207 protein-coding genes, 2 pseudogenes, 3 riboswitches and 1 other annotated feature (2 of these 213 only partly in view) are annotated in these 230686 nt (G+C 46.0%); of the genes and pseudogenes, 167 read left to right on the top strand and 42 right to left on the bottom strand.

What is annotated here, in order from left to right; all coding sequences use genetic code 11:
* From ACH97_RS21155 to ACH97_RS21115, 9 genes are all read left to right on the top strand, one after another.
* Positions 1-710, top strand: partial view of an STAS domain-containing protein gene (locus tag ACH97_RS21155; protein WP_035338373.1) — the 3' portion only. 130 nt of this gene lie to the left of the window's left edge; the window shows 710 of its 840 coding nt (coding positions 131-840); its start codon lies beyond the left edge, outside the window; it ends in the stop codon at positions 708-710.
* 157 nt (positions 711-867) lie between these two features.
* The gene (gene comGA / locus ACH97_RS21150) at positions 868-1932 is read left to right on the top strand and encodes a competence type IV pilus ATPase ComGA (protein ID WP_039072848.1); all 1065 of its coding nucleotides are present in this window, start codon (positions 868-870) and stop codon (positions 1930-1932) included.
* On the top strand, positions 1922-2956 hold the full coding sequence (gene comGB / locus ACH97_RS21145; protein ID WP_048349965.1) for a competence type IV pilus assembly protein ComGB: 1035 nt from the start codon (positions 1922-1924) through the stop codon (positions 2954-2956). Before comGA ends, comGB begins: the two co-directional genes overlap by 11 nt.
* Positions 2957-2969: 13 nt before the next feature.
* Positions 2970-3263 (top strand): competence type IV pilus major pilin ComGC, encoded by a 294-nt coding sequence (comGC, locus tag ACH97_RS21140; protein ID WP_020452176.1) that lies wholly within the window; start codon positions 2970-2972, stop codon positions 3261-3263.
* Between the two features lie 5 nt (positions 3264-3268).
* Positions 3269-3706, top strand: a complete 438-nt coding sequence (gene comGD, locus ACH97_RS21135; RefSeq protein WP_048349966.1) for a competence type IV pilus minor pilin ComGD — start codon at positions 3269-3271, stop codon at positions 3704-3706.
* Complete coding sequence (gene comGE, locus ACH97_RS21130) at positions 3690-4037, top strand: competence type IV pilus minor pilin ComGE (protein WP_025811161.1); 348 nt, start codon at positions 3690-3692, stop codon at positions 4035-4037. Before comGD ends, comGE begins: the two co-directional genes overlap by 17 nt.
* Entirely contained in the window at positions 3952-4434 is a 483-nt protein-coding gene (gene comGF, locus ACH97_RS21125; RefSeq protein WP_241494269.1) for a competence type IV pilus minor pilin ComGF, read from the top strand. The genes comGE and comGF overlap by 86 nt, the downstream gene beginning before the upstream one ends.
* An 11-nt stretch (positions 4435-4445) precedes the next feature.
* The gene (comGG, locus tag ACH97_RS21120; protein ID WP_048349968.1) at positions 4446-4811 is read left to right on the top strand and encodes a competence type IV pilus minor pilin ComGG; all 366 of its coding nucleotides are present in this window, start codon (positions 4446-4448) and stop codon (positions 4809-4811) included.
* Positions 4812-4899: 88 nt separating this feature from the next.
* A complete protein-coding gene (locus ACH97_RS21115; RefSeq protein WP_020452171.1) occupies positions 4900-5082 on the top strand; it encodes a YqzE family protein in 183 nt (60 codons plus the stop codon).
* 29 nt (positions 5083-5111) lie between these two features.
* Here the strand turns inward: ACH97_RS21115 and ACH97_RS21110 are convergent, their stop codons facing one another.
* Positions 5112-5432 carry a YqzG/YhdC family protein gene (locus ACH97_RS21110; RefSeq protein ID WP_023855188.1) on the bottom strand — a complete coding sequence of 107 codons (321 nt, stop codon included), beginning with the start codon at positions 5430-5432 and terminating at the stop codon, positions 5112-5114.
* Between the two features lie 277 nt (positions 5433-5709).
* On the opposite strand from ACH97_RS21110, the gene tapA reads away from it, so the two are divergent.
* From tapA to tasA, 3 genes are all read left to right on the top strand, one after another.
* The gene (gene tapA / locus ACH97_RS21105; RefSeq protein WP_048349969.1) at positions 5710-6438 is read left to right on the top strand and encodes an amyloid fiber anchoring/assembly protein TapA; all 729 of its coding nucleotides are present in this window, start codon (positions 5710-5712) and stop codon (positions 6436-6438) included.
* Entirely contained in the window at positions 6435-7019 is a 585-nt protein-coding gene (gene sipW / locus ACH97_RS21100) for a signal peptidase I SipW (RefSeq protein ID WP_023855186.1), read from the top strand. The genes tapA and sipW overlap by 4 nt, the downstream gene beginning before the upstream one ends.
* A 72-nt stretch (positions 7020-7091) precedes the next feature.
* Positions 7092-7886: a biofilm matrix protein TasA gene (gene tasA, locus ACH97_RS21095; RefSeq protein ID WP_048349970.1), complete on the top strand. Its 795-nt coding sequence runs from the start codon at positions 7092-7094 to the stop codon at positions 7884-7886.
* Positions 7887-7990: 104 nt separating this feature from the next.
* Here the strand turns inward: tasA and sinR are convergent, their stop codons facing one another.
* The 4 genes from sinR to ACH97_RS21075 form a co-directional block, all read right to left on the bottom strand.
* A complete protein-coding gene (gene sinR, locus ACH97_RS21090; protein WP_023855185.1) occupies positions 7991-8326 on the bottom strand; it encodes a transcriptional regulator SinR in 336 nt (111 codons plus the stop codon).
* Between the two features lie 33 nt (positions 8327-8359).
* Positions 8360-8536, bottom strand: a complete 177-nt coding sequence (gene sinI, locus ACH97_RS21085; RefSeq protein ID WP_023855184.1) for an anti-repressor SinI — start codon at positions 8534-8536, stop codon at positions 8360-8362.
* Between the two features lie 190 nt (positions 8537-8726).
* Positions 8727-9521 carry a YqhG family protein gene (locus ACH97_RS21080; RefSeq protein WP_020452164.1) on the bottom strand — a complete coding sequence of 265 codons (795 nt, stop codon included), beginning with the start codon at positions 9519-9521 and terminating at the stop codon, positions 8727-8729.
* A 6-nt stretch (positions 9522-9527) separates the two neighbouring features.
* Positions 9528-11207, bottom strand: a complete 1680-nt coding sequence (locus ACH97_RS21075) for a DEAD/DEAH box helicase (protein ID WP_020452163.1) — start codon at positions 11205-11207, stop codon at positions 9528-9530.
* Positions 11208-11451: 244 nt separating this feature from the next.
* Positions 11452-11555, top strand: a riboswitch (glycine riboswitch).
* Between the two features lie 245 nt (positions 11556-11800).
* On the opposite strand from ACH97_RS21075, the gene gcvT reads away from it, so the two are divergent.
* The 6 genes from gcvT (at position 11801) to ACH97_RS21040 (ending at position 19080) form a co-directional block, all read left to right on the top strand.
* Entirely contained in the window at positions 11801-12895 is a 1095-nt protein-coding gene (gene gcvT / locus ACH97_RS21065) for a glycine cleavage system aminomethyltransferase GcvT (protein WP_020452162.1), read from the top strand.
* Between the two features lie 30 nt (positions 12896-12925).
* Positions 12926-14272, top strand: a complete 1347-nt coding sequence (gene gcvPA, locus ACH97_RS21060) for an aminomethyl-transferring glycine dehydrogenase subunit GcvPA (protein ID WP_025811166.1) — start codon at positions 12926-12928, stop codon at positions 14270-14272.
* Positions 14265-15722 carry an aminomethyl-transferring glycine dehydrogenase subunit GcvPB gene (gene gcvPB / locus ACH97_RS21055; RefSeq protein ID WP_020452160.1) on the top strand — a complete coding sequence of 486 codons (1458 nt, stop codon included), beginning with the start codon at positions 14265-14267 and terminating at the stop codon, positions 15720-15722. The genes gcvPA and gcvPB overlap by 8 nt, the downstream gene beginning before the upstream one ends.
* A 363-nt stretch (positions 15723-16085) precedes the next feature.
* Positions 16086-17342 (top strand): glycine/proline betaine ABC transporter ATP-binding protein OpuAA, encoded by a 1257-nt coding sequence (opuAA, locus tag ACH97_RS21050; protein ID WP_020452159.1) that lies wholly within the window; start codon positions 16086-16088, stop codon positions 17340-17342.
* Positions 17342-18196: an ABC transporter permease gene (locus ACH97_RS21045; RefSeq protein WP_020452158.1), complete on the top strand. Its 855-nt coding sequence runs from the start codon at positions 17342-17344 to the stop codon at positions 18194-18196. Before opuAA ends, ACH97_RS21045 begins: the two co-directional genes overlap by 1 nt.
* Entirely contained in the window at positions 18196-19080 is an 885-nt protein-coding gene (locus ACH97_RS21040; RefSeq protein WP_020452157.1) for a glycine betaine ABC transporter substrate-binding protein, read from the top strand. Before ACH97_RS21045 ends, ACH97_RS21040 begins: the two co-directional genes overlap by 1 nt.
* Before the next feature lie 154 nt (positions 19081-19234).
* Here ACH97_RS21040 and ACH97_RS21035 read toward each other — a convergent pair whose 3' ends face one another.
* Positions 19235-19648: a rhodanese-like domain-containing protein gene (locus tag ACH97_RS21035; RefSeq protein WP_043054396.1), complete on the bottom strand. Its 414-nt coding sequence runs from the start codon at positions 19646-19648 to the stop codon at positions 19235-19237.
* A gap of 154 nt (positions 19649-19802) precedes the next feature.
* Here ACH97_RS21035 and ACH97_RS21030 point away from each other — a divergent pair, with 154 nt between their 5' ends.
* From ACH97_RS21030 to ACH97_RS21020, 3 genes are all read left to right on the top strand, one after another.
* The gene (locus tag ACH97_RS21030) at positions 19803-20639 is read left to right on the top strand and encodes a lipoate--protein ligase family protein (RefSeq protein WP_020452155.1); all 837 of its coding nucleotides are present in this window, start codon (positions 19803-19805) and stop codon (positions 20637-20639) included.
* A gap of 91 nt (positions 20640-20730) precedes the next feature.
* Positions 20731-21159: a transcriptional regulator MntR gene (gene mntR / locus ACH97_RS21025; protein WP_020452154.1), complete on the top strand. Its 429-nt coding sequence runs from the start codon at positions 20731-20733 to the stop codon at positions 21157-21159.
* A gap of 131 nt (positions 21160-21290) precedes the next feature.
* Positions 21291-22166 (top strand): patatin-like phospholipase family protein, encoded by an 876-nt coding sequence (locus ACH97_RS21020; protein ID WP_020452153.1) that lies wholly within the window; start codon positions 21291-21293, stop codon positions 22164-22166.
* Here the strand turns inward: ACH97_RS21020 and ACH97_RS21015 are convergent.
* On the bottom strand, positions 22163-22549 hold the full coding sequence (locus tag ACH97_RS21015) for an SA1362 family protein (RefSeq protein ID WP_048349973.1): 387 nt from the start codon (positions 22547-22549) through the stop codon (positions 22163-22165). The genes ACH97_RS21020 and ACH97_RS21015 overlap by 4 nt on opposite strands.
* Positions 22550-22587: 38 nt before the next feature.
* The gene (locus ACH97_RS21010) at positions 22588-23541 is read right to left on the bottom strand and encodes a DUF1385 domain-containing protein (protein ID WP_048349974.1); all 954 of its coding nucleotides are present in this window, start codon (positions 23539-23541) and stop codon (positions 22588-22590) included.
* A 251-nt stretch (positions 23542-23792) separates the two neighbouring features.
* Here ACH97_RS21010 and ACH97_RS21005 point away from each other — a divergent pair, with 251 nt between their 5' ends.
* The 30 genes from ACH97_RS21005 to ACH97_RS20855 all read left to right on the top strand — a co-directional run bounded on the left by ACH97_RS21005 (position 23793) and on the right by ACH97_RS20855 (position 49458).
* Complete coding sequence (locus tag ACH97_RS21005) at positions 23793-24329, top strand: YqhR family membrane protein (RefSeq protein ID WP_048349975.1); 537 nt, start codon at positions 23793-23795, stop codon at positions 24327-24329.
* Positions 24330-24408: 79 nt separating this feature from the next.
* On the top strand, positions 24409-24846 hold the full coding sequence (gene aroQ / locus ACH97_RS21000; RefSeq protein ID WP_048349976.1) for a type II 3-dehydroquinate dehydratase: 438 nt from the start codon (positions 24409-24411) through the stop codon (positions 24844-24846).
* A gap of 15 nt (positions 24847-24861) precedes the next feature.
* Positions 24862-25923, top strand: a complete 1062-nt coding sequence (locus ACH97_RS20995; RefSeq protein ID WP_048349977.1) for a M24 family metallopeptidase — start codon at positions 24862-24864, stop codon at positions 25921-25923.
* A gap of 31 nt (positions 25924-25954) precedes the next feature.
* Positions 25955-26512 carry an elongation factor P gene (gene efp, locus ACH97_RS20990; protein ID WP_020452147.1) on the top strand — a complete coding sequence of 186 codons (558 nt, stop codon included), beginning with the start codon at positions 25955-25957 and terminating at the stop codon, positions 26510-26512.
* A 162-nt stretch (positions 26513-26674) separates the two neighbouring features.
* The gene (locus ACH97_RS20985; protein WP_048349978.1) at positions 26675-26956 is read left to right on the top strand and encodes a YqhV family protein; all 282 of its coding nucleotides are present in this window, start codon (positions 26675-26677) and stop codon (positions 26954-26956) included.
* A gap of 91 nt (positions 26957-27047) precedes the next feature.
* Positions 27048-27971: a stage III sporulation protein AA gene (gene spoIIIAA, locus ACH97_RS20980; protein ID WP_048349979.1), complete on the top strand. Its 924-nt coding sequence runs from the start codon at positions 27048-27050 to the stop codon at positions 27969-27971.
* Positions 27965-28480 (top strand): stage III sporulation protein SpoIIIAB, encoded by a 516-nt coding sequence (gene spoIIIAB, locus ACH97_RS20975; RefSeq protein ID WP_020452145.1) that lies wholly within the window; start codon positions 27965-27967, stop codon positions 28478-28480. Before spoIIIAA ends, spoIIIAB begins: the two co-directional genes overlap by 7 nt.
* A 22-nt stretch (positions 28481-28502) precedes the next feature.
* Positions 28503-28709, top strand: coding sequence for a stage III sporulation protein AC (gene spoIIIAC / locus ACH97_RS20970; protein WP_003183409.1), 207 nt, complete (start codon positions 28503-28505; stop codon positions 28707-28709).
* Positions 28710-28721: 12 nt separating this feature from the next.
* Positions 28722-29117, top strand: a complete 396-nt coding sequence (spoIIIAD, locus tag ACH97_RS20965; protein ID WP_256164082.1) for a stage III sporulation protein AD — start codon at positions 28722-28724, stop codon at positions 29115-29117.
* Positions 29118-29138: 21 nt separating this feature from the next.
* Complete coding sequence (spoIIIAE, locus tag ACH97_RS20960) at positions 29139-30344, top strand: stage III sporulation protein AE (RefSeq protein ID WP_023855173.1); 1206 nt, start codon at positions 29139-29141, stop codon at positions 30342-30344.
* Positions 30345-30355: 11 nt separating this feature from the next.
* Complete coding sequence (gene spoIIIAF / locus ACH97_RS20955; RefSeq protein WP_048349980.1) at positions 30356-30985, top strand: stage III sporulation protein AF; 630 nt, start codon at positions 30356-30358, stop codon at positions 30983-30985.
* Positions 30978-31673: a stage III sporulation protein AG gene (spoIIIAG, locus tag ACH97_RS20950; protein WP_048349981.1), complete on the top strand. Its 696-nt coding sequence runs from the start codon at positions 30978-30980 to the stop codon at positions 31671-31673. The genes spoIIIAF and spoIIIAG overlap by 8 nt, the downstream gene beginning before the upstream one ends.
* Positions 31674-32312, top strand: coding sequence for a SpoIIIAH-like family protein (locus ACH97_RS20945; protein WP_035338363.1), 639 nt, complete (start codon positions 31674-31676; stop codon positions 32310-32312).
* A gap of 173 nt (positions 32313-32485) precedes the next feature.
* Positions 32486-32965 carry an acetyl-CoA carboxylase biotin carboxyl carrier protein gene (gene accB, locus ACH97_RS20940; RefSeq protein ID WP_048349982.1) on the top strand — a complete coding sequence of 160 codons (480 nt, stop codon included), beginning with the start codon at positions 32486-32488 and terminating at the stop codon, positions 32963-32965.
* Positions 32966-32976: 11 nt separating this feature from the next.
* Entirely contained in the window at positions 32977-34329 is a 1353-nt protein-coding gene (accC, locus tag ACH97_RS20935; RefSeq protein ID WP_020452138.1) for an acetyl-CoA carboxylase biotin carboxylase subunit, read from the top strand.
* Between the two features lie 47 nt (positions 34330-34376).
* Positions 34377-34760 (top strand): Asp23/Gls24 family envelope stress response protein, encoded by a 384-nt coding sequence (locus ACH97_RS20930; protein WP_031304734.1) that lies wholly within the window; start codon positions 34377-34379, stop codon positions 34758-34760.
* A gap of 292 nt (positions 34761-35052) precedes the next feature.
* A complete protein-coding gene (gene nusB, locus ACH97_RS20925) occupies positions 35053-35442 on the top strand; it encodes a transcription antitermination factor NusB (protein WP_020452136.1) in 390 nt (129 codons plus the stop codon).
* A 16-nt stretch (positions 35443-35458) separates the two neighbouring features.
* The gene (gene folD / locus ACH97_RS20920) at positions 35459-36307 is read left to right on the top strand and encodes a bifunctional methylenetetrahydrofolate dehydrogenase/methenyltetrahydrofolate cyclohydrolase FolD (RefSeq protein WP_020452135.1); all 849 of its coding nucleotides are present in this window, start codon (positions 35459-35461) and stop codon (positions 36305-36307) included.
* An 82-nt stretch (positions 36308-36389) separates the two neighbouring features.
* A complete protein-coding gene (xseA, locus tag ACH97_RS20915) occupies positions 36390-37739 on the top strand; it encodes an exodeoxyribonuclease VII large subunit (protein WP_048349983.1) in 1350 nt (449 codons plus the stop codon).
* Positions 37732-37992 carry an exodeoxyribonuclease VII small subunit gene (locus ACH97_RS20910; protein WP_048349984.1) on the top strand — a complete coding sequence of 87 codons (261 nt, stop codon included), beginning with the start codon at positions 37732-37734 and terminating at the stop codon, positions 37990-37992. The genes xseA and ACH97_RS20910 overlap by 8 nt, the downstream gene beginning before the upstream one ends.
* A complete protein-coding gene (locus ACH97_RS20905) occupies positions 37982-38872 on the top strand; it encodes a polyprenyl synthetase family protein (RefSeq protein ID WP_048349985.1) in 891 nt (296 codons plus the stop codon). Before ACH97_RS20910 ends, ACH97_RS20905 begins: the two co-directional genes overlap by 11 nt.
* Positions 38873-39104: 232 nt before the next feature.
* Positions 39105-41006 (top strand): 1-deoxy-D-xylulose-5-phosphate synthase, encoded by a 1902-nt coding sequence (gene dxs / locus ACH97_RS20900; protein ID WP_023855166.1) that lies wholly within the window; start codon positions 39105-39107, stop codon positions 41004-41006.
* Positions 41003-41848, top strand: a complete 846-nt coding sequence (locus ACH97_RS20895; protein ID WP_048349986.1) for a TlyA family RNA methyltransferase — start codon at positions 41003-41005, stop codon at positions 41846-41848. Before dxs ends, ACH97_RS20895 begins: the two co-directional genes overlap by 4 nt.
* Positions 41849-42011: 163 nt before the next feature.
* Positions 42012-42461, top strand: a complete 450-nt coding sequence (gene ahrC, locus ACH97_RS20890) for a transcriptional regulator AhrC/ArgR (RefSeq protein ID WP_020452129.1) — start codon at positions 42012-42014, stop codon at positions 42459-42461.
* A gap of 31 nt (positions 42462-42492) precedes the next feature.
* Positions 42493-44223, top strand: coding sequence for a DNA repair protein RecN (gene recN / locus ACH97_RS20885; protein WP_048349987.1), 1731 nt, complete (start codon positions 42493-42495; stop codon positions 44221-44223).
* A 214-nt stretch (positions 44224-44437) separates the two neighbouring features.
* Positions 44438-45688: a SpoIVB peptidase gene (gene spoIVB, locus ACH97_RS20880; protein WP_230459179.1), complete on the top strand. Its 1251-nt coding sequence runs from the start codon at positions 44438-44440 to the stop codon at positions 45686-45688.
* A 289-nt stretch (positions 45689-45977) separates the two neighbouring features.
* Positions 45978-46778 (top strand): sporulation transcription factor Spo0A, encoded by an 801-nt coding sequence (gene spo0A, locus ACH97_RS20875; RefSeq protein WP_003183361.1) that lies wholly within the window; start codon positions 45978-45980, stop codon positions 46776-46778.
* Between the two features lie 845 nt (positions 46779-47623).
* Positions 47624-47944 carry a membrane lipoprotein lipid attachment site-containing protein gene (locus ACH97_RS20865; RefSeq protein ID WP_048349989.1) on the top strand — a complete coding sequence of 107 codons (321 nt, stop codon included), beginning with the start codon at positions 47624-47626 and terminating at the stop codon, positions 47942-47944.
* A gap of 33 nt (positions 47945-47977) precedes the next feature.
* Positions 47978-48598, top strand: a complete 621-nt coding sequence (locus ACH97_RS20860) for an N-acetylmuramoyl-L-alanine amidase family protein (protein WP_048349990.1) — start codon at positions 47978-47980, stop codon at positions 48596-48598.
* A gap of 134 nt (positions 48599-48732) precedes the next feature.
* Positions 48733-49458, top strand: coding sequence for a glycerophosphodiester phosphodiesterase (locus ACH97_RS20855; RefSeq protein ID WP_048349991.1), 726 nt, complete (start codon positions 48733-48735; stop codon positions 49456-49458).
* A gap of 110 nt (positions 49459-49568) precedes the next feature.
* On the opposite strand, the gene ACH97_RS20850 is transcribed toward ACH97_RS20855, so the two are convergent.
* Positions 49569-49823, bottom strand: coding sequence for a DUF2627 domain-containing protein (locus ACH97_RS20850; protein WP_048350556.1), 255 nt, complete (start codon positions 49821-49823; stop codon positions 49569-49571).
* A gap of 153 nt (positions 49824-49976) precedes the next feature.
* Between ACH97_RS20850 and ACH97_RS20845 the strand changes: the two genes are divergently transcribed.
* From ACH97_RS20845 to ACH97_RS20810, 8 genes are all read left to right on the top strand, one after another.
* On the top strand, positions 49977-52043 hold the full coding sequence (locus tag ACH97_RS20845) for a sigma-54 interaction domain-containing protein (protein ID WP_050821077.1): 2067 nt from the start codon (positions 49977-49979) through the stop codon (positions 52041-52043).
* Between the two features lie 125 nt (positions 52044-52168).
* Positions 52169-53080 carry a phosphate butyryltransferase gene (yqiS, locus tag ACH97_RS20840; protein ID WP_023855157.1) on the top strand — a complete coding sequence of 304 codons (912 nt, stop codon included), beginning with the start codon at positions 52169-52171 and terminating at the stop codon, positions 53078-53080.
* A gap of 3 nt (positions 53081-53083) precedes the next feature.
* Positions 53084-54178 (top strand): branched-chain amino acid dehydrogenase, encoded by a 1095-nt coding sequence (gene bcd / locus ACH97_RS20835; RefSeq protein WP_048350555.1) that lies wholly within the window; start codon positions 53084-53086, stop codon positions 54176-54178.
* Between the two features lie 38 nt (positions 54179-54216).
* Positions 54217-55323: a butyrate kinase gene (buk, locus tag ACH97_RS20830; protein WP_048350554.1), complete on the top strand. Its 1107-nt coding sequence runs from the start codon at positions 54217-54219 to the stop codon at positions 55321-55323.
* On the top strand, positions 55313-56734 hold the full coding sequence (gene lpdA, locus ACH97_RS20825) for a dihydrolipoyl dehydrogenase (RefSeq protein ID WP_048350553.1): 1422 nt from the start codon (positions 55313-55315) through the stop codon (positions 56732-56734). The genes buk and lpdA overlap by 11 nt, the downstream gene beginning before the upstream one ends.
* 22 nt (positions 56735-56756) lie before the next feature.
* Entirely contained in the window at positions 56757-57749 is a 993-nt protein-coding gene (locus ACH97_RS20820; protein ID WP_095323519.1) for a thiamine pyrophosphate-dependent dehydrogenase E1 component subunit alpha, read from the top strand.
* Between the two features lie 12 nt (positions 57750-57761).
* Positions 57762-58745, top strand: coding sequence for an alpha-ketoacid dehydrogenase subunit beta (locus tag ACH97_RS20815; RefSeq protein ID WP_048350552.1), 984 nt, complete (start codon positions 57762-57764; stop codon positions 58743-58745).
* A 23-nt stretch (positions 58746-58768) separates the two neighbouring features.
* Positions 58769-60049 (top strand): dihydrolipoamide acetyltransferase family protein, encoded by a 1281-nt coding sequence (locus ACH97_RS20810; protein ID WP_048350551.1) that lies wholly within the window; start codon positions 58769-58771, stop codon positions 60047-60049.
* 25 nt (positions 60050-60074) lie between these two features.
* Here ACH97_RS20810 and ACH97_RS20805 read toward each other — a convergent pair whose 3' ends face one another.
* Positions 60075-60977, bottom strand: a complete 903-nt coding sequence (locus ACH97_RS20805) for a YegS/Rv2252/BmrU family lipid kinase (protein WP_048350550.1) — start codon at positions 60975-60977, stop codon at positions 60075-60077.
* 184 nt (positions 60978-61161) lie between these two features.
* Here ACH97_RS20805 and ACH97_RS20800 point away from each other — a divergent pair, with 184 nt between their 5' ends.
* The 5 genes from ACH97_RS20800 to ACH97_RS20780 all read left to right on the top strand — a co-directional run bounded on the left by ACH97_RS20800 (position 61162) and on the right by ACH97_RS20780 (position 65091).
* Positions 61162-61599, top strand: a complete 438-nt coding sequence (locus ACH97_RS20800) for a BrxA/BrxB family bacilliredoxin (RefSeq protein WP_003183325.1) — start codon at positions 61162-61164, stop codon at positions 61597-61599.
* Between the two features lie 228 nt (positions 61600-61827).
* On the top strand, positions 61828-62595 hold the full coding sequence (gene artP, locus ACH97_RS20795) for an arginine ABC transporter substrate-binding protein ArtP (RefSeq protein ID WP_023855152.1): 768 nt from the start codon (positions 61828-61830) through the stop codon (positions 62593-62595).
* A gap of 86 nt (positions 62596-62681) precedes the next feature.
* Positions 62682-63344, top strand: coding sequence for an arginine ABC transporter permease ArtQ (gene artQ, locus ACH97_RS20790; RefSeq protein WP_020452110.1), 663 nt, complete (start codon positions 62682-62684; stop codon positions 63342-63344).
* Positions 63337-64059 carry an arginine ABC transporter ATP-binding protein ArtM gene (artM, locus tag ACH97_RS20785; RefSeq protein ID WP_023855151.1) on the top strand — a complete coding sequence of 241 codons (723 nt, stop codon included), beginning with the start codon at positions 63337-63339 and terminating at the stop codon, positions 64057-64059. The genes artQ and artM overlap by 8 nt, the downstream gene beginning before the upstream one ends.
* Before the next feature lie 72 nt (positions 64060-64131).
* Entirely contained in the window at positions 64132-65091 is a 960-nt protein-coding gene (locus ACH97_RS20780) for an aromatic acid exporter family protein (RefSeq protein ID WP_020452108.1), read from the top strand.
* Positions 65092-65232: 141 nt separating this feature from the next.
* Here ACH97_RS20780 and prli42 read toward each other — a convergent pair whose 3' ends face one another.
* Entirely contained in the window at positions 65233-65334 is a 102-nt protein-coding gene (gene prli42, locus ACH97_RS23555; RefSeq protein ID WP_230368212.1) for a stressosome-associated protein Prli42, read from the bottom strand.
* Positions 65335-65424: 90 nt separating this feature from the next.
* On the opposite strand from prli42, the gene ACH97_RS20775 reads away from it, so the two are divergent.
* The gene (locus ACH97_RS20775) at positions 65425-66954 is read left to right on the top strand and encodes an acyl-CoA carboxylase subunit beta (RefSeq protein ID WP_020452107.1); all 1530 of its coding nucleotides are present in this window, start codon (positions 65425-65427) and stop codon (positions 66952-66954) included.
* Between the two features lie 19 nt (positions 66955-66973).
* Positions 66974-68092, top strand: coding sequence for a tripeptidase T (locus tag ACH97_RS20770; protein WP_023855148.1), 1119 nt, complete (start codon positions 66974-66976; stop codon positions 68090-68092).
* A gap of 134 nt (positions 68093-68226) precedes the next feature.
* Here ACH97_RS20770 and ACH97_RS20765 read toward each other — a convergent pair whose 3' ends face one another.
* Together ACH97_RS20765 and ACH97_RS20760 are read right to left on the bottom strand one after the other, a co-directional pair.
* The gene (locus tag ACH97_RS20765; protein ID WP_229029995.1) at positions 68227-69012 is read right to left on the bottom strand and encodes a membrane protein insertase YidC; all 786 of its coding nucleotides are present in this window, start codon (positions 69010-69012) and stop codon (positions 68227-68229) included.
* Between the two features lie 90 nt (positions 69013-69102).
* Positions 69103-69390 carry a hypothetical protein gene (locus tag ACH97_RS20760; RefSeq protein WP_020452104.1) on the bottom strand — a complete coding sequence of 96 codons (288 nt, stop codon included), beginning with the start codon at positions 69388-69390 and terminating at the stop codon, positions 69103-69105.
* Between the two features lie 80 nt (positions 69391-69470).
* Between ACH97_RS20760 and ACH97_RS20755 the strand changes: the two genes are divergently transcribed.
* The 12 genes from ACH97_RS20755 (at position 69471) to ACH97_RS20700 (ending at position 83151) form a co-directional block, all read left to right on the top strand.
* Complete coding sequence (locus ACH97_RS20755; protein ID WP_020452103.1) at positions 69471-70727, top strand: DNA polymerase IV; 1257 nt, start codon at positions 69471-69473, stop codon at positions 70725-70727.
* An 86-nt stretch (positions 70728-70813) separates the two neighbouring features.
* A complete protein-coding gene (gndA, locus tag ACH97_RS20750; RefSeq protein ID WP_020452102.1) occupies positions 70814-72223 on the top strand; it encodes an NADP-dependent phosphogluconate dehydrogenase in 1410 nt (469 codons plus the stop codon).
* Between the two features lie 115 nt (positions 72224-72338).
* Complete coding sequence (locus ACH97_RS20745; protein WP_020452101.1) at positions 72339-73124, top strand: glucose 1-dehydrogenase; 786 nt, start codon at positions 72339-72341, stop codon at positions 73122-73124.
* 139 nt (positions 73125-73263) lie between these two features.
* A complete protein-coding gene (locus tag ACH97_RS20740; protein WP_020452100.1) occupies positions 73264-74925 on the top strand; it encodes an alkaline phosphatase in 1662 nt (553 codons plus the stop codon).
* Between the two features lie 147 nt (positions 74926-75072).
* On the top strand, positions 75073-75381 hold the full coding sequence (locus tag ACH97_RS20735; RefSeq protein ID WP_020452099.1) for a PTS sugar transporter subunit IIB: 309 nt from the start codon (positions 75073-75075) through the stop codon (positions 75379-75381).
* Positions 75382-75386: 5 nt separating this feature from the next.
* On the top strand, positions 75387-75719 hold the full coding sequence (locus tag ACH97_RS20730) for a PTS sugar transporter subunit IIA (RefSeq protein WP_023855146.1): 333 nt from the start codon (positions 75387-75389) through the stop codon (positions 75717-75719).
* Between the two features lie 39 nt (positions 75720-75758).
* The gene (gene celB, locus ACH97_RS20725; protein WP_025811184.1) at positions 75759-77075 is read left to right on the top strand and encodes a PTS cellobiose transporter subunit IIC; all 1317 of its coding nucleotides are present in this window, start codon (positions 75759-75761) and stop codon (positions 77073-77075) included.
* Between the two features lie 15 nt (positions 77076-77090).
* Positions 77091-78506 carry a glycoside hydrolase family 1 protein gene (locus tag ACH97_RS20720; protein WP_043054389.1) on the top strand — a complete coding sequence of 472 codons (1416 nt, stop codon included), beginning with the start codon at positions 77091-77093 and terminating at the stop codon, positions 78504-78506.
* 119 nt (positions 78507-78625) lie between these two features.
* A complete protein-coding gene (locus tag ACH97_RS20715) occupies positions 78626-79339 on the top strand; it encodes a GntR family transcriptional regulator (RefSeq protein ID WP_020452095.1) in 714 nt (237 codons plus the stop codon).
* A 245-nt stretch (positions 79340-79584) separates the two neighbouring features.
* A complete protein-coding gene (locus tag ACH97_RS20710) occupies positions 79585-80574 on the top strand; it encodes a TAXI family TRAP transporter solute-binding subunit (RefSeq protein ID WP_043054388.1) in 990 nt (329 codons plus the stop codon).
* A 101-nt stretch (positions 80575-80675) separates the two neighbouring features.
* Complete coding sequence (locus ACH97_RS20705) at positions 80676-81194, top strand: DUF1850 domain-containing protein (RefSeq protein WP_043054387.1); 519 nt, start codon at positions 80676-80678, stop codon at positions 81192-81194.
* On the top strand, positions 81187-83151 hold the full coding sequence (locus ACH97_RS20700; RefSeq protein WP_025811188.1) for a TRAP transporter permease: 1965 nt from the start codon (positions 81187-81189) through the stop codon (positions 83149-83151). The genes ACH97_RS20705 and ACH97_RS20700 overlap by 8 nt, the downstream gene beginning before the upstream one ends.
* A 37-nt stretch (positions 83152-83188) precedes the next feature.
* Here ACH97_RS20700 and zwf read toward each other — a convergent pair whose 3' ends face one another.
* On the bottom strand, positions 83189-84652 hold the full coding sequence (gene zwf / locus ACH97_RS20695) for a glucose-6-phosphate dehydrogenase (protein WP_031304722.1): 1464 nt from the start codon (positions 84650-84652) through the stop codon (positions 83189-83191).
* Between the two features lie 232 nt (positions 84653-84884).
* On the opposite strand from zwf, the gene rnz reads away from it, so the two are divergent.
* Both rnz and rpmG read left to right on the top strand, forming a co-directional pair.
* On the top strand, positions 84885-85808 hold the full coding sequence (rnz, locus tag ACH97_RS20690; protein ID WP_023855140.1) for a ribonuclease Z: 924 nt from the start codon (positions 84885-84887) through the stop codon (positions 85806-85808).
* A 117-nt stretch (positions 85809-85925) separates the two neighbouring features.
* Positions 85926-86075, top strand: a complete 150-nt coding sequence (rpmG, locus tag ACH97_RS20685; RefSeq protein ID WP_003183271.1) for a 50S ribosomal protein L33 — start codon at positions 85926-85928, stop codon at positions 86073-86075.
* 35 nt (positions 86076-86110) lie between these two features.
* On the opposite strand, the gene ACH97_RS20680 is transcribed toward rpmG, so the two are convergent.
* Entirely contained in the window at positions 86111-86872 is a 762-nt protein-coding gene (locus ACH97_RS20680) for an alpha/beta fold hydrolase (protein ID WP_003183269.1), read from the bottom strand.
* Between the two features lie 119 nt (positions 86873-86991).
* Entirely contained in the window at positions 86992-88062 is a 1071-nt protein-coding gene (gene namA / locus ACH97_RS20675) for an NADPH dehydrogenase NamA (RefSeq protein WP_095323518.1), read from the bottom strand.
* 137 nt (positions 88063-88199) lie between these two features.
* On the opposite strand from namA, the gene ACH97_RS20670 reads away from it, so the two are divergent.
* Complete coding sequence (locus ACH97_RS20670; RefSeq protein ID WP_048350167.1) at positions 88200-89804, top strand: M20/M25/M40 family metallo-hydrolase; 1605 nt, start codon at positions 88200-88202, stop codon at positions 89802-89804.
* 63 nt (positions 89805-89867) lie between these two features.
* Here ACH97_RS20670 and proC read toward each other — a convergent pair whose 3' ends face one another.
* Positions 89868-90689 carry a pyrroline-5-carboxylate reductase gene (proC, locus tag ACH97_RS20665; RefSeq protein WP_048350168.1) on the bottom strand — a complete coding sequence of 274 codons (822 nt, stop codon included), beginning with the start codon at positions 90687-90689 and terminating at the stop codon, positions 89868-89870.
* Between the two features lie 44 nt (positions 90690-90733).
* Positions 90734-90935, bottom strand: a binding site (T-box leader).
* Positions 90936-91080: 145 nt separating this feature from the next.
* On the opposite strand from proC, the gene ACH97_RS20660 reads away from it, so the two are divergent.
* The 3 genes from ACH97_RS20660 (at position 91081) to ACH97_RS24550 (ending at position 93238) form a co-directional block, all read left to right on the top strand.
* Entirely contained in the window at positions 91081-92034 is a 954-nt protein-coding gene (locus ACH97_RS20660) for an MBL fold metallo-hydrolase (RefSeq protein ID WP_041817457.1), read from the top strand.
* A gap of 9 nt (positions 92035-92043) precedes the next feature.
* The gene (locus ACH97_RS20655) at positions 92044-92826 is read left to right on the top strand and encodes an SDR family NAD(P)-dependent oxidoreductase (RefSeq protein WP_020452084.1); all 783 of its coding nucleotides are present in this window, start codon (positions 92044-92046) and stop codon (positions 92824-92826) included.
* Positions 92827-93121: 295 nt separating this feature from the next.
* Complete coding sequence (locus tag ACH97_RS24550) at positions 93122-93238, top strand: Rok-like winged helix domain-containing protein (protein WP_419762504.1); 117 nt, start codon at positions 93122-93124, stop codon at positions 93236-93238.
* 621 nt (positions 93239-93859) lie between these two features.
* On the opposite strand, the gene ACH97_RS20640 is transcribed toward ACH97_RS24550, so the two are convergent.
* The gene (locus ACH97_RS20640; protein ID WP_048350170.1) at positions 93860-94558 is read right to left on the bottom strand and encodes a hypothetical protein; all 699 of its coding nucleotides are present in this window, start codon (positions 94556-94558) and stop codon (positions 93860-93862) included.
* Between the two features lie 349 nt (positions 94559-94907).
* Here ACH97_RS20640 and ACH97_RS20635 point away from each other — a divergent pair.
* From ACH97_RS20635 to ACH97_RS23550, 3 genes and pseudogenes are all read left to right on the top strand, one after another.
* A pseudogene (locus tag ACH97_RS20635) lies at positions 94908-96165 on the top strand (MFS transporter).
* 114 nt (positions 96166-96279) lie between these two features.
* Positions 96280-97386, top strand: a complete 1107-nt coding sequence (locus ACH97_RS20630) for a response regulator aspartate phosphatase (RefSeq protein WP_048350171.1) — start codon at positions 96280-96282, stop codon at positions 97384-97386.
* A complete protein-coding gene (locus ACH97_RS23550) occupies positions 97383-97523 on the top strand; it encodes a hypothetical protein (protein ID WP_154495338.1) in 141 nt (46 codons plus the stop codon). Before ACH97_RS20630 ends, ACH97_RS23550 begins: the two co-directional genes overlap by 4 nt.
* 1014 nt (positions 97524-98537) lie before the next feature.
* Here ACH97_RS23550 and ACH97_RS20625 read toward each other — a convergent pair.
* A complete protein-coding gene (locus ACH97_RS20625; RefSeq protein WP_050821076.1) occupies positions 98538-99155 on the bottom strand; it encodes a hypothetical protein in 618 nt (205 codons plus the stop codon).
* Between the two features lie 948 nt (positions 99156-100103).
* Here ACH97_RS20625 and ACH97_RS20620 point away from each other — a divergent pair.
* The 17 genes from ACH97_RS20620 to ACH97_RS20540 all read left to right on the top strand — a co-directional run bounded on the left by ACH97_RS20620 (position 100104) and on the right by ACH97_RS20540 (position 155733).
* Entirely contained in the window at positions 100104-100826 is a 723-nt protein-coding gene (locus ACH97_RS20620; RefSeq protein WP_080131438.1) for a poly-gamma-glutamate hydrolase family protein, read from the top strand.
* Positions 100827-100879: 53 nt separating this feature from the next.
* Positions 100880-101389: a DUF3189 family protein gene (locus ACH97_RS20615; protein ID WP_041817455.1), complete on the top strand. Its 510-nt coding sequence runs from the start codon at positions 100880-100882 to the stop codon at positions 101387-101389.
* 454 nt (positions 101390-101843) lie between these two features.
* Entirely contained in the window at positions 101844-103109 is a 1266-nt protein-coding gene (locus ACH97_RS20610) for an MFS transporter (RefSeq protein WP_020452081.1), read from the top strand.
* Between the two features lie 46 nt (positions 103110-103155).
* Entirely contained in the window at positions 103156-103860 is a 705-nt protein-coding gene (locus ACH97_RS20605; RefSeq protein ID WP_048350172.1) for a thioesterase II family protein, read from the top strand.
* 335 nt (positions 103861-104195) lie between these two features.
* Entirely contained in the window at positions 104196-119960 is a 15765-nt protein-coding gene (gene bacA, locus ACH97_RS20600; RefSeq protein ID WP_057957862.1) for a bacitracin non-ribosomal peptide synthetase BacA, read from the top strand.
* A 116-nt stretch (positions 119961-120076) separates the two neighbouring features.
* On the top strand, positions 120077-127894 hold the full coding sequence (gene bacB, locus ACH97_RS20595) for a bacitracin non-ribosomal peptide synthetase BacB (RefSeq protein ID WP_050821200.1): 7818 nt from the start codon (positions 120077-120079) through the stop codon (positions 127892-127894).
* A 113-nt stretch (positions 127895-128007) separates the two neighbouring features.
* Complete coding sequence (bacC, locus tag ACH97_RS20590) at positions 128008-147087, top strand: bacitracin non-ribosomal peptide synthetase BacC (RefSeq protein WP_057957861.1); 19080 nt, start codon at positions 128008-128010, stop codon at positions 147085-147087.
* 158 nt (positions 147088-147245) lie between these two features.
* Positions 147246-147962: a response regulator transcription factor gene (locus ACH97_RS20585; protein ID WP_025811198.1), complete on the top strand. Its 717-nt coding sequence runs from the start codon at positions 147246-147248 to the stop codon at positions 147960-147962.
* Entirely contained in the window at positions 147949-148983 is a 1035-nt protein-coding gene (locus ACH97_RS20580; RefSeq protein WP_023855963.1) for a sensor histidine kinase, read from the top strand. The genes ACH97_RS20585 and ACH97_RS20580 overlap by 14 nt, the downstream gene beginning before the upstream one ends.
* Positions 148984-149062: 79 nt before the next feature.
* Positions 149063-149983, top strand: a complete 921-nt coding sequence (gene bcrA, locus ACH97_RS20575; protein WP_023855962.1) for a bacitracin resistance ABC transporter ATP-binding subunit BcrA — start codon at positions 149063-149065, stop codon at positions 149981-149983.
* Positions 149976-150710: an ABC transporter permease gene (locus ACH97_RS20570; RefSeq protein ID WP_023855961.1), complete on the top strand. Its 735-nt coding sequence runs from the start codon at positions 149976-149978 to the stop codon at positions 150708-150710. Before bcrA ends, ACH97_RS20570 begins: the two co-directional genes overlap by 8 nt.
* Before the next feature lie 121 nt (positions 150711-150831).
* The gene (gene bcrC, locus ACH97_RS20565) at positions 150832-151443 is read left to right on the top strand and encodes a bacitracin resistance undecaprenyl-diphosphatase BcrC (protein WP_023855960.1); all 612 of its coding nucleotides are present in this window, start codon (positions 150832-150834) and stop codon (positions 151441-151443) included.
* Positions 151444-151922: 479 nt separating this feature from the next.
* Positions 151923-152411, top strand: coding sequence for a hypothetical protein (locus ACH97_RS20560; RefSeq protein ID WP_023855959.1), 489 nt, complete (start codon positions 151923-151925; stop codon positions 152409-152411).
* Positions 152412-152526: 115 nt separating this feature from the next.
* A complete protein-coding gene (locus tag ACH97_RS20555) occupies positions 152527-153189 on the top strand; it encodes an ATP-binding cassette domain-containing protein (RefSeq protein ID WP_023855958.1) in 663 nt (220 codons plus the stop codon).
* The gene (locus ACH97_RS20550; RefSeq protein ID WP_023855957.1) at positions 153167-154132 is read left to right on the top strand and encodes an ABC transporter permease; all 966 of its coding nucleotides are present in this window, start codon (positions 153167-153169) and stop codon (positions 154130-154132) included. The genes ACH97_RS20555 and ACH97_RS20550 overlap by 23 nt, the downstream gene beginning before the upstream one ends.
* Before the next feature lie 243 nt (positions 154133-154375).
* On the top strand, positions 154376-155335 hold the full coding sequence (gene coaA / locus ACH97_RS20545; protein WP_020452068.1) for a type I pantothenate kinase: 960 nt from the start codon (positions 154376-154378) through the stop codon (positions 155333-155335).
* Between the two features lie 14 nt (positions 155336-155349).
* Positions 155350-155733, top strand: a complete 384-nt coding sequence (locus tag ACH97_RS20540; protein ID WP_023855956.1) for a VOC family protein — start codon at positions 155350-155352, stop codon at positions 155731-155733.
* Positions 155734-155784: 51 nt separating this feature from the next.
* Here ACH97_RS20540 and ACH97_RS20535 read toward each other — a convergent pair whose 3' ends face one another.
* On the bottom strand, positions 155785-157023 hold the full coding sequence (locus ACH97_RS20535) for an MDR family MFS transporter (RefSeq protein WP_023855955.1): 1239 nt from the start codon (positions 157021-157023) through the stop codon (positions 155785-155787).
* A gap of 84 nt (positions 157024-157107) precedes the next feature.
* Positions 157108-157320 (bottom strand): YqzH family protein, encoded by a 213-nt coding sequence (locus ACH97_RS20530; protein WP_023855954.1) that lies wholly within the window; start codon positions 157318-157320, stop codon positions 157108-157110.
* Positions 157321-157595: 275 nt separating this feature from the next.
* Here ACH97_RS20530 and ACH97_RS20525 point away from each other — a divergent pair, with 275 nt between their 5' ends.
* From ACH97_RS20525 to ACH97_RS20515, 3 genes are all read left to right on the top strand, one after another.
* Positions 157596-158858, top strand: coding sequence for a Y-family DNA polymerase (locus ACH97_RS20525; protein WP_023855953.1), 1263 nt, complete (start codon positions 157596-157598; stop codon positions 158856-158858).
* Positions 158859-158873: 15 nt separating this feature from the next.
* Entirely contained in the window at positions 158874-159212 is a 339-nt protein-coding gene (locus tag ACH97_RS20520) for a YolD-like family protein (protein ID WP_020452064.1), read from the top strand.
* Positions 159213-159423: 211 nt separating this feature from the next.
* On the top strand, positions 159424-160065 hold the full coding sequence (locus tag ACH97_RS20515) for a FusB/FusC family EF-G-binding protein (protein ID WP_020452063.1): 642 nt from the start codon (positions 159424-159426) through the stop codon (positions 160063-160065).
* Between the two features lie 50 nt (positions 160066-160115).
* Here the strand turns inward: ACH97_RS20515 and ACH97_RS20510 are convergent, their stop codons facing one another.
* The 6 genes from ACH97_RS20510 to nikA are packed head-to-tail and all read right to left on the bottom strand — an operon-like array spanning position 160116 to position 166380.
* A complete protein-coding gene (locus ACH97_RS20510; RefSeq protein ID WP_023855952.1) occupies positions 160116-161444 on the bottom strand; it encodes an MATE family efflux transporter in 1329 nt (442 codons plus the stop codon).
* Positions 161445-161459: 15 nt separating this feature from the next.
* On the bottom strand, positions 161460-162245 hold the full coding sequence (locus tag ACH97_RS20505) for an ABC transporter ATP-binding protein (RefSeq protein WP_020452061.1): 786 nt from the start codon (positions 162243-162245) through the stop codon (positions 161460-161462).
* Positions 162245-163084, bottom strand: a complete 840-nt coding sequence (locus tag ACH97_RS20500) for an ATP-binding cassette domain-containing protein (RefSeq protein ID WP_023855951.1) — start codon at positions 163082-163084, stop codon at positions 162245-162247. The genes ACH97_RS20505 and ACH97_RS20500 overlap by 1 nt, the downstream gene beginning before the upstream one ends.
* A gap of 1 nt (position 163085) precedes the next feature.
* Positions 163086-163916, bottom strand: a complete 831-nt coding sequence (nikC, locus tag ACH97_RS20495; RefSeq protein WP_020452059.1) for a nickel transporter permease — start codon at positions 163914-163916, stop codon at positions 163086-163088.
* Entirely contained in the window at positions 163913-164854 is a 942-nt protein-coding gene (gene nikB, locus ACH97_RS20490) for a nickel ABC transporter permease (RefSeq protein WP_020452058.1), read from the bottom strand. The genes nikC and nikB overlap by 4 nt, the downstream gene beginning before the upstream one ends.
* Positions 164851-166380: a nickel ABC transporter substrate-binding protein gene (gene nikA / locus ACH97_RS20485; protein WP_023855950.1), complete on the bottom strand. Its 1530-nt coding sequence runs from the start codon at positions 166378-166380 to the stop codon at positions 164851-164853. Before nikA ends, nikB begins: the two co-directional genes overlap by 4 nt.
* Positions 166381-166649: 269 nt before the next feature.
* Between nikA and ACH97_RS20480 the strand changes: the two genes are divergently transcribed.
* Complete coding sequence (locus ACH97_RS20480; RefSeq protein WP_023855949.1) at positions 166650-166862, top strand: hypothetical protein; 213 nt, start codon at positions 166650-166652, stop codon at positions 166860-166862.
* A 149-nt stretch (positions 166863-167011) separates the two neighbouring features.
* Here ACH97_RS20480 and ACH97_RS20475 read toward each other — a convergent pair whose 3' ends face one another.
* Positions 167012-167638 carry an esterase/lipase family protein gene (locus ACH97_RS20475; RefSeq protein ID WP_023855948.1) on the bottom strand — a complete coding sequence of 209 codons (627 nt, stop codon included), beginning with the start codon at positions 167636-167638 and terminating at the stop codon, positions 167012-167014.
* 556 nt (positions 167639-168194) lie between these two features.
* Here ACH97_RS20475 and ACH97_RS20470 point away from each other — a divergent pair.
* A complete protein-coding gene (locus ACH97_RS20470) occupies positions 168195-168569 on the top strand; it encodes an antibiotic biosynthesis monooxygenase family protein (protein WP_031304988.1) in 375 nt (124 codons plus the stop codon).
* A complete protein-coding gene (locus ACH97_RS20465; RefSeq protein WP_023855945.1) occupies positions 168566-169537 on the top strand; it encodes a bifunctional GNAT family N-acetyltransferase/GrpB family protein in 972 nt (323 codons plus the stop codon). The genes ACH97_RS20470 and ACH97_RS20465 overlap by 4 nt, the downstream gene beginning before the upstream one ends.
* A 14-nt stretch (positions 169538-169551) precedes the next feature.
* Here the strand turns inward: ACH97_RS20465 and ACH97_RS20460 are convergent, their stop codons facing one another.
* Positions 169552-169749 carry a CDGSH iron-sulfur domain-containing protein gene (locus tag ACH97_RS20460; RefSeq protein ID WP_023855944.1) on the bottom strand — a complete coding sequence of 66 codons (198 nt, stop codon included), beginning with the start codon at positions 169747-169749 and terminating at the stop codon, positions 169552-169554.
* A 109-nt stretch (positions 169750-169858) separates the two neighbouring features.
* On the opposite strand from ACH97_RS20460, the gene ACH97_RS20455 reads away from it, so the two are divergent.
* Both ACH97_RS20455 and ACH97_RS20450 read left to right on the top strand, forming a co-directional pair.
* Positions 169859-170182, top strand: coding sequence for an iron-sulfur cluster biosynthesis family protein (locus ACH97_RS20455; protein WP_020452052.1), 324 nt, complete (start codon positions 169859-169861; stop codon positions 170180-170182).
* A gap of 13 nt (positions 170183-170195) precedes the next feature.
* Positions 170196-170435, top strand: coding sequence for a YqkC family protein (locus tag ACH97_RS20450; protein WP_003183211.1), 240 nt, complete (start codon positions 170196-170198; stop codon positions 170433-170435).
* A 22-nt stretch (positions 170436-170457) separates the two neighbouring features.
* On the opposite strand, the gene ACH97_RS20445 is transcribed toward ACH97_RS20450, so the two are convergent.
* A complete protein-coding gene (locus ACH97_RS20445) occupies positions 170458-171387 on the bottom strand; it encodes an alpha/beta hydrolase (protein ID WP_023855943.1) in 930 nt (309 codons plus the stop codon).
* A 156-nt stretch (positions 171388-171543) separates the two neighbouring features.
* Between ACH97_RS20445 and ACH97_RS20440 the strand changes: the two genes are divergently transcribed.
* Positions 171544-171777, top strand: coding sequence for a YqkE family protein (locus ACH97_RS20440; RefSeq protein ID WP_023855942.1), 234 nt, complete (start codon positions 171544-171546; stop codon positions 171775-171777).
* Between the two features lie 41 nt (positions 171778-171818).
* On the opposite strand, the gene ACH97_RS20435 is transcribed toward ACH97_RS20440, so the two are convergent.
* The 4 genes and pseudogenes from ACH97_RS20435 to mciZ form a co-directional block, all read right to left on the bottom strand.
* On the bottom strand, positions 171819-172739 hold the full coding sequence (locus tag ACH97_RS20435; protein WP_048350202.1) for an aldo/keto reductase: 921 nt from the start codon (positions 172737-172739) through the stop codon (positions 171819-171821).
* Positions 172740-172812: 73 nt separating this feature from the next.
* Positions 172813-173160 (bottom strand): DoxX family protein, encoded by a 348-nt coding sequence (locus ACH97_RS20430; protein ID WP_043054593.1) that lies wholly within the window; start codon positions 173158-173160, stop codon positions 172813-172815.
* 5 nt (positions 173161-173165) lie between these two features.
* On the bottom strand, positions 173166-173771 hold the full coding sequence (locus ACH97_RS20425; protein ID WP_043054376.1) for a TetR/AcrR family transcriptional regulator: 606 nt from the start codon (positions 173769-173771) through the stop codon (positions 173166-173168).
* Between the two features lie 100 nt (positions 173772-173871).
* Positions 173872-173988, bottom strand: a pseudogene (mciZ, locus tag ACH97_RS23235) (Z-ring formation inhibitor MciZ); the annotation flags it as partial.
* Positions 173989-174064: 76 nt separating this feature from the next.
* On the opposite strand from mciZ, the gene ACH97_RS20420 reads away from it, so the two are divergent.
* From ACH97_RS20420 to ACH97_RS20410, 3 genes are read left to right on the top strand one after another with little or no spacing between them, the layout of a single operon-like run.
* Positions 174065-174622 (top strand): NUDIX hydrolase, encoded by a 558-nt coding sequence (locus ACH97_RS20420; protein WP_026579348.1) that lies wholly within the window; start codon positions 174065-174067, stop codon positions 174620-174622.
* Positions 174619-175782, top strand: coding sequence for a TIGR00375 family protein (locus ACH97_RS20415; protein WP_043054375.1), 1164 nt, complete (start codon positions 174619-174621; stop codon positions 175780-175782). Before ACH97_RS20420 ends, ACH97_RS20415 begins: the two co-directional genes overlap by 4 nt.
* A gap of 20 nt (positions 175783-175802) precedes the next feature.
* A complete protein-coding gene (locus ACH97_RS20410; protein WP_023855935.1) occupies positions 175803-176255 on the top strand; it encodes a GNAT family N-acetyltransferase in 453 nt (150 codons plus the stop codon).
* 272 nt (positions 176256-176527) lie between these two features.
* On the opposite strand, the gene ACH97_RS20405 is transcribed toward ACH97_RS20410, so the two are convergent.
* From ACH97_RS20405 to ACH97_RS20395, 3 genes are all read right to left on the bottom strand, one after another.
* Complete coding sequence (locus ACH97_RS20405) at positions 176528-177088, bottom strand: GNAT family N-acetyltransferase (RefSeq protein WP_039072810.1); 561 nt, start codon at positions 177086-177088, stop codon at positions 176528-176530.
* Positions 177089-177112: 24 nt separating this feature from the next.
* On the bottom strand, positions 177113-177655 hold the full coding sequence (locus tag ACH97_RS20400; RefSeq protein WP_043054374.1) for a GNAT family N-acetyltransferase: 543 nt from the start codon (positions 177653-177655) through the stop codon (positions 177113-177115).
* A gap of 147 nt (positions 177656-177802) precedes the next feature.
* On the bottom strand, positions 177803-179278 hold the full coding sequence (locus ACH97_RS20395; RefSeq protein ID WP_025811208.1) for an NCS1 family nucleobase:cation symporter-1: 1476 nt from the start codon (positions 179276-179278) through the stop codon (positions 177803-177805).
* Between the two features lie 265 nt (positions 179279-179543).
* Here ACH97_RS20395 and ACH97_RS20390 point away from each other — a divergent pair, with 265 nt between their 5' ends.
* The 19 genes from ACH97_RS20390 to ACH97_RS20300 all read left to right on the top strand — a co-directional run bounded on the left by ACH97_RS20390 (position 179544) and on the right by ACH97_RS20300 (position 194063).
* Positions 179544-179843: a PTS sugar transporter subunit IIB gene (locus ACH97_RS20390; RefSeq protein WP_048350200.1), complete on the top strand. Its 300-nt coding sequence runs from the start codon at positions 179544-179546 to the stop codon at positions 179841-179843.
* Positions 179844-179861: 18 nt separating this feature from the next.
* Positions 179862-181208 (top strand): PTS sugar transporter subunit IIC, encoded by a 1347-nt coding sequence (locus tag ACH97_RS20385; RefSeq protein WP_043054373.1) that lies wholly within the window; start codon positions 179862-179864, stop codon positions 181206-181208.
* Positions 181209-181320: 112 nt separating this feature from the next.
* Positions 181321-181977: a stage II sporulation protein M gene (gene spoIIM, locus ACH97_RS20380; protein ID WP_026579353.1), complete on the top strand. Its 657-nt coding sequence runs from the start codon at positions 181321-181323 to the stop codon at positions 181975-181977.
* A 118-nt stretch (positions 181978-182095) separates the two neighbouring features.
* On the top strand, positions 182096-182545 hold the full coding sequence (fur, locus tag ACH97_RS20375) for a ferric iron uptake transcriptional regulator (protein WP_003183178.1): 450 nt from the start codon (positions 182096-182098) through the stop codon (positions 182543-182545).
* 120 nt (positions 182546-182665) lie between these two features.
* Complete coding sequence (locus ACH97_RS20370; protein WP_023855929.1) at positions 182666-182890, top strand: YqzK family protein; 225 nt, start codon at positions 182666-182668, stop codon at positions 182888-182890.
* A 6-nt stretch (positions 182891-182896) separates the two neighbouring features.
* Positions 182897-183787 (top strand): site-specific tyrosine recombinase XerD, encoded by an 891-nt coding sequence (gene xerD, locus ACH97_RS20365; RefSeq protein WP_023855928.1) that lies wholly within the window; start codon positions 182897-182899, stop codon positions 183785-183787.
* Between the two features lie 193 nt (positions 183788-183980).
* Positions 183981-185165: a phosphopentomutase gene (deoB, locus tag ACH97_RS20360; protein ID WP_043054372.1), complete on the top strand. Its 1185-nt coding sequence runs from the start codon at positions 183981-183983 to the stop codon at positions 185163-185165.
* A 20-nt stretch (positions 185166-185185) separates the two neighbouring features.
* Positions 185186-185992, top strand: coding sequence for a purine-nucleoside phosphorylase (locus ACH97_RS20355; protein WP_031304985.1), 807 nt, complete (start codon positions 185186-185188; stop codon positions 185990-185992).
* Between the two features lie 157 nt (positions 185993-186149).
* Positions 186150-187322, top strand: coding sequence for a D-alanyl-D-alanine carboxypeptidase family protein (locus ACH97_RS20350; RefSeq protein WP_020452034.1), 1173 nt, complete (start codon positions 186150-186152; stop codon positions 187320-187322).
* A gap of 93 nt (positions 187323-187415) precedes the next feature.
* Positions 187416-187769 (top strand): anti-sigma F factor antagonist, encoded by a 354-nt coding sequence (gene spoIIAA, locus ACH97_RS20345; RefSeq protein ID WP_020452033.1) that lies wholly within the window; start codon positions 187416-187418, stop codon positions 187767-187769.
* A complete protein-coding gene (gene spoIIAB, locus ACH97_RS20340) occupies positions 187766-188206 on the top strand; it encodes an anti-sigma F factor (RefSeq protein ID WP_048350199.1) in 441 nt (146 codons plus the stop codon). The genes spoIIAA and spoIIAB overlap by 4 nt, the downstream gene beginning before the upstream one ends.
* Before the next feature lie 12 nt (positions 188207-188218).
* Positions 188219-188986 carry an RNA polymerase sporulation sigma factor SigF gene (sigF, locus tag ACH97_RS20335; RefSeq protein WP_020452031.1) on the top strand — a complete coding sequence of 256 codons (768 nt, stop codon included), beginning with the start codon at positions 188219-188221 and terminating at the stop codon, positions 188984-188986.
* 153 nt (positions 188987-189139) lie between these two features.
* Positions 189140-189760, top strand: coding sequence for a stage V sporulation protein AA (locus tag ACH97_RS20330; RefSeq protein ID WP_020452030.1), 621 nt, complete (start codon positions 189140-189142; stop codon positions 189758-189760).
* The gene (locus tag ACH97_RS20325) at positions 189750-190175 is read left to right on the top strand and encodes a stage V sporulation protein AB (protein ID WP_025811211.1); all 426 of its coding nucleotides are present in this window, start codon (positions 189750-189752) and stop codon (positions 190173-190175) included. The genes ACH97_RS20330 and ACH97_RS20325 overlap by 11 nt, the downstream gene beginning before the upstream one ends.
* Positions 190176-190188: 13 nt before the next feature.
* Positions 190189-190638 (top strand): stage V sporulation protein AC, encoded by a 450-nt coding sequence (gene spoVAC, locus ACH97_RS20320; RefSeq protein ID WP_023857501.1) that lies wholly within the window; start codon positions 190189-190191, stop codon positions 190636-190638.
* Between the two features lie 12 nt (positions 190639-190650).
* Positions 190651-191670: a stage V sporulation protein AD gene (gene spoVAD / locus ACH97_RS20315; protein WP_043054371.1), complete on the top strand. Its 1020-nt coding sequence runs from the start codon at positions 190651-190653 to the stop codon at positions 191668-191670.
* Position 191671: 1 nt separating this feature from the next.
* On the top strand, positions 191672-192022 hold the full coding sequence (gene spoVAE, locus ACH97_RS20310) for a stage V sporulation protein AE (RefSeq protein ID WP_020452026.1): 351 nt from the start codon (positions 191672-191674) through the stop codon (positions 192020-192022).
* 6 nt (positions 192023-192028) lie between these two features.
* Positions 192029-192631, top strand: a complete 603-nt coding sequence (gene spoVAEA / locus ACH97_RS20305) for a stage V sporulation protein SpoVABEA (protein WP_043054370.1) — start codon at positions 192029-192031, stop codon at positions 192629-192631.
* Positions 192591-194063 carry a spore germination protein gene (locus tag ACH97_RS20300; protein ID WP_020452024.1) on the top strand — a complete coding sequence of 491 codons (1473 nt, stop codon included), beginning with the start codon at positions 192591-192593 and terminating at the stop codon, positions 194061-194063. Before spoVAEA ends, ACH97_RS20300 begins: the two co-directional genes overlap by 41 nt.
* Before the next feature lie 44 nt (positions 194064-194107).
* Here the strand turns inward: ACH97_RS20300 and ACH97_RS20295 are convergent, their stop codons facing one another.
* A complete protein-coding gene (locus tag ACH97_RS20295) occupies positions 194108-194437 on the bottom strand; it encodes a hypothetical protein (RefSeq protein WP_023857499.1) in 330 nt (109 codons plus the stop codon).
* Between the two features lie 365 nt (positions 194438-194802).
* Here ACH97_RS20295 and lysA point away from each other — a divergent pair, with 365 nt between their 5' ends.
* Both lysA and ACH97_RS20280 read left to right on the top strand, forming a co-directional pair.
* Positions 194803-196122, top strand: coding sequence for a diaminopimelate decarboxylase (lysA, locus tag ACH97_RS20290; RefSeq protein ID WP_020452022.1), 1320 nt, complete (start codon positions 194803-194805; stop codon positions 196120-196122).
* Positions 196123-196381: 259 nt separating this feature from the next.
* A complete protein-coding gene (locus tag ACH97_RS20280) occupies positions 196382-197242 on the top strand; it encodes a poly-gamma-glutamate hydrolase family protein (protein WP_023857497.1) in 861 nt (286 codons plus the stop codon).
* On the opposite strand, the gene ACH97_RS20275 is transcribed toward ACH97_RS20280, so the two are convergent.
* A complete protein-coding gene (locus tag ACH97_RS20275; protein WP_020452020.1) occupies positions 197239-198135 on the bottom strand; it encodes a DUF1002 domain-containing protein in 897 nt (298 codons plus the stop codon). The genes ACH97_RS20280 and ACH97_RS20275 overlap by 4 nt on opposite strands.
* 337 nt (positions 198136-198472) lie before the next feature.
* Here ACH97_RS20275 and ACH97_RS20270 point away from each other — a divergent pair, with 337 nt between their 5' ends.
* From ACH97_RS20270 to ACH97_RS20225, 10 genes are all read left to right on the top strand, one after another.
* Entirely contained in the window at positions 198473-198910 is a 438-nt protein-coding gene (locus tag ACH97_RS20270; protein ID WP_020452019.1) for a peptidylprolyl isomerase, read from the top strand.
* Positions 198911-199138: 228 nt separating this feature from the next.
* On the top strand, positions 199139-200269 hold the full coding sequence (locus tag ACH97_RS20265; RefSeq protein WP_043054368.1) for a Rap family tetratricopeptide repeat protein: 1131 nt from the start codon (positions 199139-199141) through the stop codon (positions 200267-200269).
* Entirely contained in the window at positions 200259-200528 is a 270-nt protein-coding gene (locus tag ACH97_RS20260; RefSeq protein WP_023857494.1) for a hypothetical protein, read from the top strand. The genes ACH97_RS20265 and ACH97_RS20260 overlap by 11 nt, the downstream gene beginning before the upstream one ends.
* 216 nt (positions 200529-200744) lie before the next feature.
* Complete coding sequence (locus tag ACH97_RS20255; RefSeq protein WP_048350679.1) at positions 200745-202934, top strand: RNA ligase; 2190 nt, start codon at positions 200745-200747, stop codon at positions 202932-202934.
* A 262-nt stretch (positions 202935-203196) separates the two neighbouring features.
* Entirely contained in the window at positions 203197-203541 is a 345-nt protein-coding gene (locus ACH97_RS20250; RefSeq protein WP_020452015.1) for a hypothetical protein, read from the top strand.
* A gap of 102 nt (positions 203542-203643) precedes the next feature.
* A riboswitch (FMN riboswitch) is annotated at positions 203644-203794 on the top strand.
* 109 nt (positions 203795-203903) lie between these two features.
* A complete protein-coding gene (gene ribD / locus ACH97_RS20245; RefSeq protein WP_048350678.1) occupies positions 203904-204992 on the top strand; it encodes a bifunctional diaminohydroxyphosphoribosylaminopyrimidine deaminase/5-amino-6-(5-phosphoribosylamino)uracil reductase RibD in 1089 nt (362 codons plus the stop codon).
* 11 nt (positions 204993-205003) lie between these two features.
* On the top strand, positions 205004-205651 hold the full coding sequence (gene ribE / locus ACH97_RS20240; protein WP_048350677.1) for a riboflavin synthase: 648 nt from the start codon (positions 205004-205006) through the stop codon (positions 205649-205651).
* Between the two features lie 21 nt (positions 205652-205672).
* Positions 205673-206869, top strand: a complete 1197-nt coding sequence (locus ACH97_RS20235; RefSeq protein ID WP_048350676.1) for a bifunctional 3,4-dihydroxy-2-butanone-4-phosphate synthase/GTP cyclohydrolase II — start codon at positions 205673-205675, stop codon at positions 206867-206869.
* 34 nt (positions 206870-206903) lie between these two features.
* The gene (ribH, locus tag ACH97_RS20230; RefSeq protein WP_003183115.1) at positions 206904-207368 is read left to right on the top strand and encodes a 6,7-dimethyl-8-ribityllumazine synthase; all 465 of its coding nucleotides are present in this window, start codon (positions 206904-206906) and stop codon (positions 207366-207368) included.
* 101 nt (positions 207369-207469) lie between these two features.
* Positions 207470-207844, top strand: a complete 375-nt coding sequence (locus tag ACH97_RS20225) for a GNAT family N-acetyltransferase (RefSeq protein WP_020452011.1) — start codon at positions 207470-207472, stop codon at positions 207842-207844.
* Between the two features lie 10 nt (positions 207845-207854).
* Here ACH97_RS20225 and ACH97_RS20220 read toward each other — a convergent pair whose 3' ends face one another.
* Together ACH97_RS20220 and ACH97_RS23225 are read right to left on the bottom strand one after the other, a co-directional pair.
* A complete protein-coding gene (locus ACH97_RS20220; RefSeq protein WP_048350675.1) occupies positions 207855-208376 on the bottom strand; it encodes a DUF309 domain-containing protein in 522 nt (173 codons plus the stop codon).
* 119 nt (positions 208377-208495) lie between these two features.
* On the bottom strand, positions 208496-208591 hold the full coding sequence (locus ACH97_RS23225; RefSeq protein WP_003183108.1) for a YjcZ family sporulation protein: 96 nt from the start codon (positions 208589-208591) through the stop codon (positions 208496-208498).
* Positions 208592-208773: 182 nt separating this feature from the next.
* Between ACH97_RS23225 and ACH97_RS20215 the strand changes: the two genes are divergently transcribed.
* The 20 genes from ACH97_RS20215 to ACH97_RS20120 all read left to right on the top strand — a co-directional run bounded on the left by ACH97_RS20215 (position 208774) and on the right by ACH97_RS20120 (position 228778).
* On the top strand, positions 208774-209529 hold the full coding sequence (locus tag ACH97_RS20215; RefSeq protein ID WP_035338491.1) for a segregation/condensation protein A: 756 nt from the start codon (positions 208774-208776) through the stop codon (positions 209527-209529).
* Complete coding sequence (gene scpB, locus ACH97_RS20210) at positions 209519-210112, top strand: SMC-Scp complex subunit ScpB (RefSeq protein ID WP_023857488.1); 594 nt, start codon at positions 209519-209521, stop codon at positions 210110-210112. The genes ACH97_RS20215 and scpB overlap by 11 nt, the downstream gene beginning before the upstream one ends.
* A 114-nt stretch (positions 210113-210226) precedes the next feature.
* The gene (locus ACH97_RS20205; protein ID WP_048350674.1) at positions 210227-210718 is read left to right on the top strand and encodes a YpuI family protein; all 492 of its coding nucleotides are present in this window, start codon (positions 210227-210229) and stop codon (positions 210716-210718) included.
* Between the two features lie 153 nt (positions 210719-210871).
* Entirely contained in the window at positions 210872-212026 is a 1155-nt protein-coding gene (locus ACH97_RS20200) for a D-alanyl-D-alanine carboxypeptidase family protein (RefSeq protein ID WP_043054364.1), read from the top strand.
* Positions 212014-212601, top strand: a complete 588-nt coding sequence (locus ACH97_RS20195; RefSeq protein ID WP_020452005.1) for a nucleoside recognition domain-containing protein — start codon at positions 212014-212016, stop codon at positions 212599-212601. Before ACH97_RS20200 ends, ACH97_RS20195 begins: the two co-directional genes overlap by 13 nt.
* 4 nt (positions 212602-212605) lie before the next feature.
* Positions 212606-213142 (top strand): spore maturation protein, encoded by a 537-nt coding sequence (locus tag ACH97_RS20190; protein WP_023857485.1) that lies wholly within the window; start codon positions 212606-212608, stop codon positions 213140-213142.
* 159 nt (positions 213143-213301) lie between these two features.
* Positions 213302-214036 carry a 23S rRNA pseudouridine(2605) synthase RluB gene (rluB, locus tag ACH97_RS20185; protein ID WP_043054363.1) on the top strand — a complete coding sequence of 245 codons (735 nt, stop codon included), beginning with the start codon at positions 213302-213304 and terminating at the stop codon, positions 214034-214036.
* Between the two features lie 84 nt (positions 214037-214120).
* On the top strand, positions 214121-214657 hold the full coding sequence (gene resA, locus ACH97_RS20180; protein WP_095323640.1) for a thiol-disulfide oxidoreductase ResA: 537 nt from the start codon (positions 214121-214123) through the stop codon (positions 214655-214657).
* Positions 214657-216297 (top strand): cytochrome c biogenesis protein ResB, encoded by a 1641-nt coding sequence (gene resB / locus ACH97_RS20175; protein ID WP_043054592.1) that lies wholly within the window; start codon positions 214657-214659, stop codon positions 216295-216297. The genes resA and resB overlap by 1 nt, the downstream gene beginning before the upstream one ends.
* 12 nt (positions 216298-216309) lie before the next feature.
* The gene (gene ccsB, locus ACH97_RS20170; RefSeq protein WP_020452000.1) at positions 216310-217485 is read left to right on the top strand and encodes a c-type cytochrome biogenesis protein CcsB; all 1176 of its coding nucleotides are present in this window, start codon (positions 216310-216312) and stop codon (positions 217483-217485) included.
* A gap of 144 nt (positions 217486-217629) precedes the next feature.
* Positions 217630-218352 (top strand): response regulator transcription factor, encoded by a 723-nt coding sequence (locus ACH97_RS20165; protein ID WP_020451999.1) that lies wholly within the window; start codon positions 217630-217632, stop codon positions 218350-218352.
* Entirely contained in the window at positions 218349-220130 is a 1782-nt protein-coding gene (locus ACH97_RS20160) for an ATP-binding protein (protein WP_023857482.1), read from the top strand. Before ACH97_RS20165 ends, ACH97_RS20160 begins: the two co-directional genes overlap by 4 nt.
* A 420-nt stretch (positions 220131-220550) precedes the next feature.
* Positions 220551-221252, top strand: coding sequence for a response regulator transcription factor (locus ACH97_RS20155; RefSeq protein WP_023857481.1), 702 nt, complete (start codon positions 220551-220553; stop codon positions 221250-221252).
* Between the two features lie 3 nt (positions 221253-221255).
* Positions 221256-222707 carry a HAMP domain-containing sensor histidine kinase gene (locus tag ACH97_RS20150; protein ID WP_050820862.1) on the top strand — a complete coding sequence of 484 codons (1452 nt, stop codon included), beginning with the start codon at positions 221256-221258 and terminating at the stop codon, positions 222705-222707.
* The gene (locus ACH97_RS20145) at positions 222704-223837 is read left to right on the top strand and encodes a WD40 repeat domain-containing protein (protein ID WP_031305183.1); all 1134 of its coding nucleotides are present in this window, start codon (positions 222704-222706) and stop codon (positions 223835-223837) included. The genes ACH97_RS20150 and ACH97_RS20145 overlap by 4 nt, the downstream gene beginning before the upstream one ends.
* A gap of 314 nt (positions 223838-224151) precedes the next feature.
* On the top strand, positions 224152-224982 hold the full coding sequence (locus tag ACH97_RS20140) for a polysaccharide deacetylase family protein (protein WP_035338499.1): 831 nt from the start codon (positions 224152-224154) through the stop codon (positions 224980-224982).
* Positions 224983-225016: 34 nt separating this feature from the next.
* Complete coding sequence (locus ACH97_RS20135; protein ID WP_043054360.1) at positions 225017-225931, top strand: LCP family glycopolymer transferase; 915 nt, start codon at positions 225017-225019, stop codon at positions 225929-225931.
* Between the two features lie 272 nt (positions 225932-226203).
* Positions 226204-226788 (top strand): RNA polymerase sigma factor SigX, encoded by a 585-nt coding sequence (sigX, locus tag ACH97_RS20130; protein ID WP_023857476.1) that lies wholly within the window; start codon positions 226204-226206, stop codon positions 226786-226788.
* Positions 226724-227830, top strand: a complete 1107-nt coding sequence (locus ACH97_RS20125) for a GerMN domain-containing protein (protein WP_057957860.1) — start codon at positions 226724-226726, stop codon at positions 227828-227830. Before sigX ends, ACH97_RS20125 begins: the two co-directional genes overlap by 65 nt.
* A gap of 123 nt (positions 227831-227953) precedes the next feature.
* A complete protein-coding gene (locus tag ACH97_RS20120) occupies positions 227954-228778 on the top strand; it encodes a M23 family metallopeptidase (protein ID WP_035338504.1) in 825 nt (274 codons plus the stop codon).
* A 48-nt stretch (positions 228779-228826) separates the two neighbouring features.
* Here the strand turns inward: ACH97_RS20120 and serA are convergent, their stop codons facing one another.
* Positions 228827-230404 (bottom strand): phosphoglycerate dehydrogenase, encoded by a 1578-nt coding sequence (gene serA / locus ACH97_RS20115; protein WP_048350044.1) that lies wholly within the window; start codon positions 230402-230404, stop codon positions 228827-228829.
* Between the two features lie 253 nt (positions 230405-230657).
* Positions 230658-230686, top strand: a riboswitch (FMN riboswitch) (it continues 105 nt past the right edge of the window).

The raw sequence follows: 230686 nt of genomic DNA, 5'->3' as shown, positions 1-230686 counted from the left end.
CTGTTTCAAGGGTATTTGCCAAGGATGAACAGGCGCTATGCTGGGATAAAGCTTCCGGATGCGCCAAGGAAATTGCCTACGACAGGGCTGTTAGCCAAATTCCGGTGACTGAAAGCATAAAGGGGTTTAAAGTGTGCCGTGAACTTTTAATAGATGAAATCGAGCATTTTTCGGATAAACATGCACCGGACTGTTCGAAAAAAGACTTTTTTATCTGGAATAAACAGCTTCACTCAATGATGGATGAGGTTATTGAACAGTTTATTCTTGAATATGAGCATACGACAAAGAGGCAATTGAAGGCGCAGACCGAGATGATACGCGAACTGAGCGCACCTGTTATACCGGTATCAGAACACATCGGTGTGCTGCCGCTCATTGGTGAAATTGATACTCACAGGGCAACGGTGATCATTGAATCTGCGCTTAAGCAGTGTGCTGAGCTTCATCTCTCGCATCTGTTTATTGATATTTCCGGTGTTCCTGTCGTCGATACGATGGTTGCCTACCAGTTGTTCAAAGTCGTAGACAGCACAAAACTACTTGGCGTTGAGACGGTTCTTTCGGGCTTGAGACCGGAGATTGCCCAAACAGTTGTGAAGCTTGGGATGGATTTTTCGCATATTAACACAGAACAGAGCCTTGCTAAGGCGCTTTGCAATAAAGGCTTTTGCATCCGTGAAAACGGCAAGGCTGAAGAGAAGGTTTAAATTTCTCATTTCAGCAGTTGGAAGCTGAATAAAATAGTCAAATCGGTATTCGGAAATTCCGTTTTTGCTTCGTATTCAGCTTGATTTGCGATTTTTAAGGATTTGATGCTTCCGATGTTTTTCGTATAAACTGCGCTTAGAAAGGAGGCGCAATGGTTTGTACACGATTGAATCATTAAGCGGAAGATTAATTGACGAGGCATATAGAATGAAGGCGTCAGACATTCATATTGTTCCCGGTGAAAAAGAGGCGGTGGTTCGCTTCAGGATTGATGATGAACTTTTTCAAAAAGAAAGATTAACGAGAAATGAGTGCTCAAGGCTCATTTCTCACTTTAAATTCCTTTCTTCGATGGATATTGGGGAAAGACGGCTGCCGCAAAGCGGAGCTTTGACTCTTTATATCAACCGTCAGCCCGTTCATTTAAGAATGTCCACTCTGCCCACCATCCATGATGAAAGCTTGGTCATCAGGCTTCTTCCCAAGATGAGCAGCAAGCCGCTCACAAAGCTCTCATTGTTTCCGAGTGCAACATTCAAGCTGCTGTCTTTTCTGAAGCATTCCCACGGATTAATTCTGTTCACCGGTCCGACAGGCTCGGGGAAAACGACAACACTCTATTCTTTAATCGAATACGCTAAGCGGCATTTTAAGCGAAATATCATTACCTTGGAAGACCCTGTTGAATCAAGAAGCGAAAACATTTTGCAAGTGCAAGTAAACGAAAAAGCTGGCATGACTTATTCTGCGGGGTTGAAGGCGGTGCTTCGCCACGATCCGGACATGATCATCCTCGGGGAAATTCGCGATGCCGAAACAGCCCAAATCGCAGTCAGGGCAGCTTTGACAGGACACCTTGTTTTATCGAGCATGCATGCGAAAAATGCCAAAGGCGCAATATACAGGCTGCTCGAGTTCGGCGTTGATATGACAGAAATTGAACAAACACTGGTCGCAATCAGCGCCCAGCGCCTCGTCGGTCTCGTCTGCCCGTTTTGCGGCGACAACTGCTCTTTATATTGCAGATTGTCGAGGCCTGTGAGAAGAGCAAGCGTCTTCGAGCTTTTGTACGGAAAAAGCCTCAATCTCTGCATCGAAGAAGCAAAAGGCAGGTGCGGTGACATAAAAACAGAAACATTGAAAACGCTGATCCAGAAGGGAATAGCACTCGGATATCTGCCGTCGAATACTTATGAACGCTGGATAGGCCATGAAGATTAAAATGAAGTGGCCCGTCCGGGAACAGGCGGACATTCTGAAAAAACTCGGAGACATGATGAAGAGCGGATATACGATTTTGGATGCTTTAAGTATGCTGAAACTGCAATTGAATGAAAGGCGAAGAGCAGATCTGACATTTGCGATGGAGAAGCTGACAGAAGGGCGACCTGTGTTTCAAGTGCTTGAAATGATTTCATTTCATAAGGATGCTGTTACCATTGTTTACTTTGCCGAACAGCACGGGAATTTGCCATATGCCTTTCGGCAGAGCGGAGAGCTGCTTCACCGCAAGATCGCTCAAACCGAAAAACTAAAGAAAGCCGCCAGATATCCCTTGTTTTTAGTTTTAACGGTCTGCGTCATTATCTCTATTATGAAATCGGCAATCATCCCGCAATTTTCCGCGATCTATGAATCAATGAACGTTGAAACGTCTTTTGCAACGACCCTCATCTTTTCGGTTTTTGATCATTTTTATCTTTTTATCGCAGGAATGATGTTGATTGCCGCCGCTTTATCCCTCTATTATCTGTGTTCATTTCGCCATAAACCTCCAGAAGACAAAATGACCTTTCTCATTAGAATTCCCTTGCTGGGCCAAACCTTCAAACTATTCAACAGTTATTTTTTATCGCTCCAATTGAGCAATCTTTTGCAAGCTGGTCTGTCTGTATATGACAGTTTAAAAGCATTTGAAAGCCAGCCGTTTTTATCATTTCATAAAAATGAAGCGAAGCGTCTGATCGAGCGGCTGAAACAAGGGGAGAGTCTGGAGCAGATGCTGGCCGGGCATCCGTTTTATGAAAATGATCTGGCGAAGGCTGTTGCTCACGGCCAATTAAACGGACTCTTATACAGAGAGCTGTATTCATACAGTCAATTTTTGATTGAACGGCTTGAACGGAAAGCAGAAAAATGGACAGGTTTGATCCAGCCATTGATTTACGGGCTAACAGCGGCGATGATATTAATTCTTTATTTGTCTATGCTTTTGCCAATGTATCAAATGATGAACCAGTTATAAGGAGGACGGAACTGTGAATGAAAAGGGATTTACACTGATAGAAATGTTAGTCGTCATGCTCGTCATCTCCATCCTGCTGTTGATCACCATACCGAATGTGACCAAGCATAATCAAAGTATTCAAAAGAAAGGATGCGAAGGGTTAATTAATATGGTTCAAGCGCAAATCACGGCTTATCAAATGGATCATGACGGGAAAACGCCGAGTAGGGCGGACCTTGAATCTGAAGGTTACGTGAAGAAGAACTTAAAGTGCCCGAATGGGAAAGCAATTAAAATTTCAAACGGCAAAGCACAGGCTGATTGACGGTTATGAATCAAAAAGGATTTACGCTTTTGGAAAGCCTAACTGTATTGATGATCGGTTCCATTATGCTCTCTCTTCTCTTTGCCGCACTGCCTCCCGTTTATGAAAAAAGAGTTGTTCAGCACTTTGTCTCACAGCTTGAAGAGGATCTGCTTTACGCACAGCAGACAGCTCTCGTCCGCCATACGACGGTTAAGGTGCAGTTTGACTTTGCCGGCTGCCGCTATATTATTAAGCACGCGGACGAAGGCTCATCGCCTAAGCTGGTCAGGACATACAGTTGCCATATTGCGTTCAAAAAAGCGACGCTCAAACGAACTCTTACTTTTAACCCAAGCGGAGTTCCGAATCAAGGGGGAAAAATCGTGATCGATACACAGCACGCCTCTTTTGCACTGACGATCTATTTAGGAAGCGGAAAGATTAATGTGCAAAAAAAATAGAGGCTTTACAACAGTTGAAGCTGTTTCCGCATTCGGCATTTGGGTCATGATCACCATGTTATTGATTCCTATGGTTCATCAGCTGTCTTTGCAGCGCGGGGCATCTGAAAAAGAAGAAGAGGCATATCGCATATTGGATGAAAAGATCAGCCGATACACACTGACCGGACGGTTTCAGCCTAAAGAAACTGTGCTTTACCGAAACACATCTTACTTTATTGAATGGAAGGAGCAGGGAGATGATTATGAAGTATGCATCTCCATTAAAAAAAGAGACAGTCAAAGGCGTTGCTTCACCATTTTGCGGTCAAAAGGGATTTACCCTTCTTAATGTACTGGTTTCCTTAATGGTGTATATGTTCATTGCAGGAACGATGGCCTCGATATTTCATCTGTTTTTATCCCCGGAAAGAAACGGTGCGGATATTCACCCGCGCGAATGGACGATTACTGCCGAGCAAATATTGAAGGAGTGCAGGAACTCGGTTGATATAAGAGCGGGCGACGATCATCAGTCATTGGAAATGACAAATCGCCAAGGTGCCGCCGTTCGCTATGAGAAATATCAGACAGTTATTCGAAAAAGAGTCACTGGAAAAGGTCATGTGCCGCTTTTGCAACATGTCAAACACATGAGGTTTGTGATTGAAGATCATCTGCTGATCCTTGAAGCGACAAGTTTAAGCGGCAAGTCATACCGTACGTCCATTCCGCTCTATCATATGTAAAAGGTGATCACGTGAAAAATTCAAAAGGATTCATTTATCCGGCTGCTGTTTTCACAGCTGTGATTTACATGCTCTGCGCGGGTCATTCAGCCGTTTTATTATCGAATCAACGAATGTTTGCACAGCAAACAAAAGAATTTCATATTCAGCAAAACCTTCTCCAAAATGGAATGCTCCATGCCCTGTCTCATATTCACGAAGAGACAAAAGAGAAAATTCAAAAACAGCATGGCTTGATATCGTATACTGTCAATCCGGCTCATCAGCGGCTCAAGCGAGTGAAGATAGAGGTAACGACAGCTTCCGGCACAGAAACGAGCGCTGAATTTCAATATGATTTGAGCACTAAGAAAATCACACAGTGGAAAGAATATTAAAAATTGTGTGTCGGAATCATGAAGAATGTATAAAAAAAGATTCGTATGACAACACTTCAACTGACAGAACTCCCCAAGAGGTGATGTGATGAAAACGAACGATTATGTTAAATATATGACGGAACAGCTCGTAAAATATATGGACACGCCTAAGCAGGAAAGAAAAGAAATGAAAGAAAAACGTAAAGAATCAAAGCCGCCGTCCAGGATATATCAATGGTTCGGCATTCTTCCTCTTGGGTGTATCATGTTTTTTAAAAGGCATAAATAAAGACAAGCCGCTTTCTACTGCAAAGCGGCTTATTTATATTCTTCCACAACGACGACTTTGTTGATTTTGTGTGTCGCAGGTTCAAATGAAATTGTAACAAATACTCCGAAATTTTTATTTCCTTCACTCAATGTGACATGGTATTGTTTGACCGCTTCATCCGCCCGCTTTCGATCCCATACTTTTTTCGTGAGACGCACTTCTGCTTCCGGATACCTCTTTTTTGCTTCCTCAACCGCTTTTTCTTCCCACTTAGACATGCGGGCTGTTTCGTAAGCTGCCGCATGGGCATTGAGCGGCCCGATGCTTGCAAGCAGTAAAAAAGAGCATAACATAGCATTTTTCAGCACGGGGCATCATCCTTTCTATCCTATTTTTTCCTTGTCAACAGTGTTTATACAAAAATGAAGAAGAAATTATGTACTTTATAAAGAACTTCAATCTTTTCAAAAAGATGAGAATTTGAGAGATTTTTTGAGGAATTAAACGAAAACGTTCTGTAAAACGAACTTAATCGACTATTTTGATAGTTTTCAAATGGCACATTTGTTCTTTATACTCTAACTATCAAGTTCTTTAAAACGAACGAGCGAAAAAAGCCATTACATACTCGCTAGGAGGGTAGTCATGATCCGATTATCTCGAACTAGGAGATCCCGAAAAAGAGCCGGAAAAAACATCATCGTTTTTCAAATGCTGCTGATCATTTATCTTTTAATTGGATTGGGGAGTCAGCTGTCACAGCATACAAACGCATCATTTCACGATGTGGAAACATACAGCATGACAATGAAAGCGGCCTCTTCATTTCCTCAAGATGGGAAACAGTGGGACGGGAGCAATTTGAAGCTTCAAAAACAGACAAAGACGAAAGGAACGGTCTGTGCACCGCTGACATTGTTTGCAGAATATAAAAACCGCGGCAGCCAAATCGCCGACTCTGAATGGAAGTGGGAGCTGCATAAACTCGGTAATGCCAAAAAACCGTTAGAGGACGGGACTGTGATCGATAAAGGCGCGTTCAAAAAAGAAGCCGAAAAGAACATCTACCGGATAGAGTCAAAGCGGGCGGCAAAAGGAGGGCTCTACGCATTTAAATTGATTAAGCCTGAAGGCCATCCCGATGTGAAAAAGGGCAAACCTTTTATTTGGTCAAATGTGATGAAGCTTCAAGACTGTAAAGAAGAAACACCGAAGCCGCCTAAAAAAGCATCAAAAAAGCCGAAGCAAACAGAACAGACAGAAACACGGGAAAAGTCTGAACAGGACATAGAGAAAACACCAAAGAGCAGTGAATCAGTAGATAAAGAAAATAGAAAAGAAGAAAATTCATTAGAAAGCGGGGAAGCGTCATGAAACATGTGATCAAATGGGTCAGCAATATCTTATATGTGATTATTTTCACACTCATCATCGCCGCGGTCATCGTCGTGATTTCGACAAAGTCGTCCGGCGGAGAGCCGCAGCTCTTCGGCTATCAATTGAAAACGGTTTTATCCGGTTCGATGGAGCCGGAGTTTAAAACAGGTTCTGTGATAGCCGTTCAAAAGATTGAAAATCCCGGGTCTTTGAAAAAGGGAGATGTCATTACATTCATGCAAGACGAAAACACCATGGTTACCCACCGAATTATCGGTATAACAAAAAATAAATCAAACCTCATGTTTAAAACAAAGGGTGACAATAACCAAAACCCTGATTCCGATCCGGTGCTGGCGGAAAATGTTGTCGCTAAGTATTCGGGCATTACGGTTCCGTATGCCGGGTATTTTCTGGATTTTGCAAGTAAACCGATCGGCACAGCCATATTGCTGATCGTGCCGGGACTCTTGTTGATTCTTTATGCAGTGATTACTGTATCCGCGGCTTTAAGAGAGATTGACCAAAAAACTAAGGCAATTGAAGCCGCCGGGAAAGATCAATCAGTTTCCATGTAATCTTCGTTGGTCACCTGAACATTCAGGTCTCCATATATACAGATTTTCTTATTATAAAAGGAGGAGTTATCAATGGGTACAAAGAAAAAACTCGGATTAGGCGTTGCGTCTGCTGCGCTTGGACTGGCATTAGTAGGAGGAGGAACTTGGGCTGCGTTTAACGACATCGAAACAACTCAAGCAACTTATGCAGCAGGTACGCTTGACCTGAATGCGAAAGATACATCTGCAAGAGTTAACTTGTCCAACTTAAAACCTGGCGACAAATTCACTAAAGATTTCGAATTCAAAAATGACGGATCACTTGCGATTAAAGAAGTGCTGATGCAGGTTGGCTACAGCAATTTCCTTGACGGAAACGCGAAAAACGGCGGAAAAAGCACAGCGGAAGACTTCCTGAAACAATTTAAAGTCAGCGTTCTGACTGTCGGAGTTGAAGGCGGAAACGGCTATCCTAAAAACATCATTTTAGATGAAGCCAACCTTTATGATCTGTACAATATGTCCGCGAAAAAAGATAAGGCCGCGTACGAAAAAGTGAAGAAAGCAATCGAGCCAGAGTTCCTGCATGACAATGGCAAAATCAATGTAGCGACAATCAACGGAAAAACGGCGCCTGAATACGACGGCATTCCGAAAGATCCATATGACTTTGACAAAGTTCAATTGGTGATTGAGTTCGTCAATGACAAAACAACAGACGCCAGCGGCAGAATGGTACAGAACAAATATCAAGGAGATTCTGTGCAGCTTGACTTCTCATTCGAAGGTACTCAATGGAACGGCTTGACAATCGACGGCAAAAAACATGCCGATGAAAAAGGTTATGTAAAAGAGAACGAAAGAGCACACAGTGAAGATAAATAATGGTGCAATTTAAAAAACGGATCTGTATGATCCGTTTTTTTATGTTCATGAGGAATCGGCTTATTCAGCGTAAAAAATGCCAAAGGGAGTAAGATATGTTTCCCTTACTCCTTTTCCTGTCTTTTCTTCCACTTTTGATAATCTAAAAATTCTCGAAATTGTTTTTTAGAAACCCCTGATGCCATAGCGTCACGAACTAGATTTTCCCATTCACTATCTAATTGACCATCGTATTCGGTTTCATCTTTCTCATTGAGCAGGGTATGAACCGAGACGTCCAGAACAGCGGAGACTTTTTCTAGAAATTGAATGGAGGGGTTTGTTTGCAAGTTTCTTTCTATTGAACTTAAATAAGACTTCGCTACCCCAGCCTTTTCAGCTAGTTCAGATAGTGAGTAGCCTTTTTCTTTTCGATATTGTTTAATACGCTGGCCAATCAATGTCATCACCTTCCTTTCGATATTATAGCACATTCAGAAAGGATTTATTGAATGACTTCTTTCAATTGATGCGGAAGGTTTTGAAGACTTCTCACCCAAATTGAGAAAAATACGTATATCCTCTGGACTAATGCCTTGTTCAAGAGCGTGTTTAATCAGTTCTGTCCACTCCTCATCCAATTCTTCTTTCTCATTTTTATCTTTATTCATACATTTCCCCCCCAAAATACTTCATTATGTATTTCAGACAACCGTGTTGTGATAAACAAAGATAAACCCCGAGACTCAACACTTTACCAAGCTTGTCCAAATGGTGTTACGAAAGTTCCTCCTATCTCTTTAGTTCTATTATAAGTCCAGCTCACTGAATAAAAACAAGAATGTTGTCGAATCGGAAAAATTATCCTGAATTTTTTTTGTGCAAATAAAATAATCCCCCGTTTTGAACTTTAATATCGATTTTAGGCTCGTAAAGCGTTTGGAGAGCCTTTTTCTCAATTTCGTATTCCTCCGGTTTTTCTTCAGTATCCTCGTAAAATTGGTTTAAAAGTGACAGGTCGTTATTCCAGCGTTTCAGGGAAGCTTCAGCCCAATCAAGCGGCTCGCTTCTGGCCGCCTGTTCGATATAGCGCTCAAGCCGTTTAATGCCGCTTTCCGGCTTAATCAACGGCGACATCGTGTAGCAGTAGTCAGAGATCTGTGAAGAGAGATCTCGGGCCTCCATTTGTTCTTGAAACGATTCGACCAGCTGACCGCTGATTAAATGAAGGCCGAGAGACAGAAGCTTATCTTTTTTCATGTCGGATTGGTACGAGATCGTCACATTCATGCCGAGCCACGGTTCCAGGGAAATATGGGCTCCATCGGAACGGATTTTCTCATAAAGGCGAATAAATTTGCCGTTTTTTTGCACGGCCTGGAAAATTTGAAAAAGTCTTGGTGATCCAAAATGAATAAACTCACCTTCGATATCGGAAGGGGCCTCGTCTTCATTCGTGATCAGCGTGATTTTCATCGGATTAGGTTCTCCGCCCGTCTTTTCGAGCCAGTGCCAGTAAAACGGCCTGTTCATAATCTGTTTATCGACTTCAACCGTCAGCTGCACAGTCATGTGGCCTGAACTTTTGTCGGTGATCGTGCAGCCGTTTGCGATGAAAAAGCGTTCTAAAAACAGGTATATTTCTTCCTGACGCATTTGATTTTAGCCTCCGATCTGTTCTTGGTTTGAAACGGCTTCATTTCCGTATGAAATGAAAGAGGTTAAGTTTTCCATTTTAATCTTCATTTCCTCGTCTGTTGCGGAGTAAAAGAGAATGTCATGAAGGTGGTCTTCAAAATTGCCGACCTCGATTTTTGTTAAAATATCATCCAAGTCTCCGACGACTTTTTCGAACAAATGGATCTTTTCATAGAGAAGTTTTAAAATATGCTCTTCTACGGTATGCTTTGTTGCCATGTTGTAAATGTAAACATCGCGTTCCTGGCCGAGCCGGTGAATCCGGCCGATCCTTTGTTCGAGACGCATCGGGTTCCACGGAAGGTCATAGTTGATGATTTTATTGCAAAATTGAAGGTTTATCCCTTCGCCGCCTGCTTCAGTCGCGATCAGAACTTGAACTTTGCCCCTGAACAAATCTTTCATCCAGTCTTTCTTTCCTCTTTTAAATCCGCCTCTGAACGGTACAGAACTGATGCCGTTCTGCTGGAGGAACCATTGCAGATAAATCTGCGTCGCCCTGTATTCAGTAAAGATGATGACTTTGTCATCGAGTTCTTGAATGAGCTCAACAACTTTCAGCGCTTTTGAATTTTGCGCGACCTCGTTGACCTTTTCGATCAAATGGTGGATGACAGGTTCGGAGATCACCGGCGCTTCGCGATCCTTTCGGTCAAGCATGTTTTTCAGCGTCATATAGACAGCTTCTCTGCTTGAACAGCATTCGCGCTCCAATGTCATGATTGAGAACATGCTTGATGAATGCTGATGACTTGTCTTCAGCTTTTTAATCTCGTCATACAAAGCCTGTTCTGTAGGAGAAAAGGAAATGGGCACGGTTTCGACATGGCGCTTCGTCCAGGTGATGCCGGTATCATGCCGTCTGTTTCTGATCATGACTTTATTGATAAGGGACTTTAAGCGTTCATGCGCTTCAGCTGAATTGATCTGTTTTGTATAATCTTTGTTGAAGTTGCTTTCATTTCCCAAGTGTCCGGGTTTTAGCAGGGAAACGAGATTAAATATTTCGTCGATCTTGTTTTGGATGGGCGTCGCCGTCAGCATCAGGCAATATTTTTTCTTTAAGCTGCGGACAAACTCGTAATTTTTTGTTTTATTGTTTTTCAGTTTGTGAGCTTCATCAATAATCACCACATCATACTGGATCGACAAAACCGTCTCCCTGTGCGGCGACCGCTTTGCCGTGTCAAGGGAGGAGACGACAACATCGCACTGCTCCCAGACATAGCTTTTTTTCTGTTCCACGGCCGGAATTAAAAACTTTTCCCGCAGTTCCTTCACCCATTGCGAGACGAGCGAGGCGGGGACGAGGATTAAGATTTTCTTGGCCAGCCCGCGAATCATGTATTCTTTTAATATCAGCCCAGCCTCGACCGTTTTGCCGAGGCCCACTTCATCCGCCAAGATGGCTTTTCCGTTCATCTGCTCGACTACCTTCCGGGCGACTTCGAGCTGATGGGGAAGCGGGGTGAATCCTGGGAGGTGATAAGGGGCCTGCAAGCCTTCAAACGTCGGAATCGCAAGCCTTTTCTGCACTTCACAGGAAAGCTTGTAAAGCTCCCAATTCGCCCATGGTCCGTCTTCATCAAGGTGCTTTTTGAATTGTTCCGGCCACTCGTTGTCGAAATGAATGTCTGGTCTCATCACTAATGCCGCCTTTCTCTTCTGAGATTCAAATGTTCTTTTTTAAAAGAAAATATTGCGTGAAAAAAACGGATTTTACTAACAAATAAACAAAACACGAACATTCTTATTTTAAAATAATAAATTGTTAATGATTTTTCCTGTTGCCCAATTGTTGTGATGATGGTAGGATATTTGTAGATCATCAGTAAAAAAATCATAAGCTTTATATAGTATGTCCATGAAAAGAAATGAATATGAGCGAATGACAGCAAGGGGAGAGACCGATAGCGGGAAACCTAAAAGCGGCGCCGAAGGAGCAAGCTGGGGAACAGTGAATCTCTCAGGCAAAAGAACTCTTGCTTGACGCAACTCTGGAGAGAGTTTGTATCATATGATGTTTTAACAAACCACCAAAGGGGACATCTTTGCTTTTGATGCAAAGTAAACTTTCAGGTGCCAGGACAGAGAGCCTCAGAACTGACAAAGGGGCTTCTCTGTCCTTTTTTGTGCCGTCCAAAGCGGCGGAACCATCCAGGTGATGTTGGAATCTTTCTTGTTTTCTGATGATTGGCAAACTTGTTTTTAGTTTGAAAAGCGAAGGGGGAAGCAGAATGCTTAAACGAACGCCTTTATTTGACCTTTATAAGGAATATGGCGGAAAAACGATTGATTTTGGCGGCTGGGAACTGCCTGTTCAATTTTCTTCAATTAAAGAGGAGCATGAAGCCGTCAGGACGAAAGCGGGGCTTTTTGACGTCTCACACATGGGGGAGGTCGAAATCACAGGAACAGACAGCCTTCCGTTTTTGCAAAAACTGTTGACAAACGATGTTTCGACACTGAAAGAAGGCGGTGCCCAGTATACGGCCATGTGCTATGAAGACGGCGGAACGATCGACGATCTCCTCGTCTATAAAAAAGCGGCCAATGTCTACATGCTCGTCATTAACGCAGCCAATATCGACAAAGACGTCGATTGGATGAACAAGCACCAAGAAGGAGACGTTTCGGTTCGAAACGTGTCTGGCGAGGTTGCGCTGCTTGCCCTTCAAGGACCGAAGGCCGAATCGATTTTAAAACAGGTCGCAGATAGCGATCTTGCCGGGTTAAAGCCATTTACGTTCAGGGATGATGCGGCGATTGGCAGCGTGCAGGCGCTTGTGTCCAGAACGGGATACACGGGAGAGGACGGCTTTGAGATTTACTGCCGGAGTGAAGATGCAGCCTACATTTGGAAGCTGCTTCTTGAAACGGGCAAGGATTCGGGATTAGTGCCGTGCGGCCTCGGGGCCAGAGATACGCTGAGGTTTGAAGCGAAGCTGCCGCTGTACGGACAAGAGCTCTCAAAAGATATTACACCGATCGAAGCCGGCATCGGATTCGCCGTCAAAACAAACAAAGCCTCGGACTTCTTCGGAAAAGCCGTCCTGGCAAGCCAAAAGGAACATGGAGCGGACAGAAAGCTCGTCGGCCTTGAAATGATCGATAAAGGCATTCCAAGGCACGGCTACGCCGTCTATTATCAAGGCGAACAAGCAGGCGAGGTGACAACCGGCACACAGTCGCCGACCTTAAAGAAAAACGTCGGCCTCGCATTGCTGAAAAAAGAAGCCTGTGCCCTCGACACCGTCGTTGAAGTGGAAATCAGAAATAAGCGCTTGAAAGCCAAAATCGTGAAAACCCCATTTTACAAACGGCAGCCGTAAGTTTGCCAAGGCCGTGAAAGGAGACTGAAGATGAAGCACCGTTACCTGCCAGCTACAGATCAGGATAAAAAAGAAATGCTTGAGGCAATTGGAGTCGAGAAGATCGACGAGCTATTCTCCGATATACCCGAAAGCGTTAAATTTAAAGGGGAATACCAAATTAAAAAGGCAAAGTCCGAGACTGAGCTCACAAAAGAGCTGACGAAACTCGCGGCTAAAAATAAAGATACAGTGATGCACGCCTCTTTTTTGGGAGCGGGCGTATACGATCATTACCAGCCCGTCATCGTGGACCACGTGATTTCGCGGTCGGAATTTTACACGGCCTATACACCGTATCAGCCTGAAATTTCTCAAGGGGAGCTCCAGGCGATCTTTGAATTTCAAACGATGATTTGCGAGCTGACGGGCATGGATATCAGCAACTCGTCGATGTATGACGGGGGAACGGCATTAGCCGAAGCGGCAATGCTTGCTTCAGGACATACAAAAAAGAAAAAAATCGTCGTTTCGGAAACCGTCCATCCCGAATCGCGCGAGGTTTTAGTAACGTATGCGAAAGGACAGTACATCGACGTGGTAGAAGTCCCTGCCAAAAACGGAACAACAGATCTTGCGGCTCTTGATGAAGCCGTCTGCGAAGATACAGCAGCAGTGATCGTCCAATACCCTAACTTTTTCGGGCGAATTGAGCCGCTGAAAGACATTGAACCGATCGCCCATAAAGGGAAAAGCATGTTCATCGTGTCCGCCAATCCGCTGGCTCTCGGGCTTTTAACACCGCCCGGGGCACTGGGAGCTGACATCGTTGTCGGGGATGCCCAGCCGTTCGGAATACCGGCCGCTTTCGGCGGGCCGCACTGTGGATTCTTTGCCGTCACGAAAAAATTGATGAGAAAAGTGCCTGGCCGTCTCGTCGGTCAGACGGAAGATGAAAACGGGAAAAGGGGATTCGTTCTCACCTTGCAGGCGCGCGAGCAGCATATCAGACGGGATAAAGCAACATCAAATATATGCTCCAACCAGGCGCTCAATGCGCTTGCCGCATCAGTCGCCATGACGGCGCTCGGCAAAAAAGGCGTCAAGGAAATCGCGTGGCAGAACCTGCAAAAAGCGGCTTACGCAAAAGAAGCAGCTAAACGGGCCGGTCTTGAAGTCGTGTTTGACGGGCCGATGTTCAATGAGTTTGTCGTCAGGCTCAATGAACCTGTCGAAAAAGCGAATGAACGCCTGCTTGAGAAAAATATTATCGGAGGCTACGATCTCGGCGCTTCATATCGGGATTTAAAACAGCACATGCTGATCGCCGTGACAGAGCTCAGAACAAGAGAGGAAATCGATACACTCATGAATGAATTGGGGGATCGCCATGAATAATCAGGATCAATCGCTTATTTTTGAAGTATCAAAAGAAGGGCGGGTCGGCTACAGCCTTCCTGAGCTTGACGTCCCTGAAACAGATGTGACAGACGTCCTTGACGAAGCGTATCTCAGAGATGAACCGGCAGATCTCCCCGAAGTGTCTGAGCTTGATATTATGCGCCATTATACGGCTTTATCGAGGCGCAACCACGGAGTGGATTCGGGCTTTTATCCGCTCGGTTCATGCACGATGAAGTACAACCCGAAGATTAACGAAAAAATCGCGAGAATCCCAGGACTTTCTGCGATCCATCCGCTCCAGGATGAACGGACCGTGCAGGGTGCGCTGGAGCTCTTGTACGACTTGAGCGAGCATTTGGAAGAGATCACGGGGATGGATGAGGTCACCCTTCAGCCGGCTGCGGGTGCGCACGGCGAGTGGACCGGGCTGATGATGATCCGCGCGTTCCATGAGGCAAACGGCGATCATAAAAGGACGAAGGTCATTGTACCTGATTCGGCCCACGGTACAAACCCGGCGTCTGCGACTGTTGCCGGATTTGAAACGGTCACCGTCAAATCGAATGACGACGGTCTTGTTGATCTCGAAGATTTAAAGCGTGTCGTAGATGAAGAAACAGCCGCGTTAATGCTGACTAATCCAAATACGCTCGGCCTTTTTGAAGAAAATATTTTAGAAATGGCTGAAATCGTCCATAAAGCCGGAGGAAAGCTGTACTATGACGGAGCGAACCTAAACGCCGTTCTCAGCAAAGCAAGGCCGGGTGACATGGGATTTGACGTCGTCCATTTGAACCTTCACAAAACCTTTACAGGACCGCATGGAGGCGGAGGACCTGGATCAGGCCCTGTCGGCGTCAAGAAGGAATTGATTCCGTATTTGCCGAAGCCGGTGCTGGTGAAAAAAGATGGCCGTTATACCTTTGACCATGACCGTCCGCATTCGATCGGCAGGGTGAAACCTTACTACGGAAACTTCGGCATCAATGTGAGAGCTTATACGTACATTCGTTCAATGGGGCCGGACGGGCTCAAAGAAGTAACGGAAAACGCCGTTTTAAATGCGAATTATATGATGAGAAAGCTTGCTCCATACTACGATCTGCCGTTTGACCGGCACTGTAAGCACGAATTTGTGCTGTCGGGAAGGCGCCAGAAAAAGCTGGGAGTCAGGACGCTTGACATCGCAAAGCGGCTTTTGGACTTTGGCTTCCATCCGCCGACTATCTATTTCCCGCTCAATGTCGAGGAATGCATCATGATTGAACCGACAGAAACAGAGTCTAAAGAAACGCTCGATGCGTTTATCGATACGATGATCCAGATTGCAAAAGAAGCGGAGGAAACGCCTGAAGTCGTTCAAGAAGCACCGCATTCAACCGTTGTGAAACGCATGGATGAAACAAAAGCTGCGCGGAAGCCCGTGCTGCGTTATGAAAAATGATAAGAAGCCGGCGGATCGATTTCGCCGGTTTTTTTGTAAAAAAAACAAAACATCTTTATGTAAACGGTTTATGTACTGAATGATAAGGATTTCTCTCGTATTAAATAGTAAATTCATCAAATTTAAAATTAAAAATAAAAATTACATTGTAAAACGTGATAGTTTCAATGTTTATATGAAATATAATGGTTTAATTTACCTTGAAAGAAGAGGATTATGGAGCATTTAAAAGGATTCACAAGGATAGAGAGTGATAACGATGAATATGAAGGTTTGATACAAAATGACAGTGAATATGCCGTTTGTCTCATATGTTACATAAATGTTACGGTATATTAGATTGCTTCATACGGGAGGAGAAATATGAATTCAGACGAAAAGCCAATCAAGATAAAAGTAGAAAAAGTGTCTAAAGTTTTTGGGAAAAATACAAAGAAAGCAACGCAGCTGCTTGCCGATGGCAAAACCAAAAAAGAAATTCTGAAAGAAACCGGGGCGACCGTCGGGGTGAACCAAGCGGATTTTAGCGTGTATGAAGGTGAGATATTTGTCATCATGGGTCTATCAGGGAGCGGTAAATCAACCTTGGTGCGGCTTTTAAACCGGCTGATTGAACCGACTGCAGGACATGTGTACATAGATGGTGACATGATAACAAATATGTCCAAAGACCAGCTTCGGGAAATCCGCCGGAAAAAAATCAGCATGGTCTTTCAAAAGTTCGCTCTGTTTCCGCACAAAACGATTCTTGAAAACACAGAGTACGGATTGGAACTGCAAAAAGTCGATAAAAGTAAACGCCGGATAAGAGCTATGGAATCATTAAAGCTTGTCGGTCTTGAAGGATATGAACAGCAATATCCGGATCAGCTGAGCGGCGGGATGCAGCAGCGCGTCGGGCTTGCCCGCGCATTGACGAATGATCCGGACATTCTGCTGATGGACGAAGCGTTCAGCGCGCTTGACCCGCTGATTCGCAAAGATATGCAGGATGAACTCCTCGATTTGCATGAATCAGTAGGCAAAACGATTATTTTCATTACCCATGATCTTGATGAAGCGCTGAGAATCGGCGATCGAATCGCATTGATGAAAGACGGAAACATCGTTCAAATCGGTACGCCGGAAGAGATCTTAATGAACCCGTCAAATGAATATGTTGAAAAATTCGTTGAAGATGTCGACTTGTCTAAAGTGCTGACAGCCGGTCATATTATGAAACGCGCTGAAACCGTACGCGCAGACAAAGGGCCGCGCGTCGCTCTGACGCTGATGAAAAACCTCGGGATTTCCTCAATTTATGCCGTTGACAAACACAATAGGCTTCTTGGTTCTGTTGATGCTGAAACAGCTAAAAAAGCAGCCGAAAAAAGCCAGACGCTGGAGAGCGTCATCTCGAGAGACATTACAACCGTGGAAGAGAATGCGATCCTGACGGATATTTTTGAATTGGTCTCTGATGCCAGCATCCCGATTGCTGTCGTCGATGAAAAACAGCGGATGAAAGGGATCATCGTCAAAGGCGCGTTAATCGGAGCGCTTGCCGGAAATGACCGGTATATTAATGCACATTCAGATCATGAACCAGCTCATGAAACTGTTGTTCAGGAGGTGAGATAATGTTTACTTTATCATCGCTTCCCCGCATTCCTTTAGCCGATTGGATCGATCAGTTTGTTGACTGGCTGACGGTGTCGTTCGGCGGGGTATTTAACGGAATTGCCAGCGGAGTGGAATCGTTTGTTGATGCGATTGTCCAAGGCCTGGGTTTTGTTCCGCCGGTTATTTTGACCGTTATCTTTGCCGCGCTCGTCTGGCTGATCAGCAAAAGAGGCATTGCGCTGTTTACTTTAATCGGATTTTTTATCATTGATTATTTAGGATATTGGGACGCCATGCTCCAGACATTGGCGCTTGTCGTCACATCCGTTCTGATTTCTGTCATTATCGGCATTCCGGTCGGAATCTGGGGCTCCCAAAAGAAAACGGTTCGGAGAATCGTTACGCCCATTCTTGACTTAATGCAGACGATGCCGGCATTCGTTTATTTGCTTCCGGCCATCTTCTTTTTCAATATCGGGGTTGTGCCGGGTGTTGTCGCTTCCGTTATCTTTGCGATGCCTCCGACAATCCGGATGACAATCTTAGGAATTCAGCAGGTGCCGGAAGATCTGATTGAAGCTACAGAAGCATTTGGTTCAACGACAAGCCAGCGGCTCTTTAAAGTGCAGCTGCCGCTTGCGACGAGAACCATTCTGGCCGGTATCAATCAAAGCATCATGCTTGCGTTGTCAATGGTCGTTATTGCATCCATGGTAGGTGCGCCTGGACTTGGAGAAGAAGTTTACCGGGCTGTTACCCAGCTGCAAACGGGTACCGGTGTAGAAACCGGGCTTGCGATTGTTATTATTGCGATCGTACTTGACCGGGTTACACAAAATATAAAATTGAAAAAAAGCAGGGGGAATGCATAATGTGGAAAAAGATAGCGGGAATCGGCACTGCAGCAGTACTGACATTGGGTCTGGCTGCCTGCGGAAGCAGCAATAATAATGAAAACGCGTCTGTAGGCGATCAAGTCAGTTATAAAATTACCGGCATTGATCCTGGAGCGGGCATTATGAATGCAACGGACAAGGCGCTCAAGGATTACAATCTCAGCAAGTGGGCTGTAACATCAGGCTCAAGCTCAGCGATGACAGCTGCATTGAAAAAAGCTTACGATAAAAAAGATCCGATCATCATTACGGGTTGGACACCGCATTGGATGTTTGCAAAATACGATCTCAAATATTTGAAAGATCCAAAAGGTTCTTACGGCGATGCCGAAGAAATCCATACTGTTACGCGCAAAGGATTCAAGGACGATCATCCGGGCGCACACAAGCTGCTCAGCCAATTCAGCTGGACAGAGGATGATATGGGAGAAGTCATGCTTGCCGTTCAGGAAGGCAAAAAAGCGGAAGAAGCTGCAGCAGATTTCGTAAAAAAACATCAAGACCTTGTTAAGAAATGGACAAAAGGCGTCGATAAAGCGGACGGCGAAAAAATTAAGCTCGGCTATGTGGCATGGGACAGTGAAATTGCGAGCACAAATGTCATCGCAAAAGTTCTTGAAGACTTAGGCTACAACGTGACGCTCAGCCAAGTAGAAGCAGGCCCGATGTGGACTGGAATTGCAAATGGAAGCGTCGATGCTTCACTTGCTGCATGGCTGCCGCAAACGCATAAAACATATGCTGAAAAATACAAAGGCAAATACGAAGATATCGGTACAAGCATGACAGGCGTAAAAATTGGCCTTGTCGTTCCGACATACATGAAAGATGTCAATTCAATCGAAGACTTGAAAAAATAACGAACAAAGCCGGCGAACCCATTTCGTCGGCTTATTTTTATTTGAAGGATCATCTGCTCCGCCTGTTTTGATTGTCTGCAGGATATGCTAAAAAAAATCCTAAAACGCAAAGACGCTTTAGGATGTTGGCCGCAACTGGAGACAGCTGCGGTTATTAATTTTTCGTTTTAATTTTTCCGCCCCATTTTTTGAACCCGCCTTTCAGGTTGTAAATCTCCTTACAGCCGTGTTTGCGGAGCGTTTGGGCGGCTCTTCCGCTTCTGACGTTGTTTTGGCAGTACAGGTAAACCGGTTTGTCAGGACGGATTTCGCTTTTTCTTTGCTTAAGCTGTGAAAGCGGAATGTTTCTCGCACCCAAAATGTGGCCGCCTTCATACTCGTTCGGCTCGCGCACATCGATGAGCTGTGCTTTGCGATAGCCGGCCCGGAATTCTTCTTCTGTCAAGGTTTTCATAATGCGCTGCTGATAGATGTATGAAACGACCGCGTAGATGATGAGCGCGGCGCAAATCAAGAGAATGATAATGCTGCTGGTAGACAATCTGATCCGACTCCTTTTTGAATTCATCCCGTCTGATAATCGGGAGATTTTTAACGATATGTTAAGACAAATACTATTATAGTAAAGCCTCAGAAATCTGTCATCTGATTCGCTGAATTTATTTTCAATTTTAAGAGGGAATGGTAGACTTATTTTATACCAAAGAAAAAGAGGGTAGGTTATGGAAAAAGAAATATGGCGTTTTATCGATTCGGGACGACAGGATCCCGCTTTTAATATGGCGCTCGACGAGGCGCTCCTTTATTGGCACAGCGAAAATAAGATTCCGCCGACCATCCGCTTTTACGGCTGGAATCCGCCAACGCTTTCAGTCGGCTATTTCCAAAATATCGAAAAGGAAATCAATCTGGATGCCGTCAAAAAACACGGTTTAGGCTTTGTGAGAAGGCCGACCGGCGGAAGAGGCGTGCTCCATGATCAAGAGCTGACCTACAGTGTTATTGTGTCTGAAGAACACCCGGAAATGCCCAAGACGGTGACGGAAGCGTACCGCGTCATCTCAGAAGGTATTCTTGAAGGCTTCAGAGAGCTGGGACTTGATGCGTATTTCGCCATACCAAGAACGGAAAAAGAGAAACAGAGCCTGAAAAACCCGAGATCTTCCGTCTGTTTTGACGCGCCGTCGTGGTATGAGCTCGTTGTCGAAGGCAGAAAGGTCGCAGGAAGCGCCCAGACGAGGCAGAAAGGAGTCATTCTCCAGCACGGTTCGATCCTTCTTGATCTGGATGAGGACAAGCTCTTTGATTTGTTTATTTACAAAAATGATCGCCTCAGAGAGCGCATGCAGAGAAACTTCAAACAAAAAGCGGTCGCCATCAATGAGCTCGCAAAAGAAAAAATCACGATTGAAGAAGCGAGCAATGCTTTTAAAAAAGGGTTCGAAAAGGGGCTTAACATTCATTTGGAGCCTTATGAACTGACAGAAGAGGAAACGGAATTTGTCGCCGATCTCGCCAGAACGAAGTATGCGGCAGATGAATGGAATTATAGAAGGTAATCGGGTGAAAACGTTATCCCGTTGCTTGTTTTTTACATGCACATAGTGTAAACTTGTTATGATTTGAATAGGTGTGATTTGGAGGGATTTGATGACAACACCGAGTATGGAAGATTACATAGAACAAATTTATATGCTGATTGAAGAAAAAGGATATGCAAGGGTCTCAGATATAGCCGAAGCTCTGGCCGTCCATCCCTCCTCGGTTACAAAAATGGTTCAAAAACTCGATAAAGACGAATATTTGATTTATGAAAAGTATCGCGGCCTCGTGCTGACGCCTAAAGGGAAGAAAATAGGCAAACGTTTAGTATACAGACATGAATTATTGGAGCAGTTTTTACGAATCATTGGTGTTGACGAAGAGAAAATTTATGATGATGTCGAAGGAATCGAGCATCATTTAAGCTGGAACAGCATTGACCGTGTCGGAGATCTTGTGCAGTATTTTGAAGACGACAGCAAAAGAATCGACGATTTGAGAAGCGTCCAAAAAAGAAACGAACAGGAAAATCAATAAAAGCCGCCGGGTATCGGCGGCTTTTCTCTTTCTGTATCAGTTTTTCCGGCTGCCGCTTTGTCTCATGGTCTTTTTTTTCGGTCCGTTTCTTAAAATGGTGTAAAGCCATCTTTTAAGGGAGGGAGATCGCGATGTACATCGACGGGGTTTTTTCTGGCGGCGGTATGAAAGGGATTGCACTTGTGGGAGCATACGAGGCGCTTGAGAAACGGGGCTTCCGATTTAAAAGGCTGGCCGGAACGAGCGCCGGTTCGATTATTGCCTCGTTTATCGCGGCAGGTTATACAAGCGCGGAAATCCGTCAAATGATGGAAGAATTAAATGAAAGCGAGCTCCTTGACCCGAGATTTTCACTCTTGCCTTTGAAAATGCTGCAATGGGCATCGATTTATTGGCGGCTCGGTTTATATAAAGGAGATAAGCTGGAAAACTGGATTTCCGAAAAGCTGAAAGCGAAAGGTATTTCAGTTTTCGGGGATCTTGAACAGGGAAAACTGAAGTTGATCGCCTCCGACTTATCGAATGGCAAGATGCTTGTGCTGCCTGACGATTTAAACAGATACGGCTTAAATCCAAGGCGTTTTTCCGTTGCCAGGGCTGTCCGAATGAGCTGCAGCATTCCTTATTTTTTTGAGCCGGTGAAGCTCAAGTCCTCCAGCGGCATCAGCGTTGTCGTAGACGGCGGAGTTCTGAGCAATTTTCCGATGTGGCTGTTTACAACAGAAAAAAAACGGCCGGTATTGGGCATCACGCTGATGCCCAATGAAAAAGAGAGGCCGAAGAAAACGATTAAAAATGCGTTCGAGCTGTTCGGGGCGCTGTTTGAGACGATGAAAGAGGCGCATGACGCCAGGCACATTGCCACAAAACATGAGCGGAACATCATTTTTTTACCTGTGGAGGAAGTCTTGTCGACTGAATTCGCGATGTCGGCAGAAAAAAAACTAGCTCTAATCGAGCTAGGAAAAAAACGAACAGAATTATTTTTGAAACAGTGGACGTTTTAAAAGAAAGCCCTGTTTTTCTTTTTGCTTTTTTTGCCTTCAATCACTGTCAGCTGAGTCTGGCTTTTTTTCTTCACCAATACCGGCTTCGATTTATTGATAGACGGTACGCTTCTCAGATGATTAACCTTGCCTTTTATAGAGCGTTTTTTGTGATCCTGAAAACGCTTGTTGGATTGCTTGGCTGCTTTCTTAAAAGCGGCTCCTTCACTGCCCATATCGCGATTGGAAATGCGCCTGATCACGAAATAAATGATGGCGCCGACCGCTGCAAAAACAAACAAGTATTGGAGCAGGCGGCCCGGACTTGTGACGGCGAAATAGACAAACCCAAAAATTCCAAACGCAATAATTAAAGCTGAGACAGGATGTACGCGTTGCTTCATAACTGTCCACCTCCCAAAAAATTAACCAATTCGTTGCATTACATTACGATATTAGAAGGTTCCTTCTGTTCGTCCTCTGCTTTGGTCTCCATATGAAGAAGCTCATTGAAGCTTGCGATGGCTACTTCCACCTGGTCGTCAGACGGCTCTTTCGTTGTTAAAAGCTGCAGCCACAAACCCGGATAGCCGAGCACCTTCAATACGGGGATGTCTCTCAGTTTGTTTGTCAGCTGCAGGACTTCAAATGAAATGCCGAGAACGACGGGTATCAGTGCGAGTCTATTCAAAATACGGACCCAGAGAGGGTCAGTAGGAACAAGCAAGTAAACAAACATGCCCACGATGACGGTGAATAGAATAAAGCTGCTTCCGCATCGGTAGTGCAGTCTTGACTGCCGCTGAACGTTTTCAACCGTGACCGGCAGATTTTGCTCGTAACAGTTTATGACCTTGTGTTCTGCTCCGTGATATTGAAAAACTCTTTTAATAAAAGGAGTGCATGATATGGCGTAAATATAGCTTAAGAGAAGGAGCAGCTTAAAAAAGCTTTCGATCATAATCTGCGCGACGTCCGACTGAAAGACCGGACGGGTGAGCTCCGCTAAAAAAACGGGCACGAGCGTAAAAATAAACTTGCTGAACAAAAAAGACAGGACGCCGACTGCAGCGAGGCCAAAAATCATCGTCAGCTTGGACGGCTTCTCTTCTTTCAATTGATCGTCTAAAGAAGGATCGAGGTCATAGCGTTCGCTCGAAAAATTCAAGTGCTTGGTGCCGTTCGCGCTCGCTTCTATAATCGCGATAATCCCTCTGAGAAAAGGAATTTTCTTTAATTTTTCAAGCGCCGGATTAGTTTTCCGAGGCAGCTTGAAAAATTCAATGCTTCCGTCTTTTCTGCGGATCGCGGTTACATAATGGCGCCTGCCGCCGAACATAACGCCTTCGACGACAGCCTGCCCTCCGTATGCGGGCTGTTTTGTTTGATTTGACATTTGCATCAACCTATCTGTATCAATCTATGAGTACATTAACCATTTCCTTACACCTATTGTACAGGAAAAACGCTGAAACCTCTAGATTGACGGGCTCAAAAATTTAAGAAATTCGAACCTCTTACAATGCCAAATCTAATTAAAGTATACCCTTTTTCATGCTTTTTACACTCGGATCTTAAAAATCCGGGAAAGCTGATGTTGGCGAGGCTGTTTTTGGACATACTGGAAATGGAGGTGATCTGGACTGTATGGGTAATGAAGACAATCAAAAACAGCCGGAAGAGCTTGAGCAAAATAAGCGTGAAACTCCGATGACTTTCATCGGAAGGGTGATCACGACTGGCTTTGTCGGCGGAGTGCTTTGGAGTGCAATCGGTGAACTGGCGTTCCTTTTTAAGTTCTCCGAAGTCAATGCAAACATGATTCTCCAGCCTTTTGTCATCGGCGATTGGAAAAACGGATTTCTCGGGACGTTTATCAGCGTCCTGCTGATCGGAGTTATTTCCATCGGGGCTGCCCTGCTTTACTACGGCACTTTGAAGCAGGTCAAAGGCATGTGGGCAGGCATTGTATATGGAGCCGTTTTGTGGGCTGTCGTGTTTTACCTGTTCAATCCGATGTTCCCAGATGTTCAGACTGTGGCTGAATTAAAGAGGGAAACGGTTGTGACGACGCTTTGCATTTACCTGCTTTACGGTTTATTCGTCGGCTATTCCATTTCGTTTGAATACAATGAGCTCAATTCTGAAAAGCTGACGCGGGCCCTTGGAGAAACAAGAGAATAGTGCCTGATCAGGAAGCAATATGATAAAATGTTCACTGTAAGTGGACATTTTTTTGCGTGATGAGAAGGGGGAAGCAGAGTTGCCGCATATTTTAATATTGAACGGACCGAATTTAAACCGGCTTGGAAAACGCGAACCCGATGTATACGGTACAGACACATTAACTGATTTGGAGCAAAAACTTTTTCAATTTGCCGAAGGCATTCAGATTGAATTGACTTTTTTTCAATCAAACCACGAAGGGGACCTGATTGATGCTCTTCATGAGGCAGAGGAACAATACGATGGAATCGTCTTGAATCCGGGGGCTTTCTCCCATTACAGCTATGCCATCCGCGATGCGGTGGCTGCAATCAGCATACCGGTGATTGAGGTTCATCTTTCAAACCCTCATGCAAGGGAAGAGTTCCGGCACCGCTCGGTCATCGCTCCGGTTGCAAGAGGCCAGATCACGGGACTCGGCTTTGAAGGTTATAAGCTGGCCATCTGTTATTTTATGAACACAAATAACAAATAGGGGGACTAGTGGACAATGAAACTAAACAAATTGAGAGAGCTTTTCGGCGGTTTGGGCATTGACGGGATTTTGGTGACGAGCAGCGTTAATTTGCGGTACATCACCGGATTTACGGGATCTTCAGGACTGGCGGTCATCTCCGGCGACCAAGCAGTCTTTATTACAGATTTCCGCTATACAGAACAGGCGAAAGATCAAATCAAAGGCTTTGACATTGTTCAGCATGCCGGCGGAATCGTTCAAAAGGCCGCCGAAGTGATCAAAGAGATGGGGATAAACAAAATCGGTTTTGAACAGGATAAAATGACATACGGAACGTATGCCGCCTACAAAGAGCAGCTTGGCGCAGCTGAACTCGTTCCTGTTTCTCAATCTGTGGAAAAGTTGCGCTTGATTAAGTCTAGTGAAGAGATTAAGATATTAAAGGAAGCTGCAAAGATTGCAGATGATGCATTCAGCCATATTCTGACGGTCATAAAGCCCGGCATCACCGAAATTGAAGTCGCCAATGAGCTCGAGTTTTACATGCGGAGCCAGGGAGCGGATCATTCGTCCTTCGATATGATCGTGGCATCAGGCGTACGCTCAAGTCTGCCGCACGGAGTGGCAAGCGGCAAAGCGATTGAGAAAGGCGACCTTGTGACATTGGACTTCGGGGCTTACTATAAAGGTTACTGCTCGGACATAACGCGTACGGTCGCTGTAGGAGAGCCGGATGATGAGCTGAAACGCATTTATCAAACCGTGTTTGAGGCGCAGGCTATCGGCATGCGCAGCATCAAGCCGGGAATCACCGGGAAACAGGCTGACGCTTATACAAGGGACTACATATCTTCACAAGGCTACGGCGAGTATTTCGGCCATTCAACAGGCCACGGCCTCGGCATGGAAGTTCATGAAAGTCCGGCGCTTTCAGCACGTTCGGACCAGATGCTTGAAAAAGGCATGGTTGTAACGGTTGAACCGGGAATTTACATACCGGGCAAAGGCGGGGTCAGGATAGAAGATGATATTGTCCTGACAGAGGAAGGAAACGAATCCCTTACCCATTCCGCGAAAGAATTAATTATTTTATAATCCGTTTGATTGGAGCAATAGGAGGATAATCATGATTTCAGTAAACGATTTTCGTACAGGATTAACGATTGAAGTAGACGGAGGCATCTGGCGCGTTGTTGACTTCCAGCACGTTAAGCCGGGAAAAGGTGCGGCATTTGTCCGCTCCAAACTGAGAAATCTTCGCACAGGCGCGATTCAGGAAAAAACATTCCGCGCAGGTGAAAAAGTGGCGCGCGCCCAAATTGAAACAAAAACGATGCAGTACTTGTATGCCAACGGCGACCAGCACGTGTTTATGGATACGACATCTTACGAGCAGCTTGAGCTGAACGAGAAGCAAATCGAACATGAGCTCAAATTTCTGCTTGAAAATATGTCTGTCCACATCATGATGTATCAGACAGAGACGATCGGAATCGAACTTCCGAATACGGTCGAACTGAAAGTTGTTGAAACAGAACCGGGCATCAAAGGCGACACAGCCTCAGGCGGAACAAAACCGGCAAAAACAGAAACAGGCCTTGTTGTCAACGTGCCGTTCTTCGTAAACGAAGGAGATACGCTTGTTGTCAATACTTCTGACGGATCTTACGTATCAAGAGCATAAGAGTAACAGCGGGAAAGAGCCGGCTTCATTGAAGCCGGCTCTTTTTTTGCTGTCTGAAATCTTTTACCTCTCACAGGCCAAATAGAAAAATCGGAAGACTACTTTTTCAATGAAGAGCATAGATTGTAAAAAAAGAGGATGTGTTACTGGAGGTTTAAGATCATGAAGCTTTTCTTTGGACAAGTCAATCCGACGGTTTTGACAATGGTTGCGTTAAGGGTGGTATCATCTTTGATCGAACTGACGGCGGCTGTCGTGATGCTTTTGACAAACGACGTCAGAAAAGCCGTGGCGGTCAACAGTGTGCTTGCGATGGTCGGGCCGCTCATCTTTATTATTACAATGACAATCGGCATCTATCAGATTGCAGGGCAGCTTTCTTACGCAAAGCTGATTTTGATCTTTATGGGAGTGGTGTTGATCATTGCGGGGATCTATAAATAGTGACACATGATAAGAGAGACCGACTTGTCATAATGTCTTCCTTTGATCATACATTTTTATAGAAGACAAGCAAAAAGAGGAGGGAGTGTTTTTGCATCACATCACAGAGATTCTCCCCGATACGATCAAACGCGCGCTCAGCGGTCTTGGCGACCATGAAATCAATCAGATAGAAGAAATTCGGATTCGGACAAGTCGTCCGCTCGAACTGGTGAACAAAGGAAAGCCGCGCTTTCTCCCTTATGCGGCGACGCCTGAAGACTCGGCGCTTCTTTTAAACAGGCTGGGAAATTACAGCATGTATACACTGGAAGAGGAATTGAAAAAAGGATATGTCACGATCAGAGGCGGACACCGCGTGGGGCTTGCCGGCCGGGTTGTCGTCGAAAACGGAGCAGTCAAAGGAATCAGAGAAATATCATCATTTAATATCCGCATTGCCAAAGAAAAAATCGGCATTTCCGAACCGTATATCCCTCATTTATTTCAAAACTCGTGGCTGAACACGCTGATCATCGGTCCGCCGCAAACCGGAAAAACAACACTGCTCAGAGATCTCGCCAGGCTGATCAGCACAGGAAGCGGCTGCGTGTCTGCCAAAAAAGTGGGAATTGTCGACGAAAGGTCTGAAATCGCAGGTTGTGTAAACGGCATCCCGCAATATCGGCTCGGCGACCGGGCAGACATCCTTGACGCCTGTCCAAAAGCGGAAGGCCTGATGATGATGATCAGATCGATGAGTCCCGAGGTGATGATTGCCGATGAGATCGGGAGAATGGAAGACGCAGAAGCGCTCTTGGAAGCGGTCCATGCGGGGGTGTCTGTCATCGTTTCGGCTCACGGCTGCACATATGCCGATATCACCAGGCGTCCATCATTGAAAATGCTTCAGGAGCACCGGGTTTTTGAGAGAATCGTGGAACTATCCAGAAAGAACGGTCCCGGCAGCCTGAGCCGCATCTTGAACGGGAATGGAGAGCCGCTCGGTGCGGCGAAGAGGATGTTATCATGCTGAAGCTTTTAGGTGCCGTGCTTATTTTGGCAGCAGCCACATGGACAGGATTTGAAATGGCGAAGCCTTTCAGGGATAGACCGAAGCAAATCCGCCAGCTGTTGGCCGCTTTGCAGTCTTTAGAGGCTGAAATCATGTACGGGCACACACCGCTCCTTCAGGCGTCAAAGCAGATCGCACACCAGCTTTCCGGGCCGATAGCTTCTTTGTTTCAGACATTTGCAGAACAGCTGGAAAAAGGCAGCGCTTCAGCGGGGACGGCATGGGAAGACAGCTTGGAGAAAGTATGGCCCGAAACGGCTCTCAAAAAGAAAGAATACGAGATTTTACGGCAATTCGGCGAAACGCTTGGCCGTCATGATCTGATTTCTCAGCAAAAACATATCAAACTGGCGTTAACCCATTTAGAGACAGAGGAAGCTGAAGCAAATCTCGCCCAGGCGAAAAATGAAAAAATGGTGAAGAGCCTTGGGTTCTTGTCGGGACTGCTGCTGATTCTTCTATTGATGTAATGAAGAGGGGAGCATACACGAAATGGGAGTAGACGTAAATATTATTTTTCAAATTGCCGGCGTCGGGATCGTCGTCGCTTTTCTTCACACCATACTGGATCAAATGGGGAAGAAGGAATATGCCCAATGGGTCACGCTTTTAGGATTCATTTATATATTGTTCATGGTGGCTACTGTTGTCGATGATCTATTCCAAAAGATAAAAGCTGTCTTTCTATTTCAAGGATAGGGGGGCTCACTCATTGAAATCGTACAAATCGTAGGATTGGGAATGATCGCCACCTTCCTCAGCTTGATTGTGAAAGAGCAAAAACCGACGTTTGCTTTTATGATTGTCGTTTTTGCCGGATGCACGATTTTTTTATTCTTAGTCGATCAAGTCTACGAAATCATTCGGATGATTGAAAAAATAGCTGCCAATGCCAACATCAACATGATGTATGTCGAAACGATTTTGAAAATTATCGGGATTGCTTATATAGCGGAGTTTGGCGCCCAGCTGACGAAAGATGCCGGACAGGGTGCGATTGCTTCAAAAATCGAATTGGCAGGCAAGATCCTCATCTTAGTCATGGCCGTGCCTATTTTAACCGTCATTATCGAAACGATCATCGGACTCATCCCTTCCATGTCTTAGTCAGAAAGGAGGATTTCCTGAGTGAAGCGTTTTCTGTTCTGGCTCTTGGTCATAGGAATCGTATGCTTTGGAGCGCATGATGTACAAGCTTCGCCACAAGAAGCGGAGCCGGCTGGGGAACCCGCCGCGGAAGAATCGGCTGAAGCGATGGCCAGAGAGCAGGCTGAAGGTTTGGAGCTTGACCGGGTCGGGGAGTTCTGGAACAACATTTTGACTGAGTATGGAGGACACCTTCCCGAAAGTCAAAAAGGAAGCCTGCTTGAATTTGTCAAAGGTGAAAAGCACTTTTCGCCTGAGGAATGGAGCAAAGCGCTGTTTTCTTACTTGTTTCATGAAGTGCTGGCTAACGGGAAACTGCTCGGGACGCTGATCCTGTTGACCATCTTCTGCGTGCTGCTTCAGCTTTTGCAAAACGCGTTTCAGCAAAGCACCGTCAGCAAAGTGGCGTATGCAATTGTCTACATGGTGCTGATCATTCTTGCGCTCAACAGCTTTCGGGTTGCCGTCACATATGCGAATGAAGCGATCCAGACGATGACAAGCTTTATTCTGTCGCTCGTACCTTTGCTTCTAGCGCTGATGGCGACTTCGGGAGGAGCCGCCTCAGCCGCATTTTTTCATCCGGTCATTCTCTTTCTCATGAACACGAGCGGCTTGTTTATCCAATATATCGTGCTGCCGCTTTTGTTTTTATCAGCGATTTTAAGCATTGTCAGCACGATGACGGACCAGTATAAAGTCACACAGCTGGCTCAGCTCCTCAGAAACGCGGCGATCGGCACGCTGGCTGCATTTTTAACCGTGTTCCTCGGTGTCATCTCGGTTCAGGGCGCCTCAGCCGCAGTGACGGACGGCATTACTTTGCGGACGGCCAAATTCATCACCGGAAACTTCATCCCCGTATTGGGCCGCATGTTTACCGAAGCGACGGACACGGTGATCAGCGCGTCTCTCCTGCTGAAAAACACCGTCGGGATACTCGGGGTGGCGATCTTGATTTGCATCGCAGCCTTTCCCGCAATCAAAATCCTCTCCCTCGCGCTCATATACAAAATTGCCGCAGCCGTTCTCCAGCCTCTCGGAGGCGGTCCGGTGATCAGCTGCCTGGATGTTATCAGCAAAAGCGTCATCTACATTTTCGCGGCCATGGCCATCGTTTCGCTGATGTTTTTTTTAAGCTTAACCGTGATCATTACAGCGGGGAATTTGACGATGATGATGAAGTAGGGAGGGATGAGATGGAATTTCTGACAGAGTGGCTCACGAACATTATTCTATTTATTCTGATGGCGATCGTCATCGATATGCTTCTGCCGAATTCGAGCATGCAAAAATACGCGAAAATGGTGATCAGCCTGCTCTTGATCGTTGTGATACTGAATCCGATCTTCTCTTTATTCAGGACCGATCCGGATGTAATCTTTGAGAGGCTTACAAAAAACGGACAAGTTCAGTCAAACGAAATAAAAAATCAATTGAATTCAGAAAAAAAAGAAATACAAGCCTCACAACAAGCATATATCTTAGAACAGATGGCTGTTCAATTGAAAAAGAGCGCAGAGGGAAGGTTTATCAGCGACAAATACAAGATTGACCGAGTCGCGGTCTCTTCTGACAGCCAGCTGAAAACAGAGAAAGATCTCAGTAAGCATGCGGAAGTCTCGGTATTCATGGAACCGGCATCCGAAAAAACGGTCCAAGCCGTCGCTCCTGTCGAAATCAATACGGATCGAGGCTACCAGCCAATGCGAGAAAGAGAAAAGAAAGAGACGGGGGAAGTCAGAGAACAGCTTGCAGGCATATGGGAAATAAGCCCCGACAAGATTACAGTTCATATTGAAGGGGGAGAACGAAGCGGCAATGAATAAAAGAACCTGGATCGAAAAGCTGATCGGCCACCTGCTACCCAAAGACGAGAAAAACGGAAAAAAGCTGACGAAATATCACTATTTTCTGCTGCTTTTTGTTCTCGGCGTTTCCTTCATGCTCGTCAGTCAAATCTTCTCTTCCGAACCTTCTCAAGATCGAGCGGCAGATCAGCCGTCGGCTTCACAAAAAGCTTCGTCTGAAAGCGCCGGACAGAGCGGTGAAGGTGAAAAAGAAGTGTTCAAACCCGCCTCAGATGACAAAACGAAGGACTCGATCCAAGATTACGAACAGGAATATGAGAATCAGCTCAAAGACATATTGGAAACGATTATCGGCGTGGAAGACGTATCAATCGTCGTCAATGTTGATGCAACCTCATTGAAAATATTCGAGAAAAATAGAAAAACCCAGGAGACTTCAACGAATGAGACAGATAAACAGGGAGGCAAGCGAACGGTGTCTGAAATGTCTTCTGACGAAGAAATTGTCATCATCAAAAACGGAGATAAAGAGACGCCTGTCGTCGTTCAGACGAAAAAGCCCGATATCAGGGGTGTTCTCGTTGTCGCTCAAGGAGTCGACAACGTTCAAATAAAAAAGACCATCATTGAAGCAGTGACAAGGGTTCTTGATGTTCCGAGCCACCGCGTCGCTGTTGCCCCTAAAAAAATGAAGGAGGATTCATAAATGATGCTGAAAAAACAAACGGTTTGGCTTTTAACCATGTTAAGTCTCGTCGTTGTGCTGAGTGTCTACTACATTATGTCGCCTGAAGGAGAAAATGTCGTCACGGTGGATGACAAAGAACAAGTCGCTGCTGAAAAAGAAAAACCGATGAAAGAAGAGCCTGCCAAAGATGGCAAAGAAGACACCGCGCCTGCTAAAGACAAAACTGAAGGGAAAGACACAAAAGATAAAGAAACGTCTGCGAGTGAGCAGAACGGAGAAGTTGTAACAAAAGAATCATCCGGTGATGAAGATTTATTCACAACATACCGCATGGAAATGGACGATCAGCGCAGCAGGGAGAGGGAGGAATTAACTGAAATCGTCAGAAGTGATAAAGCGACGGCAAAGGAAAAAAGCGAAGCTTACGACAAGATGACAGAGCTCAGCGAAGCTGAAGGAACGGAAAAGACGCTTGAAACGCTGATCAAAACAAAAGGCTATAAAGACGCCTTGGTCAATGCCGACGGCGATAAAGTCAATATTACGGTGAAGGCGAAGGAGCACTCGAAGGCCGCTGCCACCGATATCATCGACATCGTCGCAAAAGAAGTGAAAAACTTAAACGATGTGGCTGTGACGTTCGAGCCAGCAGAGTAAACATGTCCCGCTTGCAAAAAGCGGGATTTTTTTATGCTTGAGGCTCCTGTTGATGCAGGGCGCTCATGATTGTAGTTGAATTCGGCATTCCTCTCCTGTAAGATGAATATAGTATGTACTTTTAGTACTAACTGATAAATGCGTAAAATCTTTTTCATTAGGAGTGCGATAGCATGTTAAACATTGATGAAATCAGACAGTTGATAAAATTAATTGATGAATCTTCGATAAATGAATTTACATACGAAAACGAAGGATCGAAGGTTGAACTGAAAAAACAAAGCGGAACCGTGCAAACCATCCAGCAAGTGGCTGCTGCGCCTGTTCAAACACCGGCTCCGGAAGCTCCCGCGATGCAAGCGCAAGTTCAGGATGCGCCTGCAGCAGAAGAAGCCGCAAAAGACGGCGGAAACCTCCACAAAATCACCTCTCCGATGGTCGGAACGTTTTATGCGTCTTCTTCGCCTGAAGCCGACCCTTACGTAACAGTCGGTTCGAAGGTAACAGAAACCTCTGTCGTCTGCATTGTGGAAGCAATGAAGCTCTTTAATGAGATCGAAGCCGAAGTGAAAGGCGAGATCGTTGAAGTATTGGTTGAAAACGGCCAGCTGGTTGAATACGGACAACCTTTATTTTTAGTAAAAGCAGAGTAAGGAGCAATAAGATGATCAAAAAGCTATTAATTGCGAACAGGGGAGAAATTGCTGTCAGAATTATCAGAGCTTGTAAAGAACTGGGGATCGATACAGTAGCCGTCTTTTCCGAGGCCGACAGAGAGGCGCTCCATGTTCAGATGGCTGATGAAGCATTTTGCATCGGACCTAAGCTATCAAAAGACAGCTACTTGAATATAACGAACATCGTCAGCGTCGCCAAAATGACCGGCGCTGATGCGATTCACCCGGGCTACGGTTTCCTGGCGGAAAACGCCGATTTTGCCGAGCTTTGCGAAGAGGTAAACGTAACCTTCGTCGGTCCGACAGCAGACGCGATCTCTAAGATGGGGACAAAGGATGTTGCCAGGGAAACGATGCAGCAGGCTGGCGTTCCGATCGTACCGGGTTCCAAAGGAATTATTGAAGATATTGAAGATGCGGTTTCATTAGCGCGCGATATAGGGTATCCTGTCATTATAAAGGCAACTGCCGGGGGCGGCGGAAAAGGAATCAGGGTCGCCCGTACGGAAGAAGAACTGATCAACGGCATTAAAATCACTCAGCAGGAAGCGGCCACCGCTTTCGGCAATCCGGGTGTGTACATTGAAAAGTACATTGAAGACTTCAGACACGTCGAGATCCAAGTGCTTGCGGACACACACGGAAATACGATTCACTTGGGTGAACGCGACTGTTCAATCCAAAGAAGGCTCCAAAAGCTGCTTGAAGAAACTCCTTCACCTGCGCTTGATGAAGGAATCAGGGAGCAAATGGGGCAGGCGGCTGTCAAAGCGGCTGAAGCCGTTAAGTACACGGGCGCGGGAACAGTTGAATTTATCTACGATTACCGCGAGCAGAAGTTCTACTTTATGGAAATGAACACGCGCATTCAGGTTGAGCATCCGGTAACAGAGATGGTGACGGGCGTTGATTTGATTAAAGAGCAGATCAGAGTGGCGTCAGGTGAAAAATTAGCCCTCACCCAAGATGAAGTCACTTTTAACGGCTGGGCCATCGAATGCCGGATTAATGCGGAAAACCCTGAGAAAAACTTCATGCCTTCTCCGGGAAAAATCGAGATGTATCTGCCTCCGGGCGGGCTCGGCGTCAGAGTGGATTCTGCGGCTTATCCGGGATACTCGATTCCTCCTTATTACGACAGCATGATTGCAAAAGTCATCACATACGGTAAGACGAGGGAAGAAGCTGTATCAAGAATGAAAAGAGCGTTGAGCGAATTCGTCATCGAAGGCGTTCATACGACGATACCGTTCCATCTGAAACTGCTCGAGCACGAAACATTCGTAAGCGGAGAATTCAATACGAAGTTTTTAGAAATATATGATGTAATGGGGTCGTAATTTTAACGGAGGTGAACATATTGAAAGACGACAACAGCTTATTGGAAATGAGCCATGAAGACAATCATTTAGGAAAAGTGGAAATCGCTCCGGAAGTCATCGAAGTCATTGCCGGAATCGCAGCTTCCGAAGTTGAAGGCGTAGCTGAAATGCGCGGCAATTTTGCGACAGGTGTCGTGGAACGGTTTGGAAAAAAGAATCACGGCAAAGGCGTCAAAGTTGATTTGTCAGATGACGGAATTATCATTGATGTTTATTGCGTGATGATGTTTGGTGTTTCGATTCCTAAAGTTGCAAATGCCGTTCAGGATAATATCCGCCAGACGCTTCTCAATATGACAGCTCTTTCGATTAATGAAATCAATATTCACATCGTTGGCATTCAATTCGATTCAAAAACGCACGAGGTGGAAGTCGATCAAGAGATGTAGTGCGGTGAAGTGGAAGAACCAAGGGGAATGACGGCCCTTTGGTTTTTTCATGTTCCGTTTTAAAAAATGACGTTTAAAAGCATCTTTCCGCTGTTATCGACCAAAAATAAGAGGAACCGGAAAGTTTGCAAAGAAGTTCGAAAAACGAATGATAACAAATGTTTGTTTCTTATTATTCGGTTATTGACGATAAAACCGCGATTTTTGCATGCGGAAAGACTAAAAATATGATATGATCTCTTTGTGGCTTAAACGGCAAGCGGCAAAGAGGGTTAAAGGAGAAAAAGAAAGAATGAAAAGAAGAACAGCAAGAGAAAAGGCTTTGCAGTCACTATTCCAGATTGATGTCAGTGATACAGAACCGAATGAAGCGATGCAGCACGCCTTGGACGGGCAGGAAAGCGACGCTTTTTTCGAGCAGCTTGTTTACGGGGTCTTAGAGAACAAAGAGAAAATCGATGAGATGATCAAACGGCATCTCGTCAATTGGAAGCTTGACAGGCTAGCGAATGTCGACCGCGCGATTTTGCGTTTGTCCGCCTACGAAATGATTTTTTTAGAAGACATACCTGTCAACGTCTCTATGAATGAAGCGATTGAACTGGCCAAGCAATTTGGAGATGACAAGTCGGCGAAGTTTGTAAACGGTGTTCTTTCTAACATTAAATCCGATCTTGAATAATCTAGGAGGAGAGCAAATGACAGCAACCATCATCGACGGGAAAGAAACAGCAAAGGAAAAGCGCGGGCAGCTGGCCAAGGAAGTTGAAGAGCTGAAAAAACAAGGAGTGACCCCGGGACTGGCCGTTATTTTAATTGGTGATGATCCGGCGTCTCTTTCATATGTACGGGGAAAGAAAAAAGCAGCTGAAGCCATGGGGATTCGTTTTCAGCTGGATCATTTCGATGCAAGTTTCTCTGAACAGGAACTTCTTGAAGTAATTGACCAGTACAACCAAAATAACGACTTTCACGGAATTCTTGTCCAGCTGCCTCTTCCGGATCATATTTCCGAACAAGCGGTGATTGAAAGAATATCCCCTGACAAAGATGTTGACGGTTTTCATCCATTAAACGTAGGAAAGATGCTGCTTGGCGAAGATACATTTCTGCCTTGCACGCCTGCGGGCATCGTGGAGCTTTTAAAGAAAACCGAGATTGATCTGTCGGGAAAAGAGGTTGTTGTCGTCGGGCGAAGCAATATCGTCGGAAAGCCGGTAGGGCAGCTGCTCTTGAACGAAAACGCAACCGTTACGTACTGCCATTCAAGAACGGCCGACATTACGGCTCACACAAAAAAAGCCGACATTCTGATTGTCGCTGTCGGAAAGGCGAATTTCATCAAAGCGGATCAAATGAAAGAGGGAGCCGTTGTCATTGATGTCGGCGTTAACCGCCTTGACAACGGAAAGCTCGTCGGTGATGTCGATTTTGAAGAAGCGAAGGAAAAGGCTTCCTATATTACACCCGTACCGGGCGGTGTCGGTCCGATGACGATTACAATGCTGGCCCATAACACGGTTAAATCAGCGAAGCGTACAATTTAACTTTAATGTACAGCCGTTCATCCGCCTGGTCTCGCGCCGGCGGATGAACGTGCTTGTGCCTTCTTAGAAAGGAGACTGTGCCATGAGTGAAATTTCATTTGTCACGGTCACGGCTTTGACAAAATATATTAAGCGCAAATTTGACGTGGACCCCCATCTTGAAGATATTTGGATCAAGGGCGAGCTGTCAAATGTTAAAATACATAGCAGAGGCCATATTTATTTTACACTGAAAGATGATAACGCCCGCATTCAATCCGTCATGTTCGCCAGACAAAACAGAAATCTCGCCTTTACCCCTGAAAACGGGATGAAGGTATTGGTGAGAGGCGGCATTTCGGTATATGAACCGAGCGGCAATTATCAGCTCTATGCGAAAGAAATACAGCCTGACGGCATAGGTGCGCTTCATCTCGCGTATGAAGAACTTAAGAAAAAGCTGTCGCAAGAAGGCTTGTTTGATGAAAAACATAAGAAACCCATCCCCGCGTTCCCATCCGTCGTCGGTGTTGTCACATCTCCAACCGGAGCGGCTGTACGCGATGTGATCACCACCATTAAAAGAAGATACCCCCTTGTAAAAGTGATCGTCTTTCCAACGCTCGTTCAAGGAGTAAACGCGGGCGAGTCCATCGTCAGCAGCATCAAAGAGGCTAACCGCAGAGATTTATGCGATGTATTAATCGTCGGACGCGGAGGGGGATCGATCGAAGAGCTGTGGGCATTTAATGAAGAGGCTGTCGCCAGGGCCATTTTTTCTTCCGACATTCCGATCATTTCCGCCGTCGGGCATGAAACGGATTTTACAATCAGCGATTTTGTTGCGGATTTGCGCGCGGCGACCCCGACGGGAGCGGCCGAACAGGCCGTACCTAATATGCTTGATTTGCTGGAGCGTCTGAAAACGCTCGAAGCGAGAATTGCAAAATCGATGAAGCAGGATTTAAGAAAGCGGCAGGAGCGCGTGAAAACCCTCCAGTCCTCTTATGCCTTCCGCTACCCGAAACGGCTGTATCACCAAAAGGAACAGGAATTCGACCTGATATTCGACCGTTTCCAAAAACAGCTGGCGATGACCGTTGAACGCAAAAAACAAAAACTGAACGAACAGACATACAAGCTGGAGATGCTTCATCCCGAGGAGCAGCTTAAACAAGCGAGAAAGAGGCATGAAGAGCAGACAGTCCGGCTGAAGCGGAATATGGATGTGCAGCTTAAGCAGATTCACTCGCAGTTTCAAACGGTTCTTGGTAAACTGAATGCATTAAGCCCTCTCCAAGTGATGGAAAGAGGGTACAGTTTGACATATAAAGAAAACGAATTGATTAAAAGTATTGAACAGGTTCATGAAAAAGACGAGATCCGCGTCACATTAAACGATGGGACGCTGACCTGTGAGGTACTGCAAAAGAGAGGCGAAACAAATGGCTGAAGAAAACAAAACAAACCGGGAAGACCTGACATTTGAAGAGGCGATGAAAGATCTGGAACAGATCGTATCAAAGCTTGAAGAAGGGGATGTGCCTTTGGAAAAGGCGATCGACTACTTCCAGGAAGGGATGGCTCTTTCGAAAATGTGCCACGAAAAACTGCAAAATGTCGAAAAGCAGATGGACTACATTTTGCGGGAAAATGGGGAATTAGCTCCTTTCAGTGTTCGGGAGGAGGAAAAAGGTGACCGGTAAACTTGACGGATTTTTAAAATCGAGAAAAACAGTAATTGAAGAACGCCTTCCGATGTATATTAAAGACCTACGAGCGCCGTCCATCCTTAAGAAATCCATGCTGTACTCATTGGAAGCCGGAGGGAAACGGCTGAGACCGATTTTGGTACTTGCGCTTCTTCATGCGTACGGAAAAGACGAAGAAGCCGGAATTCCGGTAGGGTGCGCGGTTGAAATGATCCATACGTATTCATTAATCCATGACGATCTCCCTTGTATGGATGACGATGACCTCAGAAGGGGAAAGCCGACAAACCATAAAATATACGGGGAAGCGACGGCCATTCTCGCCGGAGATGCCTTATTAACCGAAAGTTTCAAAATGATCACTTCCAATATGCCTTCTGATGTATCTGCTGAAAAACGCATCAGACTGGTGAATGAGCTGATATCGGCAGCGGGGGCTGAAGGCATGGTCGGCGGTCAAATTTTAGATATGGAAGCGGAATCAAAGTCTGTCTCTCTTGATGAACTGCAGCGGATTCACGAAGGAAAAACGGCTAAACTCCTCAGCTTCAGCGTCATCGCGGGGGCGATTCTAGCAGATGCATCTGAAAAAGAGATCGAAAAGCTCCGCGAATTCAGCCATCATATCGGCATCGGCTTCCAGATCAGAGATGACATTCTCGACCTTGAAGGATCAGAGGATAAAATCGGCAAACGGATCGGATCTGACGAGACAAACGGAAAATCGACCTATCCGTCGCTCCTTTCGCTTGAGGGCGCCAGCCAAAAGCTTGATGAACATATTGAAAAAGCAAAACGGCTGATTTCAGAGCTTCCGCTTGAAAAAGAGCTTATGTACGAGTTTTGCGATATGATTGCCGCAAGGGATCATTGATACAGGGCTTCCATTTGAGCATCAAAGGCTTATTATGCTAAAATATAAAGAGTTGAACTCTAAAACGCCGCGCCGTTATCACGTTGTGTTAGCGGCTGTTTTTTCAAACGAAGCGTCCGCATATGCAAGTTTGCGCATGGGGATGAATTCGTCATATAATAATTCAAGCTGAAACTTAAAATGAAGCAAGGCGCATACTTGCAGAAATCATGCTGAAAGTGAGTTGATCCGATTGGATCTGTTATCGATAAAGGACCCTGCATTTTTGAAGAACCTTTCAAATCAAGAACTGGAAAGCTTGAGCGCTGAAATTCGCCGTTTTTTAATTGAAACGCTTTCTGAATCCGGAGGGCACATTGGTCCGAATCTCGGCGTTGTCGAGCTTACCATTGCATTGCATAAAGAATTTAACAGCCCGAAAGATAAGTTTTTGTGGGATGTGGGGCATCAATCGTATGTCCATAAACTGCTGACCGGCCGCGGAAAGGACTTCGCCACCCTGCGTCAGCATAAAGGACTGTGCGGTTTTCCAAAGCGGAATGAAAGCGAACATGATGTCTGGGAAACGGGCCACAGTTCGACTTCTCTCTCCGGTGCGATGGGGATGGCAGCTGCGAGAGACTTGAAAGGGACAAACGAATATATCATCCCGATCATCGGAGACGGTGCACTGACCGGCGGCATGGCTCTTGAAGCGCTTAACCATATCGGCCATGAGCAAAAAGATATGATTGTCATTTTGAATGACAACGAAATGAGCATCGCTCCAAACGTCGGAGCGATTCATTCCATGCTCGGAAGGCTGCGCACAGCCGGAAAATATCAATGGGTCAAAGATGAGCTTGAGTATTTGTTCAAGCGGATTCCTGCTGTTGGCGGGAAGCTTGCCGCTACAGCCGAGCGGATCAAAGACAGCCTGAAATACCTGCTGGTATCCGGGATGTTCTTTGAAGAGCTCGGATTTACGTATTTAGGGCCTGTAGACGGTCATTCCTATGATGAACTGTTTGAAAACATGCAGTATGCGAAAAAGACGAAAGGCCCGGTACTCCTCCACGTTATTACGAAAAAAGGAAAAGGCTATAAGCCTGCGGAAACCGATAAAACCGGCACATGGCACGGAACCGGCCCATATAAAATCGATACCGGTGATTTTGTTAAGCCGAAAGCCGCTGCGCCATCATGGAGCGCGCTCGTAAGCGAAACGGTCAGGAAGCTTGCCCGCGAGGATGAAAGGATTGTAGCCATTACTCCGGCCATGCCTGTCGGTTCAAAACTTGAAGGGTTTGCGAGCGAGTTTCCGGAGCGCATGTTTGATGTCGGCATTGCGGAACAGCATGCGGCAACGATGGCGGCTGGTCTCGCGACTCAGAATATGAAGCCGTTTCTGGCGATCTATTCGACATTTCTTCAGCGCGCTTATGACCAGGTTGTCCATGATATTTGCCGGCAAAACCTAAATGTATTTATCGGCATTGACAGAGCGGGCCTAGTCGGCGCTGATGGGGAAACACACCAGGGCGTGTTTGACATTGCTTTTTTACGGCATATTCCGAATTTGGTTCTCATGATGCCGAAAGACGAAAACGAAGGCCAGCACATGGTCAACACGGCTGTCAAATACGATGACGGCCCGATTGCCATGCGCTTTCCGCGCGGAAACGGACTCGGCGTCAAAATGGATAAAGAATTGAAAACGATCCCGATCGGAACGTGGGAAGTGCTGAGACCCGGGACAGACGCGGTCATTTTAACATTCGGCACCACCATTCCGATGGCGCTTGCTGCCGCGGAGGAGCTGCAGAAAGAAGGACGTTCGGTCAGAGTGGTTAACGCCCGTTTTATCAAGCCGCTTGACGAAAACATGCTGATGGAAATCCTGAACGAGGGGCTTCCGATTTTAACGATCGAAGAGGCTGTGCTTCAAGGCGGATTCGGCAGCTCGATCCTTGAGTATGCCCATGAACATCAGTCTTACAGCCCGATCATTGACAGGATGGGGATACCTGATCAATTTATTGAACATGGCAGCGTCGCCAAGCTTCTGGAAGAGATCGGAATGACAAAAGAAGACGTCATCAGACGAATAAGACTCTTGACGCCCGTAAAGACTCATAAAGGAATTGGATCATGACAGGAAAAAAAGAACGGCTCGACGTTTTATTAGTAGAAAGAGGGTTAATGGAAACGCGGGAAAAAGCGAAAAGAGCCATCATGGCCGGCATCGTCTATACGAATGAAAACAGACTGGACAAGCCGGGCGAAAAGGTTGACCGCACGATTCCGCTGACCGTTAAAGGAAACCCGTTAAAATACGTCTCAAGAGGCGGATTAAAACTTGAAAAAGCATTAAAAGAGTTTCAGCTTTCCGTTCAAGGCAAGCTGATGATTGACATCGGCTCTTCTACCGGCGGCTTCACAGACTGCGCGCTGCAAAACGGCGCTCTCCGCTCATACGCCGTTGATGTCGGGTATAATCAGCTCGCCTGGAAGCTGAGGCAGGATGAGCGGGTTGTGGTGATGGAACGCACCAATTTCCGGTATTGCACACCTGCCGATTTTACGGAAGGACTGCCGGAGTTCGCGACGATCGATGTCTCTTTTATCTCTCTGAAAATCATCCTGCCTGTGCTTAAGAGCATTTTAGTGCCGGGAAGCGACTGCATCGCTCTCGTCAAACCGCAGTTTGAAGCAGGGCGGGAATCCGTCGGGAAAAAAGGAATCGTCCGCGATCCCCTCGTCCATAAAGCTGTGCTTGATGACATCAGCCGGTTTGCGGCTCTGGAAGGATACGACTGTCGAAACGCCTCGTTTTCGCCGATTACCGGCGGCGACGGCAACATCGAATTCCTTCTCCATTTGCATTGGGACGGAGAAGAGCAACCTGGCACGCCGATAGCAGAAGAAACGATCAATCAAATTGTCGAAGAAGCTCACAAGACATTAAAAGCGAAAAAAACGGATCCGCGTGATTAAAAACCCTTGAGAGCCGTACGGCGAATGCGAGGGTGGCCGGCACGCAAAAAGGAATAATAGTGGGCTATTATTCCTTTTTTACTGCAAACATGTACTTTTCCGACAAAATCATTTAACATAAATGTATAAACATACACAATTTGTGTATAAAACGAGGTGTGAAATGAACAAAGGTCAAAGGCATATTAAAATCAGGGAGATTATCACCGCTAATGAAATTGAAACGCAGGATGAGCTTGTCGATATTTTAAAGAAAGACGGCTATAATGTGACGCAGGCCACCGTCTCGCGGGACATTAAAGAGCTTCATTTGGTCAAGGTGCCGACAAACAACGGTTCCTACAAATACAGCCTGCCTGCTGATCAGCGCTTTAATCCCCTTTCCAAATTAAAAAGATCATTGATGGACGCATTTGTCAAAATCGACTCAGCCAGCCATCTGATCGTTTTAAAAACAATGCCGGGCAACGCGCAGGCGATCGGGGCGCTGATGGACAATTTGGATTGGGAAGAAATCATGGGAACGATCTGCGGAGATGATACCATTTTGATCATCTGCCGGACGCATGATGATACCAAAATCGTACAGAAGAAAATATTGGAGCTTTTATAAACGAAGGCCTGAAAAGAGGTGTCATGAAAGCTTGTTAGCTGAATTATCGATCAAAAACTTTGCCATTATCGAAGAATTAACCGTTTCTTTTGAAAAAGGGCTGACGGTTCTGACCGGTGAAACCGGGGCCGGAAAATCGATCATCATCGACGCCGTCTCTTTGCTTGTCGGAGGCCGCGGCTCGTCCGAATATGTCAGGTATGGCGAAAAAAGAGCCGAATTGGAAGGGCTTTTCCTCCTTGACAGCGGTCATCCGGTTTTTGATTTGTGCACAGAACTGGGGATTGAAGCCTCGGATGACATGATCGTTATGAGGAGAGATATTAACGCAAACGGCAAGAGCATCTGCCGCGTCAATGGAAAACTTGTCACCATTGCCGCTTTGCGGGAAGTCGGCAGACTGCTGCTTGACATACACGGGCAGCACGACAATCAGCTGCTGATGGAGGATGAGCACCATCTTCAGCTTCTGGACAGGTTTGCAGGAGAAGAAATCGAGCATGCTCTAAAAGCGTATCAGGAAGTTTACAGCCGCTACATGGACGTCATGAAAAAGGTGAAAGAGCTTTCTGAAAGCGAGCAGGAAATGGCTCACAGACTCGATTTAATACAGTTCCAGCTTGATGAAATCGAATCTGCAAACCTTGAGCCGAAAGAGGACGAACTTCTTCAGGAAGAGCGCCGTCAAATCGCTAATTTCGAAAAAATATACGAAGCTCTGCAAAATGCCTATAATGCGCTACGCAACGAGCAGGCTGGGCTTGACTGGGTCGGCATGGCTTCAAGCGAGCTTGAAAACGTCTCAGGCATCAATGAAGGGCTCAATAAAGTATCTGAATCCGTAGCCAACGCATACTACATTCTCGAAGATTCAACTTTTCAGATCAGAAATATGCTGGATGAACTCGAATACGACCCCGAGCGCCTCGATTATATCGAATCGCGATTAAACGAAATCAAACAGCTGAAACGCAAATACGGCGCTACTGTCGAAGATATCCAAGCTTATTCGGCTAAGATAGAGGAAGAGATCGACCGGATCGAAAACCGGGACAGCCACTTGCAGGCTTTAAAATCCCGCCTCGAATCAATCGGCAAGGATGTGGCGATTGAAGCCGCCAATGTGTCCGAAATCAGAAAAAAATGGGCGGAAAAACTGGCCAAACAGATTCAGCAGGAACTGAAAGATCTGTATATGGAAAAATCGACATTCGATACGGAATTCCAGGTGAAAAAAGCGGAACGGGATGATGATGCACCCGTCGTCAACGGTATGCCGGTTCAGCTCACAAAGCACGGCATTGATACCGTCCATTTCCTAATCTCAACAAACACGGGAGAACCGCTCAAATCTTTGTCAAAGGTTGCATCTGGAGGAGAGCTGTCAAGAATCATGCTGGCCATGAAAAGCATTTTCTCTGCTCAGCAGGATGTCACATCGATCATTTTCGATGAAGTGGATACGGGTGTAAGCGGCAGAGTCGCACAGGCGATCGCCGAAAAAATACACCGCGTCTCGATCGGTTCTCAAGTTTTATGCATTACCCACTTGCCGCAGGTGGCCGCGATGGCTGACACCCACCTTTTGATCACGAAACAGTCGAAAGACGGGAGAACGACGACAAGCGTCACACCGTTGTCAAAACAGGAAAAAATAGCGGAAATCGGCCGGATGATCGCCGGTGTTGAAGTAACGGATTTGACGAAGCGCCATGCGAAAGAACTTTTGAACCAAGCTAAGCTTGTTAAAACTACCGGATAAGCTGTTCATTCTGAACAGCTTATTTTTTTGTCGGCATTTTCTTATACAAACTCATTCTTATCATTTTATCCAATGATTTTCTTCCGTCCGCAGTTATAAATCGCTGTCCGAAAGGCAAAAGTAATGAATGTAGCGAAAGAAATTTTATATGGTGTGGGTTAGGTGCGAGGAGAGTGAAAAGGTGGATGTTGAAAAAATCAGAAAAGCTGTGGGTATGATTCTCCTTGTTTCTTTAATAAGTGTAGGATTTTACAAACCGGTGAAAGAATACATTGTAATACCAAAAAATTTGAACATTTTTGAGACGGGTACCCGTGCGGTTGAAACGAGCTTATCCGTCAGTACTCCGAAAGATGGATCATCGGAAGCATTCACACTGAAAGAAAATCAAAGCGAAGTAGAAATAAAAGGTGAAAAGAATGGACAGGCAGAACTCGTCTACGATTTTGCCGGATTTCCAGTTAAAAAAACAAAAGTAAATGTCCTGCCTGATTTGAAAGTGGTCCCCGGCGGGCAGTCCATTGGTGTAAAGCTTCACTCTGTTGGCGTATTGGTCGTGGGTTTTCATCAAATCAATACCTCTGAAGGCGAAAAATCGCCCGGTGAAGCAGCCGGAATCGCGGTAGGCGACATTATCACCGAAATCAATGGCACGAAAATCGAAAAAATGAATGACATTACCCCTTTTATTCAAAAGGCCGGGAAAACAGGAGAAACCTTACATCTGTCGATTAAAAGAGATAAACAAGAAATCAAAACGAAGCTCATTCCGAAAAAAGACCAGGCTGAAGATAAATACAGAATCGGCTTATATATCAGGGACTCTGCCGCAGGAATCGGCACAATGACTTTTTTCGAGCCGAAATCGAAAAAATACGGAGCGCTTGGTCACGTCATTTCAGACATGGATACGAAAAAACCGATCGTTGTTGAAAAAGGGCAAATCGTGAAATCGACCGTCACCTCGATTGAAAAAGGAACAGGCGGAAATCCCGGAGAGAAACTGGCCCGTTTCGCATCAGAACGAAAAGTGATCGGTGATATCAACAGAAACAGTCCATTCGGGATCTTCGGGACGCTTCACGAGTCAATCAAAAACCGCATCGCTGACAAAGCCATTCCGATTGCATTTTCAGATGAAGTAAAAGAAGGCCCTGCCCAAATTTTAACGGTTATCGAAAACGACAAAGTCGAGAAATTCGATATTCAGGTCGTCAGTACGACACCTCAGAAGTTTCCGGCCACAAAAGGCATGGTGCTGAAAATCACCGACCCGAGGCTGTTGAGCAAAACAGGAGGCATCGTTCAAGGGATGAGCGGAAGTCCGATCATCCAAAACGGAAAGATCATTGGCGCTGTAACTCACGTTTTCGTCAATGATCCGACGAGCGGATACGGCGTGCATATTGAATGGATGCTGTCTGAAGCGGGAATCGATATTTATAAAAAAGAAAAAGCAAGCTGACTGCCGGATTCCTCCGGCAGTTTTTGATTTCGTCTTTTTTTCTTGCGCATTGTGCGTTAAAATGAAAGAAGAAAAGATTTTTCGACAAATTCACGTTCCCCGGTTTGTCAAGTCGCATTTCGAGTCGAAAAATCGAGAAAATCAGAAAAAAACAGAGAAAAAGCGAGATATACCACTATTATTGGAAAAATCCTTTTTTAAAAAAGGGAATAAAGTGGTGCTGTCGAATTAAACATATTAGAAAAAGAATGATGAAATTTATCAACATACACATTGGGGAGGAAGAAACGTGGAGAAAATTAAAGTATGTGTTGCTGATGATAACAGGGAGCTTGTCGGCCTATTAAGCGAATATATCGAGGGACAAAGCGACATGGAAGTGCTTGGTGTCGCATACAACGGACAGGAATGCCTTTCGTTGTTTAAAGACAAGGAGCCCGATGTGCTTGTGCTGGATATTATTATGCCTCATCTCGACGGATTGGCCGTTCTTGAAAGGCTGAGGGAATCGCAGCTTAAAAAGCAGCCGAATGTCATCATGCTGACGGCGTTCGGTCAGGAAGACGTGACGAAAAAAGCTGTAGATTTGGGCGCGTCGTATTTTATTTTGAAGCCTTTTGACATGGAGAACTTAGTCGGCCATATCCGCCAGGTTAGCGGAAACGGGTCTCAATTGACACACCGTGCCCCGTCCTCTCAAAGCAGTGTGCTTCGGCCGCAGCCGGAATCGCCGAAGAAAAACCTGGATGCCAGCATCACGACCATCATCCACGAGATCGGCGTGCCCGCTCATATAAAAGGCTATTTATACTTAAGGGAAGCCATCTCCATGGTGTATAATGACATCGAACTGCTCGGGAGCATTACAAAAGTGCTTTATCCGGATATCGCCAAAAAATTCAACACAACTGCAAGCCGAGTCGAACGGGCGATTCGCCACGCCATCGAAGTCGCATGGAGCAGAGGCAATATCGACTCGATTTCGTCACTTTTCGGCTACACAGTCAGCATGTCAAAAGCAAAGCCGACGAATTCAGAATTCATCGCGATGGTCGCAGACAAGCTGAGACTGGAGCATAAGGCTTCTTAAACGTTGACATGGCGCAGTTTTGACGAAGATTTAACCGTTGAATTGTCGACCTGTTTCTAACGAATAGTTTATCGTAATACCGATGAATATTTCGCCCTTATTGCGATAAATTTTGCTGCAATCCGAAGGGTTTTAATACAGTAATTAAAGGTCTCGTTTTTATAAACGAGGCCGTTTTTTTGCTCGTAAATGTACTGTTTTGAAGTCATCCCTAACAGCACATCTGAAAATACTAAAAAATGTAATTTGTACACTTTTTGGACATGCTTGCACGCCGTCAACAAGGGTCGGGAAGCAGTATGTGCAGCAGCAAATATAAGCATGAGAACTGCGGAAGGAGCAGCGCTACTCATCATCCGCTATGAAGGATTAAATGCTTGTCATGAAGCAGCCGGGCTTTAAAAAATGTTTAAAATAAAAGAATATTTGTACTTGCATTCCTGCAAGTTCTGACAAAAACTACATAGCACGCAGCCAGCTTTCGGTGTATCCGTCTATTTTTCAAAGTTTGTCTCACGCCCGGTGCATTGGCGTCATAGATTGAATCATATAAAGCGAAAGCCGCATGAAACGTCTTTTTTCTTATGAAAAAAGACGTTTTTTTATACAAAAAAATAAAAATGATGAAATAGATCTGATTTCTTCCAGATGTCAACCATTTTTCGCCTTGGATAGACCGTTTTTCACAGACGTTTTTGAGCGGATGGCTTCTAACAATTCGGAAATCCTTGGGGCATTGGACGGGTAAATCGGGCGAATATCTGCTACAGCGGCCTGCTTTACAGCTGCCGGCTATTAAAGATAAGGTACGGGGTGTGCAAAATTCAGCGGGCGAGGTGGTCGACATGAAAAAAGGAGTCATCCTTGTTTTGTTCGCTATGCTGCTATTGGCAGGCTGCGGGACAACGCAACATAATGGGCAAAGCGGCGATGAGAGCCGAAAAGGAACAGGCGGGGAAACGTTTGTGAAAGAAGGCATCTTTGTCGGTTTGGCGGATCAGCATACCGTCGCCGTCAATATTGACGGCAAAGAAACGACGTTTCAGGTCCCTCCCGAAAAACGGGACAAATATAAAGGGATCAAGGATGATACAAAGGTGGAAGTGGAGTACACGAAAGCAGAGGACGGAACATTACAACTTGAAGATATGAAAGAGAAAGAATGATCGTTTGCAAAAAGGTTGTAGGAGGAACTAATCGTGAAACTGTTAATGAGGAGTTTTGTTTTGCTGCTGTTTTCGTTTATTGCGGTTTTTCCAGCTGCTTTTGCGGCTGAGCCGCTTTCCGGGAAGACGGTATATGTTGACGCAGGTCACGGGGGCGAAGACAGCGGTGCGGTCGGAAACGGGCTGCTTGAGAAAGATGTCAACCTTGAAGTGGCAAAGCTGGTTGATGAAAAGCTGAAGGAAGAAGGAGCCGACACGGTCGCCTCAAGAACGGATGATACGTTTTTGACGCTGGAAGACCGGGTGGCCAAAGCGAGCAAGCACGCTTCAGACTTGCTGATCAGCATTCATGCAAACTCGGCCGTTCCGGAAGCGTCCGGTACAGAAACATACTTCGATTCTGCGTATCAAGCCGCTGACAGCAAACGGCTGGCGTCTAACATTCAAGAACGCCTTCCGGATGCGCTTGGCACTCGGGACAGAGGTGTAAAAGAATCAGGGTTTTATGTCATCAAAAATTCTCAAATGCCGAGTATTTTAGTCGAACTCGGCTTTATCACGAACAAAACTGATGCAGATAAACTCGAAAGTCCGGAATATCAGGAAAAAGCGGCAGACGCGATTGCTGACGCTGTCGCAGCTTATTATGAATAACAGAAGGGACCCCGGTATATGACCGGGGTTCTTGTGTTATGTTTATGTTAAAAAAGGCCTTATGTGTGGAAAGAAAACAGTAAGACCTTCATAATGGGATATAAACTTGCAATTCTTGTAGAGGTGAACCAGAGATGACGAAAATATTTGCACACCGAGGAGCTTCCGGCACTTTTCCCGAAAATACAATGGCGGCGTTTAAGCACGCAGCGGCCATCGGTGCAGACGGCATCGAATTGGATGTACAAATGGCAAAAGACGGACGTCTTGTTGTGATACATGATGAAAAGCTTGACAGGACGACTTCGCTGAAAGGATATGTGAAGGATCTTACATATGAGGAGATCAAGCGCGGAGACGCAAGCCACCGTTTTTCCGAAAAAACCGGCTCTGTCCCGGTGCCGACCCTTGAAGAAGTGTTTGAGTGGGCGGCAGATGCTGAATTTTTTCTCAATGTGGAATTGAAAAACAGCATTATCCGTTATGAAGGAATGGAAGAAAAGGTGATGTCGATGATTGAGGCGTACGGCCTTCAAGACCGGATCATTCTTTCATCATTCAATCATGAAAGCCTTGCGTTATGCAGCAGACTGAATCCAAGTATCGAGTTGGCCGCGCTTTACATGGATGTCATCTACAAGCCGGAGGAGTACATTGAAATGATTCCGGCTTCAGGATTTCATCCGTATCGCCGTTCAATGTCGGCTGACATGATCAAAAACGCCCATTTGAAACAAAAAGCGGTCAGGCCGTTCACCATCAACCGTGAAGAGGAGATGAAAAAACTGATTGCTGAAGGGATTGACGGTTTCTTCACCGATTTTCCCGAAAAAGCGTTAAAAATAAAAGCTGAGATGTGACACGCTGAAAGGATGACAAAATCCCAAAACTAAAAGTCGTTTTGGGATTTTGTCAACAATCTGAAAGCCGCAGACAGTATCTGCGGCTTTTTGCTTTCCGTTCACAGAGATCACACCTCGCGGCCGCTCTGCTTTTTTCTGAAGCGGGGGCTTACTTGATTGCGTTTTCTGTCTCTGTATAGAATAAATCCGCCTAATAAATAAAGGCCGCCTCCGAAGCATATGAACCCCGCCAGCCCCTGAAGCCAAAGGATCTGAAACGGGCTGATCAAAACGCCGAAAACAGTATCGCGCATCAATTTAATTCCGAGAGCAGCCAGGCCTCCCGGTATCAGCAAAACGAACAGTGCGATCATTCTCCCCATACACGAATCCCCTTACCAATGATTTACCTTTATTGTCTATTTGAAAAAAAAGTTTGTCAAGAAAGGAAAACATGATAACATAGATGTTGTGCAAATTGTTGCAAGTGAACGTGAAAGTGTGCAAAATTTTTCATACAAAGGGGTAAAGGGATGATGCAAAAAGTACTGATCGTTGGTGCTGGAAAAGGGGGGACCGCTCTCTTGGATGTGCTGCTGAAAACAAAGACGATGCATATCGAGGCGGTCATCGATAAAAATCCGGAAGCGCCCGGGCTTTTCATCGCGCAAAAAAACGATATCGAAACGGCGCTCGATTGGACGCCATACATCACAGAACAGATCGATATCATCATTGAAACGACCGGAGACGCCGGCGTATTAAAGCAGCTGATGCGAAAAAAGCACGACAGTACGATCGTGGTGCCGGGATCGCTCGCTTATATCATCTCTCAGCTGATGAACGAAAAGCAGCAGCTCATCCAAATGTTAAAAGAGCAGACGTATAAACACGACCGTATTTTCAACTCTATGAATGACGGCATGATTTTTATTGACATTAACGAAGAGATCATTTTGTTTAACAAAATGGCGGAAGTGATGACAGGGACAAAGCGCACTGAAGCGATCGGCCAGCATATTCAAAGCGTGATCCCGACGACGAAGCTGCCGCGCATTCTCAATACGAGAGAGCCTGAGTATCATCAAAAGCAATTTCTCCATCCGAACAGGCAGATCGTCACGACCAGAATTCCGATTATCGATGACGGAGGGACGCTGCTCGGGGCGCTCAGCATATTTAAGGACATTACCGATGCGGTCGAGCTGGCTGAAGAGGTGACCAACCTGAAGGAAGTCAGAACGATGCTTGAAGCGATCATTCAATCTTCGGATGAAGCGATATCGGTCGTTGATGAAAACGGAAACGGGATGATGATCAACAGGGCGTATACAAAGATGACGGGCCTGACAAAAGACCAGGTGATCGGGAAGCCGGCCAATACCGACATATCCGAAGGGGAAAGCATGCATTTGAAAGTGCTTGAAACGAGGCGCCCTGTCAGAGGGGTCAGAATGAAAGTCGGCCCTAATAAAAAAGAAGTGATTGTCAATGTCGCGCCGATTATCGTCGACGGCATTTTAAAAGGGAGCGTCGGCGTCATTCACGATGTATCTGAAATTCAATCGCTCACAAACGAGCTGAACAGAGCGCGCCAGATTATCCGCACACTTGAGGCGAAATATACATTTGCCGACATCATCGGGTCAAGCGAGCAGATGCTCGTCGCGCTGGAACAGGCGAAATTGGGGGCGAAGACGCCTGCGACGATTTTGCTGAGAGGCGAATCAGGAACGGGGAAAGAGCTTTTTGCCCATGCCATACATAACGAAAGTGACCGAAAGTATAATAAGTTTGTCCGCGTCAATTGTGCGGCCATTTCGGAATCACTGCTTGAATCAGAGCTGTTCGGCTATGAAGAAGGCGCTTTTTCAGGTGCGCGCCGCGGCGGGAAAAAAGGTTTTTTTGAAGAGGCGAACAACGGCAGCATTTTCTTGGATGAAATCGGAGAGCTCACGCAAAACACACAAGCGAAGCTCCTCCGCGTTCTTCAGGAAAAAGAAATTGTCAGAGTCGGCGGGACCAAACCGATCCCTGTGAACGTCCGGGTCATCGCAGCGACAAACGTCAATATTGAAAAAGCGCTCGCTGAGGGCAGGTTTCGCGAAGACTTGTACTACCGGATCAATCGCTATCCGATATCGATTCCGCCGCTCAGGCAGCGGAAAGAGGATATCGAAGCCTTGAGCAGGCATTTGATTGGGAAAATCAATCAAGAATACGGACGTAATGTAAAGGGGCTTACGAAAAACGCGCTCAAATCGTTAAAAGCACGGAAGTGGCCGGGGAATGTCAGAGAGCTTGAAAATGTTCTCGAGCGGGCGATGATCTTTTTAAAACCGCAAATGGAATGGATTGATCTCGAACACCTGCCTGAAGCAGACCGTCCGAATAAAAAGGCGGAAGCCGGTGCAGCTTTCCCTGAGGTTGAAGATGAAAAGCTGTCTGATGCGGTTGAACGGTTTGAAGCTCATGTCATTAAAGAAACGCTTGAAAAGCATCAATACAACAGAACGAAAACGGCAAAAGCGCTTGGAATCAGTATCCGCAATCTCTATTACAAAATGGATAAATACAATCTTGCAAAAGATAGCATGCAATAAATTGCAAAACGAGTGCAAAATCATGCAAACTGTAAACAGGATCACAGTACCGAACCGCTTTTTTTATACTGGCACGAAACTTGCATGATATAGTGGGCGGATGTTTGCTAAGAAAGGTGGGTACTATGAAGCTGAAACAATTATTGCAAAAAGCGGCGGAGCTTGACAATAAAACGGTCGCCGTCGCACATGCAGAAGATGACGAAGTGCTGCAAGCGGTCAAACTTGCGGTCGACAAACAATTTGCCCGGTTCTTGCTGATTGGGCACAGAGAAAAGATCAGGCATATGATGACAGAACAGAACATTTCAAAACGGCACGTGGATATCATTCATTCGGAATCGCCGGCGGATTCGGCGAGAATTGCCGTTCAAGCTGTCAAAAGCGGAAATGCTGATGTTCTCATGAAGGGGAATGTCCCGACAGCCGTGCTATTAAAAGCCGTTTTGAATAAGGAGTACGGGCTCCGTTCCTCGCACGTGCTGTCACATGTAGCAGCTTTTGAAGTCAGCGGGTTTGAGAGGCTGATTTATGTAACAGATGCGGCAATGAATATCAGCCCCAAGCTTGACGAGCTGAAACAGATTTTAGAAAACGCAGTCGGCGTGGCGAGAGCGGTCGGCGTGCAAATGCCGAAAGCCGCTTGTCTCGCCGCGGTGGAAACCGTAAATCCCGCAATGGAAGCGACATTGAATGCAGCTGCCTTGACGCAGATGAATCATCGGGGCCAAATCAAAAACTGCATCGTTGACGGGCCTCTCGCGTTGGATAACGCGATCTCACCGCTTGCAGCCCGGCATAAAAACATTTCCGGAATCGTTGCGGGCGAGGCCGACATCCTGCTTGTTCCTTCAATTGAAACAGGCAATGTCCTTTACAAATCATTGATTCATTTTGCGGGTGCGAAAGTGGGAGCCATTTTGGCAGGGGCGAAAGCGCCCATCGCCTTGACGAGCAGGGCCGATTCCGCAGAAAACAAGCTGTATTCGATTGCTTTGGCACTGTGTACGTCTGAAGCACGACAAGAGGAGGAATAAAAAATGGAACTATTTCGATATATGGAACAGTATGACTATGAGCAATTGGTATTTTGCCAAGATAAACAGTCCGGATTAAAAGCGATCATCGCGATTCATGATACAACGCTCGGGCCGGCTCTCGGCGGCACGAGAATGTGGACATACGAAAGTGAAGAAGCCGCAATTGAAGATGCGCTGCGCCTTGCGCGGGGAATGACCTATAAAAACGCGGCGGCCGGACTGAACCTCGGAGGAGGCAAAACCGTTATTATCGGCGATCCGCGCAAAGATAAAAACGAAGAAATGTTCCGCGCTTTCGGCCGTTACATTCAAGGGCTGAACGGCAGATACATCACCGCGGAAGACGTCGGTACAACCGTTGAAGATATGGACATCATTCATGACGAAACTGATTTTGTTACAGGCATTTCGCCTGCTTTCGGTTCATCAGGCAATCCTTCTCCGGTAACGGCTTACGGGGTATATAAAGGGATGAAGGCGGCTGCAAAAGCGGCCTTCGGGACAGATTCGCTTGAAGGCAAAACCGTTGCCGTCCAAGGCGTTGGAAACGTGGCCTACAACCTGTGCCGTCATCTCCACGAAGAAGGCGCAAAACTGATCGTGACTGACATCAATAAAGAAGCGGTCGAACGCGCAGTCGCCGAATTCGGCGCCCGTGCCGTCGATCCGGATGATATTTATTCACAGGAATGCGATATATATGCGCCGTGTGCCCTCGGAGCGACAATCAACGATGATACGATTCCGCAGCTGAAAGCCAAAGTGATTGCCGGGGCAGCCAACAACCAGCTGAAAGAAACCCGCCACGGGGATCAAATTCACGACATGGGTATCGTTTATGCCCCTGACTATGTCATCAATGCCGGCGGTGTCATCAATGTCGCTGACGAGCTTTACGGATATAATTCGGAGCGTGCGCTGAAAAAAGTCGAAGGCATCTACGGAAACATTGAACGCGTCCTTGAAATTTCAAATCGCGACCGCATTCCGACATACTTGGCCGCTGACCGCTTGGCGGAAGAACGTATTGAGCGCATGCGCCAATCGAGAAGTCAATTTTTGCAAAACGGCCATCACATCTTAAGCAGACGTTAAGATCATAACCCCTATTCGCTATTGGAGGTTTTATATCAATGCAGGTACAGGAAAAACGTATTCTCGTCATCAATCCGGGATCAACATCTACAAAGATCGGCGTTTTTCATGATGACCGTTCGATTTTCGAAAAATCAATCCGTCATGACGAGGCTGAGTTACAGCAATACCAAACCATTATTGATCAATATTCGTTCAGAAAACAGGCGATACTCGAAACCCTGCATGAACAGGGAATCAATATTTCTAAATTGGATGCCGTTTGCGCCCGGGGAGGGCTGCTCAGACCGATTGAAGGCGGCACTTACGAAGTCAATGACGCGATGATCGTCGATTTGAAAAACGGCTATGCGGGGCAGCATGCGTCAAACCTCGGGGGCATTATCGCCAGGGAGATTGCCGACGGATTAAATATTCCCGCTTTTATCGTCGACCCCGTTGTTGTGGATGAAATGGCCCCTGTCGCAAAAATTTCCGGCACGCCGGCCATTGAAAGGCGCAGTATTTTTCACGCGCTCAACCAAAAAGCTGTCGCGAGGAAAGCGGCCTGGCAGTTCGGGAAGCGGTATGAAGATATGAAAATGATCATCACCCACATGGGAGGCGGTATTACGATCGGCGTCCATTGCCACGGACGGGTGATCGATGTCAACAACGGCCTTCACGGGGAAGGTCCGCTCAGTCCAGAGCGGGCCGGAACCATTCCTGCGGGCGATCTGATCGATATGTGCTTTTCCGGCGAATATACAAAAGGCGAGCTGATGAAAATGCTTGTCGGCGGCGGAGGGCTTGCCGGCTATCTCGGCACGACAGATGCGGTAAAAGTTGAGAAAATGATCAAGGAAGGCGATCAAAAGGCTGCGCTCATCTATGAAGCGATGGCTTATCAAATCGCCAAAGAAATCGGGGCGGCCAGCGCCGTCTTAAAAGGCGAAGTCGATGTCATTATTTTGACAGGCGGACTGGCGTACGGAAAATCGTTTGTTACCTCGATCAGACAATACATAGACTGGATTTCGGATGTCGTCGTCTTTCCGGGAGAAAATGAGCTTCAAGCATTGGCTGAAGGTGCATTTCGCGTATTGAACGGCGAGGAAGAGGCGAAACAGTATCCGAACCAGAGGAGGGAAAGTCATGGCAACTGAATACGATCTCGTGATTCTTGGAGGGGGCACCGGCGGCTATGTGGCTGCCATCAGAGCTTCGCAGCTGGGACTGAAAACAGCCGTCGTTGAAAAGCGGAAACTCGGCGGCACCTGCCTTCATAAAGGCTGCATCCCGTCGAAAGCGCTCCTTAGAAGCGCGGAAGTTTACAGGACAGCAAAAAAGGCGGACGAATTCGGAGTGGTCATTTCTGAAGTCGGCCTGCGGTTTTCTCAAGTTCAAAGCAGAAAACAAAAAATAATTGACCAGCTGCACAACGGTGTCAAACACTTGATGAAAAAAGGAAAGATCGATGTTTACGAAGGAATCGGACGGATCCTCGGGCCGTCGATTTTTTCCCCGAACCCGGGGACGGTTTCCGTTGAGATGGCGAATGGGGATGAGAATGAGATGCTCATACCGAAAAACGTCATTATCGCCACAGGCTCAAGGCCCAGGTCGCTGCCGGGGCTTGAGCTTGACGGGGAAAACGTACTGTCATCCGACGAAGCGCTTGAACTTGAGCAGCTTCCGGCTTCCATGCTGATTGTCGGAGGAGGTGTCATCGGAATCGAGTGGGCTTCCATGCTGTGCGATTTCGGTGTTGACGTGACCGTCATTGAGTATGCAGACCGGATTTTGCCGACGGAAGATGCCGATATTTCTAAAGAAATGCAGATGCAGCTGGAAAAAAAAGGCATCACGATCATCACGGGAGCGAAAGTGCTGCCCGACACATTGGCGAAAGGCGATACGGTCAGCATTCAAGCTGAAAAAGACGGAGAAAAACAGACCTATTCCGCTGAGAAACTGCTCATATCGGTGGGAAGGCAGGCAAATGTTGAAGGGATCGGTCTGGAAAACACAGATATCCAAGTGGAAAACGGCTTTATCGTGACAAACAGCATGTACCAGACAAAAGAATCCCACATCTATGCGATCGGAGATGTGATCGGCGGCCTTCAGCTTGCACATGCTGCTTCCCACGAAGGGATTACGGCCGTTGAGCATATTGCTGGCGAGAACCCGCACGCCATCGATTATTCGCTTGTCTCAAAATGCATCTATTCAAGTCCTGAAGCCGCATCGGTCGGCTTGACAGAGGATGAGGCGAAGGCGCAGGGCAAGAGCGTCAAAGTAGGCAAATTTCCGTTTCAGGCGATTGGCAAAGCGCTCGTGTACGGTGAGACGGACGGCTTTGTCAAAATCGTCGCCGATCGCGAATCAGATGATATTTTGGGCGTTCACATGATCGGCCCGCATGTGACAGACATGATCTCTGAAGCCGGCCTGGCAAAGGTGCTTGACGCCACCCCGTGGGAAGTCGGACAAACGATCCATCCGCATCCGACGCTGTCGGAGGCGATCGGAGAAGCCGCCCTTGCCGTAGATGGAAAGGCGATTCATTTTTAGAAAGCATGAAGGAGTGAAAAAAATGGGCAATAACCGTCATGAAGCAGTTGGATTAACAGATGAACAAGCAATCGACATGTACAAAACCATGCTTTTAGCCAGAAAACTCGATGAGCGGATGTGGCTCTTAAACCGTTCAGGCAAAATTCCTTTTGTCATCTCTTGTCAAGGACAGGAAGCCGCCCAGGTCGGTGCGGCCTTCGCTTTAGACCGTGAGAACGATTATGTGCTTCCGTATTACAGAGATATGGGCGTTGTGCTTGCTTTTGGAATGACGGCAAAAGATTTAATGCTGTCGGCGTTTGCAAAAGCCGAGGATCCGAATTCGGGAGGAAAGCAGATGCCGAGCCACTTCGGTCAAAAGAAAAACCGGATCGTCACGGGCTCTTCGCCGGTGACAACGCAAGTTCCGCACGCGGTTGGTGTAGCGCTTGCCGGAAGGCTTGACAAGAAAGATATCGCGACTTTTGTGACGTTCGGCGAAGGCTCTTCAAACCAGGGGGACTTCCATGAAGGGGCGAACTTTGCCGCCGTGCATAAGCTTCCCGTCATTTTCATGTGTGAAAACAATAAATACGCCATCTCGGTTCCTTACGAAAAGCAGGTGGCTTGTGAAAACATTTCCGATCGCGCAGTCGGTTACGGCATGCCCGGCGTGACCGTTGACGGAAATGATCCGCTTGAAGTCTACAAAGCGGTTAAAGAAGCAAGGGAACGTGCCGGAAGAGGCGAAGGTCCGACATTAATCGAGACGATATCATACCGGCTGACCCCGCACTCCAGCGATGATGACGATCGAAGCTACAGAGAGCGCGAAGAGGTGGCGGAGGCGAAGAAAAATGATCCGCTTAACAAATTCGCGCATTACTTAAAAGAAACAGGGCTTCTGGACGACCAGTCTGAGAAGCAAATGTCGGATGAGATCACAACCATCGTCAATGAAGCAACAGATTATGCTGAACATGCACCTTATGCAGATCCGGAAGATGCGCTGCGGCATGTTTATGCGGAGTAAGGGGGAAGAACAATGCCAGTTATGTCATATATAGATGCTGTCACTTTGGCTATGAAAGAAGAAATGGAAAAGGATTCCCGCGTCTTTGTTTTAGGGGAGGATGTCGGCAAAAAAGGCGGTGTGTTCAAGGCGACAGCCGGTCTTTACGACCAGTTCGGCGAAGAGCGGGTGATGGACACGCCTTTGGCGGAATCCGCAATTGCCGGCGTCGGAATCGGGGCTGCCATGTACGGGATGAGACCGGTCGCTGAAATGCAGTTTGCAGATTTTATTATGCCGGCTGTCAACCAGATTATTTCGGAAGCGGCAAAAATCCGCTACCGCTCTAACAATGACTGGAATTGTCCGATCGTCATCCGCGCACCTTACGGCGGAGGCGTGCACGGCGCACTGTACCATTCACAGTCGGTTGAAGCCGTGTTTGCCAACCAGCCCGGGCTGAAAATCGTCATGCCTTCGACACCTTATGATGTCAAAGGGCTTTTGAAAGCGGCCATCCGCGATGACGACCCTGTCCTGTTCTTCGAACATAAACGTGCGTACCGGCTGATCAAGGGCGAAGTGCCGAGTGACGACTATGTGCTGCCGATCGGAAAGGCGGATGTGAAGCGGGAAGGCGAAGACATTACCGTCATCACATACGGATTGTGCGTCCATTTTGCCCTTCAGGCTGCCGAGCGGCTTGCTAAAGACGGGATTTCCGCACATATCCTTGATTTAAGAACAGTATATCCGCTTGATCAGGAAGCGATTATTGAAGCGGCTTCCAAAACGGGCAAAGTGCTTCTGATGACCGAAGATACGAAGGAAGGCAGCATTATGAGTGAAGTAGCCGCGATCATTTCAGAGCATTGCCTGTTCGATTTGGATGCGCCGATTAAGCGGTTGGCGGGCCCTGACGTCCCGGCAATGCCGTATGCTCCTACAATGGAAAAATTCTTTATGGTCAATCCGGATAAAGCGGAAGCAGCGATGAGAGAATTGGCTGAGTTTTAATATAGCGAAGGAGGACATATCGTATGGCAGTGGAACAAATGACAATGCCGCAGCTCGGGGAGAGCGTGACGGAGGGAACCATCAGCAAATGGCTCGTCAGCGTCGGAGATCACGTCAACAAATACGATCCGATTGCTGAGGTGATGACGGATAAGGTCAATGCTGAAGTCCCTTCATCGTTCACGGGAACGATTACCGAGCTTGTCGGGAAGGAAGGCGAAACTCTGCAAGTCGGAGACGTCATCTGCAAAGTCGAAACAAACGAAGAAGCGAAACCTGAGGCTGAGGCTGTCTCCAAGCCGGATCAAGCGGAGGCGGAGCCGGCCAAACCGGAGGAGAAAGATACATCTCAGAAAAAACGTTATTCCCCGGCGGTGCTGAGACTTGCCGGAGAGCACAACATCGATTTGGAGCAGGTGGAAGGTACTGGTGCCGGCGGACGGATCACAAGAAAAGACATCCAGCGCATCATTGCTTCCGGAGCTGTTCCTCAAGCTGATGCGGAGCCGGAAAAACAGCCGGATACAGATGCCGCGCGAGCGAGTGAGCCCGCCCAAAAACCGGCGCCAGCGGCCCCTCAACCTGCACCGCTTCAAAGTGCGGCTGGAGACGTCGAGATTCCTGTGACGGGAATCCGTCATGCGATTGCGACCAACTTGGTCAGAAGCAAGCATGAAATCCCTCATGCCTGGACAATGATGGAAGTGGATGTCACAAGTCTTGTGAGCTACCGCAACAAAATAAAGGACGAATTTAAGAAGAAAGAGGGCTTCAGCCTGACCTTTTTCGCGTTCTTTGTCAAAGCGGTCGCACAGGCGCTGAAGGAATTCCCGCAAATGAACAGCATGTGGGCAGGAGATAAAATCATTCAGAAAAAAGACATCAACATCTCAATTGCCGTAGCGACTGACGATGCGTTATACGTTCCTGTCATCAAGCATGCCGATGAAAAAACGATTAAAGGCATCGCGAGAGAAATCTCCGAACTGGCTCATAAGGTCAGAAGCGGCAAGCTGACGAGCGGGGATATGAGCGGAGGTACGTTCACGGTCAACAATACCGGTTCGTTCGGATCGGTTCAGTCAATGGGGATCATCAACCATCCGCAGGCTGCCATCCTGCAGGTTGAATCGATCGTCAAGCGTCCCGTCGTCATGGAGCATGGCATGATCGCGGTCAGAGATATGGTGAACCTGTGCTTATCCCTCGACCACAGAGTGCTTGACGGCCTTGTTTGCGGCAGATTCCTTGCCCGTGTGAAAGAGATTTTGGAACAAATCGATGATCATACTTCCATTTATTAAAAAAGAAGAGCTGGCCCGTTAAGGGTCAGCTTTTTTCTTTTTCTAAGGGGGCGAGCATGCGGAGATGCCCGTTTAGCACCTCGATTGAAGCCGGCGTTTTTGTGCAGATTTCGCCGTCTGTATCGGCTTCCATTGGAAGGGCGGTTTCAACTTGAACGGTTTGCCCCTGATAATAGGAGAGCTCGCCTTCAAAGGAATCCCATTCGGGATCATCCATTGCAAAAAGCTCTTTCAATGCAGCCAGATTCGTATTCCGGCAGACGAGGATGTCCGCTTTTCCGTCGTTAATGCTCAGCTGCGGAAGGGGGATCTTGTTCGTTCCGATAAATGGTCCGTTCAGCACGACCACCATGACCGCTTCGTCAGTAAACTCTTCTCCGTCGATCGACAGGCGGAAAGAGAAAGGCTCAAGATTGGAGATGGTCCGCAGTGCGCTTGTAAAATAACTGATTCTCCCGAGCAGCGCTTTTTCCGTTTGATTGATATGGCTGGAAGCTTCCGTGATCAAACCGATGCCCCAAAAGTTGAGACAATAATGATCATTTGCTTTTAAAACATCGACCGGGACAGGATTTCCATTGACGAGCGCTTCCGCCGCTTTTTCAATGTTCTGGGGAATGCGGAGCGCCCTCGAAAAGTCGTTGCATGTGCCGCCCGGGAGGATGCCGATATCTGGCTTAGTTTGAAGCTGGCTGATGCCGTTAATGCATTCGTGTACCGTTCCGTCACCGCCTAATATAAACAATTGCCCGATATCCTCCCCGATCTCCCGGCAAAATTCGAATGCATCACGTTTTTTTCTCGTCGGTTTCACGATGAGTTCGTCTATAGCCTGTGAAAGAACCGGTACGGCAGCACCGAGTGTTTTTTCAACATTTTTTTGTCCTGCATTTCCGTTGTAAATCAGCATTGCTTTCTTTCGGTTCATAAAGGTGCTCCTTTATTTGATAGAGTCTTTACTTATTTTTCCCCGGGCTGCCCGCGCCATAAACCTGAAGGAACACGAATCGCCTGATTTGCGGTCCGGACGGTTTCAAAGTATCATTAGAACAGATGAGCAAACAGCGCCTTTAGCATCATGCTAAAAGCGGCTAAAAAGGAGAGATCTTAAAGTGAACATGGATTTTAATCTGTTTATGAATGATGTCGTGCGCCAAGCCAGACAGGAAATAACGGCTGCCGGCTACACCGAATTGAAAACGCCTGAAGAGGTCGATGAAGCGCTCACGAAAAAAGGCACTACGCTTGTGATGGTCAACTCAGTCTGCGGCTGTGCAGGGGGAATTGCAAGACCAGCCGCACATCATGCGGTTCATTACGATAAGCGCCCGGATCATCTCGTCACCGTTTTTGCCGGACAAGACAAAGAAGCGACGGCTCGAGCAAGGGAATATTTTGAAGGATATCCGCCTTCTTCTCCGTCATTCGCCCTTTTAAAAGACGGCAAGATTTTAAAAATGGTCGAACGCCATGAAATTGAAGGCTATGAGCCGATGGCTGTCATCACTAAGCTTCAAGGATTGTTTGAAGAATACTGTGAAGAAGTATAAGGTAAAGGAAATACCGCCTGCCAAAACAGTGGCAGGCTTTTTCTATGTATAAAAATTCTTTTTATATGCAATCGGAAAGATAAAAACACAGGCTTTCAATTGGTATTTAAATGCTTGTTTGAAGGTTTTTCAGTTATTTTTCAAAATGGTATTGCATCTGGCCTAGAAAATGTTTAAAATACATATCAACGAATAAATATTCAAAAAAGGTTCAGGGGGATACACAACATGAAAAAATGGATGTTACTGGTAGTTGCAGCATGTGTCACATTTGCATTGACTGCATGCGGGACGAGCAGCAGTTCTGCTGATAAAAAAACATTGGTGATGGGAACTTCAGCCGATTACCCGCCTTTTGAATCGAAAGACGGAGATAAGATTGTCGGTTTTGATGTTGATCTGGCCAATGCACTGGCTAAAAAAACGGGCCATGAAATCGAAGTGAAAGACATGGACTTCAACGGCCTGGTGACCGCTCTTAAAACAAACAAAGTCGACATCGTGCTTTCAGGAATGACGCCGACGCCTAAACGCAAAAAGCAGGTCGATTTTTCAAACGTCTATTATACGGCTCACAACATGATCGTTACAAAAAAATCAAGCGGCATCAAATCGCTTGACGATTTGAAAGGAAAAACGGTCGGCGTGCAGCTTGGCTCCATTCAGGAAGAAAAAGCGAAGGAGCTTACGCCGGATTATAATTTAAAAGTTGAAAACCGCAACCGCATTTCGGATTTAACCGAAGAAATCAAAGCGGGCCGCTTTGACGCAGCAATCATAGAGGATATCGTTGCCGAAAAATATATTAATAAAAATGAAGAACTGGTTGGCTACAATCTGCCGAAAGAACCGGATGAAAAAGCCGGCTCCGCGATCGCCTTCAAAAAGGGAAGCGATTTGACCGAGAAGTTCAACAAAGCGCTTGAAGAAATGGAGAAAAGCGGAGAACTTGAAAAGCTGAAAGAAAAATGGTTCGGCGGAGAAACGAAAAAGTAAGCGTGAAAAGTTCAACTTTTTGTTGAACTTTTTTTTCTAAAGCGATGTGCGCCTCTTTGATGATGAGGCGGGAGAGGGAGAGTCACATGAATTTTCTTGATTTTTCTAGTACAATACCCGAGATGCCTTTCATTTTGGAAGGCTTGGGCGTCACCTTAAAAGTGGTCGCGGCTGCGGCCGTGCTTGGATTTTTGCTGGGGGTTTTGATTACGCTTTTAAAAATCAGTTCGATCAAGCCCCTCGCATGGATTGCCGATTTTTACACTTCCATATTCCGGGGGACACCGCTTGTTCTGCAGCTGATGATCGTCTATTACGGGCTGCCTCAGGTGCTGGGCTTCGATATTGATGCTTACTGGGCGGCCGTCATCGCATTCGGCTTAAATTCCGCCGCTTATGTGTCAGAAATCATCAGAGCCGGAATCAATGCGATCGACAAAGGGCAAAAAGAAGCGGCGATGGCGCTGGGCGTCCCGTATGCAAAGATGATGAAGGATCTCTTGCTGCCGCAGGCCTTTAAAAATATCATGCCAGCGCTGATCAACGAATCGATTACACTGACAAAGGAATCGGCTGTTGTCACCGTCATCGGACTCGGCGATATTATGAGACGAAGCTATCAGGCGGGAGCGGCGATCTACAGCCCGCTTGAGCCGATGCTGTTTGCGGGTCTCATCTACTATGTGCTCGTTTTGATCCTGACGTTTGTCGGCAAAGCGATTGAAAGGAAGCTGAATGTCAATGATTAATGTTCGCAATCTCTCAAAATCTTTCGGAAAGCACGAGGTGCTTAAACATATTTCCGTTTCCTTTGAAAAAGGCGAAGTAGCCGCTGTCATCGGTCCGTCAGGCTCAGGCAAGTCCACGTTTTTGCGTTGCTTAAACATGCTCGAAAAGCCGACGGAGGGCAGCATTTTCATTCAGGATCAAGAGATTACAAGACCGAAAACAAATGTGCTGAAAATCAGAGAGAACATCGGCATGGTCTTTCAGCATTTTCATTTGTTTCCGCATAAAACGGTTCTTGAAAATATTACGTATGCACCTGTCCATGTCAAAAAAGAAAGCAAACAGGCAGCAACGAAAAAAGCGGAAGAACTGCTTGAGAAAGTGGGGCTTATCGATAAAAAAGATGATTATCCGAACCGTTTATCAGGGGGGCAAAAGCAGCGCGTTGCGATTGCGAGGGCGCTGGCGATGAATCCGGACATCATGCTGTTTGACGAGCCGACATCGGCCCTTGATCCTGAGATGGTCAAAGAAGTGCTTCAGGTGATGCAGGATTTGGCGAAAACCGGGATGACGATGGTGATCGTGACGCACGAAATGGGCTTTGCCAAAGAAGTCGCCGACAGGGTGCTTTTCATGGATGAAGGAACCATTGTCGAAGACGATGATCCTAAAGCGTTTTTTTCTTCTCCAAAATCGAAAAGAGCTCAAGACTTTTTAGAGAAAATACTATAAAATAAGCTGAAGAAGATGCTGATCTTCTTCTTTTTTATTCACTAAGACTAGCAGAAAAGATTGGGGTTAACGATGTTTAAAATAGGTTATCGCACATTAAAAACAGCGCTTGGCACAGCATTGGCCATCTATATCGCACAGCTGCTCGGCCTTCATAATTTTGTGTCGACAGGGATCATCACGATCCTCTGTATTCAAGTGACGAAAAAGCGGTCCCTTCAGGCATCATGGGCCCGGTTTGCGGCATGCATTCTTGCGATCGTTTTTTCATACGCGTTTTTTGAACTGATCGGCTATCATCCGGCTGTCATCGGTCTGATGCTGCTGTTCTTTATTCCGACAACCGTTCTTCTGAAAATAAAAGAAGGAATCGTCACAAGTTCGGTCATCATTCTTCATCTTTATATGTCAGAAGGGATCACCCTTTCTCTCATTTGGAATGAATGCCTCATCATCATTACGGGAATCGGCGTTGCCCTGCTGATGAATTTGTACATGCCGAGCCTCGATAAAGAGCTCAAACAGTATCAGCAGAAAATCGAAGATAACTTTGCCAAGATTTTTGAAGAAATCGAACGCTATTTGCTGACCGGGGAACAGGACTGGACGGGAAAAGAGATTCCTGAGACGCACCGTTTGATCAATGAAGCGAAGACCCTGGCATACCGTGATGTGGAAAATCACTTTCTCAGGCACGAAAATCTCTATTATCACTACTTTAAAATGAGAGAAAAGCAGTTTGAAATTATCGAAAGGGTCCTGCCGAAAATCACGTCGATTTCGATGACGGTTGAACAGGGGCATATGATCGCAGCGTTTCTTCATGATTTAAGAGGAGCCATCCATCCCGGCAATACGGCTCATAAGTTTTTGAAGCGGCTCGTGAAAATGAGAGAGGAAATTGATGAGATGGAGCTGCCGACGACACGCGAAGAATTTGAAGCGCGCGCTGCTCTTTTCAATTTTCTCGGCGAAATGGAACAGTATCTTGTGATTAAGAGCTACTTTAAAGGAATTAAATCTCCTGCATAACCGCATGAGTTTCTCCTTCATTGGTCAATCTAATGGAACAGGGGGAAACCCGTGCGGTTTTTTCTATTCCTGCGGAAGTCCGGGCTTGAAAAAAAGCAGGCGTTTCTCCGCAAAAAGAGCCGCCTGCTTTCATGATTTGTATTAAAAAATCATGCTGAGTCCGGTAAGCAGAGTCGTCAGCACCATGACGCCGATCATTAAAATAACCATGAATTTGATGAATTTTCGAGACAAGCTTTTCACCTCTGTTTTTTAATCTCCCATTATTTTATACTGCTTTTTTTCATCGGACAAGTTTCGTGTAAGAATCAAATAGAGAAGGGGCAGAACACGATGAATATGTTTGAAAGAGTCGACGATTTAAACAACAGCCGTCAACAAGCTTTGCTTGGGGGCGGGCAGGAACGGATCGACAGGCAGAAGCAAAAAGGCAAGCTCACCGCCAGAGAGAGAATCGATCTTCTGCTTGATGAGGGAACGTTCACTGAGCTGAATGCTTTTGCCAGAAGCCGGCAGTCCGGCGGCCCGTTAGGCGACGGGGTTGTCACGGGATTCGGAAAAATCGACGGGCGGCCCGTTTATCTGTTTTCCCAGGATTTTACCGTCACCGGCGGAGCGCTCGGAGAAATGCACGCCAAAAAAATAGCGGCCGTCATGGATCTTGCCCTCAAAAATAAGGCCCCTTTCATCGGTCTGAACGACTCAGGTGGTGCGAGAATTCAAGAGGGTGTGCTATCATTAGATGGATACGGTCATATTTTTTACCGAAATGTCCTTTGCTCAGGCATCATTCCGCAAATCTCTGTCATTCTCGGCCCTTGTGCGGGCGGCGCGGTTTATTCTCCAGCTTTGACCGACTTCGTTTTTATGAACGAAAAAACCGGACAGATGTTCATTACCGGTCCGAAAGTCATCAAAACGGCGACAGGCGAAGCTGTCAGCTCCGGAGAATTGGGGGGCGCCTATATACATAATTCAATCAGCGGGAATGCCCATTTTTCCGGGGATTCCGATGAGGCCGTCCTCAGTGAGGTGCGCAAGCTCTTGTCCTACATCCCCCAGAATCACGAAGAAAAGCCCCCGGCTAAGGCGAGAAAGGCGAAAGACGATGAGATAAGGCCTGATTTAATGACGATTCTGCCTGAAGACGGTCAGCGGCCGTATGACATCAAACAGATCATCGCGGAAATCGCAGACAGCGGAACATTTTTTGAAGTGCAGCGCCACTTTGCCAAAAACGCGGTGATCGGTTTTGCAAGGATAGCGGGGGAAACGGCGGCGATCGTGGCCAACCAGCCGAAGTATTTAGCCGGAAGCCTCAGCATGGATGCGGCTGACAAAATCGCCCGGTTTATCCGTTTTTGCGATTCCTTTCAGATCCCGATTTTGACTTTGGTGGATTGCCCCGGCTTTCTTCCGGGAATACGCGAAGAGCACGGCGGGGTGATCAGACACGGCGCTAAAATCCTTTACGCGTATGCGGAAGCCGCCGTCTGCAAGGTGACGGTCATTTTAAGAAAAGCATACGGCGGAGCATATGTCGCTTTAAACAGCAAGGCGCTTGGAGCGGATGCCGTGTTTGCTTGGCCGAATGCAGAAATTGCAGTGATGGGCGCCTCGGAAGCTGCAGATGTGCTGTTCGCGAAGGAAATCGAACGGTCGGAAGACCCGCGGGCCGCCCGCGAGGAAAAAATCCGGAAATGCATGCACGCTTCAAGCCCTTTTGCCGCTGCAAGATACGGCATGGTAGACGATATCATCGATCCGAAAGAGACGCGGAAGAAGCTGATCCAAACGTTTGACATGCTGAAGAGCAAAAGAGAAATCCGGCCGGACAAAAAGCATGGAAATATACCGCTTTAAAAATGGAGGGGAAACTAGCATGAATGAAAAACGCCTGTTAGAAGAGTTTTTAGAACTTGTGCAAATTGATTCCGAGACAAAACACGAAGCTGATATTTGCAAGGTGCTGAAAGAAAAATTTGCTGCTCTTGGAATGGATGTCGTGGAGGATGACACCGCGCCAAAAACGGGGCACGGAGCGGGAAACCTCGTGTGCACGCTTCCTGGAACGAAAGAGGCGGACACGATTTACTTTACATCCCACATGGATACCGTCGTGCCCGGAAAAGGGGTGAAGCCGGTCATTGAAGACGGATATGTCAAAACAGACGGCACAACGATTTTGGGAGCTGACGACAAAACAGGCCTTGCAGCGATGCTCGAAGCCGTAAAAGTGTTGAAAGAAAAAAACATTCCGCACGGAACGATCCAGTTTATCATTACGGTCGGCGAAGAATCGGGGCTTGTCGGAGCGAAAGCTTTAGACCGATCGCTGATCAAAGCCGATTACGGATATGCGCTTGATTCCGACGGGAAGGTCGGCAATATTATCGTAGCAGCGCCGACACAGGCGAAAATTAGAGCAACTGTCTACGGAAAAACGGCTCATGCCGGAGTAGAGCCGGAAAAAGGAGTCTCCGCGATCACGATCGCTTCAAAAGCGATTGCCAAAATGCCGCTTGGCCGCATCGACGAGGAGACGACGGCTAATATCGGCCGCTTTGAGGGCGGAACGCAAACCAATATCGTCTGCGATCAGGTCGACATTCTCGCTGAAGCCCGTTCGCTTGTTCCGGAAAAAATGGAAAAGCAGACCGAAAAAATGAAGCAGGCGTTTGAAGCAGCCGCCGCTGAAATGGGTGGCAGAGCCGAGGTGGAAATCGAAGTCATGTACCCGGGCTTTAAATACAAAGACGGGGATCTCGTCGTTGAAATCGCCAAAAAAGCCGCCGGGAAAATCGGCCGTCCGTACGAGCTATTGACGAGCGGCGGAGGAAGCGATGCGAACGTCATCGCAGGACACGGCATTCCGACTGTAAACCTTGCAGTCGGATATGAACAAATCCATACGAAAAACGAAAAAATGCCGATTGAGGAACTTGTCAAAACTGCAGAAATGGTTGTTGCCATTATTGAGGAAGTAGCAAACCCGTCATAAAGGCGGGTTTTTACAGGGACCGTTTCAGCTCGAGCCGATGGTTTCAGCGGAAACGGTCACACTACCTGAAGTCGCGATCGAGAAGATGGAAGGGAAACGCAAAAAAGCTTGCGCCTTTAAAGGCGCAAGCTTTTTTATTTTGTAGCCGATTCAGCAGGCTGAATGGCTTTTTTGTTTTTTTGGTAAACTTGATGAAGAACGACGGATTGAATCGTCAGAAGCAGTCCGCTTGTCAGCCAGTACAGCGGCAGGGCTGCAGGGACGTTGATCGAAAAGATCGTCATCATCACAGGGAAAAAGAAGCCCATGATTTTGGCGGACTGCTGAGCCGCCGGATTTGTTTGGGCGTTCTGTGCGTTCAGCTTTTGAGACACATAGAACTGGATAAAATACATGAACCCGGCGCATAAAGATACGATAATATCCGAATGCCCGAGGTTAAACCAGAGAAAAGAGTGTGAAGCAATTTCGGGCGTCGAGCGGATCGCATAATAAAAACCGATCAGGATCGGAAACTGAATCAGCATCGGCAGGCAGCCCATCGCCAGCGGATTGATGTTATGCTTTTGGTAAAGCTGCATCATCTCCTGCTGAATTTCCCTCTGCTTCAAAGGATCTTTCGTCTTTTTTAGCTTGCTTTGAATCGCATCCAGCTCAGGTTTGACAAGCGCCATTTTTTCCTGCATGGCCCGCTGTTTTTTATACTGGTTGGCAAACAGCGGAAAGACGAGAACCCGGACGATGATGGTCACAAAAATAATCGACAGTCCGTAGTTTCCGTGGAAAAATCCGGCGATTCCTTTAATCAGCTCTGAAAAAGGCCCCACGACATAGTGTTGGAAGAAGTTGTCGCTTCCTCCGGTACTGCCGGTGGCTGCCGAAGCTTGTTCACCTATAAACATGGTCATGATCAAAAACATTGCAGTCGCAAACAATTGTTTTAATTTCGTGTTCAACACGTTCTCCTCCTTCTGAATAAAAGGGCCCGTCTGCCGGACACCTTTTCCCGTTTAAATTGAAAGAAGAAGGGAACGGTGGTCTTCATCGTCGTTCGATGAAGCTTTCATGCGAATGACTTTACTTATCCATACCGTAATGCGATGATATAGGATGATAAGAAAATCGATTGCAGAAACAAACTGTATTGCATGATATTCTTCAAACCGTTTCGTTTTCCAGCTGTCGCCCGTACTGCAGTCCTTTAGGATGAGGGCGATACCGATCGCCGTCAGTGCGGGAAGGACGATTGTGAAAAACTCAAACAGTAAAAAAGCATCGTTGAAAGATTCAAGAATCATCTATTATCACTTCCGTTTCATTTAACATCTTACTATATGAATGCCGGGATGTCTAATCTGAGTACCAGGAGGGAGCCGTTTTGTCTGCTGATAAACAAAAGGGAAGAGTCATCTTTCATATCGATATGAACAGCTTTTACGCGTCTGTTGAAATGGCGTATGACCCTTCGCTGAAAGGCAGGCCGCTCGCCATCGCGGGAAATGCAAAGGAGCGGAAAGGCATCGTCGTCACGTGCAGCTACGAGGCGAGAGCACGCGGCGTAAAACCGCCTATGCCGCTTTGGGAAGCGAAGCGGCTCTGCCCCGAGCTGATCGTCAAGCCGCCGAATTTCGACCGCTACAGAAGCTCTTCAAGAGAAATGTTTCAAGTGCTCAGGGAGTATACGGACCTTGTCGAGCCTGTTTCCATTGATGAAGGGTACATGGATTTAACGGACACGCCATACAGAAATCGGGCATATGAAACGGCGAAGGAAATTCAAGAGCGCCTTCAAGAAGAACTGCTTCTTCCGTCAAGCATCGGGATCGCTCCGAATAAATTCCTGGCCAAAATGGCTTCGGATATGAAAAAACCGCTCGGCATTACGATATTGAGAAAGCGCGAAGTGCCCCGGATTCTTTGGCCCATGGACATCAGCGAGATGTACGGAGTCGGCCGGAAAACCGCTGAAAAGCTCAAGACGCTTGATATCGGCAAGATCGGCGATTTGGCTGCCGCAGATGAGTATGCTTTAAAGCGCCTCCTAGGTATCAACGGCCCCCGTTTAAAAAGGAGGGCAAACGGCATCGACACCGGAGAGGTGAATCCCGACAGGATATACGAATTCAAAAGCGTCGGCAATTCCTCGACTCTCCCGTATGACAGCACAGATGAGAAGGAATTGTGCGGCCTGATTGACAAGCTTTCCGTCTCAGTAAGCGACAGGCTGAAGCGAAAAGAGGTCATGGCAGCAAAAGTTTTCATCATGATCCGCTTTGCGGATTGGACAAACATAACCAGAAGCAAGACCCTTCTGAATCCGACCGATTCAAGAGAAGATATTGCGAAGGAAGCGAAAGCCCTTTTCAGGCAGCATTGGCACGGAAGTCCTGTCAGACTTTTAGGCGTGACGGGAACAGACCTCGTCAATCGGAAGGAAGCCGTCAAACAGCTTGATTTATTTTCGTTTCATGAGGATGCCAAAGATGAGCCGATCCAAAAAGTGATGGCCGAATTGAATGAAAAATATGGAACAGACCTCATCAAAAAAGGGATCAGGATCGTGAAAAAAGAAAGCAAGACGAGCGGAACAAGCTTTAACAAAGATTTTTTCCAGGACGAGAGACAAGATCAATAGCTTGAAAATGTAGGTCAAAGTGTGGTAATTTCAATTTAAATAAAAATTAAACTAAAATGCTAAACGCTTTAGAAGGGACGTTAGACATGGCAAAACAACAAATAGGTGTAGTTGGTTTAGCAGTAATGGGAAAAAACTTGGCTCTAAACATTGAAAGCCGCGGGTTTACGGTTTCTGTTTACAACAGATCAAGCGAGAAAACGGAAGAGTTTCTGAAAGAAGCCGAAGGCAAAAACGTTGTCGGTACATACAGCATTGAAGAGTTCGTTCAATCTCTTGAAAAACCGCGCAAAATTCTGTTGATGGTCAAAGCTGGAACACCGACAGACGCAACGATTCAATCGCTCCTGCCTCATCTTGAAAAAGGCGACATTTTGATTGACGGCGGAAATACATATTATAAAGATACGCAGAGAAGAAACAGAGAGCTGGCCGAAAGCGGCATTCACTTCATCGGCACCGGTGTTTCCGGCGGTGAGGAAGGCGCTCTGAAAGGTCCTTCTATCATGCCAGGCGGACAAAAAGAAGCCCATGAGCTTGTCAAGCCGATTCTTGAAGCGATTTCTGCAAAAGTAGACGGCGAACCGTGTACGACATACATCGGTCCAGATGGCGCCGGCCATTATGTAAAAATGGTTCATAACGGCATCGAATACGGAGACATGCAGCTGATCTCAGAATCATACTTTATTTTGAAACACATTGTCGGTCTGTCTTCAGATGAGCTTCACGAAGTCTTCTCCGAGTGGAATAAAGGAGAGCTTGACAGCTATCTGATCGAAATCACGGCTGATATTTTCACGAAAAAAGACGAGGAAACTGGCAAGCCGCTCGTTGACGTCATCCTCGATAAAGCAGGTCAAAAAGGCACAGGAAAATGGACGAGCCAAAGCGCTCTTGACCTGGGCGTGCCGCTTCCGATCATTACGGAATCCGTTTTCGCCCGCTTCATTTCTTCCATGAAAGAAGAGCGCGTCAAAGCAAGCAAGCTTCTGACAGGTCCTGAAGCGAAACCGGCCGCCGAGAACAAAGAAGAGCTGATCGAAGCGGTCAGAAAAGCACTCTTCATGAGCAAAATCTGTTCTTACGCACAGGGCTTCGCTCAAATGAAAGCCGCATCAGAAGAATACGGCTGGGATTTGAAATACGGCGATATCGCGATGATCTTTCGCGGAGGATGCATCATCCGCGCGGCGTTCCTGCAAAAAATCAAAGAAGCGTATGACCGCGATCCGGGGCTTGACAACCTGCTTCTTGATCCTTACTTCAAAAATATCGTTGAAGGCTATCAGGGCGCTCTCCGCAAAACGATTTCTCTTGCGGTTGAACAAGGAATTCCTGTACCTTGCTTCTCAAGCGCTCTCGCTTATTTTGACAGCTATCGCACTGCGACATTGCCGGCCAACCTGATTCAGGCGCAGCGCGACTACTTTGGCGCACATACGTATGAGCGTACAGATAAAGAAGGCATTTTCCACACTGAGTGGATGAAATAAGATGTAAAACCGCAAGCTGAAAAGCTTGCGGTTTTTTGATTTCGGAAGGATGCATGTTTAAGCGCTTCTGTGGAAACCTACTCAAAAGAGAGTTTCAATAAGGAGGAATTAACCCATGTATCCTAGTTTAGAGGGAAAAACGGTGGTTATTACAGGGGCGGGTACAGGTCTTGGAAAAGCGATGGCACTTCGCTTCGGTTCTGAAAAAGCCAATGTAGTGATCAATTACTTCAAGGAAGAAGAAAATCCTGAAGAGACGGTGAAGAAAATAGAAAACAGTGGAGCGCGCGCGATTGCCGTTCAAGGAGATGTCTCAAAAGAAGACAATGTAAAAGCGCTGATCAGACAGGCCGTTGATTCATTCGGTTCCGTTGATGTGATGGTGAACAACGCGGGGGTGGAAAATGAAGTACCTTCTGAGGATTTGTCTCTGGAAGACTGGAACCGCGTCATATCAACTAATTTGACAGGGATGTTCTTAGGATGCCGGGAAGCGATCGGCTATATGCTCGATCATAATATTAAAGGCTCGGTCATTAATATGTCGAGCGTCCATCAGCAAATCCCGTGGCCGCATTTTGTCCATTATGCGGCAAGCAAGGGCGGGGCAAAACTGCTGACGGAAACCCTTGCCCTTGAATATGCCCCGAAAGGAATTCGGGTAAATGCGATCGGACCCGGTGCGATCGATACGCCGATTAACGCCGAAAAATTCGCTGATCCCGAATTGAAAAAAGGCGTTGTTGAATTGATTCCGATCGGGTATATCGGAAAGCCGGAGGAAGTCGCGGCTTGCGCGGCCTGGCTCGCATCCGAAGAAGCGAGCTATGTGACGGGCCTGACGCTGTATGTGGACGGCGGAATGACGAAATACCCGGGATTCCAAGCTGGAAAAGGATGAAAAGAAGGCGGGGTGCCTTCTTTTCATCATAAGCCCAAAAAAATTTACATAAGATTAATAGAAAGCAAAAGTGCTGTTTACATAGCAATGATAGTGTAGGTTTGTCAACAAAAAGCGGTTATGGAGGGAGTACATAAGAATGGGTTTCTTACGCAACAGAATCGTCGGCATTACACTGGCAGGCGCAGTCGCTTTAGGATCAGCGGGAACAGGCAGTGCAGCAATGGAAACAGCGAAAAAGAAGGAACAACCAAAGGTCAAAAACGTGATCATGATGGTCATGGATGGAACAAGCTCTTCTGCAACAACATTGGCACGCTGGTATAAAGGCGAACCGCTCGCGATGGACCAGATTGTCAGCGGCGGTGTCCGGACGCATTCGGCAGAATCGGCGATCACTGATTCTGCACCTGCAGCAACTGCGATGGCAACGGGACGAAAATCAAATTCTTCCTATATTGGAGTGCTGCCTTCAAAGGTGAATACACCAGGTGTCGAGAAGGTCGGTAAAAAAGATCAATACCGGCCTGTGGCAAACGTGCTGGAAGGCGCCAAACAGAAGGGAAAAGCAACTGGCATTATTGCAACCTCTGAAATTCAGCATGCGACGCCTGCCGGCTATTCCGGCCATCATAAGGACCGCAATAACTTTGAAGTACTCGGTGAACAGCAGGTTTATCAAAACATGGACGTTGTCCTTGGCGGAGGAAAAGAATCGCTTCAGCCGGGGACAAAGGATAAAAGCCGCAAAGACGGTGAAGACCTTGTCAAAGTGCTCAAAGATAAAAAGTACGATTTTGTTGAAACGAAAGATCAGCTCCTCAAGTCAAAATCGAAAAAAATTTGGGGCGCATTCTCACAGCGCGATCTCGCGTATGACATGGACCGCCGTGCAACGCATCCAGAGCAGCCGACGATTGCGGAGATGACGAAAAAATCGATTCAGACGCTTTCTAAAGACAAGGACGGTTTCTTTTTATTCGTGGAAGGAAGCAAGCCTGACTGGGCAGCGCATCAAAACGATCCGATCGGCATGATCAGCGATGTATTGGCATTTGATAACGCGGTGAAAGAAGCGCTTGAATTCGCTAAAAAAGACAAACATACAATGGTTATTGCCGTCTCAGACCACGGCAACAGCGGCATCTCCATCGGCAACAGCAACACGACGAAAGGCTATGACACAACGCCGGTATCAGCATATATCGATCCGCTGAAAAAGGCTAAAATGACGGTGGAAGGCGCAACCGGCAAATTAAAAGACGATTTATCGAATATCGAAGAAGCGGCAAAGCTTTACGGACTTGATGATTTAACGCCGGCAGAGAAGGAACAGCTGAAAAGCGTGAAAAACAAAAAAGAAGCGGCTTCATTATTCACCAAGCTGCTCAGCAACCGAGCCAACATCGGATTCACAACAGGCGGTCATACAGGTGAAGATGTCTTCCTGTATTCGTACGGTCCCGAAAAGCCGCAGGGGCTCGTCGATAACACCGGCATCGCTAAAACGATGGCAAAAGCAATGGGCTTCAACTTAGACAAATTAACAAACGAATTATTTATCGAAGCAAAACAGGCATTTAAAAAAGCCGGAGCCAGCGTAACGATCGATCAGAAAGATCCGGCTAATCCAGTTCTTGTCGCATCGCGCAAAAAAGGGAAAGCCGAAATGCCGGTGAACAAAAACCTCATCAGAATCAACGGAAAGGAATATGAATTAGACAGCGTGATTGTTGAAAGCAATGGATCCTTCTACGTGCCGAAGGAAGCAGTTCAGCTGTTCAAAAAATACGCCCGATAATTTGTTTGGCCCCCCTCTTGAAAGAAGAGGGGGTTTTTATTATTCAAAATAAATACATACATTTATTTTTAAATGTCTAGACATATAAAAATAAAAAGATATAATAATAGTTGTGTGAAAGCGCTTTTAATAAAGGAGGATATGACGATGAAAAAGATTTTACTTGCATGCAGTTCGGGTATGTCGACAAGTCTCCTTGTCACCAAGATGGAGGAATACGCGCATTCAATCGGTGACGAGGCAAAAATTTGGGCGGTCGGACAGGACCAGGCAAAAAAAGAGATGGCAGAGGCAAACGTCGTTCTCATCGGCCCGCAAATGAGCTTTTTAAAAGGCGAGCTGCAGAAAGAAGCAGAACAGTACGGTACTAAGGTTGATGTGATTGATATGATGGCTTACGGAATGGCAGACGGAAAGAAAGCTTATGAACAGGCGCTCAGCTTGATCGGAGATTGATGATGATGGGAAAATTAAAACTCGATGAATTAACAGGCGAACAAATTTGCTTTCAGCTCATTCTTCATAGCGGAAACGCCCGCAGCAAAGTCATTCAGTCCATCAGGGCATACCGCGCCGGCAGCGTTCAGAAAGCAGATGAGCTGCTGCACCAGGCTGAAGCCGATTTGCAGCAGGCCCATGATATTCACTTTCAAATGATTCAAAAAGAAGCGGGCGGGGAAAAAAGTGAGTTCTCTTTGCTGCTCTTGCACGCGGAGGACCATTTGATGTCGACGCTCACGATGAAGGAACTTGTGTCCGAATTATTGGAATTATTCAAAGAGAAAAATCTATGATTCGCACTGTATGGCAAAATCGAAGGGGGATAAGAGACCATGTTTGAAAAATTGAGCAACCTCTTGGTGCCGATTGCCGGGAAGCTGAATAACAACCGGTATTTAGGCGTGCTGAGGGATGCGTTTATGCTGGCTTTTCCGCTCACCATTTTCGGATCGATCATTGTCGTTTTAACCAATTTGCCGTTTCTCAATAAAATGATGAGCAAATCGGCGCTTGAAACGTTCCAGTCGGCTTTAAGCATAGCGCCGAGCGCAACGATCAGCATTATGTCCGTTTTCGTCGTGTTCGGGATCGGGTATTATTTATCCAAAACTTATGAAGTCGATGCGGTTTTTGGAGGAGTCGTCGCTTTGGCATCGTTCCTTCTGCTGACTCCGTTTGTATTAAACGGCGAAGGAGGGGAAGTGATTCCGAACGTCATCCCGATTGACAGGCTCGGTGCGAAAGGGATGTTCCTCGGAATGATTACCGCCTTTACATCCGCGGAGATTTTCAGATTTTTTGTCCAGAAAAACTATACGATCAAAATGCCCGCCGGCGTTCCACCTGCTGTAGCTAAATCTTTTGCCGCGCTGATTCCGGCGGTGATGACCTTGTCCGTCTACTTGGTCATCAATATCCTTGTGACCCAAGCGTTCAATACGAATATGCACGATTTAATTTACAATCTGGTACAGGCTCCGCTTGTCGGCCTTGGAAGCGGTATCATTCCGACCTTGATTGCTATATTTTTTACTCAGCTTCTCTGGTTCTTCGGACTCCACGGGCAAATTATTATCAACTCTGTTATGGATCCGATCTGGAATACGCTTTCGATCGAAAATTTGAATAGCTATACCGCAACAGGGGAAGTTCCGCATATTATCAATAAGCAGTTTATGGAAGTGTACACCGTCGGAATGGGCGGAACCGGGATGACACTGGCCGTGATTATTGCCATCCTGCTGTTTATGAAGAGCAAGCAAATGAAGCAGGTCGCAAAACTCGGAGCAGCGCCGGGGATTTTCAACGTAAATGAACCGATCATTTTCGGCCTGCCGATCGTCATGAACCCGCTCATTTTTATTCCGTGGGTGATCTCGCCGATGATCGTCACTTTAATTACGTATTTCGCAATGGCGTCCGGGCTTGTGCCGCCGCCGACCGGGGTCACGATTCCTTGGACTGTGCCGATTTTTATCAGCGGAATGATGGCGACCAATTCGCTTGCCGGCGGCATTCTACAGATTGTGAATTTAGCCGTTGTCTTTATGATCTGGTTCCCGTTTTTGAAATTCATCGACCGGATGAATATGAAAAAAGAGCAGGAAATCAATGCAGCGGAACAAGATCAGACAACGCTAGGACTTTAAAAGGAGATTGATGACATGTCAAAAACAGAACTGCAGCTAGAACAAATTCAATACCGTTTTCCAAAAGGCTTCTGGTGGGGGTCTGCGGCATCCGCGACTCAGACTGAAGGAGCGGCGGCTGAAGGAGGCAAAGGAAAGAACATTTGGGATCACTGGTACGAAAAAGAGCCGAACCGATTTTTTGACGGAGTAGGCCCTGAGAAGACTTCGCGTTTTTACGAGACTTACAGAGAAGATATTCAGCTGATGAAGGAGCTCGGCCACAACTCTTTTCGTTTCTCCATTTCGTGGGCCCGTCTGTTTCCTGAAGGAAAAGGGCGGTTGAACGAGGAAGGAGCTGCCTTTTATAACCAAGTCATCGATGAGCTGCTGGCGGCTGGGATCGAGCCTTTTGTCAACCTTTATCATTTTGATATGCCGCTTGCGCTCCAGTATATCGGCGGATGGGAAAACAGGCAAGTCGTCGATCACTTTGTTTCATACGCGGAAACGTGCTTCCGGCTGTACGGGGATCGTGTGAAAAAATGGTTTACCCACAATGAACCGATCGTTCCTGCTGAAGGCGGCTATTTATACGATTTTCATTATCCGAACATCATCGACTTTCAAAAGGCCGTCCAGGTCGCATACCATGAAATTCTTTCAAACGCCAAAGCGGTCGAAGCCTACCGCAGACTCGGAGGCGACGGCAAAATCGGCATCATTTTAAATTTAACGCCATCCTATCCGCGAAGCCAGCACCCGGCAGATGTGAGAGCTTCTGAAATAGCTGACGCTTTCTTTAACCGGTCGTTTCTTGATCCTGCCGTTAAGGGTGAGTTTCCGCAGCTTTTAACAGATATTTTAAAAGAAAAAGGCTATTTGCCTGTCATGGAAGAAGGAGACTTGGAGCTGATCAAAAATCACACTGTCGATCTGCTCGGCATCAATTATTATCAGCCGAGACGGGTGAAAGCGAAGGAGCACATGCCTCATCCGGACGCGCCTTTTATGCCGGAGCGTTTTTTTGACCATTATGAAATGCCCGGACGAAAAATGAACCGCCACCGCGGCTGGGAAATATACGAAAAAGGAATCTATGATATTTTAATGAATGTCAAAGAAAACTATGGAAATTTTGAATGTTTTATTTCTGAGAACGGAATGGGTGTTGAAGGAGAAGAGCGTTTCCGTGGCGAAGACGGCATAATCCGCGATGACTACCGAATTGCGTTTATCGAAGAACACTTAAAATGGGTGCACAGAGCGATTCAGGAAGGAGCGAATGTCAAAGGTTATCACCTTTGGACATTCATGGACAACTGGTCATGGACGAACGCCTATAAAAACCGCTACGGATTTGTATCTGTCAACCTTGACAAAAACGGCGAACGAACGATTAAAAAAAGCGGATACTGGTTTAAGAAACTTGCCGAGAACAACGGTTTTTAAAAAGGACTCGGGCTAAAAGATGGTCTGTTGGGCCATCTTTTTATTTCCGCTTCAAAACCGATATAATGATAAGGAAGGTGTTACAAGCATACAGAATCCTTAGTAATGGTGGTTAAAACATGAGAAAATACGAATATATTTCAAACGAAATGAGGAGGCGGATTCAGGAAGAATACTATCCGATTGATCAGCCCATACCTGATGAGCTTTCTCTCGCCAAAGAATTTTCCTGCAGCAGAATGACGATGAAAAGAGCCCTCGATATTCTCGTGTCAGAAGGCATGCTGTACCGCAAGCGCGGACACGGCACCTTCATAGTAAAATCATCGATTCAGCAGCTTCCCGTCAGTGTGACAGACCGCGAAAACCTCGGGCTGACCAAGCTTCTCGCCAATAAACAAATCGAAAGCCGCATCATTCAATTTGATGTCGAATTCCCTTCAGATGAAGTGGCTAAGCAATTGTCAATCGAAAAGACCGTTCCGGTGTATCATATCATCAGGCTCAGAAAGGTTGAAGGCGAACCGTATGTCATTGAAGAAACGTATATGCCTTCGAATGTCATCTCTGAATTAAATGAAGACGTTCTTCACGGCTCCGTTTACCGGCACATCACCGAGACGCTGAAACTGACAATCGCCGGCTCGCACCGGAAGATCAGGGCGGATAAGTCGAATGCGCTCGACCGAGAGTACTTGGAATGCGCCCCTGACGATCCGGTTCTTGAAGTTGAACAGGTCGCTTTTTTAAATACGGGAGAACCGTTTGAATATTCTTTTGCAAGGCATCGCTACGACAAGTTTGTGTTTTCCAGCGTCCATGTTCGGAAATGAAAAACCTGCATAACCGCGGGTTTTTTGTTTTGTCATGCAATCTTCCAGCACGCTTGTCCTCCGAGGGGATCGTGGGCTACCATCGCTTTAGCGGACGGGAATTTCCGAGGCCGTGCGCATATTCAGAACCAGCTGCTCATAAAATTAACTAAATAATTAGAAATAAAACAATATATTGACAACTAATACATTTTTCGTGGTACGATAGGATTGTTATTTGTCCAACAAGCAAAGGGGGAGAATGAATGAAAAAGTGGAAAAGCTTATCATGGATTGTATTGCTGCTGACGCTTGTCATGGGATTGGCAGCGTGCGGAAGCGGCAATGCATCAGGAAATAAGGACGGCGGATCTGCGTCAAAAGGATCAGAAAGCTACAGTCTGCTGACAGGGGGAACCGGCGGTACATATTATCCGCTCGGCGGTCAATTTGCAAACCTTTGGGAGGATGCAACAGGAGACAAATTTACGACGCAGACTACAGGTGCTTCTGCTGAAAACATGGCAACTCTGCAAAAAGGGGAAGCTGAGGTCGCTTTTTCTCAGACGGACATTGCCACTTATGCCATAGAAGGCAAAGAAATGTTTAAAGAAAAAATTGAAGGAATCAAGGCGATTGCCGCCCTGTATCCTGAAACTGTACAGATTGTAACAACGGAAAAAAGCGGAATCAATTCGATTGAAGATTTAAAAGGCAAAACGGTTTCCGTGGGTGCTGCGGGTGCAGGGGTCAACATTAATGCCAAGCAGATTTTGGAGGTTCACGGGATGTCTTTTGACGACATCAAACCGCAAAACCTGTCTTTTGAAGAGTCGACCGACGGCATTCAGTCAGGCGCGATCGATGCCGCCTTCATCACGGCTGGAACGCCTACCGGGGCTGTCGAAGGGCTTTCTGCGCAAAATAAAATAAAAATTTTAAATATTGAAAAAGATAAGCAGGAAAAGCTGATTGAAAAGTATCCGTTCTATGCTGAGGATACGATCAAAAAAGGCACCTACGGCATCGGGAGCGATGTGAACACGGTCGCTGTCAAAGCGATGCTCGTCGCATCCGACAAGATGGATGAGGACACCGTCTATAAAATGACGAAAGCGCTGTTTGAAGCCGATAAAATCAATCATGCCAAAGGCGAATTTATCAAGCCTGAAACCGCGCTTGAAGGATTGGGCGATATTGAAATTCATCCTGGAGCGGCTAAATATTTCAAAGAAAAAGGGATAGAAAAATCGTAAAGCCGCAGGCAGATAAGCGATGAACAAGCCCGGACAATCGATAGACCGTTGCAATGAAACATCGGTCTATCGTTTTTCTATTCGGCAGGGGATTTGGAAAAATGGGGAAATTTAAAATTGTAAAACGGCTTGTGCCGGCGCTGATCATTGCCGCTTTTGCAGCGGCATGCCTGATTCCTTATCAGACCGCTGTCGTGTTCGAGAAAGAGGACAGCGGCGAGATCATTGCTTTTCTTCCCCTCCAAAAGGAGAAAAGCTTTGATGTGATCTATACGCATTCCATCCATCGGACAGAAGTGATCGAATCGTATGTGTGGGAAAAAAGAATGATTCGGCAGACCGCTCTGACCTATCATGATCCGGCCGTCGGGATGCCGGCAAACGCGGAGCAAGGTGAAAGGCTCGTCATCAATAATGGTGTCTACACCATTTTGGATATGAAGAGGACCTTTCCGTTCATTGATATGCGGATCGGAAGGGTGAGGGCGAATCACAGGATCAAGTATTCAGGCGCTGAACATGAGTTAAAGCGGTACATCCGCCCCGGCACATGGACAAGGATGAGTGTCCGAAAACTAAATGTCTTGCAACAACTGAGGGGAGTGAAGATCAATGACTGAGCAGCTTTCGGAAAAAGATCAGCAGGAACTGCTGGAGAAATACGATCCTGAAGCGGGGACGAGAAAGCTCAAAGGGTTGACGGGGGTCATTGCATTTGTCGGCCTGCTCGCTTTTTCTTTGTTTCAATTATACACAGCCATTTTTGGCGTTTTTCCGGCTCAAATTCAAAGGTCGGTTCATTTAGGATTTGCGCTCGGTCTGATTTTTTTATTGTTTCCGGCGACAAAAGGTTTACGGAAGACCGGCAAATTCAAAGTCGCCTGGTATGACGCAATCTTAGCCGTATTAGGAGCGGGCGTCGGCGCTTATTGGGTCGCCAATTATGAAACGATTGTAGGCGGGATCGGATTGATCACGGAAACGGACTTTTATGTCGGACTGTTGGCCGTCCTGCTCGTATTGGAAGCGACGAGACGTGCTGTCGGGTTGCCGATTACGATCATCGCCGGCCTGTTTCTTTTGTACGGCCTTTACGGCTCGTATCTGCCGGGCTTTTTGTCTCACAACGGCCTGACGCTGGAAAGGCTCGTTCAGACGATGTATTTTACAACGGAAGGAATTTTGGGCACGCCGCTCGCTGTGTCTTCGACATTCATCTTCCTGTTCATCCTGTTCGGTTCATTTCTTGTCAGAACCGGTGTGGGGCAGTATTTTAATGACCTTGCTGTGGCGATCGCCGGACGAAGCACTGGCGGACCGGCAAAAGTCGCGATTTTTTCAAGTGCGCTTCAGGGAACGATCAGCGGAAGCTCTGTCGCCAATGTCGTCACTTCCGGATCGTTTACGATTCCGATGATGAAAAAACTGGGCTATAAAAAAGAATTTGCCGGTGCAGTCGAAGCTTCCGCATCTACAGGCGGGCAGCTGATGCCTCCGATCATGGGAGCCGCCGCCTTTTTAATGGTTGAGTTCATCGGCGGAGGCATTACGTACTGGGATATCGCGAAAGCCGCGATGATCCCGGCTGTTTTGTACTTTACGGGCATCTGGATTATGACCCACTTTGAAGCGAAGCGCCTCGGCCTGCGCGGATTAACGAAAGAAGAAATGCCGAACCGCAAGGAAGTATTCAAAAAGATTTATTTGCTGCTTCCGATCGTTTCGGTCGTCTTTTTGTTAATGTCGGGCATCACGGTCATGCATGCCGCTTTGTATTCGATCGTTCTGGCGATCCTGGTCGGTTTGTTCAACAGGGAAACGCGAATGGGTCTTAAAGGGATTGTGCTGGCTCTCGCGGAAGGAGCGAGAATGGCGCTTTCCGTTGCGGCGGCAACGGCAGCTGCCGGCATCATCGTCGGAGTCGTCACAAAGACGGGTCTCGGCCTCAAACTTGCAAACGGCCTGCTCGATTTGGCAGGAGGCGCATTGCTGCCTTCGCTCTTTTTGACAATGATCGCCGCTCTTGTTCTCGGAATGGGATCGCCGACGACGGCAAACTATGTAATTACGTCAACGATTGCCGCACCAGCCTTGATTTTGCTGAATGTTCCTGATCTGTCGGCCCACTTGTTCGTGTTTTATTTCGGCATCGTAGCTGACATTACACCGCCCGTTGCTTTGGCCGCATTTGCCGCCGCCGGTGTTGCGGGAGGAGAGCCGATCAGAACGGGGATCAATTCAGCAAAGCTTGCGATTGCCGCTTTTATCATCCCGTATGTATTCGTCCTGTCTCCGGAGCTTCTCATGATTGACGCACATTGGTATGAAATTCTCTGGGTGATCTTTACCGCATTGTCCGGAATGATTGCCATCGGTGCGGGCATGATTGGATTCTGGATGAGAAAAGTGTTCTGGTTTGAAAGAATAATGGCGGCTGCCAGCGGTCTTCTGCTGATTTATCCGGAGGGCTATTCCGACATAATCGGTCTCGGCATATTCCTTCTGTTGTTCGTTCTTCAGCTGATGTGGAAGCGGGACAAAAGCCATCCAGAAGAAATGCAGGCCTTAAAAGCATAAATAAAAAAACAGCCTTCAATGTGAAGGCTGTTTTTTATTAAAGCGGCCACCAATGAAAGCCGTCTTTTGCGAGCAGGTCATCAGAAGCTTTCGGTCCCATAGAGCCCGCCTCATAGTTAGGGGAAAGGGTTTTGTTTTCCTCCCAGTTTTGAGAAATCGCATCAACAAAACTCCAGGAAAGCGCAACTTCATCCCAGTGGGCAAAGTTTGTCGCGTCTCCGTGCAAACAGTCCAAAATCAGCTTTTCATAAGCTTCAGGCGTGTTGATGCCGTCCCCGCAGTTATGGCAGTAGTCGAGCTTGATCGGCTGGGCAAAAGTGCCGCCTCCAAGCTTCCTTGCGTTTAAATGAAGGGTGATGCCTTCATCAGGTTGAATATGGATCACCAGCAGGTTAGGATGCATCGTGTTGCCGTTTCCGTAATAAAGATTCATCGGAATGTCTTTAAATTGGACGACAATCTGCGTTGATTTTTTCTGCATCCGTTTCCCTGTCCGGATGTAGAACGGCACACCGGCCCATCTGAAGTTGTCGATCAGCAGTTTGCCGGCAACGAACGTTTCCGTATTCGACTCTTTTGCTACATTTTGCTCATCGCGATAAGCCGGAACCTGTTTTTCGTCAACGACACCCGCGTCATACTGGCCGCGCACAAAAAACTGATCGACTTCGTCTTTTCGAATCGGACGAAGGGCTCTGAGCACCTTCACTTTTTCGCTGCGGATCTCTTCCGTGTTCAGCTTGATCGGCGGTTCCATCGCAAGCAGCGCCACCATTTGAAGAATGTGGTTTTGAACCATGTCTCGAAGCGCACCGGATTTTTCATAATATCTCGCTCTGTCTTCCACACCCAAATCTTCACTTGACGTGATTTGAATATTCGAGATGTATCTGTTTGTCCAAAGCGGCTCAAAAATCGCGTTGGCAAAGCGGATGACTTCGATGTTCTGCACCATTTGCTTTCCTAGATAATGGTCAATCCGATAGATTTGATCTTCTGTAAAGGCTTCACGAATTTCCTGATTCAAGGATTTTGCGCTCGGCAGATCATGTCCGAAAGGCTTCTCGATCACGAGCCTTGACCAGCCTGTTGTTGAAGTGACACCCTCTGATTTTAGGAACTTTGCAATCGTTCCGAAAAATTCAGGAGCCATCGCTAAGTAAAACATCCGGTTATTCGGAATATCATATGTACTTTCCAGCTTCTCTAAAAGTTCGTTCAATTCCCGGTATGAGCCGGAATTTGTAACATCAAAAGGATGATAGTAGAAGTGAGATGTAAACTCGTCTACATCCTTTTCGTTTAACGGAAACTTCGAAACCGATTGCTGTACAGTACTGCGAAAGTCTTCATTTGTCCAAGGGCGTCTGCCGACTCCGACAACCGCGAATTCATTCCCGATTTGTCCGTTTTCGTAGAGCCTGTGGATAGAAGGATATAGTTTTCGTTTTGCCAAATCCCCTGTTGCGCCAAATATTACGATAACTGCTTTTGGTTCCATTTGATCTTTTTTCAATTAAACGTACCTCACTTTATTCGAAGCTAAGTTTATTTTCTTCATTTTAAAGCTAATAATCCCTTAAAGCAAACATTTGAGATCGAATCGTATGAAAAGTTTACTGAAAACGGGCAGGGTATTTAGTTGCATAGCATGGCGTGAAGCCGGCGTTTCTTTTTTCTCAGACTTCCTGTATGCTTGTGATAGATGAAGTTTTTAGCAGGAGGAAAGGATATTGGAGTTATTATTTTTAGGAACGGGAGCAGGCATCCCCGCAAAAACGAGGAATGTCACATCCGTTGCATTGAAGCTTTTAGAAGAAAGGCGGTCTGTTTGGCTGTTTGACTGCGGGGAGGCCACACAGCATCAAATTTTACATACATCGATCAAGCCCAGAAAAATTGAAAAGATTTTTATTACCCATCTTCACGGCGATCATGTATACGGGCTTCCGGGTCTTGTCAGCAGCCGCTCTTTCCAGGGAGGAGAAGGTCCGCTGACCGTGTACGGACCGCAAGGAATCAAAACGTTTCTTGAAACGGCGCTTGACGTATCGGGGACGCATGTCACATATCCGCTTGTGATTAAGGAGATTGAAGAAGGGACAGTCTTTGAAGATGACCAGTTTATCGTGACGGCGAGAAGCGTATCTCACGGCATCCCCGCTTTTGGATACCGCGTGCAGGAAAAAGATGTTCCAGGCGCACTTGACGCCGAAGCGCTGAAACAGACCGGAGTCTCGCCTGGCCCTGTTTATCAAAAGCTGAAAAACGGGGAGACGGTCACATTGGAAGATGGCCGGAAGATTCGCGGTGCAGACTTTATCGGACCGCCGAAAAAAGGGCGGATTGTCGCTTTTTCCGGAGATACGAGGCCATGCGAGAATGTGAAGAAGCTTGCCGAAAAAGCCGATGTCCTCATCCATGAAGCAACATTTGCGAAAGGCGACAGGGAGCTTGCCGGAGACTATTATCACAGCACTTCAGAACAAGCGGCGGAAACAGCGCGGGAGTCCTGCGCAAAAGAACTGATTTTAACCCATATCAGTGCAAGATACCAGGGGGAAAACGTGCTTGAACTGGTCAATGAAGCGAAAGCGATCTTTCCTGATACCGTGGCAGCTTTTGACTTTTATGAGCATGAGATCAAAAGAACTTAATTGGCATTCGAAGCTTCTTTGTTCCGGCAATGCGGGACGGGAAGCTTTTTTTGTTGACACGGTTTTAAAATGGTGTATAATAAAGCGTAATCATTACGTTTTGATAAGGAGGACAACATGAGAGTCAAAATTACATTGGCGTGTACTGAAACAGGGGACCGCAATTATATTACGACAAAAAACAAACGTACAAATCCGGATCGCCTGGAATTGAAAAAATATTCTCCGCGTCTGAAAAGGCACACGATACACCGAGAAACAAAATAACAAAAAACCAGCAGAATGTCTGCTGGTTTTTTTGTTTAATTGGCGGCTTGATAAGCGTATGTTTGCTGCTGTGCGGCATACCACACATCATAGATCGCAAGCTGGACGATGTGGGGCTCATCATGATGGATCAAATGCGAACTGTTTTTCGCTTGAATCCAGCCGCTTTGATGCGAAAGAGACAGCAGTCTGCTGTGAAGCTTCAGCCACTCGTGATGAGCCTGTTTCGCCGCCTCCGTTCTTTTTCCAGCCGAAAGGACGAGCAAAGGAACCGAACCGAGGTGTTTCTTTTCCTGCTTCAGAATGTCCAGGCTTTGTTGAAAGTCCTTATGGGACCCTTCGATCGAAAACTGTTTGCTGTAGTCTTCTTTTAATGTTTCCGGAAGAAGAGGCAGCACTGTTTCCTCCTGATCTTCACAAGCGGGATCAAGCAGCACCATGCCGATGACTTCATCGCTGTACCGGCTTGCAAACAACCTTGCAATGACGGCGCCGAACGAATGGGCAACAAACAGGTATGGCGGTTTGACGCCTGCTGCTGCAAGCAGCGCTTTTAGTTCCTTCACCATCTGATCCGCTGTTCTTTTGCTGCTGCTCGGCCCGCTGTTGCCAAGGCCTGCACGGTCGTATGCAAACAAGCCGAGATCTTCGTCTATATCGGGTAAAATGGGCTGCCAAGTCTTTGAAGAAGAACCGTAGCCCGCTTCAAAAATAATGGTTGCGTTCTTTTTTCCTTTTCTCTGCTTTGTGTAAAACATGCATCCTTCAACTGTATATATTCTTTCCGTTATGGTCATAGAGGTCATCCTCTCTCTGTATATGGTGTTCTATTAGGAAAGACGCACGAACAAGGATGTTCGTTTCTCACGAGTTTGAAAAAAAGAAATATCCCGCCTTGAGGCGGGATATCAGCAACTTACCAGGCTCTGTCGTACTGAACAGGTCCTTCAATTTTTGTGTTCAGCTGTTTGGCAGCGGTTTTCGGCCAGTATGGATCTCTCAGCAGCTCTCGCGCAACGAAAATGAGATCTGCGCGTCCATTTTGGAGGATTTCCTCAGCTTGAAGGCCGCTTGTGATCAACCCGACTGCACCTGTCTGGATTTCGGCTTGGGCGCGAATTGTATCGGCGAAGCCGACTTGATAGCCCGGGAAGACGTTGATGTCGGCAGGCACGACTGCACCGGAGCTGACATCGATCAAATCAACGCCCTGTTCTTTCATCCATTTGGCGAAACCGACATAATCGGCGACATCAAGGCCTTTTGTTTTGTAGTCTGAAGCTGAAACGCGTACGAACAATGGTCCGTCCCAGACTTCTTTTACAGCGTCGATGACTTCGCGAAGCAGCCTGTAGCGGTTTTCCGGTGATCCGCCATATTCATCCTCGCGTTTGTTGGAAAGCGGTGATAAAAATTCGTTGATCAAATATCCGTGGGCCCCATGAATCTCAATGATGTCAAAGCCGGCGGCTTTCGCGCGTTCAGCTCCTTTTTTGAAAGCCTGAACGGTTTCTTTTATGTCTTCTTTTGTCATTTCAACAGGTGTTCGCGAATTTTCGTCGAAAGGAAGAGCTGAAGGCCCGTAGATTGTACCTTCGACCTCGGCTTTTCTTCCGGCGTGTGCCAGCTGAATCGCCGTTTTGCTGCCGTACGGCTTGATTTGTGACGTTAATGCGGCAAGTCCGTCAATATGCGCGTCATCCCATATACCAAGATCCTGATCGGAGATTCTGCCCTCTGGGGTGACGGCGGTAGCTTCTACCATGATCAGTCCGACTTGTCCGACGGCGCGGGAGATGTAGTGGGTCATGTGGAACGGCTGCACTTTTCCATCCTTTTCATGGGAGGAATACATGCACATCGGCGACATGACAATCCGGTTTTTTAGTGTAACTCCTTTTAAACTCCATGGTGTGAACAGTTTTCGATTACTCAAATTTTTTCGCCTCCCGTAAGTTTTCGCCTCGATTATACCAATTCTGCCCATTCACGTCATATAAACTGCTCAAGTCATTTCCATATGTAAGAATGTTCAGTACAATAAAGTTGTTCACATTCTATTTTTTACTAAATACGATATTTGCATACACCTGCGGAAAACAGCGAAAGAGGGGGGTTTGCTTTGTGAAGTGGCAGACAGTGGAAGAACTGAAACAGCTGCTCATTTCTCTAGTTCAATACGAAAGCATCTCAGGCACGGCCGGAGAAGTGGCGCTTGCGAAGTATATGCATGATTTATTAAAAGACCGTTCGTACTTTCAAAAGAATCCTGAATATTTAAAGCTTCACCCGATGGAAGACGGGCGTTATTTTCTAACCGCCCTCGTCAAAAAGGAAGAGAAATCAAATACGGTGCTCCTCTTGAGCCATTTTGACGTGGTCGATACGGCAGACTACGGCGAATTCAAACATATGGCATGCAAAGTCCCAGAACTCATGGATGTATTAAATGATAAAAAAGAACTTTTGCCCAAACGGGTCAGAAGAGACTTGGAAAGCGGCGAGTGGCTGTTTGGAAGGGGAAGCATGGACATGAAAGCGGGTCTTGCTGTTCAATTTTCGATGTTGGAACGGGCGATGAACGGAGAATTTGACGGAAACCTTCTATTAATTACGGTTCCGGACGAAGAAGTCAACTCACAGGGGATGCTTGAAGCCGTACCCGCACTGAAAGCTTTAGAAGAGGAATTTGGCCTTCATTATACATCATGCTTAAATTGTGAGCCGATGTTTGAAAAACATCCGGGAGATCAGAAGCAATACGTCTATTCAGGCAGCATCGGCAAAGCGCTTGCCGGATTTTTCTGCAAAGGGATTGAGACGCATGTCGGCGAGCCGTTTGCAGGGGTGAATGCGAATTTAATGGTGTCCGAAATCAACAGGCTGCTCGAATTAAACGTTGACTATTGCGAAGAAGCGGATGGAGAAGTGACGCCTCCCCCGGCCAATCTGATGCAAAAAGATTTGAAGGAAGCGTACTCGGTTCAGACTCCTCACGCAGCGGTGTCGCTCTTTAATGTGCTGATGATGGAGCGTTCCGCCGCCGAGCTCCATCACATGCTGCTTGACACAGCCAAGGAAGCGGCCGCCAATATTCAAACAAATATTGAGCGTAAAACGGCCGAATATCAGCGATTTGAAGCATTCACGCCAATGAATCCGACCGTTTCCGTGCTGACGTTTGAGGAGCTGTGGAACAAAGCAAAGGAAAAGGCCGGGAAGTCCGAGGCGGAGCGCATACTCAACTTTGCATTTGCCAACAGGGGGAAGCTTGGAGACCGCGATTTTTCAACGAAAATCGTGTCTGAATTGGCTTCGCTCTGCAAAGAAGATGCTCCGATGATCGTTCTGTTTTACAGTCCGCCGTTTTATCCGGCTGTTTCTTCAAAGGACGATCCTTTGATCCGAAAGGTGATGAAAGATGTGAAACAGTATGCGGCCGACAGGTACGGTATTGAATTTACAGAAGTCCAATATTTTCCCGGCCTGTCCGATTTAAGCTACCTTCAGCTGCAAAAGCAGTCTGTCGATGCGTTCACATCCAATATGCCGCTGTTTCAACACGGCTATTCATTGCCTAAAGGACGAGAAAACGCACTGTTTGTGCCGGTCATCAATATCGGGCCGGCCGGCAAAGACCCTCATAAATGGACGGAACGCCTCCATGTGCCGTTTTCATTCGGAAAGCTGCCCGATATCCTTCGGCTGGCGATACACAAGCTTCTCTAAGTATACGGACGGGGCCGCTTGGGGAAAAATCGGGAACAAGCGAAACGCTGTCTCCCGATTTTTTTAAATTTTGGCCGCAAACATATCCCTGATTTCCGCAGAACGATTCGCCGCTTCTTTGACGCAGGATATGACGATCTGTTCGAATTGATGGTCGTCAAGCACCCGAAGGCCCGCTTCCGTTGTCCCTCCGGCGCTTGTAATCTCTTTTCTCATGACAGAAGGGTTCCTGCCGGTTTCAAGCATTTGAGCCGCACCTGACATCATATCGATAATCAGCTGTTTCGCCGTTTCTTCAGGAAGTCCCAATTCCGCAGCTGACGCCTGCAGGGCTTCGACAAATCGATAAACAAAAGCGGGGCCGCTTCCGGCTACTGCTGTCACCGCATCAAGGGCAGATTCCTCAACGATTGCAACGCTTCCGACTGTCGCAAAGAGGTCAGCTGCTTCCCGCATCTGCTCTTTCGTCACGAGCGGGCTTGCCGCAAAGGCTGTGGCTGATTTTTGAATGGCGGCCGATGTATTCGGCATGGCCCTTACAACTGGCAGATCAAGCCCGGCGTAGTGCTGGATCGTGCGAATCGGAATGCCTGCAAGGACTGAAATCAGCAGCTGATCTTTTCGCAAATAGGGGCGGAGTGCGGCTATTCCGTCCGCCGCGTCCTTCGGCTTCACCGCCAAAACGAGTGTATCCGAACGGGCGGCGACTTTTGCTGTATCGGCTTCTCCGAATACCCCGTATGTCTCGCTTAATTCACGAAGCCTGGCCGTATTCGACTGATTCGTGACGAATATTGTTTCCGGCTCCATCGCACCGCTTTTGACAAGCCCCTTAATCATCGCTTCAGCCATCGAACCGGCTCCGATAAATCCCATTCGTTTCATTATGAATTCCTCCTTCTAAAAAACAAAAAAACCTTTCCGTCTTCACAAAGGACGAAAAGGTTTCGCGGTACCACCTTCATTAGCATATACATGCTCAGCTCTTGCCCCGTAACGCGGGATACGTTTAGGTTTGCCTAAGCGCTCAGAGGGCAGGTTCAACAGGCAAGCGGGCTGTGAAATCTTTCAGCCGTGGATTTCACTCTCTTTCGCCATTGCTCGTTTACTATTCCTCTTCATTGCGTCTTCGTTCATTTACCTGCATATATTTGTTGTTCATTATGCTATGAGGAATGATGAAATGTCAACAGGCATTTGAAGCAAAAATGACATGCGCGGGAGAAAAAGGTAAAATATGAACAACATCAATTCGCAGGATGAGGAGAATCAAACGATGAAAGACGCAAGAATCATTCCTATTTCATTGCCGACTCCGTTTGCAGTCGGAGACGTCAACATTTATTTGGTCAGAGGCGAGGCGCTCACTCTGATCGATGCCGGGCCCAATACAAAGGAGGCGGCCGCCGTTTTGAAGAAAGAGCTGGCCGGCCAGGGACTGTCATTAAACGATATCGACCAGGTTGTTCTGACCCATCATCACGCTGATCACGCCGGACTGCTGGACGAATTCCCCGCAGGGGTCAACATCATCGGCCATCCGTTCAATGAACCGTATATCAGCCAAAATCCCGATTTTATTGAAAAACAAAAGGCCTTTTTTACATACCTGTTTCAGCGATTCGGCGTTCCCGGCGATATGAAGCCGCCGGGGCTTACGGTAAAAGCGTCGTACCGGTTTTCCTGTAATCGGACATTGACAGAGACCGTTTCAGAAGGCGCGCAAATTGACGGGCTTGAAGGGTGGAGGGTTCTTGAGACGCCCGGACACGCCGCTTCACATATTGTCCTTTATCATGAGGAGCTTGGAAGCATGCTCGGAGGAGACTTGCTGTTAAAGCCGTCTTCTTCAAATCCGCTTCTGGAAGTGCCGCAAAAAGGAGAAAAGCGCCCGACTCCGCTGCTGGACTATTTGAAATCGCTCGGCAGGCTGCGGGAGCTTCCGCTCAACATTATTTATCCCGGCCACGGGGAGGAAATCACAAAAGTGAATGAGCTTGTCGCCAAAAGGCTGGAAAAGCAGCGAAACAGAGCCGAAGAGGTGTACCGCATCCTTTCTGAAAAACCGCATTCACCTTATCAGATATGTCAAAAACTGTTCCCTGCAGTCTATGAAAAAGAGCTGTTCTTAACGATGTCAGAAACGATTGGGCAGCTTGACGATTTGGAATCCCAAGGGAGGATCGGAGCAGAAACGGCCGATGGAATCGAGTACTATTACGCAAAGTAGGTGACGAACATGCAACAAAAGTTGAAAGAGCAAAACGTGATGATTACAGGGGCTTCAGGAGGACTTGGCGAACGGATCGCATACCATGCCGCCAAGGAAGGAGCCGAGATTATTCTGGCTGCGCGCAGAAGAGACCGCCTCATGGCTTTGAAGCAAAACATCGCCGATGAAACCGGTGCAAAATGCCGCATCATCGCATTGGACGTCAGCCGGACGGATGACATTAAAGCGGCGTTCCAAGAAGCCGGTCCGGTTGATATTCTTGTGAACAACGCGGGATTCGGTATTTTCGAAAGCGCGCTTGACGCTTCCCTTGAAGATATGAAAGCGATGTTTGAGGTCAACGTATTCGGTCTGATCGCCTGCACGAAAATGGCACTTCCGCATATGATCAGGCAAGACAAAGGCCATATTATCAACATCGCCTCACAAGCGGGCAAATTAGCGACGCCCAAGTCAAGCCTTTATGCAGCAACAAAGCATGCTGTGCTCGGATATTCAAACAGCTTGAGAATGGAGCTTGCCGAGACAGGGGTCAACGTGACAACGGTCAATCCTGGACCGATTCAAACCGATTTTTTCAAGACGGCCGATAAAAGAGGGGATTATGTCAAAAACGTCGAGAGATGGATGCTTGATCCCGATCAGGTTGCTAAGAAAGTCGTCTCGGCAATGATGACGAACAAGCGCGAAATTAATCTTCCAGGCTGGATGAACGGAGTCAGCAAACTCTATCAGCTCTTCCCATCCCTGGTTGAACGAGCAGGCCGGAGCGCTTTCTATAAAAAATGATCGTCTCTCGAAGAAAGGAACGGAATCGTCCGTTTCTAGACTAAAAAGAAAGCTAGAAAGTGTCATTGATCCTGATGAATTTGTTGAAATTGCAAAAGAGATTGGAATTGAGAATCTGACAGAACAGCAGCAGAATTATTATTTATACCCTATAAATAGAAAAAAACAAAGTGGAATCATGGGGCGCATCAATAGGGGCATTGAAGAAGGAATAAGCAGCGGATAAAGTTGTCAGAGATTTTAAAGATATTAAAAATCTTCTTGTCCAAATCGCTTCCCATCAACTAGCCTTGTCATTAACAACATGACTACTTTTATTCAGGGATTAATGAAGCATCACCCAGAAGTTAAAAAGCCATATTGTGGTCGATATGTTTTGGAGATTCATAAGGTCGAAGAGAAGTCCTTTTAAAAGGGCTTTTTTTATGTGTAAATTTTTTTGATAACATTTTGGATAGTGTATAACAGAACTTATATTCGGAATGAGGTAAATAATTTGAAGCCTGCAATTTCGAACTTGAAAATGCCTTTCATGAAAAAATTATAATTGATCTCTGTGTCCATGCGATGGAACAAGAATTTATAAAGCTGAAGCAAGTGGCAACAAGAAAATAGAGGAACATTATCAGCTCAAATTAAAAGAACTGTTTTCCTAAAGAAAATAAACGATTATTTGAGAAAAGAAAATGTCAAAATACAAGAGGTTGTTGTATGTGATGGCATGTTTGTAAAATATCCATATTACATTAGGAGCAAGGAAGGGGGCATAAAAGAAGGGGAGGCGATGTATTGGAAAGCTGCCTTAAAATTGCACATGATAAGGAAACTAAATCATCTTTGAGATGAGAGTAACTCATGTTTTAGGTAGCCAAAAAAGCAGAGATGTGGAAACACCTCTGCCATTCATTTTATGCAGCAGCAGTTTGATAATAAGCGATTATCCCTACCGCTAATAATACAATCATTACTGCCAGAATAGACCACAAGATGGTTTTTGCTTTTTTGGACATTGGTTTCACCTCACAGTCGTCGATTAATCAAGCCTGGTTTTTTTGTAAGTCCTCTTTCCATTTTTGTCGCCAACAGCTTTAAGATGCACATTCCCTAATTGCACCGCAAAATCTTTAAGTGGCCCAATCCGATAAAAGAAGCTTCCTGTGACAGCTGCCTTATTGTCACCTGTTACCCAAGCATTTTTGCCACCTGGGTTTAATTCTGTTCTGACGACAGGATTCCAGTTTCGAACTACATAAGCGCTACTAGAGTTAATTTTTTTCACTTTGCCTTTAGTAACACTATAGTTTACTGAGACCCTATATGTAGTTACAGGTGCTCCAAAAAATTTAACTGAATCTGTGTAAGAAACTGCCTTATTTGCTTGAGGCTTCGCAATAATATCCTCTTCTTCATTTACTTCTGTATTTATAGTTAAAGCATTTGTGTCAAACTTGGTAAGATTGTCAACAAACTTCTGTTGATCTTCTTTAGGCATCGCCTTAAATTGGTTTAATACATTTTGTGCATCAAATACTGCGGAAGAAACATATTCTGGTGAAACTCCACCTTTTATGGCATCTTCTTCACTATAGTTGGCCAGGTAATTGATATAGTCCTCTATAGTGTATTTAAACGCTGTATCATTGGCGTGAACCTCTGCGGCCGATATTTGACTTGGCACTGTCAATCCAATTGTAGCAAAAACAGCAACAAAAAACAGAATCAATTTCCTCATTTTTCCTCTCCCTCTCAAGCTTTTTTCCAAGGATTATGACCTACACCGTATCACCTATACTTTTGATTAATTTGCCCCTATACCCACCCCCTTTACCTAAAGGTTAACAAACAATTCTCCAAAAATAAACAGTTTTTGATGAAAATAGGTAATAAAAGCTCAATATTTTGAAAATATGTCAGTATTAAAGTCTTGATCCAATTTCAGTATATGTGGTGAATGTCTAGCAATCTGACATATATGAAATTACTTCAAATCAAAACCATGATTGACTAATGACAAATAAATGGATATTGTATTAAAATGAATAACTGTAAAATTGAGGTATTGATGTAAGGGGGACAAAAATATGCAGAAAAGCAACAGCTTCTGGCAAAAAAACTTCACCTTTTTATTCGGCTCCAAAATGGTGAAGATAACCGCAGACAGTTTTGCATTTAGCACTATTCTGTGGTTTTTGATTTTAGATGGTAAAGGGGCTATTGGTACAGCTTTTTTGATATCTGTTAGCTTTCTTCCTCAAGCGATTTTGGGGCCGATCATTACACCATTGATGAAAACATCTACATTAAAGTTCTGGATGTTCTTCTCAGACTTGACTAGAGCGTCAATAATGCTAATCATCCCAATATGTTATTTTAATGGTTTTTCTCCTTTGTGGTTTATTATATTGCTAATGCTTATACATTCTGCAACTGGAGCTTCATATGATCCAGCTTCTGTTTCCTTAATTCCGAAAATTGTGAAAGAGGATAATATCCAAAAAGCTAACGCAACAATTCAGTCATCTGGTCAAGTTGTTAGATTAGCCGCAGTAACACTTTGTGGTGTTATGATAGCCATGATTGGAGCAGCATACACAATGTTGATTATCCTCCCGCTTTATATTCTTTCAGCCCTGCTAGTTCTTTTTATTAATTACAAAGCTAAAGAAGATGAAGTTAATGGAAAGGAAAACAAACCACGGGGAGGATATTTCAAAAAATTAAAAAGAGGGTTCGCACTTGTACGCAGGCATCATATTCTGTTTCCGTTAGCTCTTTATTGTGTGTTTTCAAATCTTGCATCAGCTCCTTGGGAAGCACTTTCAGAGTATATATCTCTGAGGAACTCAATGGAGGGCCAATCGTTCATTCATTTGTAAGAGTGGCCACAGCTGCCGGTGCATTTTTATTAGGATTTGTATTGGCTAAAGTGAAAATTAATCGGTATGGTCTATTGTTTGTTGTTGCTGGCATGGTAGAAGGAACTGCTTTTTTTGTAACTGGAATGAATTCAATTTTGCCGTTAGTATTCATAGCTGCATTTGCATTAGGGGCTACAATTAGTGCAATTAATGTTCCAGAACACACAATCATTCAAATGTCTGTTGATGATGAAGATCAGCCACAAGTCTATGCGATCATAAATATGATTTCTTATGTCATGATTCCATTAGGAGCTTTAATTGGTGGATATGCTGCAACAGTATGTGGGTCAGGGAAGGTCATAGCAATAGGGGGGGAATCGAAATTATTGCAGGGATCTGCATTCTTGCATTCACTAGGCTTGGTAAAGCACAACGATCCGACTTAATTGCTGAAAAGGATCAAAGTTTAAAGATATGATAATCATACAAAACATTATATAATTATAGATTTTCGATTCTCAATTTTTTGAAAATATGCTACGATGGAAGAAGTTACATATTTCCAAGGTGGTTTAATAGGGGGAGGTTACTATTGATTGGTCAAATTGCTCATCAAGAAATTGCGAATGATTTGAATGAATGGTATAAGTCAATAAAACAGAGAGATAAGAGTAAAGCAACTCAACTACATCAAGAGATTAGTGATAGGTTGCCCAACATGTCAGAAAATCAAACTGTTTTGCTTTATTATAATCTCATTGAATCCAGGTATAAGCTTTTAATGGAAAGGTTCAATGAATCCGGAGAGATTTTAAGCAATATTAAAAAGTTTAAAGACCTTGAAAAAAACACAGATGACATCATTCAGTATTATTTTTATTTCTTTTCCGGAGTATATGAGTTTTATCAAAAGAATTATATAAAAGCAATCAATTATTATAAAAGGGCTGAAATAATGCTACATAAGATACCTGATGAAATGGAAATGGCAGAATTTCATTACCAGGTGGCAGTTGCTTATTATAGAATTGATCAGCATATTTTTTCAATTAATCATGCAGAAAAAGCATTGGAATCATTCAGAGCAAACAGCCTCTATCATGAAAGAGAGATCTATAGCGAAATGGTTCTTGCCGCTAATAAACTCGATATGCTCAACTACGAAGAAGCTGAGGCCAACTATCTAAGCGCAATAAAGAAATCAAAATCAGTAGGCAGTAAGTATTCAGAAAGTTTAGCTTATTTTAATTTGGGATTATGCTACGGGCGTATGGAGTTATATTCAAAAGCAGCTGAGTCTTTCAACAAAGCTTTAGACAACGAAGACCTTAAAAGTGGTGTTGTTGGAATAAAGTCAATGTTTGAATTAACTCATGTTCTATATAAGGACCATAAATCGGACGATGCACAAATTTGGTTCAAAAAGGGATTTTCTAGAGCAAATAAAGAAGGAGAAAAAGAATACGAAGCGAAATTTATATTTATTGATGGTCTCTACAATACAAAAGATACTCTATCTATGGAAAAAGGGTTAGAGTACCTTGAGTCGCAAAACTTATGGACAGATGTTTCTGAACTGTGTCTGGATGCAGCTCATTATTACAAAAACAAAGGCGATACAGCAAAGTCATCCCGCTATTTCGAAAGAGCTCATCACGCAAGAGACCAAATATTAAAGCTATTGGAGGAATTAAAATGAAAAAAGCCATCAGCGTTGTTATTGCATCGACTATCCTTTTAACAGCTGCATTTTTTGTAACAACATCAAGTAATACTCAATTGGGTAAAACCGCTTCAACTAATTTTCAAATAGCAGGTAAAGCTGAATTTGGATGATTTCCCAATTCATTTAACCGGCGACCACCACTACGTGGGAAATGGTCGCCTTTTTCTCTTGAAAAGGTTGTATCAAAGACTAACCATTTGATTATGTTATGGGTGGTCTTTTTTTGTGTTAAATGTTGCTTAAATTATTCCAGAAAGGGGAGGGATCATGTCATCAAAATTAAATTCAACAAAATTTTTATTAGCTCGACAGCTTAGAAACATTATGACCATCGAAGCTATGTTTGTTTTAAGAAAAGAGGCCCAAGTGCTGTTATCGCTTGGATAGCATGCCCAAAATATATTAGCAGCTTTATTAGCGGGAAAGACGAGGCGATGAAAGATGCTGTTAGTCGATATCTCGCTGAGGGAAAAATTTTGGATGAAGCTTATGGTATGCTTGAGGTAATATGTTACAGTAAGAATAGCTCACATAAACGTTTGTATTTGATTCCAAGAACTCAAAGAGGTTTCCTTTTTTAGAAAGGCCTGTACATGAATTTCCCCTTTGGATACATTAATTCCAACTACAGGATTCACTGTTGTTGACCACTCTCTTTTTTGTCTTAACCGGTAACTCCTATCCCATCTCGACCCATATTTTCGCTTGTAATACGAGATTAATGTCTCAACCAGCTTAAACTTGCTTCAACAAGTAGAATGGTGAACAGTTTTTTGGCGGAATCTGTGGTTCTATAGACTTCCTCGCTCTATTCGGCTACCTTTATCTCAGAAAGATCAATTAAGAATACTATATAAGTAAACTTAATTGATCTACTATACGAATAGCCCTTGAGCTTGGAAAACTTAAAACAAAAAAAGATCTAATAACTCGTATTAAGATCTATAAACCAATTCTCTGATCGTACGGTGTACCAGCACCTGTAGTCTTGCTAACTTAAGTTGTAATACCTTTGATAGCCAAAACATAAGTTTTAGACTCAACTGTTGCCCCAGTCGAAATGAAGCTTAATGATCAGCCTTTATTTTAGCTTAACTAAAATCCATTCCAATAGCTTAATTTGCTTATTGCACAACAATAATATCAGGTTCGCCATCTTCTCCAATAAATGCTTCACCTTCATCAACAGATACATAAAAGCTGATGTGATACACGTTTTGAGAATGAGGCGGCAGGGACAACTTCTCTGGTTTGAGATCTGATCCTCCATCATTACTTGGGTATACGTAGACATCTTCTGTATTTTTTCCATAGTTGTTTATCTTTACAGAACAATCAATGTTTAGCTGGTCATCCATTGTTTCATACTCACAGGTGCTTTTGTTTTTTATATACTCAACAGCTTCTAAACCTTTTGCGTTCGCTTTCAAAATAAACATTGATTGCTCGGTGAGCAAAGGGTAAAGAACAGCAATCGCAATTGAACCTAAGACAAGCTTCAATTTGATGCGAGGAACTTCCTTGTAATGGCTAACAGCCAGAATAAACCCCACAACAACTATTATAAGCGCAAGAATAGCACTGTAATGGAGACCTGTTGACTCTGCATTGTTGCTCCAAGCTGGCAATCCTAAGAACCGAAGAATGATATCACCGGCAGCTTGGTATTGGTAGGTGTTGACTCCAAATATTAAACCAAAAATTATTAACCCAACACCAATAAGCCCTTTAAATCTCTTCATATTCTCCCTCCTTTTTTCTTCCTCTGTTTCTGTATTTTTTATTTTACTTCCCGTTCCATTAAAACTCAAGGTGATTTAACATAATTAGGAATTTGAATAAATGTTTGGGAGTAATCCAATGGAAAGAAAAGGGCGGAAGCGCTTTGTAGATAATAAAAAAGGTTCGAGAAGTGCTGGAGAAAACAAATCGTACTAAAGAAGAGATTAAAATTAAATAGTGCTCTAGTTTCGGTGGGCTTACACGTTCAGGATGAATAATGGCCAATTTTTCACGCCAATCGAAGTAGCAGTCTTTACAAGCCTAATGATGGGGATCGAGGGAGGACGAGTTTTTTAGACGTTCTTCCTGACTGCGAAATACATCGAGTAGAGCTAATGGCTGAAGCAGCACGTGTTTCAGAGGTCTGCTATCCTCATGCTTCTATTTATTAAGGGGATACAGTTGAAATGGAATGAGTTGAGTCATTTGATCATGTAATAGTGAATCCACCTTACGGACCAACGATCGACAATTGGGAGTTTGCAATTCCTTCGAAACGGAATCGTCCGTTTCTTTTTTATTTGCATTTTTTTAGATGATCTCCTGTCAGAGAGGCTCAAAATATCATATAAAGACAGGGAGACTTTGTCCCTCTTCAAACCGCTGCACCGAACCTGTGCTTCCTTCTATAGGCTTTGCTTGATCTGAAGGCACCTGTCCCGTCTGAGGCAATCGATATAAAAATACTGTATGCCGAAAGATTCCGTGCTTCCGGGAACACGTGCCGGCCGCTGATGAAAAATAAGGTAAAGGTCGCTTTCGTTATGCAGTTCTTCTTATATAAAATGGCAACTGGGTGACGAAAAGAAGTAATATTTTACCATTTATTGAGATTCTCTCATCCCGGCCGAAACATGATATCACGTGATACTCGCAACAAAATACACGATAAAAGGAGTTTCTTAACGGTGCAGGAAGAATGGAACCCATTGATGAAAAGTCGTTGCATCATCTGGTTAGTCACGGGGATTTACTTAACGGTCATCTTTCAATTTCCGCTGCAAAGCGTCGCTTCATCCGCAGACAAATACACCAATTTTGCCGAGCTTGCCGAACATGAAACAGAAGGAGAAGATTATCAAATCGAATATACAGACATGGGCACCGAACTGTTGATTCTTTCGCCGCACGGCGGAGGAATCGAAGGAGGTGTCAGTGAACTTGTCCGCGCCTTCAGCGCCGATTATTCGACTTACTTATTCGAAGGAATCAAACCCTCGCAAAACTGGGATCTTCACATCACAAGCAACAATTTTGATGAACCGCAGGCCGTCAAAGCGGTCAAAGAGCACAACTATACGCTGGCTTTTCATGGATATCATGACATCGTTGAACATACGCTTGTGGGGGGAACGGATACCGGAGGGGCGAAAGCAATTGTCAGAGCGCTGCAGAACAAAGGTTTTTCAGCGGAGCTGGTCAGCCCAAGCCACCGGCTTGCAGGGGGAAATCCCGAAAATATCAATAATCAATGCAAAACAGGTCAAAGCATTCAATTGGAAATCAGCACGCCTCAACGAGAGGCTTTTTTTTCGGAGTTCGGCCTGTGGACGCGGGCAAGTTCTAAAAATGAGACGTTCCAAGCGTATGTCTCAGCTGTTAAAGAAGTTTTGGAAACACGGTATAAATAAGATTGTATATTTGGGTCACATTAAAACTAAAGACATTTAAGAGGGTGAGCATGTTGATCTATATATACAACTGTTACGGCGGCACTCATTCATCTGCGCTTGCCGCCGCTTATCATCTGAAAAAGCTCCCATTCAGCAGAAAACCGACGAAAAACGAAATTTTAAGCACCGACTGTTTTAATCAATTAAGTCCGAAGGAAATGGGAAAATTAATTTTTCACGGTTTAGATGAAGAAGGCCACCAGGTGTACACGATCGGCCGAGGGTCATCAAAAGCGGTCATTCCAGCCATGCTGGGCGTTTTCGAGCTGTTTGAAAAAAGCGGAAAACTGCAGGAAAAAGTCATTTTTTCAAACACGTCTCCGACTGTGCCCATTGCGATGACATTCGGCGGTTTATTTTCAAGGAGGCTGAAAATCGATCCGATCGGGGTTCCTTTGCTGGTGCTCGGAGCGCAGCAGGCATACCAAGACATCATCAAACTGGTACAGCAAACAAAAGACCGTTCAAAAACGACTTCTTCGGTGATCGAAGTGCTGGATAACAATTTCATAAAAAAATGAACATCTAAACAGCTTCCGGTATGCTGAGTCTTTCGGCTTCCATATCGGAAGCGTTTTTTTGTTTTCTTGATATAGTAATTACTTTTTGGAAAGGACATTTTCTAAAAAATTGAATATAAGATAGAGGATATTGTTGAAATAGGACGAATCTATAACCTTAGAATTACTTTTCATAAATTTACTTCTTTGTAAGAAGGGGAGCGATCGGGGATTTCCCTTCCACTTTGCTAGAGAATACTATCTGAAAGAAGAAACGGGGGGTTAAAAAGACGGCTGCAATCGTTATGAGAAGCAGCGATTTATATTGGGAAATTCAATCTGCGACACTTTAAATGATAGAAGTGTAGTTTTAAAAATGAAAATCAACGTGATAAGAGACGGAAAATTAGAATGATGTTATTTTTCCAGAATAACAAATGGAGCCGTCTGTCTCAATACAAATTAGGAGGCGCCTATGAAAAAAATGTTTTCTATTTTTCAAAATAAAAATTATGCGCTGCTGTTCTTCGCATCCTTTACCTCACAAATGGGAGGGATCATCGGACTCACTGCACTCTTGTTTTACCTTCTAGACCGTTTTTCCAATCAGCCTGCATATGCCACAATGACCGAGCTGATGCTGTCATTGCCTACATTGGCTGTGTTTTTTCTCGTCGGTGTTTTCGCGGATAAGTTTGACCGGCAGAAAATCGCCAAAAACTGCGACTGGATCTGTATGGGACTATCTATTGTATTACTGCTGTCTCTCTATCTTGAATGGATGCCGTTTACATTTGCCGTTCTTTTTTTAAGAAACGCCGTTAAAAGTTTTTTCACTCCTGCCCAAACTTCTCTTATTCAAGGAATATTATCTGAAAACGAATATTCGCTGGCCGTCGGATTGAATCAAATGGTAGCCAGTTTATTTATGCTGTTCGGAAACGGGCTTGGCGTATTTTGTTATTGGACGCTTGGAGTTGAAGGAGCCGTCATGGTTGATGCAGCCAGCTTCGCACTGAGCGGGCTTTTGATTCAAGCCTGCCGGATCTCCGATGCCGTCCGCATGCCAAATGGAAAACATTCCATTAGACAGCTGAATATCGCTGGTATATGGAAAGATTTCACACTTGGTTTTACTTATATTCTCAACCATAAATTGCTGCTTGCCCTCGTGTCCGGATTCGTCCTTTTCGGAGTTGTCAATGGGGGGCTCTCGGTCATGCAGGTGTTTATACTAAAATACAAGCTTGCACCTGGAAACTATGAAGAAATGTCGATTGTACTCGGCATTGTTTTCGGTGCGGGGTTTTTGGCGGGAAGCATCGCCGCATCCTTGCTTTCTCAAAAATTGAAGCTTTATCAACTTTTGATCCTGGCGCTGATTGTTTGCGGTTGTGCCACGATTTCCGGCTCCCTGGTTAAAAGTTTGTGGCTGTATATGGTCTGCTCCTGCTTTATCGCGGTTTCTCTTCCAAGCATCAACGTTGCCATCGGAGGATGGATACCAAGCATCGTCAATCCGAAAATGATGGGAAGGGTACAGGGGTGGATTCATCCGCTTATGATGCTCTCACAGTCGCTGACCCTTCTGTTTATTGCGTGGCTTTACCCGGCATGGATCGCGCTTGAAAGCTTGTATTGGCTAGTCGGGGGAAGCCTGATTGCTGTTGGCGTTTTCTACATGATTATCCTTCCGAAGTTTTTAGCGGTGAACCGGACGGCTGACGTATCTGTCGATTAACGGCTTATTCACCAAAAAATATCTACAACGAAAGGGAATGATAGAAATGAAATTATTTTGCCTGCCTTACGCCGGCGGATCCGAATCCGCATTTTATTCCTGGAAAGGCCATATGCAGCCCGACATTGAGATTTATCCGATTCAGCTGAAGGGAAGGGGCCGGCGTTTCAACGAGCCTTGTTACGAAAGCCTTGAAGAAGCAGTTCAAGACATTTTTGAGCAGGTTCAAGCTGAACGAAAAGGTGACGACTACGCTCTTTTCGGGCACAGCATGGGAAGCCTTTTGGCATATGAACTTTACTATCAAATGAGCGGGGCGGGAGCTGAAAAACCGGTTCACATTTTTTTCTCGGGCTATAAAGCGCCAAACAGGATCAGAAAGACAGAAAAACTGCATACCTTGCCCAATCCTATTTTTAAGAAAAAAATTGTCGAGCTCGGGGGAACGCCTGAGGAGCTCATCAATCATGAAGAGCTATTTGAATTGTTTATCCCCATTCTCAAAAGCGACTTTAAAATGGTAGAAAACTATATCTATCAAGAAAGAAACAGCAAAATAGATTGCGACATTACCGTTCTCAACGGAAAAGAAGACGCCATGAGCAAGGAAGATGTATCCGATTGGAAACATCATACTTCAGGACACTTTACAGCCTATTACTTTGAGGGGAATCATTTCTTTTTGCACCATCACGTTGAAAAGATCACCGAAATCATCAATCATTCACTGACAGCCAGCCGGACGTTTTAACCTGCGATTTCGGCGAGATTCAAGCCCGGGTCTAATCTATTTTTCCTTCTTCGGACGCTTCAAAAATTACTTTTATTATAATCGGAACAGTGTTTTTTAGATCTTTTGATCTATTTGGTGTTTATCTTGTCTCATAAATACATGTTTAAACAATGTAAAATATAAAATATCCAATTCATAAAAAATTAACCATTATTAAACAATATTCCCATGGAAAATAATGATTATTTTTGATAATCTGTTTTCACAAGACGGAGGTTCAATAAAAAATCGGTAAAAGAGCAACTACAGACCAATATTATGGTGAATATTTTATCAAAAAGGAGAATTTTTATATGGTTGCTAAACATTCATTAGAAAATGGGGTATTTCACAAAATGACAGAGAATGAAAAAGAACTGATCCTACATTTTAACAACACAAAAACCGATTATCCAAAAAACAAGACGCTTCATGAGCTTTTTGAAGAACAGGCCATGAAGACGCCTGACCATACGGCTCTTGTGTTCGGTGCTCAGCGCATGACCTACAGAGAGCTGAATGAGAAGGCAAACCAAACCGCGAGACTCCTCAGAGAAAAAGGGATCGGCAGAGGCTCGATTGCCGCGATCATCGCGGACCGCTCCTTTGAAATGATCATCGGCATCATCGGTATTTTAAAAGCGGGAGGTGCGTATCTGCCGATCGACCCTGAAACGCCGAAAGACAGAATTGCCTTCATGCTCAGCGACACGAAAGCCGCGGTGCTGCTTACGCAAGGAAAAGCGGCGGACGGAATCGATTGTGAGGCTGACATCGTTCAGTTGGACAGAGAGGCTTCAGACGGATTCAGTAAAGAACCGCTCAGTTCTGTCAATGATTCCGGCGATACCGCCTATATTATCTACACATCAGGTTCCACGGGAACGCCAAAAGGCGTCATCACCCCGCACTACAGTGTCATAAGGGTCGTTCAAAATACCAATTATATCGATATCACAGAAGACGATGTCATTCTCCAACTGTCCAATTATTCGTTTGACGGATCGGTGTTCGACATCTTCGGCGCTTTATTAAACGGAGCGTCGCTGGTCATGATTGAGAAGGAAGCGCTATTGAACATCAATAGACTTGGAAGCGCTATCAACGAGGAGAAGGTCAGCGTGATGTTCATTACGACGGCACTGTTCAACATGATTGCCGACATTCATGTCGACTGTCTGTCGAATTTACGAAAAATCCTCTTCGGCGGGGAAAGAGCGTCGATACCGCATGTAAGAAAAGTGCTGAATCATGTCGGCCGGGATAAATTGATTCATGTTTACGGCCCGACAGAAAGCACGGTATATGCGACATATTATTTCATCAACGAGATAGACGATGAGGCGGAAACGATTCCGATCGGCAGCCCGCTGGCGAATACGTCGGTCTTGATCATGGATGAAGCCGGCAAGCTCGTGCCGATCGGGGTTCCCGGCGAGCTGTGCATCGCGGGCGACGGTTTAAGCAAAGGATATTTAAACCGCGAGGAACTGACGGCGGAAAAATTCATCCCGCATCCGTTCATTCCGGGAGAAAGGCTGTACAAGACGGGCGATTTAGCGAAATGGCTGCCAGACGGCAACATCGAATTCATCGGCCGAATCGACCACCAGGTGAAAATCCGCGGCTTCAGGATCGAACTTGGCGAAATCGAAAGCCGGCTGGAGATGCATGAAGACATCAATGAGACGATCGTCACCGTCAGGGAAGACGAAGAAAGCCGCCCGTACATTTGCGCCTATATCACGGCGAATCGCGAGATTTCCCTTGATGAGCTGAAAGGATTTTTAGGTGAAAAGCTTCCGGAATACATGATTCCCGCATATTTTGTCAAATTGGACAAGCTGCCGCTCACCAAAAACGGGAAAGTCGACAGAAAAGCTCTGCCTGAGCCGGACAGAACGGCGGGGGCGGAAAACGAATATGAAGCGCCGCGAAATGAAACGGAAGAAAAGCTGGCAGCTGTTTGGCAGGATGTTTTGCACGTTGAAAAAGCGGGCATTCATGATCATTTTGCACAAATGGGCGGACATTCATTGCATGCGATGGAGCTCATCGCCAAAATAAAGGAAAAAATGAATGTTGAAATTCCGCTGCATCAGCTATTTAAGCTTGCGACCATAAAGGAATTGAGCGCTTTTATCGAAGCTAATCACCAAGAAGACAAGGGCGACACTCTCGTGACAAGGGCTGCCGATCCGGAAAATATCCATGAAATATTCCCGCTCACAGGCATTCAGCTGGCTTATTTGGTTGGCAGGGATGAGACGTTCGAAATCGGCGGAGTCGCTACGAATTTAACTGTCGAATTTGAAGCTGATGTCGATTTGAATCGATTTCAGCTGACACTGCAAAAACTGATTGACAGGCATCCGATTCTCCGCACGATCGTATTTGAAAACGGAACGCAAAAAATTCTCGAAGCAACACAACGTTATACGATCGAAACTCAGGATTTAAGAGGTTTCACAGAAGAAGAAATCAACGTCAGAATTTTAGAACAGCGGGAGAAGATGACATCAAAAATCATTGATCCAAGTGTATGGCCTTTGTTTGAACTCAAAACGTTTATGCTGCCTGGAGAGAAAAAATATTTTTTCCTCAATGTGGACCCGCTCATTTGCGATGACAGCAGTATGAAACGATTAATCAGAGAGTTTAAACAACTATATGAAAACCCCGGCCTCCAACTGCCTTCACTAGAATACAGCTTCAGAGATTATGTTTTGGCCTCAATCAATTTTAAGCAAACAAGCAGATATCAAAAAGATCAACAATATTGGCTGGATAAACTGGATCATTTTCCAAGTGCGCCTGAGCTGCCTCTTAAATCTGATCCAGCCCATGTAGCGAAACCTTCGTTCAAGAAGTTTTCAACGTTTTTGGATGGACATACATGGAATGAATTAAAAAAGAAAGCCCGGCATCATCATCTCACGCCGACTTCCGTCCTTTGTGCTGCATATGCCTATATATTAGCTTATTGGAGCCGGCAAAATCATTTTGCTATCAATTTAACCGTATTTAACAGAATCCCGTTTCATCCGGATGTCAAGAACATGATCGGAGATTTTACCTCTTTAATGCTGCTGGACATCCATGCGGAAGAAAACATGAGCTCTTTCTGGAGATTTGCTTTAAATGTACAGGACACGCTTTTGGAAGCACTGGAACACAGACATTATGACGGGGTTGATGTGATCAGAAACATCGCCAAAAAGAATGGCATGAATAAAAAAGCGGTCATGCCGATCGTATTCACAAGCGTGCTGAGTGAAAATCCCGACGACTCATTTGACAGTCTTGTCGATTTTGACAACATTCATTTCTTTAGCACGAGAACGTCGCAAGTATACATTGACAACCAAGTTTATGAAATAAACGGCGGCCTTTATATTACATGGGACTATGTGGAGCAAATTTTTGAACATGAAGTAATTGAATCGATGTTTGACCAGTATATCGCTGTCATCCAGAAAGCCGTATCCGGCGAGGACGTTTCAACCATCCAAATGAATGAAAAAAGCCGCCAAATGATCAGCGCCTATAATGACACAGACCAATCTTTCGATGCCAAGCCCTTGCACGAATTGTTTACCGGCCAGGTTAAACATGGACCTGACAGAATGGCACTCAAGCATCATGATGAGGTGATGACCTATCAGGAGCTTGACGAAAAATCCAACCAGGTCGCAAGATTTCTCATCGGAAAAGGGGTTGAAAAGGGCGACTATATCGGTGTCATCGGCAAAAGAAGCCTGGGGACGATTGTCAATTTATTGGCTGTATTGAAGACTGGAGCGGCTTATATACCTCTCGATCCGGATTATCCGGAAGAAAGAAAGGCGTATATCCAATCAAAAAGCAACTGCAAATTCTTCATCAGCCATGACGTGTATGACAAAGAACATATCGAGCGCTTCTCGAAAGCGCCGGTTGACCGAAAAGTCGATTTGGATGACATGGCATATGTCATCTTTACGTCAGGAAGCACAGGCAAGCCAAAAGGCGTTCAGATTACGCATGGTGCCGCAGCGAATACCATTCTCGATATCAATGAAAAATTCAACGTCACAGAACAAGATAACATAATGGGCATTTCCTCCTTGTGCTTTGATTTATCTGTTTATGACGTGTTTGGCGCTTTAAGCAGCGGGGCCTCACTTGTCATCATTGATGACCAAAGGGATGTATTCAGTCTGAAAGAGACAGCCGAAAAAGAACGGATTACAATTTGGAATTCTGTTCCGGCGATTATGGGAATGACGGCTGATGTATACCCGGACAACGAACTCAATCATCATCTCAGACTCATCCTGCTAAGCGGAGACTGGATACCGCTTCAGTTGCCTGCAACCATAAAGAAGACGTTTAAAAACGCAGAAGTGATTAGTTTGGGAGGCGCAACAGAAGGATCCATCTGGTCGATCTACTATCCGATTCAAAAAGTAGAGGAAGACTGGAAAAGCATTCCTTATGGAAAACCGCTGGCCAATCAAAAAATATACGTATTGAACCAGAATAAACAATTATGTCCCGTCGGTGTCGAAGGAGAGCTGTATATAGGCGGAGCGGGGGTAGCAAGCGGGTATATTCATGATCAAGAAAAAACGGAGCATTCATTTATCCAGCATCAGGAATTAGGTTACATCTATAAAACGGGTGACTACGGCGTCTTGAAAGAGGACGGTTATGTAGAGTTTCTCGGAAGAAAAGACAGCCAGGTGAAGATCAGAGGCTACAGAGTGGAAATGGGGGAAATTGAAAATACTCTCGTAAGCCATCAGGAGATTACGAAGGCATCGGTTATTGATTATACAAGTCCGGACGGAATCAAAAACTTATACGCTTTTGTTGTAGCCGAGAACGCGATCAGCCAATTAGATGTAAAGGAATTTTTGCAAAAAACGCTGCCTGACTATATGATTCCTGCGAAATTCGTGCAAATTGAGGAAATCCCGTTAACTGTAAACGGAAAAGTCGATAAGCGCACGCTCCATGACTTGGCTGAACAACATACCGCAGATGAAGGTCAACGAGGCGGACGGATGCTGCCGGAGAATGAAACACAAGCCATGCTTCTGGAGATTTGGAAAGATATATTTGGCCTGGACAGCATCAATCTCGATGTCAGCTATTATGAAATCGGCGGAGATTCACTCAAAGCGATATCCATCATCACGGAAATCAACAAACGAATGAATGTTGAGATGCCGATCAGCGAAATCTTTAAAAATGATACAATCATCGCTTTGGACCACTATTTGAAAAACAGAGAAGAAAGCGATATGGAACATCCGATTCAAAAGGCTCGCGAAAAAGAGTATTATCCGACATCCCCTGCCCAACAAAGAATGTATATGCTGTCGATGCTGGAAAATGAAAGGGGAGCTTACCATATTCCGATGGCCCTTCTTGTCGAAGGCCGGATAAACGCTATGCAGCTCGAAAACGCATTGAAGACATTTTTGCAAAGACATGAAATATTGCGAACCGGGTTTGAAATCCAAAACAATGAACTCATCCAAAAAATTTATGAGAATGTCGACTTCCGCCTGGAATACGAGTGCTTAGACGCTTCGATTACAGATCAGCATGCTTTAATGGAGATCACAAGCAGGTACTGTAAAGAATCCATTAAGCCTTTTGATTTAAGCCGGCCGCCTCTTATGAGGGCCAAGCTGATCAAAATCGACGATATTAGGCATATACTGGTCATAAATTTCCACCACATCATCAGTGACGGGGTTTCTCAAGGCATCCTGATGAATGAAATATTGGAACTTTACAGCAATGTGCCATTGCCGGAAGTAAATGTGCAATATAAAGATTATGTGGAATGGAATCATACATTTAATCAATCAGCCGCGATGAAAAAGCAGGAAGCCTATTGGCTTGACGTTTATCGCGATATACCGTCAAAGCTGGACTTTCCTTATGACTATAAACGTCATCATATCGACACGTTTGAAGGAAGCAGCGTGTTTTTGGAAATGGAGCGGGAACTGTCAGATCATATAAGGAAGCTGGCGAAACATAATGGAACAACTCTTTATACGGTGATGCTGAGCGCATATTATGTGCTTTTAAATAAATATACAAATCAAACAGATATCGTTGTCGGAACCGCTGCTGCGGGAAGGCTGCATCCTGATCTGCAAGATGTATTCGGCGTTTTTGTTAATACACTTGCTTTGCGGAACGAGGTTGATACTTCCTACAGTTTTAAAGAATTTTTGCAACAGACGAAAGAGCGTACGATTGCGGCCTTTGACAATTCCGAGTATCCGTTTGATGATTTGATCCGCAAACTCAATGGTGTACGGGAGTCTAACCGCAATCCTTTGTTCGACACGATGTTTGTTCTGGAAGATGCCAGGATGTTTACCAAACAGAAAGGCGATGTCAAGCTGAGTCCGATCATCTTTGAACTGGACAATGCAAAATTTGACATGATCTTTAATGTGTTGGATTTTGAACAAAAGATCGTATTGAACATTGAATATTCGACAAGTCTTTTCAAGGACGAGACGATTCAAAAGATAGCGGAAGATTATTTCAGGATTTTAGAGGAAGTTTCAGAAAACCTTGATGTTGCTTTACATCAAATCGACATGATATCCCGTCAAGAAAAACGGACACTTTTAGAGTCCTTTAACCATACAAAGACGGCATATCCAAAAGGAAAAGCAATCCACCAGCTGTTTGAGGAGCAGGCAAAACGAATACCAGATCACACTGCAGTTGTTTTTGAAGATCAAAAACTGACGTACCGACAGTTGAATGAAAAAGCAAATCAAGTGGCAAGGCTTTTGAGAGAAAAAGGTGTCAAGCCGGATACGCTCGTCGGGATCATGATGGAGCGTTCGTCAGATATGATCGCAGCGATTCTCGGTGTGCTGAAAGCAGGCGGCGCCTATTTGCCGATTGATCCTGAGTATCCTCTGGAGCGGATGAGATACATGGCTTTTGACAGTGAAGTCAAAGTCATCATCTCTGACGTTCCGCTTGCCGAGGAGCTTACGGCGGAATCGATCGAGTTGATACATATGGATGATGAGAGGATTGCCGGGCAGGATCGGTCAGACATTGACAATGTCAATCAAAGCGGCGACCTTGCATATGTCATCTATACGTCGGGGTCAACGGGAAAGCCAAAAGGCGTGATGATCGAACATCAATCATTGATCAACTTGTGCAGCTGGCATCAATCCTGTTTTGAAGTCGGACAAAACGACAACAGCTCCATTTATGCGAGCATCAGCTTCGACGCTTTTGTCTGGGAGCTGTTCCCTTATATAACAGCGGGAGCCACCGTTCATGTCCTCAATCAGGAGACAAGGCTGGATGTTGAAAAGCTGAACCGGTATTTTCATGACCATCATATTACGATCAGCTTTTTGCCGACACCAGTCTGCGAACAATTTACAGCGCTTGACAATCATTCGTTAAGAACGCTGTTAACGGGTGGAGATAAATTAAACGTCTTTAAAGAAAAAAGCTATCAAATCGTAAACAATTACGGACCGACGGAGAATACAGTTGTTGCTACAAGTTTTCCAATAGACAAATCGCATCAAAATATTCCAATCGGAAAACCGATCGATAACGTCAAAGTGTATATATTGAACAAAGACCTTCAGCTTTGTCCGCTCGGAGCCAGCGGTGAGCTCTGCATCGCCGGGGAAGGGCTGGCCCGCGGGTATGTAAACAGACCGGAATTGACTCGGGAAAAATTCATCGAAAATCCGTTTGTACCCGGGGAAAGAATGTACCGCACAGGTGATCTTGCCAAAATGCTGCCGGATGGAAACATTCAGTTTTTGGGACGGGTTGACCAGCAGGTTAAGATTCGCGGCTATCGGATCGAACCCGGCGAGATCGAGAACCGGCTGCTTAAATATGAAAAGATTGAAGAAGCGGCGGTCATCGCAAGAGAAGACGGAGATCATGACCCGTATCTTTGCGCATATGTAACGGTTAAAAAGGAAGTCGAACCGGAGAAGATCAGAGCGTTTTTAAAGAAAAGCCTTCCGGATTATATGATTCCTCAGTACTTTGTCCAGCTTGACGGGCTGCCGCTTACCGTGAATGGAAAAGTGGATAAGAAAAGCCTTCCGGTTCCGGAACGGAGCGTCACAATGGATCGCCGCTACGAAGCGCCGCGGGATCAGATGGAAGAAAAACTTGTTTCCATATGGGAAGAGGCTTTAGGAATCAATAAAATCGGGATCAACAGCCATTTCTTTGAAGCCGGCGGGCATTCGCTTAAAGCCGCCGCTTTGGTATCAACCATTCATAAAGAACTGAATGTCAAGCTGCCTTTAAGACAAATATTCGAAACCCCGACGATTAAAGGGCTGAGGGAATATATCGGTGCGGCGAAGGAAAGTGCTTTTACATCGATAGGAAAAACCGAAGAAAAACCATATTACCGATTGTCTTCAGCGCAAAAAAGGCTCTATATCCTTTCTCAAACAGGCAGTCATGTTGCATATAACATGCCTTTTGCCATGACGCTCGAAGGCGATTTTGATATCCGCCGATTTGAGAATACATTAAAAAACATGGTCAAAAGACATGAATCATTTCGAACTTCATTTGTCATGATCGACGGTGAGGTGATGCAGCAGATTGAAAAAGAGATCGATTTTCAAGTCGCATACAGTGACATCGGCAAAGAAAGCGCCGAAGAAAAAATCAAAAGCTTCATCAGGCCGTTTCATTTGGAAAAAGCACCGCTTTTAAGGGCGGAGGTCGTCAAATTGAATGAACGTGAGCACTTGCTGATGTTCGATATGCACCATATCATTTCCGATGGCGTGTCCACCGACATCTTCATTCAAGAGCTGGGAGCGCTTTATGAAGGGAAATCACTGAAGCCGTTCCATATTCAATATAAAGATTACGCAGAATGGGAAAATAGCCATGCCCGCAGCGAGGAGCTGAAAAGACAGGAAGAATACTGGCTGAAGACGTATAAAGGCGATATCCCGGTCCTTGATCTCCCGACAGATCATAAAAGGCCGCTGACGAAAAGCTCTGAAGGTGACACCGTCACTGCAGCAATCGAAAGTGAAACATTCCGCAAGCTTCAGCATATGGCGAAAGAAAACGGCGTTACGATGTACATGCTTCTGTTGGCCGGTTATACAGCACTGCTTTCCAAATATACAGGTCAGGAAGATATCATCGTCGGGACTCCGGCTGCAGGGAGAAATCATGAGGATATTCAACATCTCATCGGCATGTTTGTCAATACCTTGGCGATCAGAAACCATCCGGAAGGGAAAAAGACTTTCAGACATTATTTGCAAGAGGTAAAAGAAAACACGCTTCAGGCTTATGAAAACCAGGATTATCCGTTTGAAGAGCTTGTAGAAAAAGTAAACATCAAACGGGACATGGCCCGAAACCCGCTCTTTGATACGATGCTCGTGTACCATAACACAGACGTAAAGCCGTTTGAAGCAGAGGGGCTGAGAAGCAGGCTGGTGGAGATCAAGCGCGGTATTTCCAAGTTTGACATCACAGTGACTGCGAGTGAAGCGGCAGACGGATTAAGATTGGAAGTTGAGTATTCAACGACGCTATTCAACAAGGAAAGAATGGAAAGACTATCTGAACACCTGATCAGCTTGTTGGAACAAGCGGCGGATCATCCGGACATTGCCATCAATCAGATAGATGTCCTGACAAAGGGTGAAAGACATCGGGTTCTGTATGATTTTAACCGAACAGACGGTGTGTTCTGCAAAGAGATGACGATACCGGAGCTGTTTGAAAAGCAGGCGGAAAAAACGCCTGATCATCCGGCGGTTGCCTTCGGGGATGAAACGATTTCTTACAGGGAGCTGAATGAAAGGGCGAACAGCCTGGCTTTCACCTTGCGTCAAAAAGGAGTAGGCCCTGATGTGATAGCAGGGATTCTCACAGAACGGTCAATCGAAATGATCGTCGGTATTATGGGTATTTTGAAAGCTGGCGGAGCCTATCTGCCAATCGATCCGGCGTATCCGCAGGAAAGAATAAGCTACATGTTAAAAGACAGCGATGTCAGCGTATTATGCGCGGCAGGCGATGTGGATCTGGGTGAAGCTTATGCCGGAGACATCATCCGGATTGATCAAACCGGACAAAATGACCACGTGGAAAACCTTAAGCATGACATCAAGCCGGAGCATTTGGCATATGTCATCTATACATCGGGATCCACTGGACAACCGAAAGGCGTCATGATCGAGCATCATAGTGTGAACAATCTTGTTCATGGATTAAATGAAAGAATTTACCATCATCTCGATGCTCATTTAAATGTAGCACTGGTTGCGCCTTATATATTTGATGCCTCTGTCAAACAAATATTCGCAGCGCTTCTCTTCGGGCATACCCTTTGCATCGTCCCGCGCGAGACAGCTTGGGATGCGATGAGTTTAATTGAGTATTATTCGAAAAACAACATCAATGTATCGGACATGACGCCTGCTCATTTAAACATGCTGGCGTATGTAGACAAAACGGAACTCGAATTCGATCTGAAGGAATTGATTGTCGGCGGAGATGCTTTAACACCTGATGTCATAGGCGGCCTATTTCATAAATTCCCGAATCTGTCATGCAATATCACGAATGTATACGGCCCGACAGAGTGCTGTGTTGATGCTGCTTCACATCAAATCGAATCGGGAAAAGTGCCGCAAACACCGTCCATTCCGATCGGCAGACCGCTTCTCAATACAAGCATCTATATTGTGGACAAAGACCTCCGCCCTCTGCCGGTTGGGATTGCCGGAGAACTATGCATAGCAGGCGAAGGGGTTGCCAGAGGGTATGTAAACAGACCTGAGCTTACGGCGGAAAAGTTTGTCGACCATCCATTTGAGCCGGGCAAAAAAATGTACAAAACCGGAGATTTGGCGATGTGGCTTCCTGATGGACAGATTGAGTTTTTGGGACGCGCCGATCATCAAGTGAAAATCCGCGGCTATCGAATAGAGCTTGGCGAAGTGGAACAGCAGCTCTTGTCACATGAGAAGATTAAAGAAGCGGCGGTGATCTCAGGAAAGGATCAAAACGGCAACAGCTATTTATGCGCCTATTTCGCGTCTGATCAGGAATTGCCTGCAGCTAATGTACGACAATTTCTTGAAAGGGAAATGCCTGATTATATGATTCCGTCCTATTTTGTTAAGCTTGACAGGCTCCCGCGCACCCCAAGCGGTAAAGTGGATAGAAGCGCACTGCCTGAGGCGGACGGAAATTTAATAGAAGGAACTCGGTACGATCCGCCCCGAAATGAAATCGAACGAAAACTCGTGCAAGTCTGGAGAGAGATTCTCGGTGCCGAGGACATCGGGATCAGCCACCATTTCTTTGCGGCAGGGGGAGACTCGATCAAGGCGCTCCAGATCGTTTCCAGGCTGGCAAAGATGAACCTGAAACTTGAGATGAAGGCGCTGTTCGCCAATCCGAAAATAAAGGATCTCAGCCGATTGATCACAGAAGAAACGAGACATCGCAAACATAACAAACCCGTTACAGGTGAGACGGAACTGCTTCCTATCCAAAAGAGATATTTTGCGAACAACAAAGAGGAGCTTGACCACTTCAACCAGTCATTTATGCTCTTTAGAAAAGACGGCTATGACGAAAACATCGTCAGAACAGCCTTCAATAAAATACTGGAGCAGCATGACGCGTTAAGAATGATCTATGAAGAAAAAGACGGAGACATCATTCAATACAACAGAGGCTATCGTGAAAACTTGTTCGACCTGGATGTTTATGATGTAAGAGGCCTTGACAATCAAGCGGAAAAGGTGTTTGAGCTGGCGACAAGCATTCAAAAAAAATCATCGATTAGAAAAGGAAAACTCGTTCATCTTGGCATCTTCCGGGCTGATGAGGGCGATCACCTACTCATTGCGATCCATCATCTTGTCGTTGACGGCGTATCGTGGAGAATTTTGTTCGAGGATTTTGAAACATTGTACCTTCAGGCATTGAAAGGCGAACCTCTCGACATCGGATATAAAACGGATTCATACCAAGAGTTCGTCCGTCAATTGAAGAAGTATGCCCAAAGCCGCAGGCTGTTAAAGGAAAGGGAGTATTGGCAAAAGGCCCTGGAAGCGGATGCTCCATTTATTCCTGCTGAAAAGCTTGAACGAGACACGTTTGAACACAGCGCGACCTTGTGCATCAGAATCAGCCCAGACGTGACAGCAAAACTTTTGCGAAACGCAAACAAAGCCTACAACACGGAAATCAACGATATTTTGCTGACGGCATTAATCGCCGCAGTCAGGGATATCACCGGAGAAAACAAATTGAAGGTCATGATGGAAGGGCACGGCAGGGAGGACATCTTAGACGGTGTTGACATCACGAGAACGATCGGCTGGTTTACGACGGTTTATCCGGTCTTTATCGATTTGGGAGAAGAAAAAGAAATATCGCAAAATATCAAAATGGTCAAAGAAACGTTGAGAAAAATACCGAATAAAGGAATCGGCTACGGCGTTTTAAAATACATGACAGAAGAGCTTCAGAAAATACAAACTCAGGCTCCGCTTTCTTTTAACTATTTTGGAGAAATGAACAATGATATGAATAGAAAAGTATTTTCCCAGTCGCCATTTTCACCGGGCGAAAGCATCGGCGGAAAAATCGCTAGGCACTGCGCCGTCGAAATGAATGCGATCTCTTTAAACGGCGAATTGACAATCTATACGACGTTCAACCAGGACCAATACCAAACAAGCGCAATCGAACAACTCAATCAATCATTCAAAGAAAACCTGGAAAAGATCGTCGATCATTGCGTTGATAAAGAAGGATCGGACATGACGCCTTCCGATTATGGCGATGTCTCACTTGGTCTTGAAGAGCTGGAGCGTATTAAAGATAAGTACAGCGCTTTTCAAATCGAAAAGATCTATCCGCTGGCCAACATGCAAAAAGGAATGCTATTTCATAACGCTATGGATCAGACATCAGGGGCATACCTCCAGCAAATTGTCATCGAATTAAAAGGACGTGTCCATCCGGACATTTTAGAAGAAAGCTTTCACGAGATCGTGAAGAGGCATGAAATCTTAAGGGCGTCTTTTGAATATGAAATCACATCCGAACCGAGACAGATTATAGCTAGAGAACGGAAAACGCCTTTCGCATCAATAGATCTGACAGGCGAAAATCGGACTCGCCAGCATAGGTTCATAGAAACATATTTAAAAGAAGATCAGGAAAAAGGCTTTGATCTGAGCAGTGAAGCCCTCATGAGGGTTTGTTTGATCAGAATGAATGACGAATCGTATCGGCTGATTTGGAGTCATCACCACATCCTCCTGGACGGCTGGTGTCTGGGTATTGTTTTGAGCGAGCTGTTCAGTCTATATGGAAAAATAATGAAAGGTGAATCCCGCCGATTAAAAGAGCCGAAGCCGTATGGAGACTATATCAAATGGCTGGAAGAACAAGATAAAGAAGAAGCGGCGGCATACTGGAAGGATTATCTAAAAGGGTATGAGTCGCGGTCTGAACTTCCGGCGTTCAATCGCGGCGCAACGTCAGAAGAATATGGCGGCAAAGAAAAAGTCATATCGTTTTCAAAAGAACTGACAACGAAAATCACCCGGATCGCCAAGACGCATCATGTCACCATCAATACGGTTCTTCAAGGAATTTGGGGCATGATTCTCGCCAAATACAACAATACCGATGAAGTCGTATTCGGAACCGTCGTCTCGGGACGGGAGGCTCCTGTTGACGGCATCGAAGAGATGGTCGGCTTGTTTATTCATACAATACCGACCCGGATCAGCTTTGAAGGCGCAAGAAGCTTTAAAGAGGTGTTAAAGAAAACACAAGCCGAGTCTATCGAAAGCAATCGATACAGCTATATGAATTTATCGGAAATTCAGGAACTGAGTGAAATGAAAAGAGAGCTGATCACCCATGTCATGGCCTTTCAAAATTATGCGTTTGATGAAGAGCTGTTCAGAAGCCAATCCGGGGAAAGCGGTTTTGAACTGGAAGGTGTTCATGGAAAAGAACGAACCAACTATGATTTTAATCTGACCGGCGTTTTAGAAGATGAGCAGCTGAAGCTCAAATTGACATTTAACGAAAATGTGTATGACAACACCATCATCGAAACACTAGAAAAGCATATCATCACCGTCGCAGAACAAGTGGCGGAAGATGAGACACAAACATTACGAGACATCAACCTTGTGTCAAAAGAAGAAAAACACAGAATTTTACACATATTCAACGACACAAAAACGAATTACCCGAAAGACAAGCCGCTTCATGAGCTTTTTGAGGAACAGGCCATGAAGACGCCTGACCAGACGGCTCTTGTGTTCGGTTCTCAGCGCATGACCTACAGAGAGCTGAATAAGAAAGCAAACCAAACCGCGAGACTCCTCAGGGAAAAAGGGATCGGGAGAGGCTCGATTGCCGCGATCATCGCGGACCGCTCCTTTGAGATGATCATCGGCATCATTGGCATTTTAAAAGCGGGAGGTGCGTATTTGCCGATCGACCCTGAAACGCCTAGAGACAGAATCGATTATATGTTGAAAAATAGCGGTGCGGCATTGTTAGTAACAACAGATTCGCTTCTTCAACCTTTTGATATAAGAACCGTTGATTTGCGTTCGGACGAGTTGCACTTACTAGGCGAAGAGAATCTTCCGCGTGTAAATAGCTCAAGCGATACAGCGTACATCGTCTACACGTCCGGCTCAACCGGAACACCAAAAGGAGTGGTCATCCCGCATTACAGTGCGGCGAGAGTCGTTCAAAATACCAATTATATCGACATCACAGAAGATGACGCCATTCTCCAGCTGTCCAATTATTCGTTTGACGGATCGGTGTTCGACATCTTCGGCGCTCTCTTAAACGGAGCCTCACTCGTCCTGATCGAAAAAGAGACGGTCTTGAATACACATGAGCTGGCCGAAGTGATAAAAAAAGAACAAGTCAGCGTGATGTTCATTACGACAGCGCTGTTCAATACGCTCGCCGACATCAATATCGGCTGCCTTGCCAAGCTGCGGAAAATCCTTTTCGGCGGGGAAAGAGCGTCGATACCGCATGTGAGAAAAGTGCTGGATCATGCCGGCCGGGATAAATTGATTCATGTTTACGGCCCGACGGAAAGCACGGTATATGCGACATATTATTTCATCAATGAAATAGATGAAAAAGCCGATACAATCCCGATCGGCAGCCCGCTGGCGAATACGTCAGTCTTGATCATGGATGAAGCCGGCAAGCTCGTGCCGATCGGGGTTCCCGGAGAGCTGTGCATCGCAGGCGACGGTTTAAGCAAAGGATATTTAAAGCGCGAGGAACTGACGGCGGAAAAATTCATCCCGCATCCGTTTATGCCGGGAGAAAGGCTGTACAAGACGGGCGATTTAGCGAAATGGCTGCCTGATGGCAACATCGAATTCATCGGCCGAATCGACCATCAGGTGAAAATCCGCGGCTTCAGGATCGAACTCGGCGAAATCGAAAGCCGGTTGGAGATGCATGAAGACATCAACGAGACGATCGTTACCGTCAGAGAAGACGGAGAGAACCGCCCGTACATTTGCGCCTATATCACGGCAAAGCGTGAGATTTCCCTTGATGAGCTGAAAGGGTTTTTAGGTGAAAAGCTCCCGGAATACATGATTCCCGCCTATTTCGTGAACATGGACAAGCTGCCGCTCACCAAAAACGGGAAAGTGGACAGAAAAGCCCTGCCTGAGCCGGACAGAAGCGCAGGAACTGAAGCAGAGTACGAAGCGCCAAGAAACTATGTCGAACAGCGCATCATTTCCATCTTGGAGGACGTACTCGGAACAGAGCGGATGGGTATTTCCTGCCATTTCTTCGACAAGGGGGGGAATTCGTTGAAAGCGATGCAAGCTGTTCATTCCATTAACAAAACGTTTGGCATTGATATGAGGATCAGCACGTTCTTTAAACATCCGACTGCAAAATCATTAGCGCGTTTTGTATTAACCGCTGAAGCCGAATCGGCCGTTAGTGAGGAGTACGCGGAAGAGGAAGTGTGATGGAATTGCACTGTACAATCTATCATTTGAAATGATAGATTGTACAGCTGCCCCATTTTCCGCAAAAAAACGATTCTGATATTGGCCGCAAGTCTGACGAATGGAGTGAGATGAGTATGAGCATAATGGACTTCATAAATGATTTGAAAAAGAAAAATATCACCTTATACCATAACAAGGGCAAAATCAAAATCATCGGTCCTCAAGAATTATTGACGGCTGACTTAAAACAGCAAATCAAGCGGTATAAAGAAGACATCATCGCCGCGCTGGAAGCGTGCGAAACGGACATTGAGCGAAGCTTTCCGAAAGCGGCGCCGTCTAAAAGCGGAACCTATCCTTTGTCAAGAGAACAAAAAAGGATGTTCATTTTAAATCAGCTTGATGACAGCAAAACGGCCTATAACATGCCGCTGGCTGTAAAAATAAACGGTGAAGTTCAAATCAGCCGAATTGAACAGGCATGGAAAGCGCTCATCAAAAGGCATGAATCGTTAAGAACTTCTTTTGTCATGCTCGATGGCGAACCGGTGCAGAAAATCGAACAGGATGCCGAGTTCCGACTTGAATACAGCGAGTTGGGGGATCAAAGCATTCAGGAGAAAATCAGCCGTTTCATCAAACCTTTTCAATTAGAAAAAGCCCCGCTTTTAAGAGCGGAACTCGTAAAAGTGGATGAAGCTGAGCATATGATGATCGTTGATATGCATCATATCATTTCAGACGGCATCTCTATCGGAATATTAATGAAGGAATTCGCAGACTGCTGTGAAGGCAAAGAATTACCTCCGGTAATGGTTCAGTATAAAGATTATTCAGAGTGGCAGAGAGACATCGAGCAGCAGAGCCGGTTGAAGAAGCAGGAAGCGTATTGGCTTAACACCTTCCGGGGAGACATTCCGGTATTGAATATGCCGCTTGATTTTCCGAGACCGAAAATCCGAAGCTTTCAAGGGAACAGAACGGTTGTGGAATTGGATCAGGACACCACAAAAAAACTGAAGACGATAGCCGCAAAAAACGGCGTTACGATGTACATGCTTCTTTTGGCAGGCTACACCATTCTGCTGTCAAAATACACCGGACAAGAGGATATCATTGTCGGCTCGCCGATTGCCGGAAGACCGCATGCCGATTTAAACGGGACAATCGGAATGTTTGTCGGCACCCTTGCGCTGAGAAACCGGCCAACGGGGAACATGACATTTAGCGAATATGTCCAAACGGTCAAAAACAATACGCTGAACGCCTATGAAAATCAAGATTATCAATTTGATGCATTGATCGAACATCTGGGCTTGACACAGGACATGAGCAGAAATCCGCTGTTTGATACGATGTTTGATCTGCAGCATGCGGATGATTTCGCATCTGAAGCCGGCGGGGGGCATTTTGACACGTATGATATTCCATTTCATGTCGCGAAATTCGATGTAAGCCTGACGGCATTTTTGCATGGAGACAACCTGAAATTTGATTTTCAATATTGCACGGATCTGTATAAAAAAGAAACGATTGAAAGAATGGCCGGACATTTTTTGAATGTTTTAAAAGACGCTGCTCATCACCCTGAACTGGCGTTAAGCGAGATTAGGATGATGTCGGAAGAGGAGAAAGACATCATCTTACATACATTCAATCATGAGAAGACAGATGGTCCGAAAAACAAGACACTCAGCCGGCTGTTTGAAGAGCGGGCTGAAAAAACACCCGATCACCCCGCTGTTATATTCGAAGATCAGCAATTGACATATAGAGAGCTGAACGAAAAAGCCAACCAATTGGCCTGGCTTTTAAGAGAGAAGGGCGTAAAGCCGGATACAATTGTCGCGATCATGACAGACCGTTCACTCGAGATGATCATCGGGATTATCGGAATTTTAAAAGCCGGCGGAGCCTATCTGCCAATTGATCCGGATTATCCGGAGGACAGAGTCAAATATATGCTGGAAGACAGCGGAGCTGATATGGTCGTTACCCAGGAGCCCTTTAAATCAAAAATAGACGGGCGTCAACTGATAACCGCCGAAGACACCCGATCTTTCAGCAAAGAAAATCTCCCAAATGTCAATAAGGCTTCTGATTTGGCATATGTAATTTATACTTCGGGTTCTTCAGGCAGGCCGAAAGGTGTCATGACGACTCACCGCAATGTCGTTCATTATGTTGATGCTTTTACGAAAAGGATCCCTTTGAGCGAAGATGATACAGTTTTGCAAGTCGTATCCTTTTCATTTGATGCATTTTCTGAAGAAGTCTACCCTATTTTAGCTTGCTCAGGGCGCTTGGTGATCAGCAGAAAAGTAAGCGATCTGAACATTGATGAACTGGTGAAAACGATCGGGAAGCATCGTGTCACACTTGTCAGCTGCTCCCCGCTTCTATTGAATGAAATCGATAAAAATCAGCACTTAACCTTTCATCCGCAGATGAAATTTATCAGTGGAGGCGACGTATTAAAATTTGAGTACGTCGAAAATATCATCAAAGGCGCCGACGTTTACAATTCTTACGGTCCCACGGAAGCGACAGTTTGTGCAACCTATTATCAACTAAGCAGCGCAGACCGCAAAAAAACGAGCATTCCTATCGGCAAGCCTTTAAGCAATTATAAAGTATACATTGCAGATCAATACGGCCGGCCGCAACCGGTTGGAGTACCGGGCGAACTATTGATCGGCGGCGAAGGGGTCGCAAGGGGATACTTGAATCATGAAACATTGACAAAAGCGGCCTTTGTGCTGGACGAATCAGGCGAGAGAGTATATCGTACAGGCGATTTAGCCAGATGGCTGTCTGACGGAAACATCGAGTTTTTAGGCAGAATCGACAGCCAAGTCAAAATCCGCGGCTATCGGATCGAACTGGAAGAAATCGAACACCGGTTGCTGATGAACGACGATATTAATGAAGCCATCGTGGTGGCGAAGGAAGATCAGGAAAACAGCAAATATCTATGCGCCTACATCGCATTCAATAACAAAAACGCAGATATTGAGCAGGTTCAAGAACGTTTGGCGAAGGACCTTCCGGAGTATATGATTCCGTCCTGCTTTATCAAGCTTGATCAAATTCCCCGCACGATCAATGGAAAGGCTGATCTTAAGGCATTGCCGGAGCCGGATCGAGGGGCATTTGCCCAAGCCCGCTACGAAGCCCCGCGCAATCAAACGGAAGCCTTACTTTTATCGATCTGGCAGGATATCTTGCCAGCGGAACAGATCGGGATTAACGACCATTTCTTTGACATCGGCGGACACTCGTTAAAAGCTTTTTCAATGGCCGCGAAAATTCAAGCGGCATTAAAAGTCGAAGTGACGCTAAAGGAAATCTTCAGCCATCCGACGATTAAAGACATCGCAGCTTATATCGTACAAAAACAAAAACAAGTTCAATCCGACATTCTAAAAGCGAAAAAGAAAGAATACTACCCGCTTTCTTCCGCTCAAAAAAGGCTGTACATCCTCAATCAAATCGAAGAAGGCCAAACCGCCTACAATATGCCTTTTGCGATGAAAATAAGAGGTGGGCTCCAAACGAAAAAGGCCGAGAAGGCCTTCAAAACGCTAATCAAAAGACATGAGAGCTTAAGAACATCCTTTGTGACCATCAATGGCGAACCCGTTCAGAATATAAACGAAGAGGTCACATTTGAAATGAAATACCGGGAGCTTGACAATTGCAGCCTTCGGGAACGGATGAATCAATTTATCAGACCGTTTGACCTGGAAAAAGCCCCTCTTCTGAGAGCGGAGCTGGTGAGGGTGAACGCAGCCGAACACATTCTCCTGCTTGATATGCACCATATCATTTCCGATGGCGTATCAATCGGGATCTTGATGAAAGAATGGGCGGCTTTATATGAAGAAAAGGAACTTGCACCGTTAAAGATCCAATATAAAGATTATTCCGAGTGGCAGCGAGAGTCCTGTCAAAAAGACCGGTTGAAAAAACAGGAAGAATACTGGCTATCCGTTTTTCAAGACGCCATCCCTGTTCTGAACATGCCGACAGACTTTCCAAGGCCGCAAATGCAAAGCTATGAAGGAGATCGAATCGCATTTGCAATCGAAAGAGAGCTGACGGATAAGCTGAAAAAAACAGCGAAAGAAAACGGAGTCACGATGTATATGCTGCTGTTGGCCGGGTATACAATACTGCTTTCGAAATACACCGGACAGGAAGATATCATTGTCGGTTCGCCGATTGCGGGGCGAACCCGGGAGGAGTTGGAACAGACGGTCGGGATGTTCGTAGGCACCCTTGCGATGAGAAACCATCCGAAAGGCGGCAGGACATTCATTGAGTATTTGCAAGATGTAAAAGAAAATACGTTTAACGCCTATGAAAATCAAGATTATCCTTTCGATGAACTCGTAGACAAATTAGATTTGGAACGGGACATCAGCAGAAATGCCTTATTTGACACAATGTTTGATATGCAGGCGCTGGATGATGCAGAGCCTGATATAGAGGGATTGCATGTTGAACCCGTTGATTTGGAGTTTCAGATTTCAAAATTCGATTTGTCGCTGGCAGCAGCAGAGTCCGCAGGCGTCATTACGTTTCACCTGGAATTTTGCACAAGGCTGTATAAAAAAGAAACCGCCGAAACGCTGGCGCAGCATTTCGTGAATATCCTAAGAGATATTTCCGATCATCCGCAGAAGCCGTTAAACGAAATCAGCATGCTTTCAGAGGAACAAAGGAACACAGTGCTGTATCAATTTAATGATACGAACGCCGAACACCCGTCGGGAATTTTTTCTGAGCTGTTTGAAGAGCAGGCCGAAAAATCACCGAATCATCCGGCGGCGGTCTTCAAAGATCATATGTTGACATACCGCGAATTAAATGAAAAAGCGAATCAATTGGCCAGAACATTGCGGAAAAAAGGGGTTCAGCGGGAGTCAGTAGTCGGAATCATGGCGGAGCGTTCGTTGGAAATGGTGACAGGCATATTGGCGGTTCTAAAGGCCGGCGGGGCGTACATGCCGATCGATCCGGGGCTTCCGAAAGAGCGCATCCAATATCTTATCACGGATAGCGGAGCTGATCTATTGCTGACCCAGCATCAGCTTATTGGCAGCATCAGCTTTGCCGGAGAAATCATCCAAATCGATCAGGCCGATGCTTACGACACGGATGGAAGCAATTTGGAGCATCTTAATTCCCCCGGTGATTTGGCATACGTCATCTATACCTCGGGTACGACGGGAAACCCGAAAGGCGTGATGGTCGAGCACCGCAATATCATTCATGCCCACTATACTTGGAGAAAGCACTATGAATTGGCATCATTTTCAGTTAACCTGCTCCAGCTTGCCAGCATGTCGTTTGATGTATTCGCAGGAGATTTATGCCGCAGTCTTCTCAACGGCGGAACAATGTATATGGTCCCGGATGATGTCAAACTGGAAATGAATCTGCTGTATGACATGATCAACAAATACGGCATTCATATGTTGGAATCGACGCCAAGCCTGATCATTCCTTTGATGAAATATATCGATCATCACAAGCTTGACCTTTCAAGCATGAAGCTGTTGATCATGGGTTCTGACACTTGCACGATCAAAGATTATAAGTGGCTCGTTGAACGGTTCGGACAAAGGATGAGAATCATCAACAGCTATGGCGTCACAGAAGCTTCTGTCGATTCCGGCTATTATGAAGAAGCTTTGGATCGGATTCCAGAGATTGCGAATACGCCGATAGGAAAGCCGCTGGACAATACAGCATTTTATATATTGGATTCCTCATTAAACCCGCAGCCGGTCGGCGTTTATGGTGAGTTGTACATCGGCGGTGAAGGGGTCGCGAGGGGATACTTAAACAAACCGGAACTCACGAAGGAAAGGTTTGTTCCAAATCGTTTTGCCGCCGGGGGGAAGATGTATAAAACGGGAGACTTGGCAAGGTGGCTGCCTGATGGAAATGTCGAATTCCTCGGGAGAATCGATCACCAAGTCAAGATTCGCGGTTTCAGAATAGAAACAGGCGAAATTGAAACGAAGCTTTTGGAAAATCAAAACATCAGCGAAGCTGTCGTTATAGACCGGGAAGACAAGAAAGGACATAAGTACCTGTGCGCCTATATTGTCGCTCGAGCGAAAACAAACGCAAATGAACTGAGGGAATATTTGTCCGATCATTTACCGGATTATATGCTCCCTTCCTATTTTATTCAAATCAACAAGATGCCCCTCACGCCAAACGGAAAGATCGATCGAAAAGCGCTTCCTGAACCTGCCGGAGACGCCATAGCGGCAAGCGGATATAAAGCGCCGCGCAATGAAACGGAAGAAAAGCTGGCCGCTGTTTGGCAGGAGGTGCTGGACAGGGACAAAATCGGAATCAACGATAATTTTTTTGAAATCGGGGGAGATTCAATTAAGGCTCTGCAAATCGTTTCAAAATTATCAAGAGCCGATCTCAAGCTTCAGGTTAAAGATCTGTTTACCAATCCGTCCATCAGACACCTCAGTAAATATGTCAAAAAAGAAACGAAAGCTCGCACCAGCGAAATCGTGCAAGGGCAAGTGCCGCTGACTCCTGTGCAAAGGTCGTTTTTTGAAGCGAATCAAAGGGAGCAAAACCATTATAATCAAGCGTTTATGCTCTACAGGGAAAACGGGTTTGCTGAAAGGATCGTCGAAAAGGTTATCCGTAAACTCACAGAACACCATGATGCATTACGGATGGTCTATCGGGAGAAGAACGGTGAAATCATTCAGCATAACCGCGGCTTGGAAGACAGCGTCTTCGATCTGAATGTCTATGTTTTGAAAACGGAAAAAAATCTCGAGGAAACTGTTTATCAGATAGCGACGAATATTCAAAAAGACATATCCATCAGCGAGGGCAAAATGATCAAGCTCTGCGTGTTTAAAACAACGGAGGGAGACCATCTGCTGATTGCGATCCATCACCTTTTGGTAGACGGCGTGTCCTGGAGAATATTGTTCGAGGATTTTGAAGCGGCATACGGTCAAGCCCTGCAAGGCAAACCGATAGAGCTCGGTTATAAAACGGATTCGTACAAAACGTTTTCCGAAAAACTGGCTGAGTACGCAAGCAGCAAAAAGCTCCTGAAAGAACAAGAATATTGGCGGGAGATATCCAAAGGAAAGATGGCATTCCTCCCTAAACATCGCCAAGCGGCACATGATAACTATGAAAATAGCAGAACACTCAGAATATCCCTCAGCCAAATGGAGACGGAACAGCTCCTGAAAGATGCGCATAAAGCATACAATACGCAGATTAATGATCTCCTTTTAACGGCTTTGTTGATCGCCTCAAGGCAGCTGACGGGGGAAAACAGGCTGAAAATTCTTATGGAAGGCCATGGAAGAGATGATATTTTGCAAGATGTGGATATTACGAGAACGGTCGGCTGGTTCACCGCAATGTATCCGGTATTCATCGACTTAGAAGATGAAACAGACTTGTCTGTGATGATTAAGATCGTGAAAGAAACTTTGCGGAAAATACCGAATAATGGAATCGGATACGGCATCCTCAAGTATTTGAGAAAAGACGAAGGGCTTATAAAGGATGAAAAGCCTCCGATCTTATTCAATTATCTTGGTGAGCTCGATCATGATCTGACGACTGAACAATTTTCATCGTCAAAGCTTTCAACAGGTCAAAGCATCGGAGAAAAAAGTGCAAGAGATGCTTCTGTTGAAATCGATTCAGTTGTTGTCGGCAGGCAATTGATGATCAGTACGACATTTAACGAATACGAGTATTCTCCAGATACGATCAGCGAATTGAATCAAGCATTCAAAGAAAGTTTGCAAATGGTCATCAGCCATTGTACTGGCAAAAATGAAACCGAAAAAACGTCCTCTGACTACGGTTATGACAAACTCTCGTTGGAAGATCTTGAAGAATTATTAAATGAATATGAATCTATCGACAGCTAGACATCATGAAAAAAGCTAAAGAAACCCCCTTGAAATGGTTAACCTGCTGCTTAAAAATGGGCGGCCCATGTGGATCTGAAAACAAAAGGAATTCTAGGAGATGAGATGACGATATGAAAACAAAAGTTGAGAAAATATATCCGTTATCAAACATGCAAAAAGGAATGCTGTTTCATGCCATGAAAGACGAAGCGTCACACGCATATTTTGAGCAGTTCATCATTGAATTAAAAGGTGATGTGGATGAGCGGATGTTTGAAGAAAGCCTAAATGAAGTCATGAAAAGGCATGAGATCCTAAGAGCATCATTTCATCACAGATTGGATGAGCCGCTGCACGTCATTATCAAAGATCGGCACATGAAGTTTGACTATCTTGATATACGAGGCCGGCATGATCAAGACGGCGTTTTGGAGAGATATTTGGCAGAAGATAGACAAAAGGGTTTTGACTTAGCCAAAGATACGTTGATGAGAGCTTGTCTCATCAGAACGTCTGACGATTCGTATCAATTTGTCTGGACGTATCATCACATTTTGCTTGACGGATGGTGCCTTGGCATCATCCTGGATGAGCTGTTGACGATATATGAAATGAAGCGGAAAGGCCAACATCATCAATTGGAAGACCCGAGGCCGTACAGCGATTATATCAAATGGCTGGAGGATCAGGATAAAGAAGAAGCTCAGAGCTATTGGGAGAGCTATTTGAGCGGCTATGATCAAAAAAATTCGCTTCCAAAGCTTCGCACACCTTCTGAGACGGGTTTTAAAAGAAGAGAGAAAACGATTGAATGTTCCAAAGAATTGACAAATCGCCTCATCAAATTGGCCAACCAGAATCATGTAACGATCAATACCGTGCTGCAAAGCATTTGGGGCGTGATTTTGGCGAAATACAACAACAGCGAGGATGTGGTGTTCGGAACCGTTGTTTCCGGCAGAGATGCCGAAGTGGAAGGTATAGAAACAATGGTCGGCGTCTTCATCAACACCATCCCGACCAGAATCAGGCTGGGCAAAGACAAGCTTTTTAAAGATGTTCTGCGCCAAACCCAAGCCGACGCTTTAGAAAGCAGCCGCTACAATTACATGAATTTAGCGGAGGTTCAAGCGCTAAGCGAGTTGAAAAATGATTTGATCGACCATGTCATGGTCTTTGAAAACTATGCCGTTGACCAAAAAGCGTTTGAAGAAAAAAATGATGTAGGTTTTGAAATGGTGAATGTCAGCGGGGAAGAACAGACCAATTATCATTTCAGCATTTCCGCGGCTCTTGACGATCAATTAAAGCTGCTCTTCATCTATGATGAAAATGTATATGACGACACCATCATCGAAACATTAGAAAAGCATATCATCACCGTCGCAGAACAAGTGGCGGAAGATGAGGCACAAACATTACAAGACATCAACCTTGTGTCAAAAGAAGAACAACAGAGGATTTTACACATATTCAACGATACAAAAACGGATTACCCGAAAGACAAGCCGCTTCATGAGCTCTTTGAGGAACAGGCCATGAAGACGCCTGACCAGACGGCTCTTGTGTTCGGTGCTCAGCGCATGACCTATAGAGAGCTGAATAAGAAAGCAAACCAAACCGCGAGACTCCTCAGGGAAAAGGGTATCGGGAGAGGCTCGATTGCCGCGATCATCGCGGACCGCTCCTTTGAGATGATCATCGGCATCATCGGGATTTTAAAAGCGGGCGGCGCATATCTGCCAATCGACCCTGAAACGCCTAAAGACAGAATGGCCTTCATGCTCGAAGACACAAAAGCCGCGGTACTGCTTACACAAGGAAAAGCGGCAGACGGAATCGATTGTGAGGCTGACATCGTTCATCTGGACAAAGGGGCTTCAGACGGATTCAGTAAAGAACCGCTCAGTTCTGTCAATGATTCCGGCGATACCGCCTATATCATCTACACATCAGGATCTACGGGAATGCCAAAAGGCGTCGTCACCCCGCATTACAGTGCGGCAAGAGTCGTTAAAAACACCAATTATATCGACATCACTGAAGATGACGCCATTCTCCAGCTGTCCAACTATTCGTTTGACGGATCGGTGTTCGACATCTTCGGCGCTCTCTTAAACGGAGCCTCACTCGTCCTGATCGAAAAAGAGACGGTCTTGAATACACATGAGCTGGCCGAAGTGATAAAAAAAGAACAAGTCAGCGTGATGTTCATTACGACAGCGCTGTTCAATACGCTCGCCGACATCAATATCGGCTGCCTTGCCAAGCTGCGGAAAATCCTTTTCGGCGGGGAAAGAGCGTCGATACCGCATGTGAGAAAAGTGTTGGATCATGCCGGCCGGGATAAATTGATTCATGTTTACGGCCCGACGGAAAGCACGGTATATGCGACATATTATTTCATCAATGAAATAGATGAAAAAGCCGATACAATCCCGATCGGCAGCCCGCTGGCGAATACGTCGGTCTTGATCATGGATGAAGCCGGCAAGCTCGTGCCGATCGGGGTTCCCGGAGAGCTGTGCATCGCAGGCGATGGTTTAAGCAAAGGATATTTAAACCGCGAGGAACTGACGGCGGAAAAATTCATCCCGCATCCGTTTATGCCGGGAGAAAGGCTGTACAAGACGGGCGATTTAGCGAAATGGCTGCCTGATGGCAACATCGAATTCATCGGCCGAATCGACCATCAGGTGAAAATCCGCGGCTTCAGGATCGAACTCGGCGAAATCGAAAGCCGGCTGGAGATGCATGAAGACATCAACGAGACGATCGTTACCGTCAGAGAAGACGGAGAGAACCGCCCGTACATTTGCGCCTATATCACGGCAAAGCGTGAGATTTCCCTTGATGAGCTGAAAGGGTTTTTAGGTGAAAAGCTTCCGGATTATATGATTCCCGCCTATTTCGTGAACATGGACAAGCTGCCGCTCACCAAAAACGGGAAAGTGGACAGAAAAGCCCTGCCTGAGCCGGACAGAACGATGGGAGCGGAAAGTGAGTATGAGGCGCCGCGAAATGAAACGGAAGAAAAGCTGGCAGCAATTTGGCGTGATATTTTAAAGGTGGAAAAGGCCGGTATCAACGATCATTTCTTCGAGCTGGGGGGACATTCTCTCAAAGCGGCCGCGATGGCGGCAAGAATCCGAAAGGAGCTCAAAGCGGAAATCCCTCTTGGGCAAATCTTTAAAACACCGACAATCAAAGGATTGGGAGAATATATCAGATCGACAAAAGATAGTGTTGATTCATCTATTAAAAAAGTGGAAGAAAAAGAATACTATCGTCTTTCATCCGCGCAAAAAAGACTGTACATTCTAGGTCAAATCGAAGGGAGCGGATTGTCCTACAACATCCCTTTTACCATGAAAGTCAAGGGTTCCTTCGATATACGCCGGTTTGAGAACGCATTGCAAATTGTCATTCAAAGACATGAAGCGCTTAGAACGTCCTTCTTGATGGCGGATGGAGAGCCAGTTCAAAAGATTGAAAAAGAAGTAGATTTCAGCATCAAATCCAGCGAAATAGAGTCTCTATCCATTCAAGAGATCATCAAACAATTTGTCAGACCGTTTGATTTGAAAAAGGCCCCGCTTTTTAGAACAGAGGTGGTCAAGGTTGACGACGAGGAACATATCATTCTGTTTGATATGCACCATATCATTTCTGACGGCGCATCGATGGGGGTTTTGACAAAAGAAATTTGCGATTTGTACGGCGGAAAAGAACTGGAGCCGCTCAGCCTCCAATATAAAGACTATTCAGAATGGCAAAGGGCTTTTTATCAAAAAGATGAGATGAAAAGGCAAAAAGAGTACTGGCTCAATATTTTCAAAGGCGAGATTCCAGTCCTCAACATGCCGACGGATTACCCGAGGCCGCAAATGCACAGTGTTGAAGGCGATAGAATCGGTTTTGCAATCGACGGCGAATTGACGAAGAAGCTCAAGCGGATCGCCAAAAACAACGGAGCGACCATGTATATGCTTCTTCTGGCGGCGTATACGGTTTTGCTTAGAACATATAGCGGACAGGAAGATTTGATTATCGGAACGCCGATTCAAGGAAGAAAACATCACGAGCTGAAACATGTAATCGGAATGTTTGTCAATACGCTGGCGATGAGAAATCATCCGAAGGGCGACAAGACATTCGCTGAATTTTTGCAAGATGTAAAAGAGACGGCGCTGAAGGCGTATGAAAACCAAGATTATCAATTTGACGATCTTGTCGAACAGCTTGACCTTGAACGCGACATGAGCAGAAATCCGCTGTTTGATACGATGTTTGTCCTGCAAAACTTGGAAAAAGCGGATGCTGAAATAGAAGGGCTCACATTTGAACCGTTTGAAAGCGACATCCATATTTCAAAATTTGACCTCACTTTATCGGCAATCGAAAAAGACTCGAAGATCGAATTTGATTTGGAATACTGTACAAAGCTGTTTAAAAGAGAAACGGTCGAAAGGATGGCGGCGCATTTCGTCCGTGCTTTAGAGGATATTTCCAATCGGCCGGACATGCGGCTTGATCAAATAGAGGCCATGTCAGAAGACGAAAAAAACACATTGTTATATCGGTTTAATGATACGAAAACTGATGCTCCAATAGACAAAACCATTTGCCGGCTGTTTGCGGAGCGGGCGGAGACATCGCCTGACCAAACCGCGGTCGTGTTTGAAGATCAAAAGCTGACATATCGACAATTGCATGAGAGGTCAAATCAGCTGGCCCGGTTTTTAAGAGACAAAGGGGTTAAACCGAACACAGCCGTCGGCATCATGGTGGACCGCTCTCCCGAGATGATCATCGGCCTTCTGGGAATTTTGAAGGCCGGAGGCGCGTACCTGCCGCTTGATCCGGCATATCCTGAAGACAGGATCAAATACATCCTAGGCGACAGCCAAACAAAGTTTCTTCTGTCGGAAGAGGCGCTCATCAAAAAACGGTCCTTTATCAAAGAGGCCGGCATGATCAACATTGATATTCACGACAAACAAATTGCCGCCCTGGATGCGGCTCAATTGGAGACTGTCAGCCATAGTGGGGATTTGGCTTACATCATCTATACTTCAGGGTCCACAGGAAAACCGAAGGGCGTCTTAATCGAACAAAAAGGGCTGAGCAATCTTGTTTCAGCAGTTGTCAAATTGATGCATTTAAACACGGACAGCAGAGTGATTCAATTTGCTTCACTATCATTTGATGCGTCAGTATTTGAAATCTTTCCGGCGCTGGCAGCCGGGGCGGCTTTAGTGTTGGGACGGCAGGAGGAAATGATGCCGGGGCAGCCGTTAACAAGCTTTCTAAGACAGTATGACATCACTCATGCGACTTTGCCGCCGACCGTTCTGAATGTGTTGGATGAATTCAGATTGGAAAACCTCAAAGTGATCGTTTCCGCGGGCTCTGCCTGCACTGAAGAACTCGCAAAAAGGTGGTTCGGAAATCGGCTGTTTATCAATGCCTACGGACCGACGGAAACGACGGTCTGTGCAACGGCGGGGGTTTACGGAGGATCCGGTCGTCCTCATATCGGCAGTCCGATTGACAATACAAACGTATATGTATTGGATCAAAACCAGAAGCCTGTGCCGACAGGCGTTGTTGGAGAGCTTTGCGTCGGCGGAATCAGTCTTGCACGCGGGTATTTAAACCGGCCGGAACTGACAGCCGAAAAGTTTATTTCACATCCGTTTGTATCAGGGGAAAGATTGTACCGGACGGGTGATCTGGCCAGATGGCTGCCCGGTGGACATCTCGAGTTTTTAGGAAGAATAGACCATCAGGTGAAAATACGCGGATACCGGATTGAACTGGGAGAAATCGAGAATCAATTGCTCAAGCTTGACAAAATCGACGAAGCGGCGGTTATAGCCAGGAAGGACGATGACAACAGCGATTATTTGTGCGCTTATATCGTCTCCAAAGAAGACTGGACATCAACCGAGCTCAGTGAATGGCTCGAAAAAGAGCTCCCTCACTATATGATTCCGGCTTATTTTGTCAGACTGGATAAGCTGCCGCTCACCGCAAACGATAAAGTCGATCGAAAAGCCCTCCCTGCACCTGACAGACATGTCGCAACAGGAGCGGAATACGAAGCACCGCGGGATGACACAGAAGCTAAGCTCGTTGACATCTGGAGGGATGTTCTCGGTGCCGGAGACATCGGTATCAGCCATCACTTCTTTGCAGCAGGAGGAGATTCGATCAAGGCGTTGCAAATCGTCTCAAGGCTGTCCAGGCTTGGCCTGAAGCTTGAAATGAAGGATCTGTTCGCCAATCCGAGAATCAAGGATCTTTCCAAGTATGTTAAAAAACAATCACAGAGGCAAAATGCCAATACAATCGTCACGGGACATGCAGAACTCACTCCGATCCAAAAATGGTATTTTACTAATAACAAAGAAGAGCTGGATCACTTTAACCAGTCATTTGTGCTCTTCAGAAAGGGCGGATTTGACGAAAGCTGTGTTAAAAAGACTTTCAATAAAATAATGGAGCAGCACGACGCGTTAAGGATGATCTATGAGGAAAAAGGCGGGGACTTCATTCAGTACAACAGAAGCTTTCAGAAAGACCTGTTCGACCTGGATGTTTATGATGTAAGAGGGCTTGATCGTCAAGCGGAAAAGGTGTATGAGCTGGCGACAAGCATTCAAAAACAAACATCGATCAGAAAAGGAAAACTTGTTCATCTCGGCATCTTCCGGGCTGATGAGGGCGACCACCTGCTCATTGTAATCCATCACCTTGTCGTCGACGGTGTATCGTGGAGAATACTGTTCGAGGACTTCGAAACATTGTACAGTCAGGCATTAAAGGGGCAAACGCTCGAGATCGGCTACAAAACGGATTCCTATCAAGAATTCGCCCGCAGGTTAAAAGCATACGCCCGCAGCCGAACCTTATTGAAGGAAGCCAAATATTGGCGGAACGTTGCCAAGGCACGTGTCCGGTTTATTCCGCCAAAGAACATATTAAAGGAAGATGTATACGAAAACAGCACGACGTTGAGCATCAAGCTCGGCAAAGAGGCAACAGCGGACCTTTTGCGAAACACGAACAGAGCCTACAACACCGAAATCAACGATATTTTGTTAACGGCATTACTAACCGGAGCAAAGGACATCACAGGGGAAAACAAACTGAAGGTCATGATGGAAGGCCACGGCAGGGAAGATATTTTAGAAGGCGTTGACATCACGAGAACAATCGGCTGGTTTACGACGATGTATCCGGTGCTTCTTGATGCAGGAGAAGAAAAAGCCCTCTCCCAACATATCAAAATGGTCAAAGAAACGTTGAGAAAAATACCGAATAAAGGAATCGGCTACGGACTCTTAAAGTATATGGCTGAAGACCCGGATTTTATCAACGAAGAAAAGGCCCGGATTTCATTTAACTATTTAGGCGAGATCGATGCCGACATGAACCGCGGCGAATTTTCCGGCTCAAGCTTCTCCGAAGGGGAAAGCATCGGCGGAAAAATCGCGAGAAGTCATTCTATCGAAATCAACGCCATCGTGATTCATCATGAGCTGGTGATTCATACAACCTTTAATCAAATGGAATACGAAAAAGATACGATCAGCCGGCTGAATCATCAATTAAAAGAACGCCTGGAACAAATCATTAAGCACTGCACGCAACAGACGGAAAGCGAAAGAACGCCGTCCGACTATGGAGATACAAATATCAGTTTAGACGAACTTGAAGAAATCAAAGGAAAATACAGTAGCGTCATTGAAAAAATCTATCCGCTTGCCAACATGCAAAAAGGTATGCTGTTCCATGCCATCGAGGATCATACCTCAGATGCATATTTTCAGCAGACGGTCATGGATATTGAAGGATATGTCGATCCGGCGATTCTTGAGGCAAGCTTTAATGACATCATGAAACGGCATGAAATCTTAAGGGCCTCTTATGAATATGAAATTGTTGAAGAACCGAGGCAGATCATCATCGAAAACCGCAGCATCGATTTCACCTATTTCAATATCGCGAAAAGCTCCGCACAGCAACAGGAAATGTTCATTGAGAGATTGATCAATGAAGATCGAAAAAAAGGCTTTGATTTAAGCAGAGATGTGTTAATGAGGGCTTACTTGCTGAAAACGGCGGAGCGCTCGTACCGGCTTGTCTGGAGCCATCACCATATTTTACTCGATGGCTGGTGCCTTGGCATCATCATGCGTGAGCTGTTTGTCATCTACGAAAACCGGATGAACGGCAAAGCCAGTCCATTAAAGGAGACGAAGCCGTACAGCGATTATATTAAGTGGCTTGAAAGACAGGATCAGGAAGAGGGCCGTCAATATTGGCGCGAATATTTAAAAGGGTATGAGGAACAGGCACAGCTGCCTACATTAACAAAACGCAAAAAAAGCAGCCTGTATGACCGCCGGGAGAAGGTCATCCATTTGTCAAAACAGCTGACAAAACAATTGAAGGCGCTCGCTGCTAAAAACAGCGTTACGCTTCATACGGTGATTCAAACGATTTGGGGCTTGATGCTTACGAAATATAATAAGATCGATGATGTCGTGTTTGGAACGGTCGTATCGGGCAGGGAAGCAAACGTAGACGGAATCGAAGACATGATCGGTCTGTTTATCAACACCATCCCGACAAGAATCAGATTCAATGAGCAGGCGCGTTTTAACGAATGTTTGCAAAAGGTTCAGGAAGATGCGATTCAAAGCAACCGCTACAACTATATGAATCTCGCTGAAGTCCAGGCTTTGAGCAGCTTAAAGAAAGATCTGATCGATCATATTCTCGTATTTGAGAACTATGAAACTGATGAACAGGACTTTGAAGAGAGTCAAATGAAGACAGGCTTTAAGGTGAATGAGATCAGCGCTGCGGAACAAAGCAATTACAGCTTTAGCATGTCGGTGACTCCTGGCGAAGAGCTCACCCTTGTTTTGACATATGACGGCAATGTCTATGACAGGGATATCATCAACAATATCGAAGGTCATATCAAAAGGGTCGCTGAGCAAGTGACGGCAAATGAGAACCGGAAAATCGCAGAGATTGACATGCTGGCGGAGGAAGAAAGAAAGACGCTTCTATATGAGTTCAACCGGACAAACGCAGATTATCCAAGGAATAAAACGATCCATCAATTATTTGAAGAACAGGCGGAACGGACGCCTGGGCATACTGCGGTCGTATTTGAAAAGGAGAAGCTCTCGTACAAAGCACTGAATGAAAGGTCAAATCAGCTGGCGGGACTGTTAAGGGAAAAAGGCGTAAAACCTGACATGATCGTCGGCGTTATGGCGGAGCGTTCTGTGGAGATGATTGTCGGAATGCTGGCGGTGCTGAAGGCCGGAGGCGCATACTTGCCGATCGATCCCGAATATCCGGAAGACCGGATCAGATACATGATCGAAGACAGCGGCATCAGCATCCTGCTGAAAAAGGCGGACAAACAGATTGACGTTGATCTCACCTGTATCGATATGAACGAAAAAGGGCTGACAAAAGACAAAGCCACAGAGAACTTAGAGCACACGAGCGGTTCTTCTGACATGGCTTATGTCATCTATACCTCAGGTTCGACCGGAAAGCCGAAGGGTGTCATGGTCAACCATCAATCAATTGTTAATACGCTTTATTGGAGGAAACAATCGTATGGCTACAGTACAGCCGATGCCACACTTCAAGTGCCGTCCTTTTCATTTGACAGTTCTGTTGAAGATATTTTCACGACGCTTATATCTGGGGCGAAGCTGGTTTTAATTAGAGATTTGCGGATGAATCCGCGTGAGATCATCGGTGTGTTGCGAACGCATAAAGCGACAAACTTGCTGGCCGTTCCGAGCTTTTATCTAAGCCTGCTCGACACGATTGAGCAGCCTTTAGAGGATTTAAGATTTATCACGGTCGCAGGGGAAGGCTTCAATGAAAGTCTGATCCGGCAGCATTTTGAAAAGCTGCCGAACGTCAAATTGTTTAATGAATACGGACCGACGGAAAACAGCGTTTGCTCAACGCGGGGCGAGCTGCAAAAAGATGACGAAAAAGTCGTCATCGGCCGGCCGATCAGCAATCACAAGGCTTATATTTTAAATCACAACCAGCAACTGCTGCCGTTGGGCACACCCGGTGAACTTTGTCTGAGCGGGGAAGGCCTTGCCCGCGGATACTTAAACAGACCTGACCTCACGCTTGGAAAATTTGTTCCAAACCCGTTTGTTCTAGGAGAAAACATGTACAGGACGGGGGATCTCGCAAGATTTTTACCTGATGGCCAAATCGAATATTTAGGAAGAATCGACCACCAAGTCAAAATCCGCGGATTCAGAATCGAACTGAGCGAAATCGAAAACCAATTGCTGAAAATAGAAGGCATTGACGCGGCGGCAGTTATGGCGCGGGAAGATCAAGCCGGCGGAAAATACCTATGCGCATATATCGTCGCGGACAAAACGGCCGGCGTTGCAGACGTCAGAAAATGCTTGTTAAAGGAACTGCCGGATTACATGGTGCCGTCATACTTTGTCAAGCTCGATCAATTGCCGCTTACGGCAAACGGCAAAATCGACAGAAAAGCGCTCCCTGAACCTAGCGGCACAATCAGTGAAGCGACGTACGAAGCACCGAGGAACCGCACAGAGGAAAAGCTTGTCTCAATCTGGGAGGACGTTTTAGGGATCGAAAACATCGGAATCAGCCACAATTTCTTTGAACTTGGCGGCCATTCCTTAAAAGCTGCGGCATTGACTGCAAAATTGCATAAAGAAATGAAGATTGAAGTCCCTTTAAGACAAATATTCGAAACACCAACAATCAAAGACATCGGTGATTTTATCGAATCCATGAAAGAAAGCCCTTATGCGTCCATCACACAAGCGGAAGAGAAAGAGTATTACGCATTGTCATCCGCACAAAGAAGGCTGTATATCCTTAATCAAATCGAACCAGGCGGCCTCTCTTACAACATGCCTTTCGCCATGAAAATTGCAGGAGATTTTGATGTCGACCGGTTCGAGGATGCTTTTCGGCAATTGATAGAAAGACATGAAGCCTTGAGGACGGCCTTTGTGATGGTTGACGGCGAACCTGTACAAAAAATCGAAAAAGAAGTCGATTTTAAAGTGAAGTACGGACGACTCGGGCAGGACCGGCTGGAAGAAAAAATCAAAGCGTTCATCAAGCCGTTTGCTTTGGAAAAAGCGCCGCTTTTAAGAGTGGAAGTATTAAAAGCGAGTGGCGATGAACATGTACTGATGTTCGACATGCACCATATCATTTCAGACGGGGTATCCATGGCCATTTTCACAAGAGAACTGGCCGAGTTGTATGAGGGGAAAACATTGCAGCCGTTAACGATTCAGTACAAAGACTTTTCAGAATGGCAAAAACTTTTTTATCAAAAAGATGAGATTAAACGCCAGGAAGACTACTGGCTCAACGTTTTTCAAGGTGAAGTGCCGGTGCTGAATTTGCCGGCGGATGAAAAACGTCCGCAAAAGCGTTCGATTGAAGGAGATATCGTTCAGTTTGAAATAGACGGCGAAACGTCCGCCATGCTGAACAAACTGGCGAAAGAGAACGGCGCGACGATGTATATGTTGCTTTTGGCGGGATACACAACGCTCTTGGCGAAGTATACAGGCCAGGAGGATATCGTTGTCGGCTCACCGATCGCGGGAAGGCATCACAGCGATTTGAAACATGTCATCGGAGTGTTTATCAACACGCTGGCGATGAGGAACCATCCAATAGGAGACATGCCATTTGCCGATTATTTAAAAGAGGTTAAAGAAACGGCGCTGAAAGCTTATGAAAATCAAGACTATCCATTTGATGAACTGGTTGAAAAACTTGATGTCAAACGGGATATGAGCAGACACCCGCTGTTTGATACCATGCTTGTTCTGCAAAACTTCGACGGCGATGAAGCGGACATCGATGGCTTGATATTCCAGCCACTCCAAACCGAGGTGAACATCTCAAAATTTGATTTGACGCTGACAGCCGCTGAGACAAATGAAGGCATTCAATGTGTTTTCAACTACAGTACAAAATTGTTTAAGCGGTCCACGATTGAAAGAATGGCGGGCCATTTGATCAATATTTTAAAGGAAGCGGCAAACGATCCGCAAATGCCGTTGAGCGACGTGAACATGCTGTCAGATGAAGAAATCAGAGTGCTTCGGGATCAGAATCAAGGACAACGAACAGATTACCCTAAAGATCAAACGGTTCATCAGCTGTTTGAGCATCAGGCTGGCAAAACGCCGGAGCAAACAGCGGTGGTCTTTGCGGATGAAAAGCTGACGTACAGGGAACTGAACGAAAAAGCAAATCAATTGGCAAGGCTTTTGAGAGACAAAGGAGCAAGCGCCGGTGCACCTGTAGCGATCATGATTGAACCATCGCTTGAGATGATCATTTCCATGATGGCGGTACTGAAAGCCGGAGCGGCTTACGTGCCGATCGAGTCGGAGCAATTGGCCAAACGGACGAATGAGATTTTAAGTGACAGCAGAGCTGCAATATTGCTTGTCAAAGGCTCTGTCAAAGAAAACGTCGCGTTCGCTGGAGAAATCGTCAATGTTGCCGACGGTTTGATTGATGCGAAGGCCGCGTCAAACCTGTCTACATCGGGTGCAGCCGATCAGAATGCATATATTATATACACATCAGGCTCCACCGGAAAGCCGAAAGGCGTATTTGTCAGACACGGGAATGTGGTGAATTATACAGCATGGTTTATGAAGGAAGCGAGTCTTACAGAAAACGACAAAGCCATGCTTGTGTCTTCATATGCGTTCGATTTGGGCTATACGAGCATCTTTTCGGCGCTGTTAAGCGGAAGCGAACTGCATATCGCACGAAAAGAATGCTATACAAATGCGCACCGGGCTTTAAAGTATATCAAAGAAAACGGCATCACCTATATCAAACTGACGCCGTCTCTGTTTAACATTTTTGTCAATGATCCGGGCTTTTCCGCCGAAAAACCTTGTGCTACTCTCAGGCTGGTCGTCTTGGGCGGGGAGATGATCAATACAAGGGATGTTGAGACATTTTACAACCAATATCCGGATCATGTGGTCATGAATCATTATGGCCCGACGGAAACGACAATCGGCTCAGTCTTTAAAGTGATCGACCCGGAACACCTCAATTCTTTCAAAGAATATCCGGTTATCGGCACTCCGATCCATAATACGAATGCATATGTGCTTGATGAAAATATGAAACTGCTTCCGGAAGGTGTGTACGGAGAGCTCTGCATCGCAGGCGCCGGAGTGACAGGCGGCTATGTAAACAAACCGGATATCACGAAAGAAAAATTCGTCGAAGATCCGTTTGCACCGCATACAAAAATGTACAGGACCGGGGACCTTGCCAGAAGGCTGAGCGATGGAAATATCGAACTTGCAGGACGGATGGACAGCCAAGTAAAGGTAAGGGGCTACAGAATCGAACCGGAAGAAATCAAAAACAGGCTGTTGGCTCATGATGATATCAAGGAAGCCTTTATTGCTGCAAGGGAAGACCATAAAGGTGCAAAACAGCTGTGCGCCTATTTCACAGCAAACGCCGAATTACCGTTCGAGGACATCAGGACGTATCTGATGCGCGAGCTTCCAGAATATATGATTCCGTCTTCATTTGTCCAAATTGAGAAGATGCCGCTTTCAGCCAACGGAAAGATCGATACAACCGCATTGCCTGAACCGCAGCCGGGAAAAGAGACGGAATACGAACCGCCGCGGAACGAGACGGAAGAAAAGCTTGTTCAAATATGGGAAGATGTGCTTGGCATTGACAAGATCGGGATCACTCATCACTTTTTTGCAGCAGGCGGCGATTCCATCAAAGCGCTGCAAATGATCTCAAGATTATCAAGAGAAGGCCTGTCGCTAGAAATGAAAGATCTGTTTGCAAATCCGCAAATCAAGTCTTTGAGCCGATATGTCAAGGCCGAAACCGACAAATCAGCATCATATGAAACGGTAGAGGGCGAGGTTCTCTTGACTCCGATTCAACAAGAGTATTTCTCGTTGAACAAAACGGACAGGAACCATTACAACCATGCGGTTATACTTTATAGGAAAAACGGATTCGACGAGAGCATCGTCAAACGTGTATTCAGAGAAATCATCCAACATCACGATGCACTCCGGACGGTGTTTAGAGAAGAAGGCGGAAAGATCATTCAGTACAACCGGGGACCGGGCAAAAAGCTGTTTGACCTATTTGTCTATGATGTCTCGAGCGAAAACGACCAGCCACAGAAAGTGTACCAATTGGCAACGGAGCTTCAGCAAAGCATCGATATTAAAACCGGCCCTCTGGTTAAACTGGCGCTCTTCAAAACGAATAATGGGGATCACCTGCTGATCATCATCCATCACCTTGTGGTCGACGGTATCTCCTGGAGAATATTATTTGAAGATTTGGCGCTGGGGTACAGTCAGTTATCAAATGGGGAAAAAGTCGAGTTCTATCCAAAAACAGCTTCCTACCAGGAATATGCACATCACATCAAGGAATATTCAAAAACTGAAAAACTGCTTGGTGAAAAACAGTATTGGCTGAAGGCCGTTTGTGAAGACGTCAAATTCCTGGAAATGAATGAAGATGCAGGTGTCTTCAAAGTTGAGGACAGCAAAACATTCAGCACGGAACTCGAAAAAGAGGAGACAGCGCGGCTTTTAAGAGAAACAAACCAAGCTTACCGTACCGAAATCAACGATCTTCTGATCGCTGCGCTTCTGGTGGCGGCAAGAGATATGACCGGGCAAAATAAATTAAGAATCATGCTGGAGGGGCATGGAAGAGAACAGGTGGCAGATGGCATCGATATCAGCAGAACGGTCGGCTGGTTTACCTCGAAATACCCGGTATTCATCGATTTGGGACAAGAAACAGACATGTCCAGAACGATTAAAATGGTGAAAGAGCACTTGCGAAACGTGCCGAACAAAGGCATCGGCTACGGAATTTTAAAGTATCTCACCCGGGACAGTGAGATCGCAAAAGGCGCAACATCACCAATCTTGTTCAATTACCTGGGACAGCTTGATGAAGACATCAACAGCAGAGAATTTTCTTCATCACACCTGTCGCCGGGAGAAGCAGCCGGAAAGGGCATCACTAGAGAACATCCACTCGAAATCAATGCGGTGGTCTTCAGGGGACAACTGGCCATTCAAACGACCTATAACACAAGAGCATACAGTGAAGACGTCGTCAGAACTTTTGCTCAAAAATATAAAGAAGCCTTGAAAGCGGTCATTCGCCACTGCGCGGAACGAGAAGAGACGGAAAAAACGCCGTCCGATTACGGAGACAAAGGCATCAGCTTAGATCAGCTTGAGGAAATCAAACTGAAATATAAAGGGATGGAAATCGAAAAAATCTATCCGCTTGCCAACATGCAAAGGGGCATGCTGTTCCACGCACTCGAAGACAAGGAATCACAGGCGTACTTTGAACAAATGGCCATCGATATGAAAGGATTGATCGATGAGCGTCTGTTTGCAGAAACGTTCAATGACATCATGGAAAGACACGAGATTCTAAAGGCCTCTATCGAGTATGAAATAACGGATGAACCAAGAAATGTGATCATCAAGGACAGAAAGATCAATCTTGACTATCATGACTTGCGAAAGCAGAGTCCGGCGGAACGGGAGCAAGTGATTCAAACGTATCGCAAAGCAGATCGGGAGAAAGGTTTTCGCTTAAACAGCGAACCATTGATCAGAGCCGCGCTAATGAGAACCGAGGATGACAGTTATACGTTCATATGGACAAACCACCATATTCTGCTTGACGGCTGGTCCCGGGGAATCATTATGGGAGAGCTGTTCCAAATGTATCATATGAAAGAAGGCGGGCAAAAACACCGGCTTGAAGAGGCAAGACCGTACAGCGATTATATCGGGTGGCTAGAGCAACAGGATAAAGAAGCTCCAAAAGCGTACTGGAGAAACTATTTATCAGGCTTTACCGAAAAATCGCCGATTTCGGTTTTGGCGAGTTCTTCCGGACATGCGAAATATAAGAGAAAAGAGGCCGTCATAGAATTCCCGCAACAATTAACCGGCCGGATCACAGAGCTTGCCAGCCGTAACAATGTCACCCTCCATACTGTTTTACAATGCATTTGGGGAATGCTTTTGGCAAGGTACAATCAAACGGATGATGTCGTATTCGGTACAGTCATTTCCGGCAGGGATGCACAAGTAGCCGGAATCGAAAAAATGGTCGGATTATTCATCAACACTGTACCGACGAGAATTAGACTGGAAAAAAGCCAAAGCTTTAAGGAACTCATCAAAAGCGTTCAGGAACAGGCTTTGGAAGGCAGGACATATCATGACATGAATCTGTCGGAAGTACAGTCGCTCAGTGAATTAAAAAGAGAGCTGCTGGATCATATCCTGATTTTCGAAAATTACGCAGTTGATCAGAGTGCATTTGAGACAAGCGGCAAACGCGGTGCTGGTTTTATCTTTGAAGAAATTCACGCCGAAGAACAAACAAATTACGGATTTAATATTGTGGCCGTCCCGGGCGAACGTTTGGTCATCAAATTGACTTATGACGGAAATATCTATCATGACCACATCATCGCCGGTATCAAAGGACACCTTCAACAAGTGATGGAACAGGTCGTCCAAAATGAAGATCAGTCATTAAACGACATCACAGTCCTTTCGGAAGCTGAAAGAAACAGGCTGTTGTACGAATGGAATGACACGAGAGCGGAATATCCGAATCAGACGATTCACCGGCTGTTTGAGGAACAAGCCGAAAAAACCCCTGAGCTTGCTGCGGTTGTCTCAGGAAATGACAAACTGACGTACCGTGAGCTCAATGAAAAATCAAATCAGCTTGCCAGATACCTCAGGGACAAAGGAGTCAAAGAGGATACGATTGTCGCCATCATGGCAGAACGCTCACCGGAAATGATGGTCGGAATCATGGGCATTTTGAAAGCCGGAGGAGCCTATTTGCCGATTGATCCCGATTATCCGGAAGAAAGGATCAAGTATATGCTTGAAGATAGCGGAGCGGCCATCATCCTTGTGGATCACAAGCAGGACTTGGGCACACTTCATCAGGAAGCCGTCGAATTAACTGGAGATTTCAGCAGTTATCCGGCTGACAATCTGGAACCGGCGGGTAACACCGACAGCCTTGCATATATCATCTACACGTCAGGTTCCACAGGAAAACCAAAAGGGGTCATGATCAGGCAAAGAGGGCTGGTCAACTATATTACCTGGGCTGCCCGTGTATATGTCCAAGGCGAACAGCTTGATTTTGCCCTCTACTCATCCATTGCCTTTGATTTAACGGTGACATCGATATTTACGCCATTAATCTCAGGCAACCGGGTGATTGTGTATCAGCATAGCAGGGACGGGGAACCGCTGATTCGAAAAGTGTTCAGAGACCAAAAAGCCGGGATTGTCAAATTAACCCCGTCTCATTTAAGCCTTGTCAAAGATATGGGTGCCAGCGGATCAAGCATCAAACGCCTGATCGTCGGCGGGGAAGATTTAAAAACGGAACTGGCCAAAGAAATCACGGAGAGATTTCATCACAACATTGAAATCTACAATGAATACGGTCCGACCGAAACGGTTGTCGGCTGCATGATCTATCAATATGATGCCGGACGGGACCGGCAAGTTTCTGTCCCGATCGGCAAGCCGGCCTCCAATGTCCAGCTCTATATTCTGGATGAGCGTCAGGAAGTACAGCCGGTCGGAATTGCCGGAGAGCTGTATATCAGCGGAGACGGAGTCGCAAAAGGCTATTTGAACAAACCGGAACTGACGTCTGAAAAATTCCTGCCAAATCCGTTTTTACCGGGTGAAAGAATGTATCGAACAGGAGATCTTGCAAGGATGAGGCCGGATGGACATATTGAGTATCTGGGCCGGATCGATCACCAAGTCAAGATTCGGGGCTATCGCATCGAACTTGGCGAAATCGAGCATCAATTGTTAAGGCACAGCGATATAAAAGAAGCGGCGGTTGCCGCCAAAACAGATCAAAGCAACGATCAAGTTCTTTGCGCATACGTCGTTTCCGAAAGAGACATCACACAGGAAGACATTAAAGCGTTTTTGGTGAAGGAGCTTCCGGAATATATGGTGCCGTCCTATTTGCTGAAGCTTGATGAGCTGCCGCTGACACCAAACGGAAAAGTCGACTTGAAGGCCCTTCCAGAGCCAGATCGAAGCGCGGGCGCTTTACTGGAATATGAGCCTCCAAGACATGAGTTGGAAGAAAAAATGGCCGCCATTTGGGAAGACATCCTGAATATCGAACTGATTGGCATCAACGCCAACATATTCGATATCGGAGCGAATTCTTTAAACATCATGTCATTTGTCTCTAGGCTATATGCAGAGCTTGGCTTCAGAGTTCCGTTTAAGGACATTTTCTCCAAGCCGACCATTAAAGAGCTGTCTGATTTTCTGAAGCATGCACAAGACCTGCTGAAAGACTACACAGATGATTGCATGCAGCTGACCAGGGCGGAAGAAGGCGGCAAAAACCTGTTCTGCTTTCCGCCGGCCGCGTCGATGGGCATTGCCTACATGGGCTTGGCCAAGTATCTAAAGCAGCATTCGGTGTACAGCTTCAACTTCATTCCATCCGCAAACAGGGTTCGAAAATACGCGGATATCATTAAAAACATTCAAGGTGAAGGGCCGTACACATTAATCGGCTATTCATCCGGCGGAATCCTGGCATTTGATGTGGCGAAAGAATTGAACCGGCAAGGATATGAAGTCGAAGATTTGATCATCATCGATTCAAAATATCGGACAAAAGCCGAGAAACATCAGTTCACAGAGGAGGAATACAGAGAAGAGATATCCAAAACATTTGAACTTGAGAAATACCGCGATGCAGAGAAATTATTGAGCGACTATTTAGTGGACTTGGTGATGAAGTCTTATGTATATATACAAAACACAGTCACAACCGGCGCAATTGACGGACATATCAGCTATATCAAGTCAAGCGACAATCAGCGGGATGAAAATATGATGATGTGGGAAAAAGCGGCGTCCAAAACCTTTACAGTCGTTCAAGGAGCCGGAACCCATATGCAAATGATCTCCAAGTCCCATCCCGACATTCTTGAAAGAAATGCAAGATTGATCCATGATATCATCAATAAGACTGTCAAAATATGAACAAAACGGCATCCTTTTCAGGGTGCCTTTTGTTTGCCTCATCAACTCTCTGTTATAATGAAAGGCAAAGAAAAGAGAGGAAATATTTCAAAAAACAAGCAGCAGCTGGTGCTGCGGTGTGAACATCTATCAAGACAAAATAAAAGCGGGTGAACCAAGTGGAAACCATTCGAGTGCTCATAGCGGATGATGAAAAAGAAATCAGAGATTTATTGAAAACCTATTTAAAAAGAGAGTGTTATGAGGTTGACGTGGCAGTTGACGGAGAAGATGCGTTAAGGCTGTTTGAACAAAACCATTACCACCTCGTGATATTGGATGTCATGATGCCGAAAATCGACGGCATCGAGGTCTGCAGAAGGATGAGGAATCATACGAATGTTCCGATCCTGATGCTGACCGCCAAAGACCTTGAAGGCGATAAAATTTTAGGACTGTCCATCGGCGCCGACGATTATATAACAAAGCCCTTCAGCGTAAACGAAGTGCTTGCGCGGATCAAAGCCATGCTGAGGCGCTTTTTGGTCCTCGGAAGCGAAAGCCGCTCCGATGAACAATCGCTGATTCAATTTAAAGGATTGACCATCGATTTGAAAACATATACGGTCACCGCGGGCGGACAGGAGATCTCTCTGACGGCGAAGGAGTTTGAACTGCTGAAGTTTTTCGCCTCAAATCCGGGGCAGGTATTTACGAAAACGCAGCTGTTTCGAAACGCATGGAGCGATCAATACATAGAAGATGACAATACGGTCATGGTGCATATCAGAAGGCTGAGAAAAAAAATAGAGCCGGACCCTTCCGATCCACAATTTATTCAAACTGTTTGGGGAATTGGCTATAAGTTTGTAGGTGAGAAAGATGCTGACCGATAAAAAGCTGCTGCTTCTCATTCTGCAATGTGCGGCGATTGCAGCACTTTTGTTCATCTATATGAAAACGGCTTCCTTTGGGGTTTTCAGCACAATGTTGTTTATTTTTCTGTTTGCCGTTACCGCGCTGCTGTTTACGATGAGGCTTCGCTTCATCGATCGCTTAAAGCTGATCGAAACCGAGCTGAAGCGCGTGGCGGATGGAAATTTAAGAAGAAGATTGCTGGCGAAAGGCGGTCAGCCGTTTAATGAAATCATTTTTTCCATTAACGAATTGATAGAGCAGCTTGAAAAAGTTCAAATCAACGCCGCAAAATCGGAAGCGGCCAGAAAACGGCTGCTGTCTAATATTTCCCACGATATCCGAACGCCGCTCACATCAATTATTGGCTATGTTGATGCATTAAAAGATGGGGTCGCGTCTTCGGAAGAAGAGAAACAGGAATATCTCAATATCCTTTCTAAAAAATCCAACAGCCTCAAGCAATTGATCGATGAAATATTCAACATGGCGAAATTGGACGCGAATGAAGTCCAGTTGAAAACAGAGTTTTTTGACCTGGCCGAAGTCGCTAGGGAAACGCTGATCGACTTTTTGCCGGAACTGAAAAAACATGACATTGATTTGAATGTACAGATCCCGGAAAAGAAATGCTCTGTTATTGCAGATCGGCTCAGCTTGATCCGCGTGATCGAAAACATCGTGAGAAACGGCATTCATTATGGAAAAGAGGGAAAAGTACTTGGAATCGAACTGACGGAATCAGAACATGAATATCAGCTTCTCATCTGGGATCAAGGTCCGGGAATTCCGGAAAACGATATTGAAAACGTGTTTGATAGAATGTACCGCAGAGACCGGTCGAGAAGCCTTGATGACGGGAGCGGCCTGGGGCTTGCCATCGCCAAATCGCTCGTCGAAAAAAACCGCGGACGCATATGGGCACAGAGCGTCCCGTGGGAAAAAACGACGTTTGGTTTTTCGCTGCCTAAACAAAACCATCTCCAATCATTTAAGAATTAATTAAGAATTGGTTAAGAAGAAGTTAAATCCTTCTGTTTATGATGTAGTTATAAGGCGAGTGAAAGAGAGTGGATCAACTTTGAACACAATTATTAAAACGACGGATCTCACGAAAATGTACGGGCCGCAAAAGTCTGTAGACCATCTCAATATCAATGTAAAACAAGGAGATATATACGGATTTTTGGGACGAAACGGCGCCGGCAAAACGACGACGATCAGAATGCTGCTGGGTCTGATCAAACCGACCAGCGGGCAGATAGAAATTTTCGGAGAGAATTTTTTCAAGAATAAAAAAGAAATTTTAAGAAGAATCGGATCTATCGTGGAAGTGCCCGGCTTTTACGCGAACTTGACGGCAAGGGAAAACCTGCTGATCAATGCGAAAATCATAGGTATCCATAAAAAAAATGCGATCGATGAAGTATTGGAGATCGTGGGCCTGCAGCATGAAACGAAAAAGCTCGTCGGCAAGTTTTCCTTGGGCATGAAACAAAGGCTGGGAATTGCAAGAGCCTTGCTTCACTATCCGGAGCTGTTGATACTGGACGAGCCGACAAACGGCTTGGACCCGATCGGGATCAAAGAAATGAGAAGACTCATTCATTCTCTCGCCAAAGAAAGAAACATCACCATCTTTATATCAAGCCACATTTTGTCTGAAATCGAACAGCTCGTCGATCATGTCGGGATCATTCATGAAGGAAAACTGCTTGAAGAAATTCCGTTTGACCATCTCAAAAAAAGAAACCGCAAATATCTGGAATTTCAATTATCCGATCAAAATAAAGCGGTCGTTCTGATGGAACAGCATTTTGATATTCATGACTACGAAGTTCACCAGGACGGGATCATCCGGGTATACTCCCATTTGGGCCAGCAGGGAAAGCTCAATAAATTGTTTGTCGAAAACGGAATAGACGTATTGAAGATTGCGATGAGCGAAGACAGTCTTGAAGACTATTTCGTGAAGTTGATTGGGGGCGGGACGATTGGCTAATTTGCTATATACCGAATTGCTGAAGCTTAAGCGGTCACAGATGTTTCTTGTCAGTATCCTGGGAGCGGCGGCAGCCCCTTTCATCTGTTTTATATCGTCTTTGGCTAAAAAAGCCAAGTACCCTGATGTACCGATTCGCTTCAGTGAGACCTTTTCCGATACCAACCTGTATATTGTGCTTTTGATCGGAGTCCCGTTGTATGGCGTGATTACATCATATTTATTCAATCGGGAATACGCTGAAAGCACGCTAAAGAATCTATTGACGATTCCTGTTTCAAGAATCAGCCTGATTGTCAGCAAATTGGTTCTGCTCCTCATTTGGATCATGATGCTGACGTTGATTGCCTGGGTGCTGACGCTGCTGTTTGGGCTGATCGGCCAGTTTGAAGGGCTCAGTTCGGCGGTTTTAATAGATGGGTTTAAACAATTTATGATAGGCGGGGCACTTCTTTTCTTCCTGGTCAGTCCAATTATATTTGTGACACTGCTGTTTAAAAACTACGTGCCCACCATTATCTTTACAATCATTATATCAATGGTCAGCATTATGGTATACGGCACGGAGTACAGCGCTTTACTCCCCTGGTCGGCGGTATGGGTGATCGCTTCGGGTACGTTCTTTCCGGAATATCCGCCCGAATATTCTTTTATCAGTGTTGCCGCCACAACCGTTCTTGGATTAGCCGCGACAATCGTTTACTTTAAAAAAATCGATATTCATTGATGCAGGAGGAGTCTAAGGGAATGTGCAACACATGTTTGTACATTCCTAATCCCGATAAAGGCTTATTGCACAATTTTGATGGATATATTTAGGATAAAAGTATAAAAAAGGAGAATGGAACATGTCTTTTTCAGAATTAAATATTGATGCTTTTCGTTTCATTAATGATTTGGGAAAAGAGTATTCGATGCTGAATCCGGTCGTTTACTTTCTGGCCGAATATATGATGTACTTCCTCGCGTTGGGTCTTGTCGTTTATTGGCTGACCCGGACGACAAAAAACAGATTGATGGTCATTTATGCAGTCATCGCATTTGTGATTGCCGAAATTCTTGGGAAAATCATGGGCTTTCTGCATTCCAACTATCAACCGTTTGCCACGCTTCCGAATGTCAACAAGCTGATAGAGCATGAAATTGACAATTCGTTTCCGAGCGACCATACGATTTTGTTTTTTTCAATCGGCTTTTTAATCTTCCTGTTTCACAAAAAGACGGGCTGGCTGTGGCTTGTGCTTGCGTTTGCCGTAGGCATTTCCCGCATTTGGTCGGGCGTTCACTATCCGCTCGATGTTGCGGCGGGAGCCCTTCTTGGCGTGTTGTCAGCTCTGTTTGTATTCTGGACAGCACCGAAGCTGTCATTTATTCATCAAATGCTGTCCCTTTATGAAAAGGTGGAACACCGGATTGTTCCTTCCAAAAGCAAATCGAACGATAAATCGAAGAACTTTTAAAGGATGAGGCTGCCTTGGATTTAGGCAGCCTTTGCTATGTGCACTCACAAATAAACGATCGGCTTCTTCATCCTCCAAATCGAAGGCGGTTCCCGACAGACCGTCTCCATGAAGGTAGACGGTCTGTCGGGTGCTTTGTTTTTTTGTACGAATAACAGCTGTAGAATCGCTTTCCAGGTATATAGGTTCCTCTTCTTCCTCCTTTTTTCATCCCCATTATAAAAGATGCGGGCTATTCATGACGAAAATTCCAAATAATAGGAATTTAATATAAGTAAAAATATGGTATAATATCAAATACATAGGAGGTGATAATTTCCAATAGGTAATGATAAAATGGTCCATTCTGCTAGAAATCTATTTTTTCATCCATTAAAATGAGAGAACTCGGACCTTAAATTGTTTTGGATGCGGCAGTAGCTTATGGATGGCAGCTGAAGACGTACATACGAATTATCAAAAATACGGAGGGAAACGAAATGAAAAAAGCGATTTTAGGGTTTTCTTTGTCTGCGGCGCTCCTGGTTCCATCCTCATTCGCTGCGGCTGCTGGGGACGGGCAGCTGACAAGTGAGCAAAAAGAACTGCTTGAAGCCAAGACAGAATACGTGCAGTCACTTCCTGAACAGGCATCTGTCCAAAGCGGTGTGACGGCATATGCAGGAAAAAGGCTTACAATTAAAAGAGGAAGCTTCCTCGCCTGGTCGAAAGATTATATCGACTGGTACTACAACGGCAAAAAAGTATCGAAAAGCAGCGGATCGCAGGATGTCGGCTACGTCTTTCCGAATGTCGTGAGAGCAAAAGGGATTAAAAGGTATTACAAGTCTTCAGGGCTTCACAAATGGAGAGCGAAAAAAACGCTGAGCTTCGGGACCGTTACACCGTGGGGAGATGTTGAATTCGCCAGCTCAACCTTTACAGACAGAAGGTGGGTCAATAAAAAAGGAAAATACGGAAACGATTAATTTGCCGTAAGCCATTTCATACAACGCTGCTAAAAGACTATTTTGAAATTAATGGCAGCGTTGTATAATGGAGAATGTTGCAACACCATCCTGATGCAAGAAAGGATTTTTTAAATTGATCAAAATCGATGACCTGACGAAATCTTATGGAAGCAAAAAGGTATTCAACCGTCTCAACATGAATATCGAAAAAAACAAAGTCACCTTCCTGATGGGGGAAAACGGCGCCGGGAAAACGACGCTCTTGAAATGCCTGCTCAAGCTGGAACATTTCGAAGGCGGCATTCTGTACGACGGAGAGCCGCTTGAAGCCGTCAGGAGCAAAGTGCACGTTATCTATGACGATTCCCCGTTTTACGATCATCTGAGCGGATATCAAAATATTAAACTGTTGATCAATAAACCTGCCGGCAAAGAAGAGCTGGAACAATTATCGCAAAAGTTCCTCGGCCGGGCGCTGCTGAAAAAAAAGGTTAAGACCTATTCATACGGACAAAAGAAAAAGCTGGCCTTAATGATCGCTGCATTAAACAAACCGTCATATTTGTTTTTGGATGAGATATCAAACGGGCTTGACTACCGGTCCATGATGGAGCTTCAGGCGCTGATCAATGACTGGTCGAGCAGGATGACGATTGTTGCCGCCGGCCATCAGTTTGAGTTTTATTCTTCAATCGTCGATCAATTATACGTGTTGAAAGACGGTTCAGCTATCCACATAGACAATTTTAAAACGAATGGAGCAGAATTGGGCGATGTCTATAAAGAATATTTATAATATTTTCAAAAAAGAGCTTGCATTTCAATCATATTCTAAAATGCTCGTCATGTTATTGCTTCCTCTATTATTCATTTCATCCGGATACATATATGTACATTATAAAAATACAATTGACAGCTATCAGCAGTTTAAAAAGACTGAAGACGAATATAAAGAACTCGGTATCGATATTAAGCAGGCGCTGGCGTCGCCCGTCAAGGTGAAGGAAGGGGAGCTGAAAAGCGAGGATGGCGACGGAGAGATCGTCGAAAATATTTTAAGGTTTGACTATGAGAATTTCGTCTTGTCCCTCCATCATCTGGAGCCCAAGCAGTCGGTTATCATGACGCTTGAGCTGATGGGCTTCATCATTTTTCCCTTGGCTTTTACGCTGTATGCCATCTATATCTCCTCTTACGACATCAGGTTCAAGACGGTGAAAGTGAAAGCTGTCAGCCATGATTGGAAATCCGTTCTGCTGGCCAAACAGTGTTCGGTTTACATGGTGATGGCTGCCGCCGTGATCGCCGTTGTATGTACGGCATATGTGTCAAGCTTCGTCTTTTATTCCCTGGCTTCAAGAGCCATACCGGTCGGCGAGTTCACAATACCCGCTGTTTCAAAAAGCAATATCCCGCTTCAGCTCGTTGTCGTTCTGGCGGTCAGCTTCATTTTTTCGACGGTCGGATTTTATTTGGGCGTCCTCTTCAGAAGCTTTATTACGCCTGCTTTGCTGTATATCGTTTACAGCCTGCTTATCCCTGCTTTGGGGAGATTCGATTTGAAAAACCTGCTGTCTAATCTCGGGCATGCGGTTTTCAGTTTCAGCGGCGGCTTTAAACTGTTTACACCGGTGAAGGTGGACATGATTCCGGTCGTCATCATTTTAGCCGCATCTGTCGGCTTGCTGTCTGCGGTTACTTATTATATGGCGCACAGGCAAAGCAAATATGTCGTTTGAAAAAAGAGCGCAAGTGCCTGCGCTCTTTTTTTTGCAAGCGACGGATGCCCGTTGGCTCAGGTTTGGCAGGCGAGTGTCAAATAGTTGGAACAACAGAATCTGCCGTCTCTGGATGAGGCGGTTGTTTTGATTGAAACCTTGTTCCTCGTAAATATTCGAAAAATTCTATATAATAATAAAGCGGTCTCAGGAATTCATGCACTTTTTAGTAAACAGCTTTTGAACAGAGGGCAGGTGAGTATAATGGCGAATCAGGATTTGAATTTGCACACGTTATATACGAGTCATACCCGCGATGCCTGGGCAAATCTCGGCGGGCATATGGCGGTAGAAATGACCGAAGAGGAAGTAAAAAGGCTTGAAGGTTTAAATGACTATCTGTCTTTGGAAGAAGTCGAAACCGTTTATGTTCCGCTGGCGAGGCTGCTTTATTTACACCGGACAACTCAATATGAACGGAACACCCGGGTGAACGGTTTTTTGAACCATCCTCACGCGGCCAAAATTCCGTTCATCATCGGGATTGCCGGAAGCGTCGCGGTTGGAAAAAGCACGACGGCCCGCATCATTCAGACGGTGCTCTCCCGTTTGCAGGAACGGCTGAAAGTCAGTCTGATCACAACCGACGGTTTTCTTTATCCCAATGCGGTGCTGACAGAAAAACAGATGATGTCGCGGAAGGGGTTTCCGGAAAGCTATGATGTCAAAGCATTGCTTGAGTTTTTAAACGATTTAAAATCCGGCAAGGAAATCGTTCGCGCACCCGTTTATTCCCATTTAACGTACGACAGATTGGAAGGGGTTTACGAAACGGTTGAACAAGCGGATATCGTCATCATCGAAGGCGTCAATGTGCTGCAGACACCGACGATCGAAGACGACCGGACAAAACCGCGGGTTTTCGTTTCCGATTTTTTTGACTTCTCAATTTATGTGGATGCCGAAGAAGACCTCATTATCAAATGGTATCTTGAACGCTTTCGCATGCTCAGAGAGACGGCATTTCAAGATCCGAGTTCTTATTTCCATAAATTCAAAGACCTTGCGGACGAAGAAGCGGACCATATGGCAAAGTCAATATGGGAGACCGTCAACCGTCCGAATTTGTATGAGAACATTCTGCCTACAAAATTCCGGTCTGATTTAATCTTGAGAAAAGGCGAAGGCCACAAGGTGGAAGAGATTCTCGTCAGACGGGTGTAGAAGAGGAGGCTTGCATGATCCATCATATTGAACTGTATGTTTCAGATTTGGAAGCGTCGAAGCGCTTTTGGGGCTGGTTTCTCGGAGAGCTCGGCTATGAGGTTTTTCAACAATGGGAAGACGGGATCAGCTGGAAAGCAAACGGCGCCTATCTCGTGCTTGTGCAGGCGAAAGAGCAGTTTGTCAAAGCAGGTTATCACAGGTGCCGCGTCGGTTTAAACCATCTTGCTTTTTACGCGGCATCCAAAGAACAGGTCGACGAAATGACAATGAAACTGAGGGAGCGGGGATGCCGCATTTTATACGAAGACAGACATCCGTTTGCCGGCGGAAGCGGGCATTATGCCTTATATACCGAAGATCCCGACCGCATCAAAGTCGAACTTGCGGCGCCTTGAGGCGGGCGTACGCCGGAAGGCCGGCCTTTGACCGAGCCGGCCTGTTTTCAATTAATGCTGCATCGTTTTTTTCGAACTTAATTTGACTTTTGCTTCATCTATTTTGAGCTTCCGGAAGGCTGCCACCAGGAAAGGAACGCCGCAAATAGTGACAGCAGACAGGATTGCAAAAGTGAAAAACGGCTTTTCCGCTCCAAAGGCGTCCAGCAGCATTCCCCCCGCCCAAGGGCCGATCACGCTTCCCAGCTGGGTGAAGCCTATAGCCCCGAAGTAAGTGCCTTTCAGCTCAGGCCGGGCAATCCGGTCGACCAGTAAATCCATCATCGAAAAGAGAAGCACTTCCCCGATCGTAAACACGATAATGATCAAGACGATGGACCATAGATCGTGGAAAAACGAGAGGCTGAACAGGCTTCCGCTAATCAGCACATTTCCGGCAATCAGCGATAAAATCGGTGAAAACCGTTTGGCGATATGTACGATCGGGTACTGTACGACAAGCACGGCCAAGGCATTCAGCGTCAGCATCATACCGAACACTTTTGTCCCGTCTTCGATGAACGGGCTGGCCGCCATGTATTGTGCGAGCGTGGATGTGAAGTGGGAATACCCGAATAAACAAAGAATCGAACCGATTAGTGTAATCGTAAATACCCGGTCTTTTTTTGTCACCTCCAGCGCGTCCCGCACTTTTATACGCTTATTCCGCTCAGTTGCCGGTACGGTGTGGTGTTTAAACTGAATGACCAGCACCGCCGCATAAATAAAATAAATGAAAGCCGCAATGAAAAACGGCAGCGTCGTTTTCGAAGATCCGAGGTACAGGCCTAAAAGCGGACCAAAGACGACGCCGAGGTTGATCGCGGTATAGCGGAGATTAAAGACGAAAAGGCGCGTTTCGGGTTTGGATACGTCTGAAAGCAGCGCTCTTGAAGTCGGTTCAAACAAAGCGCGGCATAATCCGTTTAAGGCATTCATGACAAAGAATGTCCAGACATGATCGGCGAGCGCGAAACCGGCGAACACGAATGTCCAGCCGAAAATCGAAACGAGCATGATGGTTTTCCGGCCGAACCTGTCTGATAAGTACCCGCCGTAAAAGCTTGCCGCAATTCCAATCAGAGAGCTCGCTGCAATAACGGCGCCGGCAAAGCCGGAAGAGGCGCCTTTCACTTGTGTCAAATAAATTGCTAAAAAAGGGATGCTCATGGCTGTGCCCATACGTCCGAAAATGGTTCCGACAATAATGGTCCAGCTGAGCGGGTGGATGTTCTGCCATTTTTGTTTCATGAGAAACTCTCCGTTACGTTTTTATTTGTTTATCATACATGAAACAAATGGCGGTGAATAGAGGAATTTCTATATGCTGGGTGATCAAAAGGAGAACAAGCCTTGATTTGTGACATAATCATAGATGACATCTTCGATATGGGCATGCAGCCCCTCATTCGGTTCCTCGATCCGCCTTTCCTGCAAAGCCAGCTTCAGGATTTCTTTTTCGCCGGGGCTGAGCGGATCGGTTGCAACATTGCGTCCGTACTGCTTCAGCGCCTGTCCGAGCATTTTTTCAATCAGTTTCTCATCCATTTGTCTTTCTCCTTTAGGAGCGCTTTTTCTTTTATCTTACTAGGAAAAAACGAGGTTCTCAAGGGAGCTTTCAATTTGAGTCATTAAACCGGATGCGGCAGCATTCCGAACTGGAATGATCCGCCATGTCACCTTCTTTCCAAAGAAGGTGTTTTTTGTTGTTTTCAGCCAGGATTTTCTTTGGATAAAATTACGCCTGGAAATCGAACGTATATTCGGAGTATAGTATTCATACACTAATTGTGCGAACATCAGTTCTTTTTGGAGGGAGAGAGATGGATTACGGTCAATATCCGTCGCGTTCGGTTTTGTGCGTTGATATGCGGAGCTTTTATGCAAGCTGTGCCGCAGTCCTGCTCGGACTTGATCCGATGACTTGCCTGCTGGCGGTTGTCGGAAACACGGAGCGGCAGGGGAGCATCGTTCTCGCTGCTTCTCCGGCTCTGAAAAGAGAGTTCGGCGTGCAAACGGGAACAAGGCTTTATCAGCTGCCGGATGATCCGCGCATCAAGCTGGTCAATCCAAAGATGGGGCTGTTTGTCCGTGTTTCTACAGAGCTCACCCGGCTGTTCTGCCGCTATGTGCCGCCTGATGCCATTCATACGTACAGCGTGGATGAAAGCTTTATTCAGGTGGACGGTGTTGAGAGCATGTGGGGAGACGCCCGAACGATTGCGATGAAAATTCAAGATGATATGGAAAGGGAGTTTGGCCTTCCCTGTGCTGTCGGAATCGGACCGAATCTGCTGATGGCAAAGCTGTGCCTTGACCTTGAAGCGAAAAAATCAGCAGACGGAGTGGCCGTTTGGGGCTACGAAGACGTGAAAACGAAGCTGTGGCCGCTGTCTCCGCTGCGCCGCATGTGGGGAATCGGCTCCAGGCTGGAAAAGACGTTAAACCGGATGGGGATTTTTACAGTCGGTCAGCTGGCTCACTATGATCTCAAGCGGCTTGAGAAAACATTCGGGGTGATGGGAAACCAGCTCTATTATCACGCTTGGGGCATCGACCTTTCAGCGATCGGAGCGCCGCTCTTGGAGGGGCAGGTCAGCTATGGAAAAAGCCAGATTTTGCTTCGCGATTATCCGAATCCGGAGGAAGTCAAGCATGTCATTCTTGAAATGTGTGAAGAAGTGGCCAAAAGGGCGCGCGCCCACCGCCAGGCGGGCCGGACCGTCAGTCTTGGCGTCGAATACAGCCGCGATGAGCTTGGCGGCGGGTTTTACCGTTCAAAAACAATGGAAAGCCCTTCAAATGTCACCCTTGATCTCTACCATACATGTCTGGCATTGTTCGAGCGGTTTTATGCCGGCAAAACGGTTCGGAAAATTTCCGTCTCTTTGTCCAATATTCAAGACGACACCAATATGCAGCTTGATCTTTTTCGTCCCGATCAGGAAAAGAAGCGGCAGCTCGGGTACGTGATGGACGGCATCAGAGAACGGCACGGATCAACAGCGCTTTTGCGGGCTGTTTCCTATACAAACGCCGGGACGGCCCGGCTGCGGTCAAAATTGGTCGGAGGCCATCAGGCATAGAAAGGAGAATCATTTATGCTTCGCGACAGAGGCAGTATCAAATGGGTTTCCATGATGCTGCCTGAGCACGTGGAATTGCTCAGGGAATATCATGAAAGCCTTCAAAAACTCAAAAAACCGATCCTGGATGAACAAAAATATGAAGAATTTAATGAAATCATTTGTGAAGCGATGGCAGAAAACAGAATGTTGCAATTTGCCTATTATCGGCAGGGGGAAGTGAAAACGCTGGCCGGCCGGATTCACTATGCCGACGCCCTGAAAAGGGAGCTGCGGATCGTAAGCCGGGCGGATGAAATATGCATTTTAAAGATGGAGGATATCATTGAGATTGAATACGATTGTCGTTTATAATAGAATCAGTATTCGGAGGTGGATAAAATGGTAAATGACATTCATTTGCCGACTGCAGCGTCTCATGCAAAGCCTGTTATCTTGAAAGGCGATACTTTGCATGAGGCGGGGTTATAAACAAATCGCCTAAAAAAAGCAAGGTATCATTTCTGATCATCCGGCTTTGCACCTTATTTTTAAATATAGATCCATAAATAAGGAGCTGGCAGAAATGAAGACACCTTTTATCAGAAATGACCAATATAATTTTATTAAGTTTCAAACGGACAGCCTTGTTCAGGGACATGCGAACATCAATGACGAAAACGTACTTGACGCTTTGAAATGCAATGCGCTCGATCAAGTGTTCAACCTGTTTCCTGATCTCAGCAGCGATCAAAAGTCTTTGCTGCAGAAGATGGCAGAAGTGGAAGACAGCGGTGAAGCGATGCGCTTTTTAGCCGAATTAAAGCCTCATGTCATTCCATTTCAGCGTATAACAGTAAAAACCGCTAAAAAGCTATTTTCTAAAGTGAAGAAGTTAAAGACGCCCGATTTTGAACAGATGGATTTCAGCGGATATTCCTACCTGGGATGGAATGATGCAGGATCAGGCAGAAAGTACATGATTGTGGATGCCGGCGGAAAGCTGACCGGAATACACGGCACCATCAAATCCAGCAATAAAAAAGGAATCTGCGCGATATGCAACAGGACCGAAGAGATCGGACTGTTCATGGCCCGGGTGAAAAGCGGGAAAGAAACCTATACAGACAGAGGCAATTATATTTGCTGTGACAGTGAAACATGCAATCAAAATGTGATGACGCTGGATCATCTGAACCATTTCGTCGCACAATTAACGAAAGAATAAACGAGAACCCCCCGGCTAAGCTTTAGCCGGGGGGTTTTATGATTTGGCTTTTAGCCTGCCTCTTTCGCAGCACTTCGCTCTCCGAAGAGACGGGTGGTCAGCCCGGGAACAGCCATACATAAGAATACGGAACGTCCAAGGCTGAATAAAAGAAAAGCGAGCCACAGCCCATGGTTTCCGAAAGCGGGCACAGCGGTAAAAAAGGCGGCCAGGAAGACGAGAACAGCCAAGAACATTGAATTTCTGACCGGGCCTATTTCAGTCGCTCCTGTAAAAATCCCGTAAAAAACGAGTCCGAAACTTGCGGCCAAAGGAAAGAGAGCGATCCAAATATCGTAGGTTTTCGCTGCTTCCAAAACGCTTTCAAGCGGTGTAAACAAGGGAAGGATTACACCTTTCAAAAGAAAGTAGCCGACTGAAAGCAGCGTGGCCGAGATCAGCGACCACTGGATCGAAAGGGAAAGCGTACGGGAATAAAGTTCCCGATCCATTCTTCCAACGGCTTTCCCGGCAAAAATGCTCGATGCATTGGCAAATCCATCAAACACATAAGCCATCATATAATGAATTTGAATTAAGATCGCATTTGCGGCCAAAACTTCAGCGCCGAAGCCGGCTCCTTTAGCCGTAAACAAATTAAAAACCGTTAAAAGGCACAATGTCCGAATCAATAGATCGCGGTTGACAACCATCATTTTTTTAAACGGTTTCGGGTCGAACAAAACCTTGACGGACGGCAGCTTAAACCGCATGGCGGCATTCGTTTTCACAAGCCAGCAGCCGATCAGGCAGCCCGTCACTTCCGCAATCAAAGTGGCTAGAGCGATGCCGTATACTTCCATGTGAAAGACGTAGACAAAAACGATGTCAAGCACGATATTCAAGACGTTCATCGAAATCTGCAAAAGCAATGTCACTTTGATAAGGGACATTCCCATCAGCCAGCCGAGAATGCAATAGCTGATTAAAGCAAATGGAGCGCCCCAAATCCTCAGCGAAAAATACTGCGAGGCGAATTCAGCGGTATGGCGGTCAGGCTGTATCAGCGTCAGCGCTGCGTATTCAAGCGGTTTTTGCAAGAGAATGAACATCAGTCCGGCAAAAACCGCGATGCAAACAGGCCGGGCAAGAGCCAAAACGCTCTCTGATCTGTTTTGGGAGCCGAGCGACTGAGCAGCGAACCCCGATGTGCTCACCCGCAAAAAGCCGAGGAGCCAATACATCGTATTAAAAATCATCGTTCCGACTGCAACACCGCCGATGTAAGCAGGGGAGGAAAGCTGCCCGGCTACCGCCGTATCGACCGCCCCCAGCAAAGGAGTGGTGATCGTTGAAATGATCAGCGGAACGGCGAGTGCTAGATAATGTCTGTGATTCATCTCTTATGACCCCCCTTAGGATTCAAACACCTGAAGCAGCTTTTTGGCATATGGGTGCCTTTCGGCAGAAAAAAGCTCTTCTTTTTTAAATTGATCGGCAATCTGCCCGTCTTTCATGACCATGATGCGATGGCTCATAAAGTGGACAGCGGCCAGATCATGGGAAATAAACAAATAGGAAAGCCCCATATCATCCTGCAAATCTTTGAGGAGGTCGAGGATCTTCGCCTGACTGGTGACATCCAGGCTTGCCGTAGGCTCATCAAAGATGATTAAAGACGGGTGAGTGCTGATGGCTCTGGCGATTAAGGCCCTTTGGAGCTGCCCGCCGCTTAATTCATGCGGATAGCGGTCAAGGAGGCTCGAGGGAAGGCCGACCATTGAGAACAGACGCTCAGCCGTCAGACGGCGGCTGCCTTGGAAGTCCTTTAAAAATGGCGGTATGTCTTGTTTGGAAACATCAAGCGGCTCCATAACTGAATCGATAATATTGAGCTTTGGATTCAATGATGCGGCCGGATTTTGAAAAACAGCCTGCAGCTTTCGGCGCAGTCTTCGGGTCTCTTTTTTGTTTATGCCGGGAAGCGGATGTTGATGAAGCCGAATCTCTCCGTGATCGATTTTTTCGAGCAGGAGAAGGCAGCGCGCGAGGGTGCTTTTCCCGCTGCCGCTCTCGCCGGCGAGCCCGAGGCATTCGCCTTTTCGAATGGAGAACGATACATTGTCAACCGCTTTGTGGCCGCAAGCGTAATGTTTTGTCAGATTGCTGACAAAAAGAACGGTTTCTGCTGAATGGGTCATCACGCACCTCCTGTTCCCGCCAGCGCCGCTTCCTTTGTTTCAGGCGCGGCTGTCAGCCTCGGCGGAGGATTTTTCAGCGGCGGGACGGCTGCGAATAAACGTCTTGTACATTCATGTGCCGGTTGTCTGATTAAATCAGCGGTTAAGCCGCTTTCGACGATTTCTCCGTTTTGCATGACAGCGGTTTGATCGGCGTACCTTTTGACAAGCCGGAGGTCATGAGTGATAAAAAGGATGGCGCAGTTTGTTTTGGCGCGCATCACGGTGAGCTGTTGCAAGACGTCCGCGGCCGTGATGCTGTCTAAAGCCGTTGTCGGTTCGTCTGCGATGAGAAGCTTCGGGCGGAGCACCATCGCTTGAGCGATCGCGGCCCTTTGGAGCTGCCCGCCGCTCAATTGAAACGGGTAGCTTTCATATACTCTGTTTTCCGGCAGAGAAACCTCCCGAAAAGCGCGGAGAATCGCTTCTCTTCGCTTGTTTTTAGACCAATCGGTATGCGTTTTGACCATTTCGTCAATTTGTTTGCCGATCCGTATAAAAGGGGTGAATGCTCCGTGACAGTCCTGAAAAATACAGGCGATATCCTTTCCGCGCATGCGTCGGAGCGCTTTGCGGCCGGCTTGAAGCATCTGGCGGCCCTCAAATATCACATCTCCGCCGGACACCGTTAGTCCGTCCGGAAGCAGCCCGGCTATGGCCGAAGCGGTCAGGCTTTTTCCGCTGCCGCTTTCCCCGAGCAGCGCGAACCATTCCCCTTCATGGATCGAGAAGGAGGCATTTTTGACAATGGTGTGCTGTCGGGAGCTGATTGATAAGCCCTCAATGGATAACATCGGCATGCTAAGAAACTCCTTTCTTGTGTTTAACGTCAAACCTGTCCCTTAAACGATCACCGTACAGGTTGGACAACAGAACGATGAACATGATCGCAAGACCGGGAATCACCATAAGCTGAGGCGCATGCAAAAAGTAATGTTTTCCGTCATTCAGCATGGCGCCCCATTCCGGGTATGGAGGCTGAGCACCCAGTCCGATATAGGACAGGGCAGCAATCATTAACACCGTTTTTCCGATATCAAGTGTCGCAAGTACGGAAACGTTGCCGAGAACATGGGGCAGCAAGTGCTTTTTTAAAATCGCCCCGGAGCCTAAGCCCGTCAGCTCGGCCAAGGCGATGTAATCTTTTTGTTTTTCCGAAAACACCGTGCTGCGGACCAGCCTTGCATAGCCGACCCATTTGACAGCGACAACGGCTAATATTAAGTTCATCAGACCGGGGCCAAGCAAACCGCTTAAAACAATCGCGACAATATAGTCCGGAAACGCCATGACCGCGTCAACGATTCTCATGATCATCCGATCCAGCCGTCCGCCGAAAAAGCCGGAGACAAGCCCGACGGGAACGCCTATGAAAACGGAGATCAGAATCGCGGCCAAGGCGGTGCCGACCGTCGCTTTCGCACCGGCGATCATTCGGGAAAATATATCTCTGCCCAAATGGTCTGTCCCGAGCCAGTGCTGCAAGCTGATCGGCTGGAGACGGTTGGCCATATCTGTGCGGAGCGGATCGAACGGCAAAAAGAAGGGGACGGTGAACAGCGCCGCGGAAAACAGCAGCACGAACCACAGTCCTGTTTTGGTTCGGAATATAAGTTTGACGTTTTTTCTCATCGGCGTCCAGCCTCCTTTAAGCGAATTTCCGGATTGAGGTACCGATAGGAGAGGTCGACCAAAAGATTGATCAGGACAACCGTGATCCCCATGAAAAGAATGTACCCCTGAATGATCGGATAATCACGCTGAACGATGGCGTCAACGACAAGCTTGCCGACGCCGGGATATGCAAACAGGACTTCAATAATCACCGTGCCGCCGAGCAGGCTGCCGAGGCTGACCCCGAATATCGTGATGACAGGGACAAGACAGTGGCGAAACGCGTGAAAGAAGAAAATTCTCGCCTCGCTGATACCGCGCGCCCTGGCTGATCTGATGAAATCCTGACCAAGGCTTTCGATCAAGCTTGACCGTACAAGGCGGACATAAACGCCCGACATCGCGATCCCGAGCGTGAGAGAGGGGAGAATCAAATGTTTAAACGTTCCGGCTCCCATCGACGGCAGCCAATTCAGCCTGACGGAGAAGAGATCGATCAGTATCAATCCGAGCCAAAAGCTTGGGAGCGCGGCTCCCACTAAAGCGAGCAAGCGGCCGAGATGATCGATCCACCGATCCCGGTATAAAGCGGAAAGCGTTCCGACCGGCACGGCGATCAGCAGCATGACGAGAAGCGATGCGCCGGTCAGAAGCAATGTCGCCGGGAATTTCCGGCTGAGCTCGTCGATGACGGGTTCGTGTGTTGTATAGGATTTTCCTAAATCAAATTGGAAAAAGCGTTTAAACCAGTTCCAATATTGAATATAAACCGGTTTGTCCAAACCGAGCTCCTCTTTGAATGCCTCGATCTGCTCGTCTGTTACCGCTACATCATCTACGCGAAGCATCTGTTTCACCGGATCACCGGGAGCTGCTTTCATAAATACAAAGCTGATAAACGAAAGCAGGAATAAGAATAGAACCAGTTCAAACAGCCGCTTAGCGATCTGCTTCATTTCGTTTTCACATCCAAATCTTTCGTCAGCATATAATACTCACTTTTGCTCGTTTCCCAATTTAATACACCGTCTCGGTATGCCGTGATGTTTTCGGGAGTGACGATAAAAGAGTTCAATGTCTCCTTCTCGATCAATTCAGCTGCTTTTTTAGCAAGGCGGTCTCGCTTCTCTTTGTCGATTGTGCGGTTGAATTCCTCAATCCATTTGATCAAGGTTTGATTTTCGATGCCGCTGTAGTTTAAAGCGCCATTCGGTATATAGGCGGTGTTCAGCAAATAGCCGGCATCGCCTCTGGGCGCGGTCATCGAGCTGTATGTCGCCAAATCCCAATCATCGTTCTTCGCCAAATACTCATCGATATTTTCGACTTGTTGAATCTTAATCGAAATGCCCAGTTCCTTCGCATTTGATTCAAGAATTTGTGCGATTAAAGGCAATTCCGGACGAGACTGATAGGTTAGCAGTGTAAAAGATAAGGCTTGTCCGTCCTTCACGGCTTTGCCGTTTTCAAGCTCGTAGCCGGCTTTTTTCAGCTCAGCTTTTGCCGCTTCCAGTCCGCTCGGCTTTTGAACCGTACCGGCGGAAAACGGGAAATCCGCTAAGAAAGGTCCGTCTGCCGGCTGAGCATGCCCGTTCAAAATGCTTTCAGCGATTTCTTTGCGGTCCAGTAATGCGTCGAAGGCGCGGCGCAGGTGACGGTCAGCGAAATGATCCTTCTTTGTATTGTAGAGAATCTGGTGAACGCGCAAGCTCGGCACCGAATCAACGGTAATCGATGAATCTTTTTGAATTTGGTCAATATCCTCCACGCTCGGTCTGTAAATAATGTCGGCATCTTTTGATTGGAGAGCCATGACGCGGGCGTTTGCGTCTTCATTAAACGAAAATGTGACGTGCTTCAGCTTCGGTTTGCCGTCCCAATAATCGTCATAGCGTTCTAACTCTATTTTATGGCCGGCCTCAAAAGAGGAAACTTGAAAAGGGCCCGTCCCAACGGGCTGTTGAGAAATGTTTGCTGCGCTGACGTCAATGATCGATGTGTTTGGATGAACCAATTCTGAAGGGAATTCGGGAAAAGGCTCCTTTGTTGTAATCGTCAATGTTTGTCCTGCAGCTTTGATTTCTTTAATTTTTAAGGCGTTATTCATCGCTTTGCTCTCGCGTATCGTCCGTTCTAAAGACGCTTTTACCGCTTTGGCATCTGCTTTTTTGCCATTTTGAAACGTCAGATTGTCTTTAAGGGTGAAGACCCATGTTTGTCCGTCTTTACTTTCCCAATCCTTGGCAAGCCAAGGTTCGATGGAAAGGTCAGCGCTGATTTTGACGAGCGTTTCGCTGATGCCGGCGCGGACAGCCGTATAATTGACATCGAGATTCGGGTCAAGGGTTTGACTTGGAATATTGAAAAGAAAGGTGAGTTTCTTCTCATCACCTTTCGCTGAGTCAGCGCCTCCGGCGGAGCAGGAAGCGAGAATGAAGAGAAAAACAATCGGTATGATCATGCGTTTTGCTATGTAAGCCATCGGTTAATACCCCCAAGTAGTAATGATTTCGATTTACCTTCATTATCATAGGGGATATTTCCTTTGTTGTAAAGGAATGTTTGTTCGTGTTTGACGAAAGTGCGGGGACAAATTTTTCGGAGCCCGGCCAGCTTTTCCATATAAAATAGGTCTGCAAAAAAGAAAGCCCGAATAATTTGAAACAAGGGAGTTAATGGAACGATTTACAGGGGAAAAAAATATGCTGTTAATAAGATGTTCAAACAGCAAGTGAAAGGAGCCATAAAGCGATGATGATTACAGTAAAAATACGCCATACCGCTGAAACCGAAGGCACAGACATAGGTGACTTCACTCCTGCTGAACTCGAAAGCATCGTCCAGACGATCAGAAAATACGGAGCTTGGCTTTCACCTGATGCCGACGCAGATGATTATAAATTTACATTCCAAGACGCTAAATACAATCTCGAACAAAGAGTCTTTGAAATCATTGTGGAATAATCATATATCGACGGGGTTGACGGACACTGAATGAACGATCGGAAATGGCGTTTATTTAGAGTCCTTTTTATTTTTGCCGGGTGGGAAGACAGTCCCGATAAATGAGGAGGAGCCTTGAAGAAATTTAGCTCTTCAAGGTTCCTTCACTTTTACTTCCCGTTGACGGTCAGCCCGTCTTTAATCAAGGCATTCACTTTGCTGCTGAACAAAAGGCCGACATGGCTTACGCCTGAGATTTGCACATTGTTTGCACCACCAAGTTTGGAGAGGCTGTTTAAGACGATATAGTCGCTTGTGCTGTAAATCGAAGTGTATGAGATTTTGTCATTCGGAGCGATTCCCTGAGGCGCCGTGTTTGTAACCAGCCGGTTAGCACCCCCAAGGGTAACGACATGTCCGACTTTATCTGCTCCGTCCAGATTTTTAATATAATAGAGCGTATTGGCCCCGCCCATGCTGTGGGCGACAATATCGACTTTTGATGCTCCTGTTTGATTCAGCACATGCTTGATGTATTCGGATAATGTCGGCGCATTAATTTTATTATTTCCTGTTTTATCGATAAAGTTGATGGCGTAAAGCTCACTGCTTGTCCAGCCTTGAGATTGTAAATACGATTTAATGCCGATGAAGTTATAATTGGCTCCGCCGATGCCGTGAACCATGACGACCGGATTGTGGGAAGCGGCGGAAGCTGTTGAAGGCCGGCATGAAAATACGGACACAACAGACAGCATGCAAATCAATAGAATAGATAAAAATGAATGGCGACGCATTGTTTCTCCTCCTAAAAAAGTAATAAGTTCACAACAACGACAATTCTATAAAACGAACATATGAAAACGAAGTGTAAAATTATCTATTTTTTACACTCGGAAAAAGAGCAGTATATGAAACGGTTTTTTGCCGCTGGGCGCGCCGGTATCCTATGGGGCAAGGTGAGTGAAGCTTTTCAGGGAGATGGCAAATCGATTTGTGCTGTTGAATTAGAACTAAGAATTTACTCCCATTCATCTACTGACGTATTAAAATGGTAAATTGGGAGCGGGAAACGGTATAATAAGGAAGCATATCCATTGCTTAGTTGCAGAACATTTGTGCCGATGGTCAGGTATAATGTTGAAAGGAGAGGTTAGATTTTGATGAAAACATGGGCATTGAAAACAATGTGCCTGTGCTCTCATGTGCAGTTTTTTTCCGACTGCAAAGCGGTCCGCTGCATATCAACAAAGTGTTGATTGCTTATCAGCGGAAAACGGGATTTTCGTAAAAAAAAGACGTTTCGAATGATGACAGACCGGATCAGGATCAAGTCCTGTTTACCAAAGGGGGATGAACATGATTTCAAAAACGCCGGAGCCGCCGTATTACGCAGTGATTTTCACATCGGTCAGAACGAACGGGGATCATGGCTACAAAGAGACGGCTGCGAACATGCTAAAGCTTGCCGCAGCACAGCCAGGCTTTTTAGGAGCAGAAAGCGCAAGGGACATGAACGGAAAAGGAATAACGGTTTCCTATTGGGAAAGCCTTGAGGCGATTGAAAAATGGAAGTTTCACAGCGAACACCGGCAGGCGAAGGAAAAAGGCCGAACAAAATGGTATTCTGACTTTGCCGTGCGGGTTGCAAAAGTTGAAGCCGCAAGGATTTCGGAGCGGCCCGGCCGGCCCCCGTCAGATGGCACCGGCGGGGAGAAAATGCAATGATTCAATTGTTAAATCATAAAGACCCGCACACGGCCCGCTGCATTGTAAATGTTCAAAGGCCGGCTTATGAAAAAGAAGCGGAGATTATTCAATTTCAGGGCATTCCGCAGCTGAATGAAACAGCTTTTGATGTGATGGATTCCCGTGAAACTTTCATCGGCTGGTTTGAGGGAGGAGAATTAGCCGGAATCGCTTCCTTTATACATACAGCCGAAAAGCTGACGATCTGCAGGCTGGCCGTTCATCCCGTCCATTTTCGAAAAGGGATTGCGATGGCATTGCTTCGTTATCTGTTGATGGAGAAGGAAGCCGAAGCGTTTGAAGTGACGACGGGAGCGGAGAATGAACCGGCAAAAGCGCTATATCAGAAATTGGGATTTTCCGAGATTGAGCAGTATGAACCTGAAAAAGGAATTGTTCTTTCAAGACTGACGCTGAATGCGCCGAGAAAGGTTAAAGTCGTCTCCTATCAAGAGGAGTGGAAGGGCGAATTTTTCAAAGAAAAAAAGCAGCTTGAAGCGCTTTTCCAGAATGAAGTCTTGCATATTCACCACATTGGAAGCACGTCAATTCCGGGGATGAGCGCCAAGCCTGTCATTGATATCCTGATCGAAGTAAACGATCTCGGCTCCGCAGCCCGCTTCGAAAAGGGGATGAAAATGCTCGGCTATGAATCGAAGGGGGAAAACGGAATTCCGGGGAGAAGGTTCTTTCAAAAAGGAGGACGGAAGCGTACACACCATGTCCATCTGTATGAAAGCGGGCATCCCGATATCAGGCGGCATCTCGCGTTTCGGGATTATTTAATCTCGCATCCGGAGCGGGCCGAAGAATATGCTGCTCTGAAGATGAAGCTGGCGGAGATGTTTCCGCTTGACATGGCAGGCTATGTTGACGGCAAAAACGGCTGGATAAAAGAGACTGAGCACTTGGCTGAACAATGGGAAAAGGGAGGGGAGGACCGGTAAAGCCCCCTCCTGTTTCAGGCTCTGACACAAGATTCAAACGTTCCTTTGTGGCTTCCGTCACAGTAAGGCATTTTCAGCGATTTTCCGCATCTGCAGAGCGAAAAAGCGGGTTTTTCAGGGAACGGGTTTCCTTCCATATCGATCAGTTCGACGTCTCCCGTGACCCGGAAACCGCCGTTGTCCATCACTTTAATCTGCACTTTTTTGGGCATCATTCCACCTCCGAATCCCTTCATATTTATGCCTGACAGTCGGAAACGATGCGCTTTTTCCCGCTCCTGTGGTACAATGTCCGTAAACGAAATAGAGAAGGATGATATCATGCAGCTTGAAATCACTGCACAGGCAAAACAAGCCATTCAACGGGCAACAGAGCCTTATCCTGATAAAAAGATCCAGCTTCGCTATGATTCCGAGGGCTGCGGATGCGCGGTCAGCGGCGTGCCGGTTCTGTGGCTGACGGACGAATTATCGGGAAGTTGCGAGCCCCTTGAGACAAACGGGCTTCCGATTTATATTCAGTCATCGCAAAAAGTCTTTTTTGATGAAGCGATGACCATCGACTATTATGAGAAAGCGGGTGCCTTGATGCTGAAAAGTCCGGCACAGGTGCTTTCTCCCAGAATGAGTATTTTAGTGAAATAGGGTGGCGTTCGATTTGAATCAAAAGGTAAAATCTTTAAAACAAACCGCTCAAAATAAAACATGGGCGTCCTTTTTACATCAAAATCATCCGTATACACTCCTTCATTGGTCAATCGGAGGGACAGAGTCCGTCAAAAAGGATGTCTGGCTTCTTCAGGATGAAATGACTTTTGAAACAAAGGAATTCGATACAATTGAGACGGCCATCTCTTGGATCGGCGATCATATGAGCGACATTACGGATATTTTGTAGCACAAAAGAAGGCGGACGAGACTTATGCTCGTTCGCCTTCTTTACGCCGATTTGTGATCTCTTGAAGAAAGTCCCGCACCGTGTTTTTGTAGCTGGTTCTGTTTTGGGTATAGCTCATCGCGTGCGCACCTTTTTCAGCGATATAAAGCCTTTTCTCCCCCGGCTTCTTCTCGTAAAGCATTTCGCTCGATTCAGGCGGGATATAGTCGTCTTGTTTGCTGTGAATGAACAGCACCGGTTTTTTGATCTTCCCGACGACGGATAAAGGGGAGACATCACCGATGCGGTAGCCGTCCCGCCATCTCAAAAAGAGGCTGGCAAGCGGCAAAATGAAAGCTCCCGGAAGATGAAAATCTTCTTTCAGCCGGTAAACGAGCTGATCCTCAAATGTGGCAAACGGACAGTCGGCCACGTAAAAATCAGCGTCGGCATCGTCCATTCCCGCATAAAGAAGCGTCGTGACAGCGCCCATCGATTCGCCGTGAATGCCGATCAGCGCGTGTTCGCCGTGTTTTTCCCGAAGCCAATGGACAACCGTTTTCAAATCGTTTTTTTCATAATATCCGTAGCTCGTTGTTTTTCCGCCGCTTGTGCCGTGCCTCCGGTGGTCATATATGACGGCGTTCCAGCCGAGATCAAGAAACAGATTCATATATTTGATCGAATTCAACAGATTCATCGTCACCCCGTGGCAGATAATCACGGTGTTTTTCGTTTTGTGCGGATGGACGTAGTATCCTTTAATATTGTAGCCGTAAGAAGAAGGGAGGTTGATTTCTTCTTTCGGGAGAGCGGCAAAAGCTTTTTCGTCATAATGGCCGTCAGCCGTTTCCCGCTCGATAATGTATTCGTCTGTCCGTTTTTTAATGTACATGATTTGATTCGTAAAATAGATTCCGAGCGCGGCAATAAACAGCAAAACCGCCCCGATAGCAGCCAGCCAAATCAACATCTGATGTATTCTTCCTTTCTTAAATGCTTCTCACTTTATCATACCACACAACGATTGGCATTTGCCGAGAGAGACGGCTCTCCGAGTGACGGCTTGCCTGAACTTTTAGATTCCTGATAAACTATCATCACAAACAGGGAGAACGGAGGACAGGATATGGGAAAGAAAAAACAAGACCCAAATGCCCGGCAGCTGCTGAAAGATGCACTCGCCGACGATTTGAAAGATAAACTTCAGCAAATGAAGAGCGAATTGAAAGAGGAGGACGAAAAAAGAAAAGAGCGTGAGAAAGAGCGGCTCATCAAGGAAAGACAAGAAAGGGAAAAAAATAAAAGCTTTGAAGAGCTCCTCAACGAAAGCGGAATTGACGACTGGAAGAAGTATAAGTAAGAAAGCCCCGTCTGATCAAGAGACGGGGCTTTCTTATTGCTTTATTCGCGATGTGCAGTGTACACTCCGCGTTTTGTATAAAAGCGGAGTGCTTTGATTTCCTGTTCTGTCAGACCGCGTCCGCCGACAGATTCAACGTTTTCCTGAAGCTGGGAGATTTTGCTCGCTCCGGGGATGACCGCTCCGACAGCCGGCTGGGCGAGAATATACTTCATCGCGGTTTCGGTCGCGGATAAATCAGGCGCCGTTTTTTCAATGTCCGCTTTTGTTTTAACGAGTTCATCGTAGGAATACGATAAATAGCCGTTTTTCTTGATCGCGGCGTTTGCATCTGACAGAGGTTTTTCTGTCAGAATCCCTTTTGCCAAAGGTCCTCTTGCAATCACGCTGATTCCATGTTCTTCAAGGAGAGAAAGCCATTCCTCAGGCCGTCTGTCCAACAAGCTGTATTGCATCATGACCGTGACGATGTTTGATTTTTTGATGTATTCCTTAATGACGTTCGGCCGAATTGAAGAAATGCCGTAATGGCGGATGACGCCTTCCTGTTTTAATTCTTCAAAAGCTTCGATCGTTTCGTCGATATTGTCTTCAATCGTGCCGCCGTGCAGCTGATAAAGATCGATGTAGTCGGTTTGCAGCCGCTTTAAGCTGTGCTTGACGGCTTCTTTTATGTACGCTTTCCGGGGATCCCAGAACCAGCCCGGTTTTCCTTCCTCCCAGCGGTTTCCTGCTTTTGTCGCAAGGATCACGTCTTGGCGCCTTGATTTGATCGCTTCACCGACAATCTCTTCGTTGCGTCCAAAATCGTACAAGTCGGCAGTATCCAAATAATTGATGCCTAGCGCCAAAGCTTCATCCAAAATTGACACTGCGTGCTTTTTGTCTGTTCCGAGAGACATGCAGCCGAGGCCGACTTCACTCACCTGTAAATCGGAATGTCCGAGCGTCCTTTTTTTCATAAGCTTCACTCCTTTTTTTCTTACTTTGAACGTAATACAAAGGAGCGAAGTTTTCAACCCATCGGCATCGGAATCAGAAGCACAGCTCGAAGATGATCACGCTTAGGGCGCAAATCAAACAAACTGCGGCAGGGATTGCCGTAAAAAAAGGCTGCCGCGCCCGGAATAGGTGGGCATGAATGGCGCCTGTCATAAGCAGGGAGAACAACAGTCCCGAGCCGACAGCCAGATGCACATTCCAAATCCCGGCGATCATGCCGAGCGCTCCGGCGATTTCAAGAAATCCTGTCACTGAAAGAAACCACAGCGGGTATTGATAATGGCGCCAATGTTCCACTTGAAAAGGAACGTGCATCGCCTTGATTACGCCTCCGGTCAGCATAAATGCCGCCAATCCTGCTTTTACGAAAATAAATGCCACCATGTTCACTCCGTTTCTGGATGTTGCGGATTAACGAGCATCCCGTGGATCAAAAGATCCGTGATTTGTTTTGCGAGACTTGAGGGGTCTTTTGATCCGTCAAGCAAATAGATATCGGCAAGGTGCTCAATCATGCCTGTCAGGCATTCGGCAACGGTCTCCATTTCCAGGCCGGACCGGAAGTAGCCAAGCTCCTGCTCTGCTTTCAAGTTTTCTTTCAAGGCCAGTGTTAAATCTTTTTTCATTTCATATGCTTCCGGGCTGAGAAAAAAACCGATGCGGGTCAAATCCGGGTCCTCTGCCAAAAACCGAAATACAGCCTCTACAGCAGCCGTTACCCGTTTTGATACGTGTTTTTTCTCGATTCCTTCTTCTAAACGAAACGATTCGATCAGATTTTTTAAGTTCGCGTGAAAGCCATTGATCAGCTCGTTATAGATGGCGTCTTTGCTTGGAAAGTATAAGTAGAAAGACGGCTGCGTCAGCCCCGCTCTTTTGACAATCGTACTTACTTTCGTCTCATGGAAACCCCGGTTTGCAAATTCGTTTGCAGCAACTGTGAGCAGCCGCTTCCGGCTTTCTTTACCTTTGCGTCCTTTTTCATTTCCCACATCCATCCGCCTCCAAAATAATACTTTCAAGTAATGTTACTAAAAAGTATTATTTCATGCGATCCTTCTTGATGTCAATCAAAATCATTCGATTTTCTTTTTCAGAAAGCCAGTCTTTCACATAGTGATACATTCGTCCGTATTCCTTCAGCTTGGCGCGGATTTCCCATGCTTTCCCCGACATGACGATGCGGTTGTTCAGCCGGTAGACCTTCATGGCGCGTCCCCCTTCCATGGTGTATGATAAAATGTATGGGATCAAAAGCCAGAGCAGAACTTAGGAGATGATCAAACTGAAGCATTTAGAGGAGAAAACCATATCTAAAGAAAAACTTTTTTCGGGCAAGGTGATCGATCTTTATCTTGAAGACGTCGAACTGCCGAATGGTAAAACGGGAAAGCGCGAAATCGTGAAGCATCCGGGCGCTGTTGCGGTGCTTGCTTTGACTGATAAAGGAAACATCATTTTGGTGAAGCAGTACAGAAAAGCGCTTGAACGGACGATCGTTGAAATACCGGCAGGCAAGCTTGAAAAAGGAGAGAAACCTGAATATACCGCGCTGCGGGAGCTTGAGGAAGAGACGGGATACACGGCGGCAAAGCTGGAGAAAATCACCGCTTTTTACACATCGCCGGGCTTTGCGGACGAATTGGTGCACCTGTATCTTGCCGAAGAGCTGACACCGCTTGAAGAAAAGCGCGAACTTGATGAAGACGAATTTGTAGAAGTAATGGAGGTGCCGCTTACAGGTGCGCTGAAATTGATGGAAACTCAGGACATCTATGATGCGAAAACGGCTTATGCCGTGCAGTATCTGGAGCTGAGAAAGGCCCTGCAAGCAAAAAAATGAAAGAAATATTCGCAGACATGCATATCCATATCGGGCGGACGGAATCAGGCCGGCCCGTTAAGATAACGGCTGCCAGAACGCTTACGCTCGACGAAATTTTGATTGAAGCAAGCGAGCATAAAGGAATGGAACTGATCGGCATTATAGATTGTCATTCACCGGAGGTGCTGGCGGAAATTGAAAAAGGGGTGTCTTCAGGCCGTTATACAGAGCTTGCAGACGGCGGAATCAAATATAAAGATACCGTGCTTCTGTGCGGGTCTGAATTGGAAATCAATGATGACAGATGCCGGGGCCCGATTCATGTGCTGGCATTTATGCCGTCGATCTCCGCAATGAAGCAGTTTTCCGCCTGGCTCTCGGAAAGGGTGACGAATATCCATCTGAGCTCCCAGCGTATCTATGAGACAGGCATCGGCCTTCAGTGGAAGGTGAAAGAGCTCGGCGGCTTGTTCATTCCCGCGCACATTTTTACGCCGCATAAGAGCCTGTATGGCAAAGGAGTCAAATTTTCGCTGCAAGAAGTGCTTGACCCGAAGATGATTGATGCGGTTGAACTCGGGCTGAGCAGCGACACCGATATGGCTTCACACGTATCCGAACTGAATCCCTATGCATTTTTGACCAATTCGGACGCCCATTCTCTTGGGAAAATCGGCAGGGAGTATAATAAGCTACACATTAAACATGCCAGCTTTCAAGAGTTTTCACTTGCTTTAAGAGGACAAGAAGGGCGCTGCATTGCCGCCAATTACGGAATGAATCCGCAGTTGGGCAAATATTTTCAAACCGCTTGTGAAACATGCGGCCGTTTGCAGGAGGCAGGTGAAACGGTGTGTAAAGCGTGCGGAAGCCGAAAGTTTACAAAAGGCGTCAGCACACGTCTAATGGAGCTTTACGATCAGGATAAAAGCCCGGTCAAGCGCCCGCCGTACGTTCACCAGGTTCCGCTGCAGCTGATCCCCGGCATCGGTCCGAAAACGATTCAGAAGCTGAAAGATGCTTTCGGCACTGAGATGAATATCCTTCACCGGGTAAAAGAAGGCGAACTAAAAGAAACCATTCGTCCGCAGACGGCTGATCTCGTGATCAAAGCAAGGAACGGGGATTTAGAGCTGAAAGCCGGAGGCGGTGGAACCTATGGAAAAGTGCAGAGCTGAAGGGGGCTTTGGAAAAAGGGATGGAGTGGAAACTAAAATCGTATGAGGAATTGTCGAAGGAAGAGTTGTACCGCATCATCAAGCTTAGAATAGACGTCTTTATCGTTGAACAAAACTGTCCGTATCATGAGCTTGATCACTTAGATGAGCGGGCACACCATTTATTTCTGAGCCAAGAAGGAGAGATCGCTGCGTATTGCAGGCTGTTCCCGAGCGGTACGGCTTACCCGGAGGCATCAATCGGCCGGGTGATCGTCCGTAAAGAGGACAGGGGAAAGGGATATGCGCAGACGCTTCTTGATCAAGCGCTCCGCTTTTTGGAAGACGAGCGGGGGGAGAAAAGGGTCAAGATCAGCGCCCAGAATCATTTGCGTTCCTTTTACGGCTCCTTCGGATTTAAAGCAATATCAGACGTCTATATGGAGGACGGCATTCCGCATGTGGATATGATCAAAACGGCAGAAACCGTATGACTTGCGTTCAGAACCCCGCCTTTCTATAATAATAAGATAAAAATTTGACAGGAGAGTGGGGAACATGGCCAAAAGCAAGGCAAGGAAAAAGCGTGAGCACATGTTGAGAAGCACAGGCAGAGATGCCGCCGCATCAAGAGGCAAGGCGCCTGAATTCAGCACGCACGTCAGAAAAACGAAAAGCAGGCGGGAAGAGCTTGCAAAGCTGCATATGAAACATAAACGAAAGAACCCTTATGATTTGCTTCATGAAGATCATAAGGGTTCTTTTTTTAGAAGATGCGCGAATACATGCATGTGTCCCGATGTTCGCTTAAATCATTCGAAAGGTCATCGCTTTGTAAAACGGCTTCCAGCTGAAAGCCGAGGCGCTCCGCCATTTTTCTGCTTTTCGTGTTCATGCTGTCACAGCATATCTCAAGCCGCTTGGCTTTGATGTGTCCCCTCGCGAAATCAATCAGTCCGTTAAGTGCTTCGGTCATGTACCCCTGTCCGGCAAATTCAGAACTGCGCCAATAGCCGATTTCAAACCGTTTCGCTTGCCAGTTCATACGGTGAAGGCCTGTGCTGCCGACGAATTTCCCCGTTTCTTTATGGAAAATATGCATCCGTAAATCGTTGCGCAAAATAAAATCGGCCTGTGCCTGCCTGACGTTGATTTCTACATGTTCTTCCTCGGGCATTTCCCTTGCAAACGGCATCCACGGCTTGAGCTCAGGCAACGATTTTCGAATGGCGTCATGGACGGCCGCGCCGTCGCCTGCCCTTGGCGCTCTGACAAAAAGGCGCGGGGTTTCAAAACTGTCCGGAAAATCGAGCAGTATCGGATTCATCCAGGTTCCCTCCAGATATTCTTTCTATTTTCGATTGTGCCATCTTCCCATCACAATCGTGTTGTTATATGTTCCGTCAGAAAGCCGCTTGTCTTTTTTTAAAATCCCTTCTATTTTAAAGCCATGCTTTTGATACAGGGCAGAAGCCCTCTCATTTGTTTCCGACACGCGCAGGGTCATTTTTTGAATGCCTGCGGCATCAGCCCAAACAATCGATTCGTTTAAAAGGCGTTTTCCAATGCCGTATCCCCAAAATTCTTTCAATACGCATACGCCAAACTCCACTTGATGAGAGAAGCGTTTTAAATCCTGTCCGGCACATCTTGAAAAGCCGACAATCCTGTTTCGAGCGACCGCCACTAAAAACAAGCATCGGTCATGTTCGCTGTCTCTTTTGATCAGCTCTCTAAAACCCGCTTCATCAATAAAACCTTCACCCTTTTCCCTGTCCAAATATTCGGTTTCTCCATCGATCTGTACCCTTACAGCAGATAATTCCTTTGCATCTTGTTGGACAGCTGGCCTGACGATGTAGCTCAGCCCTTTACCATCAAAGCGTTTGTTCATGAGATACTCCAATCATTTTTTATATCCATTAGTCTATCACATTCCTTAGCTCGAATTTGTTTAAAATGACTGAATATAACAAAAAATGGATCGCAAATGGCGTTTCGCGGTCCTTGAGCCGGTTCGGCCGTTACCTTGAGCCCGTGCTTATACATTGCTTTCGGCAGCATAGTCAGCGGTTTTATCTCTAAGGACGCCGGGTGGATGGATGCGCATCAAAAAGATGTATGCGGCAAATGCGAGCAGCACACCTGAAAACCATGAAATATCATAGAGGGGTTTCAGGGCCGGCAAGTATGTCCCGATCAAAGACATAAACGCTCCGAGTCCAACTGCGGCAAATGCGCGGTAATTGTAGCCTTTATAGTACGTATACCTCCCGGTTAGAGAGTAGAGATCTTCGATGTGAAGCGTGCGCTTCCGGATGATAAAATAATCGGCAAGCATAACGCCTGCGACCGGCCCCAATATTCCGCCGATTGTGCCGAGAAACGAAAACACGCTCGCTTCATTCTCCATCAGCTTCCATGGGAAAGTGAACAGGGCCAAAACAGCTGTCAAATAGCTGCCTCGCTTAAAATCGATATATTTCGGCAAAAAATTGGCCAGGTCATAGGCTGGCGAGACAATATTCGCTGCAACGTTTACCGAAATGGCGGCGATGCAAAGCGTAATGACCGAAAGCGCGATCACATACGGGTTGTCAAAATGGGCGAGAATATCGACAACATCCCAAATCGGCTCCCCGAAGGCAGCCTGTGAGCCGGAGGTGACGGTAATGCTTGCAAATGCAAACAGAACGAATGTGCCCGGCAAACCGTAAAACTGCCCTCTGATTTGTTCTTTTTGAGAGGCTGCAAACCTCGTAAAATCGGGAATGTTCAAAATGAGTGTCGCCCATATGCCGATAATTCCCGTCACACCGGCAAGAAACGGCCAAATCAATTCGCCGAATGACTGAAATTTTCCCGGCTGCGAATAAATCGGACCGAGTCCTCCCGCAATATCGACTGCCCACCACACCATTCCGCCAAAGACGAGATAAACGAGCGGGCCGGCCCAGACTTCAAACTTTCTGATCGACTCCATTCCGTGGTGAAGGACAAGCAGATGAATTCCCCAAAAGAAAGCAAATGACAAAAGCCCTGATAAATGCAATCCAAACAAGTTCCAATCGCCGCCGATGTCTTTCCAGCCGCTCCACACATTTAAGATCAGGATGTTAAGCGCCATGCTTCCCGCAAACGCTTGAATGCCGAACCACATAATCGCCACAAAACCTCTGAGAAGCGCCGGAATATTAGCCCCGTATATCCCGAAAGAAGCCCTGATTAACACGGGAAAAGGCACGCCATATTTTGTGCCGGCATGTCCATTCAATGCGAGGGCTGCATAGAGCACGACCGAAGCGACAGCGATAATCCCAAGCACCTGCCACGGAGAAAGCCCGATCGCTATCAGTCCGCCAACCGTTGCGTAAGTCGGGATGTTATGGATGCAGCCCATCCAGATCGATGCGAAATTGACCGCTTTCCATGTGCGTTCCTCAGGCTTTAGAGGCTGCAGGTCGCTGTTTGAGAGTGTACGGTCTGATTGAACTTTTTCATATTGGACAGATTTCATATAATCCCTCCGCTTATTTTTAAGGAAAAATATAACTTATTATTCTGAAAAATTCATTAGATAAACTAAACAAATGTTTCAAGGCGTTTGTTGAGGTTGACTAAACGAGCCGTTTGAAACCGTTATAAAAATATTGATTTTTATGAAACAGTTGTCTATCTCGGTCATAGGATAAAAGACCAGGTTGAAATATTACTCCGCATTGTAATGAAAGCGTTTTCTGATCGGCGGGGAAAAAGGTGAAACTGAAGGGGGTTAACAAATAATGAAGAAAATTTTATTGGTTTGCGCGGCCGGCATGTCAACGAGCCTGCTTGTCAGCAGAATGAAAAAGCATGCCGAGGCGCTGAACGAAGAGGTCGACATCATCGCACTGCCTGTATCCGAAGCCGGGACTGCCGCGTCAAGCGCGGACGTCGTATTGCTGGGGCCGCAAGTCAGGTACCAAAAGTCACAGGTTGAGGCGAGCACGGGAGACACGCCGGTTCAGGTGATCGACATGCGCGACTACGGCACCATGAACGGCGAAGCTGTGTTGCAAAAAGCGCTGCAGCTGATGAAATAAAAAGGAGGGGAGACAGGGATGAGCGGGTTTATGGAGAAGTTTGAGCGGAACGTGGAACGGTTTTTGGTTCCCGTTGCTGCAAAACTGAACTCACAGCGCCATATATGTGCGATCAGAGATGCTTTTATTCTATCATTTCCGATTATTATGGCAGGGTCGATTATCATTTTATTGAATTTCGCTATTTTATCTCCGGACGGGTTTATCGCCAAAATTTTGTTCCTTGAAAAGATATTTCCGAACTTGGCTGATTATCAGTCGGTCTTTACCCCCGTACTGCGGGGATCGCTCGATATTATGTCCATATTTGTCGTGTTTCTCGTCGCACGCAATTTAGCCATCTCAATGAAAGCGGATGAACTGCTTGCCGGATTAACGGCCGTATCCTGTTATTTTATCATTTATTCACCGTACCGCCTGATCGAAAACGAGAGCTTTTTAACGACGAAGTGGCTCGGTGCGCAAGGGCTGTTCGTTGCCTTAATCATCGGGATCCTCGTCGGTGAAGTGTTCAGCAGGCTTTCAAATGCCAAGCGCCTGCAAATTCATATGCCTCCGCAGGTGCCGCCTGCGGTTGCCCGGACATTTAAAGTGCTGTTTCCGATCATCTTCATTACGATTGGCTTTGCGATGTTAAGCTTTGCGCTATTGTCTCTGTCGAAAAACGGTTTGCATGAATTGGTGTATACCGTGCTGCAGGCGCCGTTGAGAGAGATGGGAACGAATATTTTCACTGTTGTTTTCCTTGGAATCGTCGCCAACTTTTTATGGCTGTTCGGCATTCACGGCCCGAATACAATCGCGGCGATCAGAGAAACGATCTTTGCCGAAGCAAACCTTGAAAATCTCGCTTTTGCCGCCAAAACAGGCTCTGCCTGGAACGCTCCGTTTCCTGAAACATGGGCGCTGAATGACGCCTTTGCAAACTACGGGGGATCGGGCATGACGCTGGGGCTTTTGATCGCAATATTCATCGCTTCAAAGCGCCGGGATTATAAAGACATCGGTAAGCTTTCGATCGGGCCGGGGATATTTAACATTAATGAACCTGTTATTTTCGGACTTCCGGTCGTGCTCAATCCAATCTTCATGATTCCCTTTATCATCGTTCCGGCAGTCAACACTGTCATCGGCTACTTGTTCATCAAGTTTCAGCTGATTCCACCGATCGCATACGCTGTTCCGTGGACAACGCCCGGGCCGTTGATTCCGTTTCTCGGGACAGGAGGAAACTGGCTTGCGCTCGGGGTCGGCTTTCTTTGCCTCGCCATTTCAACAGTGATTTATCTGCCGTTTGTAATGGCTGCCAACAAGACTGTGAATACGGACAGGGAGCATTCTTCGGAAAACAGGGAGGAATCATAACGTGATCAAGGCGCCTTTTACGGGCGCCTGTCTTTTTTCAAAAAAAGTCATGCGGCTCTCTTTTCTCTCATACAATCTATTAAAATCAAAAGCACGTCTGGGAGGAAGATACATGCGGAAGCCCACAATCAAAGAGCTCATCTTTCAACATATGAAGGATCATCTGTCAATCTATTTATTTGTTTCAGTACTGTTTTTAATGGGTGTGATTTTCGGCGCGGTCATCGTCAACAGCATGACGATCGGTCAAAAAGAAGATTTGTTCTACTATTTGAATCGATTTTTTGGACAGCTTTCCGAAGGAAAAGCAGCCAGCTCAAAGGAAATGTTTTTGCAGAGCTTTCTTCATAATATGAAATATTTAGGCTTAATGTGGATTCTCGGGATTTCCATCATCGGCTTGCCCGTTATTTTTATCATGGTCTTCTTAAAAGGGATCGTCGTCGGATTTACAGTCGGCTTTCTCGTCAATCAAATGGGAATCAACGGCTTTTTCCTGTCTTTTGTCTCCGTGCTCCCGCAAAATATGCTGCTGATCCCGGCTTACTTGATCATGGGGACTTGCGCCATCGCCTTTTCGATGAGGCTCATCCGCCAGCTTTTTGTCAAACGCAGCCTTGCAGAAGCGCCTGTCCATTGGTTTGGCCGGTACGCTTTTGTGCTCGTCCTGATTCTCGCGATGTCTCTTATATCCTCTTCCTTTGAAGCATATCTTTCACCGGTGTTGATGGAAAAGCTGACGGAGTACGTCTTGCCGAAACAGCATTAATTTATAATGATTATTAAAAAATATTCATTTTGTTTCTCAATTTATAATGATTATAGTTGGCTCCCTGCGCTTGTTTTGTTATAATAAGCTAGGTAATGCGGCGTAGGAGGGAAAGTCAATGGAAACACGTATTGATCGGATTAAAAAGCAACTGCATTCTTCCAGCTATAAACTCACCCCTCAGCGCGAGGCTACTGTAAGGGTGCTGCTTGAGAATGAGGAAGACCATTTAAGCGCAGAAGATGTATACCTCCTCGTAAAAGAGAAATCTCCTGAGATTGGTCTTGCGACAGTATATCGGACTCTTGAACTGTTAACTGAATTAAAAGTAGTGGATAAAATCAATTTTGGCGACGGTGTGTCAAGATATGACCTCCGTAAAGAAGGTGCCGCACATTTCCATCACCACCTTGTTTGCATGGAATGCGGTTCGGTTGTTGAAATTGAAGAAGATTTGCTTGAAGACGTGGAAGAAATCATTGAAAAGGATTGGAAATTTAAAATAAAAGACCACAGGCTGACGTTCCACGGCATCTGTCATGACTGTCAGCAAAAGGAATCGGAATAGTCTAAACCGGAGAGAACCCTTTCAGCCATGAGCGGGTTCTTTTTTGATTCAGACGTATAAAACTTGTCTCATTTGGCATAAGTTTTAGTAATCGAATCAAAAGAAGGGACCTGAAACCGTATGAAAATGCTGAAAACGGCTGCCGATATGATCAAGGTGTTCGTGCTGTTTACCGGTTTTACCGTCTTGTTTTATTATGCTATGATATGGATAAATTCAGAGTATGAAAACTATCATCGGTATGATAAACCTGAAGGAGCAGCCCTCAAGGTCGCCTCGATGGAAGGGGACGAGCAGGGCAGCTGGTTTAACCGGTTAATCTTTTTTTATTTGAACGGGGAGTAGGATAGCGTGAAAGTTCATATTAAAGACTTTATCCACTACGCCGTTGTTGAACGGGGGCTTTCCCACAACACGGTTGTGAGCTATGAACGGGATTTGAATAGCTACGCCGCCTATTTAGAGGAACAGGAGCAGCTGAGCTCTTTTGACCAGGTGACAAGGCTTACCATCATCCAGTTTTTAAAGCATTTAAAAGACGCCGGAAAATCCGGTAAGACGATTGCGAGGCATCTCGCTTCCATCCGCAGCTTTCACCAGTTTCTGCTGAGGGAAAAAGTAACAGCCCAGGACCCGTCCGTCCATATTGAGTCACAAAAAACGGAACGGACGCTCCCGAAGGTGCTGTCATTACAGGAAGTCGAAACGCTTCTGGATACGCCGAAGCTGACGGGGCCGTTCGGCTACCGCGATAAAGCGATGCTGGAATTACTGTATGCGACAGGAATCCGCGTCAGCGAGATGATCGCATTAAAGCTGTCCGATGTCCATTTATCGATGGGCTTTATCCGCTGCTTCGGGAAAGGAAGAAAGGAGCGGATCGTTCCGCTCGGCGAAGCGGCGTCACATGCGGTCGGCGAATATCTGTCAAAAGCGAGGGGAAAGCTTTTGAAAAAAAATTCCGAAGACGCCCTGTTTCTGAATCACCACGGCAGACAGATGAGCCGGCAGGGGTTTTGGAAAAATTTAAAGAAAATCGCCTTGGAAGCGGGAATTAATAAAGAGCTGACGCCGCATACACTGAGGCACTCATTCGCCACACACCTGCTCGAAAACGGAGCCGATCTCCGGGCCGTTCAGGAAATGCTCGGACACGCCGACATTTCGACGACGCAAATTTATACACATGTGACGAAAACAAGGCTGAAAGACGTATATAAGCAATACCATCCCCGTGCATAGCCTAAAAGAACAGGCGAAAGCACGGTTTTTCATGTTGAGTGTGCAGCAAATTGCGGGAAGTTTCTCACTATTCCCGTTCGTATTGTCAACTGTTGTGTAAACGGTTTATACTTGGCTAATAGCGGTATTTTGGTTTTTTTATGCCAAGCGTGACAGCCTACAGCTGACAGAAAGAAAAAAAGGAGGCCGACAAATGCCTGCATTTGATTACAACCGCGTATTTTTAATTGTGATGGATTCCGTTGGAATCGGCGAGGCGCCTGATGCCGATCAATTTAATGACAAAGGCGCAGATACATTGGGCCATATTGCCGAACACATGGGAGGCATCCGCCTGCCGAACATGTCGAAGCTCGGACTCAGCAACATCCGAGAAATCAAAGGTGTCGAAAAGGCAGAAGAGCCGCTTGCCTATTACGGCAAAATGAAAGAAGCCTCAAACGGAAAAGATACGATGACTGGTCATTGGGAGATAATGGGACTTTACATAGACAAACCTTTCCAGGTGTTTCCCGAAGGTTTTCCGGACGAATTGATCCATGAACTTGAACAGAAGTCCGGAAGAAAAGTGATTGGAAACAAACCTGCATCAGGCACTGCGATTTTGGATGAGCTCGGTGCGGAGCATATGGAAACTGGCGCGCTGATCGTCTACACCTCAGCGGACTCCGTTCTGCAGATTGCCGCACACGAAGAAGTCGTACCTCTCGAGGAATTGTACAAAATCTGCGAGATCGCGCGCGAGCTTACGCTTGACGAGAAATATATGGTCGGACGCGTCATTGCGAGGCCGTTTGTCGGCAAGCCGGGCGAATTTAAACGGACGCCGAACCGGCATGATTATGCGCTGAAGCCGTTTGACAGAACCGTAATGAATGAATTGAAAGATGACAGCTTTGATGTGATTGCGATCGGCAAAATCTCCGATATCTACGACGGCGAGGGCATTACGGAATCGCTTAGAACGAAATCGAATATGGACGGGATGGATAAGCTGGTGCAAACGCTTGACAAAGATTTTACAGGGATCAGCTTTGTAAACCTCGTGGACTTTGACGCGCTGTTCGGGCACCGCCGTGATCCTGAAGGTTACGGAAAAGCGCTCGAGGAATTCGACGCGCGCCTTCCCGAAGTATTTGAAAAGATGCGTGAAGACGATCTGCTCATCATTACCGCCGACCACGGCAATGATCCGGTTCACCATGGCACAGACCATACAAGGGAGTACGTGCCGCTTCTTGTATACAGCAAAAAGCACGAAAAGCCCGGTGCGCTTCCGCTCGCAGATACATTCGCGGACATCGGCGCGACGATTGCCGACAACTTTAAAACGAATATGCCAAAGTACGGAAAAAGCTTTTTATCCCTGCTGAAATAGGAGGAAACGACGTGAAACAGATGATTGCAAATGCCGCAGACTATATTAAAAGCAAAACAGAAATCAAACCGGCGGTCGGCCTGATTTTGGGATCGGGCCTTGGCGTGCTTGCTGATGAGATAAAAGACGCCGTTCGCATTAAATATGAAGACATCCCGGATTTTCCTGTTTCCACTGTTGAAGGGCATGCCGGACAGCTTGTCATCGGCAGACTTGAAAATGTGCAAGTCGTCGCGATGCAAGGGCGTTTTCATTTTTACGAAGGATATTCAATGGACAAGGTAACCTTCCCGGTACGTGTCATGAAAGAACTCGGGATCGAGACTTTAATTGTGACCAATGCCGCAGGCGGCGTCAATGAATCGTTCCGTCCCGGCGATTTGATGATCATATCCGATCATATCAATTATATGGGAACGAATCCGCTGATCGGGCCGAACGATTCCTCGCTGGGTGTCAGATTCCCTGACATGTCATCCGCATATGATAAGGAACTGCGCCTCTTGGCGAAAAAAACAGCCGAAGAATTGAACATCAGTGTACAAGAAGGGGTTTACACAGCCGTCACAGGACCTACATACGAAACGCCTGCCGAAGTGCGCTTCCTCAGAACGATCGGATCGGATGCTGTCGGCATGTCGACGGTTCCGGAAGTCATCGTGGCAAAACATGCGGGCCTTCGCGTGCTCGGCATTTCGTGTATATCAAACGCGGCAGCCGGAATCCTCGATCAGCCGCTCTCCCATGACGAAGTGATCGAAGTCACCGAAAAAGTAAAAGCCGACTTTTTGCGGTTTGTTAAAGCGGCCGTCGCCAAAATCGGCTAAAACCGCCGCGAAGTTGAAATGTGAGCCAATGCAAGTTCAAATAAGAACCTGCATTGGCTCTTTCTTTTTACCTGATGAGAAATTTTTTCCAATCAATCCGTATAAATCCAACTGAATTGGAAAAAATAGAGAGGATTACGAAATGGAGGTCTGGGTGATGAAACGTCATTTATCCAAATTGCTGATTTTTACGATAATCCTGATGACTGCGCCGCCGGCGTTTGCAAAAGAGAGCGAAAAGAAACCGTCGGAGCTTGCTGATGACGCAAAATCTGCCGTTTTAATCGAGCGGGATACCGGTAAGGTGATGTATGACAAGAACAGCCGTGAAAAGCTTCCCCCGGCCAGCATGACAAAAGTGATGACCATGCTGTTGATCATGGAAGCTCTTGATGAAGGCAAGATCAAAATGAAAGACAAAGTCAGAACAAGCGAGTATGCCGCTTCAATGGGGGGATCGCAAATTTTCCTTGAGCCCGGCGAAGAAATGACGGTTGAAGATATGCTGAAAGGGATCGCCATCGGATCGGGTAATGATGCCTCTGTGGCAATGGCAGAGCATATTGCCGGATCTGAAGAGGAATTTGTCAAAAGAATGAATGAAAAAGCCGCTGAGCTCGGCCTCAAGGATACATCTTTTCAAAATACGACAGGTCTGCCTGAAGAAGGCCATTACAGCACAGCCTATGACATGGCACTCATGGCGAAAGAGCTTTTAAAATATGAAAACATCACGAAATTTACGGGAACATATGAAGACTATCTGAGAGAAAACAGTGATAAAAAATTCTGGCTCGTCAACACAAACCGCCTCATCAAATTTTATCCCGGCGTTGACGGAGTCAAGACCGGCTTTACAAATGAAGCAAAGTACTGCCTGACAGCTTCAGCGAAAAAAGGAAACATGCGCGTCATCGCTGTCGTTTTTGGTGCCAGTACGCCAAAAGAACGAAATGCCCAAATCACAAAAATGCTTGATTTTGCATTCAGCCAATATGAAACGCATCCGATGTATAAACGCAATGAAATCATTTCCGATTTGAAGGTCAATAAAGGCCATGAGCAAAAAATAAACCTTGTCACATCGGAACCGATTTCCCTTTTGACGAAAAAAGGCGAAAATATCGAAGCTGTTAAAAAAGAAATCAAACAGAAGGAAGATATCCAGGCCCCTGTCAAAAAAGGCACAGAGCTTGGGACGCTCGTATTGAAAAAGGACGGAAAGGTTCTCGCTGAAAGCCCTCTTGTCGCGGAAAAAGACATGGATAAAGCAGGGATGTGGACGATGTTCAAGCGGACGATGACCCACTGGACGAAGTGGAGTGAATAATGCCGAACGGTCACTAGTTTTGTCACGGTGAAGGAATTTATAAAGTCTGAAGCGAAACACTCATTATCCGATTTAAACCAAGGAGGAATGAGGATGAGCCTCGGAATCGATATTCACGTCAAAGAATCCGTACTATGCATTCGGTTGACAGGTGAACTCGATCACCATACAGCAGAAACCTTGAGAAAACAAGTCAGTGACCATCTGGAACAATCCGGTATTCGCCATATTGTCATGAATCTTGCAGACCTTTCGTTTATGGACAGTTCAGGACTTGGCGTCGTGCTCGGCAGATATAAGGAGATTAAACAGCTCGGCGGAGAAATGATCGTCTGCGCCATTTCTCCTGCTGTTAAACGTTTATTTGATATGTCCGGGCTGTTTAAAATCATTCGCCTTGAGCAATCAGAGCAGCGTGCACTTGAAACGTTGGGGGTGGCGTCATGAAAAATGAAATGAATATCCAGTTCACGGCACTCAGCCAAAACGAATCGTTTGCACGGGTGACAGTCGCTGCTTTTATCGCTCAGCTCGACCCGACGATGGATGAACTGACCGAAATTAAAACGGTCGTATCCGAAGCGGTCACAAACGCGATCATACACGGTTATGAAAACTCAGGGCAGGGAGACGTATACATTTCCGTCACCCTTCATGATCATATCGTCTACTTAACGATTCGTGACGAAGGAGTCGGCATCCCTAATCTTGAGGAAGCGCGCCAGCCCCTGTTCACGACAAAGCCTGAACTCGAGCGGTCGGGAATGGGCTTTACGATCATGGAAAATTTCATGGATGATATCTCGATCGACTCCTCACCTGAGATGGGAACCACAATACACTTAACAAAGCACTTATCAAAAAGCAAAGCGCTTTGCAATTAAGGGAGATTTGTTATGGATGTGGAGGTTAAAAAAGAAAACCAGAACACTCAGCTTAAAGACCATGAAGTGAAAGAACTGATTAAAAACAGCCAGAACGGCGATCAAAAAGCAAGGGACCTCCTCATAGAAAAAAACATGCGTCTTGTTTGGTCAGTCGTTCAGCGTTTTTTGAACAGAGGCTATGAGCCTGATGACCTCTTTCAAATCGGCTGCATCGGCCTCTTGAAGTCGGTGGACAAATTCGATCTTTCCTATGACGTTCGGTTTTCCACCTACGCCGTCCCGATGATTATTGGCGAGATTCAGCGGTTTATCAGAGATGACGGAACCGTCAAAGTGAGCCGCTCGCTGAAAGAACTCGGCAACAAAATCCGGCGGGCAAAAGACGAGCTTTCCAAGTCAAACGGCCGGATTCCGACCGTTCAGGAAATCGCCGATTATCTCGAAATCAGTTCGGAAGAGGTCGTGATGGCCCAGGAAGCGGTCCGCTCTCCCTCATCCATTCATGAAACGGTTTACGAAAACGACGGAGACCCGATTACACTTCTGGATCAAATCGCCGATCAGTCGGAAGAGAAGTGGTTCGATAAAATCGCTTTGAAGGAAGCCATCAAGGATTTGGATGAACGGGAAAAGCTGATTGTTTATTTAAGGTATTACAAAGACAAGACGCAATCTGAAGTTGCCGACCGCCTCGGCATATCCCAGGTGCAAGTGTCGAGGCTTGAAAAAAAGATTTTAAAGCAAATCAAAAACCAGATGGATCAATTTGAAAGCTGAGGCTGCTCGGATGTCTAATGAAAAACCGGAACGCTCCAAAAAAGAGCGTTCCGGGTTTTTTTGTGGTAATTTATGGTCTTTTGCCGCTTGCTGAATGATAAATGGGATGTACTTCATACTACAACTATAACCATCATATAGGAAGTGACCCAGATGGAACGTCAAGTTTTTATCAGACTCCGCCACCGGCTTGAGGCCGATCCCGATGAATTGATTCTGCTCGGCCATATCGCACAGGTAGCGGGCGACCGCCGATACAAAGAAAAGCTTGAACGGCTGCCTATTTATCAGGTCAGCAAAGCGGATCAAAGCATGGTGGTGTTGGACGTGATGAAGGTGATCGAAGCTGTACATAAATCGTTTCCTGACCTTGACGTCCAAACCGTCGGCGGTTCTGAAACCATCGTGGAGATCCAATATCCGAAAAGGGGGCTGTCTCCCGTACTGTTCGTCGGCGTCTGGCTGCTCCTGTTCGTCGGTGCCGGCCTTGCTGTCATGAACTTTCATGAAGATGTCAGCATGAGGGACGTACACATCTTGCTTTACGAAATGGTGACGGGCAAGGAGAACCGCTATCCATACCTTTTGCAGATTCCGTACAGCATCGGTCTCGGTCTCGGCATGATTTTGTTTTTTAATCATTTATTTAAAAAACGGTTTAACGAGGAGCCGAGTCCTCTGGAGGTCGAGATGTTTAAATATCAGCTTGATTTGGACCATTATGTGGCCTTGCACGAAAACAAAGAAACGACAAAGGATATTCATGATCATTAGCGTGATCTTTATCATCTTTCTCGGACTCGCAGGAGGGATTGCGGTTGGATCTGGATTTGTCGCTTTTCTTACCGTGCTTGGCATTATCCCGAGACTGACTCAGCTGACGAAAACGCAAGGGTTTATCCAGGCGTATGAATGGGCTGTCATTCTGGGCGCGGTGTTCGGAGGATGGGAATCGCTGAACATGTCCCGCTTTTTTTTATCCAAATGGCTGCTTGTTCCGATCGGCCTTTTTGCGGGCGTTTTCATCGGAATGCTTGCAGCGGCGCTGACAGAAGTGTTGAACGTGCTTCCGATACTGGCGAAACGTATCGGTATGGGGGACAGGATTTTGATTCTTTTAATGGCCATTGTGTTCGGGAAGATCCTTGGCTCGATGTTTCAATGGCTCATTTTTGTTCATTTGTCATAAAAGGAGGAATATAATGTCAAATTTGAAAGATAATTACCAATCGAAAGTCAAAGCTTATCAGCCTACGCCGCCTTATGTCCTGAACTGTATCAAGGCTTTTCTTGTCGGCGGTCTGATCTGTACGATCGGCCAGGCTCTCCAGAATTTTTATATGGCCGTATTCCACTTTGATGAAAAAACAGCTGGAAACCCGACGGTTGCTACGCTCATCTTAATCTCCGCTCTGTTAACAGGCCTTGGCGTCTACGACAGAATCGGCCAGTTTGCCGGTGCTGGTTCCGCCGTTCCGGTTACAGGGTTTGCCAACAGTATGACGAGTGCAGCCCTTGAGCATAAAAGTGAAGGCTATGTCCTCGGCGTGGGGACAAACATGTTCAAGCTTGCCGGAAACGTCATCGTGTTCGGCGTTGTGGCCGCTTATATTGTGGGAATGATCCGCTTTGCCTTTGACAAGTTGTTTTAGGAGGAAAACATCATGAAATTAACAGGAAAACAAACATGGGAGTTCGAGAACCCGCTGTTTGTTAACTCAAGCGGAACAGCGGTCGGACCTAAAGAAAAAGAAGGTCCGCTTGGACACTTATTCGACAAAACCTATGATGAAATGCACTGCAACCAGAAAAACTGGGAGATGGCAGAGCGCAAGCTGATGGAGGATGCGGTTCAGACCGCGTTATCAAAACAAAATCTTAAAAAGGAAGACATCGATATCTTTTTGGCAGGCGATCTGCTCAACCAAAACGTGACAGCCAACTATGTGGCGAGGCATTTGAAAATTCCTTTTCTTTGCTTATTTGGAGCATGCTCGACATCAATGGAATCGATCGCGATCAGTTCGGCATTGATTGACGGAGGGTTCGCAAAGCGTGCCCTAGCGGCAACCAGCAGTCATAATGCTACTGCTGAAAGGCAGTTTCGCTACCCGACGGAATACGGCGGCCAAAAGCCGGGAACCGCTACATCCACAGTGACCGGAAGCGGAGCAGTCGTCCTCAGTCAGCAGCCCGGCGGCATCAAAATCAGCAGTGCAACCGTCGGAAGAGTTATCGACTTGGGGATTACCGATTCGCAGGATATGGGGTCGGCGATGGCCCCCGCTGCGGCGGATACGATCAAGCAGCATTTAGAGGATCTGGGACGCACCCCTGATGATTACGATCTGATTTTAACCGGCGACCTTTCAGGTGTCGGCAGCCCGATTTTAAAGGATTTGTTAAAAGAGGAAGGAATCAATGTCGGGACAAAACATAATGACTGCGGACTGATGATCTATACACCTGACCAGCAGGTTTTTGCAGGCGGAAGCGGATGTGCTTGTTCCGCTGTCGTCACCTTTGGCCACATTTTTAAAGAAATTGAAGCGGGAAGGCTGAACAGAGTGCTTGTTGTAGCGACAGGCGCCCTTTTAAGCCCGACGATCGTCCAGCAAAAAGAATCGATACCATGCATTGCCCATGGCGTCGTATTTGAACGGGCCGAAGGGGGGAACACTTAAGATGGAATATGTCATTGCTTTTATTGCAGGAGGATTGATTTGCGTCATCGGCCAGCTTTTGCTTGATATCTTTAAAATGACGCCGGCTCATGTCATGTCAACTTTTGTCGTATCAGGAGCGATCCTTGACGGTTTCGGCCTTTACGACCGTTTTATCGAATTTGCCGGTGCCGGGGCTACAGTCCCGATTGTCAGCTTCGGCCATTCTCTTTTGCACGGCGCGATGCACCAGGCTGAGGAACATGGCTTTATCGGAATCGGCATGGGGATATTCGAACTGACATCTGCCGGTGTATCTGCCGCTATCTTGTTTGCTTTTCTTGTTGCCGTGATTTTTAAACCGAAAGGATAAAGGATAATGCCAGCAAAACGCAAGGTCATTTTGGTCACAGACGGCGATATATACGCTGCAAAAGCAATCGAATATGCGGCAAGAAAAACGGGCGGCCGCTGTATTTCCCAATCGGCGGGGAATCCAAGCATTAAAACGGGACCGGAGCTTGTATCCATGATCCTAGAAACCCCTCATGATCCTGTATTCGTCATGTTTGATGATTCCGGACTTCAAGGCGAAGGACCGGGAGAGACAGCGATGAAATATGTAGCGATGCATGCCGATATCGAGGTGCTCGGGGTCATCGCCGTCGCTTCAAAAACTCATTATGCAGAGTGGACAAGGGTCGATGTATCAATCGATGCGGAAGGTGAACTGACGGAATTCGGCGTCGATAAACACGGGGTCAAAGAGCTCGATGTCAAACGAATGAACGGTGACACGGTCTATTGCCTTGATCAGCTGGATGTTCCGATCATTGTCGGAATCGGTGATATCGGTAAAATGAACAGAAAAGACGATGTGGAAAAAGGGTCGCCGATTACAATGAAAGCGGTCGAGCTCATTTTAGAAAGGAGCGGGTATCATGAGTGCTCAAAAGCAAGAGAAGACGAACGTATTCCTTGATCCTTCTAAGAATGAAGCGTATTTCAAGAAGCGGGTCGGCATGGGAGAAAGCTTTGACCTTGGCGTACGCAAGGTCTTTATCCTCGGCCATGAAGTTCAGCTTTATTATGTCAACGGGTTGTGCGACACCCAATACATCATTCACCTGTTAAGGGAACTGGTGCATCTCAATGATAAAGAAAAAGAGTCGGGCGAGGTCGAAGACATTGTCGAAAACAGGCTTTTGAACCAGCAGGTTTCAAAAGCAGAAACGCTTGATGAAGCGGTGGACCAAGTGCTGTCGGGACTGGTTGCCATCATCGTCGAAGATGCGGGATTTGCATTTATTATTGATGTCAGAAGCTATCCGGGCAGAACGCCGGAAGAGCCTGATACAGAAAAAGTCGTACGCGGTGCAAGAGACGGGCTCGTCGAGAACATCATCGTCAACACAGCCCTGATCAGACGCCGGATCAGAGATGAACGCCTGCGCTATAAAATGCTTCATATCGGTGAACGCTCCAAAACAGACATCTGCCTTTGCTATTTGGAAGATGTTGCAGATCCCGATCTTGTTGAAGTATTAAAAAAAGAAATTGAAAATGTGAAGATCGACGGACTGCCGATGTCGGATAAATCGGTAGAGGAATTCATTGTCGGCCAAGGCTTCAATCCGTTTCCGCTTGTCAGGTTTACGGAAAGGGCAGACGTAGCCGCAAGCCATATTTTAGAGGGGCATGTCATCGTGATCGTCGATACGTCGCCAAGCGTCATCATTACGCCGACGACCTTGTTTCACCATGTACAGCATGCTGAGGAATACAGACAGACACCGGCTGTTGGGACGTTTTTAAGGTGGGTGCGGTTTTTCGGTATTTTGGCCTCCACCTTTTTGCTGCCGCTTTGGCTATTGTTTGTCATTCAGCCGTCGCTCTTGCCTGATCATTTATCGTTTATCGGTTTAAACAAAGACACTCATATCCCGATTATCATGCAGATTTTCCTGGCGGATCTCGGCGTCGAATTTTTAAGAATGGCCGCCATTCATACGCCGACGGCGCTTTCGACTGCAATGGGCCTGATCGCTGCCGTATTGATCGGCGATATCGCGATCAATGTCGGCTTGTTTTCTCCCGAAGTCATTTTATACGTTTCCCTCTCGGCAATCGGAGCGTACACGACACCAAGCTACGAGCTGAGTCTGGCGAATAAAATGGTGAAGCTGTTTATGCTGATATTGGTGGCGCTTTTTAAAGTGGAGGGATTTGTCATCGGATTAACGATCTTAACTATAGTGATGACTTCGATCAGATCCTTGCGGACGCCTTACTTATGGCCTCTCCTCCCGTTCAACGGAAAAGCGTTTTGGCATGTTCTCGTGCGCACTTCCGTTCCCGGGGGAAAAGTCAGGCCGAGCATCGTTCATCCGCGAAACCGCTCCAGACAGCCGTGAAGACGGTATTCCAAGAGGCTTTTCCCCGGGGAAAAGCCTCTTTTTCAGTAATCGAATTCAGGTCTTTGGGTCCCGATGCCTCTGTATTCGTTCGCAGAGATCGCGACTGCCCGGAGGCTGCAGATGTTGTTCTGTCTTCTGATCGGATAGACGACATACAGCATTTCGCGGCCGGACGGGTCAAACGTTGACGAATGAAGGAAAACCTCGGTTCCTCTCCGCCAAAATCTCGTATTCGCCGGAGCTGTAATAATCTGCCCTTCATAAGGCTCGTAAATTCGCTGTTCATGATGTACAGCCGGCTGATAAGAGCCGTATACATCTTCCGGTGTATAGCCTGGAGCCGGGGTGTAGGGGTAACGGTTTGGATACATATGATAACCTCTTTCCCACTTCGTTTTTTTAGTTTTCATCTTTAAGATTATATTCAGGTAAATGCCTATTTGTATGGGCGATAATCTTGATTTTTCAGCTCTTTTTTTAACTGAATGGACGTTATGTATGCCTATTTCTATCAAGTGCTGTTTTCTGTTATTCTATAATCAATAGAATGGATTGGTTTTTTAGGGGATTATTCCCTTTGTAAATCAAGAAAATTTGGACAAATGGTGGTTTAGTTTTTAAAACGAAATGTTATAATACAACATAAGAATCGCACTATCATGAAGCCGGAAGATGCATCGGGCAGCAATCGGACCGCCCCTTGCACCTTTGTAGATAGAGAAAGAGGGAATGACAATTGTTTTTACATGGTACTAGCAGACGAAATGAAAGTGGACACCTCGAAATCGGCGGTGTCGATGTTCTATCATTGGCAGAAAGATATGGAACACCTCTTTATGTATACGATGTCGCGCTGATAAGAGAGCGCGCTCGAAAATTCCAGAAGGCATTCAGGGAAGCCGGTTTAAAAGCGCAGGTAGCGTATGCAAGCAAGGCGTTTTCAGCGGTCGCCATGATTCAGCTTGCCGAACAAGAGGGGCTGTCTCTGGATGTGGTATCGGGAGGAGAGCTTTTTACTGCGATCAAAGCAGGGTTCCCCGCTGAACGGATTCATTTTCACGGAAACAATAAGAGCCCTGAAGAACTAGCCATGGCTCTGGAGCATCAAATCGGCTGCATCGTGCTCGATAACTTTCACGAGATCGCCATTACAGAAAAGCTTTGCAAGCAATCAGGACAAACTGTAGACGTTTTGCTCAGAATCACACCGGGAGTTGAAGCGCACACGCATGATTATATTACGACGGGACAGGAAGATTCGAAATTCGGTTTTGATCTGCACAATGGGCAGGTCGAACAAGCCATCGAACAAGTCCTTCGCTCATCTGCGTTTAAGCTCCTCGGCGTGCACTGCCACATCGGTTCGCAAATTTTTGATACGGCGGGATTTGTTCTTGCGGCAGACAAGATCTTTGAAAAGCTCGCTGAATGGAGGGAGACTTACTCATTCATTCCGGAAGTGCTCAATCTCGGCGGGGGCTTCGGCATCCGCTATACAAAAGACGACGAGCCGCTCGCTGCCGATGTCTATGTTGAAAAAATCATCGAGGCGGTCAAAGCAAATGCCGAGCATTTCGGCTTTGACATCCCTGAGATTTGGATCGAACCGGGCAGGTCTCTCGTCGGAGATGCAGGAACCACGCTGTACACGACCGGTTCGCAAAAAGAGGTGCCGGGCATTCGCAAATATGTGGCTGTTGACGGCGGCATGAGCGATAATATCAGGCCGGCGCTTTATGAGGCAAAATATGAAGCGGCCGTCGCCAACAGGATGAACGATGCTTGTCATGATACCGTATCAATCGCAGGAAAATGCTGTGAAAGCGGAGATATGCTGATTTGGGATTTGGAAATCCCCGAAGTTCGTGACGGAGATGTGCTCGCCGTTTTCTGCACCGGTGCATACGGCTACAGCATGGCCAACAACTACAACCGCATTCCGCGCCCGGCCGTCGTTTTTGTCGAGGATGGAGAAGCGCAGCTCGTCATTCAGAGAGAGACGTATGAGGATATCGTCAAGCTGGATCTGCCGCTGAAATCGAAAGTAAAACAATAAAAAAATGGAGATTCCCTCAAGGGGGTCTCCATTTTTTTATTCAAAAAGAATTTTTTCCCGTTTGCCGCATGAAGAATATTTCCCGGCCATCGGGCGGTGTTTTTTGCAAAAAAGATCATGACATGCATAGAACAGCGACCGGGCTGATTGTATATAATATTGGGAATTTAACAAAAATTTAACAAAGGAGATGGTAAAGGCAATGATCAAGGTGAAAAGGATGAGATTTGCTGATTTTGCGGATTTAGAGGCGGAGTAGATGAAACCGGCCAAAGTATCCCTACTCCACCGCATGCTCCAGTGCCTGAAGCAATGTGTTGATTGTAACATAGCGAAGTGTTTTACAGCAATAAACAGTTCTGTGAATATTTTATTAATTTCTGCTGTGATTTCATTCCCATATTCTGCTGCGGCTCATCCTGCAACACAGTCCGCTGATAAATATTCAAGCTTTGAAGAATTGAAGCGGAATGAAGATCCGGCGTCTTACCGAATGACGGAGAAGGACGCAAAAGTGCCGATGCTCATCATGGCGATCCATGGAGGCGGCATCGAACCCGGAACAAGTGAAATCGCCAATGAAGTGGCGAAAAATTATTCCTTGTACTTGTTTGAAGGGCTGAAATCATCAGGCAATAGGGATCTTCACATTACAAGCACCCGTTTTGACGAGCCGGCGGCGCTCGCCATCACTGCGAGTCACCAGTATGTCATGTCGCTTCACGGCTATTACAGTGAAGACCGCGCTATTAAAGTGGGCGGGACAGACCGCGTTAAAATCAGAATATTGGTTGATGAGCTGAATCGCTCGGGGTTTGCCGCTGAAATGCTGGCGACGGACGACAAGTACGCCGGAACCCATCCGAATAACATCGCCAACAAGTCGCTTTCCGGGCTGAGCATTCAGCTTGAAATGAGCACAGGATTCCGCCAATCTTTATTTGATCGGTTCACGCTAAAAGACAGGGCAGCGACGCAAAACGAAACGTTTTACCGATTTACAAAACTGCTGACCGATTTTATTCACGAAAACTATGAAGAAGACGGAGGGGACTTCCCCTCTGCAAAAATAAAACACCCCCTTCAATTGAAAAAGGAGGTGTTTTGGCGGTTGTGTTAACCGTTGGACTCTGAGGTGCCGCCGCCGGTGAATACGGAAACGATGGCATTCCACAGAGACACAAAGAAGTCGATCAGTTTTTGAAGGAAATTTTGTCCTTCTTCAGAATCCAGGAATTTCGTGATTTTATCTTTTGCTTTGTCAAGCTGGTCTCCAACCTGGTTCCAGTCGATATTAATATTTTTCATGTTATTAAATAAAGACATGAGAGATTTTTTCTGATCCTCTGTGAGCGTCACTCCCAGATCGGAAGCGGCGGAATCAATCGTTTTTTCCAATTCCTCTTTTGATTCGGGAACCCCGTTTTTCGAGATTTCTTCCTTGACTTTGGCCATCAGCGCTGATGCATTCTCACTGCCGATTTTCTCGCCAAGCTCTGAAGTGGTGACTAGCTCTTCATTCGCGACTTTTTTCACGTCTTCGGAGATCTTTTCGCCCGAAGTCGTTTCATAGGCTTTCATTAAACCGGTCAAAGCGGCTGTGCCTGATACTTCAAATGGTGCAGTGATATAGACTTTAGCGTCTTTTACACCGGCTGTCATCAGCGCGTTTAAATACATTTCATCCGTAATTCTGCTGATATTGTGTGTCTGCACTTCCAAACCGGTGCCTTTTTTCGCTACGGTAATCGAAGAAGAAGAAATCGCTCTTGTTCCGATTTGTGCTTTCGGTATATAATCCCCTAAATATTTATGCTCCTCATCATTTGTCACCTCGATGATGGTCGCATTTTCAGGCGCATTCATTTCTTTTAATACCTTTTGTCTGTCCTGGCTTGACAAGTCTTTCCCCAGCGTGACGATCACATCACCCACTGCGGCGTCAGCAAAGCTGACCTGCGGGAAAATGAGCAGACACAATGCTGTAAAGATTCCTAGTATCGATTTTTTCAAGCTCAATGCCCTCCTTAAAAATGCAGGCTTCAGGCAGAATTGCTGTACTTTTAAAGAAGCCTGCCGGAACGGAAATAATGCGTTCCGAAATATAGACGGATGAAAGATGAGAGAGGTTTCAAAGAAAAAAAGAGATCCATTTTTCTTCAAGTCAAATGCCCTCCGGGTATCGTATCACACCGCTCTTTTATCATTCATGATTTTCACAGGCGATTCAACCTTTTTTTAAAATCTTTTACAAAAGTGATGCAAGAGCGCCGTTTATTTCAGGTAGATTGGCTCTGTGCTTCTTTGATATGATATAATGACCCTTGTGAAATGAAAGGAGAGAATCAAGATGGCTAAAAAAGGATACATACAACTGACAAACGGCAAAAAAATCGAGTTTGAACTATATCCGGAAGCGGCGCCGGGAACTGTCGCCAACTTTGAAAAACTTGCAAACGAAGGGTTCTATGACGGGTTGAAGTTCCACCGCGTCATTCCGGGCTTCGTCAGCCAAGGAGGCTGCCCGCACGGCACCGGAACAGGCGGACCTGGATATACGATTAAATGCGAGACAGAAGGGAATCCGCATAAACACGAAGCCGGTTCTCTCTCAATGGCTCACGCAGGAAAAGATACTGGAGGCAGCCAATTCTTTATCGTCCATGAGCCTCAGCCGCACTTGAACGGCGTACACACTGTTTTTGGAAAAGTCACATCAGGTCTTGATGCTGTCACTTCAATGGAGCAGGGACAAGGCATGGAAAAAGTCGAAGTATTTGACGCATAATTAGAAAGCGAAGAAACAGCCCGCTAAGCCGGGCTGTTTTTTGTCTGAAACGGTGTTCATTTTCCAGATGCAATAGGACCAGGGACCGATTCTTCGACCGCGTTTTGCTAGGAAATGATGATCCTAATAAATAAAATAATTGTGAAAAAATGACCCTTTATGTAAAATATATTCAAGTGAAGAGCTAGAAAGAGAACGCAATCTGTACAAAAGGAAGGGGCGTAAGGGGTGAGCGTAAAAATCCCATCGACTGCAGTCGGCGTAAAAATTAATGACTGGTATAACGCGATACGCAAATTCAATGTTACGGACGCCGAAATGCTGAAGGCAGAAATTGAGCGCGAAATTTCTCAAATGGAAGAAGATCAAGACTTATTATTGTATTACGCCTTAATGGAATTCAGACACAGAATCATGCTTGATTACGTAAAACCATTGGAAGAAGGCGAAACCCCGCCTGACTTTTCTGAAATATTAAAAGATATCGAAGATGAACAAGGAAAGCTGACAGGCCTGCTTGAATATTATTTCAATTTTTTTAGAGGGATGTATGAATATAAAAACCATGATTATATTAAAGCGATCTCTTTTTACAGGCGCGCCGAAAAAAAGCTGCTGCATGTCGAGGACGAAATAGAGAGAGCAGAGTTTCATTTTAAAATGGCTGAAGTGTTTTATCATATGAAACAGAGCCACGTGTCGATGAACTATGCGCTTCAAGCGATTGAAACCTACCAGGCGCATGAAACTTACACGGTTCGGAGAATCCAATGCGAGTTCGTCATCGCAGGCAACTATGACGATCTGGATTCGAATGAAAAAGCGCTTTCGCATCTTGAAAAGGCGCTGAAGCTTTCACAGGAGAAAGGCCAGCTCATATTGGAAGGACACACCTATTACAATTTGGGTAACTGCTATTATAAGATGGGGGATTTTAATCGGGCGGCTGAATACTTCAACAGAGCTGCTGCGATTTATCAAGAAGAGTCATCAGATATTCTCCCAAAAGCGTTTTTTAGTCTTGCACATGCATATTTCAAGCTGAAGCAGCTGGAACAGGCGGATGACGCGTTAAACAAAGGGATTGACATCGCCCGGCGATCAGACGATTCGATCTATCTATCAAAATTTCATTTTTTGAAAGCCTTGTATCTTGATGATGACGGAAGAGCTCAAATGCTGGAAACTTTTCAGCTGCTCGGGTCAAAAAAGATGTATCCCGATATTGAGGACTTGGCATTGGAAGCTGCTGAATACTATAATGAAATTGGGCGCTTGAGCGACTCTGTTTATTTCTATCAAACGGTATTCAGTGCTCGAAAACAAATGAAAAAAGGGGACTGGTCGTATGAAATCTAAACTGTTGTTAACCGCCGCTGCTTCAGTAGCAGGACTTTCTCTGGCAAGTGCTGTGCTGATGACGCAAACAGATGGTATGAAAGTCGCCGAGAGAAATGTAACGTCCGCACCGACGCAAATCGCCGAGAGAAACGTAACGTCCACACCGGTGCAAATCGCTGAGAGAAATGTAACATCCGCACCGGTACATGTTGCTGAGAGAAACGTAACATCTGCCAAAACGTCACCGATTCATATCGGAGAACGAAATGTAACATAATATTCCGTCAAAGGGCAGTGCTCGCTTATATGAGCACTGCCTTTTTTATGTCCGATAAAAAGAGGATAGGTGTGAAATAACACGTAAAAAGTCCCCTTTAGGGGGTGTTTTTTGTTTATTTTTTGAAACAAAATGCAAATAAGGACGTATATCCTTGGAAGGAATGCTAAATTTTTTTATAATAAAACTTATCAGAACTAAATAAGGAGATCAATAATGAGGACTTTGGTACTGCTTAGAGGCTGCCCTGGCACCGGAAAATCAACCTGGATCAGGGATCATCAATTGAATCAATATACACTGTCTGCTGATCAGCTGAGGCTGATCCATCAGTCACCCGTGTTAAATTTGGAAGGGAAATACGACATTTCCCAAAAAAATGACGGCAAGGTATGGAAGCTTTTGTTCACCCTCCTTGAAGAAAGGATGGAAAGGGGGGAATTCACCGTCGTTGATGCCACACATGCGAAACCAAGCATGATTTCAAGCTATAAAGCTCTCGTTTTAAAGTATCGCTACAGAGCGTATGTGGTTGATTTTTCCGATATTCCGCTTGAGACCGCTCTGTTGAGAAACCGGGAGAGGGCTGAGCATAAGCGGGTGCCCGACAGCGTGGTTCACGCCATGCACGAGCGGATTTTAACCGAACCGGCGCCTTCCTGGACAACGGTCATCAAGCCGGAAGAATTTGACGATGTGATGCAGTATAAGCCGAGGCGGCTCGACAGCTACAAAAAAATACATGTGATCGGGGATGTGCACGGCTGTTTTACGGTGCTGGATTCTTATTTGAAAGGCAGACTCGAAGATGACGAGTTATATATTTTCACAGGTGATATGGTTGATAGAGGAATAGAAAACGCAAAAGTTGTTCAATTCCTGTTCAGTATCAAAGATCGTAAAAATGTGATTTTGCTCGAAGGAAATCATGATAAATACTTGAAGCAATACGGGCATGATGAAGAGACAAGAAGCAGCGTATTTAACAAGAAGACAAAACCGGAATTAGACGAAGCAGGCTTTGACAAAAAAGATATCAGGGAACTGGCCAGGCGCTTCCACCAAATTGTTTACTTCACGTATGGAGAAGATGCTTACATCATCACGCACGGCGGCATTTCCGCGCTTCCTGACAACCTTCTGCTTACGGCTACCAGCCAGCTGATCAACGGTGTCGGCGGATATGAGACAGATATCGACCATGTCTTTACGAAAAATATGGAAGGGCGGAACATCATTCAAATCCACGGGCACAGAAACATGTTCCGGCTTCCAGTGCATGCAGCCGCAAAATCATATAACCTGGAAGGGCAGGTGGAGCACGGCGGGCATTTAAGGGTTGTCACCATCGATCGGTCGGGAATTCAAACACATGAGATAAAAAATGATGTGTTTAAAACGTCCGCTCCTTCGCTTGATTCTCATCACGAACACGAGGAGCTGACGGTCGACCATTTTCTAAAGCATTTGGACGAACACGATTATGTGTCTGAGCAAAAATTAGCCGGCGGCATTTCCTCTTTTAACTTTACGAGGAAGGCTTTTCAGGAGAGAAAATGGGACAGCGTCAGCATGAAGGCAAGAGGGCTGTTTATCAACAGAAACACCAAAGAAATCGTCAGCAGAAGCTACAACAAATTTTTCAACATCGATGAGCGCCTGACGACGAAAATGCATGTTCTCGTTAACACGCTGCGCTTTCCGGTCACTGTTTATGATAAGGCGAATGGATTTTTGGGAACTGTCGGCTACAATTCTGAAACCGATGAGCTCGTCTTCACCTCAAAATCTTATACATCGGCAAGCGGACAAAAAGACGGCCATGCGAAATGGGTGGAAGAGCTGTTTCACAAAACGTTTGACGCATCTCAGATAGAGGATGTAAGAGAATATGTAAAAAAACGCAATGTTTCGTTAGTATTTGAAGTCGTGCTGCCAGAAAAAGATCCGCACATTATCGAGTACAAATCGGATAAGCTTGTCCTTCTCGACATTGTTAAAAGGCAGATGAAATATGAAAAGCTGCCGTATGAAGATGTCCTCTGTTTTGCTGAGACATTTCGTGTAGAATGTAAGCAAAAAGTCATTTCTTTTGACCAGTGGACGGATTTTTATAAATGGTACCTGTCTGTGTCAAATGACCCGTCGATTGAAGAGGAGGGATATGTGATTGAAGACTCGGCAGGATTTATGACAAAATTAAAACTGCCTTTCTATCAATATTGGAAGTTCGTGCGCGGTATCAAGCACAGACTCGGAGCGGCTGCTGCTCGCTCGCCCCATCACGAGGCTCTGTTCCATTCCGAGCATGTGAAGTTTCTCGCCTGGGCCAAAACGAAAGACAGCGAGTATCTTAAAAATCAGTCTGTTATTGCCATCCGAAACGACTTTTACAGCGAAACCTAAAGCGAAGAAACCAGAACAAACGGTTTCTCAAAACATAGTTATTTGGACTCAATTTTCAAGCTTGTTTTCACACACACCCCTAAACCAGAATGTACATTCGTAGGTTATAAGTAGTATTTCGTCTGAATATGAAACGATTTCCCTTCATTTTGCGTTATACTTAAAAACCACATATTTTCCGTCTGAATCGAACATGTTTTATTTCATCATTCACAGGAAATAAACATAGGATAGTTCAGAACGTGTTCTGGAGGTTTTGATCATGGGGAAAATAAGATTCAAGCTCACGGTTCTGCTCGTTTTGGCTGCCGTACTGGCCGGAGGCTTTTATTATTTAAAAAACGGAAGCGTTCAAGATGTCTCAACGGCGCTCAGCCAAACCGTCTCATCTGAGGAAAAGAACTATACCATTTATCAATATAAGATCACCAAAATTGACGGCACTGAATACCACGGGGTATCAGATAACGGAACGAAGATCATTTTCAATGCGAAAAATCTTAACCAGGATCTGTCCGACATTAAAGAAGGAGACAAAGTAAAGGCCTACTTCTCTAATGCCAACAGAATCGACGGATTAATCAAAGTCGTCAAGGTGGCAGATTAAAACCCCTCTGTTTCTCAGAGGGGTTTTTCTGTGCAAGCAGTTTTCATTGCAATTTTAATATGCGGCCGCTATAATTACGCATAAGGACAAGTAAATATCGATTGTATCCTTCGGGGCTGGGTGAAAATCCCGACCGGCGGTAATAAAGCGAGAGACAGCTTTAGAGCCCGTGACCCGCTGTGCTTCGTGCAAAGCGGTGGATTCAGTGAGAAGCTGAAGCCGACAGTGAAAGTCTGGATGGGAGAAGGATGAAGAGACTATGTGAAAAATAATGATGATGCATAGTTTTATTTCTCATGCACAAAAACAAACCCCCGGATCGACATCCGGGGTTATTTTTTTGGAAGAAGGGAGGGAAATTCATGACAGATGCGCATTATATGAATCTTGCATTGGAGCTTGCGAAGCAGGGCGAAGGTCAGACAGGGGCCAATCCGCTTGTCGGAGCCGTTGTCGTCAAAGACGGTGAAGTGGTCGGGATGGGGGCTCATTTAAAATACGGTGAAGCGCATGCAGAAGTGCACGCCATTCAAATGGCAGGCCGCCATGCGGAAGGAGCCGTCATTTATGTGACGCTTGAACCGTGCAGCCATTACGGCAAAACCCCTCCTTGCGCGGAACTGATTATTCGTTCCGGTTTGAAGCGGGTAGTCGTGGCAGCCGAAGATCCGAATCCGCTCGTTTCCGGAAGAGGAATCGGGATGCTGAGAAGCGCCGGGATCGAGGTCGAAACAGGCGTTCTCAAAGAACAGGCGGAAGAGCTGAACGAAAAGTTCATGTATTTTATGCGGACAGGCCTTCCGTATGTGACATTAAAAGCAGCTGCCAGCCTTGACGGCAAAACCGCTACCGCAACAGGCGACAGCAAATGGATTACTTCTGAAGAAGCGCGGATGGACGCTCACCAATACCGAAAAAACCACCAGAGTATTTTAGTTGGATCGGGCACAATAAAAGCAGACGACCCGAGTTTGACATGCCGTCTCCCCGGTGCAGTGAATCAGCCGGTGCGTGTCGTTCTCGATACGATGCTGTCAATCCCGCTTCAGTCAAAAGTAATTCAGGATAAAGCAGCGGAAACCTGGATTTACACGACGTCCAAGGCAGATCCCGAAAAGGTTCGGAACCTGGAAAAAGAAGGTGTACAGGTAACCGTGCTGGATGCGGATGAACTTCCGGTGCGCGACGTGCTTCTGCACCTTGCAGACCGAGGAATCGCTTCAGTCTTTGTCGAAGGTGGCGCGACGGTTCACGCAAGCTTCGTCAAAGAAGGACTCTATCAGCAAATGATCTTCTATCTTGCCCCTAAATTAATCGGAGGGCTGCAATCTCCCAGCATCCTCTCCGGTGAAGGCTTTCAATCGATGAAAGATGTCCCCTTACTGCATTTCACAACCATTACCAAAATCGGCCAGGATATAAAGCTGGCGGCAAAACCGATAAAAGAATAAGGCGGTGGCATATGTTTACAGGCATCATTGAAGAAGTCGGAACGATTTTGGACATGAAAAAGGCGGGAAGCGCCATGTCTTTAGTCATCCAATCCAACAAAGTGACCGAAGATGTGAAGCTTGGCGACAGCATTGCTGTCAACGGAGTCTGCCTGACCGTAAATGAGTTCGGTTCCGGCAGTTTCACGGCGGATGTCATGCTTGAAACGCTGAAAGCAACATCACTCGGCACATTAAAAAAAGGAAGCCGCGTCAATCTTGAACGGGCGATGGCGGCAAACGGCCGCTTCGGCGGGCATATGGTGTCGGGGCATGTCGACGGCACCGCGTCTATCGTACGCATAGAAAAAGCGGCTAACGCCGTATACTATGATTTAAAACTTGACTCTTCACTGGCCAAAATGCTTGTGTTAAAAGGTTCGATCGCCGTAGACGGCGTCAGCCTCACCATTTTTGGACTGACGGAAGATCAAGTAACAGTCTCGCTAATCCCGCACACATTGGATGAAACGATTTTTTCGGAAAAAAAGCCCGGAAGCATCGTCAACATCGAGTGCGATATGATCGGCAAATACATTTACCGGTTTCTCCACCAAGCAAAACAAGACAAACAGGCAAAGCCATTGACTGAATCATTTTTTAAAGAAAACGGGTTTTAAATGAAAGGAGGCTGAGCGCCTATGTTTCACACAATTGAAGAAGCGATACGCGATTTGAAGCAAGGAAAAGTCATCATCGTGGTCGATGACGAGGACAGGGAAAACGAAGGCGATTTCGTTGCGCTGGCAGAATACGCAACACCTGAAGTGATCAACTTTATGGCTTCGCACGGAAGGGGTTTGATCTGCGCGCCGCTTAATGAAGAGATCGCTTCACGGCTTGACCTCCATCCGATGGTGGACGAAAATACCGATTCTCATCACACGGCATTTACGGTCAGTGTGGATCACCGCGATACAAAGACGGGGATCAGCGCTCAGGAGCGGTCGTTGACCGTCATGTCGCTGATTGATGATCACGCGCTTCCGGGTGATTTTAAAAGACCGGGGCACATTTTCCCCTTGATTGCGAAAACAGGCGGCGTTTTAAAAAGAGCCGGACATACGGAGGCGGCCGTTGACCTTGCGGAGGCGTGCGGTTCCGCGCCGGCCGGCGTCATCTGCGAAATCATGAATGAAGACGGCACGATGGCAAGGGTGCCCGAGCTCAAAAAAATAGCCGACCAGCATGACTTGAAAATGATTACGATTAAAGATTTGATCGAATATCGCTACAGCAAGGGAACGCTGATCAACCGAGAAGTGAAGATTACGCTGCCTTCCGAATTCGGCACATTCAAGGTTTACGGCTATACAAACGAAATCGATGACAAGGAACATATAGCACTCGTCAAAGGCGATATACCTTACGGAGACGAGCCTGTCCTTGTCCGCGTACACTCAGAATGCCTGACGGGCGATGTTTTCGGCTCTTACCGCTGCGACTGCGGCCCGCAGCTTGCTGCCGCGCTCGCGCAAATCGAACAAGCGGGCCGGGGCGTGCTCCTTTATTTGAGACAGGAAGGAAGAGGAATCGGCTTAATCAATAAACTGAAAGCTTACAAGCTGCAGGAAGAAGGATATGACACCGTACAGGCTAACGAAAAGCTCGGTTTTCTCCCGGATCTTCGCAACTACGGGATCGGCGCCCAAATCTTAAGAGACCTCGGCGTGAAACAAATGAAGCTGCTGACGAACAATCCGCGAAAGATTGCCGGTCTCGAAGGCTACGGCCTGACGATCGCAGACAGGGTGCCGCTGCAGATGGAGACAAAAAAAGATAATGAAAAGTACTTAAAAACGAAAAAATCAAAATTGGGGCATATGCTTCATTTTTAAACTAAAATCAATCACAAAAAAGGACGGGATTCATATGAATAAAATAGAAGGTCATGTAATTGGAACAGATTTGAAAATTGGGATCGTTGTGTCAAGGTTCAACGATTTTATTACAAGCAAACTTCTAAGCGGTGCAGAAGATACGCTGTTGAGACATGGGGTCAAAGCTGATGATATTGATGTCGCCTGGGTTCCCGGCGCATTCGAGATTCCGCTGATCGCCAAAAAAATGGCTGAAACGAAAAAATACGACGCCGTGATTACACTTGGCACGGTCATCAGAGGAGCGACAAGCCACTATGACTATGTCTGCAATGAAGCGGCAAAGGGGATTGCGGCGAGCAGCATGTCAACAGGCGTTCCGGTGATCTTCGGCGTATTGACGACAGACACGATCGAGCAGGCGGTAGAACGCGCCGGAACAAAAGCCGGAAATAAAGGTGCAGAAGCTGCCGCGGCAGCGATTGAAATGGCGAACCTGACCCGGTCGCTTCAATAATTACCGAAAAAGAGTTTAAAAAGGTTATAAAAATGTTTATAATGTGATGTGAAGCGACTAGCCTTCGTTAGATCCACATTTTGATATATTGAGGGGTATTTATGTTAATTCGTTATAAAAAGTCATTCGAAAAGATTGCGATGGGGCTCCTTTCGTTTATGCCGAATGAGAAGGACGTCAAGCAGCTTCAGCAGACAATTAAAGACTATGAAACGGACACTGAAAGGCAGCTGTTCCTATGGAAAGAAGGCGAGGATATTGTCGGCTGTGTAGGAGTAGAGAAAAGAGAAGAAGAAGTCGAGATCAAGCATATCAGTGTAAATCCGTCTCACCGTCATCAAGGAATCGGCAAAAAAATGGTGTCGGCCATTTCGCAAATGTTTGCACCTAAACCGCTGGTTCCGAATGAATTAACTAAAGGATTCTTTGAGCGCTGTCAGGATCACGAAAATGAAGACATCACATATAACCAATGAGCAGAGGCTTCTAGCCTCTGCTCTTTTTTCGCCGTTCGATTTGTTTTTCCCTCTCGGCAACCACTTCAGTCCGGTCTCTCAGCAGGTGTTTATCGATGATGAAGGCGTCCGGTGGATCGTTTGCTCCCCACTCATACGACTTTTTTTCACATTGTTTCCGGCATGCTTTGATCAAAGATGCATCTGTGATCGGAAGCATGATGCTTTCATAAGGAGAATGGGCTTTGATTTTTTGGTAAGTCTTCCTTAACAGCTTGATGAAGCGGCTGTAATCCAATCCGAGTGATTCGACTGCGTCTTTTTCGGACACCAGGATGCGGATGCTGTTCGCCATTAATCTCTCTGCACCGGCAAAATTGTTTCTCCGCTGATGATAGAGTGCGACTGCCAGCTGAATCAATCCAACCCAGTATGATTTCCGCTCGCCGGGATTGTCCTTTTTCCAATGGTCTTCTAAAATTTCGTGGCATTCAAAATAATCCCTTGACCCGTGGAATTCGGCCAGGTAATCGATATAAGCTTGGGGATACATCTGACATCCTCCTTTAAGTTTCCGTTAAAGTGTATCATAAGAACGGAACGGAGGAAAAATGGAGATATATCCAGGCTATGAAAAAAGCGCCCGGGTAACGGACGCTTCTCATTTTTATGTTAATAGATCCATGCCGCTCCTACAATAATCAACAAAATAAACAGAACGACAATCAAAGCAAATCCTCCGCCGTAGCCGAAGCCTTTACCTCCCATGTTGTTCCCTCCTCAGGTTTAAGATTTTACACAGTATTCTATGCAGCATACGCTCAAATCGTATAGGCGAATGCCAAAGCTTCTTAAATTATATTGGACTTCATGCAGACGCGTAATTTATACTAAAGGGTAGCCAGTTTTAGCCGGCTTAGAAGCGATTTTGAAAATGGTGAGAAATGAACATGGAATATCAGGTGAAAATCGAGGCGTTTGAAGGGCCGCTGGATCTGCTGCTGCACTTAATCAACCGCCTTGAAATAGACATTTATGACATACCTGTTGCGAAGATAACCGAGCAGTATTTATTATATGTGCATACGATGCGCGAACTTGAGCTCGACGTGGCCAGTGAATATTTGGTGATGGCTGCGACCCTTCTCAGCATTAAAAGCCGAATGCTCCTTCCAAAGCAGGAAGAGGAGCTGCTTGACGAAGAGTTTCTCGAGGAGGAAGAGGACCCGAGAGAAGAATTGATTGAAAAATTAATAGAGTACAGAAAATACAAAAGTGCCGCGCAAAATTTGAAGGAGCGCGAGGAAGAGCGGCAAAAAGCATTCGCGAAGCCGCCGAGCGATTTAAGCGACTATGCCAAGGAAATCAAACTCAGCGAGCAAAAGCTGTCCGTCACCGTTTACGACATGCTTGGGGCGTTTCAAAAGGTGTTAAACCGCAAAAAAATCAGCCGGCCGTCTGAAACTAGAATTTCAAGACAGGAAATACCGATAGAAGAACGAATGACGCAAATCGTCGATTGTTTGAAATCGTCCCGTCAAAGGATGCATTTTATGGAACTGTTCCCATACGAACAGAAAGAGCATCTCGTTGTGACGTTTTTGGCGATTTTGGAGCTGATGAAAAACCAGCTGATCATCATTGAACAGGAACACAACTTTTCAGACATTTACATAACAGGGAGTGAAGCGATTCATGACGCTTGATATCGTGAATTGGAAAGCCATTGTCGAAGCGCTTTTGTATGCCGCCGGCGACGAGGGCCTGACAAAAAAACAGCTATTATCCGTTTTGGAGATCGATGAAGCCGAGCTTCAGGATATTATGCTCGATGTCAAAGAAACCTATGAAAAAGAAGACAGGGGCATCGAGCTTGTCGAGTACGCGGATACGTACATGCTTTCGACCAAAAAAGAATTCGCCGTCTATTTGAAAAAGCTGATTGAAGCCCCTTCAAAAGGGCTTTCTCAGGCTGCCCTCGAAGTTTTGGCCATCGTCTCATATAAGCAGCCGATTACGAGAGCGGAAGTCGAGGAGATCAGAGGGGTCAAATCTGAACGGATTCTCCAGAGCCTTGTCGCAAAAGCGCTGTTGTGCGAAGTAGGCCGGGCGGACGGACCGGGCAGGGCAATCTTGTACGGTACAACCGAAACATTTCTTGAACAATTCGGCTTAAAAACGCTTGAAGAGCTTCCGCCGCTGCCCGAAAATGTAGAAGAAGACGGGGTTCAGGAAGAAGCCGATCTGTTCTTTGAGAACTTTAACCAGACGTTCGAAGATTTAAAATAGACTCACCTTAAGGACCGAAGTATGATAATATATATTATCGTATTTTTTATGTTTAATTTCATGCATGAAAGAATACGATTGTAACAAAGCGATGAGGAGAGGGTGCCGACACCAATGGCAAAATCTATGGCAAGAGCCCAAACCGAGCAGGCAGGCGAATTTTTAGCACAGACCGTTCAGACGCTGAGCGATTATTTAAACGAAACGACGCTCTTATCCCTTGAAGCCGAAGAGCCCGGGAGCAGAGATTATTATCGCGATGTCCTCAGCAACTTGAGAAAACTGGCGGTTTACTGTGAAGAAGGGCTTCTGGCTTGCCGAATCAGGCTGAAGCAGGTTCCTTTTCAGGACGCTGCCGCCGAAAGGACGCTCTATCAGATCTATCATCGATGCATAGAAGAATTTTTTACACCGAAAAAAGATACTTGGTACGAAGACAGCAGAGCGGCCTACACGGGAAAAAACGCCATTTGCTTTCACGAACCAGCGCCGGCCTCATTAAAAAATTTGATGGCTTCGCTTGAAACAGAATATCAATCGATGAGAGAAGAATTGGAATACTATGCGACTGACTATCGGATGAAGATGGTTCAGCCGAGATCATAGCTTAAATGAACCGTGTGCCGGAACTCCCCCTTTCATGAAAGGGGGAGTTTTAATGTTGCTTGAGATTTTTCTCGGGGAATCATCCAATTGGTGTTCATAACGGAAAGACAAGCGCATAAACTTGTACAAACAACCACAAGGACGTGAGAAAAAATGCGCTTTTTTCTAAAACAGGCTGCAGCAGCCATCATCATATGCTCTCTTTTATGCTCTTCATACCAAATCGCTGAAGCACAGCCTTCCCTTCATGTCAGCGCAAGAAGTGCGATTGTCATGGACGGGCAATCCGGACGGGTATTGTTTGCGAAGGATGAGCATGAAAAACGGCGCATTGCAAGCATTACGAAGATTATGACAGCCATTTTGGCCGTGGAATCGGGCAAATTGGATGAGACAGTCACGGTCAGCGACAGGGCGGTCAAAACGGAGGGATCATCAATCTATTTGACAAGCGGGCAAAAGGTGAAGCTCAAGGACCTTGTTTACGGTTTGATGCTGAGATCGGGAAATGACGCAGCCGTTGCGATTGCTGAGCATGTGGGCGGAAGCCTGGAAGGGTTTGTCTACATGATGAATCAAAAAGCGGCCGACCTTGGCATGGAAAACACCCTGTTCCGCAATCCGCACGGACTCGATGATCACCCTGACCACTATTCCTCGGCCTATGATATGGCGCTTTTGACGAAATATGCGATGACAAACGAAACGTACCAAAAAATCGCCGGAACGAAGCGCTATAAGGCAGAAACGATGCAAGGCATCTGGAGAAATAAAAACAAGCTTTTAACAGGGCTTTACGAATACAGTACAGGCGGAAAGACGGGATATACCAAGCTGGCGAAGCGCACGCTCGTCTCCACTTCATCGAAAGACGGAACCGATTTGATCGCCGTCACCATCAACGCCCCTGACGACTGGAATGATCATATGAACATGTTCAACTATGTATACGGCCACTACAAAACATATATCATCGCCAAAAAAGGCGAGGTTCCGAAATTAAAAGACTCTTTTTACGGGAATAAAGCTTTTATTAAACGGGATGTCACATATCTGTTAAACGAAGATGAAACAGAAGACGTGAAGGTTGACATCGAGCTTCTTAAACCGAAAAAATCGTGGCGTAAAAACAAAAAAGAAATCCCGGACATCATCGGAGAAATGAACGTCATATTCGACGGAAAAACGATTGCAAGCGTACCGATCTATTATGAAAACGAACGTAACAAAAAGCCGAAAAAATCGTTTTTCGAGACCTTTCAATCCGTATTCCAAAAAGCGGCAGGCGGTTCATCATGGTCAATATAATCTGGGTCGGCTTAACGGTGATCGGTCTGGTGTTTGCGCTTTTCAACGGAACGGTTCAGGAAGTCAATGAAGCCGTATTTAAAGGTTCGAAGGAAGCCGTCACGATTTCGATCGGCCTGATGAGCGTCCTTGTTTTTTGGCTGGGGCTGATGAAAATCGCCGAACAATCCGGGCTTCTCGAAAAATTCAGCAGGTTGTGCAGGCCGTTCATTTCAAAGCTGTTTCCCGAGATCCCTCCGGATCATCCGGCGATGGGTTATATTTTATCCAATTTAATGGCCAACTTTTTCGGATTGGGCAATGCGGCGACACCGCTCGGCATTAAAGCGATGGAACAGATGAAGGCGCTCAACCGGAACCGCAGGGAAGCGAGCCGCTCAATGATCACTTTTCTGGCGGTCAATACGTCAAGCATTACCTTGATTCCGACGACCGTCATCGCGGTCAGGATGACATATGATGCAAAGGCGCCGACAGACATCGTCGGGCCGACCATTTTGGCGACTTTAATATCGGGAATCTTTGCGATCTTCATTGACCGATACTTTTATTATAGAAGAAAAAAGAAGGGGTGAGCATGTGGAATTCATCAATTGGCTTTCTCTGGCCCTTATCCCGTTTATCATCGCCACGATTCTGCTGTATGGCACATTCAAAAAAGTTCCGACTTATGAAGCGTTTGTTGAGGGAGGGAAGGAAGGAATCCAAATTGCGTTTTCCATTATCCCTTATTTGGTCGGTATGCTTGTCGCGATCACCGTTTTCCGTGCTTCAGGAGCGCTCGATTTTTTTATGAATCTTTTAAAGCCGGTGTTTTCCGCCGTGGGAATTCCGACGGAAGTGGTTCCGCTGGCTCTGATCCGGCCGATTTCGGGAACGGCGGCGCTCGGCATGACGACCGATTTGATCGCGGTTTACGGACCCGATTCGTTCATCGGCCGACTGGCCTCTGTCATGCAGGGATCGACAGACACGACGCTGTATGTTTTAACCGTCTATTTCGGCGCGGTCGGAATCAAGAAAATGGGGGACGCTTTAAAAGTGGGACTGCTTGCTGATTTAGCGGGGATTATCGCGTCTGTGATAATTGTAACATTGCTGTTTGGAAGCGCCTGATCAAGAGGCGCTTTTTTGCTTTTTTAGCCAAAACTGTTTTACTTTTGACGTGAGAAAGGATACATTTAAGGGCGGAGTGCTTCTTTCCTAAGGAAGAAGGCGTCCGCAAACTTGTTTGTTGGTCTGGAAAAAAGTAAGATAATACATGAGGTGAAAGATATGGAACGACTTCAAAAAGTAATCGCCCACGCCGGTATTGCATCAAGGCGGAAGGCGGAGGAACTTATAAAAGAAGGGAGAGTCACGGTCAACGGCAAAACCGTCAGAGAGCTCGGCGTTAAAGTATCAAGCTCCGACCGGATTGAGGTAAACGGCGTCCAGCTTGAAAGCGAAGAACCCGTTTATTTTCTCCTGTATAAACCGAGAGGGGTTATATCAGCAGTCAAAGACGACAAAGGCCGGAAAGTTGTGACCGACTTTTTCACAGAGGTGGAGGAGCGGATCTATCCGATCGGAAGGCTTGATTATGACACAAGCGGCCTCTTATTGTTAACGAATGACGGGGACTTCGCCAATAAATTGATGCACCCGAAATACGAAATTAATAAAACGTATGTGGCAAAGCTGAAAGGCATTCCTTTAAAGGAGAATTTAAAAAAACTTGAGCGGGGCGTACGCCTTGAGGAAGGAAAGACAGCTCCGGCAAAAGTGAAGCTTTTGTCACTCGATAAGAAAAAGCAGACAAGCATCGTCCAAATCACGATCCATGAGGGGCGAAACCGCCAGGTCAGGAGAATGTTTGAAGCCATCGGACACGAAGTGCTTAAGCTGAAAAGGGAAGAGTACGCTTTTTTGAACCTGGCGGGCTTGAAAACCGGGGAAAAAAGAGAGCTCACGCCTCATGAAGTGAAAAGGCTCAGGGCATTGGCCGAACACGGTAAAGCGGCTTTCTAAATTTTCACACAACCTTCAAAAAAGGCAAATGGCAGGCAGTCATGAGATGATATAATGATACTGAATGTCTAAATGAGGGGGCGGATTATGAAAAAAAAGCGTTTTTACATTCGGACAGGCATCCTCCTTGTGCTGCTTGCAGCGCTTGGCTACACGCTGTACAGCGCCGTGTTTCAAAAGACGGAGAGTGTGGCGGTGGGGGAAAAAGCTCCCAATTTTTCGCTGGAGGATGTTGACGGCAACCGTCTCAAACTGGACGAGCTAAAAGGCAAAGGGGTATTTTTAAACTTTTGGGGAACATGGTGCGAACCATGCAAAAGAGAATTTCCTTACATGGCGAATCAATACAAAGTGTTTAAGGATCAAGGGGTTGAAATCGTCGCTGTCAATGTCGGCGAATCAAACCTTGCCGTCCGAAACTTTATGAAAGACTACGGCGTCAATTTTCCGGTTGTGCTTGATAAAGACAGGCAGGTTCTGAACGCCTACGATGTCACACCGCTGCCGACCACGTTTCTGATCAACCCTGACGGAGAGATTGTCAAAGTCGTGTCTGGCACGATGACAGAACGGATGATCCATGATTATATGAATATGATCAAACCAGAGGGATCGTCATGATGAAAGAAATCAAATGCGAATGCGGCCATGTGAATCCGACGGGTACCGTTTTGTGTGAATCGTGCGGAAAGCCGCTCGTCAAACAGGATGCCAAACTCCTTGACATGCGGTATGACGGAAGTGCGAGACGCTCTCAAACATATAACAAAACAATCGTAGATAAAATATGGAATTTCTTTTCGTCTGTAAAGGTCGGCGTCTGGCTGATCGTCATTACGCTGACAGCATCTGCTTTTGGAACGATTTTCCCGCAGGAAATGTTCCTGCCGCCGGGTGCACAGGCTGATACATACTACAGCGAACAATACGGGCTTCTCGGACAAATCTATTATGCTCTCGGTTTTCACAATCTTTACGGTTCATGGTGGTTTATTATTCTGGTTGCCTCAATCGGCATATCGCTTGTGATCTGCAGCCTTGACCGGGTCGTTCCTTTGTACAGAGCGCTGAAAAATCAGGGCGTCACGCGAAATCCGAACTTTATGGAGAGGCAGCGCCTTTTCAGCCGGACGGAAGCGGATTTGTCTGAAGACACCAGATCGCAAATCATCGGTAAACTGAAGAAAAAACGGTACCGCGTCAAGGAAGAAAACGGCAACCTGTTTGCGGAAAAAGGCCGTTTTTCAAGGTGGGGCCCATATGTGAATCATATCGGGCTGATCATATTCCTCATCGGGGTCATGCTCAGATTTGTTCCGGGCATGTATGTCGACGAAACCCTTTGGATCAGGGAAGGGGAGACCGTGCCCATCCCGGGAACTGACGGCCATTACTACTTGAAAAACAACCGGTTTACAAAAGAAATGTACGACAGTGAAAAAGAAAAAGACGTATTTTCAGAGGCGATTACTAAAGCGGGTGACGGGACTGTCGCAAAAACATATCAAACCGATGTTGAACTGTATGAAAGAAAAAATGACAGCCTGCCGGGTGAAGCGCCTGAATTGAAGAAAGTGAAAAGCGGCAAGATCAGGGTCAATGACCCGCTGAAATTCGGTTCATATGCACTCTATCAGCTGACTTACAAGGAAGGCGAGCTCGACAAAATGGTGTTTCAGCTGATTGAAAAAGACAGCGGGAAATCTTTCGGCAAAGTGGCAATCGACCTCTTGGAGCCGAAACCGGAATATGATCTTGGCAACGGTTACAAAGTTCATATTGCAAGCTACCTGCCGGACTTTTATTTTAACAAAGACGGAGAGCCGAGCACGAAAACGAGGAATCCGAACAATCCGGCTTTTGTATTCCAGATCACCGCCCCGGATAAGCCTAAAGGAGAAAAGAGTTTCGTTGCGATTCAGGAAACAATCGAAGGTTCTGACGACAATAAATATAAGATGAAGTTTGACCACGTCGAAACGAAGAATCTCTCAGGCCTCACCATTAGAAAAGATTTGACTTTATGGGTGCTCATGGTCGGCGGCGCGATCTTTATGATCGGCGTCATCCAGGGGATGTACTGGCACCACAGAAGGATCTGGCTCAGAACGCTGGCTGGGCATGTGCTCGTCGCCGGACATACGAACAAAAACTGGTACGGGCTGAAGCAGGACTTGAAGGCCGTACTTGAGGATACGGGGATATCCGAACCGGCCGATCAAAAAGAACTGTCAAAGGAAAAAAATAAACGGCCAGCATAGGGAGGGGTTTTCATGGCAGAGTTAAGCGGCAATTTATTGTACGCGGCATTTCTCTTGTATCTCTCAGCGGTCTTCTTTTTTGGCGGCTCCATCAGGAGCAAGGCTTCAGACCGGAAGAAGAAGAACCGCTGGGCGTCGATCGCAGTGTTGATCACGATCATCGGATTTGTATGCCAGTTTGGATATTTTATTGCGAGATGGATCGTTTCCGGACACGCACCGGTCAGCAATCTTTTCGAATTTACAACTGCTTTCAGCATGATGCTCGTTCTGGCGTTCATCATCATCTACTTTATTTACAAGCTGTCTGCTTTGGGGCTGTTTACACTGCCCGTTGTCCTGCTGTTAATCGCATATGCCAGCATGTTTCCGACCGATATCACACCGCTGATTCCGTCGCTTCAAAGCAACTGGCTTTATATTCATGTTACGACTGCAGCCCTCGGACAGGCGATTCTCGCCATCAGCTTTGTCGCCGGCGTGATCTTTCTACTCAAGCATGTGGATCAGTCACAGCCTGGCAAAAAAACGTTCTGGCTCGAATTTGTCATGTTTATGCTTGTGACAACGCTCGCGTTTATCCTTGTCACGACCTCATTCCGCATTGGGGGCTATGAAGCGCAGTTCAAGTGGATTGATAAAGACAACCAGGAAGACGTCATGATTTACGAGCTTCCCGCTCTGATCGGGCCGAACAAAGGCGAACTTTTAACAGAGGAGAGAATGGAGCCGCTTGTCAATGTGCCGCCTATTTTTTCAGGACGGAAGCTGAATACGGTTCTCTGGTCGTTTGGAACCGGCGCATTGCTTTACGGTGTCATCAGGCTGATCATCAGAAAACGCATCAGTCAGCTTCTTCAGCCGCTCGTGAAAAATGTGAACCTTGACCTTGTCGATGAAATCGGCTATCGATCCGTTTCGATCGGCTTTCCGGTTTTTACGCTTGGCGCGCTTATTTTCGCGATGATATGGGCACAGCTGGCATGGAGCAGATTCTGGGGCTGGGATCCGAAAGAAGTCTGGGCGCTGATTACATTTTTGTTTTATGCAGCTTATCTGCATCTCAGGCTTTCAAGAGGCTGGCACGGCGAAAAATCGGCGTGGCTTGCCGTTATCGGTTTTGCCATTATTATGTTTAATCTTATTTTTGTAAACCTTGTCATCGCTGGACTTCACTCTTATGCATGATCCGTGCGGTGCAGGAAGGTCCGGGCTTTTCGCCGGGCCTTCCGCAGCTTATCGTTTTAAATTGGGAAAGGCCATTCTTAGCTTGGCTTACGATCGCTTTTCTAATAAAATGAATGTAAGAAGATTCAAATCAGGAGGTTTACGATGGAACAGACGAAAGAGACAAAAATATTAGTAGTAGACGATGAGGCAAGAATCAGACGACTTTTAAAAATGTACCTGGAAAGGGAAAATTATAAGATCGAGGAAGCCGAGAATGGCGACGAAGCCATCGATAAAGCCCTGGGCAACGAATACGATTTAATCCTGCTCGATTTGATGATGCCAGGAACCGACGGCATTGAAGTATGCCGCCAAGTACGCGACAAAAAAGCCACTCCGATCATCATGCTGACGGCGAAAGGCGAAGAAGCGAACCGGGTGCAGGGCTTTGAAGTCGGAACCGATGACTATATTGTAAAACCTTTCAGTCCGAGGGAAGTGGTGCTGAGAGTCAAAGCGCTCTTGAGAAGATCATCGCAAACCTCTTATCTGAATACAGATACAACGGCAAAAAATGTTCTTGTTTTTTCTCACTTATCCATTGATCACGATGCACACAGAGTTATGGCGGACGGAACCGAAGTCAGCCTGACGCCGAAAGAATATGAACTGCTTTACTTCCTGGCCAAAACTCCTGATAAAGTATACGATCGTGAAAAGCTGCTGAAGGAAGTATGGCAATACGAGTTTTTCGGCGATTTGAGAACGGTCGACACCCATGTTAAACGTCTACGTGAAAAATTGAACAAAGTCTCGCCGAAAGCTGCGAAAAAAATCGTAACGGTATGGGGTGTCGGGTATAAATTTGAGGTCGGAAACGAATGAAGTTTTGGAAGAGCGTAGTCGGTAAACTGTGGTTTACCATACTGCTTTTAGTTTCATTTGTCTTATTTATCCTTACGTTCTTTCTGCTTGAGTTTATTGAAAACTACCATGTCGATGAAGCGGAAGCTGATTTGACAAAGCTCGCCAGCAAGGTGGCCGTCATCATGGAAAACCATAAAGACCAGGAGACGGCCAGATCGATCACATGGGAGCTTGCCGATGAACTGACGAGCATCACCGTTATCAAAAATGAGAATGAATATTGGTATTCACCGCGGGAAAATCAAAAAGTGGCTTCCATTACATTAAAAGATATTAAAAATGATTCCGATCTGAACGAAGCGCTTCAGAAGCATCAAAAAGTGCAGAAGCGGACGGTCATCTCCGATCAAAAGAACGATCAGCTGATTGTCGGTGTACCGTACGGGAAAGGCGAAGATGAAGGCATGGTGTTTCTTTCTCAATCGCTTCTTGCCGTGAAAGATACGACACAGCATACGACAAGGTATATTCTCTTTGCCGCTGCGATTGCGATTGTGTTAACGACGATTTTCGCTTTCTTCCTGTCAAGCCGGATTACCTACCCGCTCAGAAAAATGCGGCAGGGTGCACAGGATCTTGCAAAAGGGAAGTTTGATACGAAGATTCCGATCCTGACCCAGGATGAAATCGGCGAGCTGGCGATTGCCTTTAACCAAATGGGGCGCCAGCTGAAGTTCCATATTACAGCGCTCAATCAGGAAAAGGAGCATTTGTCGAATATCTTAAGCAGTATGGCAGACGGCGTGATCACCATCAATATCGACGGGACGATCCTTGTGACTAACCCTCCGGCTGAACGCTTTTTACAGGCCTGGTATTATGAGCAGAACATGAATGTAAAAGAAGGCCATGAACTGCCTCCTGAAGCGCGTGAGCTTTTTCAAAACACCGTCGGCACGGAGAAGGAGCAGATGATTGAAATGACCCTGCAAGGCAGAACATGGGTGCTGCTCATGAGTCCGCTGTACAATCAGTCACATGTGCGCGGAGCGGTCGCCGTTTTGAGGGATATGACGGAGGAAAGACGGCTTGATAAGCTGAGAAAAGATTTTATCGCCAATGTCAGCCATGAGCTGAGAACACCGATTTCGATGCTTCAAGGGTACAGTGAAGCAATCGTTGACGACATTGCAAGCTCTGAGGAAGAAAAAAAGGAAATCGCGCAGGTCATCTATGACGAGTCTTTACGAATGGGAAGGCTTGTGAATGATTTGCTGGACCTTGCCAGAATGGAGGCGGGCCATATTTCCTTAAACGTAGAACAGGTGGAGCTCCGCGAATTTTTCGAGAGGGTGTTCAGAAAGTTTTACGGAGTGGCCGGTGACAAAGAAATTACGCTTTCTCACAATCTTGATCTGCACGAAGCCAAATTTGTGTTTGATCCGGACAAAATGGAGCAGGTATTAACGAACCTGATTGACAACGCGATCCGCCATACAAATGCCGGCGGCACCGTACATGTCGATGTGCAGTCAGCGCAAAGCGGGCTGAAAATCGCCGTGAAAGACTCGGGCAGCGGCATCCCAGAAGAGGACCTGCCGTTTATTTTTGAACGCTTTTACAAGGCGGATAAAGCAAGGACGAGAGGAAAAGGCGGGACGGGCCTCGGACTTGCGATCGTTAAAAACATCGTCGATGCACACAACGGATCGATCACCGTCCACAGCATGCTGAACGAAGGTACTTCCTTCACGTTTTACATTCCAAGAAATAAGCAGGATGTTGGCCAAATTTGACGAAGAATCTTGTTCCATAAGAAACAAAGAGCACCTGTTCATGAAGAACAGGTGCTCCGTTATTTGAGGGCAACTTGTATCCAAGTTGTAAAATTTCTGCTTATCCTGAAACGTTTTTGCCTTTGTTGCCGTTAAAAGAGTGGGGATTCCAAAAGACAGATGAACATCAGAGGAAATGGATGAAGGATTTGGACAAATGGACTAGTGAAAATCACATATGGACATAATTGCTCCCGTTCTGATCATCTATAAAAGGCCGTTCATTTTTTCTGCGCCTTAAAAGTCCACCAGCACTCCAATTGCGGACCGTCAAAGGAAGAGTTTGGTTTGGATTTATGTATAATCTCTATAGAAGGATGCGAGAAACAAAAGAGGTTTCTAGACAAAATAAGCTTGAAACAGGGAATGAGTGATGACTTTATGGATAAAACCAAAATACTGATTATAGAAGATGATGAAGCAATTGCTGATTTGCTTGCTTACGGGCTGACGTCCGAAGGTTTCGAAACGTGCACGGTCAATAACGGCTCTTCAGGCATGAGGAAATTAGATCAATTCAAACCTGATCTTCTGCTGCTCGATTGGATGCTGCCTGACTGCAGCGGATTGGATATTTGCAAAACAGTGACTGAAAGCTATAATATTCCGATACTGATGATCACCGCAAAATCAGATGTCACGGATAAAATACTCGGGTTGGAATTCGGGGCCGATGACTATATTACAAAGCCGTTTGATCTGCGCGAAGTTGTCGCGAGAATCCGCACGATCCTTCGGCGTCTGGAACAAGCCTATCATGTGAACGAACGGGAAACGGAAAAAGAGGATGAGATCCGGTTTAAAAATATTGTGATCATCCCGGGTGAAAGACTGGTGAAAAAAGACGGGGCAGCCGTCGAATTGACTCCTAAAGAATATGATCTGCTGATGACTTTGGTTGATCATCGGGGAAAAGTTTTTACGCGTTCAGAGCTTTTAGAATTCATTTGGGGATACGATTTTTTCGGTGACACCCGTACAGTTGATACCCATATTCAAAGACTCCGCAAAAAGCTCGATGCAAGCGACTTGATTAAAACGGTGTTCGGTATCGGATATAAATTCGAGAAGCAGGAGGAGTAGAGAGTGTTACGGACCATCAAGGGCAAGTTTATTGTTGGCTTTTTTCTGATTTTTTCTCTCTCTTTCCTTGTGCTCAATCATACGGTTAAGAACGTGATTTGGTCGAGTAATGAAAAAATTGTAACATCGGATTTAGTCGAACTGAAAAAAAACAGTACCGTCTATGTAAACCAGGCATTTTTAATCAATCATTATAAAAACAATGAACTTTATTTCGGTGATATGGCCGATGAAATGGTAGATAATTTGAATCACTCCACAGGAAGCAATGTCGGTGTTTATACCGTGAATGGCGCATTGTTGTCTGCTTCTGATCAGAAGGCGTTTTCCCGTGGAAGTAATGAAGATCTTAAACAGGCGATCAAAGGAAAGACTGCCTATCATATCACCTATAATCGCAATAAAGCAGAAGTGTTTTTTTCATATCCGGTTGTCGTTGAAGGTACAAAGGTAGGCATATTGCGTTTTTCGAAAAATTTTGACCTGCTGTATAAGCAAAGCGGAGAGGTTCTGGATATTGTTTTTTACATCGCGCTTGCCATATTTTTGGCGGCGTTCCTTTTCTCCTATATCCTGTCCAGACATATCACGATTCCGCTCGTCAAGCTGACAGATGCCACCTCGCAAGTCAAGAAGGGCAAGCTGGATATGGATATTCACTTTAATAGGAAAGATGAAATCGGCCAGCTTGCCGTCAACTTTAACGATATGATCAGCAGAATTCGAGAACAAATTTTAACCATTGAAAGGGATCGTGACCGTTTAAAGGAACTGAACGAACAAGAAAAACGATTTTTTGACAATATGACGCATGAGCTGAAAACACCTCTGACTTCCATCCAAGGATATGCAGAGATCATAAAAGATAAAGGGGAATCGGATCGGGTGTTTTTTGATAAAGGAATGAACCACATTGTTGAAGAAAGCAGGCGCCTGCATCATTTGGTGATCAAGCTTCTTGAAGTATCCCGGGAACCTGCCAAGGGAGCTCAATTTGACAGGGTCGAGGCAGGGGAAATTTTAAAAGATGTTTGCGAATCGATGAAGTTTCGGGCAGAACGGTATAAGAAAAGGATTACCTGTGACATTGAAGATGGCCTGTACGTTCACAGTCATGTGAGCAGGCTGCGCCAGCTTTTCATCAATCTGCTGGACAACGCCATCAAATACAGCTTATCTCATTCGGAAATCATCATTAAGGCCGAAATCGTTGGAGAAACCATTCTTTTTACATTCAAGAATCCAAGTGCTCCATTGGAAAATGACCAACACTCCAAAATGTTCCAGCCCTTTTATTCAGTCAATCAGAAGATTAAGGAAGAAGGAAGTGTAGGCTTGGGATTAAGCATTGTGAAAACAATTGTTGACGAACACGGAGGAACAATCGAGATGTACTACAAGGAAAACCAAACAGTGATTCATGTTGAATTAGCTTACGCAAAGGTTGAGAAATGATGAAAAACAAACCGTTTATCATTTGGGCAGGAGTGCTGTTGTTTCTGGCCATTATCGTGTCCAGTTATAATGTCGGAAAAAGATCTGAAACGATTATCATCCCAAGCGGGGAAGACAATCATGTCGATGACCAGAAAACCCGCCCTTTTCAAGTCAATACGATTTATCGCCTTCCAAAAGCAGGGCAGCTGCTTGGGTGGTCTTCACCGGATTCCGTTGTCGGTTTTTTCAAGGGAGATGGGACATCCGAACGTACAGCGCGCAGTCTTCAGCGCCTTTCCTCCCCCTATGAAAAAGCTGAAATCGTAAAAGGCATTGAAAGCAACATGTCCAACCTGAAAATGTCTCCAGACGGAAAGCGTATCGCCGGAGTCACTTTGTCATTAAGTAAGACATCAATGCAGCTGTTTTCGCCGGCGAACGGAAAAAACACAGAAATCGCCAGCATCTCCGCCAGCAATGAGGTCTATGTCCAAGATGTTTCATGGTCAAATAATAGCAGATACGTTTGTTATCTCGTTTTAGATGTTGGGCAGGGGAATCAGACAAGCCTTCGTGTTTATGATACGGATTCCGGAACGCTCAAAACGTATACATTGAATGATTTTGCGGAGAAAGATTCGCTTACGGGAGTTAACATCTCTGATAATGGACGAGATTTTTTGCTTACCGTGTTGCAGCGTTCCGACGAGTACGGAATCAGAATAGGAACGATTGACGGCAACCGCATCAAAATCCAGGACAAGCGTCTGGACAGCCGCGGCGGACCGGTTTGGTTAAACAATGATCAATTTGTATTCCTGGACACAGGGGAAACCCTGTACGAATATGATCGCAGAAACGGCGAGCTTTCTGCTCTGCTCGAAAAAGTAACTGTTTTTAAATTCTCAAACGACTTAAAGAAAATCGCTTACTCTTTGAAGGATGAAGACAATATCTATGCAGGCAAGCTTCAAGGGAAAAATATCCTCTATGAAGAACCGATATACCACGGCACCATCCCTTCGGAAATATATTGGAGCCCGGACGGCAACAGCCTGCTCGTTAGCGCACAATACCAGTATCCTTCTATGGAGAGTGCATCGGCGCGATTTTTAGAAGAACAAGCTTATATCATCACATTTAAATAACCGATCGTTTTATACTTTAATATCAGGCAAAAAAACCTTATTTCAGTTAAATACCGAAATAAGGTTTTTCTTTTTATCCATTCCTTTCTCACTATCCCCTTCAAGGTAATAAGTCTTATTATTTACTGATTAACATCCCTCAAAAAATGATGTTTTTCCTCTTTTTGTGACATTTTGTTTACAAGTTGGCCGAACTTCTGCGATATCTTCCCTTTATATTTAAAGAGCATCCTTCTTATAGAACGTTGTCTTGTATGTGACGAGATTAAAAGAAACCTAGTGATTGATAATTACAGCTTAAGGAGTTGGAAAAAGTGTCAAATTCACCAAAAGAAGATCGTAAATTGAGCGCACTAGGAAAATTAGTGCTGGGTATGTTGATTGTACTGGGGGTGACTTTGTTATGCATTTCGTGGAATGCACTCGCTGGTCCAAAGCAGGAACCGCTAAAAGAAAATTCCTCCGCTTCAGCACCTGTGACGGGAGGCAAACATAAAGCAGAGAAAAAAGAAAATAAGCAAACAGCGCCGGAAATCGGAAAGGTCGTCTATTTGTCATTTGACGACGGGCCGAATCCTGCGGCTTCAGATAAGATCTTAAGTTTGCTCGATAAGTATCATGCAAAAGCTACTTTTTTCATGTTAAAACCGAATATCGAACAAAATCCCGATATTGTGAGAAAAATGGTTGAAAGCGGCCACTCTGTCGGCTCTCACGGAGTGACGCACCAAGTATCGAAAATCTATAAATCTCCTGAAAGCTTTGCAGCAGAAATGAACGATACGTTGAAAACGATCAAAGAAACGACCAACGTTGACACACATTTGATCAGATCGCCTTACGGATCAAAGCCTTATATTACCGGTCCATTTCAAGAAGTCATTAAGCGCGACCACTTTAATCTTTGGGACTGGACTGTTGATTCAGAGGACTGGAAATCTGCAAATACAAACGGTCAATTCGTCAATAATGTGATTCAGCAAGTCAATAACCTTTCCGGTGTTGAGCCGCTTGTCGTATTAATGCATGAAAAACCGACAACTGCGGCCCATTTGGAGAAACTATTGAAATACTTTCAGGAAAACGGATATGAAATGAAGCCTATTCATGATTCGATAAAACCGGTTCATTTCAGATGGAATTAAAAAATATGACCTGGATCAACAAGGAAGGGATACTATGGTGAAAATGAGAAAAAGAAAACTAAAGATGAAAAATGTGATATTGTTCGCCCTCGCGCTAGTGATAACGATTGGCAGTGTGGTTTCATACGGGATTTACCGTACCGTCGCAAAATCAATAAATGGAATGTACGAGCCTCTTCACAGGGATGCCGAGCAGAAGGATACTGCTCCGCACCATCCTATATCCATTCTCTTATTAGGGATAGATGAGCGCCCTGGTGATAAAGGACGACCGGATTCTATGATTGTGATGACGATTAACCCGGAGACAAAGAAAACGACAATGACAAGTATTCCGCGTGATACAAGGGTGTTTATCAAATCGAAGAATAAATTTTCGAAAATGAATTCGGCCTACACCTATGGCGGAATTGAAGGGACCGTTGAAACTGTAGAACAATTTTTGAACATTCCCATCAATTATTATATTAAAATCAATATGGATGGGTTTAAAGATATTGTCGATGCAATTGGCGGCATTACGGTGGATAATCGGATTGATTTCACCCTTGAAGGCGTGCATCTGTCAAAAGGAAAGCAGCATCTTAATGGCAAAACTGCTTTGACATATGCTAGGATGAGAAAAGACGATCCCCGCGGTGATTTTGGACGTCAAGAGCGTCAGCGTGAGATCATCAATGAAATCATTCATGAAGGTGCCCAATTAAAATCATTAACAAACTATCAAGGAATTTTGACAGCATTAGAAAAAAACATCAAAACAAACTTAACACTGGACAAGATGATCGATATTCAACATTCTTATAAAGAAGCTGCCAAGGATATTAAACAGATAGAAATTGAGGGTGAAGATAAAAAAGTTGACGGCTTATGGTATCACCTGGTGACTGACGAAAAGAGAAAGGAGATTTCCAAAAAGCTTCGCCAACAATTGGACTTAAAGTCATAAACGAATGAAAATCAGTCCATTTCAAAGGATCCGCCTTTAGGAACGTTCCGATTATGAGTATACGGACGCAGCTTAGTGAGAAAGCGGAAGTTCCTGTAAGCTTGGCACCTGTTCATTTAGAACGGGTGCTTTTATGCTTGTTAAGTTAAAATTAAGCTTAACTTTAGTTAAACCCCCTTTCCATTTTCATATGTTCGTAATATAGTTGTAATAGTTGTAATGTAACCTTTTAAGATTGACAAACGACAATAAATTGAACGGAGGGGTTTCAGGTGGAAGAAACCTTTCAGAAAATATATGATCAGTATCATCAGGATTTATTTCAGTTTTTATTTTATATGGTAAAAGACAAAAACCAGGCAGAAGACTTAGTTCAGGAAGTATACATCCGCGTCCTGCATTCTTATGAAACATTTGAAGGCAGAAGCAGCGAAAAAACCTGGCTTCTTTCGATTGCGCGGCACGTTGCGATCGACTGGTTCAGAAAGCAGCAGACGATCCGCCAGCGGATTTTGGGGACGTTTGACTGGGAGAAGCAAGATGTAAAAGACCGTAAGCCTCTGCCTGAGGACATCGTGATGCAGAATGAAAACCTGAAGGAAATTTTCGAGGCCCTTGACAGGTGTACGCTTGATCAAAGATCCGTTATCGTATTGCGGTTTATCCAAGGGTATTCGATCAGTGAAACGGCAAAAGCCTTAAATTTTTCCGAAAGCAAGGTGAAAACCACTCAGCACCGCGGTCTGAAAGTGCTTCGTAAACAGATGGAGCTTTTGAAGGAGGATCCAAAGAATGAAGAAGTCAGAATGGAACGAAGAACGGCTGAAGGCGTTACTAAGCCAACTTCCAACGGTTAAGGATAATCGTTCGGCAAATCAGATCTATCAAAAGCTGATTTTCGCACCAAAGCGTAAATCACCGAAAAAACGGGTCGGCGCATTTGCTGCTACAGTTTTGGTTCTCTTTCTTCTGATGCTGATCACTCCTCAATTAATCGAACAGATCAGATCTCAAAACAGCGCCGACGCCAACATTTCATCTGACGGAAAATTGGTGCAGACGGAGGCTGATGCTGCCAAGTCTGAACCTGCAAATACGTTTGTCGTCTCCCAGAATCAAAAAGACGACTATATCACCTTCGCTTTCCTTGACAAGTCCAAGTCTGTCGTTGTCCCGATAAGTCTTGAGAAAAGCATAAGCATGACGAATCTTGAAGATGCACTTCACGCATACAGCCGGCTTAAAGTGGACCAATTTACATCATTTGATACATCTTATCTTGATCAGGTGAAGTTCAAAGAACAGAAAAACGGTAAAAAACTGACGATTCAAGTAAATGAAAAAATACCGGAGCTTTCAGTGGAAGATTTCGAACGGCTGAAAAATGTGATCAACGAAACCTTTAAATGGGGTTCATATGATTCTGTTTTGTTTATTTCCGATGATGAATCTGGCGTTGAATTTGAATCATTCGGAATGCTCGCTGATATGGCGATTATGCATCAGACGCAAAAAGGCTACTATTTATATGAAAGCTCTGACGGACGCCGGTTCCTTGCACCTTCAAGCGAATCTTACGAAACGGTGCAGGAAGCGATAAAGATGATGAAAGTTAAAGAAAGCGGCACTCATTTACAACCCATTCTATCCGATGATACAAAGATTGAAGATATTCAAAAGAATGGAAAAGAACTGATCATTCAATTTTCTTCCTCCGCGAATATTGAAAATAAACCTGAAGACGTTTTGATGGTTGAAGGCCTTCTATTGACCGCCAAAGATTTCGGGTTCACAAAAGTGAAATTTAAAAATGCATCCACAACCAAGGTCGGCGCCTATGACTTGTCGAAATTTGTACAGGTTCCTTACGCACCGAATCCGATAACGATAGAAAGCTAAAAGACTCCCCGCGCGGAGTCTTTTTTTGATGTATAAAATGTATTGATTTGGAAGTATACTAAGCTGTCTCCGAATAGGGGGAATTTTACCGCAGATGCTTGTAATAGGAGGATATGGAAACCCTTGAAGATACTCAGACATCAAAACTTCCTGTTCGCGATCGCATGGCTTTCGGGGCTTGCGTTTCTCGTCACTACGCCGGGAGCGGCAGCTTCAGAGTGGATTGAACCGATTAAAGGGGAGATCACAGATCAATTCGGGACGAGAGACGGAAAACATAAGGGGCTTGACATTGCCGCTCCTGAAGGGGAAGCTGTAGCGGCAGCCGCAGACGGAACGGTAAGCAAATCGTATCAATCGGACTCCTACGGCCACGTGATATTTATCAAACATGACAACGGATATGAAACCGTTTATGCCCACTTAAGCAAACGCCTGAAAAAGGAAAAAGAACGGGTGAAAAAAGGCGAGCAAATCGGAATCATCGGCAATACGGGAATATCGACCGGAACCCACCTGCATTTTGAAATGCATCACGGTTCATGGACTGAAGATAAAAGATATGCAATCAATCCGCTGACGGTGCTTCGTGAAGAAGCGTTCCAGCAAAATTCGGTCCACGTTCATCAAAACACCGGGACAATGAGCGGTGCCGTAACTGTTCAAAAAGGGGACACGCTCTGGAAAATCAGCAAGGATAGCGGTATATCTATCGAGGAGATCATGAGAATAAACGGGTTGAAACATTCGAAGCTTAAGGCCGGCCAAACACTCCGCCTTCATGACGATGAACCGAAGACCGGCACATATGTGGTGCAGAAAGGGGATACGCTTCATCATATCGCCGAAAAAATGGGCGTTACTGTCCGGCACCTCAAAGAATGGAACGATTTGAAAGGCGAACAGATTTATCCCCGCCAGCTGCTTGAGATCAGGGAGAGTTCCTAAAAAAAACGGAACCCGAAAGGAATTTCTTTCAGGTTCCGGGGCTTTTTATTAAGGAAGGTCGATGACTTTAACAGACACGATATCCGGGATGTTTTTCAGCTCATTTAAAATATCGTCCTCAAGGTGGCGGTCAAATGAAAGCATCATGATCGCTTCTCCGCCTTTTTCTTTTCGGCCCACCTGCATAGTGGCGATGTTGATGTCATGGTCTCCTAAAATTCGTCCGACATGGCCGATAGCCCCCGGTTTATCCTGGTGGTGAATATACACAAGGTGTCCAGCCGGATAAAAATCGATATCAAAGCCGTTTAAGGCAACGATGCGACCGCCGAAGTTCGGAATGTACGTCGCTCTTAAAGAGAATGTCGTCACATCTCCGGTTACAGTCACAGAAATGCAGTTTTCATAGCCTGACTCATTGGAAGAAATTTTTTCGCTGAAGCTGATGCCGCGCTCTTTCGCGACAGTGCCGGCATTCACTTCGTTGACGGTAGCCGCGACCCTCGGCTTCAGGAATCCGGCCAAAAGGCTTTTCGTAATAAATGACGTTTCAAGCTTGGCGATAGAGCCTTCATATTGAATGGCTACATCTTGAACAGGCTCATTCATACACTGAGACACAAGGTTTCCGATCGTATTGGCAAACTGATGATAAGGCTGGATTTTTTCGAATGAATCCTTTGTCATGGCCGGAAGGTTGATCGCGGACATCACAGGATTTCCTTGCGCATATTGAAGGACTTCTTCGGAAACTTGTGCAGCGACATTCAGCTGAGCTTCTTTCGTTGAAGCGCCCAAGTGAGGAGTCGCGACCACAAGCGGATGATCGATCAGTTTTGAATCGACCGGAGGCTCGACTTCAAACACATCGAGGGCAGCGCCTGCGACATGTCCGCTTTCCAAAGCTTCCAAAAGCGCCGCTTCATCGATGATCCCGCCTCTTGCACAGTTCACGAGACGAACGCCTTTTTTCGTCTTTGCGATGGTTTCTTTGTTCAAAAGTCCCTTCGTTTCTTTTGTGAGTGGGGTATGAACTGTAATAATGTCAGCGCATGCCAGAACTTCTTCAAAGCTGTTCGCGTTAACGCCGAGCTTGCTTGCCCTTTCTTGCGTCAGGAACGGGTCAAATACATGAACGGTCATGCCGAACGCTTTTGCGCGGCTCGCGATTTCGCTTCCAATGCGGCCCATTCCGATGATGCCGAGCGTTTTTCCGTAAAGCTCTGAACCGACGTAAGCCGAACGATTCCACTCCCTGGATTTAACGGAGATGTTTGCCTGCGGAATATGTCTCATTAACGCTGAAAACATTGCAAAAGTATGTTCAGCAGTTGAAATTGTATTTCCGTTTGGTGCGTTTACGACGATGACACCGTGCTTTGTCGCCTCGTCAATATCGATATTGTCGACGCCGACACCTGCTCTGGCAACAATTTTTAGCGAAGTCATCTTTTTAAACAATTCTTCGGTCACCTTCGTGGCGCTCCGCACCAAGAGAGCGTCAAACGTATGAAGCTCGTCTTCCGCTTCCGCAACATTCTTTTCTACAATTTCAATAAAATCTGCTTCCATTAATGGTTTGAGGCCGTCGCTGGACATTTTATCTGAGACCAATACTCGAAACATGTAAGATTTCCTCCTAAATAAGCGTCATAAATATCTGATAATTTACCATATTCCATAAAGGGTGTCAATGAGTTTCGCGCGGAAAGACGAAAATTAAAAATGAAATAACTGTGAATGTGCGGTTTTTAGTGTGTGGAAAAAGTGAGTTTGCCGAAATATCCTGAAGGACGTCCCAAAACAGCTCAATAAGCTTTGAATCTGTACATTTTTTCACAATTCATTTATAATACTATCAGTATCAAAAATAAATAAGATCAATCTTCGGGGCAGGGTGAAATTCCC

The organism is Bacillus paralicheniformis (genome assembly GCF_001042485.2).
GTDB lineage: Bacteria > Bacillota > Bacilli > Bacillales > Bacillaceae > Bacillus > Bacillus paralicheniformis.
The sequence above is the reverse complement of the archived record's forward strand: the minus strand, read 5'-3'. Positions and strand labels throughout refer to the sequence as shown.

Bases quoted from the DNA above. Each gene is read 5' to 3' on its own strand.
- comGB (WP_048349965.1), top strand. From the start codon at position 1,922: ATGAAGATTAAAATGAAGTGGCCCGTCCGGGAACAGGCGGACATTCTG.
- comGD (WP_048349966.1), top strand. From the start codon at position 3,269: ATGAATCAAAAAGGATTTACGCTTTTGGAAAGCCTAACTGTATTGATG.
- comGE (WP_025811161.1), top strand. From the start codon at position 3,690: ATGTGCAAAAAAAATAGAGGCTTTACAACAGTTGAAGCTGTTTCCGCA.
- comGF (WP_241494269.1), top strand. From the start codon at position 3,952: ATGAAGTATGCATCTCCATTAAAAAAAGAGACAGTCAAAGGCGTTGCT.
- ACH97_RS21115 (WP_020452171.1), top strand. From the start codon at position 4,900: ATGAAAACGAACGATTATGTTAAATATATGACGGAACAGCTCGTAAAA.
- tapA (WP_048349969.1), top strand. From the start codon at position 5,710: ATGATCCGATTATCTCGAACTAGGAGATCCCGAAAAAGAGCCGGAAAA.
- sipW (WP_023855186.1), top strand. From the start codon at position 6,435: ATGAAACATGTGATCAAATGGGTCAGCAATATCTTATATGTGATTATT.
- tasA (WP_048349970.1), top strand. From the start codon at position 7,092: ATGGGTACAAAGAAAAAACTCGGATTAGGCGTTGCGTCTGCTGCGCTT.
- sinI (WP_023855184.1), bottom strand. From the start codon at position 8,536: ATGAATAAAGATAAAAATGAGAAAGAAGAATTGGATGAGGAGTGGACA.
- ACH97_RS21080 (WP_020452164.1), bottom strand. From the start codon at position 9,521: ATGCGTCAGGAAGAAATATACCTGTTTTTAGAACGCTTTTTCATCGCA.
- ACH97_RS21075 (WP_020452163.1), bottom strand. From the start codon at position 11,207: ATGAGACCAGACATTCATTTCGACAACGAGTGGCCGGAACAATTCAAA.
- gcvT (WP_020452162.1), top strand. From the start codon at position 11,801: ATGCTTAAACGAACGCCTTTATTTGACCTTTATAAGGAATATGGCGGA.
- gcvPA (WP_025811166.1), top strand. From the start codon at position 12,926: ATGAAGCACCGTTACCTGCCAGCTACAGATCAGGATAAAAAAGAAATG.
- gcvPB (WP_020452160.1), top strand. From the start codon at position 14,265: ATGAATAATCAGGATCAATCGCTTATTTTTGAAGTATCAAAAGAAGGG.
- opuAA (WP_020452159.1), top strand. From the start codon at position 16,086: ATGAATTCAGACGAAAAGCCAATCAAGATAAAAGTAGAAAAAGTGTCT.
- ACH97_RS21045 (WP_020452158.1), top strand. From the start codon at position 17,342: ATGTTTACTTTATCATCGCTTCCCCGCATTCCTTTAGCCGATTGGATC.
- ACH97_RS21040 (WP_020452157.1), top strand. From the start codon at position 18,196: ATGTGGAAAAAGATAGCGGGAATCGGCACTGCAGCAGTACTGACATTG.
- ACH97_RS21035 (WP_043054396.1), bottom strand. From the start codon at position 19,648: ATGAATTCAAAAAGGAGTCGGATCAGATTGTCTACCAGCAGCATTATC.
- ACH97_RS21030 (WP_020452155.1), top strand. From the start codon at position 19,803: ATGGAAAAAGAAATATGGCGTTTTATCGATTCGGGACGACAGGATCCC.
- mntR (WP_020452154.1), top strand. From the start codon at position 20,731: ATGACAACACCGAGTATGGAAGATTACATAGAACAAATTTATATGCTG.
- ACH97_RS21020 (WP_020452153.1), top strand. From the start codon at position 21,291: ATGTACATCGACGGGGTTTTTTCTGGCGGCGGTATGAAAGGGATTGCA.
- ACH97_RS21015 (WP_048349973.1), bottom strand. From the start codon at position 22,549: ATGAAGCAACGCGTACATCCTGTCTCAGCTTTAATTATTGCGTTTGGA.
- ACH97_RS21010 (WP_048349974.1), bottom strand. From the start codon at position 23,541: ATGTCAAATCAAACAAAACAGCCCGCATACGGAGGGCAGGCTGTCGTC.
- ACH97_RS21005 (WP_048349975.1), top strand. From the start codon at position 23,793: ATGGGTAATGAAGACAATCAAAAACAGCCGGAAGAGCTTGAGCAAAAT.
- ACH97_RS20995 (WP_048349977.1), top strand. From the start codon at position 24,862: ATGAAACTAAACAAATTGAGAGAGCTTTTCGGCGGTTTGGGCATTGAC.
- efp (WP_020452147.1), top strand. From the start codon at position 25,955: ATGATTTCAGTAAACGATTTTCGTACAGGATTAACGATTGAAGTAGAC.
- ACH97_RS20985 (WP_048349978.1), top strand. From the start codon at position 26,675: ATGAAGCTTTTCTTTGGACAAGTCAATCCGACGGTTTTGACAATGGTT.
- spoIIIAB (WP_020452145.1), top strand. From the start codon at position 27,965: ATGCTGAAGCTTTTAGGTGCCGTGCTTATTTTGGCAGCAGCCACATGG.
- spoIIIAC (WP_003183409.1), top strand. From the start codon at position 28,503: ATGGGAGTAGACGTAAATATTATTTTTCAAATTGCCGGCGTCGGGATC.
- spoIIIAF (WP_048349980.1), top strand. From the start codon at position 30,356: ATGGAATTTCTGACAGAGTGGCTCACGAACATTATTCTATTTATTCTG.
- spoIIIAG (WP_048349981.1), top strand. From the start codon at position 30,978: ATGAATAAAAGAACCTGGATCGAAAAGCTGATCGGCCACCTGCTACCC.
- ACH97_RS20945 (WP_035338363.1), top strand. From the start codon at position 31,674: ATGATGCTGAAAAAACAAACGGTTTGGCTTTTAACCATGTTAAGTCTC.
- accB (WP_048349982.1), top strand. From the start codon at position 32,486: ATGTTAAACATTGATGAAATCAGACAGTTGATAAAATTAATTGATGAA.
- accC (WP_020452138.1), top strand. From the start codon at position 32,977: ATGATCAAAAAGCTATTAATTGCGAACAGGGGAGAAATTGCTGTCAGA.
- ACH97_RS20930 (WP_031304734.1), top strand. From the start codon at position 34,377: ATGAGCCATGAAGACAATCATTTAGGAAAAGTGGAAATCGCTCCGGAA.
- nusB (WP_020452136.1), top strand. From the start codon at position 35,053: ATGAAAAGAAGAACAGCAAGAGAAAAGGCTTTGCAGTCACTATTCCAG.
- folD (WP_020452135.1), top strand. From the start codon at position 35,459: ATGACAGCAACCATCATCGACGGGAAAGAAACAGCAAAGGAAAAGCGC.
- xseA (WP_048349983.1), top strand. From the start codon at position 36,390: ATGAGTGAAATTTCATTTGTCACGGTCACGGCTTTGACAAAATATATT.
- ACH97_RS20910 (WP_048349984.1), top strand. From the start codon at position 37,732: ATGGCTGAAGAAAACAAAACAAACCGGGAAGACCTGACATTTGAAGAG.
- ACH97_RS20895 (WP_048349986.1), top strand. From the start codon at position 41,003: ATGACAGGAAAAAAAGAACGGCTCGACGTTTTATTAGTAGAAAGAGGG.
- ahrC (WP_020452129.1), top strand. From the start codon at position 42,012: ATGAACAAAGGTCAAAGGCATATTAAAATCAGGGAGATTATCACCGCT.
- spoIVB (WP_230459179.1), top strand. From the start codon at position 44,438: ATGATTCTCCTTGTTTCTTTAATAAGTGTAGGATTTTACAAACCGGTG.
- ACH97_RS20865 (WP_048349989.1), top strand. From the start codon at position 47,624: ATGAAAAAAGGAGTCATCCTTGTTTTGTTCGCTATGCTGCTATTGGCA.
- ACH97_RS20855 (WP_048349991.1), top strand. From the start codon at position 48,733: ATGACGAAAATATTTGCACACCGAGGAGCTTCCGGCACTTTTCCCGAA.
- ACH97_RS20850 (WP_048350556.1), bottom strand. From the start codon at position 49,823: ATGGGGAGAATGATCGCACTGTTCGTTTTGCTGATACCGGGAGGCCTG.
- ACH97_RS20845 (WP_050821077.1), top strand. From the start codon at position 49,977: ATGCAAAAAGTACTGATCGTTGGTGCTGGAAAAGGGGGGACCGCTCTC.
- yqiS (WP_023855157.1), top strand. From the start codon at position 52,169: ATGAAGCTGAAACAATTATTGCAAAAAGCGGCGGAGCTTGACAATAAA.
- bcd (WP_048350555.1), top strand. From the start codon at position 53,084: ATGGAACTATTTCGATATATGGAACAGTATGACTATGAGCAATTGGTA.
- buk (WP_048350554.1), top strand. From the start codon at position 54,217: ATGCAGGTACAGGAAAAACGTATTCTCGTCATCAATCCGGGATCAACA.
- lpdA (WP_048350553.1), top strand. From the start codon at position 55,313: ATGGCAACTGAATACGATCTCGTGATTCTTGGAGGGGGCACCGGCGGC.
- ACH97_RS20820 (WP_095323519.1), top strand. From the start codon at position 56,757: ATGGGCAATAACCGTCATGAAGCAGTTGGATTAACAGATGAACAAGCA.
- ACH97_RS20815 (WP_048350552.1), top strand. From the start codon at position 57,762: ATGCCAGTTATGTCATATATAGATGCTGTCACTTTGGCTATGAAAGAA.
- ACH97_RS20810 (WP_048350551.1), top strand. From the start codon at position 58,769: ATGGCAGTGGAACAAATGACAATGCCGCAGCTCGGGGAGAGCGTGACG.
- ACH97_RS20805 (WP_048350550.1), bottom strand. From the start codon at position 60,977: ATGAACCGAAAGAAAGCAATGCTGATTTACAACGGAAATGCAGGACAA.
- artP (WP_023855152.1), top strand. From the start codon at position 61,828: ATGAAAAAATGGATGTTACTGGTAGTTGCAGCATGTGTCACATTTGCA.
- artQ (WP_020452110.1), top strand. From the start codon at position 62,682: ATGAATTTTCTTGATTTTTCTAGTACAATACCCGAGATGCCTTTCATT.
- artM (WP_023855151.1), top strand. From the start codon at position 63,337: ATGATTAATGTTCGCAATCTCTCAAAATCTTTCGGAAAGCACGAGGTG.
- ACH97_RS20780 (WP_020452108.1), top strand. From the start codon at position 64,132: ATGTTTAAAATAGGTTATCGCACATTAAAAACAGCGCTTGGCACAGCA.
- ACH97_RS20775 (WP_020452107.1), top strand. From the start codon at position 65,425: ATGAATATGTTTGAAAGAGTCGACGATTTAAACAACAGCCGTCAACAA.
- ACH97_RS20770 (WP_023855148.1), top strand. From the start codon at position 66,974: ATGAATGAAAAACGCCTGTTAGAAGAGTTTTTAGAACTTGTGCAAATT.
- ACH97_RS20765 (WP_229029995.1), bottom strand. From the start codon at position 69,012: ATGTTTTTGATCATGACCATGTTTATAGGTGAACAAGCTTCGGCAGCC.
- ACH97_RS20760 (WP_020452104.1), bottom strand. From the start codon at position 69,390: ATGATTCTTGAATCTTTCAACGATGCTTTTTTACTGTTTGAGTTTTTC.
- gndA (WP_020452102.1), top strand. From the start codon at position 70,814: ATGGCAAAACAACAAATAGGTGTAGTTGGTTTAGCAGTAATGGGAAAA.
- ACH97_RS20745 (WP_020452101.1), top strand. From the start codon at position 72,339: ATGTATCCTAGTTTAGAGGGAAAAACGGTGGTTATTACAGGGGCGGGT.
- ACH97_RS20740 (WP_020452100.1), top strand. From the start codon at position 73,264: ATGGGTTTCTTACGCAACAGAATCGTCGGCATTACACTGGCAGGCGCA.
- ACH97_RS20735 (WP_020452099.1), top strand. From the start codon at position 75,073: ATGAAAAAGATTTTACTTGCATGCAGTTCGGGTATGTCGACAAGTCTC.
- ACH97_RS20730 (WP_023855146.1), top strand. From the start codon at position 75,387: ATGGGAAAATTAAAACTCGATGAATTAACAGGCGAACAAATTTGCTTT.
- celB (WP_025811184.1), top strand. From the start codon at position 75,759: ATGTTTGAAAAATTGAGCAACCTCTTGGTGCCGATTGCCGGGAAGCTG.
- ACH97_RS20720 (WP_043054389.1), top strand. From the start codon at position 77,091: ATGTCAAAAACAGAACTGCAGCTAGAACAAATTCAATACCGTTTTCCA.
- ACH97_RS20715 (WP_020452095.1), top strand. From the start codon at position 78,626: ATGAGAAAATACGAATATATTTCAAACGAAATGAGGAGGCGGATTCAG.
- ACH97_RS20710 (WP_043054388.1), top strand. From the start codon at position 79,585: ATGAAAAAGTGGAAAAGCTTATCATGGATTGTATTGCTGCTGACGCTT.
- ACH97_RS20705 (WP_043054387.1), top strand. From the start codon at position 80,676: ATGGGGAAATTTAAAATTGTAAAACGGCTTGTGCCGGCGCTGATCATT.
- ACH97_RS20700 (WP_025811188.1), top strand. From the start codon at position 81,187: ATGACTGAGCAGCTTTCGGAAAAAGATCAGCAGGAACTGCTGGAGAAA.
- zwf (WP_031304722.1), bottom strand. From the start codon at position 84,652: ATGGAACCAAAAGCAGTTATCGTAATATTTGGCGCAACAGGGGATTTG.
- rpmG (WP_003183271.1), top strand. From the start codon at position 85,926: ATGAGAGTCAAAATTACATTGGCGTGTACTGAAACAGGGGACCGCAAT.
- ACH97_RS20680 (WP_003183269.1), bottom strand. From the start codon at position 86,872: ATGACCATAACGGAAAGAATATATACAGTTGAAGGATGCATGTTTTAC.
- namA (WP_095323518.1), bottom strand. From the start codon at position 88,062: ATGGGCAGAATTGGTATAATCGAGGCGAAAACTTACGGGAGGCGAAAA.
- proC (WP_048350168.1), bottom strand. From the start codon at position 90,689: ATGAAACGAATGGGATTTATCGGAGCCGGTTCGATGGCTGAAGCGATG.
- ACH97_RS20660 (WP_041817457.1), top strand. From the start codon at position 91,081: ATGAAAGACGCAAGAATCATTCCTATTTCATTGCCGACTCCGTTTGCA.
- ACH97_RS20655 (WP_020452084.1), top strand. From the start codon at position 92,044: ATGCAACAAAAGTTGAAAGAGCAAAACGTGATGATTACAGGGGCTTCA.
- ACH97_RS20640 (WP_048350170.1), bottom strand. From the start codon at position 94,558: ATGAGGAAATTGATTCTGTTTTTTGTTGCTGTTTTTGCTACAATTGGA.
- ACH97_RS23550 (WP_154495338.1), top strand. From the start codon at position 97,383: ATGAAAAAAGCCATCAGCGTTGTTATTGCATCGACTATCCTTTTAACA.
- ACH97_RS20625 (WP_050821076.1), bottom strand. From the start codon at position 99,155: ATGAAGAGATTTAAAGGGCTTATTGGTGTTGGGTTAATAATTTTTGGT.
- ACH97_RS20610 (WP_020452081.1), top strand. From the start codon at position 101,844: ATGAAAAAAATGTTTTCTATTTTTCAAAATAAAAATTATGCGCTGCTG.
- ACH97_RS20605 (WP_048350172.1), top strand. From the start codon at position 103,156: ATGAAATTATTTTGCCTGCCTTACGCCGGCGGATCCGAATCCGCATTT.
- bacA (WP_057957862.1), top strand. From the start codon at position 104,196: ATGGTTGCTAAACATTCATTAGAAAATGGGGTATTTCACAAAATGACA.
- bacB (WP_050821200.1), top strand. From the start codon at position 120,077: ATGAGCATAATGGACTTCATAAATGATTTGAAAAAGAAAAATATCACC.
- bacC (WP_057957861.1), top strand. From the start codon at position 128,008: ATGAAAACAAAAGTTGAGAAAATATATCCGTTATCAAACATGCAAAAA.
- ACH97_RS20580 (WP_023855963.1), top strand. From the start codon at position 147,949: ATGCTGACCGATAAAAAGCTGCTGCTTCTCATTCTGCAATGTGCGGCG.
- bcrC (WP_023855960.1), top strand. From the start codon at position 150,832: ATGTCTTTTTCAGAATTAAATATTGATGCTTTTCGTTTCATTAATGAT.
- ACH97_RS20560 (WP_023855959.1), top strand. From the start codon at position 151,923: ATGAAAAAAGCGATTTTAGGGTTTTCTTTGTCTGCGGCGCTCCTGGTT.
- ACH97_RS20550 (WP_023855957.1), top strand. From the start codon at position 153,167: ATGTCTATAAAGAATATTTATAATATTTTCAAAAAAGAGCTTGCATTT.
- coaA (WP_020452068.1), top strand. From the start codon at position 154,376: ATGGCGAATCAGGATTTGAATTTGCACACGTTATATACGAGTCATACC.
- ACH97_RS20540 (WP_023855956.1), top strand. From the start codon at position 155,350: ATGATCCATCATATTGAACTGTATGTTTCAGATTTGGAAGCGTCGAAG.
- ACH97_RS20535 (WP_023855955.1), bottom strand. From the start codon at position 157,023: ATGAAACAAAAATGGCAGAACATCCACCCGCTCAGCTGGACCATTATT.
- ACH97_RS20530 (WP_023855954.1), bottom strand. From the start codon at position 157,320: ATGGATGAGAAACTGATTGAAAAAATGCTCGGACAGGCGCTGAAGCAG.
- ACH97_RS20525 (WP_023855953.1), top strand. From the start codon at position 157,596: ATGGATTACGGTCAATATCCGTCGCGTTCGGTTTTGTGCGTTGATATG.
- ACH97_RS20520 (WP_020452064.1), top strand. From the start codon at position 158,874: ATGCTTCGCGACAGAGGCAGTATCAAATGGGTTTCCATGATGCTGCCT.
- ACH97_RS20515 (WP_020452063.1), top strand. From the start codon at position 159,424: ATGAAGACACCTTTTATCAGAAATGACCAATATAATTTTATTAAGTTT.
- ACH97_RS20510 (WP_023855952.1), bottom strand. From the start codon at position 161,444: ATGAATCACAGACATTATCTAGCACTCGCCGTTCCGCTGATCATTTCA.
- ACH97_RS20505 (WP_020452061.1), bottom strand. From the start codon at position 162,245: ATGACCCATTCAGCAGAAACCGTTCTTTTTGTCAGCAATCTGACAAAA.
- ACH97_RS20500 (WP_023855951.1), bottom strand. From the start codon at position 163,084: ATGCCGATGTTATCCATTGAGGGCTTATCAATCAGCTCCCGACAGCAC.
- nikC (WP_020452059.1), bottom strand. From the start codon at position 163,916: ATGAGAAAAAACGTCAAACTTATATTCCGAACCAAAACAGGACTGTGG.
- nikB (WP_020452058.1), bottom strand. From the start codon at position 164,854: ATGAAGCAGATCGCTAAGCGGCTGTTTGAACTGGTTCTATTCTTATTC.
- nikA (WP_023855950.1), bottom strand. From the start codon at position 166,380: ATGGCTTACATAGCAAAACGCATGATCATACCGATTGTTTTTCTCTTC.
- ACH97_RS20480 (WP_023855949.1), top strand. From the start codon at position 166,650: ATGATGATTACAGTAAAAATACGCCATACCGCTGAAACCGAAGGCACA.
- ACH97_RS20475 (WP_023855948.1), bottom strand. From the start codon at position 167,638: ATGCGTCGCCATTCATTTTTATCTATTCTATTGATTTGCATGCTGTCT.
- ACH97_RS20470 (WP_031304988.1), top strand. From the start codon at position 168,195: ATGAACATGATTTCAAAAACGCCGGAGCCGCCGTATTACGCAGTGATT.
- ACH97_RS20465 (WP_023855945.1), top strand. From the start codon at position 168,566: ATGATTCAATTGTTAAATCATAAAGACCCGCACACGGCCCGCTGCATT.
- ACH97_RS20460 (WP_023855944.1), bottom strand. From the start codon at position 169,749: ATGCCCAAAAAAGTGCAGATTAAAGTGATGGACAACGGCGGTTTCCGG.
- ACH97_RS20455 (WP_020452052.1), top strand. From the start codon at position 169,859: ATGCAGCTTGAAATCACTGCACAGGCAAAACAAGCCATTCAACGGGCA.
- ACH97_RS20445 (WP_023855943.1), bottom strand. From the start codon at position 171,387: ATGTTGATTTGGCTGGCTGCTATCGGGGCGGTTTTGCTGTTTATTGCC.
- ACH97_RS20440 (WP_023855942.1), top strand. From the start codon at position 171,544: ATGGGAAAGAAAAAACAAGACCCAAATGCCCGGCAGCTGCTGAAAGAT.
- ACH97_RS20435 (WP_048350202.1), bottom strand. From the start codon at position 172,739: ATGAAAAAAAGGACGCTCGGACATTCCGATTTACAGGTGAGTGAAGTC.
- ACH97_RS20415 (WP_043054375.1), top strand. From the start codon at position 174,619: ATGAAAGAAATATTCGCAGACATGCATATCCATATCGGGCGGACGGAA.
- ACH97_RS20410 (WP_023855935.1), top strand. From the start codon at position 175,803: ATGGAGTGGAAACTAAAATCGTATGAGGAATTGTCGAAGGAAGAGTTG.
- ACH97_RS20405 (WP_039072810.1), bottom strand. From the start codon at position 177,088: ATGAATCCGATACTGCTCGATTTTCCGGACAGTTTTGAAACCCCGCGC.
- ACH97_RS20400 (WP_043054374.1), bottom strand. From the start codon at position 177,655: ATGAACAAACGCTTTGATGGTAAAGGGCTGAGCTACATCGTCAGGCCA.
- ACH97_RS20395 (WP_025811208.1), bottom strand. From the start codon at position 179,278: ATGAAATCTGTCCAATATGAAAAAGTTCAATCAGACCGTACACTCTCA.
- ACH97_RS20390 (WP_048350200.1), top strand. From the start codon at position 179,544: ATGAAGAAAATTTTATTGGTTTGCGCGGCCGGCATGTCAACGAGCCTG.
- ACH97_RS20385 (WP_043054373.1), top strand. From the start codon at position 179,862: ATGAGCGGGTTTATGGAGAAGTTTGAGCGGAACGTGGAACGGTTTTTG.
- spoIIM (WP_026579353.1), top strand. From the start codon at position 181,321: ATGCGGAAGCCCACAATCAAAGAGCTCATCTTTCAACATATGAAGGAT.
- fur (WP_003183178.1), top strand. From the start codon at position 182,096: ATGGAAACACGTATTGATCGGATTAAAAAGCAACTGCATTCTTCCAGC.
- ACH97_RS20370 (WP_023855929.1), top strand. From the start codon at position 182,666: ATGAAAATGCTGAAAACGGCTGCCGATATGATCAAGGTGTTCGTGCTG.
- deoB (WP_043054372.1), top strand. From the start codon at position 183,981: ATGCCTGCATTTGATTACAACCGCGTATTTTTAATTGTGATGGATTCC.
- ACH97_RS20355 (WP_031304985.1), top strand. From the start codon at position 185,186: ATGATTGCAAATGCCGCAGACTATATTAAAAGCAAAACAGAAATCAAA.
- ACH97_RS20350 (WP_020452034.1), top strand. From the start codon at position 186,150: ATGAAACGTCATTTATCCAAATTGCTGATTTTTACGATAATCCTGATG.
- spoIIAA (WP_020452033.1), top strand. From the start codon at position 187,416: ATGAGCCTCGGAATCGATATTCACGTCAAAGAATCCGTACTATGCATT.
- spoIIAB (WP_048350199.1), top strand. From the start codon at position 187,766: ATGAAAAATGAAATGAATATCCAGTTCACGGCACTCAGCCAAAACGAA.
- sigF (WP_020452031.1), top strand. From the start codon at position 188,219: ATGGATGTGGAGGTTAAAAAAGAAAACCAGAACACTCAGCTTAAAGAC.
- ACH97_RS20330 (WP_020452030.1), top strand. From the start codon at position 189,140: ATGGAACGTCAAGTTTTTATCAGACTCCGCCACCGGCTTGAGGCCGAT.
- ACH97_RS20325 (WP_025811211.1), top strand. From the start codon at position 189,750: ATGATCATTAGCGTGATCTTTATCATCTTTCTCGGACTCGCAGGAGGG.
- spoVAC (WP_023857501.1), top strand. From the start codon at position 190,189: ATGTCAAATTTGAAAGATAATTACCAATCGAAAGTCAAAGCTTATCAG.
- spoVAD (WP_043054371.1), top strand. From the start codon at position 190,651: ATGAAATTAACAGGAAAACAAACATGGGAGTTCGAGAACCCGCTGTTT.
- spoVAE (WP_020452026.1), top strand. From the start codon at position 191,672: ATGGAATATGTCATTGCTTTTATTGCAGGAGGATTGATTTGCGTCATC.
- spoVAEA (WP_043054370.1), top strand. From the start codon at position 192,029: ATGCCAGCAAAACGCAAGGTCATTTTGGTCACAGACGGCGATATATAC.
- ACH97_RS20300 (WP_020452024.1), top strand. From the start codon at position 192,591: ATGAGTGCTCAAAAGCAAGAGAAGACGAACGTATTCCTTGATCCTTCT.
- ACH97_RS20295 (WP_023857499.1), bottom strand. From the start codon at position 194,437: ATGTATCCAAACCGTTACCCCTACACCCCGGCTCCAGGCTATACACCG.
- ACH97_RS20280 (WP_023857497.1), top strand. From the start codon at position 196,382: ATGAAACCGGCCAAAGTATCCCTACTCCACCGCATGCTCCAGTGCCTG.
- ACH97_RS20270 (WP_020452019.1), top strand. From the start codon at position 198,473: ATGGCTAAAAAAGGATACATACAACTGACAAACGGCAAAAAAATCGAG.
- ACH97_RS20260 (WP_023857494.1), top strand. From the start codon at position 200,259: ATGAAATCTAAACTGTTGTTAACCGCCGCTGCTTCAGTAGCAGGACTT.
- ACH97_RS20255 (WP_048350679.1), top strand. From the start codon at position 200,745: ATGAGGACTTTGGTACTGCTTAGAGGCTGCCCTGGCACCGGAAAATCA.
- ACH97_RS20250 (WP_020452015.1), top strand. From the start codon at position 203,197: ATGGGGAAAATAAGATTCAAGCTCACGGTTCTGCTCGTTTTGGCTGCC.
- ribD (WP_048350678.1), top strand. From the start codon at position 203,904: ATGACAGATGCGCATTATATGAATCTTGCATTGGAGCTTGCGAAGCAG.
- ribE (WP_048350677.1), top strand. From the start codon at position 205,004: ATGTTTACAGGCATCATTGAAGAAGTCGGAACGATTTTGGACATGAAA.
- ACH97_RS20235 (WP_048350676.1), top strand. From the start codon at position 205,673: ATGTTTCACACAATTGAAGAAGCGATACGCGATTTGAAGCAAGGAAAA.
- ribH (WP_003183115.1), top strand. From the start codon at position 206,904: ATGAATAAAATAGAAGGTCATGTAATTGGAACAGATTTGAAAATTGGG.
- ACH97_RS20225 (WP_020452011.1), top strand. From the start codon at position 207,470: ATGTTAATTCGTTATAAAAAGTCATTCGAAAAGATTGCGATGGGGCTC.
- ACH97_RS20220 (WP_048350675.1), bottom strand. From the start codon at position 208,376: ATGTATCCCCAAGCTTATATCGATTACCTGGCCGAATTCCACGGGTCA.
- ACH97_RS23225 (WP_003183108.1), bottom strand. From the start codon at position 208,591: ATGGGAGGTAAAGGCTTCGGCTACGGCGGAGGATTTGCTTTGATTGTC.
- ACH97_RS20215 (WP_035338491.1), top strand. From the start codon at position 208,774: ATGGAATATCAGGTGAAAATCGAGGCGTTTGAAGGGCCGCTGGATCTG.
- scpB (WP_023857488.1), top strand. From the start codon at position 209,519: ATGACGCTTGATATCGTGAATTGGAAAGCCATTGTCGAAGCGCTTTTG.
- ACH97_RS20205 (WP_048350674.1), top strand. From the start codon at position 210,227: ATGGCAAAATCTATGGCAAGAGCCCAAACCGAGCAGGCAGGCGAATTT.
- ACH97_RS20200 (WP_043054364.1), top strand. From the start codon at position 210,872: ATGCGCTTTTTTCTAAAACAGGCTGCAGCAGCCATCATCATATGCTCT.
- ACH97_RS20195 (WP_020452005.1), top strand. From the start codon at position 212,014: ATGGTCAATATAATCTGGGTCGGCTTAACGGTGATCGGTCTGGTGTTT.
- rluB (WP_043054363.1), top strand. From the start codon at position 213,302: ATGGAACGACTTCAAAAAGTAATCGCCCACGCCGGTATTGCATCAAGG.
- resB (WP_043054592.1), top strand. From the start codon at position 214,657: ATGAAAGAAATCAAATGCGAATGCGGCCATGTGAATCCGACGGGTACC.
- ccsB (WP_020452000.1), top strand. From the start codon at position 216,310: ATGGCAGAGTTAAGCGGCAATTTATTGTACGCGGCATTTCTCTTGTAT.
- ACH97_RS20165 (WP_020451999.1), top strand. From the start codon at position 217,630: ATGGAACAGACGAAAGAGACAAAAATATTAGTAGTAGACGATGAGGCA.
- ACH97_RS20160 (WP_023857482.1), top strand. From the start codon at position 218,349: ATGAAGTTTTGGAAGAGCGTAGTCGGTAAACTGTGGTTTACCATACTG.
- ACH97_RS20155 (WP_023857481.1), top strand. From the start codon at position 220,551: ATGGATAAAACCAAAATACTGATTATAGAAGATGATGAAGCAATTGCT.
- ACH97_RS20145 (WP_031305183.1), top strand. From the start codon at position 222,704: ATGATGAAAAACAAACCGTTTATCATTTGGGCAGGAGTGCTGTTGTTT.
- ACH97_RS20135 (WP_043054360.1), top strand. From the start codon at position 225,017: ATGGTGAAAATGAGAAAAAGAAAACTAAAGATGAAAAATGTGATATTG.
- ACH97_RS20125 (WP_057957860.1), top strand. From the start codon at position 226,724: ATGAAGAAGTCAGAATGGAACGAAGAACGGCTGAAGGCGTTACTAAGC.
- serA (WP_048350044.1), bottom strand. From the start codon at position 230,404: ATGTTTCGAGTATTGGTCTCAGATAAAATGTCCAGCGACGGCCTCAAA.